This is a genomic window from Streptomyces sp. Act143 (assembly GCF_003143935.1).
In the GTDB taxonomy this organism is placed as follows: domain Bacteria; phylum Actinomycetota; class Actinomycetes; order Streptomycetales; family Streptomycetaceae; genus Streptomyces.
On the sequence record NZ_QFRX01000001.1, the window covers coordinates 4072228 to 4293036 of the forward strand.

251 protein-coding genes and 3 tRNA genes (1 of these 254 only partly in view) are annotated in these 220809 nt (G+C 71.2%); 53 read left to right on the plus strand and 201 right to left on the minus strand.

The features are described 5' to 3' along the window. Positions 1 to 281 precede the first annotated feature (281 nt). Entirely contained in the window at positions 282 to 1289 is a 1008-nt protein-coding gene (locus DI272_RS18055) for a stage II sporulation protein M (RefSeq protein ID WP_109496354.1), read from the minus strand. Positions 1290 to 1418: 129 nt separating this feature from the next. On the opposite strand from DI272_RS18055, the gene DI272_RS18060 reads away from it, so the two are divergent. Continuing rightward, positions 1419 to 2441: an RDD family protein gene (locus DI272_RS18060; RefSeq protein ID WP_109496355.1), complete on the plus strand. Its 1023-nt coding sequence runs from the start codon at positions 1419 to 1421 to the stop codon at positions 2439 to 2441. A gap of 29 nt (positions 2442 to 2470) precedes the next feature. On the opposite strand, the gene DI272_RS18065 is transcribed toward DI272_RS18060, so the two are convergent. Both DI272_RS18065 and ahcY read right to left on the minus strand, forming a co-directional pair. Further along, a complete protein-coding gene (locus tag DI272_RS18065; protein ID WP_109496356.1) occupies positions 2471 to 3085 on the minus strand; it encodes a hypothetical protein in 615 nt (204 codons plus the stop codon). A 172-nt stretch (positions 3086 to 3257) separates the two neighbouring features. After that, on the minus strand, positions 3258 to 4715 hold the full coding sequence (gene ahcY / locus DI272_RS18070) for an adenosylhomocysteinase (protein ID WP_109496357.1): 1458 nt from the start codon (positions 4713 to 4715) through the stop codon (positions 3258 to 3260). A gap of 469 nt (positions 4716 to 5184) precedes the next feature. Between ahcY and DI272_RS18075 the strand changes: the two genes are divergently transcribed. Further along, positions 5185 to 7251, plus strand: a complete 2067-nt coding sequence (locus DI272_RS18075; protein ID WP_109496358.1) for a fructose-specific PTS transporter subunit EIIC — start codon at positions 5185 to 5187, stop codon at positions 7249 to 7251. A gap of 142 nt (positions 7252 to 7393) precedes the next feature. Further along, entirely contained in the window at positions 7394 to 8077 is a 684-nt protein-coding gene (lepB, locus tag DI272_RS18080; RefSeq protein WP_109496359.1) for a signal peptidase I, read from the plus strand. A 48-nt stretch (positions 8078 to 8125) separates the two neighbouring features. Here the strand turns inward: lepB and DI272_RS18085 are convergent, their stop codons facing one another. The 7 genes from DI272_RS18085 to DI272_RS18115 form a co-directional block, all read right to left on the minus strand. Next, positions 8126 to 9109, minus strand: a complete 984-nt coding sequence (locus DI272_RS18085) for a cation diffusion facilitator family transporter (protein WP_109496360.1) — start codon at positions 9107 to 9109, stop codon at positions 8126 to 8128. A gap of 125 nt (positions 9110 to 9234) precedes the next feature. Beyond that, the gene (gene manA, locus DI272_RS18090) at positions 9235 to 10386 is read right to left on the minus strand and encodes a mannose-6-phosphate isomerase, class I (RefSeq protein ID WP_109496361.1); all 1152 of its coding nucleotides are present in this window, start codon (positions 10384 to 10386) and stop codon (positions 9235 to 9237) included. A 74-nt stretch (positions 10387 to 10460) separates the two neighbouring features. Then, positions 10461 to 11591 carry an SIS domain-containing protein gene (locus DI272_RS18095; protein WP_109496362.1) on the minus strand — a complete coding sequence of 377 codons (1131 nt, stop codon included), beginning with the start codon at positions 11589 to 11591 and terminating at the stop codon, positions 10461 to 10463. An 82-nt stretch (positions 11592 to 11673) separates the two neighbouring features. Beyond that, positions 11674 to 11844, minus strand: a complete 171-nt coding sequence (locus DI272_RS18100; RefSeq protein ID WP_020940431.1) for a Trm112 family protein — start codon at positions 11842 to 11844, stop codon at positions 11674 to 11676. Between the two features lie 235 nt (positions 11845 to 12079). After that, complete coding sequence (locus DI272_RS18105; RefSeq protein WP_109496363.1) at positions 12080 to 13444, minus strand: phosphomannomutase/phosphoglucomutase; 1365 nt, start codon at positions 13442 to 13444, stop codon at positions 12080 to 12082. A gap of 102 nt (positions 13445 to 13546) precedes the next feature. Next, positions 13547 to 15163 carry an L-lactate permease gene (locus DI272_RS18110; RefSeq protein ID WP_109496364.1) on the minus strand — a complete coding sequence of 539 codons (1617 nt, stop codon included), beginning with the start codon at positions 15161 to 15163 and terminating at the stop codon, positions 13547 to 13549. A 189-nt stretch (positions 15164 to 15352) separates the two neighbouring features. After that, the gene (locus tag DI272_RS18115) at positions 15353 to 15727 is read right to left on the minus strand and encodes a DUF3499 domain-containing protein (RefSeq protein ID WP_181387233.1); all 375 of its coding nucleotides are present in this window, start codon (positions 15725 to 15727) and stop codon (positions 15353 to 15355) included. A 343-nt stretch (positions 15728 to 16070) separates the two neighbouring features. Here DI272_RS18115 and DI272_RS18120 point away from each other — a divergent pair, with 343 nt between their 5' ends. Further along, a complete protein-coding gene (locus DI272_RS18120) occupies positions 16071 to 16517 on the plus strand; it encodes a metallopeptidase family protein (protein ID WP_109496365.1) in 447 nt (148 codons plus the stop codon). A gap of 45 nt (positions 16518 to 16562) precedes the next feature. On the opposite strand, the gene DI272_RS18125 is transcribed toward DI272_RS18120, so the two are convergent. The 3 genes from DI272_RS18125 to DI272_RS18135 all read right to left on the minus strand — a co-directional run bounded on the left by DI272_RS18125 (position 16563) and on the right by DI272_RS18135 (position 22169). After that, complete coding sequence (locus DI272_RS18125) at positions 16563 to 18077, minus strand: DUF5719 family protein (RefSeq protein WP_109496366.1); 1515 nt, start codon at positions 18075 to 18077, stop codon at positions 16563 to 16565. Continuing rightward, a complete protein-coding gene (locus DI272_RS18130) occupies positions 18074 to 21712 on the minus strand; it encodes a glycosyltransferase (protein WP_109496367.1) in 3639 nt (1212 codons plus the stop codon). The genes DI272_RS18125 and DI272_RS18130 overlap by 4 nt, the downstream gene beginning before the upstream one ends. A 193-nt stretch (positions 21713 to 21905) precedes the next feature. Further along, positions 21906 to 22169 carry a WhiB family transcriptional regulator gene (locus tag DI272_RS18135; protein WP_010986447.1) on the minus strand — a complete coding sequence of 88 codons (264 nt, stop codon included), beginning with the start codon at positions 22167 to 22169 and terminating at the stop codon, positions 21906 to 21908. A gap of 604 nt (positions 22170 to 22773) precedes the next feature. Here DI272_RS18135 and DI272_RS18145 point away from each other — a divergent pair. The 4 genes from DI272_RS18145 to DI272_RS18160 all read left to right on the plus strand — a co-directional run bounded on the left by DI272_RS18145 (position 22774) and on the right by DI272_RS18160 (position 26703). Continuing rightward, positions 22774 to 23268: a cysteine dioxygenase family protein gene (locus DI272_RS18145; RefSeq protein WP_109496368.1), complete on the plus strand. Its 495-nt coding sequence runs from the start codon at positions 22774 to 22776 to the stop codon at positions 23266 to 23268. 34 nt (positions 23269 to 23302) lie between these two features. Further along, a complete protein-coding gene (gene cofD, locus DI272_RS18150) occupies positions 23303 to 24262 on the plus strand; it encodes a 2-phospho-L-lactate transferase (protein WP_109496369.1) in 960 nt (319 codons plus the stop codon). Further along, complete coding sequence (locus DI272_RS18155) at positions 24259 to 25626, plus strand: coenzyme F420-0:L-glutamate ligase (RefSeq protein WP_258314599.1); 1368 nt, start codon at positions 24259 to 24261, stop codon at positions 25624 to 25626. Before cofD ends, DI272_RS18155 begins: the two co-directional genes overlap by 4 nt. Before the next feature lie 69 nt (positions 25627 to 25695). Next, positions 25696 to 26703 carry a DNA-3-methyladenine glycosylase gene (locus DI272_RS18160; protein ID WP_109496370.1) on the plus strand — a complete coding sequence of 336 codons (1008 nt, stop codon included), beginning with the start codon at positions 25696 to 25698 and terminating at the stop codon, positions 26701 to 26703. Between the two features lie 435 nt (positions 26704 to 27138). On the opposite strand, the gene DI272_RS18165 is transcribed toward DI272_RS18160, so the two are convergent. Beyond that, positions 27139 to 28221 carry an NDP-sugar synthase gene (locus DI272_RS18165; RefSeq protein ID WP_109496371.1) on the minus strand — a complete coding sequence of 361 codons (1083 nt, stop codon included), beginning with the start codon at positions 28219 to 28221 and terminating at the stop codon, positions 27139 to 27141. Between the two features lie 150 nt (positions 28222 to 28371). Next, positions 28372 to 29727: a peptidoglycan recognition protein gene (locus DI272_RS18170; protein WP_109500900.1), complete on the minus strand. Its 1356-nt coding sequence runs from the start codon at positions 29725 to 29727 to the stop codon at positions 28372 to 28374. A 140-nt stretch (positions 29728 to 29867) separates the two neighbouring features. Here DI272_RS18170 and DI272_RS18175 point away from each other — a divergent pair, with 140 nt between their 5' ends. The 5 genes from DI272_RS18175 to DI272_RS18195 all read left to right on the plus strand — a co-directional run bounded on the left by DI272_RS18175 (position 29868) and on the right by DI272_RS18195 (position 37655). Then, positions 29868 to 30623 (plus strand): TIGR03089 family protein, encoded by a 756-nt coding sequence (locus DI272_RS18175; RefSeq protein ID WP_109496372.1) that lies wholly within the window; start codon positions 29868 to 29870, stop codon positions 30621 to 30623. A gap of 220 nt (positions 30624 to 30843) precedes the next feature. Further along, on the plus strand, positions 30844 to 32145 hold the full coding sequence (locus DI272_RS18180; RefSeq protein WP_109496373.1) for an LCP family protein: 1302 nt from the start codon (positions 30844 to 30846) through the stop codon (positions 32143 to 32145). 231 nt (positions 32146 to 32376) lie between these two features. Further along, complete coding sequence (locus DI272_RS18185; protein ID WP_109496374.1) at positions 32377 to 34128, plus strand: LCP family protein; 1752 nt, start codon at positions 32377 to 32379, stop codon at positions 34126 to 34128. 124 nt (positions 34129 to 34252) lie between these two features. Continuing rightward, positions 34253 to 35854 carry an LCP family protein gene (locus DI272_RS18190; protein WP_109496375.1) on the plus strand — a complete coding sequence of 534 codons (1602 nt, stop codon included), beginning with the start codon at positions 34253 to 34255 and terminating at the stop codon, positions 35852 to 35854. A gap of 247 nt (positions 35855 to 36101) precedes the next feature. Next, complete coding sequence (locus DI272_RS18195; RefSeq protein ID WP_109500901.1) at positions 36102 to 37655, plus strand: LCP family protein; 1554 nt, start codon at positions 36102 to 36104, stop codon at positions 37653 to 37655. Positions 37656 to 37687: 32 nt separating this feature from the next. Here the strand turns inward: DI272_RS18195 and DI272_RS18200 are convergent, their stop codons facing one another. Beyond that, on the minus strand, positions 37688 to 38716 hold the full coding sequence (locus DI272_RS18200; protein WP_109496376.1) for a glycosyltransferase family 2 protein: 1029 nt from the start codon (positions 38714 to 38716) through the stop codon (positions 37688 to 37690). 141 nt (positions 38717 to 38857) lie between these two features. Here DI272_RS18200 and DI272_RS18205 point away from each other — a divergent pair, with 141 nt between their 5' ends. The 3 genes from DI272_RS18205 (at position 38858) to DI272_RS18215 (ending at position 41792) form a co-directional block, all read left to right on the plus strand. Then, positions 38858 to 40306 (plus strand): LCP family protein, encoded by a 1449-nt coding sequence (locus DI272_RS18205; protein ID WP_109496377.1) that lies wholly within the window; start codon positions 38858 to 38860, stop codon positions 40304 to 40306. A 123-nt stretch (positions 40307 to 40429) separates the two neighbouring features. Further along, positions 40430 to 41254, plus strand: coding sequence for an SAM-dependent methyltransferase (locus DI272_RS18210; RefSeq protein WP_109496378.1), 825 nt, complete (start codon positions 40430 to 40432; stop codon positions 41252 to 41254). 169 nt (positions 41255 to 41423) lie between these two features. Beyond that, a complete protein-coding gene (locus DI272_RS18215) occupies positions 41424 to 41792 on the plus strand; it encodes a four-helix bundle copper-binding protein (protein ID WP_109496379.1) in 369 nt (122 codons plus the stop codon). Between the two features lie 124 nt (positions 41793 to 41916). Here DI272_RS18215 and DI272_RS18220 read toward each other — a convergent pair whose 3' ends face one another. Continuing rightward, on the minus strand, positions 41917 to 43218 hold the full coding sequence (locus DI272_RS18220; RefSeq protein ID WP_109496380.1) for an LCP family protein: 1302 nt from the start codon (positions 43216 to 43218) through the stop codon (positions 41917 to 41919). A gap of 119 nt (positions 43219 to 43337) precedes the next feature. On the opposite strand from DI272_RS18220, the gene DI272_RS18225 reads away from it, so the two are divergent. Then, positions 43338 to 43886, plus strand: coding sequence for an acyl-CoA thioesterase (locus tag DI272_RS18225; RefSeq protein WP_109496381.1), 549 nt, complete (start codon positions 43338 to 43340; stop codon positions 43884 to 43886). Positions 43887 to 43949: 63 nt separating this feature from the next. On the opposite strand, the gene DI272_RS18230 is transcribed toward DI272_RS18225, so the two are convergent. Beyond that, positions 43950 to 45107, minus strand: a complete 1158-nt coding sequence (locus DI272_RS18230) for an acyl-CoA dehydrogenase family protein (protein WP_109496382.1) — start codon at positions 45105 to 45107, stop codon at positions 43950 to 43952. 180 nt (positions 45108 to 45287) lie between these two features. Between DI272_RS18230 and DI272_RS18235 the strand changes: the two genes are divergently transcribed. Continuing rightward, on the plus strand, positions 45288 to 46631 hold the full coding sequence (locus DI272_RS18235) for a UDP-glucose/GDP-mannose dehydrogenase family protein (protein WP_109496383.1): 1344 nt from the start codon (positions 45288 to 45290) through the stop codon (positions 46629 to 46631). Between the two features lie 124 nt (positions 46632 to 46755). On the opposite strand, the gene DI272_RS18240 is transcribed toward DI272_RS18235, so the two are convergent. Continuing rightward, positions 46756 to 47262 (minus strand): CGNR zinc finger domain-containing protein, encoded by a 507-nt coding sequence (locus tag DI272_RS18240; protein WP_109496384.1) that lies wholly within the window; start codon positions 47260 to 47262, stop codon positions 46756 to 46758. Positions 47263 to 47344: 82 nt separating this feature from the next. Between DI272_RS18240 and DI272_RS18245 the strand changes: the two genes are divergently transcribed. Continuing rightward, positions 47345 to 47704, plus strand: a complete 360-nt coding sequence (locus DI272_RS18245; protein ID WP_109496385.1) for a VOC family protein — start codon at positions 47345 to 47347, stop codon at positions 47702 to 47704. Between the two features lie 16 nt (positions 47705 to 47720). Further along, on the plus strand, positions 47721 to 48107 hold the full coding sequence (locus tag DI272_RS18250) for a VOC family protein (protein WP_109496386.1): 387 nt from the start codon (positions 47721 to 47723) through the stop codon (positions 48105 to 48107). Positions 48108 to 48205: 98 nt separating this feature from the next. On the opposite strand, the gene DI272_RS18255 is transcribed toward DI272_RS18250, so the two are convergent. Then, positions 48206 to 49324: a dipeptidase gene (locus tag DI272_RS18255; protein ID WP_109500903.1), complete on the minus strand. Its 1119-nt coding sequence runs from the start codon at positions 49322 to 49324 to the stop codon at positions 48206 to 48208. Positions 49325 to 49365: 41 nt separating this feature from the next. Continuing rightward, on the minus strand, positions 49366 to 49779 hold the full coding sequence (locus DI272_RS18260; protein WP_109496387.1) for a MerR family transcriptional regulator: 414 nt from the start codon (positions 49777 to 49779) through the stop codon (positions 49366 to 49368). Between the two features lie 60 nt (positions 49780 to 49839). On the opposite strand from DI272_RS18260, the gene DI272_RS18265 reads away from it, so the two are divergent. Continuing rightward, positions 49840 to 50979, plus strand: coding sequence for an alkene reductase (locus tag DI272_RS18265; protein ID WP_109496388.1), 1140 nt, complete (start codon positions 49840 to 49842; stop codon positions 50977 to 50979). Here the strand turns inward: DI272_RS18265 and DI272_RS18270 are convergent. From DI272_RS18270 to DI272_RS18280, 3 genes are read right to left on the minus strand one after another with little or no spacing between them, the layout of a single operon-like run. Further along, positions 50928 to 52115 carry a dipeptidase gene (locus tag DI272_RS18270; RefSeq protein WP_375138047.1) on the minus strand — a complete coding sequence of 396 codons (1188 nt, stop codon included), beginning with the start codon at positions 52113 to 52115 and terminating at the stop codon, positions 50928 to 50930. The two genes, DI272_RS18265 and DI272_RS18270, sit on opposite strands and share 52 nt — an antisense overlap. Continuing rightward, positions 52112 to 52636 (minus strand): 5-(carboxyamino)imidazole ribonucleotide mutase, encoded by a 525-nt coding sequence (purE, locus tag DI272_RS18275; RefSeq protein ID WP_109496389.1) that lies wholly within the window; start codon positions 52634 to 52636, stop codon positions 52112 to 52114. The genes DI272_RS18270 and purE overlap by 4 nt, the downstream gene beginning before the upstream one ends. After that, a complete protein-coding gene (locus DI272_RS18280) occupies positions 52633 to 53772 on the minus strand; it encodes a 5-(carboxyamino)imidazole ribonucleotide synthase (RefSeq protein WP_109496390.1) in 1140 nt (379 codons plus the stop codon). Before DI272_RS18280 ends, purE begins: the two co-directional genes overlap by 4 nt. Positions 53773 to 53969: 197 nt before the next feature. On the opposite strand from DI272_RS18280, the gene DI272_RS18285 reads away from it, so the two are divergent. Next, positions 53970 to 54473, plus strand: a complete 504-nt coding sequence (locus tag DI272_RS18285) for a GtrA family protein (RefSeq protein WP_109496391.1) — start codon at positions 53970 to 53972, stop codon at positions 54471 to 54473. A gap of 9 nt (positions 54474 to 54482) precedes the next feature. Here DI272_RS18285 and DI272_RS18290 read toward each other — a convergent pair whose 3' ends face one another. After that, a complete protein-coding gene (locus DI272_RS18290) occupies positions 54483 to 55757 on the minus strand; it encodes an ATP-binding protein (protein WP_109496392.1) in 1275 nt (424 codons plus the stop codon). Between the two features lie 9 nt (positions 55758 to 55766). Beyond that, positions 55767 to 56444, minus strand: a complete 678-nt coding sequence (locus DI272_RS18295) for a response regulator transcription factor (protein ID WP_016436346.1) — start codon at positions 56442 to 56444, stop codon at positions 55767 to 55769. Positions 56445 to 56836: 392 nt separating this feature from the next. On the opposite strand from DI272_RS18295, the gene DI272_RS18300 reads away from it, so the two are divergent. After that, a complete protein-coding gene (locus DI272_RS18300; protein WP_109496393.1) occupies positions 56837 to 58333 on the plus strand; it encodes an oligopeptide:H+ symporter in 1497 nt (498 codons plus the stop codon). 73 nt (positions 58334 to 58406) lie between these two features. Here DI272_RS18300 and DI272_RS18305 read toward each other — a convergent pair whose 3' ends face one another. From DI272_RS18305 to DI272_RS18335, 7 genes are all read right to left on the minus strand, one after another. Further along, positions 58407 to 59717, minus strand: coding sequence for a hypothetical protein (locus tag DI272_RS18305; protein ID WP_109496394.1), 1311 nt, complete (start codon positions 59715 to 59717; stop codon positions 58407 to 58409). Next, complete coding sequence (locus DI272_RS18310) at positions 59714 to 60772, minus strand: hypothetical protein (protein ID WP_109500904.1); 1059 nt, start codon at positions 60770 to 60772, stop codon at positions 59714 to 59716. Before DI272_RS18310 ends, DI272_RS18305 begins: the two co-directional genes overlap by 4 nt. 8 nt (positions 60773 to 60780) lie before the next feature. Next, positions 60781 to 61623, minus strand: a complete 843-nt coding sequence (locus DI272_RS18315; RefSeq protein ID WP_109500905.1) for a hypothetical protein — start codon at positions 61621 to 61623, stop codon at positions 60781 to 60783. A 42-nt stretch (positions 61624 to 61665) separates the two neighbouring features. Beyond that, a complete protein-coding gene (locus tag DI272_RS18320; RefSeq protein ID WP_109496395.1) occupies positions 61666 to 62352 on the minus strand; it encodes an LPXTG cell wall anchor domain-containing protein in 687 nt (228 codons plus the stop codon). A gap of 152 nt (positions 62353 to 62504) precedes the next feature. Further along, positions 62505 to 63800: a serine--tRNA ligase gene (gene serS, locus DI272_RS18325; protein ID WP_109496396.1), complete on the minus strand. Its 1296-nt coding sequence runs from the start codon at positions 63798 to 63800 to the stop codon at positions 62505 to 62507. A gap of 427 nt (positions 63801 to 64227) precedes the next feature. Next, positions 64228 to 64743 (minus strand): ATP-binding protein, encoded by a 516-nt coding sequence (locus tag DI272_RS18330; protein ID WP_109496397.1) that lies wholly within the window; start codon positions 64741 to 64743, stop codon positions 64228 to 64230. 231 nt (positions 64744 to 64974) lie between these two features. Next, on the minus strand, positions 64975 to 65352 hold the full coding sequence (locus DI272_RS18335) for an STAS domain-containing protein (protein WP_059196186.1): 378 nt from the start codon (positions 65350 to 65352) through the stop codon (positions 64975 to 64977). 237 nt (positions 65353 to 65589) lie between these two features. Here DI272_RS18335 and DI272_RS18340 point away from each other — a divergent pair, with 237 nt between their 5' ends. Together DI272_RS18340 and DI272_RS18345 are read left to right on the plus strand one after the other, a co-directional pair. Continuing rightward, positions 65590 to 66567, plus strand: a complete 978-nt coding sequence (locus tag DI272_RS18340; RefSeq protein WP_181387234.1) for an RNA polymerase sigma factor SigF — start codon at positions 65590 to 65592, stop codon at positions 66565 to 66567. A gap of 121 nt (positions 66568 to 66688) precedes the next feature. Then, positions 66689 to 68179 carry an RICIN domain-containing protein gene (locus DI272_RS18345; RefSeq protein WP_109496398.1) on the plus strand — a complete coding sequence of 497 codons (1491 nt, stop codon included), beginning with the start codon at positions 66689 to 66691 and terminating at the stop codon, positions 68177 to 68179. A 184-nt stretch (positions 68180 to 68363) separates the two neighbouring features. On the opposite strand, the gene hutI is transcribed toward DI272_RS18345, so the two are convergent. Genes hutI through hutU form a run of 4 tightly spaced genes read right to left on the minus strand, consistent with a single transcriptional unit; the run spans position 68364 to position 73769 of the window. Beyond that, complete coding sequence (gene hutI, locus DI272_RS18350) at positions 68364 to 69536, minus strand: imidazolonepropionase (protein WP_109496399.1); 1173 nt, start codon at positions 69534 to 69536, stop codon at positions 68364 to 68366. Between the two features lie 20 nt (positions 69537 to 69556). After that, positions 69557 to 70888 (minus strand): formimidoylglutamate deiminase, encoded by a 1332-nt coding sequence (locus tag DI272_RS18355; protein WP_109496400.1) that lies wholly within the window; start codon positions 70886 to 70888, stop codon positions 69557 to 69559. After that, positions 70885 to 72108: an allantoate amidohydrolase gene (locus tag DI272_RS18360; RefSeq protein ID WP_309221662.1), complete on the minus strand. Its 1224-nt coding sequence runs from the start codon at positions 72106 to 72108 to the stop codon at positions 70885 to 70887. Before DI272_RS18360 ends, DI272_RS18355 begins: the two co-directional genes overlap by 4 nt. Continuing rightward, positions 72105 to 73769 carry a urocanate hydratase gene (hutU, locus tag DI272_RS18365; RefSeq protein ID WP_109496401.1) on the minus strand — a complete coding sequence of 555 codons (1665 nt, stop codon included), beginning with the start codon at positions 73767 to 73769 and terminating at the stop codon, positions 72105 to 72107. The genes DI272_RS18360 and hutU overlap by 4 nt, the downstream gene beginning before the upstream one ends. A 115-nt stretch (positions 73770 to 73884) precedes the next feature. On the opposite strand from hutU, the gene DI272_RS18370 reads away from it, so the two are divergent. The 5 genes from DI272_RS18370 to DI272_RS18390 all read left to right on the plus strand — a co-directional run bounded on the left by DI272_RS18370 (position 73885) and on the right by DI272_RS18390 (position 77557). Further along, a complete protein-coding gene (locus DI272_RS18370; protein WP_109496402.1) occupies positions 73885 to 75264 on the plus strand; it encodes a diaminopimelate decarboxylase in 1380 nt (459 codons plus the stop codon). Between the two features lie 188 nt (positions 75265 to 75452). Further along, positions 75453 to 75839 carry a hypothetical protein gene (locus DI272_RS18375; RefSeq protein WP_109496403.1) on the plus strand — a complete coding sequence of 129 codons (387 nt, stop codon included), beginning with the start codon at positions 75453 to 75455 and terminating at the stop codon, positions 75837 to 75839. Then, a complete protein-coding gene (locus DI272_RS18380; RefSeq protein WP_109496404.1) occupies positions 75836 to 76645 on the plus strand; it encodes a hypothetical protein in 810 nt (269 codons plus the stop codon). Before DI272_RS18375 ends, DI272_RS18380 begins: the two co-directional genes overlap by 4 nt. A 34-nt stretch (positions 76646 to 76679) precedes the next feature. Continuing rightward, positions 76680 to 77159, plus strand: a complete 480-nt coding sequence (locus DI272_RS18385; RefSeq protein WP_109496405.1) for a roadblock/LC7 domain-containing protein — start codon at positions 76680 to 76682, stop codon at positions 77157 to 77159. 23 nt (positions 77160 to 77182) lie between these two features. Further along, positions 77183 to 77557, plus strand: coding sequence for a hypothetical protein (locus DI272_RS18390; RefSeq protein ID WP_109496406.1), 375 nt, complete (start codon positions 77183 to 77185; stop codon positions 77555 to 77557). Between the two features lie 6 nt (positions 77558 to 77563). On the opposite strand, the gene DI272_RS18395 is transcribed toward DI272_RS18390, so the two are convergent. The 3 genes from DI272_RS18395 to DI272_RS18405 all read right to left on the minus strand — a co-directional run bounded on the left by DI272_RS18395 (position 77564) and on the right by DI272_RS18405 (position 80624). Then, positions 77564 to 78157: a hypothetical protein gene (locus DI272_RS18395; protein ID WP_109496407.1), complete on the minus strand. Its 594-nt coding sequence runs from the start codon at positions 78155 to 78157 to the stop codon at positions 77564 to 77566. A 140-nt stretch (positions 78158 to 78297) separates the two neighbouring features. Beyond that, positions 78298 to 79155, minus strand: coding sequence for a MurR/RpiR family transcriptional regulator (locus DI272_RS18400; RefSeq protein WP_109496408.1), 858 nt, complete (start codon positions 79153 to 79155; stop codon positions 78298 to 78300). Continuing rightward, positions 79152 to 80624 carry an aromatic amino acid ammonia-lyase gene (locus DI272_RS18405; protein WP_109496409.1) on the minus strand — a complete coding sequence of 491 codons (1473 nt, stop codon included), beginning with the start codon at positions 80622 to 80624 and terminating at the stop codon, positions 79152 to 79154. The genes DI272_RS18400 and DI272_RS18405 overlap by 4 nt, the downstream gene beginning before the upstream one ends. 516 nt (positions 80625 to 81140) lie before the next feature. Between DI272_RS18405 and DI272_RS18415 the strand changes: the two genes are divergently transcribed. Beyond that, a complete protein-coding gene (locus DI272_RS18415; RefSeq protein WP_181387541.1) occupies positions 81141 to 81572 on the plus strand; it encodes a hypothetical protein in 432 nt (143 codons plus the stop codon). Positions 81573 to 81581: 9 nt separating this feature from the next. Here DI272_RS18415 and DI272_RS18420 read toward each other — a convergent pair whose 3' ends face one another. Continuing rightward, positions 81582 to 82343 carry an SDR family oxidoreductase gene (locus tag DI272_RS18420; protein WP_109496410.1) on the minus strand — a complete coding sequence of 254 codons (762 nt, stop codon included), beginning with the start codon at positions 82341 to 82343 and terminating at the stop codon, positions 81582 to 81584. 151 nt (positions 82344 to 82494) lie between these two features. Between DI272_RS18420 and DI272_RS18425 the strand changes: the two genes are divergently transcribed. Next, a complete protein-coding gene (locus DI272_RS18425; protein ID WP_109496411.1) occupies positions 82495 to 83325 on the plus strand; it encodes a helix-turn-helix transcriptional regulator in 831 nt (276 codons plus the stop codon). 331 nt (positions 83326 to 83656) lie between these two features. On the opposite strand, the gene DI272_RS18430 is transcribed toward DI272_RS18425, so the two are convergent. After that, entirely contained in the window at positions 83657 to 85051 is a 1395-nt protein-coding gene (locus tag DI272_RS18430; RefSeq protein WP_109496412.1) for a cystathionine beta-synthase, read from the minus strand. 149 nt (positions 85052 to 85200) lie between these two features. Here DI272_RS18430 and DI272_RS18435 point away from each other — a divergent pair, with 149 nt between their 5' ends. From DI272_RS18435 to DI272_RS18445, 3 genes are all read left to right on the plus strand, one after another. Beyond that, positions 85201 to 86238, plus strand: a complete 1038-nt coding sequence (locus DI272_RS18435; protein WP_109496413.1) for an SGNH/GDSL hydrolase family protein — start codon at positions 85201 to 85203, stop codon at positions 86236 to 86238. A 150-nt stretch (positions 86239 to 86388) separates the two neighbouring features. Beyond that, positions 86389 to 87609 carry an acetyl-CoA C-acetyltransferase gene (locus DI272_RS18440; protein ID WP_109496414.1) on the plus strand — a complete coding sequence of 407 codons (1221 nt, stop codon included), beginning with the start codon at positions 86389 to 86391 and terminating at the stop codon, positions 87607 to 87609. Between the two features lie 307 nt (positions 87610 to 87916). Then, positions 87917 to 88699 (plus strand): hypothetical protein, encoded by a 783-nt coding sequence (locus DI272_RS18445; RefSeq protein WP_181387235.1) that lies wholly within the window; start codon positions 87917 to 87919, stop codon positions 88697 to 88699. A gap of 1 nt (position 88700) precedes the next feature. Here the strand turns inward: DI272_RS18445 and DI272_RS18450 are convergent, their stop codons facing one another. Then, a complete protein-coding gene (locus DI272_RS18450) occupies positions 88701 to 89012 on the minus strand; it encodes a hypothetical protein (protein WP_181387236.1) in 312 nt (103 codons plus the stop codon). Positions 89013 to 89116: 104 nt separating this feature from the next. Here DI272_RS18450 and DI272_RS18455 point away from each other — a divergent pair, with 104 nt between their 5' ends. Further along, positions 89117 to 89347 (plus strand): DUF4287 domain-containing protein, encoded by a 231-nt coding sequence (locus tag DI272_RS18455; protein ID WP_109496416.1) that lies wholly within the window; start codon positions 89117 to 89119, stop codon positions 89345 to 89347. Between the two features lie 263 nt (positions 89348 to 89610). Here the strand turns inward: DI272_RS18455 and DI272_RS18465 are convergent, their stop codons facing one another. The 7 genes from DI272_RS18465 to DI272_RS18495 all read right to left on the minus strand — a co-directional run bounded on the left by DI272_RS18465 (position 89611) and on the right by DI272_RS18495 (position 96368). Continuing rightward, positions 89611 to 90546 (minus strand): Bax inhibitor-1/YccA family protein, encoded by a 936-nt coding sequence (locus DI272_RS18465; protein ID WP_109496418.1) that lies wholly within the window; start codon positions 90544 to 90546, stop codon positions 89611 to 89613. A 218-nt stretch (positions 90547 to 90764) separates the two neighbouring features. Next, positions 90765 to 91940, minus strand: coding sequence for a 4-hydroxybenzoate 3-monooxygenase (locus tag DI272_RS18470; protein WP_109496419.1), 1176 nt, complete (start codon positions 91938 to 91940; stop codon positions 90765 to 90767). Between the two features lie 917 nt (positions 91941 to 92857). Then, positions 92858 to 93727, minus strand: a complete 870-nt coding sequence (locus tag DI272_RS18475; RefSeq protein ID WP_109496420.1) for a GNAT family N-acetyltransferase — start codon at positions 93725 to 93727, stop codon at positions 92858 to 92860. Between the two features lie 97 nt (positions 93728 to 93824). Then, a complete protein-coding gene (locus DI272_RS18480) occupies positions 93825 to 94022 on the minus strand; it encodes a hypothetical protein (protein ID WP_109496421.1) in 198 nt (65 codons plus the stop codon). Between the two features lie 11 nt (positions 94023 to 94033). Next, the gene (locus tag DI272_RS18485) at positions 94034 to 95149 is read right to left on the minus strand and encodes a radical SAM protein (RefSeq protein WP_109496422.1); all 1116 of its coding nucleotides are present in this window, start codon (positions 95147 to 95149) and stop codon (positions 94034 to 94036) included. A 93-nt stretch (positions 95150 to 95242) separates the two neighbouring features. Then, complete coding sequence (locus DI272_RS18490; protein ID WP_181387237.1) at positions 95243 to 95725, minus strand: ATP-binding protein; 483 nt, start codon at positions 95723 to 95725, stop codon at positions 95243 to 95245. A 67-nt stretch (positions 95726 to 95792) separates the two neighbouring features. Beyond that, positions 95793 to 96368: a hypothetical protein gene (locus DI272_RS18495; RefSeq protein WP_109496424.1), complete on the minus strand. Its 576-nt coding sequence runs from the start codon at positions 96366 to 96368 to the stop codon at positions 95793 to 95795. Between the two features lie 165 nt (positions 96369 to 96533). Here DI272_RS18495 and DI272_RS18500 point away from each other — a divergent pair, with 165 nt between their 5' ends. Genes DI272_RS18500 through DI272_RS44535 form a run of 3 tightly spaced genes read left to right on the plus strand, consistent with a single transcriptional unit; the run spans position 96534 to position 98630 of the window. After that, positions 96534 to 97844 carry a hypothetical protein gene (locus DI272_RS18500; protein WP_258314600.1) on the plus strand — a complete coding sequence of 437 codons (1311 nt, stop codon included), beginning with the start codon at positions 96534 to 96536 and terminating at the stop codon, positions 97842 to 97844. After that, a complete protein-coding gene (locus DI272_RS18505; RefSeq protein WP_109496425.1) occupies positions 97844 to 98407 on the plus strand; it encodes a GNAT family N-acetyltransferase in 564 nt (187 codons plus the stop codon). The genes DI272_RS18500 and DI272_RS18505 overlap by 1 nt, the downstream gene beginning before the upstream one ends. A 49-nt stretch (positions 98408 to 98456) precedes the next feature. Further along, positions 98457 to 98630: a hypothetical protein gene (locus DI272_RS44535; protein WP_181387238.1), complete on the plus strand. Its 174-nt coding sequence runs from the start codon at positions 98457 to 98459 to the stop codon at positions 98628 to 98630. Between the two features lie 67 nt (positions 98631 to 98697). Here DI272_RS44535 and DI272_RS18510 read toward each other — a convergent pair whose 3' ends face one another. The 18 genes from DI272_RS18510 to DI272_RS18595 all read right to left on the minus strand — a co-directional run bounded on the left by DI272_RS18510 (position 98698) and on the right by DI272_RS18595 (position 113630). Next, positions 98698 to 99000: a hypothetical protein gene (locus tag DI272_RS18510; protein ID WP_146238350.1), complete on the minus strand. Its 303-nt coding sequence runs from the start codon at positions 98998 to 99000 to the stop codon at positions 98698 to 98700. Then, positions 98997 to 99410 carry a hypothetical protein gene (locus DI272_RS18515; protein ID WP_109496427.1) on the minus strand — a complete coding sequence of 138 codons (414 nt, stop codon included), beginning with the start codon at positions 99408 to 99410 and terminating at the stop codon, positions 98997 to 98999. Before DI272_RS18515 ends, DI272_RS18510 begins: the two co-directional genes overlap by 4 nt. A gap of 71 nt (positions 99411 to 99481) precedes the next feature. Continuing rightward, positions 99482 to 99555 (minus strand) — tRNA-Leu (locus DI272_RS18520). Positions 99556 to 99848: 293 nt separating this feature from the next. Next, positions 99849 to 100256, minus strand: coding sequence for a hypothetical protein (locus DI272_RS44540; protein WP_181387239.1), 408 nt, complete (start codon positions 100254 to 100256; stop codon positions 99849 to 99851). Further along, positions 100256 to 100489, minus strand: coding sequence for a holin (locus DI272_RS18530; protein ID WP_109496428.1), 234 nt, complete (start codon positions 100487 to 100489; stop codon positions 100256 to 100258). The genes DI272_RS44540 and DI272_RS18530 overlap by 1 nt, the downstream gene beginning before the upstream one ends. Positions 100490 to 100492: 3 nt before the next feature. Further along, the gene (locus tag DI272_RS18535) at positions 100493 to 101587 is read right to left on the minus strand and encodes an N-acetylmuramoyl-L-alanine amidase (RefSeq protein ID WP_109496429.1); all 1095 of its coding nucleotides are present in this window, start codon (positions 101585 to 101587) and stop codon (positions 100493 to 100495) included. A 1-nt stretch (position 101588) separates the two neighbouring features. Beyond that, the gene (locus DI272_RS18540; protein WP_146238351.1) at positions 101589 to 101882 is read right to left on the minus strand and encodes a hypothetical protein; all 294 of its coding nucleotides are present in this window, start codon (positions 101880 to 101882) and stop codon (positions 101589 to 101591) included. A gap of 10 nt (positions 101883 to 101892) precedes the next feature. Then, entirely contained in the window at positions 101893 to 103017 is a 1125-nt protein-coding gene (locus tag DI272_RS18545; RefSeq protein WP_109496431.1) for a hypothetical protein, read from the minus strand. A gap of 99 nt (positions 103018 to 103116) precedes the next feature. Further along, positions 103117 to 103458 (minus strand): hypothetical protein, encoded by a 342-nt coding sequence (locus DI272_RS18550; RefSeq protein ID WP_109496432.1) that lies wholly within the window; start codon positions 103456 to 103458, stop codon positions 103117 to 103119. Between the two features lie 9 nt (positions 103459 to 103467). After that, the gene (locus DI272_RS18555) at positions 103468 to 104262 is read right to left on the minus strand and encodes a hypothetical protein (RefSeq protein WP_109496433.1); all 795 of its coding nucleotides are present in this window, start codon (positions 104260 to 104262) and stop codon (positions 103468 to 103470) included. Positions 104263 to 104505: 243 nt separating this feature from the next. Beyond that, positions 104506 to 105237 (minus strand): hypothetical protein, encoded by a 732-nt coding sequence (locus tag DI272_RS18560; RefSeq protein ID WP_258314601.1) that lies wholly within the window; start codon positions 105235 to 105237, stop codon positions 104506 to 104508. 52 nt (positions 105238 to 105289) lie between these two features. Next, entirely contained in the window at positions 105290 to 105511 is a 222-nt protein-coding gene (locus tag DI272_RS18565) for a hypothetical protein (protein WP_109496434.1), read from the minus strand. Next, positions 105504 to 105965, minus strand: a complete 462-nt coding sequence (locus DI272_RS18570) for a hypothetical protein (RefSeq protein WP_146238352.1) — start codon at positions 105963 to 105965, stop codon at positions 105504 to 105506. Before DI272_RS18570 ends, DI272_RS18565 begins: the two co-directional genes overlap by 8 nt. Next, the gene (locus tag DI272_RS18575; protein WP_109496436.1) at positions 105966 to 107006 is read right to left on the minus strand and encodes a hypothetical protein; all 1041 of its coding nucleotides are present in this window, start codon (positions 107004 to 107006) and stop codon (positions 105966 to 105968) included. Continuing rightward, a complete protein-coding gene (locus tag DI272_RS18580; RefSeq protein ID WP_109496437.1) occupies positions 107006 to 108316 on the minus strand; it encodes a hypothetical protein in 1311 nt (436 codons plus the stop codon). The genes DI272_RS18575 and DI272_RS18580 overlap by 1 nt, the downstream gene beginning before the upstream one ends. Next, positions 108316 to 112767 (minus strand): hypothetical protein, encoded by a 4452-nt coding sequence (locus DI272_RS18585; RefSeq protein ID WP_181387240.1) that lies wholly within the window; start codon positions 112765 to 112767, stop codon positions 108316 to 108318. The genes DI272_RS18580 and DI272_RS18585 overlap by 1 nt, the downstream gene beginning before the upstream one ends. Positions 112768 to 112833: 66 nt before the next feature. Then, positions 112834 to 113052 (minus strand): hypothetical protein, encoded by a 219-nt coding sequence (locus DI272_RS18590; protein ID WP_109496438.1) that lies wholly within the window; start codon positions 113050 to 113052, stop codon positions 112834 to 112836. 20 nt (positions 113053 to 113072) lie between these two features. Beyond that, on the minus strand, positions 113073 to 113630 hold the full coding sequence (locus DI272_RS18595) for a hypothetical protein (RefSeq protein ID WP_109496439.1): 558 nt from the start codon (positions 113628 to 113630) through the stop codon (positions 113073 to 113075). A gap of 179 nt (positions 113631 to 113809) precedes the next feature. Between DI272_RS18595 and DI272_RS44185 the strand changes: the two genes are divergently transcribed. Beyond that, positions 113810 to 114325, plus strand: coding sequence for a hypothetical protein (locus tag DI272_RS44185; protein WP_146238353.1), 516 nt, complete (start codon positions 113810 to 113812; stop codon positions 114323 to 114325). 294 nt (positions 114326 to 114619) lie between these two features. On the opposite strand, the gene DI272_RS18600 is transcribed toward DI272_RS44185, so the two are convergent. The 21 genes from DI272_RS18600 to DI272_RS44190 all read right to left on the minus strand — a co-directional run bounded on the left by DI272_RS18600 (position 114620) and on the right by DI272_RS44190 (position 136500). After that, positions 114620 to 114997 (minus strand): hypothetical protein, encoded by a 378-nt coding sequence (locus DI272_RS18600; RefSeq protein ID WP_109496440.1) that lies wholly within the window; start codon positions 114995 to 114997, stop codon positions 114620 to 114622. After that, complete coding sequence (locus DI272_RS18605) at positions 114994 to 115578, minus strand: hypothetical protein (RefSeq protein WP_109496441.1); 585 nt, start codon at positions 115576 to 115578, stop codon at positions 114994 to 114996. The genes DI272_RS18600 and DI272_RS18605 overlap by 4 nt, the downstream gene beginning before the upstream one ends. Further along, a complete protein-coding gene (locus tag DI272_RS18610) occupies positions 115569 to 116375 on the minus strand; it encodes a hypothetical protein (RefSeq protein WP_109496442.1) in 807 nt (268 codons plus the stop codon). The genes DI272_RS18605 and DI272_RS18610 overlap by 10 nt, the downstream gene beginning before the upstream one ends. Continuing rightward, positions 116375 to 117079 carry a hypothetical protein gene (locus DI272_RS18615; protein ID WP_109496443.1) on the minus strand — a complete coding sequence of 235 codons (705 nt, stop codon included), beginning with the start codon at positions 117077 to 117079 and terminating at the stop codon, positions 116375 to 116377. Before DI272_RS18615 ends, DI272_RS18610 begins: the two co-directional genes overlap by 1 nt. A 2-nt stretch (positions 117080 to 117081) precedes the next feature. Next, positions 117082 to 117786: a hypothetical protein gene (locus DI272_RS18620; RefSeq protein ID WP_181387241.1), complete on the minus strand. Its 705-nt coding sequence runs from the start codon at positions 117784 to 117786 to the stop codon at positions 117082 to 117084. 127 nt (positions 117787 to 117913) lie between these two features. Continuing rightward, positions 117914 to 119893 carry a glycosyltransferase family 4 protein gene (locus DI272_RS18625; protein ID WP_109496444.1) on the minus strand — a complete coding sequence of 660 codons (1980 nt, stop codon included), beginning with the start codon at positions 119891 to 119893 and terminating at the stop codon, positions 117914 to 117916. A 3-nt stretch (positions 119894 to 119896) separates the two neighbouring features. Beyond that, positions 119897 to 120172, minus strand: a complete 276-nt coding sequence (locus DI272_RS18630; RefSeq protein WP_109496445.1) for a hypothetical protein — start codon at positions 120170 to 120172, stop codon at positions 119897 to 119899. A 10-nt stretch (positions 120173 to 120182) separates the two neighbouring features. Next, complete coding sequence (locus DI272_RS18635; RefSeq protein WP_109496446.1) at positions 120183 to 121472, minus strand: hypothetical protein; 1290 nt, start codon at positions 121470 to 121472, stop codon at positions 120183 to 120185. A gap of 69 nt (positions 121473 to 121541) precedes the next feature. Continuing rightward, on the minus strand, positions 121542 to 121847 hold the full coding sequence (locus tag DI272_RS18640) for a hypothetical protein (protein ID WP_109496447.1): 306 nt from the start codon (positions 121845 to 121847) through the stop codon (positions 121542 to 121544). Beyond that, on the minus strand, positions 121848 to 122321 hold the full coding sequence (locus tag DI272_RS18645) for a hypothetical protein (RefSeq protein WP_109496448.1): 474 nt from the start codon (positions 122319 to 122321) through the stop codon (positions 121848 to 121850). A 22-nt stretch (positions 122322 to 122343) separates the two neighbouring features. Then, positions 122344 to 122820: a hypothetical protein gene (locus DI272_RS18650; protein ID WP_109496449.1), complete on the minus strand. Its 477-nt coding sequence runs from the start codon at positions 122818 to 122820 to the stop codon at positions 122344 to 122346. Between the two features lie 55 nt (positions 122821 to 122875). Then, positions 122876 to 123349 (minus strand): hypothetical protein, encoded by a 474-nt coding sequence (locus DI272_RS18655; protein ID WP_109496450.1) that lies wholly within the window; start codon positions 123347 to 123349, stop codon positions 122876 to 122878. After that, positions 123349 to 124011, minus strand: a complete 663-nt coding sequence (locus DI272_RS18660; RefSeq protein ID WP_109496451.1) for a hypothetical protein — start codon at positions 124009 to 124011, stop codon at positions 123349 to 123351. The genes DI272_RS18655 and DI272_RS18660 overlap by 1 nt, the downstream gene beginning before the upstream one ends. Next, the gene (locus DI272_RS18665; RefSeq protein ID WP_109496452.1) at positions 124011 to 124667 is read right to left on the minus strand and encodes a hypothetical protein; all 657 of its coding nucleotides are present in this window, start codon (positions 124665 to 124667) and stop codon (positions 124011 to 124013) included. The genes DI272_RS18660 and DI272_RS18665 overlap by 1 nt, the downstream gene beginning before the upstream one ends. Before the next feature lie 29 nt (positions 124668 to 124696). Then, positions 124697 to 124879 carry a hypothetical protein gene (locus DI272_RS18670; protein WP_109496453.1) on the minus strand — a complete coding sequence of 61 codons (183 nt, stop codon included), beginning with the start codon at positions 124877 to 124879 and terminating at the stop codon, positions 124697 to 124699. 65 nt (positions 124880 to 124944) lie between these two features. Further along, a complete protein-coding gene (locus DI272_RS18675; protein ID WP_146238354.1) occupies positions 124945 to 127941 on the minus strand; it encodes a hypothetical protein in 2997 nt (998 codons plus the stop codon). Continuing rightward, positions 127938 to 132560 carry a hypothetical protein gene (locus DI272_RS18680; RefSeq protein WP_109496455.1) on the minus strand — a complete coding sequence of 1541 codons (4623 nt, stop codon included), beginning with the start codon at positions 132558 to 132560 and terminating at the stop codon, positions 127938 to 127940. Before DI272_RS18680 ends, DI272_RS18675 begins: the two co-directional genes overlap by 4 nt. Before the next feature lie 3 nt (positions 132561 to 132563). Then, positions 132564 to 133037, minus strand: coding sequence for a hypothetical protein (locus tag DI272_RS18685; protein ID WP_109496456.1), 474 nt, complete (start codon positions 133035 to 133037; stop codon positions 132564 to 132566). A gap of 33 nt (positions 133038 to 133070) precedes the next feature. After that, a complete protein-coding gene (locus DI272_RS18690; RefSeq protein ID WP_258314602.1) occupies positions 133071 to 133910 on the minus strand; it encodes a cupin in 840 nt (279 codons plus the stop codon). A gap of 66 nt (positions 133911 to 133976) precedes the next feature. Further along, a complete protein-coding gene (locus tag DI272_RS18695) occupies positions 133977 to 135611 on the minus strand; it encodes a major capsid protein (protein ID WP_109496457.1) in 1635 nt (544 codons plus the stop codon). Between the two features lie 112 nt (positions 135612 to 135723). Continuing rightward, entirely contained in the window at positions 135724 to 136500 is a 777-nt protein-coding gene (locus tag DI272_RS44190) for a helix-turn-helix domain-containing protein (protein ID WP_146238355.1), read from the minus strand. A 136-nt stretch (positions 136501 to 136636) separates the two neighbouring features. Between DI272_RS44190 and DI272_RS18705 the strand changes: the two genes are divergently transcribed. Beyond that, positions 136637 to 136906, plus strand: a complete 270-nt coding sequence (locus DI272_RS18705; RefSeq protein WP_146238356.1) for a hypothetical protein — start codon at positions 136637 to 136639, stop codon at positions 136904 to 136906. Between the two features lie 62 nt (positions 136907 to 136968). On the opposite strand, the gene DI272_RS18710 is transcribed toward DI272_RS18705, so the two are convergent. The 9 genes from DI272_RS18710 to DI272_RS18750 are packed head-to-tail and all read right to left on the minus strand — an operon-like array spanning position 136969 to position 144647. Continuing rightward, the gene (locus DI272_RS18710; RefSeq protein WP_109496460.1) at positions 136969 to 137154 is read right to left on the minus strand and encodes a hypothetical protein; all 186 of its coding nucleotides are present in this window, start codon (positions 137152 to 137154) and stop codon (positions 136969 to 136971) included. A gap of 1 nt (position 137155) precedes the next feature. After that, on the minus strand, positions 137156 to 141325 hold the full coding sequence (locus DI272_RS18715; protein WP_109496461.1) for a phage minor head protein: 4170 nt from the start codon (positions 141323 to 141325) through the stop codon (positions 137156 to 137158). Next, on the minus strand, positions 141318 to 141575 hold the full coding sequence (locus tag DI272_RS18720; RefSeq protein ID WP_109496462.1) for a hypothetical protein: 258 nt from the start codon (positions 141573 to 141575) through the stop codon (positions 141318 to 141320). The genes DI272_RS18715 and DI272_RS18720 overlap by 8 nt, the downstream gene beginning before the upstream one ends. Further along, complete coding sequence (locus tag DI272_RS18725; RefSeq protein ID WP_109496463.1) at positions 141568 to 141810, minus strand: hypothetical protein; 243 nt, start codon at positions 141808 to 141810, stop codon at positions 141568 to 141570. Before DI272_RS18725 ends, DI272_RS18720 begins: the two co-directional genes overlap by 8 nt. Continuing rightward, the gene (locus DI272_RS18730) at positions 141807 to 142001 is read right to left on the minus strand and encodes a hypothetical protein (protein WP_109496464.1); all 195 of its coding nucleotides are present in this window, start codon (positions 141999 to 142001) and stop codon (positions 141807 to 141809) included. The genes DI272_RS18725 and DI272_RS18730 overlap by 4 nt, the downstream gene beginning before the upstream one ends. Further along, complete coding sequence (locus tag DI272_RS18735) at positions 141994 to 142368, minus strand: hypothetical protein (protein ID WP_109496465.1); 375 nt, start codon at positions 142366 to 142368, stop codon at positions 141994 to 141996. The genes DI272_RS18730 and DI272_RS18735 overlap by 8 nt, the downstream gene beginning before the upstream one ends. Then, positions 142361 to 142549, minus strand: a complete 189-nt coding sequence (locus DI272_RS18740) for a hypothetical protein (RefSeq protein ID WP_109496466.1) — start codon at positions 142547 to 142549, stop codon at positions 142361 to 142363. Before DI272_RS18740 ends, DI272_RS18735 begins: the two co-directional genes overlap by 8 nt. Continuing rightward, positions 142549 to 144309, minus strand: coding sequence for a hypothetical protein (locus DI272_RS18745; RefSeq protein WP_109496467.1), 1761 nt, complete (start codon positions 144307 to 144309; stop codon positions 142549 to 142551). Before DI272_RS18745 ends, DI272_RS18740 begins: the two co-directional genes overlap by 1 nt. After that, complete coding sequence (locus tag DI272_RS18750; protein ID WP_109496468.1) at positions 144306 to 144647, minus strand: DUF1360 domain-containing protein; 342 nt, start codon at positions 144645 to 144647, stop codon at positions 144306 to 144308. The genes DI272_RS18745 and DI272_RS18750 overlap by 4 nt, the downstream gene beginning before the upstream one ends. Positions 144648 to 145034: 387 nt before the next feature. On the opposite strand from DI272_RS18750, the gene DI272_RS18755 reads away from it, so the two are divergent. Next, positions 145035 to 145226 (plus strand): hypothetical protein, encoded by a 192-nt coding sequence (locus DI272_RS18755; RefSeq protein ID WP_109496469.1) that lies wholly within the window; start codon positions 145035 to 145037, stop codon positions 145224 to 145226. 4 nt (positions 145227 to 145230) lie between these two features. On the opposite strand, the gene DI272_RS18760 is transcribed toward DI272_RS18755, so the two are convergent. Both DI272_RS18760 and DI272_RS18765 read right to left on the minus strand, forming a co-directional pair. After that, positions 145231 to 145497 (minus strand): hypothetical protein, encoded by a 267-nt coding sequence (locus tag DI272_RS18760; protein WP_146238358.1) that lies wholly within the window; start codon positions 145495 to 145497, stop codon positions 145231 to 145233. Positions 145498 to 145583: 86 nt separating this feature from the next. Continuing rightward, positions 145584 to 146360 (minus strand): hypothetical protein, encoded by a 777-nt coding sequence (locus DI272_RS18765; protein WP_109496471.1) that lies wholly within the window; start codon positions 146358 to 146360, stop codon positions 145584 to 145586. Positions 146361 to 146498: 138 nt separating this feature from the next. On the opposite strand from DI272_RS18765, the gene DI272_RS18770 reads away from it, so the two are divergent. Then, positions 146499 to 147485, plus strand: a complete 987-nt coding sequence (locus tag DI272_RS18770) for an RNA ligase family protein (RefSeq protein WP_109496472.1) — start codon at positions 146499 to 146501, stop codon at positions 147483 to 147485. A gap of 69 nt (positions 147486 to 147554) precedes the next feature. On the opposite strand, the gene DI272_RS18775 is transcribed toward DI272_RS18770, so the two are convergent. The 40 genes from DI272_RS18775 to DI272_RS18975 form a co-directional block, all read right to left on the minus strand. Beyond that, positions 147555 to 149144, minus strand: a complete 1590-nt coding sequence (locus DI272_RS18775) for a terminase large subunit domain-containing protein (protein ID WP_109496473.1) — start codon at positions 149142 to 149144, stop codon at positions 147555 to 147557. Continuing rightward, entirely contained in the window at positions 149141 to 149674 is a 534-nt protein-coding gene (locus DI272_RS44545; protein ID WP_181387242.1) for a hypothetical protein, read from the minus strand. Before DI272_RS44545 ends, DI272_RS18775 begins: the two co-directional genes overlap by 4 nt. Before the next feature lie 218 nt (positions 149675 to 149892). Then, positions 149893 to 150768, minus strand: coding sequence for a ParB N-terminal domain-containing protein (locus DI272_RS18785; RefSeq protein WP_109496474.1), 876 nt, complete (start codon positions 150766 to 150768; stop codon positions 149893 to 149895). Next, positions 150735 to 152189, minus strand: a complete 1455-nt coding sequence (locus DI272_RS18790) for a hypothetical protein (protein ID WP_109496475.1) — start codon at positions 152187 to 152189, stop codon at positions 150735 to 150737. Before DI272_RS18790 ends, DI272_RS18785 begins: the two co-directional genes overlap by 34 nt. A 900-nt stretch (positions 152190 to 153089) precedes the next feature. Further along, positions 153090 to 153166: transfer RNA gene (locus DI272_RS18795), tRNA-Arg, on the minus strand. A gap of 136 nt (positions 153167 to 153302) precedes the next feature. Continuing rightward, a complete protein-coding gene (locus tag DI272_RS18800; protein WP_109496476.1) occupies positions 153303 to 153821 on the minus strand; it encodes a hypothetical protein in 519 nt (172 codons plus the stop codon). Between the two features lie 128 nt (positions 153822 to 153949). Continuing rightward, entirely contained in the window at positions 153950 to 155125 is a 1176-nt protein-coding gene (locus DI272_RS18805; RefSeq protein WP_109496477.1) for a ParB/RepB/Spo0J family partition protein, read from the minus strand. 169 nt (positions 155126 to 155294) lie between these two features. Continuing rightward, on the minus strand, positions 155295 to 155609 hold the full coding sequence (locus DI272_RS18810) for a hypothetical protein (RefSeq protein WP_109496478.1): 315 nt from the start codon (positions 155607 to 155609) through the stop codon (positions 155295 to 155297). Between the two features lie 113 nt (positions 155610 to 155722). After that, positions 155723 to 156385, minus strand: a complete 663-nt coding sequence (locus DI272_RS18815) for a hypothetical protein (RefSeq protein WP_109496479.1) — start codon at positions 156383 to 156385, stop codon at positions 155723 to 155725. Between the two features lie 80 nt (positions 156386 to 156465). Then, positions 156466 to 157164: a magnesium chelatase domain-containing protein gene (locus DI272_RS18820; protein WP_109496480.1), complete on the minus strand. Its 699-nt coding sequence runs from the start codon at positions 157162 to 157164 to the stop codon at positions 156466 to 156468. A 124-nt stretch (positions 157165 to 157288) separates the two neighbouring features. Further along, on the minus strand, positions 157289 to 157504 hold the full coding sequence (locus tag DI272_RS18825; RefSeq protein ID WP_109496481.1) for a hypothetical protein: 216 nt from the start codon (positions 157502 to 157504) through the stop codon (positions 157289 to 157291). A gap of 117 nt (positions 157505 to 157621) precedes the next feature. Next, positions 157622 to 158413 (minus strand): magnesium chelatase domain-containing protein, encoded by a 792-nt coding sequence (locus DI272_RS18830; protein ID WP_109496482.1) that lies wholly within the window; start codon positions 158411 to 158413, stop codon positions 157622 to 157624. Between the two features lie 63 nt (positions 158414 to 158476). After that, entirely contained in the window at positions 158477 to 158749 is a 273-nt protein-coding gene (locus DI272_RS18835; RefSeq protein ID WP_109496483.1) for a hypothetical protein, read from the minus strand. Positions 158750 to 158869: 120 nt separating this feature from the next. Continuing rightward, complete coding sequence (locus tag DI272_RS18840; RefSeq protein ID WP_109496484.1) at positions 158870 to 160669, minus strand: DNA cytosine methyltransferase; 1800 nt, start codon at positions 160667 to 160669, stop codon at positions 158870 to 158872. Between the two features lie 116 nt (positions 160670 to 160785). Then, positions 160786 to 161673, minus strand: coding sequence for a hypothetical protein (locus DI272_RS18845; protein WP_109496485.1), 888 nt, complete (start codon positions 161671 to 161673; stop codon positions 160786 to 160788). 112 nt (positions 161674 to 161785) lie between these two features. After that, a complete protein-coding gene (locus DI272_RS18850; RefSeq protein ID WP_109496486.1) occupies positions 161786 to 162673 on the minus strand; it encodes a Hint domain-containing protein in 888 nt (295 codons plus the stop codon). Between the two features lie 29 nt (positions 162674 to 162702). After that, entirely contained in the window at positions 162703 to 163761 is a 1059-nt protein-coding gene (locus DI272_RS45375) for a hypothetical protein (protein WP_258314603.1), read from the minus strand. A 68-nt stretch (positions 163762 to 163829) separates the two neighbouring features. Next, the gene (locus DI272_RS44550; RefSeq protein WP_181387243.1) at positions 163830 to 164138 is read right to left on the minus strand and encodes a hypothetical protein; all 309 of its coding nucleotides are present in this window, start codon (positions 164136 to 164138) and stop codon (positions 163830 to 163832) included. A 114-nt stretch (positions 164139 to 164252) separates the two neighbouring features. Continuing rightward, complete coding sequence (locus tag DI272_RS18870) at positions 164253 to 165080, minus strand: methyltransferase (protein WP_109496489.1); 828 nt, start codon at positions 165078 to 165080, stop codon at positions 164253 to 164255. A 114-nt stretch (positions 165081 to 165194) separates the two neighbouring features. Continuing rightward, on the minus strand, positions 165195 to 165431 hold the full coding sequence (locus DI272_RS18875; RefSeq protein WP_109496490.1) for a hypothetical protein: 237 nt from the start codon (positions 165429 to 165431) through the stop codon (positions 165195 to 165197). Between the two features lie 143 nt (positions 165432 to 165574). Continuing rightward, positions 165575 to 166138: a hypothetical protein gene (locus DI272_RS18880; protein WP_109496491.1), complete on the minus strand. Its 564-nt coding sequence runs from the start codon at positions 166136 to 166138 to the stop codon at positions 165575 to 165577. Between the two features lie 117 nt (positions 166139 to 166255). Continuing rightward, positions 166256 to 166771, minus strand: coding sequence for a hypothetical protein (locus DI272_RS18885; protein WP_109496492.1), 516 nt, complete (start codon positions 166769 to 166771; stop codon positions 166256 to 166258). Positions 166772 to 166903: 132 nt separating this feature from the next. Next, complete coding sequence (locus tag DI272_RS18890; RefSeq protein WP_109496493.1) at positions 166904 to 167929, minus strand: DUF3560 domain-containing protein; 1026 nt, start codon at positions 167927 to 167929, stop codon at positions 166904 to 166906. Positions 167930 to 167947: 18 nt separating this feature from the next. Continuing rightward, entirely contained in the window at positions 167948 to 168418 is a 471-nt protein-coding gene (locus tag DI272_RS18895) for a hypothetical protein (RefSeq protein WP_109496494.1), read from the minus strand. Positions 168419 to 168435: 17 nt separating this feature from the next. After that, the gene (locus DI272_RS18900; protein ID WP_109496495.1) at positions 168436 to 168726 is read right to left on the minus strand and encodes a hypothetical protein; all 291 of its coding nucleotides are present in this window, start codon (positions 168724 to 168726) and stop codon (positions 168436 to 168438) included. A gap of 63 nt (positions 168727 to 168789) precedes the next feature. Then, positions 168790 to 169077 (minus strand): hypothetical protein, encoded by a 288-nt coding sequence (locus tag DI272_RS18905; protein WP_109496496.1) that lies wholly within the window; start codon positions 169075 to 169077, stop codon positions 168790 to 168792. A 164-nt stretch (positions 169078 to 169241) separates the two neighbouring features. Beyond that, positions 169242 to 169934 carry a hypothetical protein gene (locus DI272_RS18910; RefSeq protein ID WP_109496497.1) on the minus strand — a complete coding sequence of 231 codons (693 nt, stop codon included), beginning with the start codon at positions 169932 to 169934 and terminating at the stop codon, positions 169242 to 169244. Positions 169935 to 170052: 118 nt separating this feature from the next. Continuing rightward, entirely contained in the window at positions 170053 to 172818 is a 2766-nt protein-coding gene (locus DI272_RS18915) for a DUF3560 domain-containing protein (protein WP_109496498.1), read from the minus strand. 56 nt (positions 172819 to 172874) lie between these two features. Then, positions 172875 to 173141, minus strand: a complete 267-nt coding sequence (locus DI272_RS18920) for a hypothetical protein (protein ID WP_109496499.1) — start codon at positions 173139 to 173141, stop codon at positions 172875 to 172877. A gap of 112 nt (positions 173142 to 173253) precedes the next feature. Next, entirely contained in the window at positions 173254 to 173697 is a 444-nt protein-coding gene (locus tag DI272_RS18925) for a DUF6884 domain-containing protein (protein WP_109496500.1), read from the minus strand. Between the two features lie 16 nt (positions 173698 to 173713). Beyond that, positions 173714 to 174241 (minus strand): hypothetical protein, encoded by a 528-nt coding sequence (locus tag DI272_RS18930; RefSeq protein WP_109496501.1) that lies wholly within the window; start codon positions 174239 to 174241, stop codon positions 173714 to 173716. Between the two features lie 97 nt (positions 174242 to 174338). Beyond that, complete coding sequence (locus tag DI272_RS18935; RefSeq protein WP_109496502.1) at positions 174339 to 174869, minus strand: hypothetical protein; 531 nt, start codon at positions 174867 to 174869, stop codon at positions 174339 to 174341. Between the two features lie 85 nt (positions 174870 to 174954). Then, positions 174955 to 175590 (minus strand): hypothetical protein, encoded by a 636-nt coding sequence (locus tag DI272_RS18940; RefSeq protein WP_109496503.1) that lies wholly within the window; start codon positions 175588 to 175590, stop codon positions 174955 to 174957. Positions 175591 to 175706: 116 nt separating this feature from the next. Further along, complete coding sequence (locus tag DI272_RS18945) at positions 175707 to 176321, minus strand: hypothetical protein (RefSeq protein ID WP_109496504.1); 615 nt, start codon at positions 176319 to 176321, stop codon at positions 175707 to 175709. A gap of 151 nt (positions 176322 to 176472) precedes the next feature. Then, positions 176473 to 177402 (minus strand): hypothetical protein, encoded by a 930-nt coding sequence (locus DI272_RS18950; protein WP_109496505.1) that lies wholly within the window; start codon positions 177400 to 177402, stop codon positions 176473 to 176475. Between the two features lie 21 nt (positions 177403 to 177423). After that, a complete protein-coding gene (locus tag DI272_RS18955; protein WP_109496506.1) occupies positions 177424 to 177894 on the minus strand; it encodes a hypothetical protein in 471 nt (156 codons plus the stop codon). Positions 177895 to 177905: 11 nt separating this feature from the next. Continuing rightward, the gene (locus DI272_RS18960; RefSeq protein WP_109496507.1) at positions 177906 to 178256 is read right to left on the minus strand and encodes a hypothetical protein; all 351 of its coding nucleotides are present in this window, start codon (positions 178254 to 178256) and stop codon (positions 177906 to 177908) included. 144 nt (positions 178257 to 178400) lie between these two features. Beyond that, complete coding sequence (locus DI272_RS18965) at positions 178401 to 179165, minus strand: PP2C family serine/threonine-protein phosphatase (RefSeq protein ID WP_109496508.1); 765 nt, start codon at positions 179163 to 179165, stop codon at positions 178401 to 178403. A gap of 65 nt (positions 179166 to 179230) precedes the next feature. After that, positions 179231 to 179719 carry a hypothetical protein gene (locus tag DI272_RS18970; RefSeq protein WP_109496509.1) on the minus strand — a complete coding sequence of 163 codons (489 nt, stop codon included), beginning with the start codon at positions 179717 to 179719 and terminating at the stop codon, positions 179231 to 179233. Between the two features lie 144 nt (positions 179720 to 179863). After that, positions 179864 to 180064, minus strand: coding sequence for a hypothetical protein (locus tag DI272_RS18975; RefSeq protein WP_109496510.1), 201 nt, complete (start codon positions 180062 to 180064; stop codon positions 179864 to 179866). Between the two features lie 166 nt (positions 180065 to 180230). Between DI272_RS18975 and DI272_RS18980 the strand changes: the two genes are divergently transcribed. Then, the gene (locus DI272_RS18980) at positions 180231 to 180839 is read left to right on the plus strand and encodes a hypothetical protein (RefSeq protein WP_109496511.1); all 609 of its coding nucleotides are present in this window, start codon (positions 180231 to 180233) and stop codon (positions 180837 to 180839) included. A gap of 65 nt (positions 180840 to 180904) precedes the next feature. Here the strand turns inward: DI272_RS18980 and DI272_RS45380 are convergent, their stop codons facing one another. From DI272_RS45380 to DI272_RS19035, 14 genes are all read right to left on the minus strand, one after another. Continuing rightward, a complete protein-coding gene (locus tag DI272_RS45380) occupies positions 180905 to 181027 on the minus strand; it encodes a hypothetical protein (protein ID WP_258314604.1) in 123 nt (40 codons plus the stop codon). A 365-nt stretch (positions 181028 to 181392) separates the two neighbouring features. Then, positions 181393 to 182562, minus strand: coding sequence for a hypothetical protein (locus tag DI272_RS18985; RefSeq protein WP_109496512.1), 1170 nt, complete (start codon positions 182560 to 182562; stop codon positions 181393 to 181395). After that, positions 182562 to 183044, minus strand: coding sequence for a hypothetical protein (locus DI272_RS18990; protein WP_109496513.1), 483 nt, complete (start codon positions 183042 to 183044; stop codon positions 182562 to 182564). Before DI272_RS18990 ends, DI272_RS18985 begins: the two co-directional genes overlap by 1 nt. A gap of 10 nt (positions 183045 to 183054) precedes the next feature. Continuing rightward, entirely contained in the window at positions 183055 to 183954 is a 900-nt protein-coding gene (locus DI272_RS18995) for a hypothetical protein (RefSeq protein WP_109496514.1), read from the minus strand. Further along, the gene (locus DI272_RS19000) at positions 183951 to 184211 is read right to left on the minus strand and encodes a hypothetical protein (RefSeq protein WP_109496515.1); all 261 of its coding nucleotides are present in this window, start codon (positions 184209 to 184211) and stop codon (positions 183951 to 183953) included. The genes DI272_RS18995 and DI272_RS19000 overlap by 4 nt, the downstream gene beginning before the upstream one ends. After that, a complete protein-coding gene (locus DI272_RS19005) occupies positions 184208 to 184429 on the minus strand; it encodes a hypothetical protein (protein WP_109496516.1) in 222 nt (73 codons plus the stop codon). The genes DI272_RS19000 and DI272_RS19005 overlap by 4 nt, the downstream gene beginning before the upstream one ends. Further along, positions 184426 to 184794, minus strand: a complete 369-nt coding sequence (locus DI272_RS19010) for a hypothetical protein (protein ID WP_109496517.1) — start codon at positions 184792 to 184794, stop codon at positions 184426 to 184428. The genes DI272_RS19005 and DI272_RS19010 overlap by 4 nt, the downstream gene beginning before the upstream one ends. A 13-nt stretch (positions 184795 to 184807) precedes the next feature. Further along, positions 184808 to 185020, minus strand: coding sequence for a hypothetical protein (locus DI272_RS19015; protein ID WP_109496518.1), 213 nt, complete (start codon positions 185018 to 185020; stop codon positions 184808 to 184810). After that, a complete protein-coding gene (locus DI272_RS19020; RefSeq protein ID WP_109496519.1) occupies positions 185017 to 185712 on the minus strand; it encodes a nuclease-related domain-containing protein in 696 nt (231 codons plus the stop codon). The genes DI272_RS19015 and DI272_RS19020 overlap by 4 nt, the downstream gene beginning before the upstream one ends. A gap of 103 nt (positions 185713 to 185815) precedes the next feature. Further along, positions 185816 to 185962, minus strand: coding sequence for a hypothetical protein (locus DI272_RS44555; RefSeq protein WP_181387244.1), 147 nt, complete (start codon positions 185960 to 185962; stop codon positions 185816 to 185818). Beyond that, on the minus strand, positions 185962 to 187140 hold the full coding sequence (locus DI272_RS19025) for a hypothetical protein (protein WP_109496520.1): 1179 nt from the start codon (positions 187138 to 187140) through the stop codon (positions 185962 to 185964). The genes DI272_RS44555 and DI272_RS19025 overlap by 1 nt, the downstream gene beginning before the upstream one ends. 75 nt (positions 187141 to 187215) lie before the next feature. Beyond that, on the minus strand, positions 187216 to 187386 hold the full coding sequence (locus DI272_RS44560) for a hypothetical protein (RefSeq protein WP_181387245.1): 171 nt from the start codon (positions 187384 to 187386) through the stop codon (positions 187216 to 187218). Then, positions 187383 to 187619 (minus strand): hypothetical protein, encoded by a 237-nt coding sequence (locus tag DI272_RS19030; protein ID WP_109496521.1) that lies wholly within the window; start codon positions 187617 to 187619, stop codon positions 187383 to 187385. Before DI272_RS19030 ends, DI272_RS44560 begins: the two co-directional genes overlap by 4 nt. A 306-nt stretch (positions 187620 to 187925) precedes the next feature. Then, positions 187926 to 188297: a hypothetical protein gene (locus DI272_RS19035; RefSeq protein ID WP_109496522.1), complete on the minus strand. Its 372-nt coding sequence runs from the start codon at positions 188295 to 188297 to the stop codon at positions 187926 to 187928. A gap of 143 nt (positions 188298 to 188440) precedes the next feature. Between DI272_RS19035 and DI272_RS19040 the strand changes: the two genes are divergently transcribed. From DI272_RS19040 to DI272_RS19050, 3 genes are all read left to right on the plus strand, one after another. Further along, positions 188441 to 188746: a hypothetical protein gene (locus DI272_RS19040; protein ID WP_109496523.1), complete on the plus strand. Its 306-nt coding sequence runs from the start codon at positions 188441 to 188443 to the stop codon at positions 188744 to 188746. Next, positions 188718 to 189350 carry a hypothetical protein gene (locus DI272_RS19045; RefSeq protein ID WP_109496524.1) on the plus strand — a complete coding sequence of 211 codons (633 nt, stop codon included), beginning with the start codon at positions 188718 to 188720 and terminating at the stop codon, positions 189348 to 189350. The genes DI272_RS19040 and DI272_RS19045 overlap by 29 nt, the downstream gene beginning before the upstream one ends. A gap of 191 nt (positions 189351 to 189541) precedes the next feature. Then, positions 189542 to 189778: a hypothetical protein gene (locus tag DI272_RS19050; RefSeq protein ID WP_109496525.1), complete on the plus strand. Its 237-nt coding sequence runs from the start codon at positions 189542 to 189544 to the stop codon at positions 189776 to 189778. A gap of 62 nt (positions 189779 to 189840) precedes the next feature. Here DI272_RS19050 and DI272_RS19055 read toward each other — a convergent pair whose 3' ends face one another. Together DI272_RS19055 and DI272_RS19060 are read right to left on the minus strand one after the other, a co-directional pair. Then, positions 189841 to 190083, minus strand: a complete 243-nt coding sequence (locus DI272_RS19055; protein WP_181387246.1) for a hypothetical protein — start codon at positions 190081 to 190083, stop codon at positions 189841 to 189843. Positions 190084 to 190125: 42 nt separating this feature from the next. Beyond that, positions 190126 to 190455 (minus strand): hypothetical protein, encoded by a 330-nt coding sequence (locus DI272_RS19060; RefSeq protein ID WP_109496526.1) that lies wholly within the window; start codon positions 190453 to 190455, stop codon positions 190126 to 190128. 99 nt (positions 190456 to 190554) lie between these two features. Here DI272_RS19060 and DI272_RS19065 point away from each other — a divergent pair, with 99 nt between their 5' ends. Then, positions 190555 to 190896 carry a DUF6233 domain-containing protein gene (locus tag DI272_RS19065; RefSeq protein ID WP_181387247.1) on the plus strand — a complete coding sequence of 114 codons (342 nt, stop codon included), beginning with the start codon at positions 190555 to 190557 and terminating at the stop codon, positions 190894 to 190896. 37 nt (positions 190897 to 190933) lie between these two features. Here the strand turns inward: DI272_RS19065 and DI272_RS19070 are convergent, their stop codons facing one another. The 22 genes from DI272_RS19070 to DI272_RS19175 all read right to left on the minus strand — a co-directional run bounded on the left by DI272_RS19070 (position 190934) and on the right by DI272_RS19175 (position 203738). Next, on the minus strand, positions 190934 to 191206 hold the full coding sequence (locus tag DI272_RS19070; protein ID WP_109496527.1) for a WhiB family transcriptional regulator: 273 nt from the start codon (positions 191204 to 191206) through the stop codon (positions 190934 to 190936). Next, positions 191203 to 191664 carry a hypothetical protein gene (locus tag DI272_RS19075; protein WP_109496528.1) on the minus strand — a complete coding sequence of 154 codons (462 nt, stop codon included), beginning with the start codon at positions 191662 to 191664 and terminating at the stop codon, positions 191203 to 191205. Before DI272_RS19075 ends, DI272_RS19070 begins: the two co-directional genes overlap by 4 nt. Beyond that, positions 191655 to 193652, minus strand: coding sequence for a hypothetical protein (locus tag DI272_RS19080; protein ID WP_146238359.1), 1998 nt, complete (start codon positions 193650 to 193652; stop codon positions 191655 to 191657). The genes DI272_RS19075 and DI272_RS19080 overlap by 10 nt, the downstream gene beginning before the upstream one ends. Continuing rightward, positions 193640 to 193891: a hypothetical protein gene (locus tag DI272_RS19085; protein WP_109496530.1), complete on the minus strand. Its 252-nt coding sequence runs from the start codon at positions 193889 to 193891 to the stop codon at positions 193640 to 193642. Before DI272_RS19085 ends, DI272_RS19080 begins: the two co-directional genes overlap by 13 nt. After that, positions 193888 to 194421 (minus strand): hypothetical protein, encoded by a 534-nt coding sequence (locus DI272_RS19090; protein WP_109496531.1) that lies wholly within the window; start codon positions 194419 to 194421, stop codon positions 193888 to 193890. The genes DI272_RS19085 and DI272_RS19090 overlap by 4 nt, the downstream gene beginning before the upstream one ends. Further along, on the minus strand, positions 194418 to 195053 hold the full coding sequence (locus DI272_RS19095) for a hypothetical protein (RefSeq protein WP_109496532.1): 636 nt from the start codon (positions 195051 to 195053) through the stop codon (positions 194418 to 194420). The genes DI272_RS19090 and DI272_RS19095 overlap by 4 nt, the downstream gene beginning before the upstream one ends. Before the next feature lie 45 nt (positions 195054 to 195098). After that, positions 195099 to 195347: a hypothetical protein gene (locus DI272_RS19100; protein ID WP_109496533.1), complete on the minus strand. Its 249-nt coding sequence runs from the start codon at positions 195345 to 195347 to the stop codon at positions 195099 to 195101. Positions 195348 to 195396: 49 nt separating this feature from the next. After that, positions 195397 to 195600, minus strand: coding sequence for a hypothetical protein (locus tag DI272_RS19105; RefSeq protein WP_109496534.1), 204 nt, complete (start codon positions 195598 to 195600; stop codon positions 195397 to 195399). After that, positions 195597 to 195959 carry a hypothetical protein gene (locus DI272_RS19110; RefSeq protein ID WP_109496535.1) on the minus strand — a complete coding sequence of 121 codons (363 nt, stop codon included), beginning with the start codon at positions 195957 to 195959 and terminating at the stop codon, positions 195597 to 195599. The genes DI272_RS19105 and DI272_RS19110 overlap by 4 nt, the downstream gene beginning before the upstream one ends. A gap of 97 nt (positions 195960 to 196056) precedes the next feature. After that, positions 196057 to 196353, minus strand: a complete 297-nt coding sequence (locus DI272_RS44195; RefSeq protein WP_146238360.1) for a hypothetical protein — start codon at positions 196351 to 196353, stop codon at positions 196057 to 196059. Further along, positions 196350 to 196748 carry a DUF6283 family protein gene (locus DI272_RS44900; protein WP_258314605.1) on the minus strand — a complete coding sequence of 133 codons (399 nt, stop codon included), beginning with the start codon at positions 196746 to 196748 and terminating at the stop codon, positions 196350 to 196352. Before DI272_RS44900 ends, DI272_RS44195 begins: the two co-directional genes overlap by 4 nt. Continuing rightward, a complete protein-coding gene (locus tag DI272_RS45385) occupies positions 196745 to 197047 on the minus strand; it encodes a hypothetical protein (protein WP_109496537.1) in 303 nt (100 codons plus the stop codon). Before DI272_RS45385 ends, DI272_RS44900 begins: the two co-directional genes overlap by 4 nt. Beyond that, positions 197044 to 197661 (minus strand): hypothetical protein, encoded by a 618-nt coding sequence (locus DI272_RS19130; RefSeq protein ID WP_109496538.1) that lies wholly within the window; start codon positions 197659 to 197661, stop codon positions 197044 to 197046. Before DI272_RS19130 ends, DI272_RS45385 begins: the two co-directional genes overlap by 4 nt. A gap of 46 nt (positions 197662 to 197707) precedes the next feature. Continuing rightward, positions 197708 to 198436 carry a hypothetical protein gene (locus tag DI272_RS19135; protein ID WP_109496539.1) on the minus strand — a complete coding sequence of 243 codons (729 nt, stop codon included), beginning with the start codon at positions 198434 to 198436 and terminating at the stop codon, positions 197708 to 197710. Positions 198437 to 198515: 79 nt separating this feature from the next. Then, positions 198516 to 199232 carry a hypothetical protein gene (locus DI272_RS19140; protein ID WP_109496540.1) on the minus strand — a complete coding sequence of 239 codons (717 nt, stop codon included), beginning with the start codon at positions 199230 to 199232 and terminating at the stop codon, positions 198516 to 198518. Next, entirely contained in the window at positions 199229 to 199714 is a 486-nt protein-coding gene (locus tag DI272_RS19145) for a hypothetical protein (protein WP_109496541.1), read from the minus strand. Before DI272_RS19145 ends, DI272_RS19140 begins: the two co-directional genes overlap by 4 nt. A gap of 2 nt (positions 199715 to 199716) precedes the next feature. Beyond that, entirely contained in the window at positions 199717 to 199989 is a 273-nt protein-coding gene (locus DI272_RS19150) for a hypothetical protein (RefSeq protein WP_109496542.1), read from the minus strand. Positions 199990 to 199994: 5 nt separating this feature from the next. Further along, positions 199995 to 200477 (minus strand): hypothetical protein, encoded by a 483-nt coding sequence (locus DI272_RS19155; protein WP_146238361.1) that lies wholly within the window; start codon positions 200475 to 200477, stop codon positions 199995 to 199997. Beyond that, on the minus strand, positions 200467 to 200931 hold the full coding sequence (locus DI272_RS19160) for a hypothetical protein (RefSeq protein ID WP_109496544.1): 465 nt from the start codon (positions 200929 to 200931) through the stop codon (positions 200467 to 200469). The genes DI272_RS19155 and DI272_RS19160 overlap by 11 nt, the downstream gene beginning before the upstream one ends. Next, complete coding sequence (locus DI272_RS19165; RefSeq protein WP_109496545.1) at positions 200928 to 201350, minus strand: hypothetical protein; 423 nt, start codon at positions 201348 to 201350, stop codon at positions 200928 to 200930. Before DI272_RS19165 ends, DI272_RS19160 begins: the two co-directional genes overlap by 4 nt. After that, positions 201347 to 203023 carry a hypothetical protein gene (locus tag DI272_RS19170; RefSeq protein WP_219933853.1) on the minus strand — a complete coding sequence of 559 codons (1677 nt, stop codon included), beginning with the start codon at positions 203021 to 203023 and terminating at the stop codon, positions 201347 to 201349. Before DI272_RS19170 ends, DI272_RS19165 begins: the two co-directional genes overlap by 4 nt. Before the next feature lie 115 nt (positions 203024 to 203138). Beyond that, the gene (locus DI272_RS19175) at positions 203139 to 203738 is read right to left on the minus strand and encodes a hypothetical protein (protein ID WP_109496547.1); all 600 of its coding nucleotides are present in this window, start codon (positions 203736 to 203738) and stop codon (positions 203139 to 203141) included. A gap of 165 nt (positions 203739 to 203903) precedes the next feature. On the opposite strand from DI272_RS19175, the gene DI272_RS19180 reads away from it, so the two are divergent. Beyond that, complete coding sequence (locus DI272_RS19180) at positions 203904 to 204128, plus strand: hypothetical protein (RefSeq protein WP_109500918.1); 225 nt, start codon at positions 203904 to 203906, stop codon at positions 204126 to 204128. An 8-nt stretch (positions 204129 to 204136) separates the two neighbouring features. On the opposite strand, the gene DI272_RS19185 is transcribed toward DI272_RS19180, so the two are convergent. The 21 genes from DI272_RS19185 to DI272_RS19280 form a co-directional block, all read right to left on the minus strand. After that, the gene (locus DI272_RS19185; protein WP_109496548.1) at positions 204137 to 204577 is read right to left on the minus strand and encodes a hypothetical protein; all 441 of its coding nucleotides are present in this window, start codon (positions 204575 to 204577) and stop codon (positions 204137 to 204139) included. After that, positions 204577 to 205290, minus strand: a complete 714-nt coding sequence (locus tag DI272_RS19190; RefSeq protein WP_109496549.1) for a hypothetical protein — start codon at positions 205288 to 205290, stop codon at positions 204577 to 204579. Before DI272_RS19190 ends, DI272_RS19185 begins: the two co-directional genes overlap by 1 nt. Positions 205291 to 205325: 35 nt before the next feature. Further along, a complete protein-coding gene (locus DI272_RS19195) occupies positions 205326 to 205670 on the minus strand; it encodes a hypothetical protein (RefSeq protein ID WP_109496550.1) in 345 nt (114 codons plus the stop codon). Continuing rightward, positions 205667 to 205882 (minus strand): helix-turn-helix domain-containing protein, encoded by a 216-nt coding sequence (locus DI272_RS19200; protein ID WP_109496551.1) that lies wholly within the window; start codon positions 205880 to 205882, stop codon positions 205667 to 205669. The genes DI272_RS19195 and DI272_RS19200 overlap by 4 nt, the downstream gene beginning before the upstream one ends. Next, entirely contained in the window at positions 205879 to 206124 is a 246-nt protein-coding gene (locus tag DI272_RS19205) for a hypothetical protein (RefSeq protein WP_109496552.1), read from the minus strand. The genes DI272_RS19200 and DI272_RS19205 overlap by 4 nt, the downstream gene beginning before the upstream one ends. Continuing rightward, positions 206090 to 206443, minus strand: coding sequence for a WhiB family transcriptional regulator (locus tag DI272_RS19210; RefSeq protein WP_109496553.1), 354 nt, complete (start codon positions 206441 to 206443; stop codon positions 206090 to 206092). Before DI272_RS19210 ends, DI272_RS19205 begins: the two co-directional genes overlap by 35 nt. A 274-nt stretch (positions 206444 to 206717) precedes the next feature. Continuing rightward, a complete protein-coding gene (locus tag DI272_RS19220) occupies positions 206718 to 207350 on the minus strand; it encodes a hypothetical protein (protein ID WP_109496555.1) in 633 nt (210 codons plus the stop codon). Further along, complete coding sequence (locus DI272_RS19225) at positions 207347 to 207820, minus strand: hypothetical protein (protein WP_109496556.1); 474 nt, start codon at positions 207818 to 207820, stop codon at positions 207347 to 207349. Before DI272_RS19225 ends, DI272_RS19220 begins: the two co-directional genes overlap by 4 nt. Then, positions 207817 to 208179: a hypothetical protein gene (locus DI272_RS19230; RefSeq protein ID WP_146238362.1), complete on the minus strand. Its 363-nt coding sequence runs from the start codon at positions 208177 to 208179 to the stop codon at positions 207817 to 207819. The genes DI272_RS19225 and DI272_RS19230 overlap by 4 nt, the downstream gene beginning before the upstream one ends. 47 nt (positions 208180 to 208226) lie before the next feature. After that, positions 208227 to 208781: a RusA family crossover junction endodeoxyribonuclease gene (locus DI272_RS19235; RefSeq protein ID WP_109496558.1), complete on the minus strand. Its 555-nt coding sequence runs from the start codon at positions 208779 to 208781 to the stop codon at positions 208227 to 208229. Continuing rightward, a complete protein-coding gene (locus DI272_RS19240; protein ID WP_146238363.1) occupies positions 208778 to 209503 on the minus strand; it encodes a hypothetical protein in 726 nt (241 codons plus the stop codon). The genes DI272_RS19235 and DI272_RS19240 overlap by 4 nt, the downstream gene beginning before the upstream one ends. Next, the gene (locus DI272_RS19245; protein ID WP_109496560.1) at positions 209500 to 209829 is read right to left on the minus strand and encodes a hypothetical protein; all 330 of its coding nucleotides are present in this window, start codon (positions 209827 to 209829) and stop codon (positions 209500 to 209502) included. The genes DI272_RS19240 and DI272_RS19245 overlap by 4 nt, the downstream gene beginning before the upstream one ends. After that, positions 209826 to 210551, minus strand: coding sequence for an exonuclease domain-containing protein (locus tag DI272_RS19250; protein WP_109496561.1), 726 nt, complete (start codon positions 210549 to 210551; stop codon positions 209826 to 209828). The genes DI272_RS19245 and DI272_RS19250 overlap by 4 nt, the downstream gene beginning before the upstream one ends. Beyond that, a complete protein-coding gene (locus DI272_RS19255) occupies positions 210548 to 211549 on the minus strand; it encodes a recombinase RecT (protein WP_109496562.1) in 1002 nt (333 codons plus the stop codon). The genes DI272_RS19250 and DI272_RS19255 overlap by 4 nt, the downstream gene beginning before the upstream one ends. Positions 211550 to 211551: 2 nt before the next feature. Further along, a complete protein-coding gene (locus tag DI272_RS19260; protein WP_258314606.1) occupies positions 211552 to 212652 on the minus strand; it encodes a YqaJ viral recombinase family protein in 1101 nt (366 codons plus the stop codon). Then, positions 212649 to 213434, minus strand: a complete 786-nt coding sequence (locus DI272_RS19265; protein ID WP_109496563.1) for a hypothetical protein — start codon at positions 213432 to 213434, stop codon at positions 212649 to 212651. Before DI272_RS19265 ends, DI272_RS19260 begins: the two co-directional genes overlap by 4 nt. Then, on the minus strand, positions 213431 to 213565 hold the full coding sequence (locus tag DI272_RS45390) for a hypothetical protein (protein WP_258314607.1): 135 nt from the start codon (positions 213563 to 213565) through the stop codon (positions 213431 to 213433). Before DI272_RS45390 ends, DI272_RS19265 begins: the two co-directional genes overlap by 4 nt. After that, the gene (locus tag DI272_RS44565) at positions 213562 to 213717 is read right to left on the minus strand and encodes a hypothetical protein (protein WP_181387248.1); all 156 of its coding nucleotides are present in this window, start codon (positions 213715 to 213717) and stop codon (positions 213562 to 213564) included. The genes DI272_RS45390 and DI272_RS44565 overlap by 4 nt, the downstream gene beginning before the upstream one ends. Beyond that, positions 213714 to 214103, minus strand: coding sequence for a hypothetical protein (locus tag DI272_RS19270; protein WP_109496564.1), 390 nt, complete (start codon positions 214101 to 214103; stop codon positions 213714 to 213716). Before DI272_RS19270 ends, DI272_RS44565 begins: the two co-directional genes overlap by 4 nt. A 91-nt stretch (positions 214104 to 214194) precedes the next feature. Further along, positions 214195 to 214530, minus strand: coding sequence for a hypothetical protein (locus DI272_RS19275; protein ID WP_109496565.1), 336 nt, complete (start codon positions 214528 to 214530; stop codon positions 214195 to 214197). Then, positions 214527 to 214754, minus strand: a complete 228-nt coding sequence (locus DI272_RS19280; protein WP_181387249.1) for a helix-turn-helix transcriptional regulator — start codon at positions 214752 to 214754, stop codon at positions 214527 to 214529. The genes DI272_RS19275 and DI272_RS19280 overlap by 4 nt, the downstream gene beginning before the upstream one ends. Before the next feature lie 242 nt (positions 214755 to 214996). Here DI272_RS19280 and DI272_RS19285 point away from each other — a divergent pair, with 242 nt between their 5' ends. Beyond that, positions 214997 to 215488 carry a helix-turn-helix transcriptional regulator gene (locus DI272_RS19285; RefSeq protein WP_109496567.1) on the plus strand — a complete coding sequence of 164 codons (492 nt, stop codon included), beginning with the start codon at positions 214997 to 214999 and terminating at the stop codon, positions 215486 to 215488. A 12-nt stretch (positions 215489 to 215500) separates the two neighbouring features. Beyond that, a complete protein-coding gene (locus DI272_RS19290; RefSeq protein ID WP_109496568.1) occupies positions 215501 to 216103 on the plus strand; it encodes a hypothetical protein in 603 nt (200 codons plus the stop codon). On the opposite strand, the gene DI272_RS19295 is transcribed toward DI272_RS19290, so the two are convergent. Continuing rightward, the gene (locus DI272_RS19295; protein WP_109496569.1) at positions 216088 to 217914 is read right to left on the minus strand and encodes a site-specific integrase; all 1827 of its coding nucleotides are present in this window, start codon (positions 217912 to 217914) and stop codon (positions 216088 to 216090) included. The genes DI272_RS19290 and DI272_RS19295 overlap by 16 nt on opposite strands. A 104-nt stretch (positions 217915 to 218018) precedes the next feature. Then, positions 218019 to 218101 (minus strand) — tRNA-Leu (locus DI272_RS19300). A 393-nt stretch (positions 218102 to 218494) separates the two neighbouring features. Between DI272_RS19300 and DI272_RS19305 the strand changes: the two genes are divergently transcribed. After that, positions 218495 to 219265: an ABC transporter ATP-binding protein gene (locus DI272_RS19305; protein ID WP_109496570.1), complete on the plus strand. Its 771-nt coding sequence runs from the start codon at positions 218495 to 218497 to the stop codon at positions 219263 to 219265. After that, on the plus strand, positions 219265 to 220809 hold the 5' portion of the coding sequence (locus tag DI272_RS19310; RefSeq protein WP_109496571.1) for an ABC transporter permease. Its footprint extends 984 nt past the window's final position; the window shows 1545 of its 2529 coding nt (coding positions 1-1545); its start codon is at positions 219265 to 219267; the stop codon falls past the right edge of the window. Before DI272_RS19305 ends, DI272_RS19310 begins: the two co-directional genes overlap by 1 nt.

A 220809-nucleotide genomic window follows, 5' to 3' on the forward strand; every position in this document is an offset into this window, starting at 1 on the left:
TTTCCTCGGTGCTTTCCAGGTTCCCGCTTCCGCGTTTCCCTTTCCGGCGGTTCCGACTTTATCAGAAGTTTTGAGCCGGTCTGACCGGCTGCTCATTTCCGATTCATCGGGAGGGGCTTCTTCGAAAGCGATGTTTCGAGAAGCAGACAGACACTCACTGTCGCCGACCGGATCATACCCAGTTCCAGGCAACTGTTCGAATCTACCTCCCCGCTCGATCCGTGTCAACGGCTCTTGTGGGGCGAAGAGGATACTAGCAGCTCAGGAGCTCCACACGCACATCAAGCGGCCATGGGCACGGCTGCGCTGCGTTCCGCGGCTTCCACGTCGCCCGTTTCACCGGTGCGGGCCGCGCGGCCGCCCAGTACGTAGACGTAGGCGAGGAAGGCGACTTCGGCGGCGACCCCGATGGTGATGCGGGCCCAGGTGGGCAGGCCGGAAGGGGTGACGAAGCCTTCGATCGCGCCCGACACGAAGAGGATCAGGGCGAGGCCGATGGCCATGCCGATGGCTGCGCGCCCCTCCTCCGCGAGGGCGGTACGCCTGGTGCGAGGGCCGGGGTCGATGACGGTCCATCCGAGGCGCAGGCCCGTGCCCGCGGCCACGAAGACCGCGGTCAGTTCGAGGAGACCGTGGGGCAGGACAAGGCCCAGGAAGGTGTCGAGGCGGCCGGCCGAGGACATCAGGCCGAAGCCGACACCGAGGTTGAGCATGTTCTGAAAGAGGATCCAGAGGACCGGGAGTCCGAGGAACACGCCCAGGATCAGGCACTGCGCGGCGGCCCAGGCGTTGTTCGTCCAGACCTGGGCGGCGAACGAGGCCGCGGGGTGGCTCGAGTAGTACGTCTCGTACTGGCCTCCCGGGCGGGTGAGCTCGCGCAGCTCGCTGGGGGCTGCGATCGAGGACTGCACCTCGGGATGAGTGCCTATCCACCAACCAAGGAGAACTGCCACGCCCGTGGACAGCAGTGCCGTGGGGACCCACCAGTGGCGTGCCCTGTAGACCGCCGCCGGGAAGCCGTACGTCAGGAAGCGGGTGACGTCGCGCCAGGAGGCACGGCGAGTGCCTGTCACCGCGCTACGCGCGCGCGCCACGAGTTGGCTGAGCCGCGCCGTCAGCTGGGGGTCGGGGGCGCTGGACTGGATCAGCGAGAGGTGGGTGGCCGTGCGTTGATAGAGAGAGACGAGTTCGTCTGCCTCGGCGCCGGTGAGCCTGCGCTGGCGGCGGAGCAGGGCGTCCAAGCGGTCCCACTCCGCTCTGTGAGCGGAGACGAAGACGTCGAGGTCCATCGGTTCGGCTGCTCCTCGGCTGGTCGTCGGCGGCTCGTCGTGGTGTCAGCTTGTCGTACTGGGGCGCGATGCGCCCTCAGCTTGGCAGACTGACGGTTCTCGGGGCGGGTCAGGGGAAGGACGACGGGCGTGAGTGAGCTGGTGACGGGCGAGGCGGTGGCGCTGGAACTGCGTCCCGCGAGGCTGCCGAGCAGAGCGCTGGCTGTGCTGCTCGATCTGTTGGTGGCCGCTGTCGCCTACATCATCGTGACCATTGCTCTGGTGGCTTCGACGGCTTCGTTGGACGAGGCCGCACAATTCGCTGTGTCTCTCGCCGCCTTCGTGCTCGTGATGGTGGGCGGGCCGATCGCGGTCGAGACGCTCAGCCACGGTCGTTCGCTCGGAAAGATGGCGTGCGGGCTACGGGTGGTGCGGGACGACGGTGGGCCGATCCGGTTCCGGCATGCCCTGGTACGGGGTGGGATCGGAGTGATCGAGATCCTGCTGACCTTCGGGGTCGTCGCCTGTGTCGCCTCCCTCGTGTCTGCGCGAGGGCGACGGCTGGGGGACGTTTTCGCCGGCACGCTCGTCGTACGGGAACGGGTTCCGGTCTCGCCCACGGGTTTCCTGCCCCCGCCGCCGCCCTGGCTGGCGGGCCGGTTCTCGGGACTCGATCTGTCGGCGGTACCTGATGGACTGTGGCTCGCCATTCGTCAGTACCTGTCGCGGATGCAGCAGCTCGATCCGCAGGTGGGCTGGGCCATGGCCGAGCGGTTGGCCGCCGACCTCGTCGCGCGTACGGGGTCTCCGGCGCCGCAGGGTGTGCCGCCGGCGGCCTACCTCGCGGCGGTGGTACAGGAGCGGCAGGCGCGGGAGGCTCGGCGGGCCTTCGCCAACGGCCCGACAGCTGCGAGCGGAGCGCCCGCCCCTGCGGTCGGCGAGCCGGTTACTTACGGGCCACCTGCCCAGGCTCCCCCTCCCACCCAGGCTCCTGCTCCTGCTCCTGCTCCTGCTCCTGCTCCTGCTCCTGCTCCTGCTCCTGCTCAGGTTTCCTCGCCCGTTGCGGTGACGGCTGTCCAGGCTGTCGGCGGGCATGAGTCCGAGTCCCGTCGGACGCCGTCGGAGGCACCGTCGTCCGAGCCTCCTCGTACCGGGTTCGCGCCCCCCGCCTAGTTTCTTCGCGTCCCTGGCGGGGCTCGGCCTCAAGGAAACACGGACGGCGGCGATTCCAGGTCTTCCAGCTCGATGCCGGGGGCTGCCAGGACCACGTCCCCGGCGATGTGCACGGTGTGCTGTTCGCCGGTGTCCAGGGCTGTGACCTGGTATTCGTCCACGGTCAGGGGGCCGTTGTCAGTGGCGTGTGCTTCGCTTTTCATCAGCGCCCAGGACTGGTCCACGGTGCGCGGGGCGAGGACCGGGTCCGTGAAGGCGACGAGCCGTACGCGGGTGGCCGAGGTGGAAGGAGTGAGGCGTAGGAGTCGGGTGATGGCGATGAGGAATGCGGGGGATGTGCCGGTGAAGGCGTGGGCGGGGACATTGCCTTCCGTGGCGTGAGCCCCGGTGGGGTCGGTACGGACCCAGGTGACGCCGTCGAGGGCGGCGCCGCGGACCTGCCAGGCGGCGGCGTGGAGTTCCAGCCGGATGGGGCGGCCGAGTTCGTCCAGGGCGAGGTCGACGGAGCCCGTGTGATCGCCCGCGGGGGTGGTCAGCTGGGAGACATAGCGCCAGCCGGACGGGCCGGGGGCGCAGTGGAAGTGCTCTTCTGCGAGGGGGGTGTGATCGTGCGGATCGTGGAGCGAATAACGGCCGCGGGGCATGGGGGTCCTGGGTCTTGACGGGCTGGTTCGGCCTCGGTCGGTAGGCCGCGGGACCGACGAGAAGGCGGTACGGGAGGCGGCACAGGAGCCGGCGCGAAGCCAAAGGGGCGGGCCCCCGGCACGGGGGTGCGGGGGCCTGCCTCGAAGGTGGTGCTGCTGCGGAGCCGCGGGCTCAGTAGCGGTAGTGGTCCGGCTTGTACGGGCCCTCGACCTCGACACCGATGTACGCGGCCTGCTCCGGGCGCAGCGTCGTCAGCTTCACGCCGAGCGCGTCGAGGTGGAGGCGGGCGACCTTCTCGTCGAGGTGCTTGGGCAGCGTGTAGACGCCGATCGGGTACTCGGACTGCTTCGTGAACAGCTCGATCTGGGCCAGCGTCTGGTCCGCGAAGGAGTTGGACATCACGAAGGAGGGGTGACCGGTGGCGTTGCCCAGGTTCAGCAGGCGGCCCTCGGAGAGGACGATGATCACCTTGCCGTCGGGGAACTTCCAGGTGTGGACCTGCGGCTTGACCTCGTCCTTGACGATGCCGGGGATCTTGGCGAGGCCGGCCATGTCGATCTCGTTGTCGAAGTGACCGATGTTGCCGACGATGGCCTGGTGCTTCATCTTGGCCATGTCCGAGGCCATGATGATGTCCTTGTTGCCGGTCGTGGTGATGAAGATGTCGGCCTTGTCGATGACCTCGTCGAGCGTCGTGACCTGGTAGCCGTCCATCGCCGCCTGCAGCGCGCAGATCGGGTCGATCTCGGTGACGATCACTCGGGCGCCCTGGCCGCGCAGGGACTCCGCGCAGCCCTTGCCGACGTCGCCGTAGCCGCAGACGACCGCGGTCTTGCCGCCGATGAGGACGTCGGTGGCGCGGTTGATGCCGTCGACCAGGGAGTGGCGGCAGCCGTACTTGTTGTCGAACTTCGACTTCGTCACCGCGTCGTTCACGTTGATCGCGGGGAAGAGCAGAGTGCCGTCGCGCTGCATCTCGTACAGGCGGTGGACACCCGTCGTGGTCTCCTCGGTCACGCCGCGGATCTCCGAGGCGAGCTGGGTCCACTTCTGGGAGCCGTCGGTGATGGTGCGGTTGAGGAGTTCGAGGATGACGCGGTGCTCCTCGTTCTCGGCGGTGTCGACCGAGGGGACCTTGCCGTCCTTCTCGTACTCGACGCCCTTGTGGACGAGGAGGGTGGCGTCACCACCGTCGTCCAGGATCATGTTCGGGCCGCCGGTGGGGCTGTTCGGCCAGGTCAGCGCCTGCTCCGTGCACCACCAGTACTCCTCCAGCGTCTCGCCCTTCCAGGCGAAGACGGGGACGCCCTGCGGGTTGTCCACGGTGCCGTTCGGGCCGACGGCGATGGCGGCGGCCGCGTGGTCCTGGGTGGAGAAGATGTTGCAGGACGCCCAGCGGACCTCGGCGCCCAGGGCGACCAGGGTCTCGATGAGGACGGCCGTCTGCACCGTCATGTGCAGGGAGCCGGTGACGCGGGCGCCGGCCAGCGGCTGCGTCTCGGCGTACTCCTTGCGGATCGCCATCAGGCCGGGCATCTCGTGCTCGGCGAGGGTGATCTCCTTGCGGCCGAACTCGGCCAGGGAGAGGTCGGCGACCTTGAAGTCCTGTCGGTTGTCGACAGTCGTCATTGCGAGCTGCTCCTCGGTGTTGGGGCGAGGTGGGTAGGGCTGGTCTGCGCGGCGGCGGACACAGGGGTGCCCGAAAGAGGACACAGGCATGCCCACGTGCGCGCAGCGCAGTCCGTCGGAGGCCCTCTCTCCCTCGGCCGGTCCGCGGAGGGACCGCCCGACCGCCATCAGCAGCGACGTCTGGCTTCATCCCAAGCTACACCGGTACGCCCGGCCGTCCCCAGTCCACCTCCGAATCCATTGCGTCCATCAAGGCAGGCTCAAGCATGAGAAGCGGTGGAGGGGACAGCGATAACAGGACACCGACGGTCGCCGGAACAGGGGCCGGCAGACAGGGGCAAGCAGGGACTTCTGCTCCTTCGGGCCTGGCGGCAGGTGGTGCAGGATGCGACGAGATCGGGCCCATCCGATCGATTGCGCGGGACGTCCGGGACGGCGTTCCGCGTGACAGAGGCGTTAGGAGATCGACGTGACCAGTCCGGCCGGCCCTCCCCCCACGGGCAGCGGCAGCGGCGAGCAGCAGAGGCTGAAGCTGCTCGCGGTGACCGCGTGTCCGACCGGCATCGCGCATACGTACATGGCGGCGGAGAAGCTCCAGCAGGCTGCCGAGAGCCGCGGCATCGACATGAAGGTGGAGACCCAGGGATCGATCGGGGCCGAGAACGTCCTCGATGACAACGATGTCAGAACTGCGGACGGCATCATCGTCGCCGCGGACAAGGATGTGGACCTGAGCCGTTTCGCAGGCAAGCGGGTGCTCACGGTCGGGGTGGCCGAGGGCATTCGCCATCCCGAGCGGTTGCTCGAGCAGGTGCTCTCGGCGCCGGTGCACCGGTCCGGCGGGACGGCGGCGGTGGCGTCGTCCGGCGGCAAGGAGCGCGGCGTCGGCTACAAGGCGCTGATGAACGGCGTCAGTTACATGATCCCGTTCGTGGTGGTGGGCGGGTTGCTGATCGCGATCTCGCTCTCACTCGGCGGGCACACGGACCCCTCGGGCGGTCTGGTCATCCCGAAGGACTCCTTCTGGATGGACGTGAACAACATCGGCGTCATCGGCTTCACGCTGATGGTGCCGATCCTGTCCGGGTACATCGCGTACGCCATCGGCGACCGCCCCGCCCTCGTCCCCGGCATGATCGGCGGCTGGATAGCCAACACCGGTGAGCTCTACGACTCCAAGGCGGGCGCCGGCTTCATCGGGGCCATCGTGACCGGCTTCCTCGCCGGGTATCTGGTGCTGTGGATCAAGAAGGTCACCGTCCCGAAGTTCGTGCGGCCGATCATGCCGATCATCGTGATCCCGATCGTGGCGACCACGGCGCTCGGGCTGTTCTTCATCTACGTCATCGGGAAACCGATCTCCTGGGTGTTCGAGCACCTGACCGACTGGCTCAGCGGCATGACCGGCACCAGCGCGATCCTGCTCGGCGCGATCCTCGGGCTGATGATCGCGTTCGACATGGGCGGGCCGGTCAACAAGACGGCGTTCCTCTTCGGCGCCGGCCTCATCGCGACCGGCAACCAGACGGTCATGGGCATGTGTGCCGCCGCGATCCCGGTGATGCCGCTGGGGCAGGGGCTCGCGACGCTCATCCGCAAGCGGCTCTACACCGAGCAGGAACGGGAGACCGGGCTCGCCTCGCTCTTCATGGGCTGCTTCGGCATCTCCGAGGGGGCGATCCCGTTCGCTGCGGCCAGGCCCGCGCAGGTCATCCCGGCCAACATGCTCGGCGGCGCGGTGGCCGGCGCGATCGCCGGGGTCGCCGGGGTCGAGGACGCGGTGCCGCACGGCGGGCCGATCGTGGCGGTGCTGGGCGCGGTGAGCGGTGTGCCGATGTTCTTCGTGGCCGTGGTGATCGGCACGGTCGTCACCGCGCTGACGACGGTCGCCCTTGTCGACCTGAGTGAGCGCATGCGGCGTGGGGAGGCGGTGTCCGGCGTACCGGCGGCCCGTCCCGAGCCGGTGCTGGTCGGGGCGGCCGGTGGGGAGGTGGCGCCGGGCGCCGCCGGCGTCGTGGCGCAGAAGACCGTACACGGGCCGGCAGCGGGCCCCGCCGAGGCCGCGGCGGACGCCGTGCCCGAAGTCCTGTCCGGGTATCTGACCGAGCGGACCGTGAAGGTACGGCTCGACGCGCGGGACAAGGAGGCCGCCGTCCGGGAGATGGCCGGGCTGCTGGCGCGCAGCGGCAAGGTCGTGGATGCGGACGAGTTGGTGGCGACCGCGTTGCGGCGTGAGGAGCAGGGGACGACCGGGCTCGGGGAGGAGATCGCGATTCCGCATGCCAAGACGGATGCGGTGACCGCGCCCGTGGTCGGGTTCGCGCGGTCGGACGAGGGCGTCGAGTGGGGCTCCTTGGACGGGACGAAGGCCAGGCTGGTGTTCATGATCGCCGTGCCGGAGGCGGCCGCGGGCGATGAGCATCTGCGGATTCTGGCCCTGCTGTCGCGGAAGTTGATGGACACCGGGTTCCGGGAGCGGCTCGGTGCCGCGGCGGACGAGCGGGCCGTCCTCGGCGTGCTGGCCGAGATCCGGTAGCGAGCCGGCCGCGGCGTCCGGTCGATCCGGCGCCTGGTGTGCGTGCCGTGTCCGCCGAGGACGAGGACATGGCACGCACGGCCCGGACCCGGTGACCGGCTACGCTCTGCGCCCGCGGAGGGTCCGCAGGGAGAGGAACTTGATGTCCGGCAAGGGGCGGGGACTGGGGATCGCGGCCGTCGTGGTGGGGCTGGCGGGGCTGCTGTTGGGGCTGGGCGGCCTCGGTTGGGCGCGGCATGCCTTCGGGGGCTCTGTCGTGTCGAGCCAGAGCATGTCGCCGACGTACGGGCCGGGCGACCGGGTCGTCTACGAGAAGGTCGACGGGAGCGAGGTGCGGCGGGGCGATGTGGTGCTGTTCTCGGCGCCGGACCGGTACGGCGCCGACTGGTTGGTGCTGGAGCGGGTCGTCGGTGTGGGCGGCGACCACGTGGAGTGCTGTACCGGGGAGGGAACGGGCGCGCGGATCACCGTGAACGGGAAGCCGCTGCGGGAGCCGTATGTGAAGGACGGGGACGCACACGGCGGGTACCCGCTCTCCTACGACGTCCGGGTCCCCGAGGGGCGGCTGTTCCTGCTCGGCGACCATCGTGCGAACTCGCGTGACTCGCGGGCGTTTCTCGACGACCAGGACGGGACGCTGCCGGTGTCCGTGATTCGGGGGCGGGTGATCGACGACTACTCCGTGCCGACGCTGCTCGTGGTGGCGATGGTGGCCGGTGTGGTGTTGGTGCTGGTTGCCGTCGGGCTGGGGATCGCCGCCTTCGTCGTACGGCGCAGGGCGCGCGCCCTGGTGCCGCCCCCGCCTCCTTGGGCGGTGCAGGTGTGAGACAGGGGCCCGCCGGATTCCGGTGGGCCCCTGTTGATCGCGCCGGTGTCAGTGTCCGGCGGTGGGCTGCTGTGCCGGTCCCCCGGGCGTGGCCTCGCGGTCGGGGCCCTTGGCCGCCTCGGCCTCGCTGTAGATGTCCGGCTCCAGGTAGATGACGCGGGCGATCGGGACGGCCTCGCGGATGCGGGCCTCGGCGGCGTTGATGGCGCTCGCGACCTCGGCGGCCGTGTCGTCGTGCTGGACGGCGATCTTGGCGGCGACCAGGAGCTCCTCGGGGCCGAGGTGGAGCGTGCGCATGTGGATGACGCCGGTGACGGTGTCGCCGTCGACGACCGCGGTCTCGATCCTCTTGACCTCGTCGGCGCCCGCGGCCTCGCCGAGCAGCAGCGACTTGGTCTCGGCGGCCAGGACGAGGGCGATCAGGATGAGCAGGATGCCGATGCAGAGGGTGCCGATGCCGTCCCAGACGCCGTCGCCGGTGAGCAGCGCCAGGCCGACGCCGCCGAGGGCGAGGACCAGACCGATGAGGGCGCCGAAGTCCTCCAGGAGGACGACGGGCAGCTCGGGCGCCTTGGCGCGGCGGACGAACTGGGACCAGGTCTGGGAGCCGCGCAGTTCGTTGGACTCCTTGATGGCCGTACGGAAGGAGAAGCCCTCGGCGACGATCGCGAAGACGAGGACGCCGACCGGCCAGTACCAGTGCTCGATCTCGTGCGGGTGCTTGATCTTCTCGTAGCCCTCGTAGATGGCGAACATGCCGCCGACCGTGAACAGGACGATGGAGACGAGGAAGGCGTAGATGTAGCGCTCGCGGCCGTAGCCGAACGGGTGCTGCGGGGTGGCCTCGCGCTGGGCCTTCTTGCCGCCGAGCAGGAGCAGGAACTGGTTGCCGGAGTCGGCGAGCGAGTGGACGCCCTCGGCGAGCATCGACGAGGAACCGCTGAACGCGAACGCCACGAACTTCGATGCCGCGATCGCGAGGTTGGCGCCGAGTGCCGCCACGATCGCCTTGGTGCCGCCTGACGCGCTCATTGGTTCGCGTTGTCCCTTCGTACGCCGTGCCGGGCGCGGCCCTGTCCGCCTTTGCCCGTGCTTTGCCGGTGGGCCATTGTTGCAGCCTCCCCCGGGGTCGGCTCGTCAGGCGTCCACAGCGCCGGTCATACGATCACACTTGCCCGGAAGACCGTGCCCGTGCCGGACACCTCGGCCTTCTCGCCCGCCGGGACGAACACCGACTGACCAGGGCTCAGCTCGTGCTCCCCCGCCCGCACCGACCCCGCCGTGCACAGCAGGATCTGCGGGGTGGTGCGGGTCAGGTCGTGGGTGGCGCCGCCCTCGGGGAGGACGTAGCGCGAGAGCCGGAACTCGTCGATCGGGGTCTCGTAGACCTCCTCGCCGTCCGGGGAGGCCTCCGGGCGCAGCACGCCGGGGTCGGCGGCCTCGAAGCGGACGATGCGCAGGAGTTCGGGGACGTCGACGTGCTTGGGGGTCAGGCCGCAGCGCAGCACGTTGTCGGAGTTGGCCATGATCTCGACGCCGAGGCCGCTGAGATAGGCGTGCGGGATGCCGGCGCCGAGGAACAGCGCCTCGCCGGGCTGGAGTCGGACGAAGTTCAGGAGCATGGCCGCGATGACGCCGGGGTCGCCCGGGTAGTGGTGGGCGATGTCCGCGTACGGCGCGTACTCGCCGCCGAGGCGCGCGCAGGAGGCGGCCGCCTCCGTGACCGTACGGGCCATCTCCTCGCGGTCGGCGCTGAGGACGGCCGTGAGGACCTCGCGCAGGGCGGCGTCCTCGGGGTGGGCGTGCAGGAGGTCGACGTACGGCTTGAGGGAGTCGACGCCGAGGCCGGCCAGCAGTTCGGCGGCCCGGTTCGGGTCGCGGAAGCCGCACAGGCCGTCGAACTCGGTGAGCGCGCAGATGAGTTCGGGCTTGTGGTTGGCGTCCTTGTAGTTGCGGTGCCCGGCGTCCACGGGGATGCCGCGGCGCTCCTCGTCCTCGTAACCCTCCTTCGCCTGCGCCAGGTCGGGGTGCACCTGGAGGGAGAGCGGGGCGCCGGCGGCGAGGATCTTCAGCAGGAAGGGCAGGCGCGGGCCGAACTTCGCGACGGCCGCCGCCCCCAACTCCCGCTCCGGATCGGCCTCGATGACCTCGACGAGGGTGCCGCGCGCGGTGCGCGAGGGTGCGCCGGGGTGGGCGCCCATCCACATCTCCGCCTGCGGCTCGCCGCTCGGTGCGACGCCCAGAAGGTCGGGGATGGCGGTGGTGGAACCCCAGGCGTAGGGGCGGATGCTGTTGTCGAGGCGGTCCATCGGGTTCTTTCTGTACGGCGGTCGGGGCGCGGCCCGTCCGCTGCGCTACGGCGGTCAGGTCGTCCTGGGCATGATCAGGCGCCCGAGGCGAGCGCCAGGTAAACCGCGGCGAAATCCGTGATGGCGATCAGTTCCGCGAGGGTCTCCAGTTCGGCGCCCTCCTCCGGTTCCAGCTCGCTGATCGGTGTGTCGTGGCTCAGGGCCAGGTCACGGGCGGCGGGCGCGGCGGTGAGGCCGCCGAGGGGGCGGTCGCGGAGCAGCACCACGCGCGCGTGCAGCGCGGGAGGCTCCTCCACGCGGTCGCGGAAGAAGTCGTCGGGGTCGGCGCTGGCGGCCAGCGGCCCGGCGAGCAGGGCGCTGTGGGCGGCGAGCGCCTCGGGCAGCTCGGCGACCAGGGCGGGGCGGCCGGAGAGTTCGGCGAGCGCGGCGGCGAAGCGGCGGCCCGCGGGGCCTGCCGAGACGCCCTCGGTCCAGATCACCGGAAGCGCGTCGGCGAGCTCGGCGGCCAGGGTCTTCGCCGGGTTGCTGTACGTCGCGATGGCGGGCCCGCAGCGTTCGGCGATGTGGTCGAGACGGTCGGCCACCTTCTCCAGCGCGTCCGGCGGGGCGGCGAGCAGGCCGGTGCGGTCGAGGAGCGCGAGCAGTGGCGTGAGCAGCGCCCACAGCACGCCGGGGGCTGACGCGGTGAGCTGCTGTTCGTCCTGCTCGTACGGGGCTGTCGCGAGCGGTACGAACAGGCCGTGGGCGCCCTCGACGGCCTCGCTGAGCGGGGTGCCGGCGGGGGCCACGGCGACGACCGTGCAGCCGCGGCGGTAGGCCTGGTCGGCGAGGAGGGACAGGCCCGGTTCGGTGCCGTCGGGGGTGGCGATCAGGAGCAGGTCGACCGAGCCGGTCCAGCCCGGGAGCTCCCAGCGCAGGGCGCCCGCGGCGGGGGCGACGCCGGTGGGCGCGAGACGGATGACGGGGCTGCCGGCGCCGGCGAGTGTGCCGAGGAGGTCGGCCGCGCAGATGGCGGCGGCGCCGGGGCCCGCGATGAGGACCGCGCGGGGGCGGCCGTCGGGCTTGAGGTCGTTGACCCCGGCCTCGGCGGCGTGCCGGGCGGCGGTGCGGACGCGGGCGCCGGCCTCGGCGGCGCCGCGCAGCAGGCCGCGGCGGTCGGCCTCCGAGAGCGCCTCGGGGGTGTCGAGCAGCGATTCGTCGAGCATGGGCGGAGGACTCCTCCGATCGCCGGGTTCGTCGGTTACGCGCGCGTGGCCTCGTCGGACCTCGGAGGGCCGGGCGGTGTCGTCACGCGGGGCGGCGGGCCTCGTCGACGAGGAGGACGGGGATGCCGTCGCGCACCGGGTACGCCAGGCCGCAGTCCTGGCCGGTGCAGATCAGCTCGGCGTCCTGCTCCTTGAGGGGGGCGTGGCAGGCCGGGCAGGCGAGGATCTCCAGGAGGCCGGCTTCGAGCGGCATGGGGTGTCCCTTCGGGGCGGTACGGCTGCTTGTGCGGATGTGCCTGGTCAGCGTACCGCCGGTGGGAGGTGGGTGCCGGGGTTGTGGATGACCGGGGTCGGCGGGTGACCGGCGTCGGTGTGCGGGTAGCGGGGTTTCGCTCGCCCGCGCTCGCGGGGTGCCGCTGCGCCCACCCGTGCCGCCCCAGCGGCACGGGTGCCCGCAGTCACGGCGAGCGCGGTTTCGACGGCCGGTCTCAGGCCCTGATGATCGCCAGGACCTCGTCCCGCACCTTCGCCATCAGCGCCTCGTCCCGCGCCTCCGCGTTCAGCCGCAGCAGCGGTTCCGTGTTGGACGGGCGGACGTTGAACCACCAGTCGGCGGACGTGACCGTGAGGCCGTCGAGGTCGTCGAGGGTGATGCCCGCCTGGCCCTCGTACGTGGCGCGGATCGCGGCGAGGCGGTCGGCCTGGTCGGCGACCGTGGAGTTGATCTCGCCGGAGCCGGCGTAGCGGTCGTACTCGGCGACGAGGCCGGACAGCGGGCCCTCCTGGCCGCCGAGGGCGGCGAGGACGTGGAGGGCGGCCAGCATGCCGGTGTCGGCGTTCCAGAAGTCCTTGAAGTAGTAGTGCGCGGAGTGCTCGCCGCCGAAGATCGCGCCGGACTTCGCCATCTCGGCCTTGATGAAGGAGTGGCCCACGCGCACGCGGACCGGGGTGCCGCCGTTCTCCTTGACGACCTCCGGGACCGACCAGGACGTGATCAGGTTGTGGATGATCATGCCCGCGCCGCCGTTCCTGGCCAGCTCGCGCGCGGCCACCAGGGCGGTGACGGCCGACGGGGAGACGGGGGCGCCGTGCTCGTCGACGACGAAGCAGCGGTCGGCGTCGCCGTCGAAGGCGATGCCCAGGTCGGCGGACTCCTCGCGGACGCGCTTCTGCAGGTCCACGAGGTTCGCCGGGTCGAGGGGGTTGGCCTCGTGGTTGGGGAACGTGCCGTCCAGCTCGAAGTACATCGGGACGAGGGTCAGGGGCAGGCCCGCGAAGACGGTGGGGACGGTGTGCCCGCCCATGCCGTTGCCCGCGTCGACGACGACCTTCAGGGGGCGGATGGAGGTCAGGTCGACCAGGCCCCGCAGGTGCGCCGCGTAGTCGTCCAGCGTGTCGCGCCGCGTGATCGTGCCCTGCGTCGCCGCCGGGGCCGGGGCGCCCGTGTCGGCCCAGCGCTCGACCAGGTCGCGGATCTCGGCGAGCCCCGTGTCCTGCCCGACCGGGGCGGCGCCCGCGCGGCACAGCTTGATGCCGTTGTACTGCGCGGGGTTGTGCGAGGCCGTGAACATCGCGCCCGGCAGGTTCAGCGCGCCCGAGGCGTAGTACAGCTGGTCGGTGGAGCACAGACCGATCTCGGTCACGTCGACGCCCTGGGCGGCGGCTCCGCGGGCGAAGGCGCGCGACAGGCCGGGGGACGAGGGCCGCATGTCGTGGCCGATCACGATCGCGCTCGCGTCGACCACCTGCACGAAGGCTGCCCCGAAGAGCTCGGCGAGCGTCTCGTCCCACTGCTCGGGAACGACCCCTCGCACGTCGTACGCCTTGACGAGCTGTGACAGATCAGCAGCCACTGCCTAACCCCTCCAAAAGTCCTGTCGGTCCCCCCAAACTACCCGCCGTCACCGACAGCCCGCTGTGGGTCCGCCGAGTAGACCCAAGAACGTAACCTCAGGTCAGGGCAGCATCCAGTCCAGCACGGGCGAACTCTGCCCGACCACGATCAGGCACATCACCAGCAGCAGCCCGAGGCTCCAGGGCAGCACCTTGCGCAGCAGGTCCCCCTCCCGGCCGGCGAGGCCGACGGCGGCGCAGGCGATGGTGAGGTTCTGCGGGGAGATCATCTTGCCGAGGACGCCGCCGGAGCTGTTGGCGGCGGCCAGCAGCTCCGGGGAGAGCCCCGACTCGCGGGCCGCGGTCACCTGGAGGGCCCCGAAGAGCGCGTTGGCGGAGGTGTCGGAGCCGGAGACGGCGACGCCGAACCAGCCGAGGACCGGCGAGAGGAAGGCGAGCCCGGCGCCCGCCGCGGCCACGAAGTGGCCGATGGTGGCGGCCTGTCCGGAGAGGTTCATGACGTAGGCGAGCGCCAGGACGCTCGTCACGGTCAGGATCGCGAACCTCAACTCGTGCACGGTGGCGAGCCACTCCTTGACGGCCACGCGTGCGTGCACGCCGAGGACGACGGCCGTGCACAGGCCGGCGAGCAGCACGAGCGTGCCGCCCGTCGACACGATCGGCCAGGTGTAGACGTTGCCGCCGACCGGATCGCCGCCGGGGTCGACGACGTTCAGGAACGGCCAGTCGTAGGTCTGGGTCGCGTTCGCCAGCCAGTCCTTGACGGCGGGGATCTGCGCGATCGAGAAGATGGCGACGATCAGGGCGTACGGGGCGTAGGCGCGCACGACTTCACCGCGCGGGTCGTCCTCGTCGAGCTCTTCGCTCCTGGCTCCCGTCAGCACGGAGGCGCGGACCGGTTCCTCCGCGGGCACGCGCGCGTGCGGTACGGCGACCAGGGCGCCCGCGCCCGCCAAGGCGGCGCCGATGTCGGCGAGTTGCGCGGAGACGTAGTTGGAGGCGGCGAACTGGGCGACGGCGAAGGCGACTCCGCAGACCAGGGCGGGCACCCAGGTGTCGCGCAACCCGCGCCGTCCGTCGACGAGATACACCAGCACGAGCGGCACCACCAGGGCCAGCAGCGGCGTCTGACGCCCCACCACGGAGGCCACGGTGTCCAGCGGCAGCCCGGTCACCTGGGCGAGCGTGACCACCGGCGTGCCCATCGCGCCGAAGGCGACGGGCGCGGTGTTGGCGACCAGGGCGACGACGGCCGCCTTCACCGGGTCGAAGCCGAGGGCGACCAGCATGACCGAGCAGATCGCGACGGGTGCGCCGAAGCCGGCGAGGGCCTCCAGGAGGGCGCCGAAGCAGAAGGCGACGACGAGGGCCTGGATGCGCGGGTCGTCGGAGAGCCGCCCGAAGGAGCGGCGCAGGATGTCGAAGTGCCGGGTGCGGACCGTCATCCGGTACACCCACAGCGCGTTGACGACGATCCACAGGATGGGAAAGAGGCCGAAGACGGCTCCCTGGGCGCCGCTGGAGAGCGTCTGGCTCAGTGGCATGCCGTAGGCGAGCCAGGCGACCAGAACGGCCGCCAGAAGCCCTGTGAGGCCCGCGAGGTGGGCTTTGAGGCGGACGCCGCCGAGCAGGACGAGGACGATCACCAGGGGCAGGGCGGCGACGAGGGCGGACAGGCCCAGTGAGTCGGCCACGGGTTCGAGTTCCTGGACGTACACGGGCGCCTCCCCGGTCCGATTCCGATCCGCGTCCGATCCGATTCCCGTCTTCCGTCATGCGGAAAGCGATTTCTCGTTTCGGCTGTCGGAATGGTCGTGTCCGCGCCAAGGTCGCGTCAATGGGTGTGCGTCACTGAGCGGAACGTGCACCAAATGCACACGGAAAAGGGGTGGTTGCCGACCGGGAGGTCAGTTGTCCGGCGAGCGCAGCACCCGCAGATGACCGCGCCGCGCGACCTCCATCGGGTCCGCCGCGCGCCCCCCGCCACCGGCCTGGGCGGCGCGTTCCTGCGGGCGGGCCGCCTCGCGGACCGCGTTCGCGAGCGCTTCCAGGTCGTCGCCGCTGGGGCGGGCGGGAGCCGAACCGTCGAGCAGCCGGACGACCTCCCAGCCGCGCGGCGCGGTGAGGCGCTCGGAGTGCTCGGCGCACAGGTCGTAGCAGTGGGGTTCGGCGTAGGTGGCGAGCGGGCCGAGGACCGCGGTCGAGTCGGCGTAGACGTACGTCAGCGTCGCGACGGCGGGACGGCCGCAAGCGGTGCGCGAACAGCGACGTACAGGGCTCACGACGTTGGACGGTACCGCACTCTTGAGCGGGCCGCGACGACTCTCCCTCAGGTCACTCCACCGTGTCGTGGCGTGAAACGTCCCACATGCCCCTCCGGGCACACCTTTCTGACCTGCGTGGACACCGCCTCCCGGGATCTCGAACAGCATCGGAACCGGTCATCACTCCGTACAAACAAGGTCAATTGCCATGAGTTCACCGGTCTCGGAGAGATACGGAATCGAGCCCAACCTTGGCTGGAATGGTCATCCGGCGACATGCCGCACGAGGCGGCCGAACAGCCCCCGGGCCCCGCGTGGGCCCCCGGCGCCCGGCCTTCCCGGGGACTACGCTTCACCAGTGATGGACAACCCCGTACCGCCCCGCGCCGCCGGCCCCGGGCCCCGCCGACGTGATCGCCACGGCCGGGGCATGCGCGGCCCGATCGCGCCGCCCCAGGTCCCGCTCGCGGCGAGCCGTGCCGAGGTGTTCGCGGATCTGGTGCAGGACTCCGTGGAGCGGCTGGAGCGGCGGTGGCCGCAGCTCGCCGACATCGATTTCCTCGTCCTGGAGGTGCCGCACCTCGACGGCCGGGGCTTCAGCGACGAAGCCGTCCCCCTGGGCGGCACGATTCCCGCGCGCGAGGGACGCCCCGCGCGCGTGGTGATCTACCGCCGCCCGGTGGAGATCCGCACCAAGGGCCGCGACGAACGCGCGGCCCTGGTCCACGAGGTCGTCGTCGAGCAGGTCGCCGAGCTCCTCGGGCTGACACCGGAGACGGTGGACCCGCGCTACGGCGACGAGGACTGACGGGCGCCCACTTCGGGCCGGGGGCCGACGGGCGCCCCCTGCGGGCTACTTCTGCAAGACCGACAGGTCCTCGTCCGCCTCCGGCACCGCGACCATGCCCCGGTCGTCCGGCAGCGTCTGCACCGTGAAGCCGGGGATGCCGTCCTCCGTGGCCGCCAGGGTCCGGGACGCGTAGACCGGGCCGCCCGACACCGGCTCCACCGTCAGCGCGTACGTGCCCTTCAGGCCGCTCGGCACGGGGAGTTCCACGTCCTGGGTGGTGCCACCCTTGATCGTGTACGTCTTCGAGGCCGCCGTACCGCCGTCGCTGCCCGCCGACGCGGTCACCTTGACCTGCGCGGTGGTGCTGGGCGCCACCAGGGAGAGCGTGGTGCCCTTGGCGCTGTTGTCGGCGGCCGTCGCGCGCGTGCCGACCGCGCGGGTGGCCGGGATGAACGCCGTCTCCTGCTTGTCGCCCTTGCCCCGGGTGACCCGCAGCGCGGCCACCACCGGCGCGGACTCGCCGGTCGGCGTCAGGACCAGCGAACCGGCCTCACCGCGCGTGACCTCGCCCAGGTCGATCGCGGTCGTCATGCCGGCCTTCACGTGCAGCGTCTCGCTGCCCGCCGGGGTGATCGACCCGGACGGCGAGGCGAGGCGCACCTTCAGGTCGGCATCCGCGTCGCCCGGCGCGAAGGCGACCAGGCGCACGGCGGTGGCGTCCTTGGGGATGCCCGGCAGGACGAGGCTGCCCGCCGGGTCCGCGGACGCGGCCAGCCAGTCGCCGCCGATCTTGTCGTCCAGGGCCTGCACGGCGGCGCCGACGCGCCCGCTGCGGACGCTGACGTGCACGGTGAGGTCGGTCTGCTTGTCGGCGGTGAGCGTGGACAGCAGGATCGGCTCGCTGGACTTCGGCGGGACCGTGATGTCCTCGCCGGCCGTGGTCGCCACGGCGCCGTCCTTGCCGTACAGCTCGATGTCGACGACGGCCGCCGAGTCGTCGGGGTTAATCAGGTGCACGTAGTCGGTGCGGTCGGCGGCGGTGCTGGCGCCGGGGAACCAGAACTCGGTGTCGGCGGCCGAGCAGTTGACGCCCTGGAGGCCGCGTCCGGTGCCCGCGGCGACCTCGGTGGTCTCCTGCACGGTCCAGCCGGGCGCGAACCGGCCCTCGGCGGTGCCGATGAGCGCGGGCGAGTCGCCGCCGGAGGTGTCCTCGGTGTCGGGCGTGCCGGGCTCCTTGGCGGTGAGGACCGGCTTGGCGGCCTTCTTCCCGTCCGCCTTCTTGTCGCTGTCGTCCGCCTTCTTGTCGCCGGCGTCCGACTCCTGGGCCGCGGAGACGAGTTGGGCCTTGCCGTCGCTGCCCGTGCCCTTGGTGACGGGCGTGAAGGACGTGTAGGACGTGTCGGCGATGTCGGACAGGCTGGGGCTCGGGCAGAGCAGGCTGGTGCGCTCCACGGGCAGCTCGGCGGCCGCCTTGGCGGTGTCCGTGCCGGACCCGTCGGGCGCGCTGAGCGAGGCGAAGCCGGTGATGGCGGCGAGAGCGGTCGCGCAGGCGATCAGGGACAGGGTCGTGCGGTTCACTGCTGGCTCCCGTCGGGGTGCTCGCCGCCGTGCGGATGCGGCTGCGCCGGGTCGTACGTCGCGTCGTAACCCTGCTCGTACGGCCGGCCGTACTGGTCGTACGACGGTTGCTGCGCCTGGCCCCCGTACGCGTACGGGTCGTACTGGCCGCCCTGGTACGGGTCCGCGTAGCCCTGCTGGTCGTAGCCGCCCGCCGGGTACTGCTGGGCGGCCTGGTACTGGTCGGCGGGGTAGGTGTCGTAGCCGGCGCCCGCGTAATTCGCCTGGTCCCAGTCGCCGTAGGACTGCTGCTGCGGGACCGGTACCGGGGTCTCCTCCGCGGGAGGAGGCCCGGGCTCGTCGCCCTGGGCGGCCTCCTCGGCCTCCGCCTGGGCGCGCAGGCGGCGGGCGCGGCGGCCCTCGCCCTCCGTCGCCTGGGCGGGGATGGCCCGCTCCTCCTCGGGGAGGTCGTCGTCGATGTCGCGGCGGCGGCCGGGCAGGGCGAGCACCACGAGGACGAGGGCGAGGGCGCCCTGCGCCCACAGCCAGGCGGTGTGGGTGATCGGGTCGTCGTAGACGACGTCCAGCTTGCCGCCGGAGGCGGGCAGGGCGAAGCCCTGGGCCCAGCCGTCGACCGTGGTCGCGGTGAGCGGCTTGCCGTCCAGGGTGGCCGTCCAGCCCTCGGCGGCGGTGTCGGCGAGCCGCAGGGTGCGGCCGTCGGCACCGGACGGGATCGTGGTGTGGATCTCGACAGGTCCGGCGGCGACGAGGGTCGGGGTGCCGGAGCCGCTGACGATGGTGGCGCGCGCGACGTCCTGGTCGACCCGCCACAGGGCGCTGCCGTTCTGCTCGCTCAGCCGGGACAGGCCCGGGGTGGCGTCCAGGACGCGGGTCACCTCGCGCGAGGCGCCCTTGTGGACGAGGACGTAGCGCACGGCGAACTTGCCGAGCTGGTCGGCCTGGTCGGCACCGGAGCCGGCGACGAGGTTGGCGACGACCTTGTCGAGCGCGGCGTTCTCGCCGTTCGCGGTCGCGAGTTCGGCGTCGCCGAGGCGGGCGCCCGAGCCGCGCACCAGCATGTAGCCGACGTGGGCGGCGGAGTCGCTGTCGAGGACGAGGGTGCGGGCCCGGTCGCGGTTGTTGCCGTCCTCGGCGACGAACGCGGGCACCTGCACCGGGTCGCGGCGCTCCAGGGGGCCGTCGGCGCCGCGGATCATCCAGCCCGCGGCGACGAGCAGCGGGCCCGCGGCGGCGGCGAAGGCGATCAGCGCGGCGACCGGCTGGCGCCAGCCGAAGCTCTGCTCGGCCACCCGCGAGCGTGCCCCGTCGGCGCCGAGGACGGCGGCGGCCAGCAGGGCGAGGCCGTAGACGAGGGTGGCGGGGCCCGCCCAGGCCGAGTTGTTGGACAGGACGGCGAAGACGAGGCCCACGAGGGCGACCGCCCAGGCCGTCCAGATCCCGGCCTGGCGCTCCGAGCGCAGCAGGGCGGCCAGCGCGGCCAGGACGACGCCGATGAGCATCAGCCCGCTGACCGTGCCGGGGCCGCCGGGGCTGGCGCCGAGCAGGTCGGTGGCGGAGGCGGCCGAGGCGCCGTAGGCGAGACCGGCCTCGTCGAAGAAGCCGAACGGCAGGAGGGTCAGCGACCAGGGCGCGAGGATCAGCAGCGGGGTGCCGAGCTGGGCCAGGAAGCGCAGGCCGTAGGCGGTGAGGTCGGCGCGGCGGACGGCCAGGACGCCGAGGCCGAGCAGCAGCGCGATCGGCCAGACGATCGGCGTGAACGCGGTGGTGATCGTCAGGAGCAGGGCGTACGCCCAGGTGGCGCGCCAGCTGCCGCGGGCGTCGGAGGCGTTCGCGAGGCCGCCGGCGGCGATGCCCGCGCGCGCGATGAGCGGCAGCAGGATCGCGAGGACGGCGGTGCCGATGCGGCCGCCGGCGAGGGCGCCGGTGGCGGCGGGCAGGAAGGCGTAGGCGACGGCCGCCCACGCGCGCAGGAGCCGCGACTCGACCAGGGGCCGGGAGGCGAAGTAGGCCGTGAATCCGGCCAGCGGCACCGAGCAGACCAGCAGGACGGTGACCGCGAGCCCGGTCGAGCCGAACAGCACGGAGGCGAGCATCGCCACGATCGCCAGGTACGGCGGCGCGGAGGACGCGCCACCGGCGCCCACGGCGTGCCAGGCGTCCAGGTAGCGGGACCACAGTTCGCCGGAGTCGGCGGGGGCGGGCAGCAGGGCGCCGCCCGTGAGCGCGCCGCCGCCGAGGAGTTCGCGGCAGGCGACGAGCGAGACGAGCAGCAGCACCAGGAAGAGCACCGGCCCGGGCTTGCGGGCGATGCGCTTCACGCGCGCGAACTGCTCGATCTCCAGGAAGTCGGCGTCGTCGCCGCCGGGCCCGGACTCGACCGCGCCGCCATGGCGTCCGGCGCCCGAGGTCTGCTCGGGGTCGGAGCGGCCGACGAGGCTGCCCGCGGCCTGTTCGACGGTGGCCCGTACGGTCGCGCCGGGCGGCGGGAACAGCGGCCGCATCTCGTCCTTGTCGACGGCCGGCGTGCCGCGTCTGCGCCGTCCGGCGATGATCCGCTCGGGCCGCAGCAGGGTGCTCAGCAGACCGCGGATCTCGTCGAGGGCCTGTCCGGGGACCTTGCCGACGAGGTAGGCGACCGTCCTCAGGACGGTGCCGACGACGAGCCGGATCAGCACCCAGGGCAGCACGGCCGTACGGCTGTTGACGAGCAGGGTGTAGGCGGCGCCCGCCTTGTCGACCTTGTGCGGGGAGGCCGCGGTGCGGCCGACGCAGTCGACGGCGCGGCGCTCGCGCGAGGCCGCCTCCGCGTGCCGTACGACCGCCTCGGGGGCGATGAGGACGCGGTGACCGGCGGTGTGGGCGCGCCAGCACAGGTCGACGTCGTCGCGCATCAGGGGCAGGCGCCGGTCGAAGCCGCCGAGCTCCTCGAAGACGTCGCGCCGGACGAGCATGCCGGCGGTGGAGACGGACAGCACGGGCCGGACGTGGTCGTGCTGGCCCTGGTCCTGTTCGCGGCGGTCGAGGCCGGTCCAGCGGCGGCCGGAGTGGGCGATGGTGACGCCGACCTCCAGCAGCTGCCGCTTGTCGTACCAGCCGCGGAGCTTGGGGCCGACGACGGCCACGTCGTCGCGGCCGAGCTCCAGCTCCTGGTCGACGACGCGCAGCAGCTGGGCCAGGGCGTCGGGTTCGGGGGCGCAGTCGTCGTGCAGCAGCCACAGCCACTGCACCGGTTCGCCGTGCGGGAGCTCGGGCAGGTCGTAGGCGTCGTCGCGCCACGTGCGCGTGACCGGGTCCCAGCCGCTGGGGCGCTTCAGGTACGGCAGCTCGTCCGGGGTGAGGACGGGCGCGGTGCGGTTGGCCTCCTCGACGGCCTGGCCGAAGCCGGTGCGGCGGGCGAGGTGCAGCACCCGGTCGGGACCGAGGGCGTCGGTGACCAGCTGCGCGGAGGTGTCGGCGCTGCCGGTGTCGGCGGCCATCGCGAACTGGACGGGGCGCTCCTGGCCGAGCAGCCCGGCGAGCGCGTCGGGCAGCCAGCGGGCGCCGTCATGCGAGACGAGGACCGCGGTCACCACATGACGCGGGAACTCAGGAGTGGCAGCAGCGTCGTGGGCTGCCGTGTGGCTGTGCACGGACATCGAGGTACGGGCCCCGGTTCGGTGGACTGCGGTGGACGCCTGTGCCCCGAGGGGGCAGCGGGGCGTCTCGGACGAGCGACCACACTATCGGCTGGGCAATGAAGCGGCCCGCCGCCTGTGGACAACCCACCTGCGACGGGCCGTAAGTCCCGTATGTACGTGCGGATGCGGACGCTTCACGGACCCGGTCGGGTCAGATCGCGGCCTTCTTCAGGCGCCGCCGTTCCCGTTCGGACAGGCCGCCCCAGATGCCGAAGCGCTCGTCGTTGGCGAGGGCGTACTCAAGGCATTCGGAACGGACTTCGCAAGCCAGGCAGACCTTCTTGGCCTCACGGGTGGAGCCACCCTTCTCGGGGAAGAAGGACTCGGGGTCGGTCTGGGCGCACAGCGCGCGCTCCTGCCAGCCGAGTTCCTCGTCCGCGTCGTCGACCAGCAGTTGCTGCACCAGCTCGGTCATGTGCGCCCCTCGTCTGTCTTTCGCGTCCCCGTGATGTAGCCGTTACCGATGTCGGCTGAACGACACGAGTGAAATTACAAGTGTGCTGCTCCGGGCGAGTCAAGCCGAGATCTGCTATTGGGCCCCTTATTCACTCTGCGGAACCAAGGCCTAGCGGAAAGTGTTCAAATCGCCATAAACCTTGACAAGCAGACGGGGTCCGCGGGGCCTCCGCCCCGTGCAGGACCTGTACGGAGAAGGACGCCCGGGAGCTCGTTCCCGTTCCGTGCGCGCCGGTTGTGCGCCATGTGTCCCGGTAGACGCCTGAACAAACCTTTCACCTACGAGATGAACCGGATGAGGTGAAACCTGTCCCACATGCCGGTGTCGAGTTGACAGTGCGGGTGTGAACCGCTGTCCTTGTGGGCATGCTCGCGAACTTGGCACTCACCACGACCCGCACCGCCGGGTCCCACGGTGCTGCCCGCGCTCGCTGTAGCTGTTGCTGTTCCAGCTGTTGAGCCCGGCGATCCGCACCCGCCGCTCCAGCTGAAGGCCGAATCCCCCAGGGGCTCGGCCTTTTCCGTTCCCTCTGACCTTCTCTCACTGAGGAACCACCGCACCCATGAACAGCGACAGTGACCTCCAGATCGCCGGCGACATCCTCGAAGTCCCGCACCTCCTCCAGCCCCCGCGCGTGTACCCCGTAACCGTCGCGGAATTCGTCGGCCTGGCCCGTTCCCTCGCCGCCGACCGCTCCCAGTGGGAGCACCTCGTCCGGTACGACGCCACGACCCGCTGGTACCACCGGCTGCGCACCGGGCCCGGTTACGAGGTGTGGCTGCTGTCCTGGGTGCCCGGTCAGGGCAGCGGGCTGCACGACCACGGCCGCTCCTCCGGCGTGCTGACCGTTCTGGACGGCGAGCTGACCGAGCGCACCGAGCGCGGCACGCGCGCGTTGCGGGCCGGCGCGCAGCGGGTGTTCGCACCCGGCTATGTGCACGAGGTCGTCAACGACGCGCTGGAGCCGGCGGTCAGCCTGCACGTCTACTACCCGGGCCTCACCGAGATGCCGATGCACACCGCACAGGCCTGCGAAGCGCGTCCGGTGACTGCCTGACGCGTTGTCGTACCCGCCTGCGAGACTTGGGCCCATGCGAATCGTGGTTCTGGCAGGCGGCATCGGCGGTGCCCGTTTCCTGCGCGGTCTGAAGAGGGCCGTGCCGGACGCGGACATCACGGTCATCGGCAACACCGGCGACGACATCCACCTCTTCGGGCTGAAGGTCTGCCCGGACCTCGACACGGTGATGTACACGCTCGGCGGCGGCATCAACGAGGAACAGGGCTGGGGCCGGGCCGACGAGACCTTCCACCTCAAGGAGGAGCTCGGGGCGTACGGCGTCGGACCCGAGTGGTTCGGGCTCGGCGACCGGGACTTCGCCACGCACATCGTGCGCACCCAGATGATCGGCGCCGGATACCCGCTGAGCGCGGTCACCGAGGCGCTGTGCGACCGGTGGAAGCCGGGCGTGAAGCTGATCCCGATGTCCGACGACCGCGTGGAGACCCATGTGGCGGTCGAGGTGGACGGCGAACGCAAGGCGGTCCACTTCCAGGAGTACTGGGTACGGCTGCGGGCCTCGGTCCCGGCGGAGGCGATCGTGCCGGTGGGCGCCGAGCAGGCGAAGCCCGCGCCGGGCGTGCTGGAGGCGATCGCCGAGGCGGACGTGATCCTCTTCCCGCCGTCCAACCCGGTCGTCTCGGTCGGCACGATCCTGACCGTCCCCGGTATCCGCGAGGCGATCGCCGAGGCCGGGGTGCCGGTCGTCGGCCTCTCCCCCATCGTCGGGGACGCGCCCGTGCGCGGCATGGCCGACAAGGTGCTCGCGGCGGTGGGCGTGGAGTCGACGGCCGCGGCGGTGGCCGAGCACTACGGCTCGGGGCTGCTGGACGGCTGGCTCGTCGACACCGTCGACGCGGCCTCCGTGGAGCGCGTCGAGACGGCCGGCATCCGCTGCCGGGCCGTGCCGCTGATGATGACGGACCTCGACGCGAGCGCGCAGATGGCCCGCGAGGCGCTGGCGCTGGCGGAAGAGGTGCGGGGGGCATGAGCGCGGACGTGCACGGGGACGCGGGCTCGGACACGGGCGGGGATGCGGGCGCGGGCCGCGGTGCGGACGGCTTCCGCGCGTGGGCCGTGCCGGGCCTGCCCGAGATCGCGCCCGGCGACGACCTCGCCAAGCTGATCGCCGCCGCCGAACCCGGCCTCGCCGACGGTGACGTGCTGCTCGTCACCTCGAAGATCGTCTCCAAGGCGGAGGGCCGGATCGTCGAGGCGGCCGACCGGGAGGCGGCGATCGACGCCGAGACGGTGCGGGTGGTGGCGAGACGCGGTGCGCTGCGCATCGTCGAGAACCGGCAGGGGCTGGTCATGGCGGCTGCCGGGGTCGACGCCTCCAACACCGCCGCCGGGACCGTCCTGCTGCTGCCCGAGGACCCGGACGCCTCCGCGCGCGTGCTCCGGGAAGGCCTGCGGGAGCTGCTCGGGGTCAACGTCGGTGTCGTCGTCACCGACACCTTCGGGCGACCGTGGCGCTCGGGACTCACGGATGTGGCGATCGGCGCCGCCGGGGTGCGGGTGCTCGACGATCTGCGCGGGGGCACGGACGCGTACGGCAATCCGCTCAGCGCCACCGTCGTCGCCACGGCGGACGAACTGGCCGCGGCCGGCGATCTGGTGAAGGGCAAGGCCGCCGGGCTGCCCGTCGCCGTGGTGCGCGGGCTGGCGCAGGTCGTGTCCGACGCGGGCGAGCACGGGGAGGGGGCGGGCGCCATGGTGCGGGGCGCGCGCGACGACATGTTCCGGCTGGGCACGTCCGAGGCGGTACGGCAGGCGGTGACCCAGCGGCGTACGGTGCGGGCGTTCACGGACGAGCCGGTCGACGCGGGTGCCGTGCGGCGGGCGGTCGCCGCGGCGGTCACCGCGCCGGCGCCGCACCACACGACGCCGTGGCGGTTCGTGCTGCTGGAGTCGGCGGAGTCACGGACCCGGCTGCTGGACGCGATGCGGGACGCCTGGATCGCGGACCTGCGGCGGGACGGCAAGACCGAGGAGTCGATCGCCAAGCGGGTGCGGCGCGGGGACGTGCTGCGCAACGCGCCCTACCTGGTGGTGCCGTGTCTGGTCATGGACGGCTCGCACACCTACGGCGATCCGCGGCGCGACGGGGCCGAGCGGGAGATGTTCGTCGTCGCCACCGGGGCCGGGGTGCAGAACTTCCTCGTCGCGCTGGCCGGGGAGCGGCTGGGGTCGGCGTGGGTGTCGTCGACGATGTTCTGCCGGGACGTGGTGCGGGACGTGCTGGGGCTGCCGGCGGACTGGGACCCGATGGGGGCGGTCGCGGTCGGGCACCCGGCGGAGGAGCCGAAGGCGCGGGCGGAGCGGGACGCGGGGATGTTCATCGAGGTGCGGTGACGGACGCTCGCGTCGCTCTACCCTCGTAGGGCCGGTAGGACCTCACTCATCTCACCCGGGACATCATTCGTGGCTGGACGGTTCGCTCCGCGGCCCACTCGTACGACGGTGCGCGGTGGGCATGTCGCCGTGCCCGGGGGCGTGCCGCGGCCCGCGGCGGCGCCGGGGCGGGTGCGGACGTTCGTGCCGGAGTGGCCGTTGGATCTGGGGCTGGTGCTCGGGCCGCTGCGGCGCGGGCCCGCCGATCCGACGTTCCGGGCGATGCCGGACGGGTCGGTGTGGCGGGCCAGTCTGACGCCGGCCGGGCCGGGGACGCTGCGGGTCGCCGCGGGGCGGGACGGGGAGGTCCGCGGAGAGGCGTGGGGGCCGGGGGCGCAGTGGCTGCTCGACCGGCTGCCCGAGCTGCTCGGGGCCGCCGACGACCCGTCCGCGTTCGTGCCCCGGCACAAGTTGCTGGCGGTGACCCGGCATCGGCGGCCGGGGTTGCGGCTGACGCGGACCGGGCTGGTGCTGGAGTCCTTGATCCCGTCGATCCTGGAGCAGAAGGTCACGACCGACGAGGCGTACCGGGCGTGGCGGCTGCTGGTACGGAAGTTCGGCGAGCCGGCGCCGGGGCCCGCGGCCGGAGGGCGGTTGTGGGTGATGCCGGCACCTCGGACATGGGCGTTGATCCCGTCGTGGGAGTGGCATCGGGCCGGGGTCGACAACAAGCGGGCGTCGACGATCCTGCGTGCCGTGCGGGTTGCCGCGCGGCTGGAGCAGGCGGTGGGGATGCCGGCGCAGGAGGCGCAGGCCCGGTTGGAGGTGGTGCCGGGCGTGGGGCCGTGGACGTCCGCGGAAGTGGTGCAGCGCAGTCATGGGGCGGCGGATGCGGTGACCGTGGGGGATCTGCATCTGCCGGGGATCGTGGGGTGGGCGCTCGCGGGGGACCGGGACGCGGATGACGCGCTGATGTTGTCGCTGCTGGAGCCGTATGCGGGGCAGCGGCATCGGGCGGCGCGGTTGATCCTGCTGAGTGGGCGGACGCCGGCGCGGCGGGCGCCTCGGATGCCGCGGGGGGATATCGGGCGGTTGTGACGGGGGGCGGGTGAGTGCGGGTGAGTAATGCGGGTGGGTGGGGGTTCAAGCCCGGCTGGTCACGCCCGATTGGTTCACGCCCGGCTGGTCACGCCCGATTGGTTCACGCCCGGCTGGTCACGCCCGGTTGGTTCTCGCCCCCGCCGCCCCTACCCGTCCCCGTCCCCAGGGGCTGCCGCCCCTTCGACCCCGCCGCACCCAGGGGGCTCCGCCCCCTGGCCCCCCGTCGGCCCTGAACGGGCCTTGTCCTCAAACGCCGGACAGGCTGAGTGATGCGGGCCAGGGTTGGGAGGGCAAGGCCCCCTGTCGGGTGGGCGGGGGATGCCGAGACGCATCCGCCCGCGCTGCGAGTCCGAGCCCCCTGCCTGCGCGTCCAGGAGCCCCCGCAGACGGTGCGGGGCCGTGAAGACGCCCCCTGAACGTCCGGGCGGTCGGCTACTGGTCCGGTGAGAAGCGCACCGCCCCCGCCGGGATGCGGGCGTCGCACCACACCCTGGCGCCGTCGCGGAGTTCGTTGTCCGCGCCCACCACCGCGCCGTCTCCGATCACCGTGCCGGTCAGGACCGAGCGCTCGCCGATCCTGGCGCGCGTGCCGATCAGGGAGTCCGTGATGACCGCGCCGGGCTCGATCACCGCGCCGGGCAGGATGGTGCTGCCGAAGACCCGGGCGCCCTCGGCCACGAAGGCGCCCTCGCCCACCACCGTGCCGCCGGTGAGTTTCGCGTCGGGGGCCACGGTCGCCGTGGGCAGGATCAGGCGGTCGCCGCAGCGGCCGGGAACCGCGGGGGACGGGGCACGGCCGAGGACGAGGTCGGCCGAGCCGCGTACGAACGCCGCCGGGGTGCCCAGGTCCAGCCAGTACGTCGAGTCGACCATGCCCTGGAGGTGGGCGCCGGCCGCGAGGAGGTCGGGGAAGGTCTCGCGTTCGACCGACACCGGTCTTCCTGCCGGGATCGTGTCGATGAGGGAGCGGCGGAAGACGTACGCGCCCGCGTTGATCTGGTCGGTGACGATCTCTTCGGGGGTCTGGGGTTTCTCCAGGAAGGCCAGGACCTTGCCGGTCTCGTCCGTGGGGACCAGGCCGTAGGCGCGCGGGTCCGTCACCTTCGTCAGGTGGAGGGAGACGTCCGCGTTCGTCGATGCGTGCGTGGCCACCAGTGCCCTGATGTCCAGGCCCGTCAGGATGTCGCCGTTGAAGATCAGGACCGGGTCGTCGGGGCCCGAGTGGAGGCGGGACGCCACGTTGCGGATCGCTCCGCCCGTGCCGAGCGGCTCCTCCTCCGTGACGTACTCGATGTGGAGGCCGAGTGCCGAGCCGTCGCCGAAGTACGGCTCGAAGACCTCGGCCAGATACGACGTCGCCAGGACGATGTGGTCGACGCCCGCCGCTCTCGCGCGCGCCAGCTGATGCGTGAGGAAGGGGACCCCGGCCGCGCGGACCATGGGCTTCGGCGTGTACACCGTCAGCGGGCGCAGCCTCGTGCCCTTGCCCCCGACCAGGAGGATCGCTTCTGTCACCTGTCGTCTCTGCTTCCTGCCGGTGACCGACCGAACTGCCTTTCGGCCGGTCAGTGTATGCAGACCGTTGTGCGGCGCTTTCGACAGCATCGACGGAATCGACGGCGGTGTGGTTCTCCGTCCCCCTTCTCTTCTCTCTCCCTTCCTCTCCTACCTTCCCTGGTAGCGCGCCGCGGTCGAGCGGGCCGAGCCCAGTTTGCGGTAGAGCTGGCGGCCGGGGCAGGCCGTGGAGAAGCCGTCCCGGTGGCCGGAGATCACGTTCAGTCGTACGTTCCTGCCTTTGCGGTAGAGATTCCCCCCGCCCGACTTCAGGTATGTCTTGCCGCTCGGATCGGCGCCGTAGAGACCGAGCTTCCAGGCCGTCAGGCGGGCTACGGCCTTCACCGCGGCGGACGTCGGACGGGCGGAGCCGAAGGTGCCGAGGACGGCGACCCCCATGCTGTTGGTGTTGAAGCCGAGGGTGTGGGCGCCCAGGACCGGCTTCGCCACTCCCCCGGCGCGGCCTTCGTAGATCCGGCCGCACTTGTCGACGAGGAAGTTGTAGCCGATGTCACGCCAGCCCATGCTCTTGACGTGGTAGCGGTAGATACCGCGAATGACGGAGGGGGCCTGGGAGCAGCGGTAGCCGTTGCCGGTGGCCGTGTGGTGCACGAAGGCGGCCTTCACCTTCTTCGTGTAGACGAACTTCTTCTCGCGCAGCTTCTCGTTCGCCCCCCAGCCGCGCCGCGTCACGATGCGCGGGCGCGGGCCGATCTTCGGCTTCGCCCGCTGCCGTTCCGTCAGTTCGCCCGCCCGCAGGGCGAACAGCTCCCGCTCGGTCTGCGCGCGGTCGAGGGCGGGGATCTCGGTGGCGCCGAGCGCGACGAGGTCGGCGTTGGCGGCGGAGGCGGCGACGGTCTCGGGGGCCTCGGCGCCCGCTCCTCCGCCGGCCCGCGGACCGCCCACGCGGGCGCCCTGCGGGACGGCGGCCTCGCCGGGATCGACGAGCTCCAGGCGCAGGCCCGTCGGCAGTGCGCTCGGCGCCGCGCCGACCTCCCGGGTCTCGGCGCCGGCCCGTACCCGCACCTCCACGCCGTCCGAGTCCCCCACCCACAGCGGTGCGGTCGCCCCGCGCACCCGGCCCGGGGCGCGCTCGGGGGTGCCGGGGTCGGCGCCGTCGTCGCCGTAGTGCGTCTCGACGTCCTGCCAGGGGGACCACGTACCCGAGGCGAGGGTACGCGCGCGTACCTGGACGCGGCCGTGCAGGGCCGTGTCCGGGTCGTCCCAGACGACGCCGACCATAGAGAAGCGGTGCACGTCACGCCGGGGCAGGCCCTGTACGGCGGCGGAGCCCAGGGAGCGGTCGGCGCCGAGGGGAGTGAGCGGCAGCGACTGCGTACTGCCGGGGACGGCCGCCTCCGCGCTCGGCGCCGGGCGCGCGACGGTCGCGGCGGCGGGCGGGGTCAGCGGAAGGGCGAGGGCGACCGCGCACGTGACACCGATCGAGGAAGCAAGAAATCCACGCATGCGAACGATGTTGGACATAGTCATACATATCTGTCCATCCGGGAACTGACGGGGCGTCGGCTGGCGTTCCCCCGAACCGGTGAGCCGGCAGCGGGCCGGTCCCTCGCCGCCCCGCGGTGCCCCCGCGTACGCTTGCCCGGGTGAACGCCACCGATCGCACCCCTGCCGACCTGCTGCGTTCCGCGCTCGCCGCGGATGCCGGACGCCCCCTGGTGACCTTCTACGACGACGCCACGGGCGAACGCGTCGAACTGTCCGTCGCCACCTTCGCCAATTGGGTGGCCAAGACCGCCAACCTGCTTCAGGGCGAGCTCTCCGCGGAGCCCGGCGACCGGGTCGCGCTGCTGCTGCCCGCGCACTGGCAGACGGCGGTGTGGCTGCTGGCGTGCTCGTCGGTGGGCGTGGTCGCCGATGTCGCCGGGGACCCCAAGGCGGCCGACATCGTGGTGAGCGGCCCGGACACGCTGGACGCGGCGCGTGCCTGCTCCGGCTCCCGGATCGCGCTCGCCCTGCGCCCGCTGGGCGGACGCTTCCCGCAGACCCCGGAGGGCTTCGCCGACTACGCCGTCGAGGTGCCGGGGCAGGGCGACCGCTTCGCCCCGTTCGCGCCGGTCGACCCGGACGAGCCCGCGCTCGTGGTGGCCGGGCGGGAGTTCAGCGGGGCGGAGGTCGTGGAGCGGGCGGCGGCGCAGGCCTCCGGGCTGGGGCTTGCGGGGCCCGGGTCGCGGTTGCTGTCCGGGTTGCCGTACGACACCTGGGAGGGGCTGTGCGCGGGGTTGTACTCGCCGCTGGCCACCGGGGGGTCCGTGGTGCTGTGCCGGAACCTGGAGCGGCTGGGCGAGGAAGGGCTGGCGAAGCGGGTCGAGAGTGAGCGGGTGACGGCCACGGCGCGCTGAGGGGGGGTTGCCAGGGTTCGCCGTCCGGCGGGTGCGGGCGCGTCGGGGCTGGTCGCGCGGTTCCCCGCGCCCCTTGACGGCGCCATCCACTCCGCCCTCGAGAAGGACCCGTCAGTCCCCCGTCCGGCCCAACCCGACACGCCCCCTCCCCCCATCCGCGCCATGGTCGTAAGAGCGACCCGCACCACACGCTCGTACGCCATGAGGGGTGGACCCAACCGTGACCGACACCGCAGGCACGCCCTCCAAAGGCATCCTCGGTCCGGGAGCGGGGTCGTCCGCGACGGGGCGGGGGCTGATACGGCGGCGTCGGCGGTGGTGGCTGCGGGGCGGGGCGATCGGGGTGGGAGTCGTCCTCGTGGCGGCCGTGGGGGCCGGCTGGGCGATCTACGCGAAGCTCGACGGGAACATCACGCCCGACGACGCCGCCGCCGCGGAGCTCGCCCGGTACGAGAAGGAGCGGCCCACCGCGCTCGTCGAGGACGCGCAGAACATCCTGCTGATCGGCTCGGACTCGCGCTCCGGGGACGGCAACGCGCGCTACGGGCGGGACTCGGGGACCGAGCGGTCGGACACGACGATCCTGCTGCATCTCTCCGCCGGGCGGCGCAGCGCGACGGCCGTCTCGCTCCCCCGTGACCTGATGGTGGACGTGCCGGCCTGTCTCCAGCCGGACGGCAGCCGCACCGAGCCGATGTTCGCGATGTTCAACTACGCCTTCCAGAAGGGCGGTTCGGCCTGCACCATCCGGACCGTCGAGAAGCTGACCGGCATCCGCGTCGACCACCACATGGTCGTCGACTTCCACGGCTTCAAGGACATGGTCGACGCGGTGGACGGCGTACAGATCTGTCTGACCGAACCCATCCGCGACAAGGCCGCCAAGCTGCGGCTCCCGGCGGGCAGGGTGACGCTGAACGGCGAGCAGGCCCTCGGGTACGTCCGGGCCAGAAAGTCACTCGGCAACGGCAGCGACACCGACCGGATGGACCGGCAGCAGCGGTTTCTCGGGGCGCTCGTCAACAAGGTGCAGAGCAATGACATCCTGCTCAATCCGGTGAAGCTCTACCCGGTGCTGGACGCGGCCACCTCGTCGCTCACCACCGATCCGGATCTGGCGAGCTTGCGCGGTTTGTACGAACTCGTGCGCGGGCTCCGCGACATCCCCACCGAACGTGTGCAATTCCTGACCGTGCCACGGGAGTCGTACGTCCACAACGCCAACCGCGACCAGCTCGTGGAAGCCGAGGCGGAGAAGCTGTTCGCCCGGCTGCGCACGGACGCGCCGGTGGCGGTCGCCGAGGAAGTTCCACAGGATTCCCCGACAAAAAACCCCAATTCGAGCGACGGCTCGCAAGAAGAAGCGGGTGACTACGAGGAGTCGTCCGACTACGACTACGACGAGTACGGGGACTACTACGACGGAAAGTCCGGTACCAGGCGGCCCGACGGGCCCGCCGCCGCCGTTTCGCCCGCGCCCACGTTCCGCGGGAACACCGCCGCCGAGGACACTTGCGAGTAAAGCAATTCCCAAGGCGACGCACATCTGTTCAAGGAAATGGGCGGATTGCCCAGTTGTAGGGACGTGGAATTTGTCACCGTCGCCGCTTGCAGATGAACTGGCCGGATAGTGTGAGCGATCCGGTGCACCAGGCCGCGAGGTCCTTCCTGGGGTCGTGCACTGTATGACCGAGACCCGAGCGCCTTTGGGGGGTAAGGCGCCGCGTGGCCCCGACGGAGGATTCAGACAACCGTGGACGCGCAAGGCCGTGGGCGGGCGGACAACATCGACCCCGCAGACCAGTGGGTACTCAATCCGAACACTGGTGAATACGAACTGCGACTGACTCCTTCCGCACCGCAATCAGCGGTCCCGGGGCCCCGCAGCAGATCCGCCTCTCGACCGGCGGGATCTTCCGGAACACCGCGCGGCAGGACAGCCGCGCCGGGCCGTACGTCGCCCGCGGACGCCCCCGGCCGTGACGCTCCCGGCCGTGACGTGCCGGGACCGCGACGGCGCCGTGGTGCGCCCGAGGAGCCGCCGCCCGGGCGGCGCGGCCGCCGGCCGGTCAAGAAGAAGGCCCGCGGCAAGAAAATACTGCTGTGGACCGGCGGCGTGATGGCGTTCGTGCTGGTCGGCACGGCCGGTGCCGCCTATCTGTACCTGAAGCACCTCGAGGGCAACGTCACCACCGAGGACGTCGGCAATGTGGCCGACGACGGCTTCAGCAAGGACGAGGCCTTCAACATCCTGATCATCGGCACCGACAAGCGGACCGGGTCGGGCAACGAGGGCTACGGCGACAAGGGCAGTGTCGGACACGCCGACACCAACATCCTGCTGCACGTCTCCAAGGACCGGACGAACGCGACCGCGATGAGCATTCCGCGGGACCTGATCGTCGACGTGCCGGACTGCGACGGGGAGAACGGGGTCATCCCGGGCACCCAGAACGTCCGCTTCAACACCAGCCTCGGCCAGAGCGGCCGCAACCCCGGCTGCACCATGAAGACCGTCGAGGAGCTCACCGGCATCGACGTGAACCACTTCGCGATGGCCGACTTCAACGCGGTGAAGACGCTGACGACCGCGGTCGGCGGCGTCGAGGTCTGCCTCGCCAAGGACGTCGACGACCCCGACTCGCACCTCAAGCTGTCCGCCGGCAAGCACACCATCGAGGGCGAGACCGCTCTCGCCTTCGTCCGCACCCGGCACAGCTTCGGCAACCAGGGCGACCTGGACCGCATCAAGGTCCAGCAGCAGTTCATGAGTTCGCTGATGCGCAAGATGACCTCCGGCGACACCCTGACCAGCCCCACCAAGCTGATCAAGCTGGCCAACGCGGCCACCAAGGCGCTCACCGTCGACACGGGCATCGGCAAGGCCAGCACGCTCAAGGACGTGGCCCTGGAGCTGAAGAAGGTGCCGATGAAGAACATCACCTTCACCACGGTCCCGGTGGTCGACAACCCGGCCGAGAAGATCAAGGCGACCGTCGTGCCCGACGATTCACGGGCCCCGCAGGTCTTCCAGATGATCAAGAGCGACACCTCCTTCACCGAGGTCAAGGCCCAGGAGAAGAAGGAGAAGGCCGCCGTCGCCGCCCGGCTGAAGGGCACCAAGTCGGACGCCTCCGAGGTCCGGGTGCGCATCCTCAACGGCGGTGCCGCGGCCGGCAGCGCGCAGGAGGAACTCACCTACCTCCAGACCGAGGCGGGCGTGACCAAGTCGGAGAACGCGGGCAACGCCGGTGCGTCGCAGGCGAAGACGACCCTGGAGTACGCCCCGGACCAGGCCGATCAGGCCCGCCGGCTCGCCTCGATCCTGGGGCTGACCGGCTCGATGATGAAGCCGGGCAAGAGCGTCACCAACTCCCAGGGGCTGCCGACGATGACGCTGACGCTGGGCGAGGACTTCAAGGGGCCCGGGGTGAAGATGAACTCCTCGGCGGCGCCGACGAACGTCGACAAGACCACGGCGAACGAGGTGAAGTGCGCCAGCTGAGCGCCGAACCCGCGGGCAACGGTGCCCGTTGAACAGTTGAAGTGTGACCAGACAGGCCTGTCGAACGTCTAACAGGGCGTACGGCGGGCCTGTTCGGTGCGTTGAGGGTGGGGAGGACGGGGAGATGAGCCACAGCAGTGTCCGGGAGGAAGAGAAACAGCCGGGGGTCGCGGAGGGGGCGACCGAAGGGGACGGCGGGGGCGGCAGACACGGCCGACGCCGGGCGAGACCACGCCGCAAACACCGCGTGCTCCGGTGGTCGGCGACCACTCTCGCGGTGCTGATACTCGGCACGGCCGGCGCCGGTTATCTGTACTACCAGCACCTGAGCGACAACATCGGCAAGGGCGAGCGCAGCAGCGGCGACTCCAAGGCGAAGAAGACCGCGCCGAACGCGGCCGGGCAGACACCGCTGAACGTCCTGCTGATCGGCTCCGACAGCCGTGACTCCGACGAGAACGTGAAGCTCGGCGGCAGCAAGGACAACCGGGGCAACCCGCCGCTGGGCGACGTGCAGATGCTGATCCACCTGTCCGCGGACCGCAAGAGCGCCGCCGTGGTGAGCATCCCGCGCGACACCCGCGTCGACATCCCCAAGTGCACGGACCCCAAGACGGGCCACGTGTACCCGGCGACCAACGGCATCATCAACACGACGCTGGCGCGCGGCGGGGCGGGGTGCACGCTGGCGACGTGGCAGAACCTCACCGGCGTCTACATCGACCACTGGATGACGATCGACTTCGCGGGCGTGGTGCGCATGGCGGACGCCGTCGGCGGGGTCGAGGTCTGTGTGAACCAGAACGTGTGGGACCACCCGACGGCGACCCAGAAGGGCGGCTCCGGCCTGCGGCTCACCAAGGGGCGGCACGAGGTCAAGGGCAAGAAGGCGCTCCAGTGGCTGCGCACCCGGCACGCGTGGGGCAGCGACCAGATGCGCGCGCGGGCCCAGCACATGTACCTGAACTCGATGATCCGCACGCTGAAGAGCCAGAACGTCTTCACCGACGGCGGGCGTCTGATGGACCTGGCCGAGGCGGCCACGAAGTCCCTGACGGTCTCCGAGGAGATCGGCACCCCGAAGAAGCTGTACAACCTGGGCCAGCAGCTGAAGTCGGTGCCGACGGACCGGCTCACCATGGCGACGATGCCGAACATCCAGGACACGCAGGACAGGAACCACCTGCTCCCGGAGCCCGCGGGCGCCGCGAAGATGTGGCAGATGCTCCGCGACGACGTGCCCTTCGACGACAAGGGCGCGGACAGCAAGAAGAAGACCAAGGAGAAGGTCTCCGACGACCCGGCCGCCGCCGACGACCAGATCGCGGTCGCCGTGCAGAACGCCACCCGGTCCTCGACCCTCGGCCCGGCCGACGGACGGGCCCGTACGGTCACCGACGTGCTCCTGGGCAAGGGCTTCGCCCGGGCCACCGCGGACACCACGCCGGGGCTCTCCGAGGAGGCGACCGTCGTGCGCTACCCGAGCGCGGACCTGGAGGGTGACGCCCAGCGCATCGCCAAGTCCCTGGGGATTCCGCTGAGTTCGGTGAAGAAGTCGACGGACGTCTCGGGGATCACGCTCGTCGTGGGCGCCGACTGGCGCGAGGGCACGACGTACCCGAAGCAGTCCGACCCGAAGGCCGGGGACGTGCCGGAGAACTCCGACGAGATCAACGCGGCCGACGACAGCAAGTGCATGGACGTGTACCCGCCGTACCAGTGGTAGGAGTCCGCTGCGGGGGACGACCGAGGGAAACCCCTCCCCCACAGCGAACTCCTAACTGGCTGAAGAATGATGAGCCGCGCTCGCGTACGCTTCCGACCAGGCGGACCGGGCGCACAGTCGACCAGCTGCCCGCCGGGCAAGGGGAGGCCCGGCGGGGCGGCACGAGGTCCGCCTTCTGGCGCAGGGTGGGGAGGGCAAGGAGTTGGCGCAAAGCGTGCGCGGAGAGGTGCCCGCGGTGGAGGACACGATGTCCCTCACACCGCAGGCACCGACGCCGCCCGCCGGAGACGGCGGAAGGCGGCGCGGGAAGGGCGACGGCAAGCGTGGGCGGCGTGTCCTGCGCTGGTCGGCGATCGTGCTGTCGGTGGTGGTCCTGGGCACCGCGGGTGCCGGCTACCTCTACTACCAGCACCTCAACGGCAACATCAAGAACGATGCCCTGAACATCGGCGACGAGAAGGACCGGGCCGCCGAGTCCAAGGCGAACGCGGCCGGACAGAAGCCGCTGAACATCCTGCTGATCGGGTCGGACGCCCGGGACAGCGAGGAGAACCAGAAGCTGGGCGGCGCCAAGGAGACCTTCAACGGCACCCCGCTCGCGGACGTGCAGATGCTGGTCCATGTCTCGGCCGACCGCAGCAACATGTCGGTGGTGAGCATGCCGCGCGACACCCTGCTCCAGATACCGAAGTGCACCGACCCCGACGACGACACGGTGTACCCGGCGACCACCGGCCGCACGATGACGAACCAGTCGCTCGGCCGCGGCGGCCCCGGCTGCACGGTGGCGACCTGGGAGAAGCTGACCGACATCCACATCGACCACTTCATGATGATCGACTTCTCGGGTGTGGTGTCGATGGCGGACGCCATCGGCGGCGTCCCGGTCTGCGTGGACGCCAACATCTACTCCCACACCTCCAGCGGCCACGGCTCGGGCCTGAAGCTGGAGGAGGGCACGACGTCGATCAAGGGCAAGCAGGCCCTGCAGTGGCTGCGCACGCGCTACGGCTTCGAGGACGGCAGCGACCTCGCCCGGGCCCGCGCCCAGCACATGTACATGAACTCGATGGTCCGCCAGCTCCGCGAGAACGCGACCCTGAGCAACCCGGGCAAGCTCCGCAGCCTCGCGGAGGCCGCCACCAACGCGCTCACCGTCGACGACGGCCTCGACACCGTCAAGAAGCTCTACGACCTCGCGGGCGAGCTGAAGCAGGTCCCCACCAAGCGCATCACCATGACGACCATGCCGAACCGGTACGTCGGCGCGCGCGTGGAGCCCACCGAGGACGCGGACACCCTGTTCCGGCTGGTGCGCGAGGACATCGCCCTCGACGGCAAGGACAAGAAGAAGACCGTCGAGGAGACGACCACCTCCGACGAGGCCGCCGCGGACGACGAGATCGGCATCACCGTCGAGAACGGCACCCGCACCGACACCCTCGCCCCGGTCACCGGCCGGGCGAATACGGTGGCCGGCCTCCTGGTCGGCAAGGGCTTCACGAAGGCCGCGGCGGACCGGACGACGGCGACGGCCGCGGAGAAGACCCTGATCCGCTACCCGAGCGTCGACCTCAAGGGCGACGCCCTGCGGGTGGCCAAGGTCCTCGGCGTCCCGACGAGTGCGGTGAAGAAGTCCACGGACGTCTCCGGGGTGACGCTCGTCGTCGGCGCGGACTGGCGGTCCGGTACGACGTACAAGGCGCCCGAGGAGTCGGACCGGACGCCGTCCACCGCGGACGCGATCAACGGCGCCGACGACACCAAGTGCATGCACGTCGACCCGGACTTCACCTGGTAGTCCGGGTCGGTGCCGGGCGGGGCCCGCGGTGCTCAGTGCGAGCTGAGCACCGCCGGCCGCCGCGACGCGATGACCTTCCGCGCCAGTGACTTCGGGCTGGTCAGGAAGCCGTACCCCCACGACATGTGCATCGTGGCGAGCGCGACGGGGATCTGGACCCGGGCCTTCAGGGACAGCCCCTTGCCCGCCGGGAGCGAGCCGAGCAGGATCGCCGCGAGATAGCCGCCGGGGATCACGAACCCGAGCGGGGTCAGCGCCGCGCCGACCACGAGCCCGGCCGCGATCGCGCACACGGCGACCGGCGGGGCGAGGTAGCGCAGGTTGATGGAGCCGGAGTGGTAGCGGGCGACCACGTGCCGCCAGCGGCCGTAGTCCTTGTACTGCTTGGCCAGCGCCTTCACCGACGGCCTCGGGCGGTACGACACCTTCAGCTCGGGCGAGAACCAGATCAGGCCGCCGGCCTCCCTGATCCGGAAGTTCAGCTCCCAGTCCTGGGCGCGGATGAACTCCTCGTTGTAGCCGCCCTGCTGCTCCAGCGCCTCGCGCCGGAAGACACCGAGGTAGACGGTCTCGGCGGGGCCCGCCTGGCCTCCCGTGTGGAAGACCGCGTTGCCGACACCGATCTTGGAGGTCATCGCGGCGGCCACCGCGTCCTCCCAGGCGTTCTCGCCCTCGGCGTGCATGATGCCGCCGACGTTCTGCGCGCCGGTCTCCTCCAGGAGCCGTACGGCGGTGGCGATGTAGTTCGGCGAGAGCATGCCGTGGCCGTCGACGCGGACGACGATCGGATGGCGGGAGGCCTTGATCGCGGCATTGAGGGCGGCGGGCGTGCGGCCGGTCGGATTCGGGACGGTGTGCACGCGCGGGTCTTCACGGACGAGCTCGGCGGCGATCTCGTCCGTACGGTCCTGGGACGGACCGAGGGCGATCACGACCTCCATCTCGCCGGCGTACTCCTGCGCGAGGATCGCTTGGACGGCTCCGCGCAGATGCCGCTCCTCGTTGAGGACGGGCATGATCACAGACACGGCGGGGAGCTGCACGTCGGGCTTGGCGTTCATAGGGGGCTCACGTTACCGCGAACGGGGGACACCGGTGCGCGCCGCCGGGTGCGGTGCACCGGGCCGCAGATCGTATGGGCCTACGGTGCTGAAGATCCCATCTAAGGCCCTTTTGGTCCGGTCCCAGCGGAGGTGTCCCCCATGCCCACGCCGCCCCGCCGCTCCCCCGCCGCCCGGCCCCGACCGAGGCCGCAGCCGCCCGCCCGGCGGCGGAAGCCGCGTTGGGCCGCACGGGCGGTGACCACGCTCTCCGTGGTCGTCCTCGCCTCGGCCGGCATCGGGCACGGCGTGCTCGCCGGCCTCGACGCGGACATCGCCCGCGTGGACCCTTTCAAGGACATGAAGAACCGGCCGCGCGCGGGGCACGGCATGAACGTGCTGCTGGTCGGCACCGACGGACGCGACAAGATCACCGAGGCCGAGCGGCAGAAGTACCGGCTGGGCGGCGCGCCCTGCCACTGCACCGACACGATCATGATCGTGCACATCTCGGAGGACCGGGAGCGGGCCAGCGTGGTGAGCCTGCCGCGCGACTCCTACGCGATGACGCCCCCGCACACCGACCAGACCACCGGCGAGAAGCACCACGGCCACCCCATCAAGATCAACGCGGCATACGCGGAAGGCGGCCCCCAGCTCACCGTCCGGACCGTCGAGACGATGACGCACGTGAAGATCGACCACTACCTGGAGGTCGACTTCACCAGCTTCATGAAGACGGTGGACGTGCTCGGCGGGGTGAAGATCTGCACCGCCGAGCCCCTGAAGGACGCGTACACCGGCCTGGACCTGCCCGCCGGCACCCACACCCTGATGGGCGGCGAGGCCCTCCAGTACGTCCGTTCACGGCACATCGACGGCGCGGCGGACCTGGGGCGCATGAAGCGCCAGCAGCGCTTCATGGCGGCGCTCATCGACCGCGCGACGTCCTCCGGCATCCTCCTGAACCCGATGAAGTTCCGGGACGTCACGCGGGCCGTCCTCGGCTCCGTACGGGCCGACAAGGAGTTCGGCACGGACGAGCTGCTGGACCTCGGACGGGCGATGCGGAACTTCTCCCCCTCCTCCTCGGAGTTCACGACGGTCCCGATCGGACAGATGGGGTACGCCGTGAAGGGCGTCGGCTCCACCCTGAAATGGGATGCGAAGAAGGCCGGCCGCCTCTTCCAGGCCCTGCGCGACGACAAGCCGCTCGCCGCGCACAAGCCGAAGAGCAAGGCCGTACGGGTGGCCGTCGCCCCGCAGCAGATCCGCGTCCAGGTCGAGAACGGCACCGCCACCGCAGGACTCGGCCGCCGCGTGGACGCCCAGCTGGCCGCGACCGGCTTCCGCACCACCCACCAGCCGCTCACCTCGGCGAACCGCTCCGTCCAGCGCACGGTCGTCGCCTACGACCCCCGCTGGGACCGCTCCGCGAAGTCCCTCGCGGCAGCCCTGCCGGGCAGCGAGCTGCGGGCCGTGAAGGGGCAGGGGGCGCTGCTGAAGGTGATCGCCGGGGCCGACTTCAAGCAGGTGCGGAAGGTGCGGGCGGAGGATCCCTACCAGGGGGAGTTGGGGGTGGTGACGGGGGACGAGGTGGGGTGCGTCTGACTTCCCTGCCCGTCAGGCCGGAACTTCGGTCAACTTCCGGCCACGGCCGCGAACTTGTGTCTACTTTGGTGCGCATCCCGACCGGTGACGTCCGGTCAGTGCCGCCCGAAGGAGACCAGGCTCATGTCCGACCCCGCAGGCCCCCGTGACGAAGGCGTCGCACGCATGACCCGGCTCCGGACCGACGTGTCCCACTCGGCCCGGATCTGGAACTACTGGCTCGGGGGCAAGGACCACTACCCCGTGGACGAGGAGGTCGGCGACCAGATCCTGTCCTTCGTCCCGGCCCTGCCGCGCTCGGCCGTCGCGGACCGTGCCTTCCTGGCCCGCGCGGTCCGCTTCCTGGCCGAGGAGGCGGGCATACGGCAGTTCCTCGACATCGGCACCGGACTGCCGACCGCCGACAACACCCACGAGGTCGCCCAGCGCGTCGACCCCGCGTGCCGGATCGTCTACGTCGACAACGACCCCCTGGTGCTGACCCACGCGCACGCCCTGCTCACCAGCACGCCCGAGGGCGCCACCGACTACATCGAGGCGGACGTCCACGACCCCGAGGCGATTCTGCGGGGTGCCGCCGAGACCCTCGACCTCACCCGCCCCGTCGCGGTCACGATGCTCGGCATCGTCAACTTCGTGATGGACACCGACGAGGCGGTGGGGATCGTGCGCCGGCTCATGGCCGCCCTCCCCTCGGGGAGCTACCTGGTGATCTCCCACCCGACCACCGAGGTCGACGGCGAGGCGATGAAGACGGCGGTGGAGTACTGGAACAGCCAGGGGTCGGCCCCGATGACCCTGCGCAGCCGCGCCGACCTCGCCCGTCTCTTCGAGGACGTCGAGCTCCTGGAACCCGGCATCGTCTCCTGCTCACGCTGGCGGCCGGAGGCGCCGGAGGGCGAGATCGCGGAGGTCACGCACTTCGGAGGGGTGGCCAGGAAGCCGTGACCCCCGTGGCGGCGGCAGGGTCTCTTCCGGTGGAATCGCCGGGACCGTGCGTGTGCGTCGGCCACGTTCCGGATTATTACCGTCCGCCCGATGGCGCCGAGCCGCGGGCGGGCGTAGGACGGAAACGCACGGGGCCCGCCCCGGGCTCCGCATCCCCCGAGGAGGAGCCATGACCCAGCCCGGAATGGCCGGCATGACCGCCATGAGCAAGGAGATGCAGGACTGCGTCGAGGCGTGCATGTCCTGCCACAGCACGTGCGAGGAAACCATGAGTTCGTGCATGCAGAGGGGCGGCCAGGCCCAGATGCAGATCATGCGCGCGCTCATCGACTGCTCCGAGATGACCCGCATGTGCGCGGACATGATGATGCGCCGCTCCCCGATGTCGGCCGAGATGTGCGCGATGTGCGCCAAGGCGTGCGACATGTGCGCCGAGGCGTGTACGGCCATGCCGGACGACCCGATGATGATGCGCTGCGCGGAGGCGTGTCGCCGCTGCGCGGACATGTGCCGCAGCATGGCGGGCGCCACGATGTGAGGGCCCTGCCCTGACAGCACTCAAGGGCACCCGGTGGGGTGTGCCCTGACAGCACTCAAGGGCACCCGGTGGGGTGCCCTTGGTCCGTCGGTGCGCGGCGCTGCAGGAGGCCGCCGAGAGGGGTTCAGTTGCCGGAGACGGTCACCTTCTCGTCGTTCTTCAGCTCCTCCACCAGCGTCTTCACCTTCGCCTTGTCCCAGACGAGGTTGCCGCCGGTGGAGCCGGAGATCGGCATGTTCATCGACTTGCCGTCGCCGCCGTTGACGCTCTTCATCGCCCAGAACATGTCCGCGAGGTCGAACAGGCCCATGTCCTTGTCGACGATGAGGGAGTCCAGGCCCGCGCCCATGGTCGGGTAGAGCTTGAAGGGGTTGAGGACCGTCGCCGGGGTGGCGACCTTGTTGGCGAGGGCGGAGAGGAACTTCTGCTGGTTCTTCGTGCGGTCCAGGTCGGAGCCCGCGAGGGCGTACCGGGTGCGGACGAAGGCCAGGGCCTGCTCGCCGTTCAGGGTCTGCTTGCCCGCCTCGAAGTCGGCGCCGGACTTGGTGTCCTTCATGCCGCCCTTCGGGATGGTGATGTCGACGCCGCCGACCGCGTCCACGATGTTGGCGAAGCCGGCGAAGCCGATCTCGACGTAGTGGTCGATGTGCAGGCCGGTGTTGTACTCGACGGTGCGGACGAGAAGCTCGGGGCCGTCCTCGGCGTAGGCGGCGTTGAGCTTCACGTGGCGGCCGGTGCCCTGGTAGGTCTTGCCGGACTCGGAGCCCCTGTACGTCGGGATCTCCACGTCGGAGTCGCGCGGCAGGGAGATCAGCGTGTCGCCGTTGTCGCCGGTGTGCAGGATCATCATCGAGTCCGTGCGCTTGCCCTCGGCGGACCCGGTGTGCAGCTTCTTCTTCTCCTCGGCGGACATGCCCGCACGGCTGTCGGAGCCGACGATCAGGTAGTTGGTGCCCTTGCCCGAGTCCGGCCGGTCGATGACCTTGGACAGGTCGACCTCGCGGTTGAGCTTGGAGTCGGCCCAGAAGTACGTGCCGATCGTCGTCACGACCAGCACGGTCACGACCGTGATCGCCGTCCACTTGATCCGGCGCCGCCAGTTCGGCGCGGGGCGCTCGCCGCGGGTACGGCCACCGGGGCCGGCCGGGCCGCCACCGCCGTAGACCTGGCCGGTGTTGTAGCCGCTGTCGTAGCCGTCGACGGCGGTGTCGCCGCCGTAGCCCCCGCCGCTGCCGTAGGAGGGCTGCGGGGGGACTCCGCCGCCGTAGGGCGGCGCGGACTGGCCGGGGCCGCCCCCGTGCCCGCCCGAGGCGGGCCGGCGGACCTGCCGCATGGCGCGCGCGCCTTCAGGCTGCGCGCTCGCGCTGCCGCGTCCGTACCGGTTGCCGCGGTTCTCGTCGGACCATGCCTCGGGCCAATCGTTCATGCGGCCAAGTGTGCAGGGATCGGCTGTGCCCTTTACAAGGGTCGTAGGAAAATCAGGGCACTGCTGTTGCGAACCCAACACAAAAGCCGCTGATGTGACCTCGGCATAAGGTGGAGGGCATGACAGACCAGGCCCCCGCAGCGGAGTCCGACATTCCCGGCAAGCCCACGTCGGCGTCCCGCACCACGCTCAGCCACATCATGACCCACAACGACACCAACCTTCTGGGGACGGTGCACGGCGGCGTGATCATGAAGCTGGTCGACGACGCGGCGGGCGCGGTGGCCGGACGGCACAGCGGCGGGCCCGCCGTGACCGCGTCCATGGACGAGATGGCGTTCCTGGAGCCGGTCCGCGTCGGCGACCTCGTCCATGTGAAGGCCCAGGTCAACTGGACCGGCCGGACCTCCATGGAGGTCGGGGTGCGGGTGCTGGCCGAGCGCTGGAACGAGTCCGCCCCGGCCACCCAGGTCGGCTCCGCGTATCTCGTCTTCGCCGCGGTCGACGCCGACGGCAAGCCCCGCGCGGTGCCGCCGGTCATCCCGGAGACCGAACGCGACAAGCGGCGCTACCAGGAGGCCCAGATCCGCCGCACCCACCGGCTGGCCAGGCGCCGCGCGATCATGGAGCTGCGGGAGAAGCGGGCGGCGGAGGGGTTCGAGGACTGAGGCGGACCGAGACGGGAAGGGGGCGCCCGGGTGTCACCGGGCGCCCCCTTCCCGTCTGAGCCGTTACGGAAGGTTCCGCGCCATGACGATGCGCTGGACCTGGTTCGTACCCTCATAGATTTGTGTGATTTTCGCATCACGCATCATGCGCTCCACCGGGTAGTCCCGCGTGTAGCCGTACCCGCCCAGCAGCTGCACCGCGTCCGTGGTGACCTCCATCGCCACGTCCGAGGCGAAGCACTTGGCCGCCGCGCCCTGGAAGGTCAGGTCGCTGTCGCCGCGCTCGGAGGCGGCCGCGGCCTGATAGGTGAGGGCACGGGCGGCGGCGATCTTCATCGCCATGTCGGCGAGCATGAACTGGATGCCCTGGAAGTCGGCGATCGCCTTGCCGAACTGCTTGCGCTCCTGGACATAGCCCTTGGCGTAGTCAAGGGCCCCCTGGGCGACACCCAGCGCCTGCGCCGCGATGGTGATGCGGGTGTGGTCCAGGGTCTTCATCGCCGTGGCGAAGCCGGTGCCCTCCTCGCCGATCATGCGGTCGGCGGGGATGCGGACGTTGTCGAGGTAGACCTCGCGGGTCGGGGAGCCCTTGATGCCGAGCTTCTTCTCCGGGGCGCCGAAGGAGACGCCCTCGTCGGACTTCTCGACGACGAAGGCCGAGATGCCCTTGCTGCGCTTCTCGGGGTCCGTCACGGCCATCACCGTGTAGTACTCGGACTCGCCCGCGTTGGTGATCCAGCGCTTCACGCCGTTGAGGATCCAGTGGTCGCCGTCACGGACCGCGCGGGTCTTCATGCCGGCCGCGTCGGAACCCGCGTCGGGCTCGGAGAGGCAGTAGGAGAACATGCCCTCGCCCTTGGCGAGCGGGGCCATGTACTTCTTCTTCAGCTCCTCGGAGCCGGAGAGGATCACCGGGAGCGAGCCCAGCTTGTTCACCGCGGGGATCAGGGAGGACGAGACGCAGACGCGCGCCACCTCCTCGATCACGATCACCGTGGCCAGCGCGTCGGCGCCGGCGCCGCCGTACTCCTCGGGCACGTGGACGGCGTGCAGGTCGTTGGCGACCAGGGCCTCGAGGGCCTCGCGCGGGAAGCGGGCCTCCTCGTCCACCGCGGCGGCGTACGGCGCGATCTTCGCCTCGGCCAGCGAGCGGATGGCGTCGCGGAGCATGTCGTGCTCCTCGGACGGGCGGTACAGGTCGAAGTCAGCCGATCCGGCCAAGGTGTCTCACGCTCCCAGTGCGCTGCGGTGGTCCACGCTAATTACCGTTAAGTAACTCAAATTTTAGGGGCCTGCCCACGGGAGTGATACGTGAGCTTGGCGACAGCGGGAAAATTGCCCGCGGAACGGCCCGACTATGCTCGGCTCCGCATCACCGGCATCCCCCCATCTGGAGCATCCATGGCCCTCAAGATCACCGTGATCGGCACCGGCTATCTCGGCGCGACGCACGCCGCGGCGATGGCCGAGCTGGGCTTCGAGGTGCTGGCCCTGGACGTCGTACCGGAGAAGATCGAGAAGCTGGAGCGCGGCGAGGCCCCGATGTTCGAGCCCGGCCTCGACGAGCTGCTGCGCAAGCACGTCGCCGGGATCGAGGGGTCCTCCGGGCGGCTGCGCTTCACCATGGACTGGGCCGAGATCGGCGCCTTCGGCGATGTGCACTTCCTGTGCATCAACACTCCGCAGAAGCACGGCGAGTACGCCTGCGACATGAGTTACGTCGACTCCGCCTTCGCCTCGCTCGCCCCCCACCTGACCGGCCCCGCCCTGGTCGTCGGCAAGTCCACGGTCCCGGTCGGGTCCGCGGAGCGGCTGGCCCGCTATCTCGCCGAGCACTCCCCCGCCGGCGAGGACGCGGAGCTGGCCTGGAACCCGGAGTTCCTGCGCGAGGGCTTCGCCGTCGACGACACCCTGCACCCGGACCGGATCGTGGTCGGGGTGCGCAGCGAGCGGGCGGAGAAGCTGCTGCGTGAGGTGTACGCGACGCCGCTGGCCGAGGGCACGCCGTTCGTCGTGACCGACTTCCCGACCGCCGAGCTGGTGAAGACCTCGGCGAACTCCTTCCTCGCCACGAAGATCTCCTTCATCAACGCGATGGCGGAGGTGTGCGAGGCCGCGGGCGGGGACGTGGCGAAGCTGGCGGAGGCCATCGGGTACGACGACCGGATCGGGAAGAAGTTCCTGCGGGCCGGGATCGGGTTCGGTGGTGGCTGTCTGCCGAAGGACATCCGCGCCTTCATGGCCCGCGCCGGTGAGCTGGGGGCCGACCAGGCGCTGACCTTCCTCCGCGAGATCGACTCGATCAACATGCGGCAGCGCGGGCAGATGGTCGAGCTGGCGCGCGAGGCGCTGGGCGGCGGGCCGTTCCTGGGCAAGCGGGTCGCGGTGCTGGGCGCCACCTTCAAGCCGGACTCCGACGACGTACGGGACTCGCCCGCGCTCAACGTCGCCGGGCAGATCCACCTCCAGGGCGGCCAGGTGACCGTCTACGACCCCAAGGGCATGGACAACGCCCGCCGCGTCTTCCCGACGCTCGGCTACGCCGACAGCGCCCTGGAGGCGGTGCGGGGTGCCGATGTCGTGCTGCATCTGACGGAGTGGCGGGAGTTCCGCGAGCTGGACCCGGCGGCGCTGGGCGAGGCCACGGCGCACCGGGTGATCCTCGACGGGCGCAACGCGCTCGACCCGGTGCTGTGGCGCAAGGCGGGGTGGACGTACCGGGCGATGGGCCGGCCGACGGCCTGATCCCCGCGGGCGCAAGGCGACGCCGGTTCGGCCGAGGCTCAGTCGGCCGAACCGGCGTCTTGTTGCATTCTGCACCACGGGGGTTGCGCGCGGCCGGTGAACCGGCGGTGGAGCATCGGCCGGATCACTGGCCCTTGGCGCGGTAGCGCCGCATCTTCGCGCGCGCCCCGCAGACCTGCATCGAGCACCAGCGGCCGCGTCCGGCGGGGCTGCGGTCGTAGTACGCCCAGTGGCAGGTGTCGGACTCGCAGGCCTTGAGGCGCAGCCAGGTGCCGGCGACCAGTGCTTCGGCGACGGCGGCGGCGATACGGGAGTGCAGGCGCCCGGTGTCGGCGGGGGTGAGGGTGGCGGAGCCGTCCGTCGCGTCGACGGTCAGCCGCAGGGGTGCGGAGGCCAGCAGCTCGTCGAGGGGGGTGACCGGGGTGTGCGCGGGGTGGCCCGCGTGGGCGAGCAGTGTCGCGCGCAGGGATTCCCGCAGTTCGCGTGCTGCGGGGACGTCCGGCTCCGTGAGTCCGAAGCGGGTCCGGCCGTCGGCGGTGTCGAGGGCGTCCGCTCCGGACTCGATGTCCAGTGTGTTCACCAGGGACTCGACCAGAGCCAGGCTGCCGGGAGCGGCCGATCTGTCACTCATGCTTGCGACGTTACCCCTTATGGGGGAGCATGCAGTAACCGTTACTGGTTGACCTCATCTACAGGTAACGCAGGAGGAGATCATGGCTCTCGCCAAGCTGGGTTCCGTCGTCCTGGACTGTCCCGACCCGCGTGCGCTGGCCGGGTTCTACGCCGAGGTGCTGGGCGGCACCGTGGAGGGGGAGGGGGACTGGGTGGACGTGAAGGTGCCCGGCGGGCCGTCGCTGGCCTTCCAGGCGGCGCCCGGCCACACCCCGCCGCGGTGGCCTTCGCCGGACCGTTCCCAGCAGTTCCATCTGGACCTGACCGTGGCGGACCTGGACACCGCGGAGAAGGAGGTCCTGGCGCTCGGCGCGCAGGTGCTCGACGCCGAGGACCGCTCCCGTTCGTTCCGTGTGTACGCGGACCCGGCGGGGCACCCGTTCTGTCTGTGTGCCTGCTGAACGAGGAGGGTTCGCCGTGACCGTGGCACGTTTCCGTTCCGTCGTCCTGGACTGCCCCGACCCGCGGGCGCTCGCCCGCTTCTACGCCGGGGTCGCGGGTGGCGTCCCCGAGGACGACGATCCCGACTGGGTGGTCCTCCAGGTGCCCGGTGGCGGGCCGCGGCTGTCCTTCCAGCGGGCGCCCGGGTACGCCCCGCCGGAGTGGCCGCGGGCGGACCGCAACTCCCAGCAGTTCCATCTCGACTTCGACGCGGGAACGACGTGGGAGGAGGTCGAGGAGGCGGAGAAGAAGGTGCTGGCGCTGGGCGCGCGGGCGCTGCACGCCGACGACAAGCAGGACTTCCGGGTGTACGCCGATCCGGCGGGGCATCCGTTCTGCCTCTGCCGGATCGACCCGATCTGAACCGGAGGGTGGCCGCTCGTCCAGTACCGGGTCGGCGCCCGACCTGACTCACGGCCACCCGCCCAGTACCGGATCGGCGGCCGGTTCGGACCGTCGGGTCAGCCGTCCAGGTCGGAGATCTTTGCCGTTGACGGCTCGCGTCGCTCGCGGGCCGCTCGGGCCGTGAAGTCCGCGCCGCGCAGGACGCGTTGGACGTTGCCCCAGGCCAGCAGGGCGATGTCGGACTCGGTCCAGTCGCGGCGGAGGAGTTCGGCGACGAGGTGCGGGTAGCAGGAGGCGTCGGCGAGGTCCTGCGGGTGCGCGGTGCCGGCGTCGTAGGTGCCGGACAGGCCGACGCACTCCGGTCCCGCGACCTCGCGGACGTGGTCGAGGTGGTCGGCGACGTCCCGCACGCTCGGGCCGGTCTGCTCGGCGGTGAGCGGCACCATGCACAGGCCCTTGGCGGCGCCGAGCTCGGCCAGCAGGTCGTCGGGGAGGTTGGCGGGGTGCGGGCGCAGGGCGCGGGCGGCGGAGCGGGTGCACAGCACCGGCGCCTTGGAGACGGCGATCGCGCGGCGGACGGTGTCGGCGGAGGCGCCGGAGACGTCGGCGAGGACGCCGAGCCGGTTCATCTCGCGCAGCACCTCCTCGCCGAACCGGGTGAGTCCCGCCTCGCTCGCCCAGGAGGCGCCGGACAGGGTCAGGGCGCGCAGGCCGAGGGCGTGCAGCGAGCGCAGGATGCCGAGGGAGTCGCCGAGGGCGGCGGCGCCGGCGGGGCCGAGCAGGACGGCGACGCGGCCGCAGTGCCGTACGTCGGCGGTCTCCCCGGCGGTGTGGGCGAGGCGCAGGCCTTCGGGGTGGGCGCCCACGACCGTTCGGACGAGGTCGAGCTGTTCCAGGGTGGCGCCCACGGCGCGGTCGCCGCCGATGCTCTCGGGCAGGTGCAGCGACCAGAACAGGGCGCCCACGTGGCCTTCGCGCAGCCGGGGCACGTCGGTGTCCACGGAGCTCTCGCCGAGTTCGAGGTCGAACCACGGCAGATGCCGGAGCGCCCAGGGCAGTCCGCTGTAGCCGTCGGCGACGGGGTGCGCGGCGAGGACGGCGTGCGCCCGCTCCAGGAGCTCGGTGTCCGTGTCGCTGACCGGCCTGACGGGCTCCGGGGCCACGAACGGGTCGGGGAGCCGGTCGAGCTCCCCGAGCTCGCCGGCGGTGTGCAGTTCGTCCTGGAGATCTGCCATGGCGGGCTCCGTCGTGATCGGCGACATGATCAGCAGTACGGTCACCGTCGCACGGGGCGCGGAAGGCTTCCTGGTGGGTGGGGCGTTCGGGCGTACTGGTCCGCCCCGGCGGCCTGGATGACTTCGTCCAGCGTGTCCCGGGAGCGGATCAGGTCGGCGATCATGCGGTCGATGCGGTCGCGCTCGGCGGTGAGGTCGGCGACGAGGCGTGGTGTGGCGGCGGTGGAGGGACCGCCGTCCTGGTCCCGCATGCAGGGCAGGAGCTGCCGGATCTTCTGGCTGTGCAGTCCGGCCGCGAACAGCTCCTGGATGCGGATGACGCGGTCGACGGCCGCCTCGGGGTAGTCCCGGTGGCCGCCGGGGGTGCGCTCGGCGGCCAGCAGGCCCTGGGCCTCGTAGTAGCGCAGCGAGCGCTCGCTGACGCCGGTGCGCCGGGCCAGTTCGCCGATCCGCATGCGTGCCCCCTTCCGGAGGGACTTGAATCTGACATCAGTGTCAAGTTCTACCGTCCCGGCATGACGAACTCAACGGACTTCCTCGCCCCGGCCCGTCTCGGCCGCCTCGCCCTCCCCCACCACCTGGTGATGGCCCCGCTCACCCGCAACCGCGCGGAGGCGGACGGCACGCCGACCGGCCTGATGGTCACGCACTACACCCAGCGTGCCTCCGCCGGCCTGATCATCGGCGAGGCGGCGACGCCCAACGCGGTCGGACAGACGTATCCGAACATCACCGCGATCCACACCGACCGGCATGTGGAGGGCTGGCGGCGGGTGACCCGGGCCGTGCGGGCGGCGGGCGGGCGGATGTTCCTGCAGCTCCAGCACGGCGGGCGGGTCAGCCACCCGGACACCACCGGGCTGCGGCCCGTCGCCCCCTCCCCCGTCCCGCTCCCGGAGACGATCTTCACCTCGCGCGGGCACCAACCGGCCGTCGTGCCGCGGGAGATGAGCCTCGGCGACATCCGCGCCACCGCCGCCGACTTCGCCGCGGCCGCGCGCCGGGCCGTCGAGGCGGGGTTCGAGGGGGTGGAGGTGCACTCGGCGAACGGGCATCTGCTGCACCAGTTCCTGGCGGCCAACACCAACCGCAGGGCGGACGCGTACGGCGGTCCGGCGGCACGCAGGGTGCGGTTCACCGTCGAGGTCACCGAGGCGGTCGCCGACGCGATCGGCGCCGACCGGGTGGGCGTACGCGTCTCCCCCGGCGGCACGGTCAACGGCATCGTCGAGGACGACACCGAGACCCTCTACCCGGCACTGGTGGCCGCTCTGAAGGACCTGGACCTCGCCTATCTGCACCTCGTGCACGCCGACCCGGCGGCCGAGTGGTACCGCCGCATCCGCGCCGACTGGCCGGGCACCCTGATCGGCAACCCGGTGCTGACCGACCTCACCACCGAGGCGGTCACCCGGGCCGCGCGGGACATGCTGGCCGCGGGCGCCGACCTGGTGGCCCTCGGGCGGCCGTTCCTCGCCAACCCCGACCTGGTGGCCCGGCTGCGGCTGGGGGCGCCGCTCAATCCGGTACGGGACCGGTACCTGATGTACGTGGGCGGGGCGGCCGGCTACACCGACTACCCCGCCCTCGAGGACCTGCCGTCTCAGCCGTCCAGCGACTCGATCGTCGCGTTGGACGGGCCGCGCGTCGCCTGAAGGTCCCGGGCGACGTCCTCCGCCGCGCCCAGCACCCGCACCGAGTTCTGCCAGGTCAGCTTGGCCAGGTCCGGCCTGGACCAGCCGCGGTCGAGGAGTTCCGCGATCAGGTTCGGGTAGCCCGACACGTCGTCCAGGCCGTCCGGGGTGAAGGCCGTGCCGTCGTAGTCGCCGCCGATGCCGATGTGGTCGACGCCCGCGACCTCGCGCATGTGGTCGAGGTGGTCGGCGACCGTCGCGGCCGTGGCCACCGGGCGCGGCCGGCGCTCCTCGAAGGCGCGGTGGACCTGCATCGCCTCGGGAGTGGTGGCCAGGTGGTGGAAGCCGTGCTCGCGCATGTTCTCGTCGGCCGCGGCCGTCCAGTCCACGGCCGCCTGCAACACGAACTTCGGCACGAACGTCACCATCGCGACACCGCCGTTGGCGGGCAGGCGCTCCAGGACGTCGTCGGGGATGTTGCGCGGGTGGTCGCAGACCGCCCGGGACGAGGAGTGGGAGAAGATCACCGGGGCGGCGGAGGTGTCGAGCGCGTCGCGCATGGTCGTGGCCGCCACATGGGAGAGGTCGACGAGCATGCCCTCGCGGTTCATCTCCCGCACGACCTCACGGCCGAAGGCCGACAGACCACCGACGTTCGGCTCGTCCGTCGCCGAGTCCGCCCAGTCGTTGTTGTAGTTGTGCGTGAGGGTCATGTAGCGGACGCCGAGCGCGTACAACGCGCGTAGCGTGGCGAGGGAGTTGGCGATCGAGTGGCCGCCCTCGGCCCCCATCAGGGAGGCGATACGGCCCTCCGCCCGCGCCGCCTCCATGTCGGCCGCGGTCAGCGCGGCCCGCAGGTCGGCCGGGTGCCGGTCGATCAACTGCCGTACGCAGTCGATCTGTTCCAGCGTCATCGGCACCGCGTCGGGCAGGTCGGCGCGGACGTACACCGACCAGTACTGCGCGCCGACGCCGCCCGCCCGCAGCCGGGCGAGGTCGGTGTGCAGATGGGCGCTCTGGTCGGTGGCGATGTCCCGGGCGTCGAGGTCGTAGCGGACCTGTTCGCGCAGCGCCCAGGGCAGGTCGTTGTGGCCGTCGACGACCGGGAACTCGGCGAGGAGTTCCCGGGCGCTCTCCAGTGCGCTCACGGCCGTCACTTCCCGAAGCCGAAGCCGTTGGCCGACCCCTCGGCCTTGGCGCGCAGCCGCTTGCCCTTCTCGGTGGCCTGGTCGTTGAGTTCCTGCTGGAACTCCTTCATGCGGCCGAGGAGTTCCTCGTCGTGGGCGGCGAGGATGCGGGCCGCGAGGAGGCCCGCGTTGCGGGCGCCGGCGACCGACACCGTCGCCACCGGCACGCCGGCCGGCATCTGCACGATCGACAGCAGGGAGTCCATGCCGTCGAGGTACTTCAGCGGGACGGGCACGCCGATGACCGGCAGCGGGGTGACGGAGGCGAGCATGCCCGGCAGGTGGGCGGCGCCACCGGCGCCGGCGATGATCACCTTGATGCCCCGGCCGGCGGCCTCCTCGCCGTACGCGATCATCTCGCGCGGCATGCGGTGGGCCGAGACGACGTCGACCTCGTACTCGATCTCGAACTCGTCGAGGGCCTGGGCGGCGGCCTCCATGACGGGCCAGTCGCTGTCCGACCCCATGACGATGCCTACGACTGGGCTCATTCGGTGATCGTGCCTCTCAGGTAACCGGCAGCGTGACGTGCGCGCTCCAGCACGTCGTCCAGGTCGTCGCCGTAGGTGTTGACGTGGCCGACCTTGCGGCCGGGCTTCACGTCCTTGCCGTACATGTGGATCTTGAGCTGGGGGTCGCGGGCCATGCAGTGCAGGTACGCGGAGTACATGTCGGGGTAGTCGCCGCCGAGGACGTTGACCATGACCGTCCACTCGGCGCGCGGGCGCGGGTCGCCGAGGGGGAGGTCGAGGACGGCCCGGACGTGGTTGGCGAACTGGGAGGTGACCGCGCCGTCCTGGGTCCAGTGGCCGGAGTTGTGCGGGCGCATCGCCAGTTCATTGACGAGGATGCGGCCGTCGCGGGTCTGGAACAGTTCGACGGCGAGGTGGCCGATGACGCCCAGTTCCTTGGCGATGGTCAGGGCCATCTCCTCGGCCTTGAGCGCGAGGGCCGGGTCCAGGTCGGGAGCCGGGGCGATCACGGTGTCGCAGACGCCGTTGACCTGCTGCGACTCGACCACCGGGTAGGCGACGGCCTGGCCGTGCGGGGACCGTACGACGTTGGCGGCGAGCTCGCGGACGTAGTCGACCTTCTCCTCGGCGAGGACGGGGACGCCCGCGCGGAACGGGTCGGCCGCCTCCTCCTCCGAGTCCACGACCCACACGCCCTTGCCGTCGTAGCCGCCGCGGACGGTCTTGAGGACGACCGGGAAGCCGTCCCCCTCCGCCGCGAAGGCCGCCACGTCGGCCGGATCGGTCACGATCCGGTGCCGTGGGCACGGCACCCCGATCGCGTCGAGCCGCGCCCGCATCACGCCCTTGTCCTGGGCGTGCACGAGAGCGTCGGGGCCGGGGCGCACGGGGATGCCGTCCGCCTCCAGAGCCCTGAGGTGCTCGGTGGGTACGTGTTCGTGATCGAAGGTGATCACGTCGCAGCCCCTCGCGAACTCACGCAGCGTGTCGAGGTCGCGATAGTCGCCGATGACGACATCGTTCACGACCTGCGCCGCGGAATCCTGAGGGGTGTCACTGAGGAGCTTGAACCTGATGCCGAGCGGGATGCCTGCCTCGTGTGTCATACGAGCGAGCTGGCCTCCGCCGACCATGCCGACTACCGGGAACGTCACGCTCCTAGGGTATCGGCCGCGCCACGGCGGCCGGATTCCGCTCCTCCTCCGCCCCCTTTGTGCCTGCTTTCCGCCCGCTTTCCGCCGCTCATACCAGCTTCTTTACGGCGGTGTGCGTCTGCCCACAGGCAACCGGCAGGGGGGATGGTTAGCATGGCTGGGTTGACGAAACCGACCGACTGGGGGCCTGTACTTCCATGGGACGTGGTTCCTCAGGGCTGCGCAGGCTTGTCCACGAGATCGCCAAGTTCGGCGCCGTGGGCGGTGCGGGGCTGCTCGTCAATCTGCTCGTCTTCAACCTGGTGCGGCACACGACCGACCTCCAGGTGGTGCGGGCCAGCGTGATCGCGACGGTGGTGGCGATCATCTCGAACTACATCGGCTTCCGCTACTTCACGTACCGCGACCGCGACAAGACCGGCCGCACCAAGGAACTGACGCTGTTCCTGCTGTTCAGCGCGGTCGGCCTGGTGATCGAGAACGGCGTGCTGTACGTGGCGACGTACGGCTTCGGCTGGGACAGCCCGCTGGAGAGCAACGTCTTCAAGTTCCTCGGCATCGGCATCGCGACGCTGTTCCGCTTCTGGTCCTACCGGACGTGGGTGTTCAAGGCCCTGCCGGCGCCGGAGCTGGTGGCGAGCGCGGAGGAGATCCTGGCGGCGGCGCAGCACAGGCCGCCCTCCAAGCAGCGGGTCAGTTGAAGGAACCGCTCACCGGACCGTGGGTTCCGGCTCGTCCACCGTCGGCTTCTTCAACGGCGTGCGCGACAGGAACAGCCCGAACACCGCCGGCTGCGCCTGAAGCATCTCCAGTCGCCCTCCGTCGGCCTCCGCGAGGTCACGGGCGACCGCCAGGCCGATGCCCGTGGAGTTCCGCCCGCTGATGGTCCGCTCGAAGATCCGCGCCCCTAGGTCGGCGGGGACGCCGGGCCCCTCGTCGGTGACCTCGATGACCGCCTGGTTGCCGGTGACGCGGGTGCGCAGCGCCACCGTGCCGCCGCCGTGCATGAGGGAGTTCTCGATGAGGGCCGCCAGCACCTGTGCGACCGCGCCCGGGGTGCCGACCGCCCGCAGATGCCGCTTGCCGGAGCTGACGATGGCGCGGCCCGCGCTGCGGTAGGCGGGGCGCCACTCGGCGAGCTGCTGCTGGATGACCTCGTCGAGGTCGAAGGAGACGGCGGAGCCGGTGCGGGGGTCGCGGGAGTTGGTGAGCAGCCGCTCGACGACGTCCGTCAGCCGCTCCACCTGCGTCAGCGCGATCGTCGCCTCCTCCTTCACGGTGTCCGGGTCGTCGGTGAGGGTGATCTCCTCCAGGCGCATGGACAGCGCGGTCAGCGGGGTGCGCAGCTGGTGGGAGGCGTCGGCGGCCAGGCGCCGTTCGGCGGTGAGCATGCGGGCGATGCGTTCGGCGGAGGAGTCCAGGACGTCGGCGACCCGGTCCAGCTCGGGGACGCCGTAGCGCTTGTGCCGGGGGCGCGGGTCGCCGGAGCCGAGGCGTTCCGCCGTTTCGGCGAGGTCGGTCAGGGGTGAGGCCAGCTTGTTGGCCTGCCTTACGGCGAGCAGTACGGCCGCGATCACCGCGAGCAGGGCCACCGCCCCGATGATCAGCAGGGTCCGGCCGACCTCCCGGGTGACGGACGAGCGCGGCTCCTGGACGGTGACCGTCTCGCCCTCCTCGCCCTTCTCGGTGGAGCTGATGACGTCACCGGCCGGCTTGCTGCCGACCTCGATGACCGGCTTGCCGGGGATGCGGATCTCGGCGTACCGCTCCCCCGCGACCTGGTCCTTCAGCATCTCCGCGTCCACGGTCTGCTCCCCGAGCAGCCGGCTGTCGATGATGCTGGCCAGCCGGACCGCCTCGGAGTCGACGCGTTCCTGGGCGCTGTTGCTGATGGTCCGGGTCTCGACGATGACGAGCGAGACCCCGAACACGGCGATGACGACGAGGACGACGGCGAGCGTCGACTGGATGAGGCGGCGGCGCACGGGGGTCGGCTAGCTCTTCTCGAACCGGAAGCCGACGCCGCGCACGGTGGCGATGTAGCGGGGGTTCGCCGCGTCGTCGCCGAGCTTCTTGCGCAGCCAGGAGATGTGCATGTCGAGGGTCTTGGTGGAGGACCACCAGGTGGTGTCCCAGACCTCGCGCATCAGCTGGTCGCGGGTGACGACCCGGCCCGCGTCCCGCACCAGCACCCGCAGCAGGTCGAACTCCTTGGCGGTGAGCTGGAGCTCCTCGTCGCCCATCCAGGCGCGGTGCGACTCGACGTCGATCCGCACGCCGTGGGTGGCGGGCGGCTGCGCGGGCTCGGCGGCGCCGCGCCGCAGCAGGGCCCGGACGCGGGCGAGCAGTTCGGCCAGGCGGAAGGGCTTGGTGACGTAGTCGTCGGCGCCCGCGTCGAGACCGACGACGGTGTCCACCTCGTCGGCGCGCGCGGTCAGGATGAGGATCGGCACGGCGTGGCCCTCGGCGCGCAGCCGGCGGGCGACCTCCAGGCCGTCCATGCCGGGCAGACCCAGGTCGAGCACGACCAGGTCGACACCGCCCTGCATTCCGGCGTCGAGGGCGGTGGGTCCGTCCTCACGCACCTCGACCTCGTACCCTTCCCGGCGCAGTGCGCGGGCCAGCGGCTCCGAGATGGACGCATCGTCCTCGGCGAGCAGTACACGGGTCATGAGCTGATGGTAGACCGCTCGCTGCAGATGCTGGGGTGTGATCGCAAGCGCGTGATTCTTACCATCGGCCGTACTGGTACGAACCATTGTCTCCAGGGTGAGAATGGAGTGAGGACCTTAGAAAAGGTGTGTACGGTTCCCTGGCCGCCTGTGATTCGCGTCTCAAGTCCTTCCATTTCCGGCACTGTCCTGTCGTATGGTGATTGAACGCCTGTAGCACCGCGGGGACCTTTGGCGAGGATGTGACGCTGAAGGTCTCTTTTGTGTGCGGGCCGGCCCTCGCCGGCCTGGAAGCAGTGACCCGTGGCCGGGCCCCCAGGAGGGGACGGCGACCACCGGGCGCGTGAGCCGCTCAGAGCAAACGAGCGCGTCCCGACCAGCAAGGAACGATCATGGCGTCCAGCCTGACGAAGGACTCGTCCCGCCGGGGCACCCCCGGCACCGAGCAGACCTTCTTCGGCCACCCCCGCGGACTGGCCACTCTCTTCATGACCGAGATGTGGGAGCGTTTCTCCTACTACGGCATGAGGGCTCTCCTCCCGCTGTACCTCGTCGCCCCGGGCGGCCTCCACCTCAGCGCCGCGACCGCGACCGCGATCTACTCCGTGTACGTGTCGCTGGTCTACCTGCTCGCCCTGCCGGGCGGCTGGTTCGGCGACCGGGTCTGGGGTCCGCGCAAGACCGTCGCCGTCGCCGGCGGTGTGATCATGCTGGGTCACCTGACCCTGGCGCTGCCGTCCTCCGGCACCTTCTACGCCGGTCTGGGCCTCGTCGCGATCGGCTCGGGTCTGCTGAAGGCCAACATCTCCACGATGGTCGGCCACCTCTACGACGGTCCGGACGACCCGCGCCGCGACGGTGGCTTCACCGTCTTCTACATGGGCATCAACCTCGGCGCGTTCGCCGCGCCGCTGGTCATCGGCACCATCGGTGAGAACGTCAACTGGCACCTGGGCTTCGCGCTCGCCGCGCTCGGCATGGCGCTGGGCCTCGGCCAGTTCCTGATCGGCTCCCGCCACCTGGCGGACCGCTCCAGCGTCGTCCCGACGCCGCTGTCGGCGGAGGAGAAGGCCTCGACGCTGCGCAAGGCCGCCATCTGGGCGGGCATCGCCGTCGTCTTCTACGCGATCGTCGGCTTCTCCGGCCACTACACGCTGAACTGGATCCTGGTCCCGCTGACCCTGCTCGGCCTGATCATCCCGGTGATGGTGCTGGCCCGCATCAAGCGCGACAAGGACCTGGACCGCACCGAGCAGAAGTCGATGTCGGCGTACATCTGGTTCTTCGTCGCCGCGGCCGTGTTCTGGATGATCTACGACCAGGGCGGCTCGACCCTGTCGATCTTCGCCGACTCCTCGGCCGACAACACCATCTTCGGCTGGGAGTTCCCGGTCTCCTGGTACCAGTCGGTCAACCCGGTCCTGATCATGGCGCTGGCCCCGGTCTTCGCCTGGTTCTGGCTGGCCCTGAACCGGCGCGGCAAGGAGCCGAGCACGATCGTGAAGTTCGCCTCCGGTCTGGTCCTGGTCGGCGCGTCCTTCTTCCTCTTCCTCGCCCCGCTGGCGATCGCCGACGGCGGTCACAAGGCGGCGGCGGCCTGGCTGGTGGCGATCTACTTCGTCCAGACCGTCGGTGAGCTGCTGCTCTCCCCGGTCGGCCTGTCGGTGACGACGAAGATGGCGCCCGCCAAGTACGCCTCCCAGATGATGGGTGTCTGGTTCCTGGCGGTGACCGCGGGTGACGCGACGACCGGTCTGCTCTCCATCGCCGGCGTCGACCTGAACAAGACGGGCATCGTCGCCCTGGAAGCCACGCTCGCCGTGGTCGCGGGTGCGGCCGTGTGGATGTACCGCAACAAGGTCAAGGAACTCATGGGCAGCGTCCGCTGAGCCGAGAACCTCACCTGCGAAGGGCCGCCGCGCCATCCGGTGCGGCGGCCCTTCGGGGTTTTCCCGGGCCGGCTCAGAGGCGCCGCCTGCCCGGCAGGAACGTGAACACCGCCGCGCCCAGCAGCACGGCCGTGCCGGCCACCAGCCCCAGTGCCTTCAGGGCGCCGTGGTCCTCGGAACCGGTCGCCGCCAGGCCGCCGGACGAGCCCCCGCCGGACGTGCCTCCGCCGGACGCGGAGCCGCCGCCTCCGGAGGCGCCGCCCTCCTGCTGCGTCGTGTCCAGCTTCAGGGACACCGACGTGGAGTCCGGCTTGCACGTCGTCGTCGTACCGAGCGCCTCGATCGTCAGGACGCCCGGCGACAGCGTGGACTCACCCGTCGCCCCCGGCTTGTAGGTGCCGGTCATGTCCGGGATCTCGATCGGGTCGCCCGCCTTGATGTCCTCGGTGTTGGTCGGGCCCGCCACCCGCACCGAGCCCTTGTCGGCGCCGCCCAGGACCACCTCCATCGACGGCTTGATCGAGTCCTTCGGGATGTTGGCGGGGCTGTTCATCGGCGACTTCTTGAACTGCACGGTGAGAGCGAAGTTCCCGCCGTCCTTCTTGGCGTCGATCTGGATGGTGGACGTCGCCTTCTGGGTGCCGATGGGCGACTGGCAGGTGTAGGGGATGTCGACGACCTTGCCGCTGAAGTCGGTCTGCCCGCTGTCGGAGGCCGTGGCGCTCGGGGTCGGGGAGGCACTCTCACCGGGCTCGTCGGAGGTGCCGGAGGTCGGGCTCGGGCTCTCGCCGGGCTCGTCGGAGGAGGTGGGGGTCGACGAACTCCCGTCCCCCGCCCGGACGTCGATGGTCGCCGCCGCCGGGACGGCCGCGCTCGGCGTGCACTTGGTGTCCGTGCCGTAGGCGGTGACCGTGTAGGCGTCCGGCGTCAGCGTGACCTCGCCGGCGGTCGTCAGTTTCAGGGTGCCCTTCATGTCGGAGAGCACCATGGCGCCGCCCTTGGGGATGGGCGGGTTCTCCTGCGGCCCCGCCATGGCGATGTCGGCGCTCTGCGCACCGGCCGCCTTGAGGGTGCCGGCCGGCTTGACCTGGTTCTCCCCGATGTCGATGAGGTCGGGGTTCTTCGAGGCGGCCTGGACGAACTTCCACACCACCTCGACCTCGTCGCCGACCTCGGCGGTGGCGGGTGCGGTGATCTCCACCTTGGTGGTGCCGTCCACGGGGTCGAGGCCGACGCCGGCGGGCGGGACGCAGTGGGTCGCGTACGACACCTCCGCGGCCTGCGCGGGCGCGACGGCGACGACGCCGGTCAGGACGCCCGCCCCGCAGAGCGCCAGCGCGACTCTGGCACGGTCCGGTACGGCGGCTCTCCTTCGCTTGCTCACGTGGGTCCCTTTCTGGTGGGGGTCGTCGGGCTGTCGTCGTGCGGTGCGGAGAGCCGGCCGGCCGTGCCCGGATCGGAGTCCGGGGTGAACCACGGCAGGGTCGAGGACGAGGGCGGCTGTTCGGCCGGGTCGCTGCGCAACCCCGGCAGCCGCAAGGTGAGTTCGGGTCGTCGCAGCCGCAGCGCGGGGCGGGACCGGCCGCCCGGGCGGCGGGGCCGTACCCGGTCGACGACGGCCATCCCGGCGCGGAACAGGGCGGCGGGCACGACCAGGCAGACCAGGACCCAGAACAGGGTCACGCCCCAGGGCCGGCCGACGCCCCAGGGCTGTTCGGCGAGGACCTTGCCGCCGTACTTGAGCGAGACCGTGTAGTCGCCGTGCGCACCGCCCGTCAGCTCGACGGGCAGCTCGATGCGAGCCCGCCTGCCGGGCCCGATCGTGCCGCGCCACTGCTGTTCCTCCCACTGCGGGGCGAACACGCCGTGGGAGGTGCCGACTTGGAAGACGGGGTTCTTGACGGCCGAGGTGCCGACGTTGCCGACGGTGAAGACCAGGGTGCGGGCGGGCGGCGCCCCGAACCAGGTGAGCAGCCCGCTGGAGCCGTCGAGGCGGGTGTCGGTGAGGACCGACAGCCGGCCGCCCGCGGTGTCGGCGGGCAGCGGCTCCACGGCGTGCCCGGCAACCTGGAAGATCGCGTCGGCCTCGGCCTTCGCCCCGGTCACCGTCGCCACGTGCACCACACAGGGGCAGGGCACGGGCGGTTCGGCGACCGGCAGTCTCCGGCTGAAACGGCCCTCGGCGTCGGTGGTGACGGCCCGTCCGTCGGCGTTGGCGCAGGAGTTGGTGCCGCCGGGCACACCCCGGGACGGTACGGCCTGGCCGCAGATGAGGATCATCAGCAGCGCCTTCGCCCGCCAGCCGCTGCCACTGACGGTGACCGAACCGCCGGTGCCGGCCTGGGACTTGGAGAGCTTGACGGTGGGCCGGTCGGCGGCCGACGCGCCGGGCGCCGCCACGGCCGACACCAGCGCCAGCAGCACCGCCGCCACCAGCATGCGCAGCTTCACGAGACCGCTCCCGTCAACTCGGCTTCCGGGGAGGAGGATTCGGGCCGCCCGCCCTCGGGGCGCCGGCGGCGTCGTACAGCCCGCAGGCGTCGTACCAGGAGCAGCGCGCCCCCGGCCGCCGCCGCCCCCGCACCGCCCGCCACCGCGCCCCACGGCCCGACGCCCGCCGAGACCCGGGCCTCGTCCCGCGCCCCGCCCGCCGCCGTGACGGTCAGCCGCACCTCGACGGAGTCCAGGACGGGCCCGTCCCAGGGCTCGCTGAGGGTCAGGCGGCGGCCCGGCTCAAGGGCGGCCGGCAGGGTGCGCGGGGCACGGTCGAGGAGCGGGCCGAGGAGGCCGTCGACGTGGACGGCGAGCCGCGGGGCGAGGGTGGTCGTACCGCGGTTGACCAGCGTGTACGTGATGCGGTCGGCGCGCACGGCCAGGTCCTCGACGGTGAGGGCCGCGACCGTGGGGACGGTGGCGCGCAGATGGACCGGGACCCGCCGGGTGCGGCCGTCGGTGTCGCGCGCGACGAGCTGCGCGGTGCCGTCGTGGGCCGGGACGGTCACCGTGAAGGGCACCTCGGTGCGGGTGCGCGGGGGCAGCCGGAGCCGGGCGTCCGCGAACGTGACCTCGGCGCCCTCGGCGCGCAGCGAGACGTCCACGGGCGCCTTGCCGCGGTTGGTGAGGGTCATCGCGTCCTGGAGGACCGTGCCGGGGCCGCCCTCGGCGTAGAAGGACGGCCGCGCCTCCCCGGCGGGCGCGGCCGACCAGCCGTCGGCGGCGGCGTGCGCGGCCGGGACGGCGCTCAGCAGGGTCAGCAGGGTCAGGCCCAGGACACGGACGGCGGATGGCATCGGCGGCATCGGCGGCTCCGGCGGTCGTACGGCTTGCGGGGGTCAGCGACGGGCCGCCGCCTGATGCCTCCTCGTCAGCCACAGCGCGCCCGCCGCGCCCGCCAGCAGGACCGTGCCGCCGAGGGTGCCGAGGGCGATCGCCGAGTCCTCGGGACCGGTCTGCGGAAGGGCGTCGCCGGAGTCGGTGCCGCTCTGGGTGCCGCTGCCGGCGGCGCCGCCCGCGGCGGTGACGTCCAGGCTGAGCGAGGGGCCGGGGCTGTTGGTCGGGGTGCAGGTGGTGGTGGTGCCGAGGGCCTTGATGGTGAGGACGCCCGCGGTGAAGGTGACCTTGCCGGACTTCTTCGGGGTGTACGTCCCGCTCAAGTCATTGATCTTGATGGGGGTGTTGGCGGGGACGACCGCCTGGTTGGCCGGCCCGGACACGTTCAGGGTGCCGCTGTCGGCGCCGCCCAGCTTGATGACGGCGCTCGGGGACATCGCGCCCTTGCCCAGGTCGACCGGGCTGGAGGAGACGCCCTTCTGCCAGGACATGGTGATCTTGTAACCGCTGCCGCTCTTGACGCCCTTGATGTCGATGGGCGAGACGGCGCTCTTGTCACCGATCGGTGTCTTGCACTGGTACTTGACGTCGACGACCTCGGCATGGGCGGCGGGGGCGGCCATCAGCACCGCCGAGCCGGCCAGGGCCGCGGCGGACGCGAGCGCGGCGGTTCGATTCCGGTACGACACGTTCCGCTCCCTCTTGCTCGGTTCCTGACGGCACATCAGATGGGCCGTCAAGGTACGCCCGGGGTCGCGAGGAGGGAAGACAAGGTGCGCGCCGGAGTTGTGACGATCCGGCGCGCACGCACGGGGGTTCGGGTGGAGGACCGCCCCCGGGGCTAACCCCGGGTAACCCGAGGGTGCAGCACCTCGGGCAGCCCCCAGCGCCGCAGCACCTCCGGCACCTCCACCGTCCCGTCCGCCCGCTGGTGCTGCTCCAGGATCGCGGGCAGGAGACGGCTGGTGGCGAGGCCCGAGGCGTTGAGGGTGTGGACGTACGCGGCCTTGCCGCCGCCGGCCGGGCGGTAGCGGATGCCGCCGCGCCGGGCCTGGTACTCGCGGGCGTTCGACACCGAGCTGACCTCGGTGTACGTCCCGAGGCTGGGCAGCCACACCTCGACGTCGTAGGTCTTGGCCTGGGCGGGGCTGGTGTCGGCGGCGGCGAGCTTGGTGACACGGTGATGCAGCCCGAGACCGGCGACCAGCTCCTCTGCCCGGGCGAGGAGTTCCAGCTGGGCCGCGTCCGAGTCGGCGGGCCGGGCGAACTGGAACAGCTCGACCTTGTTGAACTGGTGGCCGCGCAGGGTGCCGCGCTCGGCGGTGCGGTGGCTGCCGCTCTCCACGCGGTAACAGGGTGTGTAGGCGACGTACTTGAGCGGCAGGTCCGCTTCGTCGAGGGTCTCGCCGCGGTGCAGGTTGACGAGCGCGGTCTCGGCGGTGGGCAGCAGGAAGCGGCCGCCGGTGCCTTCGCCGGTGCCTCCCGTGCGGAACACCTCGTCGGCGAACTTCGGGAACTGGCCCGCGGTGTAGCCCGCCTCCTCGGTCAGCAGGTGCGGCGGCAGCACGAACTCGTAGCCCGCTCTGCGGTGGGCATCGAGGAAGTGATTGAGCAGTGCCCACTCCAGGGCGGCGCCGTCGCCCCGGTAGACCCAGTAGCCGCTGCCCGCGAGGCGGACGCCGCGCCGGTGGTCGACGAGCCCGAGCTCCTCGCTGAGCTGTACGTGGTCCCGTGCGGGGTGGGCGAGTTCGGGCGGGCTGCCGACGCTCCGTACGACCTGGTTGTTCTCCTTGCCGCCCGCGAGGACGTCGTCGTCGGGGAGATTGGGCAGACCGTCGAGGAACTCCCGGTGCCGCCGGGCGAGGCTGCCGAGTTCCGCCTCGGCCTCGGCGAGCCGGTCGGCCGACTCCCCGGCCTCGGCCCGGAGTTCGCCGACCGGGTCACCGGCCCGCCGGCGGGCGCCGACGGCGGCCGAGATCCGGCGCCGCTCGGCCCGCAGCGCCTCCACCGCGGTACGGGCCGCGCGGAACTCGGCGTCGAGGGCGAGGAAGCCGGGGATGTCGGCGTCGACGGCCCGCTTGCGCAGGGCGTCGCGGACCTGGTCGGGGTGGTGTCGGATGAGGGTGACGTCGAGCATGTCGCTGCGCTCCGTCCGGTCTCGTCCGGAACGGCGCGCGCCGCCCCGGGGCTGATCCCTCGGGGCGTGGGCGAGAGGGTGCTCGCGGTGCCACCACGCCTTCATCGCCGTACGACCGCTTGTCCGTGCGTCCGTGCGTCCGTGCGGCGATCTCGTTCTGGCCCGATGACGGGGGCCGGCCGGCGGGGCATTTCCTCCCCGCACTCGGGAGTGGATTCGCACCGGATCGGCGAGGCCGCCTTCACACCTGCCGACAGCTCTCTCGACTCGCGTGACCCGGGCTACTTGGCTCCGTCAGCGCGTTGCCGGTGAGGGTAGGGCACGGGGCGGGAGCGGCGGAAACGAATTTCTCGGGGCCGTTGCGGGGGGGGGCACGCGGGGCGGTTGCGGGGGGTGCGGGGGGCGGTTACGCGGGGCGGGGCTCCGCTTACGCGGGTGCGCCCAGTTCCGCCCAGACCGTCTTGCCCGTGACCCCCGGGTTGCGGACGACCCCCCAGTCCAGGCACAGCCGCTGGACGATGAACATGCCGTGTCCGCCGGGGCGGCCCGCTCGGTGGGGGGTGCGGGGTGCCGGCTGGCCCGCGCCGCGGTCGGAGACCTCGACGCGGATCACCTTGTTGTCGCAGGCGATCCACAGCTCGTCCGGTCCCTCGGCATGCAGACAGGCGTTGGTGACCAGCTCGGAGACGACGAGCAGCACGTCCTCGGCGGCGGCCCGCTGGTCCGCGGTGGCGGCGGGCAGCCAGCCCCACGCGTACAGCGCCTGCCGGGCGAAGTCGCGGGCCAGCGGGACGACCCCGCTCGCACCGTCGAAGCTCAGCCTGCGGACCTGCCGGCCCGCCGAGGACTCAGACGGCACGACCGCACCCCCTTCGGACGCCCCGGAAGCGCCGTCGGCCTCCGGGCCGCGGTCGCCCGGCGAGTAAGGCCGGGTGCTGCTCATCAGCGCTTCACCTCACCGATTCACCAGTTCACGATTCAATGGTCACGTTGCGATACATGCCGTACGGGCCCCCGCGCGACGTTCTGGATGCCGCCGGCGCGACGTCCAGGATGTCTCCTGCCCGACCGAACCGGCAGAACACCCCCTGTTTCGGCACGGAAAGCGTCACACGGGGAAAGTGCCGTGCCCGCCGGGACGGCGGAGGGCTCGGCGCGGCCGGCGCGGACCGGCTCAGCCGGTCTCGTCGGCCAGGGCCGCGGCGAGCGTGTCATGGACGGTGAAGACCGCGTCGGCACCCGTGATCTCGAAGACCCGCGCCACGACGGGCAGCATCCCCGCGAGATGCACCCCGCCCCCGGCGGCCTCCGCCTTCAGTCGCGCACCGAGCAGTACGTTCAGGCCGGTGGAGTCACAGAATTCCAGGCGTGAGCAGTCGACCACCAGACGACTGAAGCCCTTGGCGAGGCACTCCTCGAGTGGCTCACGCAACAAATCCGCCGTGTGGTGATCCAGCTCACCTGCCGGGGTCACGACGGCGCTGGCGCCCTCTTCCCGCACCTCGACCAGAAGCCGGCCAGACTGTGCGCTGCCGACCGTCCCGCGGTCCATGCCGTCTCTCTCTCCCGACGTCGTGGCTGCTGCTGACGCCCTCGAACACTACGCCTTCCTCACACACCCTGACACCTGAACATCCGCACGCAAACGGACATTTCCCCACAGAACGCACTTGCGGCGAGGTCGGGATAGCGGGTAGGGCTAGTAAGGACACGTACTCGACACGGCCGGCTTTGGAGGCGCCGCACACCGCAGTGCACGCATGGCATCGGCAGCCACATGCCGAGAACGATGGAGGACATCATGTCACCCCGGCTCGACGCATCGCATACCCAGAACGCGACGTCGACATCCCCCCCGGAACATCTGGATCCCATCGAGCAGATCGAACAGGTCGGACAGATCACGCAGATCGAGCAGATCGAGCAGGATCAGCAGGATCAGCAGGATCAGCAGGACGACCTGCTCGCCGGGCTTCCGGAGATCCCCCCGTACGACGAGGTGGGGCCGGTGGACGCACGGGCCCTGTCCAAGACCCTCTTCGCGCGGCTGGAGTCGCTGGAGGAGGGCACCCACGAATACTCGTACGTCCGCAACACGCTCGTCGAACTCAACCTGGCCCTGGTCAAGTTCGCCGCCTCCCGCTTCCGCTCCCGCAGCGAGCCGATGGAGGACATCATCCAGGTCGGCACCATCGGCCTGATCAAGGCGATCGACCGCTTCGAGCTCAGCCGGGGCGTGGAGTTCCCCACCTTCGCGATGCCGACGATCATCGGCGAGATCAAGCGCTTCTTCCGTGACACCTCGTGGTCGGTGCGGGTCCCGCGCAGGCTCCAGGAGCTCCGGCTCGACCTGGCCAAGGCCGGCGACGAACTGGCGCAGAAGCTGGACCGGGCGCCGACGGTGGCCGAGCTCGCCGAGCGCCTGGAGCTGACGAAGGACGAGGTCGTGGAGGGCATGGCCGCCTCCAACGCGTACACCGCGTCGTCGCTGGACGCCCAGCCGGAGGAGGACGACGCCGAGGGCGCGCTGGCCGACCGGATCGGCTACGAGGACCACGGGATCGAGGGCATCGAGTACGTGGAGTCCCTCAAGCCCCTGATCGCCGACCTCCCGCCCCGGGACCGGAAGATCCTCTCCCTGCGCTTCGTGGCGGGCATGACCCAGTCCGAGATCGGCGACGAACTCGGGATCTCCCAGATGCATGTGTCACGGCTGCTGTCGCGGACGCTGGTGCGGCTGCGCAAGGGGCTGACCGTGGAGGAATGACAACTTCTCCCCCGGTTACCCACAGAAACGCTTTTCCCACGGGTGCGCTTCCTCCACCATGAGCCGTCATACCCGCCGGTAGGCCAGGACTCCGGCGGGTACGACGGCGAGGAGGCAGGGGATGGCTGTCCACGCGGACGCGTCCGACGCACGGCTCACCGGGCTGCTGCGCACCGACACCGCCACCGCGTACGCGGCGCTCCTGGAACTGCGCGCCCGGCACCGGGAACCCGGCCTCGCGTACGCCCGGCTGTGCACCACGAGCGAGTCCGCGGCCCGGCAGCTGGCCGCGCAGGTCTTCACCACCGCCGCCCGTGAGACGGCACGCGGCACCGACCCCGGCGTCCCCTGGCGCCACCGGCTCCTGCTGCTGACCGTGCGGTCGGCGTCCTCGTGGGCCGCGGACGACCGCGCGGCCGGCCTCGACCCCGGCCTGCTGCTGATCCTGAACACCTCGGCACCCGGCGGCCCGCCGCCCCCGATGCTCGCCGCGTTCCGGTCGCTGCCCGCCCGGGCCCAGGGCCTCGTCTGGTACCGGCTGGTGGAGCGCGAGCCGGAGACCCGTACCGCCGTCCTCCTCGGCCTCACCCGCGAGGACGTGGTGTACGGCACCGAGCCCGCCCTGCAGTCCCTGGCCCAGGCGTGCCCGAGGTTCCGCCTCGCCGCCTCCGACGATCCCGACTGCGCGGACTTCCGCCGCCTCATCGAGGAGTCGGTACGTCCGGGCACCCCGCGCGACAGCGCCGATCTGCGGGCCCACATGGCGCTCTGCGTCCACTGCACGGCGGCGTACGAGGAGTTGTCCGCGCTGCGCGACAACCCGCGCACGGCCCTGGCGGAGGGCCTGCTGCCGTGGGCGGGCACGGCGTACGTGACCCGGGAGACGGCCGGGGAGCGGGTCGGTGCGCCGGGCTCGCCCAGGACCTGGCCCCGGCACCGGCGGGTGGTGCTGACCTCGGTGGCGCTCGGGGTGGCCGTGACGCCCCTGGTGCTGCTGCTCATGGCGCAGAGCTCGTCGCCCCGCGGACCTCAGGACACGGCACGCACCCCGGCCCCGGTGGTCCCGCCGCCGGTGACGGTGACCGCCACCGCGACGGTCTCCGCCGCCCCGACGCCCTCCCCCACGAGCCGACCGCCGTCGCCGTCGCCGTCGCCGTCGCGGACCGCCCGGCCGACGCCTTCACCGTCGCCCTCCCCGGTACGGCCGCCGGGCGCGACGTACGCCCAGGTGGTGAACGTCGCCTCCGGCCGCTGTCTGGACATCCGCGACGGTGACCTGGAGCAGGGCACGGACGTGATCACCGCGCCCTGCGCCTCCTCCCCCACCCAGCGCTGGCGGGTCGACACGGGACGCGGCGTCCTCCAGTCGTCCGCCGACCCCGACTTCTGCCTGGACAGCCGGGGCTCGGTGGACCGGGGCGTCGGCATCTGGGAGTGCGGGTCGGTCGACGGGGACAACGGCGACAACCTGCGCTTCACCGTGGACCCCGACGGCGTGATCCGCCCGGCCATCGCCATCGCGACCGCCCTGACGCCGGACGACGACGGGGGACTCGTGCTGCGTCCGCTGACCGGGGGCCGGGAGCAGCGGTGGCGGGCGGGGGCGGTGTGACGGCCGGGGCGCTGTGACGGCCGGGGCGCTGTGACGGCCGGGGCGGGGGCTGAGGCGGGGGCGGGGTGACGGCCGGGGCGGGGGCTGAGGCGGGGGTGGTGTGACGGCCGGGGCGGGGGCTGAGGCGGGGGCGGGGTGACGGCCGGGGCGGTAGTGGAGCGGTTGATGAGGTGTCGGGGGGCGGTCAGAGGTCGCGTACGCCGTTTCGCCACACCCCGCTGACCAGTGGCACTCCCGGCCGGTACGCCAGATGCACATGGCTCGGGGCGTCCAGGAGGACCAGGTCGGCGCGGGCGCCCGGGGTGAGGCGGCCGATGTCCGTGCGGCGCAGGGCCGCCGCGCCGCCCGCCGTGGCCGACCAGACCGCCTCGTCGGGGGTCATGCCCATGTCCCGCACGGCGAGCGCGACGCAGAACGGGACGGACGAGGTGAAGGACGAGCCCGGGTTGCAGTCGGTCGACAGGGCCACGGTCACGCCGGCGTCGAGGAGGCGGCGGGCGTCCGGCCACTCGGCGCGGGTGGAGAACTCGGCGCCGGGGAGCAGGGTGGCGACGGTGTCGCTGTTCGCGAGGGCGTCGACGTCGGCGTCCGTGAGGTGGGTGCAGTGGTCGGCGCTCGCCGCGTCCAGTTCCACGGCCAGCTGGACGCCGGGGCCGTAGGAGAGCTGGTTGGCGTGGATGCGCGGGTGCAGGCCCTTGGCCTTGCCCGCGGTGAGGATCGCGCGGGCCTGGTCGCCGTCGAAGGCGCCCTTCTCGCAGAAGACGTCGATCCAACGGGCGTACGGGGCGCAGGCGTCGAGCATCTCACCGGTGACGAGGTCGACGTAGGCGGCCGGGTCGTCGGCGAAGTCCGGGGAGACGATGTGCGCGCCGAGGTAGGTGACCTCGTCGGTGTGGGCGGCGGCGATGCGCAGGGCGCGGGACTCGTCCTCGACCGTGAGGCCGTAGCCGGACTTGGTCTCGAAGGTCGTCGTGCCCTGGCGCAGGGCCTCGGTGAGGTAGCGGGTGAGGTTCGCTTCGAGTTCGGCGTCGCTCGCGGCCCGCGTCGCGGCGACCGTCGTCCGGATGCCGCCGGCGGTGTAGGAGCGCCCCGACATGCGGGCGTTGAACTCCTGGGTGCGGTCGCCCGCGAAGACGAGGTGGGAGTGGGAGTCCACGAAGCCGGGCAGGACGGCCCGTCCCCCGGCGTCGACCCGGTTGTCAGTGGCGGGTGCTTTGCTTGATTCACCGGTCCACGCGACGCGGTCGCCGTCGATGACGACGGCCGCGTCCTGGATCAGACCGAGGGGGGAGCTGTCGCCGAGGGAGGGGTCGTTGGTGACGAGCGCGGCGATGTTGGTGATGACGGTGCTGCTCATGGCGTCCTTGTCGGTCGTCTTCAGGAGCGGAGGGCTTCGACGGCCTGCGCGAGAGCCCGCGGCACGTCCGGTACGAGCGTGTGCGCCCCGTCGCGTACGACGTGCCGGCCGCCCACGATCGTGTGCCGTACGTCCGCCGCGGTCGCCGCGAATACGGCCGTCTCGGCGCCCAGCCTGGGCAGCGGGCCCGCTGTCCTGACCGAGTCGAGCGCGATCGTCGTGAGGTCGGCGAGCGCGCCGGTCTCGATGGTGCCCGCCTCGTCCCAGCCGAGCGCGGCGTGGCCGTCGGCGGAGGCGGCGCGCAGCAGGGCGGCGGCCGTCCAGTGGCCGCGGGTGCGGGTGCGCAGCCGCTCGTTCAGCTCCATCGCGCGGGCCTCTTCGAGCAGGTCGATGACGGCGTGGCTGTCGGAGCCGAGGGAGAGCGGCGAGCCGGCCCGCTGGAGGGCGGGCGCGGGCCCGATGCCGTCGGCGAGATCCCGTTCGGTGGTCGGGCACATGCAGGTGCCGGTGCCGGAGCCGCCGATGAGGGCGATGTCCTCGTCGGTGAGGTGGGTGTTGTGGACGCCGGTGGTGCGGCGGCCGAGGACGCCGTGGTCGGCGAGGAGCTGGGTGGGCGTGCGTCCGTGGGCCTCGCGGCAGGCGTCGTTCTCCGCCGTCTGCTCGGACAGGTGGACGTGCAGCGGGGCCCGCCGCTGCTCCGCCCAGGCGGCCACGGTCGCCAACTGGTCCGCGGGCACGGCCCGTACGGAGTGGACGGCGGCCCCGATCCGCGCGTGATCCCGTTCCTTGAGAAGTGCACAGCGTTCGGCCCAGGCCTCGGCGGTGCCGTCGGAGAAGCGGAGCTGGTGGGCGGTGGGGGGCTGCCCGAAACCGGCGGAGAGATAGGCGGTGTCGAGGAGGGTGATGCGGATGCCGGCGTCGGCGGCGGCCGCGATGAGGGCCTCGCCCATGGCGTTGGGGTCGGCGTAGGGGGTGCCGCCGGGGGCGTGGTGGAGGTAGTGGAACTCGCCGACGGAGGTGACTCCGGCGAGCGCCATCTCCGCGTACACGGCCCGGGCGAGGGCGTGGTAGGTCTCCGGGGTCAGCTGGTCGGCGGTGGCGTACATGACCTCGCGCCAGGTCCAGAAGGTGCCGGAGCCGACCTGGACGGTGCCGCGCAGGGCGCGGTGGAAGGCGTGGCTGTGGGCGTTGGCGAGGCCGGGGAGGGTGAGGCCGCGCAGGATCTCGGCGCCGGGGGGCGGGGTGGGCACGTCCGTGCGGACGGCCGTGATCCGGCCGTCCGCGACCTCGACGGCGACGCCCGGCTCGACGTGGGTGTCGAGCCAGGCGTGCTCCAGCCAGTACGTCGTCACGAGGTGGCCAGTCCTTCCAGTACGTCGGCGAGGGCGAGCACCCCGGCCACGCAGTCGTCCTCGGCGGCGAACTCGGCCGGGGAGTGCGAGACGCCCGTGGGATTGCGTACGAACAGCATGGCGGTCGGGATCGTCCCGGACAGGATTCCGGCGTCGTGTCCGGCGCCGGTGCCGAGGACGGGGACGGTGACGGCGGAGTCGGTGTCCTTGCCCAGGATGCGGGCCAGTTCGTCGCGCAGGGCGTGGTCGAACTCGACGACGGGCGTGAAGGACTCCCGGACGATGTCGAGGGCGATGCCGTGGGCGTCGGCGTACTCGCGGGCGGCCTTCTCGATCCCGCCGACCACCTGGTCCAGGCTCGCCTGGTCGGCGGCGCGGGAGTCGAGCCAGCCGCGCACGAGGGAGGGGATCGCGTTGACGCCGTTGGGTTCGACGGCGATCTTGCCGAAGGTGGCGACGGCACCGGCGAGGCGGGCCTCGCGGCGGGCGGCGAGGACGGTCTCGGCGTACGACAGCATGGGGTCGTGCCGGTCGGCGAGGCGGGTGGTGCCGGCGTGGTTGGCCTCGCCCCGGAAGTCGAACCGCCAGCGCCCGTGCGGCCAGATGGCGCTGGCGATGCCGACGCGGTCGCCGGACAGGTCCAGCGCCCGGCCCTGCTCGACGTGCAGTTCGACGAAGGCGCCGATGCGGCCGAGCCGCTCCGGGTCCGCCCCGATGGCGTCGGGGTCGTAGCCGGCGGCCTCCATGGCCCGGGGCAGGCTGATGCCCTCCCCGTCGGTCAGCCGGTGCGCCTGCTCGACGGTGAGCTGCCCGGAGGTGAGGCGCGAGCCGACGCAGGCGAGGCCGAAGCGGGCGCCTTCCTCGTCGCCGAAGTTGACGAGGGCAAGGGGCTTGGTGAACGCCACCTGCCGGGCGCGCAGTTCGTCGAGGGCGGCGAAGGAGGACACGACCCCGAGGGGTCCGTCGAAGGCGCCGCCGTCGGGCACGGAGTCCAGGTGCGACCCGGTGACGACGGCGTCCCCGGCGGCCGGGTCGCCGAGCCAGGCCCACTGGTTGCCGTTCCGGTCGACCTCGTAGGCCAGCCCGCGGCTCACGGCCTGTTCCCTGAACCAGGCCCGGCATTCGGCGTCGGCCCCGGTCCAGGCGAAGCGGCGGTAGCCGCCGGAGGCGGAGCTGCGGCCCAGGGGGAGCAGCTCCGCCCACATGCTCTGGAAGGTCACGCGTCGTCACCCTCGCGCATCGGCACCCGCACGCCCCGCTCGTCGGCGACCGTCTCGGCGATGTCGTACCCGGCGTCCACGTGCCGGATGACGCCCATGCCGGGGTCGTTGGTCAGCACGCGTCGGATCTTCTCGCCGCCCAGCTTGGTGCCGTCCGCCACCGTCACCTGGCCGGCGTGGATGGACCGGCCCATGCCGACGCCGCCGCCGTGGTGCAGGGAGACCCAGGAGGCGCCGGAGGCCACGTTCACCATGGCGTTGAGCAGCGGCCAGTCGGCGATCGCGTCGGAGCCGTCGAGCATGGCCTCGGTCTCGCGGTAGGGGGAGGCGACGGAGCCGCAGTCGAGGTGGTCGCGGCCGATCGCGAGCGGTGCCGCCAGCTCCCCGCTCGCCACCATGTCGTTGAAGCGCTCACCGGCCTTGTCGCGCTCGCCGTAGCCGAGCCAGCAGATGCGCGCGGGCAGGCCCTGGAAGTGGACGCGCTCCCCGGCCATCTTGATCCAGCGGGCCAGGGACTCGTTCTCCGGGAAGAGTTCCAGGATCGCCTTGTCGGTCTTGGCGATGTCGGAGGCCTCGCCGGACAGGGCGGCCCAGCGGAAGGGGCCCTTGCCCTCGCAGAAGAGCGGGCGGATGTAGGCGGGGACGAAGCCGGGGAAGGCGAAGGCGCGGTCGTAGCCGGCGAGTTGGGCCTCGCCGCGGATGGAGTTGCCGTAGTCGAAGACCTCGGCGCCGGCGTCCATGAAGCCGACCATCGCCTCGACGTGCTTCGCCATGGACTCACGGGCGCGGGTGGTGAAGCCCGCCGGGTCCTTCGCCGCCGCGTCGGCCATGTCCTCGAAGGCGATGCCGGTCGGCAGGTAGGCGAGCGGGTCGTGGGCGGAGGTCTGGTCGGTGACGATGTCGATGGGCGCGCCCATGGTGAGGAGCTGCGGGACCAGGTCGGCGGCGTTGCCGAGGACGCCGATGGAGAGGGGCCTCCGCTGGTCGCGGGCCTCGACGGCGAGCTGGAGGGCGTGCTCCAGGGAGTCCGCCTTCACGTCCAGGTACCGGTGCTCGATGCGGCGCTCGATGGCCCGCGGGTCGCAGTCGATGCAGATCGCGACGCCGTCGTTCATGGTGACGGCGAGGGGCTGGGCGCCGCCCATGCCGCCGAGGCCGGCGGTGAGGGTGATCGTCCCGGCGAGGGTGCCGCCGAACTTCTTCGCGGCGACGGCGGAGAAGGTCTCGTAGGTGCCCTGGAGGATGCCCTGGGTGCCGATGTAGATCCAGGAGCCGGCGGTCATCTGGCCGTACATGGTCAGGCCGAGGGCCTCCAGGCGGCGGAACTCCTCCCAGTTGGCCCAGTCGCCGACCAGGTTGGAGTTGGCGATGAGGACGCGCGGGGCCCACTCGTGGGTCTGCATGACACCGACGGGGCGGCCGGACTGGACCAGCATGGTCTCGTCCTGCTTCAGGGTGCGCAGCGTGCGGACCATGGCGTCGAAGGAGCGCCAGTCGCGGGCGGCCTTGCCGGTGCCGCCGTAGACGACGAGCTTGTCGGGGTGCTCGGCGACCTCGGGGTCGAGGTTGTTCTGGAGCATCCGCAGGGCGGCTTCCTGCTGCCATCCCAGGGCACTCAGTTCCGTACCGCGCGGCGCTCGTACGGGGCGGGGTCCTGACATGGTCTGCCTCCTAGCGGACTGTTTGGCTCTCTATTCACATCCTGACCACCTGAATAGAGCTAGTCAATAGCGCGGTCCGTCAGCGCGGGCGCGCCATGGGTGTTTGGCTGGACGCATGGGTGCGGACGACGACCTGACGGGGGCTGTCATGGACAACGAAGGACAGGGTGAGCGCGCCGCGCGGCGCGACGAGGCGGTGCGGGCCGCGGTGGAGCAGGGGCTGCTGGGGCCGGGCTCCCCCATCGTCGGGCTTCTGGACGTCACCGGCATCCGGGAGACGGCAGCCGAGCTGCGGGCCGCGTTCGACTCGGTCACCGCGCCCGGCACACCGGTGCTGCACGCCTTCGCGGTGAAGGCGACCCCGCTGGTGCCGGTGCTGCGGCTGCTGCGGGAGGCCGGGATCGGCGCGGAGGTGGCGAGCCCCGGCGAGCTGGCGCTGGCCCGGGCGGCGGGCGTCACGCCGCAGCAGACCGTGCTGGACTCGCCCGCGAAGACACCGGCCGAGCTGCGCGAGGCCCTCGCCCTGGGGATCGCGGTGAACGCCGACAATCCGCAGGAGCTGGACCGGATCGACGCCCTCATGCGGTCCGCGACGAGCCGCTCACCGCTCGGCATCCGGGTCAATCCGCAGGTCGGCGGGGGCTCCATCGGGGCGACCTCGACGGCGACGGCGACCTCGAAGTTCGGGGTGGCGCTGCGCGACCCCGGGGCCCGGGAGTGGCTGCTGCGCGCCTACGCCGACCGCCCCTGGCTGAACCGGCTGCACGCGCACACCGGCTCCCAGGGCATCCCGCTGTCACTGATGGCGCGCGGTGTCGCGGAGACGTACGCGCTCGCCGAGGAGATCAACCGGCACATCGGGCGCCCGCAGATCGACACCATCGACATCGGCGGCGGACTGCCGGTGAACTTCACCTCGGACACGACGGCGCCGACCTACGCGCAGTACGCGCGGCTGCTGAGCGAGGCGGTGCCGGGGCTGTTCGACGGGCGGTACGGGCTGGTGACCGAGTTCGGGCGGTCACTGCTGGCCAAGCACGGCACGGTCGTGGCTCGGGTGGAGTACGCCAAGAGCGCGGGCGGGCGGCCGGTCGCGGTGACGCACGCGGGCGTGCAGGTGGCGACGCGGACGGTGTACGTGCCGGGGTCATGGCCGCTCAGGATCGCCGCCTACGACGCGAAGGGGCGGCCCAAGGAGGGGCCCGAGGTGGTCCAGGACATCGCCGGGCCCGCCTGCTTCTCGGGCGACCTGCTGGCGGAGGCCAGGGCGCTGCCCCTGCTGGAGCAGGGCGACTACGCCGCGGCGCTGGACACGGGGGCGTACTACTTCGCCCACCACTACGCGTACAACTCCCTCGCGCGGCCCGGCATCCACGGCTTCGCCCCCGCCGAGGGCGGCGGGATCGCCTTCGCGACCGTCCGCACCCCGCAGACGCTCGACGAGATCGTGGCCGAGTCCGGAGGGGCGCACGCCGCCACGCTCACCACCCTCTGAGCAGGCGCGCGCCCTTGACGCACGCCGGAGGGCATGCAGGTCAACTGATCCGGAAACGAGCTCAGTTGACCCACCTTAGCCATCCGGCGCATGTTCCACCGGAAAATGCCGGAATCCTCACCCCTCGCCCACACCCTGCGTAGTTTCGGCGTCACTCAGCCGAACCCCAGGCGGGAGGGGAACTCACGGTGCCCGGTATCGACGAGTGCCTGCTCGAAGTCATGCAACTGCCCGGTGCCCGGGGCGCCGCGCTCGTCGACTGGACGAGCGGACTGGCCCTGGGCACCGCCGGCGAGTCACCGGGCGGCGACTACGAGACGGCCGCCGCGGAGGCGGCCGAGCTGGCCCGAATGGCCGCCGAACACCGGGTGTTCGCCCCGGACGACGACGCCACCGACCCCCCGGTCGAGGACGTCATCATCAGCAACCGGGACAGCTACCACGTCCTGTGCTTCGTCCAGACGTCCTTCGACAGCAGCGTCTTCCTGCATCTGTGGCTGACCCGCGTGGAGGGCAACCTCGCGCTGGCCCGCATCCGGCTCGGCGAGATGACGGGACGGCTGGTTCTCGGATGACCGCGGTGACCACCACACCGCCGCCCCGGCTGCCGGTGCGCGACAAGGCGGAGGCCCGTGAGCGGGCCTGGGGCGGCGTCTCGCCGATGCTGACCCGGCTCGCCGCCGAGCGCGCCACCGGCGTCCTGGCCCGCGAGCGCGGCACCCTGCACCTCTCCGAGGGCCGGGTCGTGCACGCCGCGAGCCCCGCGGCACCCGGCCTCGACGTCCTGCTCACGGCGCACGGCACGCTCGACGCGGCCACCTGGCAGCGGGCCGTCGAGGAGGCGGGCGGGCCCCCCGGCGCCGGTCTGCTGCTGGTCGCCCGCGGCCTGCTCACCCGGGGCGCGCTGGAGCTGTGCCACCTCGAAGCGCTCTACGACGCCGCCTACTTCGCGCTCGCCCCCAGCAGCGCCCCGGGCCGCTTCCGGTACACGGACGCGGACCGGCTCGGCTCGGTGCGCGCGACCCCGGTGGCCGCCCTGGAGCACGAGACGCTGCGCCGCCGCGACCTGCTGCACCGCATCTGGCCCGACGCGGGGACCGACGAGGCGCCGCTGCTGCGCGCCGCCACCGCCGCCGCCCCCGCCCTCACCGCCCGGCAGCGGGCGGTGGTGAACCTGGTCGACGGCGTCCGCACGGCACTGGACATCGCCCGCGCGATGGGGCGCCCGGCATTCCACACCCTGGTGGACGTACGGCGGCTCGCGGCGGCCGGAGTCCTGGTGCGCGGCGCCATGAAACCTCCCGAAGCGGCCCTGTACGAGACCACCGACCCCGACATCACGCTGCTGAAGAGGCTCAGGGATGCGCTGGAGTCCCTTTGAACGACAACGCACCCGTGCCGAGAGGAGTGACCAGATGGCGGCCGACCCCGAAATCCTGGACGAGCTGCGGCGATTGAGAAGCCGGGTGCCGTATCTCACCGGAGCCCTCGCGGCGAGCGTGGACGGCCTCGTCCTCGCCCAGGACACCCCGGGCGTAGAACCCGACGGCATGGCCGCGCTCACCTCGGCCGCACTCGGCATCGCCGTGCGGCTGACGGACGCGACCGGGCAGGGGGGCTTCCGGGAACTGACGGTGCGCGGCGCGTACGGCTACGTGGCGACGTACGCGGCGGGCCGCACCGCCGTCCTCACCCTGCTCGCCCAGGACCGGGTCAACGCCGGCCGGCTCCATCTGGAGGGCCGCCGGGCCGGCACCCGGATCGGGGAGTTCCTCGACTCCCGGGCTCCGGCCGAGGCACCCGGCGCCGCCGCCAAACCGGCCCGAGGGGCCGCCCGCACCAGGGCGGCCCGCACCCCCCGTACCACCAACGCACGTACCTCTACGGACAGTTGAAACAACAAGAAGGGCATACAGTCATGGCCAACACCGAAACATCCCTCAAGGAATGCCTCGCCACCATCGAGGGCGCGACCGCCGTCGCACTGGTCGACTACACCAGCGGCATGGCCCTCGGCACGCTGGGCGGCAGCAAGAGCTTCGACCTCAGTGTGGCCGCGGCCGGGAACACCGACGTCGTCCGCTCCAAGATGCGCACCATGGAGCACCTCGGGCTCAAGGCCCAGATCGAGGACATCCTGATCACCCTGTCCGACCAGTACCACCTGATCCGGCTGCTCAGCGGCCGCGGCGGCAACGGACTGTTCCTGTACCTGGTCCTGGACGGCAAGCGGGCCAACCTCGCGATGGCCCGCCACCAGCTGAAGAAGATCGAGGAGGAGCTGGAGGTCTGACGGGCCTCAGACCAGTGCGGCGGCGCGGCGCCGGGCCCCACCCGGGGCCGCGTCGCCCGCCGCGATGCCCGTGCCGCGGTACGCCTTGACCGCCTTGCCGGCCGGGCGTCCGCCGCGCGCGTCGAGCCAGTCCACCCGCACCCACAGCAGCGCGTCCCCGGCGCGCTCGCGCCGCCCGAGCCAGGCGGCCTTCAGCCACAGGCCCACCCCCGTCCCGGCGAGCAGCAGCCCACCCGCGACGGGCACCGCGAAGTTGGCGCCGAGCGCCACCAGCCAGACCAGCAGCAGCCACCAGCGATGTCCGTGCCGCCAGTTCCGTACGGTCACGCCCCGGTCCTGGAGCACGTCGTGCCTCCCGGCCCGGGCGGCACCGCGGGCCAGGGCGGTGTAGCGCCTGCGGCGGCGGTACGACACGACGGCGGCGCCGATGAGGAACAGCGCCGCCCCGGCCATGACCCCGATCCGGCGTCCGGTCACCCCCGGCACCAGCAGCCCGACACCCGCCGCGAACACCCCGGCCCACCACAGCGGCGCGGCCCCGGCGCGCACGACGACGGCCACCCGAGCCAGCCCCTGAGCCCTGCGATCCCCGCGTGCCACGTTCCGCCTCCTCGTCCTACCGGCACAGTCCTGTCGGCCGGGCAGGTTAGCGGCCGAACGTGAGACGAGTCTGAAAAAACGCGAGCCGCGGGGGCGTGCGCCGGAAAGCCGTGCGCCATCAGCCCGGGAGACGTGCGCGGCTACTCCACGAACAGCCCCCGCGCCGCCGCCTTCGCGTCGAACTCCTCCAGGCGGGCCTGCGCCTCCGGCAGGTCGTCGCACATCGCCTCCAGCAGCACCCGCCCGAGCAGCATCGGCGCGCACGCCGTGTCGAAGGCGAGCCCGGTGCCGACGGCGGCGGGCAGCAGCAGGTCGGACACCTTGGCGACCGGCGCGAAGGCGGAGTCGGCGACGGTGACGACGGTCAGCCCGGCCTCCTTGGCGTAGCCGAGCGCGTCGAGGACCTCGCGGGGATGGCGGGGCAGCGCGAAGCACAGCAGCGCCGAGGCGCCGGCGCGGACGGCGGCGTCGATCCGGTCGTGGATCATCGTGCCGCCCTCGTGCAGCAGCCGTACGTCCGGATGGACCTTGGCGGCGAAGTAGGCGAAGCCGTACGCCTGCGAGGCCGCCGCCCGCAGCCCCAGCACCGGCAGCGGCCGGGAGGCGGCCAGCACCCGGCCCGCCCGCTGCACGGGCCGCGGGTCGGCGAGCACCTCCGCGAGGTGCCGGAGGTTGGCGATCTCGGCCTCCACGGCCTGCTGGTACTCGTTGTACGACGCCGCGTCCGCCGGCGGCTGCTGTTCGGCGGGCGCGACCTCGCGCAGGTGGCGCCGCAGGGCGGGGTAGCCGTCGAAGCCGAGGGCGACCGCGAAGCGGGTCACGGACGGCTGACTGACCCCGGCGAGCTCGGCCAGCTCGACGCTGGACAGGAACGGCACGTCGGCGGCGCGCCGCACCATGCTGTGCGCGATGCGCCGCTGGGTCGGCGTCAGCCGGTGCCCCTCGAAGAGCGCCTGGAGCCGTGCCGCGGGAGTGTCCTTCACACCCATGTCGCTCATGCCTCGCTCCCCCTCCAGATGTCCGTGAACCGGTCGAGCAGTGCGGCCGCCACCGTCACGTCGTGCGTGAGCGGCCGGTCGGCCTGGTCCTCGTCGAGCGCCGAGAACGCCAGCTCCAGCGCCCGCCCCACCGGCAGCTCCGGGTCGGGGCCGAGGTCGCGCTGACGCAACGCCCGTACGGCGGCGACGAGTTCGCAGCCGACGACGAGCCGGAACGCACCGCACGCCCGCAGGGTCTGCCGGGCGGCGAGCGAGGCGAAGCTGGCCTGTTCCTCGACGCCCCGGGAGAGTACAGCGTGACCGAGCGAGGCGGGGGCGGAGAAGGCCCGCAGATCGCCGAGCGCGGCACCGGCGGCGTACTCCAGGATCATCACGCCGGAGGAGGCGGGCTCTTGGTCGGCGAGGAAGGGGCGCAGGCGGGTGTACGCGGGCTCGTTGAGGGTGGACAGGCGGGAGGTCGACAGCCGCGCCACCTGGGTCAGGGCCAGTCTGAAGTGGTCCAGGGCGAGGGCGAGTTGGGCCTGGTAGAAGCCGCCGTGGTGATAGGCGGCCATGTCCTCGGGGGAGATCAGGGGGTTCTCGGCGGCGGCGTTGATCTCGACGTCCAGGACCTGCTCCAGGGCGTCGGCGGCATCGTGCGCCGGGCCGTGGATCTGCGGCAGGCAGCGGAAGCCGTACGGGTCCTGGATACGGCCGAGCGGAGGCGTGGGCCGGTCCGCGGCGCCGATCAACTCCCGCATCGCGCGGGCGACTTCACCACTTCCCCGGTGCGGCCGGGCGGCGTGCACGGGGGCGGCGTACGCCTCGTGCGAACCGTCCACCGCGAGCAGCGACAGCGCGCCGACCACCTGGGTGGCCTCAAGCAGCCCGCGCAGTTCGTGCAGGGCGAGCGCGGACTGGCCGAGGGCGAGGGCGTTGCTGCTGATGAAGGCGAGGGCGTCGTTGTTGTCGAGGGGCTGCGGCTCGGGCCCCGCGCCCTTCCAGGGGTGCTCCCCGGCCAGTGCGAGCCCGGCCTGCGCGAGCGCCGCGATGTCCCCGGTCCCGACCGACCCGAACTCGTGGACGACCGGGTACGCCCCGCCCTCCAGGGCCTCGCACAGCGCGGTGACCACCGTGGGCCGCAGCCCGGCCCCGCCCGCCAGCAGCTGATTGGCCCGTACGGCGAGCATGGCGCGCACCTGCCGGGCGGGCAGTTCCTCCCCGATCGCACCGGCGTGGCTGCGCAGCAGCCTCAGGCCGTGCTCGGCGGCGGCCTCGGTGGGGACGGGCTCGTTGCGGTTGGCGCCGACGCCGGTCGAGCGGCCGTAGACGCGTCCGGTCGCGGCGATCCGGCGGGCGGCGTCCCAGGACTCCGCCACCCGCTTCATCGCCTCGGTGCCGGGCACCGGCCGCGCGGTGCCGTCGGCCAGGCGCACGACGTCCGCGACGCCGAGCGCGACGCCGTCGAGGACCACCAGGCCCGTGTGCATCACGCCGTACTCCCTCACCGACCGCGGCCTATTCAGAGTCTAAGCGCCCTGTATGGCCTTATGCAGGCACAAGGTTCCCGATCAGGCGCCGGTATGGCAAGGGCGATGATCCGACGACGGATCAGCCAGGTGCCACCAAACGGGCACTCGGGGTGACAGACCGCACACATAAGGTGAAAAAGGTGCGCTAAAGGCTCGCCGCGCGATCAGCACAGCACGATGATCCCCTGAGGATGCGTCATGACCTCGAACCGAAGGGCCTTCCTGACGGCCACCACCATCGGCGCGCCGGCCACCGTCCCCGCGGCGGCGGCCTCCGCCGTCCCCGACCCGCCATCCGAGCCGACCCGGCCTTCCGCCGGGCCCAGATGGCGGCCGCCCGCTTCGACCTCGGCACCGGGCTCGTCTCCGTACTGCCCTGAGGCTGCCGCCGCCCCGATGTCCCGAATCCCAACACGGGGGCTATCCCCAGTGCGGCCGCCGCCCCGGCTCCCTAGCGTGGACCGTATGACGGGAATGGACGCGCGGGACGCCGACCTGAAGAAAGAACTCGACGCCACCCTGCAGGCCCGCAGGGAACTGGGCGAGGAGTACGAGTCCGCGCTGGTCGACTCCTTCCTGGAGAAGGTCGACCAGCGCATCGACGGCGCGGTGGAGCGCCGGGTGCGCCGGCAGATGGCCGAGCAGCAGATGGTGGTGGCCCGGGGCTCCCGGTCGCCGAAGTCCACGGACTCCTGGGGGGAGCGCTTCGGGTTCGGCATCGTCTCGCTGGTCCTGGCGATCCCGCTGTCCGCGATCGGCGGCGGCATCGCCCACCTCCCGGGCCTGCTGGCCGCCTGGGCCGGCATCGTCGGCGTCAACGCCTTCCAGGCCGTGCGCACCAACCCCGAGCTGTTCCGGGGCCGACGGCACCGCGCCTCCGGTCAGGACAGCGAGTGGGAGGACTGACCGGCCCGGTCACGCCTGGCGGGTCGGCAGCACCATGATCTGACGCAGGTTGACGTGCCGGGGACGGCCGGCGGCGTAGGCCACGACGTCGGCGACCTCCGCCGCGGACAGCGTGCCCAACGCGTCGACCATGCCGTCGATCTGCTCCCGCAGCCCCTCGCTGTCGATGTGCGAGGCCAGCTCGGTCCGCGTCAGCCCGGGCTCCACGTTGGTGACCCGCACGTCCCGCGGCCCGAACTCGCTCCGCAGAGACTGGGAGAGGTAGGTCAGCGCGGCCTTGGTCGCCCCGTAGACCGCGTAGTTGGGGAACGTGAGGTGCGCGCCGATGGACGAGATGTTGACCAGGTCCGCGGTCCGCCCCTCGGCGGCCGTGCCCACCAGGTCCGCGGTGAAGGCCCGGATCATCCGCAGCACCCCGGTGACATTGGTGTCGATCATCCGCTGCCACTCGTCGCTGCGCCCGTCGTCGACGGGATTCGGCAGCATCACGCCCGCCGCGTTCACCACCAGGTCGACGGCCCCGTAGGCGGCGTGAATCCGCTCCACGGCCGCGGCCACCGAGCCGTCGTCGGTCACATCGGCGACCACGGCGAGCGCCTGCCCGCCGTCGGCCCGGATCTTCTCGACGACGGCGTCCAACCGGTCCCGGCGCCGCGCCAGCACCGCCACCTGTGCGCCCTGAGCGGCCAGGAGGACGGCGACGGCCTCACCGATCCCGCTCGCGGCGCCGGTGACGACGGCAGTACGGCCGGCCAGGTTCTCGTACGACATTGCGGTGCTCCTCGGTCTCGGAAGTCCGCCAGGCTGCTCCCCGGCGGCACCGACCACCCTGCGCGGCCCGGCCGCCCGTACCCAGGGATGCGCTTTTCCTGGGTCTGGCAGTACCAGGTTCCGACCCGCCCCCTCCCCTACGATCGAACCCATGGACGGGGATCTCGGAGACTTCCTGCGCTCGCGCCGTGCCCGCATCCGGCCCGAGGAGGTGGGACTGCCCTCGCACGGGCGGCGCCGCGTACCGGGCCTGCGCCGCGAGGAGGTGGCCCAGCTCGCGGGAGTCAGCGTCGACTACTACATCCGTCTGGAACAGGGCCGTGGCGCAAGCGTGTCGGACGCGGTGCTGGACGCCGTGGCGCGCGTCCTGCGGCTGGACGAGACGGAGCACGCCTATCTGCGCGCGGTGGCCCGGCCCGGCAGGAAGACCGCCCGCCGCCCCGCCGCGCCACGCATCCGCCCCGGCGTCCAGCTGCTGCTGGACAGCATGGAACGCGCCCCGGCGTTCGTGCTCGGCCCCGCCATGGACGTCCTGGCCTGGAACGCCCTCGCCGACGCCGTGAGCGGCTTCAGCCGGATGCCCGCCGCCCGGCGCAACGTCGTCCGGCAGCTGTTCCTGGAGCCCGAGGGCCGCGACCTCTACCCCGACTTCGCCGCGGTCGCCGCCCAGACCGTCGCCCATCTGCGGCTGAACGCGGGCGCCCGCCCCGACGCCCCCGGCCTGCGCGACCTCGTCGGCGAACTCTCCCTCAAGAGCGAGGACTTCCGCCGCCTGTGGGCCGACCACCAGGTCAAGGCCTGCATGTACGGCGTGAAGCGCGTCCGGCACCCGGTGGCGGGCCTGCTGACCTTCCCGTACGAGTCGCTCACCCTCCCGGAGACCCCGGACCGCACCCTCGTCGTCTACACACCGGAGCCCGGTTCGGAGACGGCGGAGCGACTCGCGCTGCTGGGAAGCTGGGAGTCCGCTCCCGCCCGCTGAGATCCCGCAAAGAGATATGTCGCGGGGACCGCCGCACCCCCGTTACCGGGGGGCGGGACGACGGCGGTCCCCGCGAGGGACGTCGACCGGGTCAGGGCCAGGTCTCACGTCCGGCGTCCATGGAGGTCCGGGAGCCGCTCCGGAGGTCCTTGGACGTTCGGCGCCGGCCGGGGCGGGGAGCCGCTCCCGCCCTGCCGACACCCACTAATGTGCCGGACCCGTGTTAAGCGAGTGCTGCGCGGACGTGACACGCTCGTACCACTTCCGCGAAGTCCACCGCCGCGACGACGCAACACAAGTTCGCCGCCCGCCCCGCCGGTTCACCGGACGTTCACCGCTGCTTCCCGCCCTTGGCCAGGAAAGCCAACAGGTCCTGACGGCTGATGACACCGGTCGGCTTGCCCTCGACGAGGACGATCGCGGCGTCCGCCGAGCCCAGCACCGACATCAGGTCGCCGACCGGTTCGCCGGAGCCGACCTGCGGGAGCGGCGCCGACATGTGCTTCTCCAGCGGGTCCTCCAGGGAGGCCCGCTTGGTGAACAGGGCGTCGAGCAGCTCGCGTTCGACGACCGAGCCGACGACCTCCGCGGCCATCACGTCGGGGTGTCCGGCGCCCGGCTTCACGATCGGCATCTGCGAGACGCCGTACTCCCGCAGCACCTCGATGGCCTGACCGACCGTCTCGTCGGGGTGCATGTGGACGAGGGACGGGATGGCGCCGTGCTCCTTGTCGTCGAGGACGTCACCGACGCGGGCGGACGGGCCCTCGTCCTCCAGGAAGCCGTAGTCCGCCATCCACTCGTCGTTGAAGATCTTCGAGAGGTACCCGCGACCGCTGTCCGGCAGCAGGACGACGACCACGTCGTCCGGGCCCAGGCGCTCCGCGACCCGCAGGGCCGCCACGACCGCCATGCCGCAGGAGCCGCCGACCAGGAGGCCCTCCTCCTTGGCGAGGCGGCGGGTCATCTGGAAGGAGTCCTTGTCGGAGACGGCGACGATCTCGTCGGCGACGGTCCGGTCGTAGGCGGTCGGCCAGAAGTCCTCACCGACACCCTCGACGAGGTAGGGGCGCCCCGAGCCGCCGGAGTAGACCGAGCCCTCCGGGTCGGCGCCGATGACCTTGACCTTGCCGTCGCTGACGTCCTTCAGATAGCGGCCGGTGCCGGAGATGGTGCCGCCGGTGCCGACGCCCGCCACGAAGTGGGTGATCTTCCCCTCCGTCTGCTCCCACAGCTCGGGGCCGGTGGAGTGGTAGTGGGAGAGCGGGTTGTTGGGGTTGGAGTACTGGTCGGGCTTCCACGCGCCCGGGGTCTCGCGGACGAGGCGGTCGGAGACGTTGTAGTACGAGTCCGGGTGCTCGGGGTCGACGGCGGTCGGGCAGACGACCACCTCGGCGCCGTACGCGCGCAGCACGTTGATCTTGTCGGTGCTCACCTTGTCGGGGCACACGAAGATGCACTTGTACCCCTTCTGCTGGGCCACGATGGCCAGCCCGACGCCGGTGTTGCCGCTGGTCGGCTCGACGATCGTGCCCCCGGGCTTGAGCGCGCCGCTCTCCTCCGCCGCCTCGATCATGCGCAGCGCGATGCGGTCCTTCACGGACCCGCCGGGGTTGAAGTACTCCACCTTCGCCAGGACGGTCGCCTGGATGCCCTGGGTGACGTTGTTGAGCCTCACGAGCGGGGTGTTGCCGACGAGGCTGATCATCGAGTCGTGGAATTGCACCGTTGTCTCCGGATGCTGCAAAAGATGTGGTCGTAGTGGTTCCGCCAGCCTACGGCCCCGTGGCGGTTGTTCACTCCTCGTTGCGATTGGACGACGGTCCGTACGGGGCAAGGAGTGGATGTACGGCAACGAGGAGGTGGCGGCGGCGCATGACGAGCATGTCGAGGGCGAGGGTGGCCCGGCGGATCGCGGCGGGCGCGGCGTACGGCGGCGGCGGTATCGGGCTCGTCGGCGCGGCGGCCGTGGGCCTGCTGCTGGCCGAGGTGCAGCTGGCCAAGCGGCAGGTGGGCAACGGCAACGGCGCGTCGCCGCACGTCCCCAACGCGCAAGGTCTGTACGGCCTGTCCTATTCCACTCCCGGTGAACCACCCTTGCGGCTGACGATGCTGGGCGACTCCACGGCGGCCGGTCAGGGCGTGCACCGCTCGGGGCAGACCCCGGGGGCGCTGCTGGCGTCGGGACTGGCGGCGGTGGCCGAGCGTCCGGTGGATCTGCGCAACGTGGCACTGCCGGGCGCCCGCTCGGACGACCTGGACCGTCAGGTGGCGCTCGTTCTCGCGGACCCCGGCCGGCTGCCGGACATCTGCGTGATCATGATCGGCGCGAACGACGTCACCCACCGCATGCCGCCGACCCGTTCGGTGCGTCATCTGTCCACGGCGGTACGGCGGCTGCGCACGGCCGGCGCGGAGGTGGTGGTCGGCACCTGCCCCGACCTCGGCACGGTCGAGCAGGTGCAGCAGCCGTTGCGCTGGCTGGCCCGACGGGCCTCCCGTCAGCTGGCGGCCGCCCAGACGATCGGAGTCGTCGAACAGGGCGGCCGCACCGTGTCGCTGGGCGACCTGCTGGGCCCGGAGTTCGCGGCGAATCCGCGGGAGCTGTTCGGGCCGGACAACTACCACCCGTCGGCGGAGGGGTACGCGACGGCGGCGATGGCCGTCCTGCCGACGGTGTGCGCGGCGCTGGGGCTGTGGCCGGCGGAGGAAGAGCGTCCGGACGTCAGCCGCCGCGAGGGCTTCCTGCCGGTGGCGCGGGCCGCGGCGGAGGCCGTGGCGGAGCCGGGCACCGAGGTCACGGCGGCCATGCCGACGGGGCCGAAGGGGCCGTGGGCGCTGCTGAAGAGGAGGCGGCGGCGCCGGGTGCCCGAGCCGGAGCCGACGCCTGTGACGCGGTCGGTCGAGACATGAGCCCGTCGCTTCTCCCGCCCAGCAAAAAAGCAAGCGCTTAGAAAACTGCGGCCAGGGTCACACCGCGACACCCGTGACCTCGCCCATACGTACGGGTAACTTCCCAACCAGCCCTGCCCGGAAGAACCCCGTACCGCCAATGGAGCCGTGATGCCCGAAGCAGTGATCGTCTCGACCGCCCGCTCCCCCATCGGCCGCGCTTTCAAGGGCTCCCTCAAGGACCTGCGCCCGGACGACCTCACCGCCACGATCATCCAGGCCGCCCTGGCGAAGGTCCCCGAGCTGGACCCGCGGGACATCGACGACCTGATGCTCGGCTGCGGTCTGCCCGGCGGCGAGCAGGGCAACAACCTCGGTCGCATCGTCGCCGTGCAGATGGGCATGGACCACCTGCCCGGCTGCACGATCACCCGGTACTGCTCCTCCTCGCTCCAGACCAGCCGCATGGCCCTGCACGCCATCAAGGCCGGCGAGGGCGACGTCTTCATCTCGGCCGGCGTCGAGATGGTCTCCCGCTTCACCAAGGGCAACTCCGACAGCCTCCCGGACACGCACAACCCGCTGTTCGCCGAGGCCGAGGCCCGTACCGCCGCGGTCGCCGCGCAGGAGGGCACCACCTGGCACGACCCGCGTGAGGACGGCCTCGTTCCCGACGCCTACATCGCGATGGGCCAGACCGCGGAGAACCTCGCCCGCTGGAAGGGCGTCACCCGCCAGGACATGGACGAGTTCGGCGTCCGCTCGCAGAACCTCGCCGAGGAAGCCATCAAGAACGGCTTCTGGGAGCGCGAGATCACCCCGGTCACGCTGCCCGACGGCACGGTCGTCAGCAAGGACGACGGTCCGCGCGCCGGCGTCACCATGGAGGCCGTCGGCGGTCTGAAGCCGGTGTTCCGCCCGGACGGGCTGGTCACGGCCGGCAACTGCTGCCCGCTGAACGACGGTGCCGCCGCGGTCGTCATCATGAGCGACACCAAGGCCCGCGAGCTGGGCCTGACCCCGCTCGCCCGCATCGTGTCCACCGGCGTCTCGGGCCTGTCCCCCGAGATCATGGGCCTCGGCCCGGTGGAGGCGTCCCAGCAGGCCCTCAAGCGGGCCGGGCTGACCATCGACGACATCGACCTGGTCGAGATCAACGAGGCGTTCGCCGCCCAGGTGATCCCCTCCTACCGCGACCTGAACATCCCGCTGGAGAAGCTGAACGTGAACGGCGGCGCCATCGCCGTCGGCCACCCCTTCGGCATGACCGGCGCCCGCATCACCGGCACGCTGATCAACTCCCTGCAGTTCCACGACAAGCAGTTCGGCCTGGAGACGATGTGCGTCGGCGGCGGCCAGGGCATGGCGATGGTCATCGAGCGCCTGAGCTAGCCGAGTTGGCGCCTCTTTCGGCGCAACGCCGAAAGTAGTCGCCCGCACACCCGCCGTGAGGCCATGGCCCAGAACCCTTGAACCACCAGGGTTCTGGGCCGTTTTGTGATCCAATCTCCCCCAGGATGTGACCTATCTCCCTTCGCGCAGGGATTTACGCAGGTCAGAACCGTTCTCACACTAAACCCCGGGCCCAAAGTCCTGTCCGTTTCGTGACGTTACGCACTGACAGCGGGATAGTCCGCCCTTCAAGCTGATGTAGGAAGTCGGGGGTCGACTTTGAACCGGGAGTACGTCAGTGAGCGCCATGCCGATCGCATTGCTGGTCACCACGGCCGCCACGGGCGCCGTGGGCGTCGCCGTCCTGCGCACCCTCTTGCAGCTGCGTCGACAGGTGGCTGCCCTGCACACCCAGCTCGCCGAGACGAGTGCGGCAGCCGCCGCGCACGGCTTCGTGCCCGCCGCCCGTCTCGCCGGTGAGGCCGACGAGATACGCGCCGCGGTGGCCGAGGCCCTCGCGGAGGAGCGGGAGCGGGAGCTGGCCGAGGCACGCGCCTTCTGGGCCGCCCAGGAGGCCCGGGACGCCGACGCCCCCACCCTCCTCGGGCTGACCGACAGCGAGCTGTTCCTGCCCCGGCAGAGCGACTTCGCGGGCCTGGAGCACCTGGAGCCGGTCGCCGAGCCTGCCCCGGACGCCGACGAGTTCGCCGCCGACTCCCCCGAGCTGGCCGCGGCCCGCCGCCGGCACCCCTCGCACCCGGACTTCGTGCCGGTCCAGTCACCGGTCGTGAACGACCATGAGCGCACGGTGGCCACGCTGGAGGAACTCGCCGCGTCCCGCACGGAACTGGCCGACGTCCGCCCCGGCCCGCTGGGCACCCTCGACGTCTACGTCTTCGCCGACGGCACCACCCTGTGCATGACGCCGGGCCACAAGGAGACGGCGGAGCGCCTCTCGGCGGCCCTGACGGCGGGCGAGACGCCGATACTGCTGGGCGGCTCGGGCATCTCGGGCGCGTACACGCTGACGTTCGCCTGCGGCGCGGAGAACGTCTACATCCTGGCGGACCGGGTCATAGCGAGCCTGTAGCTCACACGCCCGCGCGGCGCTGCGCCTCCGCCACCAGCCCTACGGCTTCCTCGATCTGGCCCTCGTCCGTGAGGACGAGGGCCAAGTCGTGCACGGCGACGGTGATTTGGTCCGCGGCGGCGAACATCCCCGCGTCCGGCATCTCCCGAGGCTCCCTGGACGGATCTTCGAGCAGCTGCGCCCGACGGGCGAACTCCCTGGCCAGCCCCAGCGCTTCCGCCGCCGCTCCCCTTTGCAGCCGGCTCTGCGGAGCGGCCCGCAAACGGTCGGCGAAGTGATCCACAGCCTGCGTCAGACGCGTCGTATCAGCCACGGCGCAACCGTACGCGCCGCACCGGGACTGTTGCCAACACGCGAACGCTCAGGCACGGTGACCTGAAGGACCGGCTTACATCCCCTTTGCGTCCGGAGGCGCCGATGTCCCACGTCCTCTCCGAGGAGACCCACCGCAACATGCTCGCCCGCATCCCCCACTGCACCGGTCGTGAAGTCTCCGACTGGCTCCGCACCGTCGAAGAAGGCCCGGCTCTCTTCCGCTTCGAGGAAAAGGTCAGCTGGCTCCGCCACGAACACAACCTCGCGTACGGCCACGCGAAGGCGATCGTCCACGAGTACGACCTGAGGAGGGCCGCGCGCAAGTTCCTCTAGGGCCTGTCCGGCGGATCAGGTCGCAGGAAAGCGGCGGCGCCTTGTCAGCGCAGGTGAGCGGGGCCTGGCGCGTCGAACTGCAAGGCGGAGAAGGGCGGCGACGCGGAGCGTCGGCAACCGACGACAACGCCGCAGACCGGCGTGCCAGGCCCCGCGTCTGCGGCATGATCCGCTGCACAGGCCCTGGACGCGCACGCACACACCCAAGACGCCGAAGGGCCCCGGGACGGATGCCCGGGGCCCTTCTGTACGACCGTGGGTGATCAGTCGCTGTTGAGGATCGAGATGAGCCTCAGGAACTCCATGTAGATCCAGACCAGCGTCAGCGTCAGGCCGAACGCCGCCAGCCAGGCCTCCTCCTTCGGCGCGCCGTAGGCGATGCCGTCCTCGACCTGCTTGAAGTCGAGGGCCAGGAAGCAGGCGCCGAGCAGGACGCCGATGATGCCGAACACGATGCCGAGGCCGCCGCTGCGGAAGCCGAGGCCGTCACCGCCGCCGAAGACGGCGAACAGCAGGTTCACGGCCATCAGCAGGACGAAGCCGAGCGCGGCCGCCATCACGAAGCCGTAGAAGCGGCGGTTGACGCGGATCCAGCCCGCCTTGTAGGCCACGAGGACCGCGGCGAACACCGCGAGGGTGCCGATCACCGCCTGCATGGCCGCACCGCTGGCGATGCGGTTGTCGACGACGCTGGAGACCACACCGAGGAAGACACCCTCGAACGCGGCGTACGACACGATCAGCGCGGGCGAGGCCTTGCGCTTGAAGGACTGGACGAGCGCCAGGACCATGCCGATCAGACCGGCGCCGACGGCGATGCCGTACGACCGGCTGATGTTGGCGTCGTCGACCGGCAGCGCCGCCCAGGCAACCGCGGCCGTGACGATGAGAACGCCGAGGGTCGTGCCGGTGCGCATGACGACGTCGTCCATCGTCATCCGGCCGGTGGTGACCGGGGCCTGCGGCGGCGCGCCGTACTGCAGGTCCTGCTGGGCGTAAGGGTTCTGCGCGTAGGGGTTCTGGCCGTACTGGTTGCCGTCGGTCGGCTGCGCGTACGGGTTGCCACCCTGCGGCTGGGCGTACGGGTTGCCCTGCGTACCCACGGCTGCGCCCCCGGCCTGCGGCTGGGCGTTGAAGCCCGCGTAGCCGTTGTCGCGGCTGAACCCCCGTCGCGAGAAGACCGGGTTGCTGCTCCTCATTTCACTCCTCCATGGCCACCGTGCGTGGCCTTGGCGTCAAGAGTAATGGAAAGGCAAAGGAATGACCCTAGTGCTTGAGGAGGATCTTTCCCTCGCTGTGCTGCGCAACACGCTACGCGGCCCCCTGATTCCCAGCCACGGAGGGGCCGAATCATGACCAACCCGGGACATGGCCGGAATCCGCCGGAGATCACTTCCTTACGCCGGCCCGACGCCGCTCAGTCCAGCGGGAACCCCGTGTAGCCCTCGGCGAGGTCGGCCTCGGCGGCCGGGGACCCGGCGATCCGTGCCAGCCGCGCGACCTGGAGCCGGTCCTCGAAGGGAGTCGCGTCGGGCGCCCGGTGCAGGAGGCTCGTCATGTCGTAGGAGAACCGCTCGGCCTGCCACACCCGGCGCAGACAGGTCTCCGAGTAGGCGTCGAGCAGCGCGGCCGACCCGGTCTCCCGCTGGTGCGTCAGTGCCCGCGCGAAGGTGACGACGTCCCCGACGGCGAGGTTCAGCCCCTTCGCCCCGGTCGGCGGGACGATGTGGGCGGCGTCCCCGGCGAGGAAGAGCCGGCCGTGCCGCATGGGCTCGTGGACGTAGGACCGCATGGGCGTGACGGACTTCTGGGTGATGGGGCCGCGGTCGAGCGTCCAGTCGTCGTCGGTCTCGAAGCGGCGCTCCAGCTCGTCCCAGATCTCCTCGTCGGCCCAGGCGTCGGCGTCGGTGCCCTCGGGGACCTGGAGGTAGAGCCGGGAGACGGTCGGGGAGCGCATGGACAGCAGCGCGAAGCCGCGGTCGTGGCGGGCGTAGACGAGTTCGTCGTGGGAGGGCGGGACGTCGGCGAGGATGCCGAGCCAGGCGAAGGGGTACGACCGCTCGAAGACGCGGGTGAGTTCCTCGGGGACCGCCTTGCGGGCCACCCCCCAGAATCCGTCGCACCCCACGACGTAGTCGCACTCCAGCACGTCCTCGCGGCCCTCGTGCCGGAAGCGGACGACCGGGGTGTCGGTGTCGGCCCCCGCCACGGCCAGCGCCTCCGCCTCGAACAGCAGCGGACCGCCCTCCTTCAGCTGGAGGGCGATGAGGTCCTTGCAGACCTCGGTCTGCGCGTACACCATCACGGACCGGCCGCCGGTGAGGGCGGGGAAGTCGACGCGGTGCCGTCTGCGCTCGTACCGGAGCTCGATCCCGTCGTGCCGCAGCCCCTCGCGGTCCATGCGCTCCCCGGCCCCGGCCGCGCGCAGTACGTCGACGGTGCCCTGCTCCAGGATTCCGGCGCGCTGGCGCTGCTCGACGTAGGCGCGGTCACGGGCCTCCAGGACGACCGATCCGATGCCCGCGTTGTGGAGCAGCCGGGCGAGGAGGAGTCCGGCGGGGCCGGCTCCGATGATGCCGACGGTGGTGCGCATCGACGGACCTCTCTGTTCGCGTGGGTGGGACGCTCTGTTTGTTCGTACAGTGAAATTTCCTTCACCACTGTTGGTCGAGTCTGCGACGGCCCGCGGCGGCTGTCAACGGTCGGGGCGCCGCGGGGATCAGGAGCGCGAGGGGCGCCGCTTCGCGGGCCCGGACGCCGGCGTGAAGAGTTGAACGGAGCGTGCCGCCGCAAGCGGCATCCAGCCGCCGGTTCTACGGAAATGGGCGAGAGAGGTCGGAAGTGCCCGGAACCGGACTTGAACCTGACCCGGGACCCCTTCTGACCTGGTGCGATGCCCTGACCTCGCGTGACACCCCCCGATCTGCACGCATCGGCCCGCATTCCCCCGTCACGGCCCGTAGTCGGTGCGCCAGTGGCGCACGCTTTGGCGCACCACCTCCCAGCCTGCGCTGACGCCCATCTGGGCACGTCTTGCCCTCGTCCGAACGTCACCGTCTGCCATGGCCGGATCGCTTCGGTTCCCCGCTCTCGCAGAGCCATGACCTCGCGCGCCTGAGCGACCAACAGACGGCTTTGACGCGCTTCTTACGCTCCGCGCTCTGGCGGTTCGTGGCAGTTTTCTGCTCAGCTGCATCTGATCCGCACGAGTGACTCGTATAAGACGGTGGACCCGGCACGTTCTCTGCCGGGTCCACCTAGCGAGTCCGGCATCCTGCCGCGGAGCAAGGGGTGCCGGACTCGCGTCACGACTCTGGGCGCCTGCTTATGCGGAGCAAGGGCCAGAGCCGCTACGCCACCCCCTTTCGGGAGCAGCGAGTTCCAGACGAACACGAGCGGTTCTCTGCGGCAACCATCTTGCATTGAAATGTGAGGGCTGCGTGGTGGATTGTGCGCCACGCTGTTGAGTACCGCGCACAACCGCGCTTACGTATTCGGACGTTCGTGCTTCTACGCCTCCGTCTGGATCACATATCCGAGAGACGCCAGTCCCTCTCTCGAACAGAGCCTGTCGGACGCGCCGCCGACTTCCGTCTGGAGGAGCTGGTAGGCGGCGCCGTGCTGGTGCCCCCAGTGCATGGCGGCCCGCCACAGCGTCCGGCCGTAGCCTCGCCCGCGGTAGTGCGGCAGGACTCCGAAGTACTGCGGCAGCAGCCGCGCCCGGCCGGCAGCGTCGCCCATCGTCTCCATCGGCCCGATGGCTCCCGCGACGGTGTCCCCGTCCAGGATGGTGAGGACCGGGCCGACCGTGCCAGCCTGCATCTGCTCGTAGAGGAACGCGAAGCCGTCGCCTGCCATCAGCTCGGCGAAGACCGCGAACCGCTCGGGCTCGGGCAGCTCCTTGTAGTCGAGCACCGGAGTGTCCGCGGCCGGTCCGGGGCCGTCGGTGAAGTCCTTGAACTGGACGCGCGTCCCGCCCGTCGCGTGCGCGTCGGGCTGGTCGGCGCTTAGGAAGTGCACGATGCGCGCCTTCCTCGCTCCGTGCGCCGCGACGAGCTTGCGCGCCAGGTCGGCACCGCGCGACGGGCTGTCCATGGCCGTCCCGTACACGTAGACCTTGACCACGCCCCCGGCGCGCTCGGCGAGCGTAGGGATCAGTGTCAGGCCAGGCCTGTGCTCGATGGCGTCGGCCAGGACGCGTTCGGTCTTGGTGTCGAACCATCGCTGGTCTTTGTCCCAGGGCAGGAAGCGGCCGGTGCCGGCGTTCTCGACGACTGCCTCGAAGAGGCCGTGCACCGGGTCGTCCTTGCGGACGGGGCCGAGGGTGGGCACGTACGGCACGGTCATCACGGGCTCAAGCCAGTCCCTGTGAAAGCGCATACCCCGCACGCTACCCATCTCCCGCACGCACCGCAGGCCCCCGGCGAAGCACGTCGGGGGCCTGCTGCATCACCTTGCCGGTCGAGCGCCGATCACCCTAGTGCGGGTTGTCGTCGCCCGCCTCACACGAGCACTTCGCGCCCTCCGCGATCTCGTCGAGGTTGCGGATCGACTGGATCGTGGTGACCGGCTCGACCTCACCGAGGACCGGCCTGGTGAAGTACCGGCGGTCGTCGGGCTGGCGGGGCGGCCCGTCGTCGGCCAGCGGGCGCCGCGGTGAGAATTCGACCGTCACAGCTGTCATGTTCAACCTGCCTTCGTTGATCCGTGCTGGCAGTAGCTCGCCAGCGGGGCCTTCGCCGCCTGGAAGTGCTTAGCCAGGGGCCTGCAGACGGTGCAGGAACCGGACAGCGTGCAGCCTGAGCAGCCGCCGGTGCGAAGCATGAGGCGGTCCGCGATCTCTCCCAGCCGGGCGAGGCCCTGGATGCCCTCGTGGGGCAGGCTGATCTGGTCGTCGCGGCCGATCTTGCAGATGGACACCAGGCCGTGCGGGTCCATGTGGAAGAAGATGTGTCCGGCGTTGCAGCCGGTGAAAGGCTTCCGTGCCCGCAGGTGCTCCTCGGACTGCGCGGTCAGGACCTCGCCGCCGCCGTAGATCGTCGGCGTGATGTTCGTGTAGACGACGTGCTCCACGCCCCACGACTCGCACAGCGCGACCATGGCGTCCCGCTCGTGCGCGTTGTCGTCGGTGACGATCACGCTCATGCGCAGCGGCAGCCTCGCGTGGCGGGCGGCGTTCATCCCCTGCACGAACTGGTCCCACGCGCCCTCGCGCTGCGTCAGCTCGTCGTAGCTGGCCTTCGTCGCACCGTACATCGACACCGTGACCCGGTACGGCGGGCACTCACGGAAGAGGCGGAGCAGGTTCTCCCGCCACAGCAGCGAGCCGTTCGTCGAGATCGTGATCATCATGCCGAGCTCGAACGCGTACCGGTACGCGCGCATGAAGTCCTTGTCGACGGTGGGCTCGCCGCCGGTGATCTGGAGCCACAGCACGCCGGCCTCGGCCATGACGTCCAGACAGCGCTTCTTGTCCTCCCACGGCATGCCCGAGTTCATCTTGAGCCCGAGGTAGCAGTGCTTGCAGGCGTAGTTGCAGCCGAGGTTGATCTCCCAGCTCGCCTTGCCGTACCCCCAGCTCGACGGCTGGCGCACGAGCGTGGACTCGCCGAGCGGGCCGCCGACGTCGAGGTCATCCCACTGCTCACGGACGGCGTCGACGTACCAGGCCGGGGCCGGCTCGGCGGGGTCGAGGGCGCGCAGCTCCTCGTAGCGAGGCGCGGGGAGGAGGGCGCCGCCTCGGCTCCCCGGCCGCATGAGGACGCGCTGTTCCAGGAACGGACTGACGATGAGGCGGTGCATGCGGGCTCCAAACGGGAGGATTGGGCCGCCCCGGCCGGAGGGAGAGCCATTTCGTCTGCGACCGGGGCGGGGTCTGTGGTGACGGGCGGTGCGTCAGTAGTGCGCGGCCATGCCGGTGAGGACTGCGGCGGCAACGGCGAGGAGTATCAGGACGTAGACGACCTGGGCGCGGGGGCTGCTGAATATCGGCACGTCCGGGTCGGGCATCGGCACCGCATCGGGCGCCTGCAGATCCGCCCAGACCCGCTTGCCCCACGGGAGTGGTTCAGCGCCCCACTGCCGGGAGACGGCTTCCACGAGGGCCAGGCCCCGGCCGTGGATCTCGTCGTCCCCTGCGGCAGTCCGCTTCGGCAGGGTGCGGCTGAAGTCGACGACGGCGACGCGCACCTGGCCGTCGTCGAGGAGGCGGACGGTTACGCGGAAAACCTCACGGCGGGCGTGCAGGACGGCGTTGGAGGCGAGTTCGGAGACGGCCAGCTCGGCGCTGTCGACCAGATCCGGCAGTTTCCAGTCCGTCACCGCGGTGCAGGCGAAGCGGCGCGCGGCGGGCACCGATTCCGGCACGCGCCGGAACACTTCGCTCACCTCCGGCGTGCCGTCCGCGGCTAAGTGGCCATGCAGCAGATGGCGCCGTGTCATCACCTCAGCCACCGGCCTGCCCGTGTGTGGCGTTCATGAATGCCGCACTCCGATCACTCGGGCTGGATTGCGTGAGTCGTCTCCAGCCCGTCGCGACCAGCTCGGCGACCTTGTCGGCGTCGCACAGCTTGCCGGGCTCGTCCATCGGAGATGCCCAGTACGACACGTCCCGTTCGTACTGGGTGAGCCTCACGGCGGGGACCCCGAGGCCGATACCGCGAGGCAGGCTCTCGGCGACAGGCACGCGCCAGTCGTAGGCGACTCCACCCGGGACGAGGGCGTAATAGCGCTCGAGTCCGGCGGTCGCAAACACCGGTCCCCTGTCGAGCGCTTGCAACAGGAAGGGGTCGACGGCGAATGCGTCATCCTCGCCGGCGGCGGCCCTGACGATCGCTCCGGGAATGCGGATAGCGTCGAAAAACGGGCCGCACCGCAAGATCGCCGTTCCCTGCGTCTCCCACTCCTGGCGCGCTTTGGCAGTGTCCGGCGCCGCGAGGAGGAGCCACGCCTCGACGGCGCGGGCGCGTTCAGCGCCCATGATCACCCCAGCCTCGGGCTGGCTCGTCTGCGTGCACTTCACGGTTCCGGCCTCCTTCGCGCTCGCTCACATACGAGCCAACTCCCGTGCAGCCGAGAGCGCCGGAACTGCGACCGGACTTTCGACCGGACTTTTCAGCGGACCGGACTTTCAGGGTTGGAGAAAGGGGCTACGGTCAGTACACGAGTGAATCTGCGGAGGTACGAAGTGGCTGAGCTGACGCCCTTCGAACACGCCTGCATCGCGGCCGGGTTGAAGGAACCAGCGGACTTTTTACGGACATTCGAGGACACAGCTCAGCTCCTCGGCGAGCCCGTTAATGTGACGGACCGGCAGGCCCGGCGATGGCGCCGGGACTACCCTCCCCCGACACCGCGGGCGCGGGCATGGCGAGTACTGCATGCGATGTTCGGCTTCGATCCGATCGAGCTGGGATTCCGCAACCGCCCGCCGGGTGTCACCGTGGGGAGTGCACCGCTCCTCGCACAGGAAGGCCCCGAGAGCGTGAATCGTCGGGCGTTCATGAAGGACACCGTCGGCGTCGCTGCCGCAGCAGGAATTCCCGCCCCAGCGGATAGAACGACAGCGACCGGACCGAAGGGTGCAGTCGGCACCGCCCACGTCATCGAGCTCCGGGAAGGCCTCCGCTCCCTCTACCAACTCGATGACGCCTACGGCGGCGGTGACGTCCGCTCGCTCGCCCGCAAGCACCTCAAGCGGATCGAGCGCATCATCAACACCGCCAGCTACCCTGAAACGATCGGCCGGCAGCTCCAGCTCCTCGCCGGCGAGACCGCCGAGCACTGTGGCTGGCTCTACTACGACGCCGACGAGCAAGGCCGCGCCCGCCGCTACTGGGGAGAGGCCCTCACGACGGCGACCGTCCTCGGCGACGACAACCTCGCCATCATGGTCCTCGCCTCATTGAGCATGCAGGCTAGCTACGAAGGGCGGCCCCGCCAAGGCCTCGACCTCGCCCGAGCAGCCCAGGAACGCGCCCTGCGGTACGGCTCCCCAATGCTGCAATCCCTCCTCGCCTCCCGGGAAGCACGCGCCCTCTCGCTCATGGGCGACACGCATGCAGCAAAGCGGCGGCTCGTCCAGTCCATGAAGCTCGTCGACCAGGGCGAGCGCGGACGGCCCTCGCCTGAGTGGGCCGCGTTCCACGGCCATGCCGAACTCGACTACGCGCAGGGCCTGTACTTCACCGAGGCCGGTCACCACGGCAGGGCCGTGCAGTTCTTGCGGGCCGCCCTCGACCACCAGGACCGCACCTACGGCCGCAACCGGGCCCTGTACCGGCTCACTCTTTCCCGCAGCCTCGTCCAGTCGGGAGAGGCTGACGAAGCCGCGCATCAGGCCGTCGAGAGCCTTGACCACCTGGAGGAAGTGGAATCCGGCCGCGTCACCCGGCGGCTCAGAGAGGTCACTCACCTGCTGCGGGGCGTCGACTCCGCCAGCGCGCAGGAGGCGGCCGACCATCTGACCGAGTACGTCGAGATGAGCGGAGCAGCGTGATGAGCGAGGTGACCTACGAACGCCACGACGCGGAACATGCCGCCCACCAGCTCGACACGTTCCTCCACGCGTACGAGGAGGTCTACGAGGAGCCGCCGTACTGCGAAGGACCGTCCGACGTAGCCGAGTTCATCCAGCACTACCGGGTCCAGGCCCGGCGGCCGGGGATGCGCCTGGTTCTGGCCCGCGAGGGCGGCGACGTCGTCGGCTTCACGTACGGCTACTACCTCTCGCCTGACACCCGCTGGTGGCACAACCTCCAAGACGTCAGACTGCCTGAGGAGTTCACGCGCGAGGACGGCAGGCGTACGTTCGTCATCATCGAACTGGCCGTGCGCAAGCCGTGGCGGCGGCGCGGCATCGCTGCCGAACTGCACGCGCGACTCCTGGAAGGGCTGGAAGCCGAGCGGGTCACCCTGACTGTGCGGCCCGAGCCCGAGGCCGCGCCCGCGCGGTCCGCCTACATCGAGTGGGGTTACCGGAAGGTCGGCGTGTCCCATCCGTGGGACGAGGCACCTCTGTACGACTGCATGCTCCGAGATCTCACAGGCCAGACGGTGTAGACGAAGAACCTCCGCCCCGGATGTCAGTGCTGGGTCGTACGGTGTGGGTATGCCCCTGTTTCGACGGCCTCACGGCCAGAAAGCGCCTGCCCGCGACCAGGTCAACACCCGTATCCGTATCCTGATGGATCAGCCGGAGAGCGCTGAACGCAGCGAGGAGTACCAGAGCCTGCTGCGCACTTGGGCAGAGGCGACGCGCAGCGACGTCGAGCCAGCTGCATGACGAAGCCCCACCCGTGCCGGGCCGGTTCGGGTGGGGCCTCGTGTCCAGGATTCCGCGAGTAGCACGCTCAGCTTGTGGACGTTCCGAACATACCGCCCGAAGCGGACCAGCCGTCGACGACAGGCCGGGCCAGCGCGAAGCTGCGCGGCACCCGCAGCGTCTGTCCGCGCCGCAGCCCTTCGGTGATCCCCTCGGCGACGTCTTTCCCGAACCGCTCCACGGCGAGGAGCGCCTGGCCGTGCGCGCACTCCCGGCACGACACCCGCCCATAGCCGCGCGTGCACACCCGGTGCCCCGCCTCGACGGCGTGCGTGTCGACCGGATGCCAGCACAGCGGGCACAGTCCGGCCGGCTCGTGAGACTCCGTCACCACACCTCACGCTCCGGCGGCTCCTGACCTTCGTGCGCGTCGTCGAAGTGCGCCAGGATCGCCGCCTCCACCCGCTGACGGAACTGGTGGGCGCGCTGCTCTGCCCGCTCGGAGAAGACCCGGCTGATCTCCTCCGGGCCGGCGCTCAGCGGCACGCTGATCGGGTCTACGTCATCCGCGTACATGTCCTCTTCGTGCGCCCAGCCGCAGCCGAGGATGCACGCGAAACGGACGATGCCACTACCCGGGTGAGGCCACAGCGGCGGCACGTCTGGTTCCGGGATGATCGTGCGCTGAGGGATGCGGGCCGCGTCCGCGCGGCGAGCGGCCTCCATCTCGGCGAACAGTTCACGGGTGGACTTCTGCGGCAGGCGGGCCAGCAGGTCGTCAAGGTCGGTGTCGGCGGTCACGGTGTCCTCCGTCTCATGCGGCGGACAGGATGCCACAAACAGGACAGCCCGCCTCATGGAGGCGGGCTGGGTGCCCGGGGTGGGGTTCGAACCCACACTTGACCGCGTTTAAGGCGGCTGCGTCTCCCAATTGCGCCACCCGGGCCGAGGTCAGACGGCGTTCTCCCGAACGCCTCTTCTCGTGCCAACGGGTCTTGCACTGCGCCGAGTTGTAGAGCCGTCTGCGCGGGGCAACCTTACTGCGCCCGCGTGACGGCCCATCACATGCGCCTCCACGAAGCGGCTTTGGCCATGACTCCCCCTGACTATGCGTCTGGCATGTGGAACCAGCCTCTCTTAGACCAGCGTGCCGACGCAGGGGGGATTTCGGTCAACGATCGTGCATAAACGCCCGAAAGGTGGACGCCCGCCCCCGGCGCACGAGGGGCGGGCGTCCGCTCAGCGGCCGGACGATTCGTCCGGCGGGTCCGGCTGGGCCGCAAGGATCGGCGGCTCGGAAGGCGGCTCTTGCGTGCACGGGTCCGGGCACAGGATGGCCAGCCGGTCGTTCGCCTGGTTCACGGCGTCCCGCAGGCTGTCGCCGCCGTTCGGATACACCTCGTGGTAGACCCGGGCCAGACGCTCCTCCATGCCCGCCATCCGCTCAAGGACCCCCGGCCGAGCCGGTACGCCGGGGCGGGGGCCTTCGCCGTACCAGTCGTCGAGGAACTGCGTGGTCCGCTGGAACAGCTGGAGTGCCGCCCGGCCGACTCGCCAGACCGCGGTGCCGACGCCGAGCAGTAGCGATATCGCCCCGCCCCACACCAGCACCCCGTCGACGGCGGGCACCCCCGTGCTCATGTCCATCACCTCCGCTCCTTTCCCAGATCGGGACGCGGGGTGTGCCTTGCCTTCCAGCCGGCCGCGAACGTGAGCAGACCGGGGACCAGGGCGAGGACGAGCGGGCTGAGGCTGTCCGGCAACGGCTCCAGAATCCGCGCGTTGTCCTGGACAGCGCCCAGGACACCGAGAAGCCCGGACGACGCCAGGTAGGCCGCGGCGGTCGCCCAGCCCACCTTGTGCTCGATGGGACCGGCCATCGGTCAGTCCTCCTTCCAGACCAGGGCCTTCAGCACAGCGCTGACGACCTCGATCCCGGTGTCGGCCTGGTTCAGCAGCCGCACCCGCATCGTCCGGCCCTCTCCGAGTCGGTTCACCAGCGGGATGGTGCGGAACGTGCCGCCCGCCGTGCCGATCACCTCGTCGATGGGGTGCTCCTGCTTGAGCGTCGTCCCCTCGTACTCGGACTGGCGGACCTGGACGACGTCGCCCTCCGCCAGGCCCTCGAAGCGCAGGCCGAGGGTGCCGGTGAAGCGGGCCGCGCCCGCGACGAACACCGCGCCGTTCGCGGGGTGGTCGCCGGGCTCGTCGTTCCACTCCTGCGTGAACGGGATCTCGGTCCACTCGCCGGGCGCCAGCTGGTAGCCGTGGACCAGGCCGAGATTGACGTATGCGGGCTGCATGGGGGTCGTCTCCTGTGCTGTTGGCGGGCTCCAGCTCGCCGGATGCGCCAGGCGCTCGGCGACGTCGGCGCGGAACTGCGCCATGGTGAAGGTGAACCGGCCGCGCTTGGCGTAGCCCTCGACCGGGCCGGCCGGATCGGGCTTGCCCTCGACCGAGGTCTCCAGGTGCCCGGCGGCACTGGCCGCACTCCAGGCGTGGAGGCGGCACAGCGCGGCGTCGAAGCGGACCCAGGTGTCGTACTGGGCGCGCGTGTAGACGTCTGCACCGTTGCCCAAGTTCTCGACTTCGAGCCCGTAAAGGGCGTCGTTGCCGTCGACGGTGCTGGACTTGTCCTGCTTGGGCAGCGGCTTCTCGGCGACGATCGCGTTGAAGACGTTGGTCGCCACCAAGCCCGCGTGGTTGGCGCGGCCGTCGGCGACCAGGACCAGTTCGCCGCTCTTGGGCAGGTAGGCGTGCGCGAGCGGCGGAGGCAGGCCGGGCCGGCCCCCCGTTGCGATCGTCGTCAGCGAGTTGGTGCCTGCGGTGTGGTGGTTGAGGATGCCGTGGACGGGGCCGAAAACCTTGCCCGTCGCGGCGTCCCGGCCGCGCTCGGTCCACCCGGGGTACTCGGTGAACCGGACGCCTTCCGCCTTGAGCGCGGCGCGCCACTGCGCAGGGGTCGCAGGCTGCGCCACCTCACACCTCCTCGGCCGGGCCGGTGTAGCCGCTCAGCCGCCGGGCGGTCGCCTCGGGAACGCTCAGCGCCAGGAGCGCCTGGTAGTCCTCCAAGCTCTGCTGCTGCTCCTGGTCGTGCAGCTCGGCCTCGGCGTCCGCGTTCGTCTGCTCGATGGCGGCGAGTTGCTGCGCGTACTCCTCGGCGGTGATCTCGGTCCCGCCCGGCGGCGGCGGAACCGGCTCACCGGTGTCCGTCACGGTCCGCTTGCTCACCGAGCCGTCCGCGTACTGGTAGTACAGGGTCCTGTCTGCCACGGAGGCCACCTCACAGGTTGAAGACGAAGGCGCGGATGATGGTCTGAATCCGCTGATAGGTAGCCCCGTTGGACCCGAGCCCCATGGTCACGGGGAGCGGCTCGACGAGCGTTCCACCAGGCGCGATGGTGCGGTGGTACGCCTTCGTCGTCTGCCAGTGGATGTTGTTCTGGACGCTGTTGCCGCGGTTCTCGAAGTAGACCGTGTCGTCGCCGCCCATTCCGTACATGGCCGTGGCGTTGACCGGCAGCCGCAGGTCGACGTCCACCTCGATCTCGACGATGACGAAGGCGTCCCGGCAGGGATCGGGGTTGGTGATGGACAGCGAGCGCGTGACGACCGTCGCCTCGGTGACCGTGGGCACGATGAGCGACGGGTACGCCTGGTCGACGAGGTCCGAGAGGTACGTCGCCCGGGGGCGCGGCTCGCTGCGGAGCTGGCCGGTGCTGTCGCAGTAGACCTGACCGGCCTCCGTGTCGAGGTCGCAGGGGTAGCCCCAGGCGCCAACGGACGCGGCGAGCGGGGCTCCTGCCGAGCCGTCACCGGTCAGGCCGCACTCGGTGGCGATCTCTGCGAACAGGCCGTCGGGACCGGCCTGGAGCAGGTTCGGCCCGCCTCCGGGCGGTGCCGGGTCCACGATGACGGCGGCGCTCACGTCGTACGGATCACCCGCAGTTCCGGTGCCCGTCACCGTCATGTCGACGGTCGGGGTGTCAGTCGCTTCCAGCGCCGTGGCGCCCGCGACCGGGGTATAGAGCCCGCCGTCAGTGCCGATCGTCGTCTGGTTTCCTGCGTCGCCGCTGATCTGCGCCTCGATCACGCCCGTCGCGGGGTCGTAGCCGATGCCGTCCCCGGCCGACAGGCAGCCGCGCACGTCCGCGCACTCAACGAACAGACCGTCAGGACCGCTGTGGACCAGGTTGCTTCCGCCGCCCGGCGGGGCCGGGTCGAGGATCACCGCGGCGCTCACCACGTACGGATCGCCTGCCGTACCGGTGCCGCTGACCGTGGTGTCCACAGTCGGCGTGTCCCCGGCCTGCACGGGTGTGGGGGTGGCGGCCGCGTCGGAGCTGATGACGTAGGGGCTGCTCGGGCTGCCGCTGCCGTCCACCGTGACGCCAGGGCCGGCGGTCACAGTGCAGGTGCACCGGCGGCTGCATCCGCAGTTGGACAAGGAGATCACTCCTGAGGTGGAGAGTCCTTGCCCGGCCCAGAACCAGCGGCTACCAGGAGTCTAGCTACCGGCGCCCGTCAGCAGCGGATCGTCGTCGAGCGGCCCTCCGTGCCCGGACAGGGCCCGCGCGGTCGCCTCGGGGATGCTGGCCGCCACCAGGTCCTCGTACTGCTGCCTACGGGCGTCTTTCTCCGCGGCGAGCATCTCCGCCACGCGGGCGTCGTGCTGTTCCCGCAGCGTCGCCCGCAGCTCCTCGTAGACCTCTTCGGTCACGAACTTCGCGCCCTCAGGCAGCTCCGGGTCCAGCCCGACGCCGACCTCCATCCGGCCGAGGACGCCGTCCGCGAACTGCACGAACCGCGTCTCCAGCTCGCCCACGGGCAGGCCAGGGATGTCCAGCATGGCGCCTCCTCACAGACTGATGATCATGGCCCGCATGATGAAGACGATCGAGTAGTAGTAGGCCCCGCCGCTGCCTCGGCCACCCGTCGCGGTCAGCGTGATCGGCGCGGACGCCCCCGGGGCGAGGGTGAAGCTCTCGGCCAGGAACTTGGTGCCCTGGGAGTGGACGCCGACGATCGAGCCCGTGCCGGTGTTGCGCATGTAGAACATCTCGTCGGACGCCACCCCGGTTCCGCCAGCGGCACCGGCCGGGAGAACCATCCAGACGTCGATCTCGCGCTCCGTGAACACCTTCGCCGGACGGCAGGTGTCCGGGTTGGTGATATTCACCGAGAACGTGTCCAGGGCCGTGTTCTGCGCGGCCGGGATCGGCACGTCGTTGTAGTCGCGGCTCTCGGAGTAGCTCGTGAACGACACCATGCCGCGTGGCTCGGAGCGCAACCGGCCCTGGCTGTCGCAGGCGACGACGCCGCCGAAGGTGTCGACGCTGCATGGGTACGGCCATGCCTGAGTGTTCGCCTTGACCGGGCTGCCCGCGGTCCCGTTGCCGGACAGGCCGCAGCCGGTGAGGACCTGCCCGCCGGCCGTGGGTACCAGGAGCCCGCCGTCGGGGCCGATGCTGACGTTGTTCCCGGCCTGCCCCGACAGGTGGGCGGCGATCACACCCGAGCCCTGGTCGTAGGTGATGCCGGGGCCACCGGACAGACACGGCCGGACGGCTTCGCACGGCACCTCGGCCGAGACCACGTAGGGGTTGGCAGCGGAACCGGACCCGCTGATCGTGACGTTGTCACCGGCCTGCACCGTGCAGTCGCACTGGCCTCCGCCACAGCCGCATCGCGCCACAGTCCCACCGTCCTTGCGGGGTTGTCTCGGCCCGGCCCAGAACCAGCGGCGCGCAGGGTCGAGTCTATCGACGGCCCTGCGGATGCCGTCCGGACGCGTCCGCGGATGGCATCCGGACACTATCCGGATGCCGCAGCGTCCACGCCTGTGACCTGGGCGGATGTCGTCCGGATGCCGTCCGGACGCGGCGTCCGGACGCGGTCAGGCGAACAGCCAGACGATCACGATGCCGTCATTGCCGGGGGTCCCGTTGACGCTGTCGCCGTCCCGGGCGAGGGCGCCGCCCGCGCCGCCGCCGAAGCCTCGTGCACCGCCGCCCGCGCCACTGGACGCGCGCTGCCAGCCGCCATGCCCGAGCCGCGCCTCACCTCCCGGACCGGACTGCCCCTGCCCGCCGTCGAGGCGGATAGAGCCGCCACTGGCGCCGCCGCCCTGGGACACGTCGCCAATCCCAGCAAGCGGACCAGCCACCCCCGAGAAGCAGGTGGGCGCGGAGCCCGACGTCATGACGACTTGCCCGCCGAAGCCGCCGTTCGCCGTGCACAGCCCGCCGAAGCTGGAGTTGCCGCCATTGCCGCCGTCGACCGTCGGCGTGCCCGCGGTGCCGCCCGCGCCCACGATGACCGTCTCGCTCGCGCCGAGCGCCGACGCCTCGATCAGCCGCTCCGAGTACCCGCCGCCCGTGCCACCTGGGTGCGCGACAAGCTGATTGGCGCTCGCCTTCGCCCCGGCCGCACCTCCCCCGGCCGCCTGCACCTGAACGAAAACCCGCGCGAGCCAGGGATAGTCGGCCTTCTCGAACGTGTCGTTGCCGGGGTCCTTGAAGTACACGATCTGCCGGAGATCGGCACTGCCCGGGACGATCGTCAGCCGGCCATCGTCGCCGACGTCGAAGTACTCCGGGTCCACGCACACTGCGGCCAGCGGACTCACCTCCTGCGGTGCGAAGTGAGTCCGGCCCAAAACCAGCGACTACGGGAGCAGGTTAACCGCGTCCGCTCGCGCGGTGCTTCGCCAGGTCCTCCGGCCACAGCACGACGCCGCCCGGGAACGACTCCAGCGCCGCCCCCAGACTGATGGCGTACAGCGGATGCACCTGCTCGTCCTCGTCTCCGTCGATCAGGACGCGTCCGCTGGGGAACTGCGCACCGTGCAGGATGCGCTCGCCGGGCAGATGCAGCTGGAACGGCCGCGCGAGGTCAGTCATAAGACGACGATACGGGCGCAGCCAGCAGGTGGACGGTCACGCCGGGCCCGGCCGACTCGGCGACACCAGTCCCGCGCCGTGGCCGGCTCCGCCACACCCGCACCAACGCGTACCAGGTGGTGACCTCCTCCAGTGCTGCCCAGACTGTCCGTTCGTCGCTGCCGGGCTCCGGGTCCACCACCGTCGCCGTCACGGCCGGAGCAGCCTCGTAGGGGGCAGGAAAGGACCATCGGGCCCGCCCGTCCTCGCCGGTGGTCACTACGGCCGCCACGAGCCCGCCGGGGGCCGCCACGGGTCCGACAGGGGTGACAGCCTGCGGGGCCGGATCGCTCTCCAGCGGGGCGCCACGGCTGCGACTCCGCCCGGCGATGCGGGCCCGCTGGTCAAGGCTGCGCAGCACACCGCCGAGCGGGCTGCCGATCATGCGGCGGGCGGGAGTTCCGCGCCTGGCCAACTACGCCACCTCCGTTGCGGCCGCAGCGACCTGGACCTGCACGCTCTCCGTGCCGGGCGTGGTCTCGTCGCCGCCGGTCTCCGTGACCTTCACACCGGTGATCTTCAGCCGCTGGGTGACCTTGCGGCACGTGCTGGAGCTGGTGATGTCCAGCGCCCACCCGGGCACCAGGTTCGGCACGTCGATCGCAGCGAGCGGGCTGATCGTGACCTGCTGGGTGTCGATGAACACCGGCACCTGCGCCGAGGTGCGCCGCCGCGCCTTCGCGGCCTCCACCGCCGAAGCCGTGTCGGTGATCTCCGTCATCTGCACGTACCGCTCGTGCAGCCCATACACCGGGTCGACACCACCGTCGGAGCCGATGACGCCGCTGTCGTCGCTGCCCTCGACGATCCACCGGGTGACGAGGGCCTTGCCGTCGTCGCTGACCTCCAGGCCGTCGGGCAGGTCCGCGTCCGACAGCCGGCCGACCGACACCAGGTGCGTCTCGGGCAGCAGCAGGACCGTCGACCCGATGACGGTGTAGTCGATGCCCGCCTCCGCGAGCTGGTCGAGGTGGTCGCCGCTCTGCCCCACCCCGGCCGTGTACGAGCGGGAGCCGCTGATCCCGGCCTTGCCGATGACCTTCACCTTGTGGCCCGGGTCGTCCGGCGCGAACGCGTCGTCGATGAGCCACTGGGCGATCTCCGACAGGTCGACGTTCGTGAACGACTTGCTCTCATGGGGGACTCGGTCACCCAGCCACACGCTGATGTCCTCGGCGAGGATCTCGACCTCGCCGAGCGACCAGGTGACGGACGTGACTGGCCCGTCCCACACGTACTGGCCGTCTCGGAACAGCACGAGCCGGTTCCTCCACGACCCGACGTTGCCGAGCCGGCCACAGCAGTCGCCGTCCGGCTGGATCAGGGCGCGGGCCGCGCTCGTCCCGTCCAGCACCCTGTTCCACTCCACCTCCGTGAGCACGTTGGCCGCTGCGACTGTCGCGCCGTTGCGGTCGAGCAGCTGGGCGGTATGCGTTCCGCAGCCGGCTACGGACATCAGCGCCCCCGCCCCGACACGCTCAGCGTGACCTGCGAGTCCAGCGCTGGCGGCGACTCGATGTCGCTGGAGATGCAGACGCAGTACTGGGCGCAGTCGAGCGCCTGGTAGGTCGGCGGCTGCCCGTCGCGGCCGTAGACGTCCGGGCTGGACTCGCACACCCCGCCGCACTCGACGGTGGCCCTGCCCGTCTGGCCGTCCAAGGTCACCGCGCCCCCGGCTGGCACGAATGTGACGTGCCAGAAGTTCGCGGGAGAGCACCGGTTGATGTCGGCGACCTCATCGCAGGTGAGCGTCTGGTCGCCGTGCTCGTACAGCTCGATCGTGATGTTCCGCAGGTCGCTCGATCCGGCCCGCAGGGTGACGATCGGGACGTCCCGGCTCCAGTTCGGGCGGCCCGTCAGGTCCAGCTCGTAGCAGGCCCGTTCGGAGGCCAGCGGCAGGCAGAAGCAGGTGGTCAGCGGCGCTCCGGGCAGCGGTGGCGCGGACGGCTTGCAGCGCGGGTCGGCGCACGCGGCCGTCGGGTCCGGGCAGGCTGCGAACCGGCAGCCTCCGCACTCGTCTGGTGGGAGGAGGCACCACTCGACGCAGGAGCCGTCGAGGTCCATCGGCGGCGTGACCTCCAGAACCGGCAGCGGGTCGGTCCACAGCCACGGCACCGCGGCGGTCATCACCCACTCCACGGTCAGGATGTCCGCGCCGTTCTGGCACGAGCCCGTCTCGCAGCCCTTGCCCGCGCGGGCGGTGACCTTCGGCCCCTCGACGAGCGCCACCCGGCGCAGGGTGCGCCGGTGCCTTGAGTTGAAGGTGGCCGCGTCCAGCTCCTCGCCGGGGCAGCAGTTGTAGACCGTCAGGCAGTCGCCGTCGCAGCCGCTGTCGCCGCAGCCCTGGAGGACCTCGCCGAGCCAGTGCAGCCCGTAGTCGACGCCGCAGCAGGACGAGCCGAGCACGAGCGCGGTCACCGTGATCGTGCGGGGCAGAGCACGGGCCGGGCCGATGGCGCCGCCGCCGGCGATGCCGCCGGTCACGGTGCGCTGGACCGGATAGTCGTCGAGGCCGTCGACCTGGAGCACCATGACGCCGGCGAACTCGGCCGACTCGGGCACGTCCGCGTCGTACCAGGGTGCGGGACTGTCCGCGTCGTCGGGCGTGGTGTACGGCAGCTCCTCCAGCGTGGCCGCCGTGAACGTCGGGCAGCCGCATCCGCTGTAGCCGTCCAGCGGCGAGCCGACGGTGTCCAGGTAGACGTTCAAGCGGGCGTGGTTCACCACCTCGACGCCGCCGTAGGTCAGGTACCAGTCAGCCGCCATCAGCCCGTCACTCCTGCCTCAAGCACGAACCGGTTCATCACTCGCGTCGCGGTGGTGCGTGCGTTGCCGACTTCCCGGATCTCCCAGTGGTGGTTGTGGATCACGTCGCCGCCGCTCTTACCACGTCCGAGCGCGGCGACGTCCCTCGGATCAAGCCCGGACTGGCGCAGCCGCTGGCTTCTGGTGAGCGGCACCACGTTGCCGCCGCCCAGGCTGGGGGCGGCGTCGCCCAGGCCGGACAGCCCCGAAGACACCCCGCGCACGAGGTTCTGCGCCGCCTGCCGGGATGCCGCGAGCAGTGCGGCCATCCGGTTGAGGAAGCCAATGTGGAGACCGGCGCCGGTCATGTCGCCGAGGCGCATCATCACGCGCGACGGCGACTTGATCCGCAGCGCGGTCCGGATCGCCGCCTGCATGCCCTTGGCGATCTGGAGCATCAGCTGCTCGATGTTCTTGCGCTGCGCCTTCAGGCCTGCCAGGAAGCCCGCGCCGGCCTGCTTGCCCGCATCGAACAGCAGGTCGGCGCTGGTGTTGCCGAGGACGCCGCTCGCCTTCGTCAGCTGCGCCTGGAGGCTGCTGAGCCTCTTCAGCTGGTCCGACGTCGTCGCCTTGAGGGCGTCGGCGAGCTGGGCGCCCTGCACTGGGCCGAGGCTGATGATCTGGGCCAGCAGATCCTTCGACAGGCCCCGCTTGGCCAGGTTGTTGATCTCGGCGGTGAAGTGCTTCACCTGGTCGATGCCCGCCTGCAACCCAGCCTGGAGGCCCTTGACCGTCACCTTGTCCAGGCCCTGGGCGATGTTCTGCAGCGAGAACGCGTCGACGGCCGACTTCGCGGTGTCGGCCGCGAACTTCTGCGCGTCGGCCAGCTTCTGCACGAGGGCGTCGCGCTGCGCCGCCAGGGAGGTCAGCCGCTTGTTCCCGGACTGGAGCAGCGACACGAGGCGGTCGTCGACCCGGGTCTTCTTGCCCTTGAAGGCGTCGGTGATGGCCTTGACCAGGGACTCGGTCGTCGACTTGATCTGCGCGGCCGTGCCGGTCAGGCCCTTCACGAAGCCCGCACCGACGAGCTTTCCGATCTTGGCGAAGACCTTCGACGGCGAGGCGATCTGGAGGATGTCCTCGGCCGCGGTGATGGCCGTGCCTGCCATGTCCTGAGCGGCGACCGCGACCAGCCGCGCGTTCGAGCGGATGCCGTCGACCATGCCCTGCACGACCCGCGCGCCCACGTTCGACAGCAGGTCGGCGATGCCGGAGAGGGCCTTGCCGAGGCTGGCGATCGCACTGTTGGCGGCTGCGCCGCTGTTCGCGGCGGTGCTGGAGGCGGCCAGGGTGTTGGCCTGGACGACGCCGAGCATGGACAGCAGCCCGGAGCGGGCGGCGAGCGCGGCGGCGCGCTTGGGCTTGGTCAGCGGGATGACGACCTCGGGCCCGGCCTCGCCGATCAGCGCGTGCGTCGGCCCGTAGACGATGCCGCCCTGGGCGAACGGCAGGTACTTTCTGACGCTGCTCGGCAGCCCGCTCTTGATCTTGGCCATGATCTGGGAGCCGACGTTGCCGATCGCGCCCACGATCTTGGAGCCGAGGCCGGAGAACAGGCTGACGACCCCGGAGATCAGGCTCGACACGGCACCCTTGGCCGCGCTGGTCGCCGAGTGGAACGCTCCCGCGATCTTGGAGCCGACGCTCGACAGGGTGCTCCCGATCCGGCCCGGCAGCCCGGAGAAGTACGAGACCACCGACGAGCCGGCCGAGCGGGCGGCGCTGAGCGCCGAGGAGCCCGCCGAACGGAACAGGCCAGCGATCCGGCCTGGCAGGGAGGCCAGCAGCGAGTAGATCCGGCCTGGCAGGGCGGCAAAGAACGAGGCCGCCTGCGACACGAACGACGAGATCGCCGCCGTGGTCGCGTTGAACCCCGACACGAAGGCGTTGAGCAGGAGCGAGCCGAGCGAGGAGAGTCCGTCGACGATCCGGCCCGGCAGCTCGGTGAAGGTGAAGACGACGCCCGCGAGCAGGGTCAGCAGGGCGATCGCCAGTCCGGCGACCGCGGAGGTGAACAGGTCGAGGAGGAGGCCCGGCAGCGCCTGTAGTCCGGCGAGGATCATGCCCGGGAGCTGGGTGAAAAAGCCGACCACGGTCTGGAAGCCGGACACCACGAACTGGCCGATTGTCGTGAACAGATCGGAGAAGAACGTGGCCAGGGTCGAGCCGAGTGACGACAGCCCGGAGACGATCAGTCCCGGCAGTGAGGCGATGAACGAGACGACCGACGAGACCCCGTCGATCAGCCCGGTCAGGACGCCGATCACGCTCTGAATGACCGGGACGACGCCGTTGATGATCAGCCACGTCTCGAAGGAGGCGGCGATCTGCGCGATCGGGCCGATGATCCGCAGCAGCAGGACGGCCAGCGGCGCCACGGCGGCGACCAGCCCGGCCAGGGAGGGCAGCAGCGGGATGAGTGCCTGGACCATGGCCGAGAAGGCGTCGACCAGGGACGGCAGGGTCGGCAGCAGGGCGTCGACCAGCTGCGTGATCACGGGGGCGACGGCAGCCGCGACCTGGACGAGGGCGCCCGCGAGGGAGGACAGGACGGGTGCCAGTCCGGCCAGCAGTTGCCCCAGGGCCTGGCCTAGTCCGGTCGCGAGCGGCGTCAGCGCCTGAACCAGCAAAACGAACGCTTGTGCGATTTGCGGGAGGACGGGCATCAGCGCGCCGACCAGCTCCTCAATGATCGGCGCGAAGAGTCCGGCCAGGGCTGAAAGCGTCGGCGCCAGGGCCTGCGCCAGTACGGAGACGAGCTGGCCGGCCAGCGGCAGGATCGGCACCAGCGCGGACAGAACCTGCCCCAGGGCTGCACCGACTGGCCCCAGGGACGGGCCGATGGCGGCAAAGGCGGAGGCGACCCCGGTCGCGACCTCCTGCAGAACGGGCGCGATCTGCGCCAGCGCAGGGCCCAGGGCGGTGATCAGTCCGGTGATCGCCGGTCCCAGGGCGACAAAGACGGGGCCGAGGGCGGGCGCGATGGCGCCGATCTGTGTGACCAGCGCGGACAGGATCGGCCCGAGCTGCGCCGCGATCTGGGCGACCGTCCGGAAGATGTTGCCGATCGCCTCCTGCCCGGCCGCCGACTGAGCAAATGAGGCGAACGCGCCGGTGATCTGCTGGATGTTGTTGAGCAGCCCGCCGCCGCTGACATTGGCGGCCTTCCAGACGTTGGCGAGGATGCTGCCGACGTTCTGTGCGATCTGCCCGAGCTGCTGGAACACGGTGAGTGCGCCCTGGACCAGCGACACCGCCCGACCGCTGTCGGCGAGCTTCTGCAGGAACTCGCCGATCCGCACGCCGACGTTGCCGATCGCCGTGCCGAGCTGCGCGCCGAACGCCTGACTGACAGTGCTCGCGACCGCCAGCAGTCCCGACGCCAGCGGCTGCACGGCCCGCGCGAGGCCGTCGACCGCGCTCGCCGTCCCGGAGACGACGCCCTGGACGCCGGTGAACGCCGTCTTCGATGCCGCGAACTTCAGCCCCTGCTGAGCGGCCCGCCCGAACGCGGCCGCGATCTGATCCAGGCCGGACTGCAGCGGCAGCAGGTTCTTGATCGCCCCGGTGACGTCGCCGGAGAACTGCTTGAAGAACTGCTGCTGTACGGACTGCTGGACCTTCTTCAGCTCCGGCGCCAGGTCATGTACAGCGGTGACGGCCTCCCGCGCGGCTGGCGCCAGGCCCTTGATCGCCTTCTCGAAGTCGCCGGCCTTCGAGGAGAAGGCGGCCGTCAGCGCGTCACCGACACCGAGGACGGCCAGCTTGAGGGTGCCGAGGGCGACCTGCGCGCCGGCGATCGCCGCAGGGAAGGCGGCGACGATGCCCGCGGCCGGGGCGAGCGCTGCGAGGAGTTTCGCGACGCCCGCGGCGGCGCCCGCCGCGGCGATCCCGTACGCGCCGAACTTCAGGCCCGTCGCGAGCACCTTGCCGACCCGGCCCGCAACACCGGCGAGCCCGGCCAGGGACCGCGTCAGCCGGTTGTTGTCGACGTTGACGTTGGCGTTGACTGTGACGTCGGGGGTGTTGTGCGCCCGGATACGGCGGTCGAGTTCGTCCAGGTCGGGCACGACCCGGATCGGGATCTCAACGTCCGCGAGGAGGGCACGCAGCCGCTCCACGAAGCCCGTCACGTCCGGCGCGACGGGGATGTCGATCGAGTCCAGCGACCGCAGGCCGTTCAGGAGCTGCGCGTCGAAGCGGCGCAGGTCCGGCTCGACGCGGACGGTGACGGCCTGGGCGTTCAGGCCCCGCTGGATCTGCCGGCGGATCTGCTCGCCGATCCGGCGGGTCGCCCGCAGTAGTGCCCGCTGGATCTGGGTGCCGGCGACCCGGGCTTCACCGTCCGCGCTGCGACTGTCGATGTCGATAGTGATCCGGGCGGATCCGAAGTCGACGTCATCGCCTGCCATCGGGCAACCTCACGGATGAGTGCGGTTGCCCGGCCTAGCACCAGCGGCGATCTCAGGATATGCGGTTCAGCCCGCCCCGAGCTGGGCGTCCTGGGCTGCGAGCTGGGCCATCAGCGCGTGTGCGTCCTGCATCGTCATCACGCCGCGCTGCGGCTGCTGCGGCTGCTGCTGCTGCGCCCTCGGCAATGCCGCGGCGCGGCGCGGGCGGCGCAGCTCCTTCGGCATCGCGTACAGCTTCGCCTGGACTCGGCGGCGCTCGTTGTCGTCCTCGCAGCTGTTGTACATGGCCTGCTCGGCGGCGTTGACTAGCGTGCGGAGCGTCCAGCGGTGCGGGTCGATCCCTTGGAGGGCGAGCTGCCCTTCCCAGGCGTCCCAGCCCTCCGCGACGCTCGCGAGGATCCGCTGGACGGTGTAGTAGGGCGGTCGTTGCCGCCTCCGTACAGCTCCGTCGTCCACTCCAGCAGCTCGACCAGGACGCGGTCGGGCAGGCGCAGGCTCTTGTCCTCCACGCGGGCCGTTCCGCCGAGTTCGGCCGCCTTCGCATCGGCGTCCTCGCGGCTGCGGAAGTGATCCACGGTCTTGCCGCCCTTGATGACCTCGAACCGCAGGAACCGCTCGGCGGACTCGGGTGTCATCAGCCGGCCAAGGAAGCTCCGCATGCTGCTGTAGACGTCGCGCAGCGCCGTCGGGTCCATCTTGGTGAGGTCCTGCTCGCCGCCGATCAGCGCCTGCGCTTCCTGAATCCGGGAGTACCCGTCGAGGAACTCGTCGCCGAAGACCTCGGGAACGAAGTGCAGTTCTCCCAGGGCGCCCAGGTTGGCGACGTGGGGTTCGGTACGGACAGCGAAGTCTTTGGTTGCCACGGGCGTGCCCTTGTCTCCCGCGCTACGCCCGGCCTAACACCAGCAGCGTGCCGGGCGATAGTAGCGGTTACGCGCTGGGGATGCGTGGCGCGTCGGCAAGGAGCAGACTGGAATACAGACAATGCTACGGACAGGCCAGGCGGCGAACCCTTGGACGCGCACACAAGGGAGGCACGGCCATGAAGCAAATGTCACCGAGTACCCAGACGGCTTCCATTCCGCCCAGCCAAACGAGCGACGAGGCACGGAAGAAACTCGCCTATGACGCCGCGGTACAACGTCTCATCGACCAGAAAGCGACCTTGAACTTCTTTCGAGAGCGCTCTGCTGGTCTTTTTGCTGTCGCCAGTCTGATAGCGTCGATTTCCTCCACAGCTGGCCTCACCGGCGAGAAGAACCCACTGCCCCTGCCAGTCAGCATCGCGCTCATGGCGCTCATGGCCCTCATCGGCCTCTGCGCAACGTTTGTCCTGTGGCCGCTGAAACATTGGGGCTACAGCCCCAGGGCGGACGCCATCCTCGCGGCCAACAAACCTCTCGCCGATATCTACGAAGAAGCAACAAATGGAATGTCGGCGGCCATCACCGAAAACGACAGAAAGCTGAACTTCCGCGTACGGATGTACCGGCTAGCAGGATTGCTGACCCTCTGCGAAACACTGACAGTAGTTGCTGGCGCAGCCGCTTCAACGTGAAGGAGGACGCCGTGCCAAAGCGCCGAAAAGCTGGAAGAAATCCCCGAGGTCCTGGAGACGACGACAAGAAGAATAAGTGGGTTTACAACGGCGTGGGAGTCTCCCCAGGTGCACCCGCACCCGCTGAAACGGAGGACGACTACCGGGACTGGGTGGAGGAAGGCCCGCAGACAGTCTCCTTGCCGGAATCAGAGCACGACACCCACGCACAGCGCGACACCGCTGATCGACCGGGCGATGCGTCTTCCTCAGGAAGCAACTCGTGAGGCGCGACAACATCTAGCGCGGCCGCACCTATCGACCAAGCCGCAACGCCCTGCCCATGAAGTTGTTCGGCCTGGTCCCGGGATGCCGTACGACCTTCGCGAACACGATCTGACCGTCGACCTCGAACCGTAGGGCTCGCGCGCGCCTTGCCCGGATCAGGTGGGGGCGGGTGCCCTCGAGGACGTACAGCGTGGCGGGGTGGTCGCAGGTGATGACGCCCTGCAAGCCGTCCCGGCCCTCCTCGATGTGCCAGTCGATGTACTGCGGCATGCTGCCCGGCGCGAGACCGCGGGCGATGTCCGCGACCCGGCTCGTGCGCCGGGCGAGGTTCCGCTCGACGATCCCGCCGCGCAGCCGGAGGAACCGCGACAGCCGGCCCTGATCCAGGCGTACTTCCACGCTCACGGCGACTCTCCCTCCGGACACGCGCACGACGGCAGCGCCACGGTGACCCGCTGCTCAAAGCCCACACACTGCCCCTGCGGGCCCACGGTGCGCATCTGGCCGATGGTGTAGGTCTGCCCACGCCGGGCCGTGCTCGTTCCCGGGAAGCAGCACTCAAGGGCGTTCCACACCGCAGCCGCGTCCACGGCCAGGACCCGGGCGGCTTCCTCATGTTCCTCGCACGTCGGAGGACAGCCGCCCTCGCTGTAGGTCGGCGCGCACCGCAGGAGCGTGATGACGTACTCGGCGGCCGGACGGACCGGCGCGCAGTTGCGGCTGCCGAGGACGTCACGGGTCTCCGTCGGGAAGTGCGAGGTGGCCACCATGCCCGCGAAGTGCACGGTCAGCTGACCTGGAGTCACCGTCTTCCCGCACTCTCCCGAGCCGCAGTCGTCCCACGCCGGCGTACCCGCCACCACACACGACCGGCACGGGCAGCCCGGCTGATCCTCCACCTTGGCGGCCATCAGCGTCAGCTCCGCGCACACGCAGGCGAGGAGCTTCTCGGCGGTCTCGTGGATCACGAGCGGGCTCAGGGGCACTGCTGCACCCTCGGATACCGGAAGTCGGGGCTGTAGACCCGGCTGGGGCTGGCCTGCCGGTATGGGTTGACGACCGTCAGCCACATATCGACCAGCGGCAGCCCGGTCCGGCCCTCGCTGTAGATGACCGTCGGGTCCGCGAGCTCCATCTCCACGCCCTGGCGCACCAGCCGCGTGAGGTTCCGGTTGGCCTTGCAGCCGCACGAGCCGCTGCCGCCGCACCCCTTGAGGAGGTGGCAGGTCAGCTCGGACACCGCGGCGACGGCGGCCTCGTCGACCGGCAGGCCGATCCGGTACGTCACGGTGAACGTGTCCGGCTCGCCGGGCGCGGCCGCCATGTCCTGGCAGTCCGGCCAGCAGCCGCCGCCGACCCGCACCAGCCGGCCAGGGGCGTCGACGCGGTACTGCTCGGGCGCGAGGACCTGGCCGCCGATGTTGACCTCGGTGACGTCGTAGACCGGGCCCGGCAGGTACACCTCGCACAGCTCGCCGCACGAGCAGTCCGAACGGCAGCCGCACACGCTCGCGTTGCGCCACTGGCCGTCTGAGCCGATGTACGGGATCCACGGGCCCGTGCCCGCCCCGGCCTGGAAGGAGATGAAGCTGGACGACTCCAGGCAGGCCCTGCGGCACGGTCGTACCGTGACCGGGCATGGGCCGATCCGGCGCCCGGACAGCGCCCACAGGATCTGCGAGGCGACGAGCGTCCAGCGCTCGAGGACGTCCGCCTCGACGCCGTCGACGTCACAGCACAGGTTCGTTGGCCAGGCGTCGCATGGACCTGTCTCGATCGGCATCAGCGCCCCCGGTACTCGTAGTCGGACGGCGAGGGGAAACGGGAGCGGATGACGCGGCCGACCTCGCCGTGGGCGAAGCTGTCCGGCATCGTCGACAGGAACGGCGTGGCCCGGCTGAAGCGGGGCCCGCGGTGCATGACCTTCACGTCCTCGATCTCCGTGCCGCCGATCTCGTTCAGCACGCCATACGCTGTCCGCTTGTGCAGCACCGCGATGTCGCGGCCCGCGTCCAAGGCGCGGAGCATCCCCGCCTTGGATACCGGCAGAGGCACGTGCAGCTCGTAGCACCACGGGTTCATGTACCCGTGGTCGACCAGGAGGTCAGCGGTCTCCCGCATACCGGCCAGGTAGGGGCCAGAGGCTCGGGCCGCGTAGTACTTCTCGACCTCGCGGACGGGCCCGCGGTGCAGCACGGGCATCGTGTCCAGCGGCTCCATGACGAACATGTCGTCGTTGGCGTACAGGAACGTGTCCGTGATCTCCGGGTGCTCGCAGGCCGCCCGCATCGCCGCCGTGGTGTTGGCGTACTTCGTGCCCGTCTGCCGCGTCGGAATGTGGCCGACCCCGCCCAGCCAGACCGGCTTGTACCCGACGATCCACACGCGCCGGTGCGGGAGGCACGCCTGCCAGCTTCTCAGCGCGTAGCGGAGCTGCTGGTTGGCGGGCTGCTCCCGCACCGGCACGACCAGGTCGAGGTCGGCCACGGTCAGGACGCCAGGCAGAGGCCGCCGGTGACCGGGGTGTACTCGCAGACCGGCTCGGGCGGCGCCACCGTCGTGACGAACGTACGGCGGTGGCAGGTCGCGCCGAGCGGCGTGAGCAGCGGGCCCGGGGTGCCGGCCGCGTCCGTTGCCATGACGTCGTACGGGCCGACGCCCCAGCCGCCACCGGCCCGGGTCGCGCCGGTCAGCTGGAGCGTGACCGCCTCGCTGCCCACCTCCAGGTCGCCGAGGATGCCGTTGGTGACCCACGGCAGCAGGAAGTAGATCCACGCGCCGTCACCGGTGCCGTCGGCGGCGCAGGCGTCGGAGCCGAGGACCTCCGCCCAGAGTTCGAGGGCGAAACCAGAGTTGCACTGGAGCGAGCAGTCGTCGTAGCCGATCGGCCGGCCCGCGTAGTCGTAGACGACGGGGTTACCGGTCGTGATCTCCAGGAACTCCGGGGAGACGCTGAAGAAGTTGACCTCCACGTCGTAGCCGTTGAATGTAGGACAACCGCGCTTGAAGCCGCACTGGCGGCCGTTGGCGGCCTTGTAGGTCACGTCGTCGCCGTCGTCGGTGTTCGGGTTCATCGCGACGCTCGCCAGGCAGTCGAAGACGAATCCGTTGTCCTCGCCGCAGACGGGCCGTCCACAGGCGTCGACTCGGGTCACGCGGACCGTGTCGAGGTTGGCGATCAGGGGACAGGTCACTGGGGCCCTCCAGCACGAAGCGTGCAGTGGCTCGGCCCACAACCAGCAGCGAACGTGTGAAGCGCCCGGCCTAGCGCCAGCGGCTGCGACCAGCATAGCCAGGAGACCCGCCTCGAACACCGCTGGCTTACGCCTGGTCAGGAAGCCGCCGTGAACGCCCGACGAGATCCGTGATCGCGTCGACCCACAACTTCAGCTCCTCGCGGGCCTGGTCGGCGAGGAACGCGCTGCGCGCCCGAGCTGCCATCGACGCCTTCCGGTAGCTGTCGCCACCGGCGTGCAGCTCGGAGACGGCTTCCACCCAGGCGGGCGGGTCCCAGCGGTCCAGGAACAGCGCGCCGTCACCGAGGGCCTCTTGCAGTCCGGGCGTGGGGTGGGCGATGACCGGGATGCCCGAGGCGAGCGCCTCGACGGCGGCCATGCCGTACGACTCGTAGATGCTCGGGGCGAGCAGGATGCGTGTGCGTGCCCACACGTCGCCGCGCATGTCCGACGTCTGCCCGATGATCTGGGCGTTCGGCGGGTGCGGGGCGAGGATCTGCGGGCCGTGGGAGCCGGTGACGCCGAGGAACGGCACCGTCGGAAGGGCTTCGGCGACCGCGTGCCATGTGTCGACGCCCTTGTCCCGGTTGAGGTTGACCAGGGTGACGTGCTCGCCGGTCACCGGCGCACGGTGCTCGTCCGCGATGACTGGCGGATGCACGACCAGGCGCGGCACCCGGCCCACTTCCGGGTAGCGGGGCGCAAGGGACGCGACGACCCAGGCCGTGTTGTAGACGCACAGGTCCGGCAGCAACCGCAGCGCGCGGGCGTTGGTGTCGAAGTCGGAGTGCAGCAGCAGTACGGAGCGGGCTCGCAGCCGGCGTCCGAGGATCAGCGCCCGCTCGGCGAACCCGTGGTGAGAGACCATCACCTTCGGCCGCAGGGACCGCAGCAGGGCGGGCGCGGCCGTCGGGTCGGCCTTGCGGTGAGGGACACCGTCCACCTCCCACTGCGGGGGCGCCTCGGGCATCTGGGAGGCGACGACGAGGACGTTCATACCGGCCTCGTGCAGGGCCCGCATCATCGTCTGGAGCATCGTTTCTGACCCGGCCCGCCGGTACGGGACGCTGTAGTGCACCCACGCCACCACGTCGGCACGGGCCGGTTTCCGGGGTGCGCGTGCTGGGGCGGGGCGGTCCTTCTTGATGTCCTCGCAGACGGCTGTGAAGGCCCGCAGCCTGTCCGCGTGGTCGAGGCCTGCGGTGTGTGCTCGGGCCGCGGCCGCCGCCGCGGCGTAGGCGTCCGGGTCGGCCAGGCGCCGGATCTGCGCCGCCCACCGGTGCGGCTCATCGCGGGGCACGTAGGTGGCGGCGTCGCCGAGGGCCTCGCGGATGCCGGGAAGTGGGGCGGCGATGACGGGGATGCCGGACAGCATGGCTTCCACACCGGCCCGCCCGTACGACTCTCGCGCCGAGGGCATCAGCAGCAGCCGTGTCCGCGCGTACAGCTCGCGCGGGTCCATCCGGTCGACCAGCTCGACGTTCGGCAGGTCCAGCGGCACCGGCCGGCCGGTCCCCCGCACGACGAGGAACCGGGTGTCGGGCAGTTCGGCGGCGACGGCGGCCAGGACGTCGGCGCCCTTCGTGACGCTGCTGCCGTTCAGGGTGACGAGCCGGCCGGGCGTCGTCCGGTACCGGCCTGGGTCGATCGGCGGGGGCAGGACGACGGCGGGCCCCCGGTAGCCGCTGTAGTGGTCGCGGCACGCCTGGGACGGAAACCAGGCCAGCCGCGGCCTGCCGAGCTGCCGGTTGACGGACATGCCGTGCACGAGGAGCAGATGGGGCACGCCGCGTACCTGGGTGACGATGCCGGGGGCTCGGCGATCGCCGTGGTGGGAGACGACCAGTTCGGGCCGGACCGCCTCTGCGGCCCGCCACCAGTAGCCGAACGGCCACACCCGCACACCGTCTTCGGTGCGGACGGCGGCGGGTGCGGTCGCCGTGGTGGTGACGACGTCGACCTGGTGCCCGGCCTCGACCAGGCCCCGCAGATACTCGCGGGTGGTTACGTGGGCGCCCGTCGACGGCAGGCCGCCGTAGGCGGGCAGGAAGGCTAGGACGCGCACGACCTACTGACCGCCGCCGGTCGAGCCGTCGCCTACCGGCAGCTCGTCGATCGGGACGACAGGCGGCGGCGTGCCCTCGGGCGGAGGTGGTACGTCGCCGTCTGCAGCGATGAACTCGGCCGCGTTGGCGTCGGCCTCCTCACGGGCTGCGGCGATCCGCGCCTGGTACTCCTCGGCGGTGATCTCCGTCCAGTCGTCCGGCAGCGACGGGCCGGCGATCGGCCCGTCTCCGGTGGTGGCGAACGACAGCCCGTCAGGGGATGCGTAGTAGCGGGTCATCCGTCCTCCGTTACGCCTGCGTGGTGGTATGGATCGTGGCGTCCGACGTCCACGAGTTGATGGTGATCGTTCCGGCGATCACCCGGACCGCGCAGAAGAAGTGCAGCGCCAGGGTGCTGTTCGCGGCCCGGTCAAAGCCGGACTCCGATACGGAGCCGGCGTACCGCTCGCGCCTGGCCGTACCGAACGCCGTCAGGACGCCTTCGAGGGGCCGGATCTGGAGGGCGCCGCCGTCCTCCTGGTAGACGTAGCCGAGTTCGAACGTGGCCGTCGAGCTGGCGCTGATGTCGATCGAGGCGTGGACGTGCGAGGTGTACGACCACAGCCGGCACTCGTTACCGAGGAAGTTGGCGGGCACGTCGAACGCGACCACGGCGGCCACGCCGCCGGGCTGGAGGAATGCCCAGCCGCCGGTGGGGCCGATGTTCGACACCACCGGGTTCATGTGCTCCTGGTAGATGTGGTCCGCCGCGGTGTAGTGCTCGGGCGGCGTCCACAGCGCGCCAGTGTTGGGGTCGCACTTCAGCGTCGAGTGGTCGACGTCTGTGCAGTCCCAGTGATCAGCCCAGGCGTCCGAACCGGCGATCGGGAACGCGCGCAGCGGATCACCGGCTGTCCCATCGCCCTGGAGGCCGCAGCCGATGACGTCCGGCGGGACGTAGAGCCGGTTGTCGGCGCCGAAGGCCAGCCGGTTGCCTGCATCGGCCGACGGCGCGACGAGAAGGCCGGACGGGGACGCTTCGACGCCGTTCTGTTCGGGCGCCACGATGACGTCACCGGAGACGACGTACGGGTCTCCGGCTGTGCCGGTACCGGTCACCGTGACGTCCAGCGTGGTGGTGTCGGCGGCCTCCAGCGCGGTTCCGGCCGCGGCCGGGGTGTAGATCCCGCCGTCGGAGCCGATCGTCGTCTGGTTTCCCGCGTCGCCGCTGATGTCGGCCGCGATCACTCCGGTCGCCGGGTCGTAGTCGATGCCATCCCCGGCCGACAGGCAGCCGCGCACATCGGCGCACTCGACGAACAGACCGTCAGGGCCGGACTGGAGCAGGTTCGTTCCGCCTGCGGGCGGGGAGGGGTCGACGATGACGTCCGCCGTGACCGTGTACGGGTCCCCGGCCGCGCCGGTGCCGGTGAGGCCGAGGTCGACGGTCGTGGAGTCGGCGACGGCGAGCGCTGTCGGCTCGGCGGCGTCGGCGCTGATCGTGTACGGGTTGGCCGCGCTCCCGTTACCGGTGACGGTGACGCCGGGGCCGGCGGTGACGCGGCAGTTGCACGGCGAGACGCCGCAGCACTTGGCCATGAGAAGGCTCCAGGTGGAGAGCAGTCCCGCCCGGCCCACAACCAGCGGCGTCGATGCGTTCGAGGGTGATCAGATGCCCACTGCGTGGGCGTGCACGGTGACACCGGCGGCGGGCGAACCCACGGCCAGGACGCCGATGCCGAGAATCGTCACGCCTGCTGAGGCGAGGACATTGACGGTCGTCGCCGTCGCACTGTTGGCGGTGATGGAGTGCGAGCGGAACGCGCTGGCTCCTTGGAGGCCGACGGTGACGGCGGGAGGCGACGAGAACGCACCGGCGGGCCAGGCGAACGTGACGTTGCCTGACCCATCGGTCACGCCGGTCGCCCGCTCCACGCGGACCGTCGTCGGGCTGTAGCGTCCCGCGGTGCTCACTTAGATCTCTCGGGTGCTCGTCACGAGGAAATCGGACCCGGCGACGCCGGTGAACACGAACGCGTCCTGCAGCGACTCGCCCGCGTCGCCGCCCCGGTCCACGCCCCACGTCAGGGAGGTTCCGGCCGCCACGGTGACGGCCGTGCCGCCTCCGATAGCAACGGTCGGGGATCCTGCGTAGACGACCAGGGTCACGGAGCGGGCGCCGGCCGGGATGGTGATGTTGCCCGCGCCGGTCTGCCGCTGGATCGTGGAGTCGATCTGCGGGTTCGGCGCGGGGGCCTGCTCGGCGTCACAGCGCACCACCGTGCCCGTGGGCACGTAGGGCGTCGCGCCGTCCAGGGTGGTGTCGGTGACGACCGTCGCGCCGTCCTCGGTGCTGTAGCGCCGCAGGAAGCTGCCGGCGTCGTCGCACAGGATCTCGTACTCGTCATCGGGCGTGGCCGCTGCCACGCTTCCGCTGGTACCGGACATGGGCGGAGTCTCCTCGGTGCGGTCAGGCGATGCGGTTGAAACGGACCATGGTGCGGCCGATGTTGTCGGTGCCGATGCCCGCCACCTTCGGTGTCCCGCTGGCGGCGAACCAGGCCGCTTGCAGGCGCAGGCTGGTGGGCGTGGCGACCTGGTACTCCAGGGCCGTGCTGGCGGTGCGGTTGTCGCCGCTCTCGATGGACGGCTGCCCGGCCTGGGTGATGACGCTCTGCTGGTTCACCAGGAGTTCGGAGCGCGGCACGACCACGCCGGCGGTGGCGTCGAAGAGGCGGGCGACGATCCACACGTTGGCCGGGGAGTCGATACTCAGGGCCGCTCGAACGGTGACGTCCAGGTCGTACGTGCCAGCGCTCGGGAGCTGCGCCACCAGCCCGGTGTCCGCCCAGGTGTTCGCGGCCAGCGAGGTCATGGCAAAGCCCGGCGCGGGCTGTTCGGCCAAGCCGTGCTCAAGCAGCCGGAGGGCGGCACTGGTTCCGGACATGGAGGCCTCCGGGATCGGGAGGGGCAGGGACGTTAAGCCGTGCTGGCGGGGCCGGTCATGCTGCCGTGTCGTCTGGCGGGCCGAGCCAGTGGCAGGAGATGCGGGTTCGGCCGTCCGCGTTGGAGACGACGGAGGCGTTGCCGCTCGTGCCGATGCGGTAGGCCCACAACGTCACGACGTCGCCGGCCGCGAAGGGGTGCAGGAAGCTGAGGCCGCCGGTCGCCTGCACGACGGAGCCCGCGCCGTTGGTGCCCGCGAGCATGGCCTCACTGCCGCCGATGATCACGCCGTTCTTGTAGAGCGCCGCAGAGGAGTACACGGCACCGGCGACACCTACGGGCATCTGCACGACACCTCGGGCGTTGTAGTCCACCTCCCACACCCCAGCCCGGGGGATCGTCAGCGGCGGAACCTCGGTGATCTGCTCGTAGACGCGGTCAGCGCCGGTCAGGTTGTGGGCGAAGGTGAGCGTCGAGCCCTGCGCCCAGGAGGCGTCTACGCGGTCAAGGCTCGCTGCGGTGCCGGTCATCAGTCGCTCACCTTCGTGAAGCCGAGGCGCGCGCCCCAGAGGGAGGATGCGGTGGAGTCGTTGAAGCCGACGTGCGTGCGCGCGCCCTCCAGGCGGACCGAGGTCGGCCCGCTCACGGTGAGCCGGTGGTTCAGGCTGCCCGCGTTCTGCAACAGCATGTTGGCCGTGGTGCCCGCGATGTTGATGTTGGCGTACTGCACGCGCCGCTGGGAGTTGGCCAGAGCGGCGTTGAGGGTGACGTTGAACAGGCGGGCGTCGATCGCCACGGCGAACGGCGTCGTGGCGGTGATGCTGGAGAAGAAGTCGGCGGTCAGGTTGTACGTCCCGGCCTCGGGCAGCAGGACCTGCGCGCCGGTCGACACCCACGTGCCGGACGCCACCGGCTGGAGGTCCGCGCCCTGGCCCGGCCCGGTGCCGAATGCCTCCCCGCTGACCGGGGTCAGCCGCGCCCCGACCGTCCACGTCTCCGGGCACGCCCCGGCCGCGGGCGCCTGGACGTCGATGTCGACGGAGCGGTCCGTGCCGATGGCCCCGCCCGTGGCCACGCCCTGGAGGACCGCGCGCGGCACGAGGAGCCCGCTCGTCGTCTCCTGGAGCGCGTTGCACGCGGCCGGGTCGAGGCGCGGGTCGACCCGGTACGTACGTCCGCAGGGCCCGGCCATCAGTCGCTGACCTTCTTGAAGCCGAGGCGGGAGTTCGCGGTCTGGAGGCCCGTGGTGGAGACCGGGCTCCCGCTGCTGTCGAGGCGCATGACCTCCGCGCGGATGGTGGTGGACCCGGCGGTCGTGATGAACCGGTGGAAGGTGCCCATGTCGCTGTCGCTCATGAAGCTGCCGGGGTTGTTGTCGGCGTTCTGCTGGATGGTGTACTGACTGCCGCCCACGGCGTTGCCGTTGGTGACGTTGAACAGGCGGCCCGCGATGGCGATGTTGTACGAGCCGCTTGACGGGTTGGTGGCGATCACCGTGTGCAGGGTCGCGGTGACCTCGTAGACGCCGGCCTCCGGCAGGACGACGGACATGGTGCTGTCCACCCATGCGCCGCTCGGTGTGGCCACCAGGTCCACGAACGCCGCGAGCAGCGTCTCACCGAACACGGGCGTCAGCCTGGCCCCAACCTGCCAGTTGGCCGGGCACGCGCCGGCGGCCGGTGCGGTCACGTCCACGTCTACCGAGCGGTCCGTGCCGACCGCGCCGCCCGGGGCGATGCCCTGGAGGGCGACGGACGGGACGAGGAGACCGGCAGCGGACTCGCTCAGGGCGTTGCACGCGGCCGGGTCGACAGTGGCCGCCGAGCCAGAGCCAGAGCGGACCACCATGGTCCCGCCACCGCAGCACTTACCAGCCATCAGGCACCTTCCTGGGTCAGGGTGTCGGCGGTGGGCAGGGCGGCCAGGTAGGCGGCCTCGTCCACCTCCTCGTATCCGAGTTCTGCGTAGGGCGCGGCGTCTCGGAGGTTGTAGATGACCTGGACGCCCTCGCCCTCCTTCGTGAAGTAGCGGGGGTTCGGGGTGGGCTGCTCGTCGCTCATGACGGCTCGTCTCCTCGGGCTGGAGGGGCCGCCGCCCAGGCGCGGGCGGCGGCCCCTGGGGCGGGTCAGCGGTAGGTGTAGTTCAGGAGGAACTGTGCGGCGGCCGAGGCGCCGGCGAAGGAGGCCGCGGCCAGGGCGCTGTCCTCGTCCTTGGCGACGGACCACGTCATCGTCACGCCGGCCGGGATCGGCACGGCGCTGCCGTCCGTCATGGTGACGTTCACGGTGTCCGCGAGGACGGTCAGGCTGACGCTCTGCAGGCCGGGGAAGCTCCCGGCCAGGTCCTGGGCCGCGGTGCCCGTCACGGCCCGTACGCCGGTGCTCAGGGGCCCCGGCGTGGAGTCCTCGGCGGTGCACTCCACCGGAGCGGTCGGCGTGTACGGCTGGGAGGGGTCGCCGTCCAGGTAGGCGCCGAGGAGCGCCGGGGCGTCCGTGCCGCTGGGGTCGATGGCCCATAGCTCGGTGTACAGGACGTCACCGATGCCGTCGCCGTCCGTGTCGTCGCAGCCGCACCGCTCCAGGAGCTGCTTGACGTTCGTGTCCGTGGTGCTGTCGTCGACGGTGCACTCCACCGGGGCGACCGGCGTGTACGGCTTGGCCGGGTCGCCGTCCTCGTAGGTGGCGAGGAGGACCGGGTCGGTGCCGTTGCACGGGTCGATGGCCCACAGCTCGGTGTAGATGACGTCACCGATGCCGTCGCCGTCGGTGTCGTCACACCCGCACCGCTCGATGACCTGCTTCGCGCACGAGTCCGTCGTGCCCGTTCCAGCCGTTGCGGAGCAGACGCTCACCTCGCCCTGGGGCGTGTATGGGGTGCTGCCGTCCAGTTCCGTGTCCCTGGTGCCCAGGAGCAGGCCGGTGCAGTCGTAGGTGAACGCCCGCAGGAACGGGGTCGCGGTGGCCTCGGTGCCCTCCGTCTCCACCGTGAGGGGGCGGATGACGAGGTCCCGGTTCAGAGCGCCGCCGGTGCTGAGGTCGGTGAACCGCACCGTGACGGTGCCGCTCGGCGGGGCCGTGAACGCGAGGGGCGGCTGAGCGACGACGGCCCCGGCCGAGCCGCTGCCGTTGGACAGGTTGACGGTGCTCGTCGCGAGGACGGTCGTCCCGTCCAGGACGTCTACCTGGTAGATCGCATCGTTGGTGGCCGGCGGGTTGCCGCCGCCGCCCCATCCGGCGTCGAACAGCAGCTCACTGGCGGCGCCGCTGGTGAGGCCGGTCACGGCGCGCTCCGCCACGCCAGTCACAGGGACGTTGGACCGGGAGAACTGGAGCGTGTCGCCGATGACGACGACGTTGCCCGTGAGGGTGAAGGAGTCGGCCGGTACCGGGATGGGCGCGGCTGGCGAGTACACCAGGTCACAGAGCTGGGCGATCTCGGTGTCCCCGCACGGCGTGGTGCTCGGTGCGGTTGCCTCGCACTGGGCGACCTCGCCGGTGACGGTGTACGGCTGCCCGTCCAGGGTGGTGTCTGTCGTGGCGAGGACGTCGCCCGTCTCGCAGTCCGTGACCAGAGTCCGCAGGAACTGCGTGGCGGTGGTGGCCTCGCAGCCCTCCAGCTCCAGGGACATGGTGAACTGGTCGGCCGTCCACTGCTTCGAGGACAGGTGGAAGGTCTCCAGGACGAGCGCCACGTAGAGGTTCCCGGCGGCGACCTCGGCGGCCGTGATGGGGACGCTCAGGGTGAGCGTCTGCACGGTGCCGGCGGGCGCGTCGTGGAGCACGTCCTTGGAGGCGAGGAGCGTCGTCCCCTTGGTGAGCTGGAGCGCGCCGTCCCACGCCTGTCCCTTGCCGGGCCCGTTGTTCGTGACCCGTACGGAGACGTTGAGGGTGCCGGACGCGCCGTCACACCCGGCCAGGTCGGCGGCAATCTTGCCGGTGGCGACCGGGTGGACCTGTGCGGGGGCCGGGCCCGGGTCGGCGGGCCACACCAGGGAGCCGCCCGCCCACAGGGACGTGTACGGGCCGGGCAGGGTCGGGAACCGCTGGAGCCCGGCCTCGGCGCTGGTGGCGTCCGTGATGGTGGGCGTGATGGTCGTGGTGGAGTCCGCCGGGACGTCGCACACCAGGACCGTCTGAGAGTCGCGGCACGGCTCCACAGAGCAGGAGCCCACGGTGCCGGTCGGCGTATACGGGGCGCCGTCCAGGGTGTAATCGCTGTGGCCGACGATGGCGCCGTTCTCGTCGCGGGCGTAGTCCCGGACGAACGCCGTCACGGTGCCGTCCGTGGCGGTGTCGCACAGCTCCAGGATGTCCCGCTCCGGCTGCTCGACGCCGGCCGGGCACACGGTGACGGTACCGGTGGGGGTGTACGTGCCGCCGGTGACGGCGTCGACCAGGCGGACGGAGGCGATGGCACCGATGTCGTCGTAGGTGTACTCGACGAGGACCAGGCCCACCACGTCGCCGCCTGCGTCCACGTCGCAGAACGTGCCGGACACCTGGATGCTGCGGGACTCTCCGCAGGCGACAGTCCCGGCCGGGACCGCGCCCGCCGACCACGCCCCGGTGGTGAGGTTGATCCACCCCTCGCTGGTGACCGCTCCGGTGCAGTCCCGGACGACCGTGACGGCGATGGGGGTGCCGTCCGCCAGGCACAGGCCGACCGAGGTGACCGGGGTGGTCGGGGACTCGCAGTCCGGGGAGGTCGGGCAGACACCGACGGTGCCGGTGGCGGTGTACGGCGTGCCGTCGAGGCCGCGGTCGAGGGTGGCGAGGAGCGCGCCCTCACAGTCGTACGTGGTGGCTCTCACGAACTGGGTGGCGGTGCCGTCCGCCGCCACGTCGCACAGGATCTGCGCCGTGGTGGTGGCGTTGCAGCCGCCCGACGACGAGCACGGGCCCAGGGTGCCGGTCGGGGTGTAGGCGGCGCCGGTGACCGGGTCCACGGTGCGGGTGCCGACTCGGGCGCCGCTGGTCGTGTCGTAGATCGGCTCGACGAGGGCGACGCCGGCGACCGTGCCGTCCGCCAGCACGTCACACAGCAGGACGGTCTTCACGTCCACACGGGGCGTGGCTGCCGCTCCGCTGACGATCACGGGTCCCTGCCCGCAGCATCCACTCACAGCGTTACTCCTTGGGTCCACGTGATGGTGACGGTGCCGGTGTCGGCGGTGATGGTGAGCGGGCCGGTGAGGGCCGCGTCGTCGTCGCGGGCGACGCTCCAGGTGGCCGCCTCGCCCGTGTGCAGGGTGCTGGCCCCGTCCGCGGTGGTGATGGTTCCGGTGCCGCCGTGCGCGACGGCGGTCACGGACTGCAGAGTGGGGATCCCCGAGGCGTCCCACGGTGGGGCGCCTGCCGCGAGCTCCACGCGGTGGGCCTGCACGCCGAGCGCCGGGGGCGCGCCCTCGGCCTCGTCGGCGGCATCACAGGAGACGGGCGCCACGGGCGTGTACGGGGCGGTGAGGCCGTCCGTGTAGGTGCCCAGGCTGCTCAGGTTGCCGTCGCAGTCGACGGCGAGCAGCTCCACATAGCCCACGTCGGGGAGGCCGTCCCCGTCCGTGTCGTCGCACCGGCACGCCTGGATCACGTTGTTCGCGTCGCACGGCGGGACCGTGACCGATGACCCGTCACCGTCCGCCGCGCACTGCCCGACCTCACCGGCCACGGTGTACGGCGTCGCGCCGTCCAGACCGACGTCCACGGTGGAGACGAGGTCGCCGTCGCAGTCGTGGGTGAAGCGCCGCAGGAACGGTGTGCGGGTGACGGTCAGTGCCTGGGTCCGCACCTCCAGCGGCATGAGGAACAGGTCGCGGTCGTTGACCGGGCCGCCGGTCGTCTGGTCGGTGAAACGGATGGTCACCGCGCCGGTGGCGGGGGCGATGAACGCCACCGGTGGCAGGTCCTCGGTCAGCACACCGCCCGGGAAGACGTTCGACCCGTTGGAGACGTTGCGCGTCCTGTCGGCGAGCACCGTGGTGCCGTCCAGGATCTCCAGCAGATAGATCGCGTTGTTGGTGGCCGGGGAGGGGTTTCCGGCGCCGATCCACGCGGACGCGAACCGGAACTCGTACATGGTGGCCGGGAGCAGCCCGCCCACGGTCAACTCGGCTACGCCGTCGGCCGGCTGGTTGGCCTGGGCGAACCACAGGGTCGTGCCGTCGTTGGCGGCCACCACGTTCCCGGTGAGGGCGAAGTCGCCCGCCGGGGTCGGGATCGGGGCCTGCGGGTCGTAGGTCAGGTCACAGAGCTGAACGACCTCGGTGTCTCCGCACGGCTGCTGCGGGCAGCACGATCCGCCGGTGGCCGCGCACTCGCCAGGCTCGCCGGTGAGTGTGTAGGGCTGGCCGTCCATGGTGGTGTCCACCACGGCGGTGACCGCGCCCGTCTCGCAGTCCACGGTGACGTTGCGCAGGAACTGGACGTCGCACCCGGTCTGGTCGTAGACCACCGTGGCGGCGAAGTCGGACAGCTGCCACGCGGTGTGGCGCGGGGGCGGGCAGGTGGCGCCGCTGTCGTCGTAGGCGTCGAAGGCGAGCAGGACGGCGATGTTCCCGGCGGCGAGGTCGGCGGCGGGGACGTCGGCCTCGACGGTGAGCGTGCCGGCCCACCCGACGGGGGTGTCGACCGGGGCGAGCGAGATGTCTACCCGGTTCGCTTCGCCGGTGCCGTTGTAGAGCCCCAGGAAGCCGGTGATGCGGCAGCCGACGTCGGGGCCGAGGGCGGTGACGTCGACCTGCGCCGTCACGTGCGCGGTGCCCGTGTCACAGGCCGGCCGCGGGGCCTGGATGATCGCCGCGGCGGTGCGTACGGTTCCGCCCGTGCCCGGCTGCGGGCCCGCAGCAGCCGGGAGGTTCAGCGTGCCGCCGTCCCACAGGGCTTGGGCCCCGGCCGTGGCCACGCCCGTGGTGTACGGGTAGTACGGCGCGCCGGGGGTGTCCGTGACGGTCGGTGCCGGGGCGCCGTCGGTGGGCAGGTCGCACAGCAGGAGAGTGCTCGTGTTACGGCACGGCTCGGGCTCCGGTGAGCACACGCCGAGCGTTCCCACGGGGGTGTAGGGCGCTCCGTCCAGGGTGAGGTCCACCACGGCGGTGACGGCGCCTGCCTCGTCCTGGACGAGCTTGCGGACGAACGGCCCGGCGTCGTCGCACAGGACCAGCTCCCCGTGGAAGGTGTCCGGGGTGACCGTAACGGGGCCGGGCACCTCGGAGGGGCAACGGCCCACGGTGCCGGTTGCTGTGTAGGGGGTGACGCCGTCCAGGGCGGTGTCCGTGACGGTGGGGGTGCCGCCGCCGGCTGGGAAGACTAGGCGGCGCAGGAACGGCGTGCTCGTGCCGCCGGCGGCGACGTCACACAGGACGAGGATCTCGGTATCCGGCTCTACCGGCTGCGGGTCTTCCTCCGCCGGCTGGCAGACGCCGACCAGGCCGGTGGGCGTGTACGGGGTGGACCCGTCCAGGAGCGTGTCCGTGGTGGAGATGACGGTGCCCGTGCAGTCCCGGCACACGGTGCGGGCGAACTGGCCGCCCAGGGAGACGTCCAAGGCGCCGAACTCCCAGGTACCGAACCGGCGGCACTCGGTGCTGGCGTTGCGGCCGCCCAGGTACTGGAGCGTGAACGTGGTGACGCCGGTGACGCGGAACCTGGCCGACTGCGCCCGGGTGGGGGTGTTGAGGGTGCACCCGGCGTTGGTGACGGTGGAGTCCACGCGCAGGATGTGGGTGACCTGGTTGTAGCTGTAGCCGGACGGCAGGCTCAACGGCACTGCGCCCGGGGGGAGCTGGACCTGGTTCTCTCCGGGCGCGGTGCCGGTCGAGTAGGTCATGGCGATGCTGAAGTCGACGTTCACCGGCTGGTTGAACGTCCACCGGGTGACGGGCACGGCCGGGTTGGGGAAGACGGCCACGTCCCACCAGGCCGCGCCGTCGCTCTGCCTGTTCGGCGCGAACGGGTTGGGGGCGGTGGCCGCCCAGGTGACGCCGTTGGACAGCGTGCCGGTGGAGGCAGTGCCGGCGATGGTGGCCGGGGGCGCGCCGTTGGTGTCGCACAGGACGACGGTCTCGCAGTCACGGCACTGGTCGACGCAGCGGCCCACGGTGCCGGTCGGTGTGTACGCGGTGCCGTCCAGCAGGTAGTCCGCGTGGCCGGTGATGGCGCCGGTCTCGTCGCGGGAGTAGTCCCGCACGAACTGGGTGACCGCGCCGCCTGCAGCGGTGTCGCAGAGCTGCACCAGGTCGCGTTCGGGCTGCTCGACCCCGACCGGGCAGGTCGTCACCTCGCCCTGCGGGGTGTAGGTGGTGCCGGTGGTGGCGTCGACCAGGCGCACGGCGTCGACCGCGCCGTCCGCACCGTAGGTGTACTCGATCAGCACCAGGCCGAGGACGTCGCCGCTGACCGGGTCGACGTCGCAGAACGTGCCGGTCGTGCTGATGCTGCGCGGGTTGCCGCACGCCATGGTGCCGACGGGGGGATCCCCGGCGGTGTAGGTGCCGGTGGTGAGGTTGAGCCAGCCGTCCTGGGTGACGGTGCCGTCGCAGTCGCGGGTGACCACCACGGCGATCGGTGTGCCGTCCGCCAGGCACAGGCCGAGCGTCGCCGCCGGCGTCGTCTGCGCCTCGCAGTCCGGGGCGGCCGGGCACAGGCCGACGGTGCCGGTGACGACGTGCGGTGTGGAGCCGTCCAGCTCCACGTCCTCGTAGGAGGCCGTGTCGCCGAGCCACGAGTAGCGGCGCAGGAACGGTCCGGCATCGTCGCACAGGGTCAGCGTCTCGGTCGTCTCGGTCGCGTACTCGCAGTCGACCGGCGCGGTCGGCGTGTACGGGACGGACGGGTCGTCCTGGTAGGTGAGGACGAGTTCGGCCGTGCCGTCGGCCTTGATGCACCACAGCTCGCTGTAGGAGACGTCAGCGACGCCGTCGCCGTCGGTGTCGTCGCAGCGCTGGCGGCACACGGTGTCGACGCAGCCCGAGGTGCAGGGGCCCGCGTCGACCGGGGGCGGGCCGGCCGTGAAGACACCCGCCGTGTCCAGCCAGCCCGCAATGACCGGGTCGTCGGGAGTCGAGCCACACGTGTCGCAGCCCGATCGGACGACCAAGAGCACGGTGGTGCCGTCGGCGCGGCACAGCGGCGTCGACGTGATCGACGGGGAGCAGCAGGCGTCGCTAGCGCAGGCGCCGACGGTGCCGGTGACGACGTGCGGGGTCTGCCCGTCGAGCGCGACGTCCTCGAACGTGGCGATCCCGTTGAGGAACGTGTACCGGCGCAGGAAGGGCCCGCCGTCGTCGCACAGCATCACCGTCTCGGACTCGGGGCAGCCGTAGGTGCAGTCGACCGGCGCGGTCGGCGTGTACGGCACGCTCGGGTCGTCCTGGTAGGTGAGGACGAGTTCGGCCGTGCCGTCGGCATGGAAGCACCACAGCTCCCTGTAGGTGGCGTCCGCCTGGCCGTCGCCGTCCGTGTCGTCGCACAGCTGGCGGCAGATCGTGTCGATGCAGTTCGTCGTGCACGGTCCGGCGTCGGCCGGTGCCGGGCCCTCGGTGAAGACTCCGGTGACCGGGTCGATCCAGCCGACAACAGCCGGGGCGGCAGCCGGGTCGCCGCAGTCGACGCACTCGGAGCGGATGACGACGAGGACGGTCGTGCCGTCCGCGCGGCACAGCGGCGTGGAGGCGATCGAGGGCGCGCAGGCGCAGGCGCCTGGCGTGCCGCCGCCGCCTGGAGCGCACGGGACGGGCGAGACCGGCATGGGTCAGTCCTCCGGGTGGGCCTTACGGCGGTGGGCGGCGAGAGCGCGGTCGTTCTTGAAGGGGCGGTCGCAGTCGGCGCACTTCGGCCCTTCGTCTTCCGGGCTTGCGTCGCTTGCGTCGCTTTCCTCGACCGGGGCGGGGTCGAGCGGCACGGCGTCGGCGGGGTATGCCTCGGCCGGAACCTCGGGCAGCGGCTCGCCGGGGATCCCCTCCCTCTCCGGCAGGTCGACGCCCAAGAGTTCAGGCCCGCTGGCGGTCTCGGTCGGCTCCGCCTGCTCGTCGGGGCTGACGTACGGGTGACCGTCGACGACCGCGCCGATGAGCAGCTGCTCGGGCATGGTGGTGAACAGCTCGTTCGGGACGGCGAAGTCCGACGGCGAGACCGTGCGCAGCTTCGGGTCCTGCGTGACCGCCCAGCGCGCGAAGTCGACCCGCCGCTGCGGGGCGGGCCGGACGGTGATGAACGCTCTACTCACGGGCAAAGGCCCCCATCTGGTCGTGTACGGCGGTCATGCGGGGCACGTCGACACGTTGATCGCGCAGACGGTGCAGGTCGTCGCGACGACGTAGGTCCGCTCGACGAGCACGCGCTGCGTGTTGGTCCGGTAGTTGATCGACGGGCCGGGCTGATCCGGGACGGTCATGGCCGGGCCGCGCCGTACGACGACCGGGCCGGTGATGTACAGCCAGGCCGTGCCGGGGTCGGCGGGGATGTTCCCGGGGCCGGTGTTGGCGGTGCTGTATCCGGCGCCGATGACGACGCAGTTCCCGGCGAGCGTGGTCGGAGGACCGCCGCCCGGGTCGCGCTGGACGACGTTGCAGCAGCCCAGCAGCGCGGCGGCGCCGGCCGGGACGTGGAGAACGCCGACGCCGCCGTACTGCTCGGCCAGGCAGCCCTCCAAGGCGGCGACGCCCTGCGCCATGTCGACAGGCCCGGCGGCCGGGGTGAGGTCCGTGGCTGTCGCGGCGAGGGTGTTCGTCCAGAAGCCGAGTTCGACGGCTTCCTGCTCGCCGAGTTCGAGGGACGCCTCGGCGTGCTGGCGGGCCTCGGCGTAGCTCCAGCCCATCGTGGCGCACTCGGCGCCCGCATAGACCGTGATGGGGTCGGCGTGCTCGGTGGTCGGGCGGCAGAACTGCTTCTGCGTGGGGGCGCCGGGACTCTCGTCCGTGCCCACGCAGGGGTCGTTCCACACCTCGACCGGGCAGCAGCCGAGCGCCATCCACTCGACGCCCAGCAGCTCGTGTTCGTCCTGGACGTCGATGACTTCGGTACAGCCGCCGAGGATCCCGTACGGGAGCGGACGCCCGGGGATGGCCTCGACGCGGCGTCGCATGCCGGCGGATGCCACCTGCGCACCTCCTCATAGGGTGCCGCGCCGAGACCCGTAGGTCTCGGCGCTGGACGTGGGCAGGGGTCAGGCGATCGGGCAGGTGACGCCGAGCTGCTCGCCGGTGCGGCCGTCGGGGCAGACCGGGACGGTGACGACGCGGGCCTCGTTGTTCCGGGCGATGAGCGCGGTGCACTCCTCGGTGAACAAGGCCGTGTAGTCGTTCGTCGAGAACTTCGTCGAGTCGTGGATCACGCCCAGCGAGATCTCGCCGCCGCGCCCTGCCTCGAAGGTGCCGGCCGGGTAGATCAGGAACGGGATGGACGTCGGCCAGTCGGTGGCCGGGGTCGGGCCGCCGATGTCGGTCGGGACGGCCGGGGTCAGGCCGCGCGCCCACTGCACGCTGATGCCGAGCTGCGCGAACGCGTTGACGACGCACGCGATGTCGATGTCGTCGCAGCTGACGCCGTTCTGGCGGGCGATGTCTGCCAGGAACAGGTTCTTCGCCCACCAGGGGAAGACGACCTCGATGTTGATGTTCTGGCAGAGGCTCAGCTTCTCCGTCATGTCGCTGGCCTGGAGGGCGACCGCGGCGAAGATGGCGGAGAACGCGCCGAACGTGGCGGCGATCGTGACGGCGGTGGAGGCGGCCACGGCCTGCGTGAACAATTCCTGGCGGATGCGGATCTCGTGCGCGACCATCGCCAGCGACTGGTAGTACGCCACCAGCTCCGGGAAGTGCCGCTGCGTCAGGATGCCGGACTCCAGGCACGCGCCGACCGCGTCACAGCGGACCTCGACCGGCTCCGGGCAGGGGATGCGGAAGCAGGGCTTGACCGCGCCGGAGATGTCGTCGGCCTCGGTGTGAATCCACGTCATGGCGGCGACGTCGAGCGACGGCATCGGGAAGTAGCGCAGGCCGCCGCGGGCGAGCTGGATCTCGGGCAGGTCCCACAGCATCTCCGGGCAGGACATGTTGGTGAGGGTGTAGACCGTCTCGGACGGCGCACACCATCCGCCGCTCGCGACGAGGTCGCCGCCGTTGAGACGGGACTGGTCGCCGGCGAGGACGACCGCACGCGTGCCCTCCGTGCCCGAGGAGCTGTCGTTGACGATGAGCTGCTGCGGGAACGGCAGCCGGTAGGAGGCGGTCAGGCCCACGCCGCCACCGGCGGTCTTGAGGGCGTTGGCGCGCCGGATGATGCCCTCGGTGACGCCCTCCATGTCGAGGGGCTGGCCCGGCTGGTAGCCGGGGACGTCGACGGAGGCGGTGATCTCCGGGCGCGGGTTGGGGTCGGCGGGCAGTACGCGCGGCTGGTGAGCCCGGACCCGCGACAGGTCCAGGGCGCGGGACTTGACGGCGGCGGAGGCGGTGACGGGCTCCTTGGCCGGCTCGGCGGCGGGCTCGGCAGCCGGCTCGGCCGGGTTCTCGGCGGCGGGCTCGGTGGTGGCGGCTTCCTGCCCGCCCTCGTCGCCGCGGACGGTCGCGGCGAGCGCCTCGATCTCGGCGGCGGCCTTCTGGGCGGCCTCGATGCGCTCCGCCTTCTCGGTACGGATGTTCTCGACCGCGGTGGCCAGCTCGCGAAGCTGGGTCAGGTCGTCGCTGGTGACGGTGCTGCTGCCAGCCTTGGCGTCGAACGCCTTGACCGCGCCGTCGAGAAGGTTGTCCAGCTCTTCGTCGCTGAGGGTGGTGATGTCCTCGGGAAGCGAGAACTCTTCCATGGGGCCGGTCTCCAAATGATCGATCTTGGAGACCCGGCCCAAAACCAGCGGTCGTCTGTAGCAGATAGTAGCCCGCTGGTCCGGAAGTTTCGGGTGAACTATGCGTCAGGGGCTACTGAGTGAATCGACGCCTCGGGTGCATGGGCTCGGCCGGCCGCTCTCCCGTGAGTAGGAACTTGGCTATAACTTCCGCGTAATCACGCCTGAGCAGGTTGCCGTGCACCACCTTACTTACCGTGACAATCCCCAAACCGAGATTGTCAGCGATGGTGCGCACAGTGACCACGCCCGCCCGCCTGCGCAGTTCGTCCCATACGAATCCCATATGGGGGAGGACCGACAGCACCGTCACAAGTTCGGTCGTGGACAGGGCATCAAGGAGGTCGGCCGCCGTAACAGCCTCCCAGAACCCGACCGCCGCAGTTCCTCCCTCGGCTACCGGCCCTAGGAACGGATTCGACATCAGCAGCGCGCGAGCGGCCTGCTGCTCACCCACGAGTTCTGACGGATCCGCTTGCAAGAGATCATCAATGAACCACTGCGACGGCCCCCTCCCGAAGTACGCCTGACGCATGCCTGGTGGATGCTCCTTGCCATCCGAGGCAGCGGCACTCAGCAGTTCGATTTGTTCTTCGGTCTCGCTGCGAAGCAACAGCCATTCTCGATGGTTACCGTTCCAGGCGGTCACGAGAGCCGCGAGGACAGGCCTCGTTGGGATCCGCTGTCCCCTCAACGCTGCGTAGAGCGTCGACTTCGGGATCTGCGTCTCTTTGGAGATCGCTTCGACCGTCTTGGCGTCGAAGCCAGCCTCATCCCGCAGGCGGCGGAGAGCGCGGGCGAATCGGGCCTGCGGACTGTCGTCATTGAGCGGTGTTGCTCGACGCGGCATCTGGTCTACACCTGTTGTCTCGTATTGAGCGCAGATTGTCGGCGCATTCTCTCGACCCCCTTATCAGGGGGGCAAGGCCGCCCGAAACTACAGGCAGACAAGCCAGTGACCGCCAGGCGCCTCTAGCTCCCAAAGCATGTTGAGGACACCCGACGGCCAGACCGCCGCTCGCGCGGCAGATAGGACGACACCAGTGCTGACGCCCTGCAACCATGATGAACCGCTCCACCCCCTCCACCGCAAGCGCCGTCTCAAGCTCATCCTCGTCGGCGTAGTCGTCGTCGGCGCCGCTTCGGTCCTGCCGCCCGACCAAGTGAGTGCCGTCTCGCAGGCGGTCGGTGCCGCCGCGGCTTCGACGGTGGTGCTCCGTGGCACCAGGGAAGGGGGCGGGGTGATGGTCGGCTGACCCTGAGCACCGCACGAGGCCCCTCGGCACCGGTCGAGGGGCCTCCTGCGTTCCCTTTTCGGCTACTTGGCGGTCGACTCGGCCGCGTTCTTCGGCGGCACTTCGCGGATGACGCTCCCGGCGTACCGCTTACCGACGCTCTCGGCGGTGGGCTTGCTCGCCGAGGCGAACACCACCTTCTCTCGGCCGTCGGTGGTCACGACGACTTCGTAGCGGGTCTTGTTGCCACCCTTGCAGGCGCATCCCATCTCAGATCACTCCGTTCGTTACGGCGACGGTCTCAGCGGCCGGGTGCTGCGCGACGAGCGCGGCCATCTCCTCGATCTCTGTGCGCCGTTCCTCCTGGCGGCGGGTCACGGCGTCGGTGAGGAGGTCGACGAGGGGCCCGGACGCGAGGGCTGCGGCGAGCGCCTCGACGTCGACCTGGACGACCGGCGCCCCGGCGTCCGGATGCCGTCCGGACGCTCCGTCCGGACGCTGTCCGGGCAGGTCAACGCTGATGTCCGTCGAACTCGCGAACGCCGTCCGGATGTCGTCCGGATGCTCGTCCGGACGGGTGTCCGGAGAAGGTTCGGATGCCTCGTCCGTGAGCGGGAGGAGGCCCGCGGCGGAGGCGGCGAGCGCCAGGTTCGACCGCTCGGCGACCGCATGGAGGGCGGCCAGCAGCGGCGTCGAGTGGCCGGGCACGGGCACGGTCAGCACGGCCCGCAGCTGCCACGACCCGTCTCGGGCCTGCCGCAGGTGGTACGACGGCTGGCACGCCGCGAACACCGCCCGGTCCCATTCCGACAGCCACGGCGCCGCCGCACCGCTGAACCACAGGCCGCGCTCGTTGAGGCCGACGGTAACGATCGCCCCGACGGTCCTGCTGTCGTCGAACTGGCAGGCCGCCGTCTCACACTCGGCGCCGTCCCTGTGGTGGCCCACGTTCATGGTCATCGCGCCGACCCGGGCGAACGAGCCGTCGTCGAGCTGGAACTTCGCCCGCAGGAAGTGCGAGAAGTCGAAGCCCTCCGCGGCGAGCTTGCGCACTGTCAGGTTCTTGCCCGGGTAGCCGGCGTGCGGCTCGTCGATGGTGGCGACCCACCCGTAGGCGCGGCCGTCCTTCAGGTGGACGCCGCCCGCGCCGTCGGGGAGTTCCTCCTCGGTCGGCTCGGCGAACCAGGCGGCGGGCATCGGCGGCATCTGCTGCATGGCCGTCCACGCGGACGCCTCAAGCTCGTCCTCGACACCGGCTGCGGACGCGCGACGGTCGATGACCAGGGTGTCGGGCTCCCAGTCCGAGATCCGGTCCTCGAAGCCGCTGCCGGAGGAGGCCGCCGTGAGGGCGAGTGCCAGCCCTGCGAGCGCACCCGAGGCCATCCGGCCGTTGATGATCTCGACGTCGTAGACCGCCGTCTCCAGCGGGTCTTCCGGCTCGTTGGCGGCCGTGACCCGGAACTGCGTGCCCGGCGCGGTGATCCACTCCGCTTCGGACTTCTCACCGCCGAGGGCGGTCACGTCGAGGGCCTGCGTGCCCTTGGGGGCCTTGATCCTGAACAGGGAGCCGCCGACGCCGGTCATGCCGCGCGCTACGTCCTCGTCGTCGGACATGCTGGTGAAGCCCTTGTCGTGGAACTCGTCGCCGGGCTTCAAGCCGAGGCGGAGCTGCCGGGTCCCCCGGAACATGCTCCTGTCCTCGCTCAGCGGGTCCTGAATGCTGATCAGGTCGCTGAGGGCAGAGATCCGGTGACGGGTCTCGTCCAGCGATGCCCGCTGAGGCTCGGCGTCTCGGCGGAGCAGGGCGTTCATGTCCCGGTAGGCGCGGCCCTGGTAGTCGAGCATGGCGTCCAGGTGCTGCTCCTCGCTGAACAGGTTGCTCCCCGCCCAGCCGCCGCCCGCGTGCTGCGTCCTGCGCGACTCGCGGGCATTGCGGCCACTGGGGTGGTACTTGCGGTAGCTGGGCCGCCCAGGCGTGCCGTGGAACTCGTCCTCGGCGATCCGCTCTTCACCGCTCGCGGTCTTCTCGCCCTCCGGCAGGGTCGACGGCCCGCAGAACAGGCCGGGCGCCAGGCGGACGATCCGGCCGTCCTTCGCCGCCCCGTTGAGGTGCCCGCGCGCGGTACTCATGGCCATACCGAGCGCGTTGGAGACTTCCCGGGCGCCGACGGCGGCCGGTGAGGTGCACACGTAGCGGACGACCCGGTCTCGGGTCTCCCCCGCCGCGGTGATGTCCGGCACCGGCGCGGCCGCGGTCTCGTCGAGCGGGTCGAGGACGATCTTGGCGTCCTTGAAGGCGGGCATCGACACGAGCGTGGCGCCGCGCAACCGGGCATCGGTGATGCGCAGCAGGAACTCGCCGGCCTTCTGCTCGTGGATGACCAGCCCGGACTCCGGGTCGTCCGCGTCACCGGCCGCCGCGGTGAGAGCGCCGGTGCCGTTGAAGGCCTGCGCGATCGCCGCGGCGGTGAGTACGCCGCCGGGGCCGGTGATGAGCTGGACGTCGTAGCGGCTGCGGGAGAACGCCTCACCGGCCGCCGTCCACTCGGCCCGGGTGGAGGCGGACAGCATCACCGAGCCGTCCTCCATGCTCATCACGCTTGCCTGTGCGAGCGTCGCCGACGCGAACAGCCACTCCGCGTCCTCGGGGCTGAGGGTCTTGTCGACGAGCTGGATGCTGACGTTGTCCAGGTCCACGCTGATACCGAGCGGCGCCTCCTCCTCAAGGAGCTGCACCGCGTCGAGCCCGGCCGGCTGGTTGAGGTACAGCGCACCGGAGGCGGTGATGCGCTTGCCGTCCCGCTTCACCTTCTTGATGGCGCCGGCCAGGCGGGCGCCCTGGTGGCCCATCAGCATCTCGTCGGCATGCTGGAGCGGCTGCGGCTGCCGGTCCCACTTCAGGGCGCCCTTGGTGAAGATCCGGCCGTCGCCGGTCTCCTCGTCCTCGTAGGCGATCGCCCACGGGTCGGGCGTCGACCAGGTACGAACCGTCAGCGGAACGAAGTCGGGGGCCGCGGTGGCGGCGGCCTTGGCGTCAGGCATGGGTTCTTCCTCCTGCTGGGGGCCGAGGGGGATGTCGGTGTGCTCGTCCCCGAAGGCGACGCGCAGCCTGTCGAAGGTCACGGGGCCGACTCTCGCGAGCAGCTCGCTGTACGGCCCGCTCTCCGCCGTGTAGACGGCGCAGGTGTGGGCCGTCCACGGGGAGTGCTGGCGGGGCACGTCGGGATGCTCGGTGTCGGCGAGCGCCACGGTGACGGCCTGGCGGGCGTCGCCGAGGGTCGGGGCGTCGTCGGGCCGGTCTCGGCTGTCGCTGATGGTCCACACCCACGACGGCTTGTCGGTGTCGGTGTTCCAGTGGGCTGCGCCGGTGGCGTGCCCGGCGATGGGGCCGCCGAGGTCCCCGGCCGCCGTCGTGAGGGCCTGGATGAAGTCGGCGCGCTGGGCCTCGGTCCACTGGCCGGCGTCGTCACCGAGGAAGAACATCGTGCAGTGCAGCTCGTCGACGGGCTCACCGCCCTCGATGGCCAGGCGCTCGGCGTCGGCGGGGGTGGGCATGAGGGCCACCATCGCGCCGGACAGGTGACTTCCATCAGCTGCGGCCGTGGAGTCCCTGGCATTCTCAAGTGCCGCCGTCGGGGCCACTTGAGAATCGAAGGCCGACGACCGCACCTCGGGGTGGACTCGCAGCACGCACCGGCAGTTGACGACCTGTGAGGCCGGGGCGCTGGGGTCGTGGGGGGCGTTCATCTTCGAGGAGCCCACGCTGAACTCCTCGTCCAGCAGCAGGACCGTGCCGTTGACCTCGCGGTGGTCGTGCCGGACACGCGTGTCGGCCTTGGTGACCCACTGCTTGACCAGGGGCCGGTCCTGGCCGGTGGCCGCCCTCGCTGCGCCCAGCGTGGCCGTGTTCCAGGCCCGGCCGGCTTCGGTACGCGCGATGCCTTCCTCACGGTCCGGGCCGAGCTGCGAGCCCTCCCGGGCGAACCGCTCACGCAGGCGTGCCCGCAGCTGGTCGATGGACTCGCCCGCGTCGACGCCCGCGGCGAGTTCCTCCCGGGCGGCCTCCGCGAGCCGGTCACCGACCGCGCGCATCAGGTGCTCGGTGACGGTGACGTACTCGCTCATCGCCGGCGGCAGGTCGCGGCCGTCCTGGTACCGGCCTTCCAGGTCGTGCCACTCCTCGGGGAGTTCACTGTCGGTTGCCTCCGCGGTGTGGGCGGCGGCCTGCTCCGACACGCGCAGCAGGCGGCGCACGAGGCGCGGCACCCGCTCCGTGAACATCGCGGCGATCCGGGACACGGAGAACCGTGCGGCGACGAGCTCGGTGGCGTCGGCCAGCTCCTGGGCGAACTCGTCGGCAACCTCGCCCAGGACGGCCGACACCTCGTCGGCTACCTGCTGTTCGGCGTCTTCCAGGAGCTGGAACAGGTCGTCAGCCATCGGTGCCCTCCTGTGTCGCACCGGCGAGGGTCACGGAGTTGTCGGCGGCACGGAGGAAGCCCCACATCCCGAGCGGGATCGTCCCGTACCCCGTGTCGGCGGTGAGGGTGACGTAGACGCTGGCCTCCTCGCCGTCGGGGAGCTGGTCGAAGTGGGTGACCGCCACCGCGGCGGCGTCCTGGATGAGGCCGACGATGGCGGCCGCGTGCTCGGGTGAGGCGTCGTCCGTCAGGAAGGCCGGCTCAGCCATCGGCGCTCACCTTCTCGGCCTCCCGGCTGGGGACGGTCACACGGTCGGGCGTCGGCGTCTCGTCGATGGCCTGGTTGTCGCGCTGCCGCCAGGCGAGGAGTTCCTCCCAGACCTCCCGGCCTGGGCAGCGGGAGCACCAGCCGAACGCCCGGTGCCCTGCGCGGGAGTGGCCGGGCGGGGCGACGTGCAGCTTTGGCTGCTCCACCACCGTCAGCTCGTCAGTTCCGTCGCTCACTGCTGGTCTCCCTGGGGGGTGTTGGGGCAGGGTTCGAGGCGGGTGAGGTAGAGCGTCGTGGGCCCGCTCGTCGCGATCGGCCCGTCGGGGCCGTTCAGGGTGAAGCCGAGGACGTCGAGGGGGCGGGCTTCGAGGACCTGGAGGCCCCCGCAGGCCGCGCACAGGGAGAGGTCGCGACGGCACTCAGCCACTGGTGACCTCCTGGGCCGTCTCGCAGCCGAAGCAGAACGCGAACCGGCCGACCTCATGCACGCCCTGAGGGGTGGTCACGGTGAAACCGGCGTCGAGGACGGTGTCGCTGCGCCCGCAGCTGGGGCAGTCGACGGTTCGTGAGTTGACGTCGGCGATGAGAGGGCCGCCACCCTCGTCGTCCTCGTCGTCGCCGTCCGGCGTGGCCGTCGAGGCGTGCTGGGCGGCTTCGTAGCGGGCCTCCTCGTGGACCTGCCAGGCGGCCAGCTCCTCGGCGACGGTCCGGCCGTGGCAGAGGGAGCAGAAGCCGTGCACGCGGTGCGAGGGGTTCGAATGGCCGAGGGGGGCCGCCCGCATGAGGTCACCCACGGTCGTCCTCCTCGTCGTTGCAGATCTCGCACGCCGTCCAGGTGCCGACGACGGACACGCCGCCCGGGGTGAGCATGAGGATGTCGCCGGTGGTGCGCGTCCACGCCTTGCACGTCTTGCACCAGTCCTCGCGGGCCGGGCCCGGGGTGACGATCACGGTCAGGGGCGCCGGGGAGGCCATCACGCGGCCACTTCCAGCGAGGCGCAGGAGCCGATGACGGCGGGGACGACCGCGTACGAGTGGCAGATCCCGGCTGCGATCAGCTCGCGGGCGTAGGAGTCGAGCGAGGCGGTCAGGCAGTCCGAGCTGAGCCCGTACCGCTTGGCGATCTCCGGGACCCGGTTCCAGGCCCCTTCCAGCAGCCGGTACTGCTCGACCTGGCCGGGCTCGACCTTCAGCTCGGTGTGCAGGGCCGCCGCTTCGATCTCCCGTGCTCGGGCGCGTTCGCTGCGCGGGCAGATCGGGGTGCGGAGCAGCTTGTCGCCAGCCGAGGACAGGGCGGCCCAGATCAGGCCGTCGGCGGCTGCGACGAGGCCCTCGCCGAGGGGGCGGCCGGCGGAGGCGGGCAGGGTGTCGGGCTCTTCCTGGGTCTCGTCGACCGGCAGGTCCGGCTTCGCCGGCCCCTGGTCCTGGCCGTCGCCCGGCTGCTGGTCCTGGCCGTTGTCCTGCTGCTGCTTCTTGCGGGCGGCCTCTTCCTCGGCGGTGGGGGCGTCGGACTCCTCGAAGCCGGTCTCGCGGCGCAGCGCTGCGGAGCTGATGACGCCACGGTCGAACGCCTGCAGCGCGGTCTCCGACCGGTTGGTGCGCACCCGCAGGTTGGCGGTGTCGTACCAGACGAGCCACCTGTGCCAGTCCTCGACCTTCTCGGCCTGGAGCAGCGGGCGCATCCACTGCTGGGTGAGGGCGTGGCAGACGGTCTGGAGCTTGGGCTCGATGCCCATGCGGATCGCCTCGGAGGTGAGCATCCAGGCGCCCCAGTGGTTCGTGTCGCCCATGCCCAGCAGCAGTTCGGCGGGGATCTCCAATCCGGTGGCGAACCGCTTGATGGCCTCCTCGCGGAGCTTCAGCGCCAGGTCGTCGAAGTTGCTCTCGAACGTGAGCAGCTTGAAGTCGGAGATGGACTCGGGGGGGACCTCCAGCACGATCGGCACCGTGGCCGCTGCGCTCTCGGGCTCGCGGATCGCCGTCTCGGCGATCATCATCAGCAGCTCGATCAGGTCGTCCTCGGCGTCGCCCTGGCCGGGCCGGGTGGGGAAGCGGACGCCCTTGGGGACGAGGAGGATGCCGCGGCCGGTCAGCCGGGACCGGGCGATGGCCTTCACCGCGGCGTTCAGCAGGAGGAGTTCCTCCAGCAGGTCGATGCTGGCGCGCACGGGGCTGTCGGCTTCGACGAAGTGCTCGGGGTCCGGCTCCCACACGCGCAGGGCGACCGGCGAGTCCGGGTCGAGGGTCTCCTCGTCGCCGGCGGGGACCTCGATGTCCTCGCCGTCGATCTCGGCGATGAGCTTGCCGGACTTCTGGGAGACCTCGCGGGTGGACAGCACCCGCCAGTCGTGGCCGTCTTCGGGGACGTCGGGGCTGAGGACTTCGCTGTTGGGGCGTACGAGGACCCAGCCCTCGCCGGCCACGGTGAGGTGCTTGCCGAAGGCGGACAGCAGCTTGGACTGCCCGTCGGGTCCACCGGCGATCTGGGCGACGATATCGGCGGCACGGTGGTTGTTCGGGGCGGGCTCGATCGTGCCGTCGTCGGCGCGACGTCCGGCGTACAGGGTGGCGGCCGCCATGCCGTTGGCTTCGTAGGTGGCGGCGAAGCGGACCTCGGGGACCTGGTGGTACAGCTGCCAGGCTCGGGTCTGCCATCCCTGGTCGGTGGTCGCCTTGAGCGTGCGGACCTTGCGGTCGACGTAGCGGGAGGCGGCGGCCGTGAGCTGTCGGGTCACTTGCCCACCTCGCCGAGGGTGTCGTCGACGCGGTTGAGGAGGACGGCCGCGCCGGCGACCGCGAACCATTCGATGCCGTGGATCAGGAGCGGGGCGTCGTCGAAGCGGCCGGTGACGAGGAGGTAGGTGGCGAGGAGGGCGCCGGAGATCCACCAGCCCATGCAGTACGGGCAGGAGATCAGCGTGACTGCGGCGCTGCGTACGGGGCTGTGGGTCTTTCGGCTGTGCCAGTCGAAGACGACCGCTCGGGCGGGATCGAGGATCGTGTCATGAACAGCCAGCTGGGTTGCTCGATAGCCAGCGGCGGCGAGGACGAGGAGTGCCGGGATGCTGATCATGTCCGCCCCTTGCTGAGGATCTTCCGGTTGCGGCGGGCACTATAGGTCATTCCAGACACAAGGTGCTTTCGTAACTGATCGCGCTACGACCGGAATTGATCTCCTTGGGGCGTCAACGCACCATATGCCAGGTCTGCTACAGTCCGCGGCGCACGCCCTGAGCAAGCGTGCGCCGGGAGAACGGCACCGGCGGTCACGCCGCTACAGCGTCCGGACGGCGGGGGTGCGATCCCCTGGCCGCCGGTGCCACCACTCCCGGGCTGCTTTCCCGGGCCCCCGTAACCCCGAGCACGGGGGCCCGGATGCAGGCCCGCAGATCCCCGCCGGTGGACGGCCGCCCTGACGCCCCGTCTACTGGCGGGCCCGCGACACAGGACGGTCGATGCCATGGCCTGCAAGTCCCCTGACTGCGAGCGGTGCCGGCCGCACGGCATGGCCGAATGGGGCCTGGTGCTGGCCTGGCAGATGCGCGACGCAGACGACGAGGGAATCGGCGGCATGAAACGGGACTGCCCGCACGGCGGCCGCTCCCCGTTCAACTGGTGGTACGAGGCCCGCCGCCGCCTGACGGGCCGGTAGCCGGTCAGAACATGGCCAGCGTCCCCAGCGACCCCACCGGCTCCTCACCGGCCGGCTCGTCCTCAGCCTCTACGAACTCCAGCTGCGCGCCGGGCCCCGGCAGGTCCACGATCGCCAGCGAGCCCGCACACGACACGAGGGCGTCACCGAACAGCTCGGGCCGCTCCGTCGGGTCATGCCGCCACAGCCGGCCCTTGCTGGGCCGTCCAGCCACTATCCCGGCCGCGATGGACCGCTGGCAGAACTCGCACTCAACTCGGGGCATCTTCACGCAAACCAGTGTGCCGATGCCCGGTCTGCCACGTACAGCAGACCGGGCATCAGGTCACCAGGCGGGCGATGCTTCTGGATGCCCTGTCACCTCGTGTGGGCTTCCAGCGCCTTTGCCGCCTGGCACAGCGCATTGAGGTCACGGAGGAAGTACCGCATAGCGGTAGCACTCTCCTGGTCGCGATTCGCTTTCCAGGGGCTGCGGCCGTCTCTCAGCAGCTGCCCGACGGCCTGGTGGGCGGCGACGTCCGTGGCTTTGTCGATCCAGTCGTCGGCTACCGCGGCCCTCACGTTGTCCAGCCTCGTCCAACTCCTTTCCACCTCCGTCCGCCACCGCCCCATGTGGTCAGTTTCGTTACTTTGCCTACGAAACGATGACCACCTGGTGCGAGGTTGTCCCCCAGGAGCCGGGAGCAGTTCGTCGAAGGCGGCGAGCAGGGAGAGCTCGCGGTCTTCTCGGCTCTGGTCGTCGCCGCGGACCGCGCGGATAGCGATGGACTCGTTGAGCAGAGCGCGCACCTTGCCTGACACCTCGTCCAGGGTGAGGCCGTTGAAGACTTCCAGCAGGCTCGCCACGAAGAGGGAGGCCCGCGCACGCGCCTGCTCGGTCTCTCGGTGCTCTTCCTGCTTCCTCGTCAGGTAGTCCAGTCCTACGAGCGCGAAAGGGATACCGAAGCAGACACCGGTGAAGCCGGAGAAGATATTCAGGAAGTAGTTGTGGCGCGACCACCAAGCGATTGAGTCGAGCCACAGGCCAAGGGCAAAGAGGGCGACTCCCGTTGGAATGCCAGCGCCGATGACGATGCGCGTCGTCAGAGGTCGACGTCTCGACCTGGCGGGTGCCTGCGTGTTGGTTTGCGGCACGATCTCCCCTAACTCGTCTGCAGTAGCGGGACGTTAGCGCACAGTCCCGCAGCTGGGCGCGCCTACGCCGTTCAGACCGCGTCTCGGGCCGCTGGAACCGACGCGCGCAGTGACGTCGCACCGGTTAAAGATGATCAAGTGACGCTGTCTCCTCCCATCGAGCCGATGCTGGCCGAAGCGCGGCGCGAGCTGCCGTCGGGCAGGGCGCTGCCCGGGCGCCTGGTCGCCGAGCAGAAGCCGGACGGCTACCGCGCCGTGCTCTTCGCCCACACCGGCAAGGTCATGCTCCACTCACGCAACGGCGCGGACCTGACGCCCGCGTTCCCGGAGATCGCCGCCGCGGCCTCCGCGCTCGAGGAGGACCTCGTCCTCGACGGCGAGCTCGTCGTGCCGCACGAGGGACGGCTGCACTTCGGCCAGCTCCAGAACCGGGCCCGCCGCCGTGGCCGGGGCGCGGTGGCGGCCGCCGCCGAGCACCCCGCCTACCTCATCGTCTTCGACGTCCTGGAGGCCGACGGGGTCGAGCTGCTGGACCGCCCGTACCGGGAGCGCCGCGCCCGGCTTGAGGACCTCTTCGCCCGCGAGGTGCTGGGCGGGCCGTTCACCCTGTGCCCGGCGACCACGGACCGAGCAACCATGCTCGACTGGCTCGATCCGGCGTGGGGCGCGGCCGGGATCGAGGGCGTCGTCTGCAAGGGCAGCGAGCAAAAGTACCTGCCCGGCAAGCGGGCGTGGATCAAGGTCCGGTCGCGCGTGACGGCCGAGGGAGTGATCGGCGGCGTCACCGGCACCCTCGCGTCACCGGCTTCACTGCTGCTCGCCCGGTACGACCACGCGGGCCGGCTGCGGCTGGTCGCCCGTTCCACTCCCCTGCCGACCGCTGTACGGCGAGACCTCGCCGGACGCCTCCACCCTGCCGGACCCGATCATCCTTGGCACGGGCGGCGCTTCTCGGCCGGCTGGGGCACTCGCGGCGAGCTTCAGTACCACCCCGTCGCCCCGGACCTCGTCGCCGAGTTCCTGGCCGACACGTCAGTGGACGAGGGGATCTACCGCCATCCAGTCCGGTTCCTGCGACTGCGCGACGATCTGAGCCCCGAAGACGTGACCACCACCAGCGGATAGGTCGACCACCCTTCTTGTACGCGTAGAGCAGGCCGACGCGCGCACCTGCATCTGCGGATGACAGGCGTCTCACTTGCCGATCCTCCGCCCGTACGAGGACGCCGGCCCTGTCGGCGACACACCCCGCCCGAGCCCGCCGCGCGGCGCCGTCGGCAGCGGGGCGTGGACGATCGCACCCTTGTTGGCCTCCGGGATCAGGCCGTACACCAGGACACAGGAGGCGTCGATCCGGCCCGGCGAGTCGGCATCGGTGGGCTGCCACGTCGCCCACTCGTTCTCCAGGTCGGGGAACGCTCCGCGCAGCCGCACCCGGTCCTCGACCATCTGCTGCGCGATCGGCTCCGCCCTCAAGAGCTTGCCCTGCTTGGCGCTGACCGCGTCGATCATCGGCTTGAGCCGGTCCTTCGGGATGGCGCCCTCCTCCTGGAGCGCCTTCCACGCCGTGTCGATGGCGAGCGTGCACATGTCGCGGCCGTAGTTCCACTCGACGTAGATCACGGCCGCGTTCGTCTCGTACGCCAGCAGGCACGCGGTACGGGACCACTCCGCCGACGACATGGCTTTCGTCCGGTCGTGCGTGATCCAGACCCGGTTGTCCGCGCCGAGGAAACCGCCGATGACGCCCGCGGTGTCCCGGCCGCCACCCGACGGGTCGATCGAGACGGCGATCTTCTGCGGCTCCACCACGGTGACGCCGTCGCGGATCGTGCGCAGCAAGTCCCGGGAGACGAGCGCGCCCTCGGACGGCTGCGGATCGCCCTGCGACAGGGCGTGCCAGTCCCGCACGGTCGACGTCCGCTTGACGTCGTCCCACCAGGCGATCAGCTTGCGCCGGTTCTTCGTCGGGATCTTCGGGTGCGGCAGCGGGTCACCGTCACGCCGGCCGAGCGGGTCAGGGCCGAACTTGGTGGGGTTGGCGATGGCCGGGAGGTGGACGACCTTCCACCGGCCGCCCTCCTCCAAGCGCCCGTCCTCCTCCAGCCGACGCCCGGCGAAGTCGTCCGGATGCCACCGGGTCTGGATGGCGACCACGGCGTTGCGGTCCGGCTGGAGCCGCTTGAGCGCAGCCGACGACCACCAGTCGTGAACCTTCTCGCGCATCTTCCGCGACTCGGCCTCCGCACGGTCCTTGTGCGGGTCATCGACCACGAGCAGGTTGACCGAGAAGCCGGTGAGGCCTGCCCCCAGGCTGACGGAGCGGACGCCGCCGCCCTGGTTCGTGTCGTAGTCCTGCGCGGCCTCCGACCCGGGCAGCAGCGACAGCCCGTACTCGCCGCCGTACTCGCCGATGTACTGCCGGATCGTCTTGCCTCGCCGCAGCGCCAGGTCATCGGAGTACGAGGTGACCGCAACACGGTCCTCGCCGTGCAGGCACAGCCACCAGAACGGAAACCACTCAGCCGTCGTGGTCGACTTCCCCACCTGGGCCGGGGTGATGACCAGGAGCCGGTCGTAGTCACCGCGCTCCAGGCCCACCAGCGCATCGCTGATCACCTTCAGGTGCGGCCGCATCCGGTAGCCCGGGTCCAGCCCGCGCGCGAGCGTCGCCGGGTCCCGCAGCAGATCCTTCGCAGCCGCGAGCTTGGCAGCCTGGAGCCGCCGGAACACCTCCGCGTCGTCGAGGTGGCCCAGCTCTCCGAAGGCAGGCGTGACGGTCACTCGTCACCGTCGTGCTCGTCGCCGGCCGGGTCGGGCTCGTCCTCCTGGTCCTCGCCGTCGAGCGGGTAGCTCTCCTCGCCATCGTCCTCGTCGTCGCTGCCGTCGGTGGCCTGCGCGCGGCGGGCGACGGTCGCCGCCAGCTCGGCGAGGCGTACGCGCCGCTGCTCCGGGGGCAGGCCGGCGAACTCCTCGATCTGCACGCTGAGCGGGTCGCCTCCGGGGCCGGTGACCGCGATCGTGGCGGTCGGATCGCCGAGGAGGGTGCGGCGCCACTTCATCGTCGTGTCCACGAAGCGGGTGAACTCGGCAAGCGTCATGTCGGGGGCCAGCTGCTGCACGCGGGGCAGCGCCTGGCCGATCATGCCGGTCATGATCCGGAGCACGCGGACGTCTTCGCGGGCTGCTCGTCGGCGCTCCTCTTCCATCTCGGCGGCGTATTGGCGGGAGAGGTGGGCGTCCCAGGCGGCGACGCGTTCCTGCCAGCGGAAGCGGGTCGCGGTGACCTGGGCGCTGCGGTGGGTCCAGTTCAAGACCTCTGCAACGGCGCTCAGTGAGCGTGCAATGCCTTGGTCGCGGAATGTGAGGAACTGGCCATGCCTCTTAGCGGTTTCTCCGGACTGTCGCTCCCAGGGGTCCAGGGAGGGGTCGAGGGTGATGCGGTCGCTCATGTTGGTCACGATCCCTGGGGGTGTGGAGGCCCGTAGAGGGGACGCGTGTGCCCCTCTACGGGTCTGGTGACGTGCGGGGCTTAGGTGGCGGCTGGCTCGTCCTGCTCGGCGGCCTGCTTGGCGTGTTCTTCGACTTCGCGGCGGGCGATGTCGGTGAGGAGCGCGATCATCGTGGTGAAGTTCCGGACGTCCTTGCACCGGCCGAAGGCGTACACCGCGGCGGCGAACCCCTCGAACACCTCGACGGGGGCGACGCCGACCAGGTCGGTGCCGTTGGCGATGGCGGTGACGGCGCCCTTGAAGTCCTCCATCTGGTGCGGGAGGAACATGAGCGTGGCGGCGCGCCAGTCGAACTCGCCGTGCGGGATCGCGAGCTTCGTGTCGTCCGGCTCCACGGTGGGGAGCTGGTCCTCGTCGAGGCCGGTGGCGATCAGGTCGTCCACGTTGTCGATCATCGCGACGAGCTGGGCGAGGACGTCCTTGTCGGGGTCGCCGTGCAGCTCGTTGTGCGCGATCTGCTTCGCGATGACCTCGGAGCGCCGCATCGTGCGGGTGTCGACGATGACGGGGATCCGGGCGAGGCCCGCGGCCCGTGCCGCCCGGGAGCGGTGGTGGCCCGAGATCACCTCGACGGGGCCGGCGCCGCCGGGCTGGTGGCAGTAGGGCAGCGATTCGAGCATGCCGCGCTTGCGGATGTTGCCGGTGAGCCGCTCGAAGTGCCGCGGCTGCATCACCTGCGCGTTGATGTCCTGCTCGCGGAGCGTGGTGACGTCGACCCACTTGATGAACAGGTCCTCGCCGATCTGCATGACGTCCTGCGGCGGGTTCTCCGTCGACCACTCCACCTTGGCGCCGGCCTGCACCACCTCCCCCAGCTCGCCCGGCGTGAGCAGCTCCGGCTCGCCCTCCGGGGCCGGGGTGGTCACTTCTTCGCCTTCTTGCGGCTTGCGCGCCATGCCTTCTCCTTCGCGAGGAACGTGGTGAGGGTGGTGGGGATGTCGTCCTGGACCCAGTCGGCGCGGTACGACAGCTTGTAGCCGTCCGGGTGCTTGGCCCGGGACTCGAGTTGCATCAGCCCGCGCAGGCCCTTGGCCTCGGGGTGCCGGGTGTACTCGACGGTGACGAGGCCGTTCGACGCGGCGAGGAGGATCTCCGAGGCGCCGGTGAACACGAGCTTCGCGGTGTCGCGGCGCAGCGCGAGCATCGTCGCGAGGCGGGTCAGGCGCAGGTCGTAGTGCGGGGCGCCGAACGCGAACCGCATCAGCAGGTGCGTCGTGTACTTCGTGGCGCCGGGGTACGGGCGGGTCATCGTCTCCGCGCCGTAGCCGATGACGCCGGCCACGAAGCCGTCGATGACGACGAGCATGTTGTACGAGCCGGGCGCGGCGGCGAGCCGGTGCATCCACAGGTCGCGGTAGTAATCAACCTCCGTCCCCTTTGCCGCAAGTACGCCAACGCGGGACTGGTCGGTGACCTGGTAGTCCGGGGGGATGATCGGTAGGGAGGTAGGGCCGGTCGACCGGGACATGCCCAGGGCGACCTTGGGGCCTCCCGTGAGCTTGAAAATCTCCTCGGGCCGGTTGCTGATGACGAAGGCGCGGGCGACGTCGCCGAGGGGGTGGGCGAACACCGGGGTCTCGTGCGCGGCGATCCCGGAGCGCTCCTCCTGGAGGAACATCAGCAGCGCCGGCTTGTCCCGCATATGGTCGGCGAGCCGCTGCATGTCGACGTCCGGGTCGAACACCGCGTACTTCGGTTCGGCCCACTCGATGCGGCCGCCGGTGTCGAAGAACTTCTCGAAGCCGGCCTTGTAGGTGGGCGGCGCCGCGATGATGATCGCGTGCGGGTCGTCCTCGGCGAGGGCGATGTGGTCCCACATGCACATCGGGGTGAACTTGACGCCGGGGAGCCGGTCGCCGATCTGCTTCAAGGAGCCGGCGAGCCGGGCCTTGTGCTCGGCCTCGCGCTCGACCATGTCGGTGACGAGGTTCGTCCAGTAGTCCACCTCGGGCTTGGCCTGCATGCGGGCCAGCCAGTGGACGTACAGGAGGTGCGCGGCCTGCTCGTGGGGCGGCGCGTCGGGGATCTCGACGGGCTCGCCGTCGAGCGTCATGCCCAGGCCGGCCAGATCGCCGCCGGACACGTACGTGCCGACGATGCCGGTGTACAGGGTGACGTCCGAGGTCTCCATGCACGTCGGCGGGATACCGGCGTTGGCGGCGACGAGGGCCGCGGCGAACGAGCCCACGCCGACCTCGACGTACCGGGTGTACTGGTCGCGGGGCAGCTTGTTGAAGACCTGCCGGTAGAAGGCGCGGTCCGGGGCGGACGAGTTCCCGGCGAAGAGGACGCCGGGTGCTGCGAAACCTGCTGGCATGGGAGTCCCAGGGGGTCAGCGGTCCGCTCGGCCCACAACCAGCAGCGTTCGGGGGCACAGGGTAGCCGCTGACCTGCTAGGGAGGTGCGGCGGCGTCTGCCAGCAATGCGCTACGCCGCCAACAATGCCGGAACTTTGCTCGGCAACGCCTGACCGGCGAAGTTGTGGACGAAAGTTGCGCGAGCAGCATTTGTAAAGTTGCTGGCAGCGCACAATGCAGCGTTCGCGAACGACTTACCCTGAACGCTCCCCGTAGTTTTGCTCCAAGAATCATTGGTAAGCTCGTACCGCGTTACGGCGCAATAATGGAAAACAGGCAGGGCCCCGCCCTCCCGCAGGTTGCCGCCCGCGGACCACGAGGACGAGGCCCTGAGGTGGTGTGGGCCCTGGCTGAGCTTCGCTCAGTTGGGGCTCACGCGCGTCACGGACAGTGCTCGACGAGCCAGGCGATCACAAGGAACACCTCACAGCTCGCGCTCACACGCCCCGAAGAGACGTGCGGCCGTACGTGTCGCTGCCACCGATCTCTCAACCAGCGAAACGGCTTCAAGATCGGCTCCCTCCGTCACCCGGGGAAAACCCCGGACTGCGGGGAACGCGGCTGCGCCCCCGCGCGGTGGGTGCGTCCTGCGTCCCCTCGAAGGGAGCAATCCGAAAGATACCGTGAGCGCCGCAGTATTCCCCAATCGAAGTCGGTACGCGCATGTGCCTTTTTGCGATTCGGACGACTAGCCGCAGGTCAGGTCACGTTGAGGCTCCGTCAGCGCGTCTTAAAAAGCCGACATTTCGCGGTAGCCGCATTGCGCACGGGCATTCGTGCGCCGCATCGACCCGATTGCCCGCGCCTTCACGCCCAACACGCGTCCGCTCCCCGACCGAGGGGCCGGGGAGCGGATGAGGTGGACCGCGAGGGAGGACTCGAACCTCCAACCTCCGCCTTCGAGAGACGGTGCTCCATCCAATCGAGCTGCTCGCGGACGGCCGTGACGCCGAGTCAGAATGTTAGCAGTTGCCCTTCCTTGACCCACCTTGCCCAAGTCCGTGCGGGTGATGGGGGTTGGCGAATGGCCGAGGGCCGGGGAGATGCCTCCCCGGCCCTCGGACCAGCTGCGGTCAGAACAGCGTCGGCGGCTCCTCCGCCTTCGGCTTGTCCGGCCGGGCCGCGACAGCTCCTCCGCGCGGCTCCAGTTCCGGGATGTCCCAGCCGTACCGCTTCTGGGCCCACTCCGCGTACCAACGACGGTGGCACTCCTCGCCCTTCTCGGCGACCGCCTCGAAGCACATCAGGCAGGCCGGCGTCTCCGGGTACCGCTTGGCCAGCTCCTGGAGCGCGGCGAGGATCTCGTGCTCGTACACCCGCAGCCGCTCGAAGTAGACGATCCGCTCGACCGCGATGTTGTCGATGCCCTTGAGCGGGCCGCGCATCAGCTCGTGCGGGGCGAGCACCGGGACACTCTCGAAGCTGTAGCGGACGAAGCGGGGCCGTCCAACGGTGATGCCGACGGGCAGGATGCCGAGCTCCGGCCGCCAATTCTGATACCTGGTCGTGCTCAGCTCCATCGGCTGGCGGACCTCGATCCGTTCTACCGGCTGTTCCGGCCCTTCCAGGTTGAGCTTGCGTACGTCGAGCACCGGTCTGCGCCTTTCTGTGGTGGTGTGTCCTGCTCTCATCATTGACCAATTCGCCGGGTTTACCCTCATAATCCCGTTGAATTTGGCCCAGGGGCCCCGCCGTGTGCGGGGCCCCTGCGCCTCCTGGGCTAGGAGGCGCTGGTCTCGGTGGTGTTGGTGGCCTCGGCGTCCGGGGCGACCCGGAGGGCACCCGCGCGGACCGTGGCCGCGGTCGCCGCCTTGGCCAGGTTCTGGGACGCCTTCGTGGCCACCTGGCGCAGGTGGTCGATGCGCATCCGGTTGCCGGGGATCCCGCCGTGCGCACCCGCGAGGAGGAGCGCCAGCTCGTCGGGGTCCATGCTGGCGATCTCCTGGAGGATCTCGCCGGCCGCGCCCAGCTTGCCGATCTTGCCAACCAGCTTGTTGCGGTCGCTCATGATCCGCTCACGCCGGTCGACGTCGGCCTCGGCCAGCTCCGGGAACATCGTGTCGTCGACCTTGCTCGGGTCGGCGTCCTCGGCCAGGACGAACATGACGCTCTGGCTGGCCGCGTCCTGCTCCTCGGCCCGGACCCGCTGGCAGAAGCCCTCAGCATCCCTGATCGTCGCGAACTGGCCCCGGCTCCAGCGGGCGAGGAACGCGTTCTGGTTGGCCGGGCTGATCTGCGCCGCGTACCAGGCCAGGCCGACCGGGACGTGGCCCTTGAGGAGCGCCTCCTGCACGGCGGGCACGAGCTTGAGGAGCTGGAGCCGGTTGTCGACGTGGTTCCAGCTCTTGCCGATCCGCTTTGCCACCTCTTCGGGGGTGAGGCCGAAGTCCACCAGCTTCTGGAACGCGTTGGCCTCCTCCAGCGGGGTCATGTCGGCCCGGCCGAGGTTCTCGGCGACCGACCGGGTGAAGCCCTCCAGCGTCTCCGAGCCGCCTTCCAGGCCGTGCATCACCATCGCCGGGATCGTGGCCACGCCCGCCATCTGGGAGGCCCTCCAGCGGCGCTCACCGGAGATGAGCCGGTACTTGCCGCGGCTGATGTAGCGGACGGTGATGGCCTGCTGGACGCCGATTTCCTTGATGCTGTCGGCCAGCTCCTGGAGCTTCTCCTCGTCGAAGACCTCGCGGGGCTGGTTCTCGTCCCGCTCGATGTTCTCGATTGGGAGGACCTTCAGCGTAGTCTTCAGCTCGGCCGGTGCCGCCGGGGCGGGGGCCGCGGCCTTCTTGGCCGGGGCCTTGCGGGCGGTGGGCGCCTTCTTGGCCGCGTCCTTCTTGGCGGGGGCCTTGCCGGTGGCCTTCTTGGCGGCCTTGGGGGTGGCGGTGGTGGTGGCGGTCATGGTGCCCTCCGTGGTGAGTGGGTGGGTGGTGTGTCGTGCATTCATCATTGACCAAGAGCTTCGGGATAACCTCGGTTTACCGATTGATTTGGTCAAGGGATCGGCAAGTATGCCCAGGTCAGGGCCTTGCCGGGGGCCGCCCGCCCGAGGGCAGGCGGCCCGCCGTCCGCTAGATGAAGCGGGCCAGCTCGCGGGCCCCGCGGGTGATGATGTTGTCCTCGCCGCCCCGGAGCAGGGCGCGGGTGGCGGCCATCAGGTCGCGGCGGGCCTGCTCGCGGTGCGCGATGGCCTCCCGACGGATCTTCTCGCCGGCCGCGATCAGCCGCTCGGCGTCCAGCTGGCCCTTGGTGACGCTGCGGCGGATCTCGCACGCCCAGGCGACCTGCTCGCTGCGGATCAGGCGCTTGACGAGGTCGAGCGCATCGTCCGCGTCGCCCGCGCCCGCGATCAGCTCGGTCTCTTCGAGGAGGGTAGCGAGGTCCATCGTGCACTCCCTGGTGGGTGGTGGTGTGTCCTGCATTCATCCTTCCGCCAACCCTCCGGGCCAACCTCGTTATCCCGGGAAGTTTGGTCAAGGAATCGTCAGGAAACCGCAGGTCAGAGGCCGAACAACCCGTCCTGTACCGGCTCGGCGACCGGCGCCGTGGCGGGCTTGCCGTGGACCAGGTGCTCGGCGACCGTCCATCCGGTCCACGCGGGCGGCGTCTCGCCTCGCCGGCTGCTGTTGCCGGTGAGGACGAGCAGGTCGGCGCGGGCGAGGTGGACCGTGCCGTCGAGGATCAGCCACACCTCGCAGCGGGGCAGGCCGAGCGCGGTGATCATGGCCAGGTGGTGGATGTCGCCCCATCCGGCGTGCAGTGCACCAGGAGCGACCCAGACCCACGTGCCGAGGTTCACGTCGCCCGGTCCGGCCGGGGTGTGCCGGTAGGGCGGGCGCTGCCGTACAGGCCGCGGTGGCTTCGGCGGGTAGAAGTGGCTCGGCGGGTAGTGCGGCTGGCGGGCCTCTTTGAGTTCGGCGGCCTGCCACCGGGTGACGTCGGCCGGGGTGTAGCAGAGGGGGCCGACGTGCCACTTGCGGGGCGTCGTCTTGTCCCGCCAGACGGCCGCGCCGCAGGTGCAGCGGCTTTCCGACAGGTGCTCTCGTGCGGGTCCGCAGGGCCAGGCGGTGTTGCACGGGCGGCAGGCCGGCTGGCCGCTGTCCAGGCCGTGCGGGAGGTGGTGGTCGGGCAGGCGGATCGGCCGGATCGTCCAGGGCCTCACTGGGGCGTCCTTTCCGGGTGCGGTGGGTGGAGGATGGGCGCGGGCCGGGGAGCGCTCCCTGCTCCCCGGCCCGCCGGCTGCTACTGGCTCAGGACGTGGACGGCCTTGCCCGGACGGCGGGGCGAGTAGCACAGGTACTCGCCCCATTCGTCGTTCACGCCCTTGCCGGTGCGGTCCCAGACGAGCGTCCGGTCGCACTGGGCGCACGTTCCGGCGTCCTCCCCCGGCCTGCCCTGCTGCGGGAGGGTGTTGAGGAGGCGGACGGCTTCGGGCAGGCAGGTCGCGGTGTGGACGGTGGCGGTGGGGTCGACGGGCGCCTGGTGCAGCTGCTCGGACGCGGTCGTGGCATCCGGGACGATCACGGTGGTGAGGCCGTCGGCGGCGGCGGCGTTGACGCTGGCGAGGATGCCCTCGGGGGCGCGCAGCCAGCCGGCCAGGTCGAGTTCGCCGGTTACCGCGATGCGGTCGAGGGCCCCCTCGTGGATGTGGCCGGCCGCGGCGAGGATGGCGCAGGCGATGGCGAGGTCGGACAGGGTGCCGTACGGGCGGTGGTCGTCCCGGGTGACCTGCACGTTGACGGTGCCGTCGGGCCACTCGTAGCCGCTGTTGATGAGGGCCGCGCGGATGCGGTCGCGGGTCTCGCGCTCGTGGTCGACGCCGAGGATGACGCTGGCGTCGGGGGCGTCGGGCCAGATCCGGGCGAGGACCGTTGCGATGCCGTCGGCGGTGCCGACCCGGGCGGTCGCGCGGCGTTCGGTGGGGGTGCGGCTGTCGTTCATGGCGGTGGCCTTTCTGGTGAGCGGAGGCGCCGGGGTGGCGGTTCCGGGGCGGGCGGCGCGCACCAGGCCCGTGGGCCTGTCGCGCCGCCCGCCCCGGGGGCGGCCGGCCGGCCGCCCGGCCGGGTCAGAAGCCGAACTCGCAGTACTCGCAGAACGTCGTCCGCACCTCCCCCTTGTTGTTGGTGAGCGGGACCAGGTCCTCGCCGCAGTCGCCGCAGACGCCGAAGTCGGTGACCGGCAGGGGGGTGCTGACGGGCGCCGCCGGGAGGACGGGCGCGGGGCTGACGTTGACCGTCGCGGTGACCGTGCCGGTGCTGTTGCTGATGAGGAGGATCGCCATCGGGTGCTCCCTGGTGGTTGGTGGTGTGTTGTCCTGCATTCATCCTTCCACCACCCTCCCGGGATAACCTCGTTATCCCGGGAAGTTTGGTCAAGGAATCGTCAGTGAAACCGCAGGTCAGCCCTCCTCGGCGAGCAGCTGGAGGGCGGTGACCGCGGCGGTCAGTCGGCGGGCGCCGATGACGTCGAGCTTGAGCCCCAGGGCGAGGACGTCGCGGACCTGGTCGGTGGGGACGATGACGGTGCGGTAGCCGTTGGCGTGGGCGGTTCGGGCCGCGTCGTCGATTCCGGGCAGTGCCTCGACCGCGCCGCTGTGGCTGTTCAGCTCGCCGAGGAGCACGGCCTGGTCGAGGGCGCGCGGGTCGAGCTGGCCGCTGGCCGCGAGGAGGGCGCAGGCGGCCGCGAGGTCGAGGGTGCTGGTGACGTTGCGGTGATGGTCGATGCGGACAGACACCGCACCGCCGGGGAAGGTGAAGCCGCTGCGGGTGATCGCGTCGCGGATCCGGACGTCTGCCGTGCTGTCGTACTGGTTCCAGCCGGCGATCCGGAAGCTGTCCGCGCCGGGCCAGACCGTGGCCTCGACGAGCACCATGCCGGCCTTGGCGGCGCCGCTGGCGTGGGCGGCGGTGACGGCGAGGTTGCTGGTGTTGCTGTTCGGGGCGAGCGCGTACTCGGGGTTGCCGGATGCCTGCCGCAGGCCCTCGAGGAAGCTGTCGAGCGCCTCGGCCGCGGTGGCGCCCTTGATGATGTTGACCTCGCCGAGGGCGTCGGCCGCCTCGACGTCCAGCTCCTCGACGACGACCTGCCTGCGGGTGAGGTCGACGGGGGCGGGCGCGATGTCCCACAGGGTGTAGCTGGCTGCGTCGACGCGGCCGACGATGATGAACTCGGGGGTCCGGGTGGCGGTCATGGCTGTCTCCTTGGTGGTGAGGTGGGGGCGGGCTGGGGGCGGCCGGCCGGCCGCCCCGGCGGTTCAGGACTTGCGGCGGTTGATCTGGTGGAGGGTGACGCCCTCGGCGGCCAGGGCCCGGCAGATGTTGCCGCGCACCCACCCGCCCCAGCCGTCCGACTCGTACTCGGCGAGGAACTGTCGCCGCTTGGGGTTGGCCGTGTTCGGGCTGAACGTGGCCGCCAGCTCGTAGGCCAGGACTCGGGTGCTCCACGGGCCTTCGAACAGCTCGTCGGAGATCGCGTTGTCCTCCAGGTCCCAGTACCGGTGGAGGAGGGGGGTCTGGGTCTGGTCCATGGCTGGCGCTCCGTCCCTGGTGGGTGGTGGTGTGTCGTGCATTCATCATTGGCCAAACCCACCCGGTTAACCTCCCTAGCCGGGCGGATTTGGTCAAGAGATCGACAAGAAAACCGCTGGTCAGGCGGCCAGGTCGTAGCGGCTGATCTCCTCGCCGGTGATGCACTCGGCGAGCATGCAGATCAGCACCTCCGACGCGTTCGGGGTGACCGCGTTGCCCAGCTGGCGGACGCGGTCGCGCTTCGAGCCGAGCACCACGTAGTCGTCGGCGAAGGCCATCGCGCGCTGGATCTCGTGGGGCTGGAGCATCCGGAACAGGACGTCTTCGATCTTGATGTCGCCCTGGACGAGGGCGAAGCGGTCGCGGGTGGAGAGGGCGCCGACGGGCTCGCTGACCGGGCGCGGGGTCCCGTTGCCGTAGTACGGGGCCAGGAAGGGTTCCCAGGTGACGAGGGACTGGTGGCCGGTGGTGGTGAGGGTCCGCATCGGCTCGGCCAGGTCGGTGCAGTGTTCGCCGCCGTCGCCGGTGGAGCCGTTGTTCCGCATCATCATGCCCGGCATCGGGACGGCGGCCAGGCCGTGGTGGTTGCCGCTGGCGCAGACCGTGGCGAGCGGGTCGGTGATGGCGCGGACGTCGCTGGAGCCGCCCCGGATCTCGGTGATGAACGGCAGCCACGCGAGCCCGGCCTCGGCCCTGGCGGTCTGGGTCTGCATCGGCCCGTAGATCGTGCGGGCGTTCTTGCCTTCGCGGCCGTCGCAGGGGACGAGCAGCGGCGGTACTGCGAGCGCGTCGTTCTCGCGGGTGGTGCGGGTCGGCATCGGCTCCAGCAGGTCGGTGGCCGCGTCGCGCCAGGTGCCGCCGGTGGGCACCATCAGCGGGCGGGCGAACTTGTCCAGCCCGGCCTGGATGCGCCGCATCGTCTTCTCCGCCAGCGGCGTCTTGCGGTCGCCGATCCGACCGCCGGGGATCGACCAGTCGATGGCGGCCGCCGCGGGGATCGTCTCGGGCTCCACGATCTGGTGGCCGCACTTGGTGTTCGGGCACCGGTAGTCGTACTGGCTCTTGTACCGGCCCATGTCGACGCCGGGCTTGCGGAACACCTGTCGGGCCTTGACCATCTGGTCGCAGCCGGTGCAGAACGCCGAGGGGGCGAGCCACTTCTCGAAGTTCGGGTTCCGGCCGAGGCTGGCGTGCCAGTACACGAAGTACAGCCGGTCACGGGACTGCGGGGCGCGGTGGACGCTGCGCGGGTCGGCGTGCATCGAGTTCAGCGCGACCAGCTTGGTCCGGTAGCCCAGCTTGTGGAACTCCGCCACCCAGCGGTCCCACTCGGCCCACTGCCGGACGTCGACCACGTTCTCGACGACGCCCGCCTTGACGAGCCCGCCGCGCTCCTGGACGCCGCGCAGGTAGAGCGGGATCTCCTCCATCAGCGCCCGGCTGGCCTGCTCCTCCTCGGTGGGGCCGCCGCTGTCGCGCTCTTCCTCGGTCTGGAACTTCTCCTCCTCCAGCTCCGCGTACAGGTCGAGGAGGTCGCCCTGGACGGCCTTCGCGAAGTCCCGCTTCTTGCCCTGGGCGATCGACCACTTGGTGCACTCGGGCGAGCCCCAGTGGATGTCGGTGATCGGCCAGGCCCAGACCGGGGCCTTGCGGATGTCGCCGATGTAGTGCGCGACGCCGGGGAAGTTCCGCTCGTGGCTCTCGATCGCGCGCTTCCAGTGGTTCGCGGCCCGGGTCACCTTGACGTTCGGGACGGCGTCCGCGCCCTGGGTGGAGCCGCCTGCGCCGCAGAACCAGTCCATGACGCTCAGTTCGGTGCCGTCGTGCCTGTACGCCTTGACTCGCCGGCGGCGGGCGTACGTCTGGGCGCCGCTGGAGGCCGAGGCCATCGCGCGGGTGGTGGAGGAGATGTAAGGCATGCGGTCCGTCCCTTCGGGTGGGGTGGTGTGTCGTGCATTCATCATTGACCCCACCCCCCGGGATAATCGCGTTATCCCGGGGAGTTTGGTCAAAGAATCGTCAGGAAAGCCGCAGGTCAGACGCCGTCCGGCTGGAACGGGATCTGCGGGTGCCCGTCCTTATCCAGCGCGTACCAGCACCACTCGAAGTGGCCGCCGATGCAGTAGCGGCCGTCCTCGTTCGGCCAGATCGCCCGGACCGACTTCTCTCGCCTTGTGCCGCCGAGGTACATCCAGCCGATTTCGAGCACGACGACTTCGGCACGGCTGTCGACCGTGCCGTCCAGGACGTGGATGGTGTTCACGAAGCCGTGCCCGTAGCGGGCGGCCTCGGCCTGGGTCTCGGCCGCGATGATCCGGACGGTGGGGAGGTCGAACCACGGCCGTACGAAGCCGTCGCGCTGGTCGGCCGGGTCGACGAGGGCCGGGTAGCGGTCGCGCTCGTTCGCGCACACCATGACCTCGACCATGGAGCTCGGGACTGCGTCCGGGGCGTCCGCGCCGGACGGGTCGAGGGTGAGGGAGGCCGCGCGCGGGAGGTCGAGCGACCAGACCGGCCGGCCGTCCCGGCCGGGCAGCTCCTCGCACAGCGGGCTCCAGACGTCGCGCGTACTGTCGCCCAGGTACGCCGTCCAGCCGCCGAGGTCATGCAGGGCGTTCCCGGCCTCGGTCTCGCCGACGTCCTCGGTGAAGGTCCGCTCGTCACCGGCGGCCGTCCAGTAGCGGCCGGTGGGAAACAGCGAGTCCTTGCCTTCGGTCAGTTCGAGCCGTGCGGCGTCGAACGGGGCGTCGGGCTGGTGGCCGGTGAGGATGTCGCGGACGGCCGCCGCGGTGACGACGAGCATGACGCGGCCGAGCTGCTCGTGCGTGGTGCGGTTGTCGTTGAGGGCCTGGTCGACGGCCTCGGCGAGTGCCTGGCTGGCGGGCAGTTCGTAGGCGGGGCGGGTAGGGGTCTGGCGTTCCATGCCGTGTCCGTTCTGTGTGGTGGGTGCTACGTCCTCGATCCTTGACCCCACCGGCCGGGTTAACCTCGTTATCCCGGCCGAGTTGGTCAAGGATTCGTCAGTGAGCTGCTGGTCAGCAGGTGATGCCGTCGGCCAGGTACGAGCCGTCTTCGGCGACGCTCAGGGCGAACACCTCGGTCGCGGGGCCGCGCTCGACGCGGGTGGCGGGCAGCCACCGGTAGCCGTCGAAGTCGGGGCGCCGGCCGCCTTCGCTCCTCCAGCAGAGCTGCCATCCGATCTTGCCGGGCTTGCTGCTGTTGCTCAGTCCGCCGGGGAACCCGAGCGAGCAGACGAGGAGCCGCAGGCCGACCATGAACGCCTTGGAGTGCATGCGCACCTGGTTCTGCTGGCGGCGGGGGGCGTCGTTGACCAGGCCGACGAGGAATGCGATCCGCAGCGTCTCGGGCATCGTCAGCACCCAGGCCGGGAAGCGGCGACCGGCCCCGTACTGGCCGAAGTGCTCGGCGAGCCAGTCGACCAGCTCGGGCCGGACGGCGGCCGCGGCCGCGCCCTTGAGGCGGATCATCGCCCCGGCGGCGTGGAGGACGTCCACCAGGTCCGCGTCGGCGAGCGGGGCGGGCAGGTCGGGGATGGGCAGCGGCTCCCCGAAGTGGAGTGGCGTGGCCAGCCGGTGGCGGTCGGTCAGGTCGCGGGCCCTGGTCCAGCCAGCTGCCGACAGGTCCCCGGCCGGGCCGCCGTCCAGCAGGACGGGCGCGGTCCGCGTGTGGAAGGGATGGTCGGCGGTCGTGGCGAAGCCGCTGATGTACGAGGCGCAGTGGACGCGGACGGTCTCGGTGGTCGCGGTCATCGTCTCGGTGACCGGGCGCCACCGGCGCTCGTGGGTGAACACCTCGTCCCCGGGGGTGACGGTCTCGATGGGGACGATGCCGCGCAGGGTCAGGATCATGGTCCCGGCCGGGAAGCCTTCGGGGGCGGGTGCCGGGGGGCTCTGGTTGTCCATGTGAGGTCCCTTCTCGTGGGGCGGTGGGGTCAGTGGGCGTCGTGGCCGGTGAACCGGAGCCAGTGGGGGCCGCTGTCGGTCAGGCTGTCGCCGAGGATGGCGCGCAGGGCGGCGTCGGCCTCGCCGAGCGTCTCGGTGTCGAACGGGCCGCCGTCGCCGAGGTTCAGCTCGGTCTCGCCGGCCACCGCGCCGACGATGCGGGGAGCGCCGTCGGCCTCGAAGAGGACCGCGGTCGCCTCGGGGGCGAGGCGGTGCAGGATCTCGCCGACGCGGGGCGCGGCCTCCTTGAGCGCGGCGGCCTGCTCGCGGGTCATACCGCAGCCCTCGCACTGGGGGACGTGCCAGTCGTGGCCCTCGCTGCACAGGCACCACCAGCTGGCGTAGCTCCAGCACCATTCCCAGCCGCCGATGCTGTACCGGCCGTCGTCGTCGGGCTCGATGATGTGGGTGACCTGCCGTGCGCCCTCGTCTTCCAGGTACATCCACGAGATCTTGAGGACGACGGCCAGCGGCTTGTCGCCGCGGCCCTTGGCGCCGATGTCGATGACGTGCACGGTGTCCATGCCGTCGGCGCCGTACTCTTCGGCGCACCGCTGGGTCTGGTCGGCCAGCTCGCGGGCGGCGTCCAGGGTGAAGCGGGGCGAGACGAAGCCGTTCCACAGGTTGTGCGGGTCGACCTTGGCGTCCAGCGGGCCGAGCATGTCGTCGATGCAGACCTTCGTGTCCACGGTGCGGAGGTCGGAGGCGACCCGGTAGAACTCGGCCTGGCTGTGCTCGCCCTCCCAGCTGTCGCCGTCGAAGTCGAGTTCGTCGGCCAGCGTCTGGCAGAGCCGCCGGTACAGCGCCTTGCGGTACGGGAGGCTGCCGTCCTCGCGGGCGTCCTGCCATGCCTTCACCCAGGCTTGCCGGTCGAAGCGGGCGTTGGGCTGCATGCCCGCGGCCGCCTGGAGGCAGACCCTGCGGTCGACGTGGACGGTGCCGTTGACGTCGCCGGTGTCGCGCCTGGCGCGGGCCTGGACGATCTGCTGGATGAGGGCGAGGGCGCCGGCGAGTTCGAGCTGGCCGACTTCCGGGGTCGTGCTGGTCATGGCGGGGTTACCTCTCTGGGTGGGTGGTGGGGCGCCCCGCCCGGCGGGCGGGGCACCGTGGGTGGCGATCAGCTGGTGAAGAGGGCGAGCCACTCGTCCGCGCGCTCCGGGAGGCGCGTCTCCTTGCCCGCCCAGGCCATCTCGTCGTCGATCTGGCGGGCGAGCAGCTCGAACCGCTCGGAGGTGAAGTGCTCGCCGCGCTCCAGCGCCTGGGCCAGGGAGTGGGCCTTGATGGCCGCCGACCGCATCGCCTCCTTCTCGCAGCCGAAGCGCAGGAGGTCGGCGCGGGCGCCGGCGACCGTGCCGTAGCCGGTGAGGGCTGCGGCCGTGGCCTGGGCTGCGGTGGTGACGGTGATGGTGCGGGTGATGGTGGCCATGTCGGGCTCCCTGGGTGGTGGTGGGTGGTGACACCTTCTTCATTGACCCCACCGCCCGGGATAACCTCCGTATCCCGGTAGATTTGGCCAAGGAATCGGCAAGGAAACGGCTGGTCAGGCCATGGCGAACAGGTCGAGCTGGAGCGGCTGGCGCTGGTGCCATCCGTGGGTGGGGAGGCTGCCGTCGGGGTCGGCCTCCAGCACCAGGAGGACGGTGCGGACGTTCGTGCCGGACGGGGCGAAGGCGTCTTCGGGGAGCTTGACGATCTCGCCCTCGTTGTCGGCGATCAGCTTGCGGAACTCGACCGCGGCCCGGTCCGAGTGCCAGGCGATCGACTCGGGCATGACGGCCACGAGGGTGCCGCCGTCCTTCATGAACGCGAGCGCGTGCATGACGTGGGCGATGGCGTTGCTGAACGGCGGGTTCATCAGGACGCGGTCGTACGGCTCGTCGAGGGCGAGCGGGTCGAGGTCGAGGAAGTCACCCTGAACGACCTGGCGGGCGATGCCGAGGTCTCGGAGGACGTGGGCTCGGCGGGGGTCGATCTCGACGCAGTCCACGATGCCCATCTCCTCGGCGGCCCGCTTGGCGAGCGAGCCGGTTCCGGCCGACGGTTCCAGCACGGTGTGGCCGACCCGGATCGAGGCGTGCTCCAGCATGTCGAACACGACCTTCGGCGGGGTCGGATACCAGCCCTGTTCGAACCGGCTGGGCCACTCGCCGGCCGCGAGGCAGTCGCGCATGAACTGCTCCACCGGGAAGGGGAAGACGTGGGCACGGACGGCCTTCCTGCCGTCCCACCGGCCGCCAATGTCCTTCAGCATCTGGTTCATCCGCTGGTACAGCGCGGGCTCCAGCTCGAAGGGGACGGCTACGCGGTCGCCGCTGATGATCGTGCGGTCGTCGGTGAGGACGGCGAGGACGTCGGCCGGGATCTGCATGGGGTGCTCCTTCGTGCGTGCGGGCAGAACTGGGGGCGCCCCGCCACTGAGGGCGGGGCGCTGCGGTCGGGTGGCCGGGTGGAGGTGGGGGCGCGGGGCGCCCCCACCGGGTGATCACCCGTGGCAGATGCACGTGGCCCGAGAGGGGGCCGGGGTGCCGTAGGTGTCGGCGGACACCCGCAGGATCGAGGTGAGGAGTTGGCACAGGTCCGAGTTCTCGTCGGCCCGGTCCTGGGCGGTGAGGGTGTCGCGGAGCCAGGGGGTGAGGAGGTCCAGCGCTCCGGCGGTGAGGACGATGCCGGTTCCCTCGTCGGCGGTCGCGCCGGTGTCGGTGATGATGATGTTGTCCATGACCCCTCCTGGAGGGTGGTGGTGGGTGGTGACACCTTCTTCATTGACCCCACCCACCCGGATAACCTCGTTGCACCGGCTGATTTGGTCAAGGGATCGGCAAGGAAACCGCAGCTCAGAGGCCGGTTTCCTTGCCGGTCAGGTCACCTGCCCTGGCGGGCGAACTCCTCCGGCCGCAGCGCGCGGCGCCGGTGCGGGATGGCGTTCTCGGTGCGCCCGAGGTCCTCGGCGAGCTGGGCGTTGCTGTGGCCCCAGTGGTCGAGGAGCCACTGGTCCTCGTCGGGCGTCCAGTGGGTGCCGCCGTTGTCGGTGCCGCGGGCCCGCTCCGGGCTGGCGGTGCCGGTCTCGTCGGCGGCGATGGCGCGGGCGTAGCGCTCGGCGTGGCGGGAGCTGGTGAACTCGCCGCGCGCCCAGCGGGTCAGCATCAGGTTCTGGTTGGGCTCGCTGAGCTGGGCGATCTCCCAGGCGAGGTTCCACGAGATCTCGCCGGCATCGAGGGCCGTCTGTCCGCGCTGGCAGAGCTTGAGGAGGTCGAGGCGCCAGCCGATGAATGCCGGGCGCCTGTCTGCCATCAGGGCCAGGTCGTCGACGGTGAATCCGGCTTCCCGCAGGTAGCTGTACGCCCTGGCCTCGCGGAGCGGGGCGTTGCGGCCGATGTGGGCGATGATTTCGCGGGCCATGCTGGGCGGGATGTGGGTGGCGGTCATTGCGTGCCTTTCGGGGTGGGTGGTGAGGTGGTGACACCTTCATCATTGACCCCACCCACCGGGATAACCTCCGTATCCCGGTGAGTTTGGTCAAGGGTTCGTCAGTGAAGCCGCAGGTCAGGCGCTGCGGTTGGCCCGCTCCCACTCCTCGGTCTCGGCGCTGGCCAGGCGCTCCAGCTCGGGCATCCGGCGGTCGCGCTCTAGGCGCTCAGCCTCCTGCATGGCCTGCTCGCGCTCGGCGCACATGCTCTCCTCCCGGATGAGGCCCTGGGCGTGCTTCTCGGCGTCCATGCAGGTGGCGAACTGGCCCAGCTCCCAGCGGGTGAGCATGACTCCCTGGTTGACCGGGCCGAGCTTGGCGATGTACCCGGCGAGGTTGACCGGGAGCTTTCCGGCTTCGAGGGTCAGCTGGCCGAGTTCGCACAGGGTGAGCAGGTCCAGCCGCCAGCCGACGAAGCAGGCGCGGTGGCCGGTCATCTCGCCGATCTCGTCGTTGGAGTAGCCGGCTGTGCGGAGGGCGTTGAAGATGCCGGCCTCCTGCATGGGGGTGACGCCTTCGACCGTGGCCTGGTCCGCGACCTTCTGGGCGAGGTCGGCGGGGAGGACCTTGACGGTGGTGGTGGCGGCGGTCATTGCCGTCCCTTTCGGTGGGGTGTGGTGTGTTACATCCTCTTCATTGAGCCAAAGCCCCTGGGGTAATCACCGGAGCCCGAGAAGTTTGGTCGAGAAATCGTCAGGGGGCCGCGTGCGGGCCCCCGGGACCCGCTAGGCGGTGGCGGTCTCCGCCGTGAGCTTGGCGGCCATCTCGTCGCCGCTCATGCGGCCGGTGACCTTGTCGTAGGGCAGGGTGCTCGTCGCCTTGCCGAGCTGGTTGGCGCGGTTGTAGACCTGGGCTTTCCAGTCCACCGACTTCGGGACGGTCAGCGTCTTCTGGTTGACCCGGAGGACCAGGTACCACCGCTCCCCCAGCCCGACGTAGTCACCGGGCGTGAAGTCGTCCGGCCGCCAGACCTTCGCGCCATCGGCCTCGGCCTGCTCGATGTGGCCTTCCCACGCGCGGATCTGCTCGGTCAGGTCGTGGTGTTCGGCGTCGAGCCGTACGAGGTCCGCGGCGAGCTGGTCGGGGTCGACGGCCGCGCTGGTTCCGGCCACCTGCATGGCGGCCCGCAGGGTGCCCGCGGTCTTCCGCTCGATGCAGCCGAGGTCGGCCCGTAGCCGCTCCAGCCGGCGCAGCGTGGTGCCGACGTGCTTGCGGCCCTGCTCGTAGGTGGCGGCCGCGTCCGCGAGGCTCCGGCATCGGTCGGCTTCCTCCTGCTCGGCTACGGCCTGGCCGCACAGCTTCCGCGACCGTTCCAGGTCCCGCAGGTGCCTGCCCGCCGAGTAGTGGTCGACCTTGACCGGCTCCCCCATGTAGCTGGCGGCGATCCGGCGTCCCTCGGCCCACTTGGCGTCCGAGGACGCCTGCAGCCGGTCGGCCCGCGCCTCGCGCCGTACGGCCCGCCCCCCTGCCCGCTGGTACCGCTCGGTCTCGGCTTCCTGGAAGGAGCGCCGTACGGTCTCGTCGATGGAAAGGGTGACCGTGTGCCCGTCGGCCTCCAGGGCGGCTTGTGCGCCTCGGATGCGGCGCATGTCGGCCGCCCGGTCCCGCGAGCCCCGCAGGTACACGAAGCCGACGGTGCGGGCGTAGCGGAAGCCCCACGGGTTCAGCAGCTCCAGGATGCCGTCGCCGGGCTCGGAGCCGACGATCAGCGTGCCCTCGGCCCTCGTGTGCTTGATCGTGATGTCTGCCATGCCGTTTTCCCTCCTGGTTCAGCGGGCGTCGGTGATATCGGCGGGGTCGAGGCCGAGGAAGCTGGCGAGCTCGTCGACGGTCGCGAAGCTGCCGCCCAGGCGGTAGAGCAACTCGTCGTCGCCGACGACGAAATCGATCGAGGTGGCGTGCATGTCGATGGCGACATCGCCACTGCGGATGGCCTTGCGCATCACCTTGGCCAGGACCAGGTCGCCGAGGGAGCCGCGGGGACTCGTGGGTGCCTCGATGTCCGGGGTGCGGTCGGGCAGGAACGACTGGCCGACTGCCGTGAGGTCAAGCGGCTGGCTCACCGGGCCACTGGCCTGGACCCAGCGCTCACGAACGAGGACGTCGAGGGTGGAGGAGGCTACGGGCCCGTCAGGGCTGTCGATCCGGTCGGAGCCGAGTCCAGCCTGAATGAGGCGGACTCGGCCGCCCGCGATGAGGGCCAGGGCCCTCATCTGGGCGGGGGTGGGTCGGGTGGCCATGCTGTTCCTTCCGGGGGTCAGGCGGTGACGGTCTGGCGGGCGGCGTTGCGGGCGTCGGCCCACCTGCGGATGAGTTCGGACCCGGCCGCGCCGGCGGCCTGGCCGGGGGACTTGCCTTCGTCGAGCCCGGCGAGGAACCGGCGGCTGAGGAAGTCGGTGGCGCACTCGCGGGTGAACGTCTCGACCAGCTCGTCCAGGTCCAGGTGCGGGAACGACTCGTGGAGGGAGAGGGCGGCGAAGGCGGCGATCTTGCCGACGGCCTCGCCGAGGTCGTCGGCGGTGATGGCGGGCTGGGTCTGGGCGGTCATGGTGGCCTTTCTGGGGGTGGAGGGGCCCGGCCCGGCGGGTGCCGGGCCGGAAAGCTAACGGGTTCAGGCCGTGCGGTGGGCGGTGACGCCGCTGATCCAGTAGCGGGCGGCCGTCCGGTTGATGCCGATCAGCCGGACCTGCGCGACCACCGGGGCGATCTCACCGGCGCGCAGGGCCCGGACCAGGGCAAACACTCCGTCGTGCACCAGCTGGGAGCCCGTGGCGGTGTCGGGGTTGCCGCTGTGGAAGAGGGCGCGGAGGGGCATGGCCTGCTCGGTGAGGAAGTCGGCCAGCTCGCCCGCGTCGAGGGCGGTGGGGGTGATGGGCTTGCGGGCGGTGGTGGTGGCCATGTCGGGCTCCCTGGGGTTTGTAGTGGTTGGTGACACCTTCATCATTGACCAAATACCTCGGGGGTACCCTCCCTAGCCTGATTAATTTGGTCAAGAAGTAGTCAGGGAAGCCGCTGGTCAGAGGCGGTGGCCCGGCCGGAGCCGGGCCCGTGGCCGTCGGTCGGTCAGGCGGGCAGGTGCGCCCGGCCGGCCTCGGTCAGCTCGATCGGCTGGCCCTGGAACAGGGACTTCGAGCTGTCCAGCGTGACCCAGCGCTCCCGGAGCAGCACCTCGAAGGTGTCGGCATAGATGGTGCCGTTTTCACTGCCGATGCGCTCCCGGTTGCGCAGGCCGAACTGCGTGCGCTTCACGCCACCCTGGGCGATCAGCTCCAGGCCCTTGCGCTGGGCCGGGGTGGGGCGGCGGGCCGGAACCGGCTTGGCGGGCTCGGACTTGGACTCGGGCTCGGGCGTCGGCTCGGGCGCCGGCTCGTTGGCGGCCCGCTCGGCGGCCTCCAGGGCGCTGACGATGCAGTCGGTGTCCTGGAGGAACCGGCGGATACCGTCCCACTTGAGCCGGTCCTGCTCGTTGGAGATCGTGCAGCTGGAGCTGCTGGAGGTGGTGCCGACGAGCTGCTTCGTCAGCCTCTTGCGGAGCTTGAGGAACACCTCGATCGGGTCGTCGTCGCCCTGCTCTTCCAGCAGGAGCCGCCAGGGCATGGCGTCCGCCGTCTTCTCCATCGCCTTGCGCATGCTGTAGGGGGTGAGGCTCCGGGTCATGTCGCGCGACTCGGTGGCCAGCGCCTCGCGGGCCTTGCCCTCGTCCTCGATCCGGGTGCCGCCGAGGTTGGTGAGGATTTCGATGATCCGGTCCTTCATGGTGCCCTCCGTGGTGGTTGGTGGTGATTGGTGACACCTTCATCATTGACCAAGGGCTTCGGGAGTACCCTCTCTAGACCGATTAATTTGGTCAAGGAATCGTCAGGGAAACCGCAGGTCAGGCGACTGCGAACAGGTCGAGCTGCTCGGGCGTCTGGCCGTCGGCCTCCAGCGGGGACAGCTCGGGCATCGGCTTCTGCTTGAGGTCCGGCAGGACCGGCTTCGGCTGGGGATTGACCGCGTCCTCGCGCAGCTCGGCGACCACCGCGGCGTCCAGGCCGTGCGTCTCGATCTCCTCCTCGGTCGGCACCCAGCCGGCCGGCCGCCGCTGGAGCCGGAACACGATGCCCTGCACCTTCGCCCAGGCCGCCCAGAGCCGGTCTTCCCGGTCCTCCCATTCCATCAGCCGCTTGTGGGCCTCCCGGAACTCCGCGCTGGCCGCCTTCCGTGCGGCCTCGTCCTGCGCGGCCTGCTCGGCGAGCCTGCGGGCCTGGACGCCGTGGAGGAGGGGGCGCAGCCGCTCGCATTCCTGCTCGCGGTTCTTCTCCACCGGGGTCGGCTTCCAGCGCTTCCACACCGCCACCGCCCGGCGTCCGTCGACGGTGACCAGGACGGGCCGCTCACGGTTGGCGTCGGCCGCGCCGACGGTGACGAATCCGGCCTTCTGCAGGGCGCTCAGCCGGTGGACCGACATCAGGCGCCCGGCGGTGCCGGGGGTGTCCCGGCAGTACAGCGAGCCGAACTGGTGGAGGTAGAGGCGTCCGGCCGCCGCGGCGATGACGAACTCGGCCTGCCCGGTCGACCATCCGAGTGCGGCGGCCTGCTCGCGCTGGAGGCGCAGCTCCTTCGGGTCCTCGGCGGGCGGGGCGGTCTCGTCGACCGGCTGCTCGGGCTCGGCCGTCGCGGGCTCGTCGGCGGGTTCCTCGTGGGCCGGCTCAGGCTCGTCGACCGGCTGCTCGGGCTCCGCCTCCGGCGTCTCCTCTGCGGGCGGCTCGGCGGCCGCCGGGGGCTCCTCGGCCGGGGGCTCGATCAGCGTGGCCTGGTCGGGCCCGGCCGCCTCGGGCTCTGCCGCGGGGGGTTCGGTGGGCTCGATGCCGTGGACGATGCCGCGGCCCGGGGAGCCGCTCCACCGGCCCTCGCGGTACTGGAAGCCGTCGGCCGCCAGGCGCCGGGTGACTGCCTCCAGCAGCGACCGGGACCACACCGACTCGGTGAACTTCGTGCCCTCGGGCGCCGTGATGGTGACCGGCTCGTGCAGCTTGTGCGGCTGGCCCTTGCCGTCGAGGTACGTCAGCGTCGCCTCGGTGGCGTCCCACCCGCAGTCGACCTTGACCTTCTTCGGGACCTTCGGATCGCTGCGCTTCTTCGTCTTCGGCTTTGCGGCGAGCGCGGCGCGGACCTCGCTCGCCGGCTGCGCCAGGTGGGCCTTCCATGCCGACTTCGTGCCGGGCACCGTGCCGTCGGCGAGGAAGGCGAGCATCGCCGCCTCGGGGCAGCGGGCCCGGATCTTCGTGTAGTCCATGCCGAAGGTCCAGGTGCTGCCGCCCTCGGTGGCGTCCTCCAGCGTCATGACCCGCTTGGTGAGCCGCAGGTTCCAGGCGATCGACAGCGTCTTGGGGTTGGCCCGCTTGATCTGGTACCAGGTGCCGCTGTAGAGCGCGAAGTCGCCGGGGGCGAAGTCGTCGGGCTCCCACAGCTTCACGCCATCCTGGCGGGCCTCCTCGACCACTTCCTCCCACCCCGCGATTTCCTCGCGGAGGTCCTCGATCCGGCGCTCGGCCCGGTCTGCGGTCCGGCCCGCGGCCAGCTGCTCGTCGCGGTAGCGCTCCAGCTTGCGCAGCTCCGTGTTCAGCTTCTCCAGCCGCCGACGGGTGCGGTTGGGGTCGTAGCGGCGGGCCTTGTACTGCGCGGCGGTCTCCGCGCGGTCGCTGTGGTGCTGGGCCCTTTCCTGCTCCGCGATCGAGGCCCGCATGTTGTTGTCGCTGCGCTCGATGGCGCGGCGGTGGCGGCGCTCGCTGTGGTGGCCGACGAGGATCGGCTGGCCGGGCTCGATGCCGTCCAGCGCTCCGAGGGCCGCCTTGTGGCGGGCGTTGGAGCGGGCGGCCGCGCTGCTGGCGTAGTCGCTGTGCCGCTCGGCCCGGTTCTCGGCCCGTTCCAGCCGCTCGGCCTCGGCCTCTTTGAAGCTGCGCCGCTTGCTCTCGTCGATCTCGACGGTCACCTCCCACCCGGCCTCGCGCAGAGCCGCGACCGCACGCCGGATGCGCCAGTGGTCGGCCTCTCGGTCGCGGGAGTTGCGGATGTAGAGCGCGCCGAGGTTGCGGGAGGAGCGGAAGCCGATCGGGCGGACGATCTCGTACACGCCGTCGTGCTTCCTGGAGCCCTCCAGGAGCGTGCCGTCCGCGCGGGTGTGGGTGATGGTGAGCGAGCCCTTGGAGGGCCGGGGCTCCTCGGCCGGGGGCTCCTCGGCCTCTTCCGGCTGAGCCGGTTCCTCGAGGGCCGCCGTCTCGCTGGCCGGCTCCGGCTCGGGCTCCGGCTCGGGCGCGGGCTCGGCGGCGGGCGGGGCAGGCGGTTCCTCGCGGATCTTCTCGACGGCCCCGTTGCTGATCGTGCAGTGCGGGCGGCCCTTGTCGCTGTAGCGGACGCACACGGTGAAGGACCAGCCGCCGTCTTCCTCGGTCCAGCGCTCGATGTCGTCGGCGTGGGCTGCGGCCGTCTCGTCCGCGTGCGCGGTGAGGAGGAGCGCGTACGTGCGGACGCGCTCACCGGCCTTGTTGTAGTCGCCGTCCACGCGGAAGTCCTTGCCCTGGCCCTGGGTGAGGCCGAGGCGCCGCAGGGCGCGGGCGAGGGCGATGCTGGGGCTCTTGGCGGGTGGGGTGGTGGCCATGCTTCCTCCTGGGGAGATGCGGGCGGCCCGGCCCCCGAGGGGGCCGGGCCGGGTGGTCAGTGGACGCGGGTGGCGGCCATCGCGGCCTCGACGATCGGGAGGGTCTCGGTGAGGGTGGCCGCGATGTAGAGGCACTCGTGGTTGCCCCAGGCCGCGCGGCCGGCGATGTAGGCCGCGCCGCTGCCCTGCGGGAGCTGGACGGTGTAGGTGTAGCCCGCGTGCTCGATCTCGGTCCGCAGGCCCAGGGTGGTGCGCTGCCAGCGGGTGGCCTCCGCCGCCGAGGCGAAGAGGGCGGTGAGGGTGGTGGCGGGGATGGTGGCCATGTCGGGCTCCCTGGGGTTGGTGGTTGGTGACACCTTCATCATTGCTCCCACCCTCCGGGATAACCTCGTTATCCCGGATTGTTTGGTCAAGAGATCGGCAAGTATGCCCAGGTCAGACGTAGTGCCGGGGGTCGCGGCCGTCACGGATGGCCGCCAGCCGTTGGAGCTGGCGGCCAATCCCCATGCCTACACCGATCAGCGGGGTCAGCGCGTGCGGCCAGACCTCCCGGCAGTGGCCGACGTAGAACCGCCCGGCGAGCACGATGACGTCCTCCGCCTGGTCGACGCCCAGCTCTCCGGCCTGCTCGCGCAGCCTGTCGACGGTCACGCCGTCCGGGTCGCCGGGGCGCGTGTCGTACGGCTGGAGGACTTGCGTGGTGCGGACGAAGCCGTGCAGGTCGCTGAGGATGAGGAGCGTGCCGCCGTCGACGATGAGCCGATCGGCCGCCGCCCGGCACGCGCGGTGATAGCTGCCGACGTACAGCTCGCCGGCCGGTGCCGGGTGGTCCAGCTTGCGGGCCGCGCAGGGGATGACGACGAGGCGGGTTGCGGTCATGCCGGGGTCGTTCCTTTCAGTCGCGGCCGTCGAGGGCGGCCAGCTTGCGGACCAGGCCCCAGCCGTCGCGCCAGAACGAGCGCCGGGTGTTGTCGTACGCCTCGCGCCACTCGGGCGGCACCTGGCCGTCGTCCCTGACGTACGTGCCGGTGAGCAGGTCGTACCGGCCCAGCAGCTCGGTCGCCTCGTCGGCGACGTCGTCGAGGCCGCGCCGCCGTGCGTGCTCGGGGCGCAGGTCGATGTGACCGAGCTTGTGGTCGCCCTGGGGCATGCCCTCGTACGACTCGTCGGCGACCACCATGCAGTCGGGCGTCTCCTCGGCCGCCATGTGCCAGGCGAGCGCTGCCGCCCAGGCTTTCTCCGTCGAGCAGGCGTCGAGGACGTAGCGGGTGGGGCCGCCGCTGGGGCCGGTGCGGCCGTGCCGCTCGGGGCCGATGACGGCCACGGTGAACGGCCGCTCGTTCTGCCGGTAGTCGTCGGGCAGGTTGCCGTAGAGGGGCTCGCCGCCGTAGCGCTCAGGCGTCTCCAGGTACTTGCCGGGCATGCTGTGCCTTCCGTCGTGGGGTGGAGGAGGGGTGTCCGGACGGCGTCCGGATGCCGTCCGGATGCCGCGTCCGGACGGTGTCCGGACGCGGTGGGTGCTACCAGACGAGGACCGCCCCACCTGCGCGGACGACGTCCGGACGCTCGATCGGGACGTCGTCCGGATTGGTGGCCGCGTGGACGACGATCGGGTTGCGGTGCCAGCTGTCGTCCACCCACAGGTGCACCCAGGGCCGCCCGGAGTACGACCGCCCGTTCAGCTGCGGGCGAGGCCTGCCGAGGTAGACCCTGCGGGCGCTCCACGCTCCGTGGACCCAGATCCGGCCGGCCGCGTTGGCGTGGCGGATGCCGACCAGCTCGGCGAGGTCGAGCCCTTCGAGGGAGAGGTCTCGCAGCTCGGCCGCGAGCGTGCGGAGCGTCCAGGTCGACGTCCAGCCGAGCCGCTCGGCGCTGGCCTCGCGCAGGGTGCGCAGCTCCAGCGGGCTGAGCGGCTCGTCCTGGTGGCGCCGGTGGATCGCCTCGTCCAGCGCGCGCAGGAGGTGCCACGGGGCGGCCTGGTCGTCGCTGGCGGGGAGGTAGGTGGCGGCGGTGGCGTAGACGCCCCGGATGGTGGCCTCGGTGACCTTCATGGCTGCCTTTCTGGATGAGGTGGGGCGTCCGGACGGTGGCCGCTGAGCTGGGCGGATACCGTCCGGACGCCGTCCGGACGGTGGGTCAGGAGAAGTTGGTCTGGTCGGCGTGCTCGCCGCCGCGCTTCCAGATGAGGGCGCGGACGTGGTTCGCGGGGACCTCGTAGAAGAGGCGGCCGGTGAGCGGGTCGCCGTTGAGGCGGGTCAGCTGGAGGCTCGTCTCCTCCAGCTCCCAGGCGTCGCTCGCGGGCGGCTCGATGCCCTCGGGCAGGTAGACGTCCACCTCGCCGTCGCCGGCTTCGGCCTTGATGGCGATGACCTCGCCGTCGGCCAGGCGGATGCGGAGCATCGGGCGGGGGCCGGTGCCGGTGCCTTCGAGTACGGCCTGGTCGAAGCGGTCGGTGGTGGGGTCGCTCTGGTCGGCGTGCTCGCCGCCGTGCTCCTCGATGAGCTTGCGGACGTCGGCCACCTGGACCTCGTAGAAGTAGCGGCCGTTGACCGGGTCGTCACCGGCGGTCAGCCATGCCTCCCACGCGTCTTCCAGCTCCCAGCTGTCGCCGTCGGGGGTCTGGATCTCGTCGGGCAGGTAGACGTCCACGGTGGCCGCGCAGGAGGCCGCCTTGATGCTGATGAGCTGGCCGTCGGCCAGGCGCAGGTTGTAGTGGACGCCGCCGGTGCCGTCGGCGAGGAACTGCTCGAAGTGGGAGGTGGTGGTGGCCATGGCTGGCTCCGTTCGGTGAGTGGTGGGTGGTGACACCTTCATCATTGACCCCACCACCCGGGATAACCGCGTTATCCCGGGAAGTTTGGTCAAGGATTCGGCAAGGAAACCGCTGGTCAGACGGTGGCGACCGCGGCGGTGAAAGCGGCGTCGAGGGACTGGACGAAGTCGGCGCCGACGGCCGCGAGGTGGGCGGCCTGGCGGGCTTCGGCCGCCTCGGCGTCCCTGGCGTGGACGGCCAGCCCGCACGAGCACCAGGTGGTGGTGCGGTCGCTGGAGTCCATCCGCTCGTGGGCGGCGGCCACCAGACTGAGGCGGGCGGCCAGGGTGAGGCGCAGGTGCTCGTTGTCGGTGTTGAGGAGGAACCCCTGGGCGAGGAGCCGCTCCGCCCGGCTCGGCGGGATCTGGCAGACGCCGGCCTCGATGACGGGCAGGGTGTACCGCTCGGAGTCGACGAGGCGGACGACGGGGACGGAGGCGATGACCCGCAGGTCGGACAGCTCGTAGTCGGTGGGGTCGGCGGGGACTTGCGGGGTGAGGGTGATGGAGCGCAGGGCCGGGGTCAGCGTGCCGGGGTCGATCCGGCGCCAGCGGATGATGGCGCCGCCGGTGCGCTGGGGCTCGATGGCGTAGCCGCGGTTGCAGGCCCGGCGCAGGAGGACCAGGGCGTGGGGCTCGCTGGCGGTGCCGGTGGTGGTGCTGCTGCCACTGTCGACGGTCTCGGTGAACACGATGGCCTCCTGGGTGGGGGGTGGGGCCCGGCCGGGGCTGTGGCCGGGCCCTGGGTGGTGGTGTGTCGTGCATTCATCCTTGACCAAGCCTGGCCGGTTAACCTCGATGTACCGGCCGGTTTGGTCAAGGGATCGACAAGGAAACCGCTGGTCAGGCGCGGGGGTGGCGGTGGGCGTTGGCGTCCAGCCAGACCGTCAGCCGCAGTGCGGCCTCGGCGCACTCGCCGGCCAGGTCCAGCCCTGACGGGGCCTCGAACAGGACGTCCACGTGCTCGCCGTTGGCGCTGTACAGGGCGGCCACCCATGGCTCCTCGTGGTCGGCCGGGTCGAGGTAGGCGCTCTCGCCGGAGTACAGGTAGACCTTCGAGCCGGTGTGGGCCTCGTCCTCGTCGGCGCTGCGGTCGACCGCGACCAGGACGTAGCTGATTCCGCCGTCGTCGAGGTAGAGGAAGGCCGGGACGCCGAACTCCGCCAGCGCTGCGACCAGCTTGTCCCCGTCGTGCGGCCCTGCGGCGGCCGCGGCCTTCTTGGCGTAGCCGCGCTGGGCGGCCAGGTGGAACGGCGGCTTGCCCTGGTTGTACGGGCGGGCGTTGTCGTCGGCCACGACCTTGGCGAGCTGGTCGCGCTTGTAGTGGATCGCCGCCAGGGAGCGCAGTGCCCAGGCCACGGTCTCGTCGTCGTCGGATTCGAGCTGGCGGCCGTGGAGGACGGTGTTGCGGCGCTTCTGGAGCTCGAAGTCGTCGCGGGCGAGCTTCTCGCTCACCGCGCCGAGGGCCCTCATCGGGCCGACCTCGCCGAGGGCGGGGGCGACCGCGTAGTCCAGGACGGCCGGGGAGAGGTGGAAGTCGTGCGCCGTCATCAGGTCGCGGGCTTCCTGCAGACTGTCGAGCGTCTCGGCGGGCAGCCGGCGGCCGTCCTCGATCGGGTAGGCCGGGGCGGTCAGGGCCGCGAAGCGGATGCTGGCGGCCAGGCGGCCGATGTACCAGCGGTCGGAGTGGTGGGCGCGGTCCTCGACGATCCCGGCGAGGATGCGCAGCCTGCGGGCGACGGCCTCGGTGGCGGTGGTGGCGATGGTACTCATGGCGTTCCCTTCGGAGTGTGGTCAGGCCCAGCGGCGCAGGGCGTGCTGGCGGCGGCCGAGGTAGGGCACCGCGGCGTCGGGGTGCTGGCTGGCGATGTGGGCGGCGGCCGACTCGCGGGCGCCGTCGCGGGTGGTGCCGGTGCGGCCGATGGTCGGGCAGTCGAAGTTGAAGCCGTCGGCGGCGACGGTCTCGCCGGTGATGACGTGGACCTCGCAGCGCCAGACCCACCGCCCGCGCCGGGCGCCGGGCTCCTGCCGGTAGGAGACGAGCGCGACGGGGGCGGGGGCGCCCACGGCCTCCAGCAGGCAGCCGGTGACGGCGCCGTTGGGCTCGTCGAAGGGGAGGACGACGGGGCGGGTCTCCCACCAGCGCAGGTTCAGGGTCGGCCACTGGTCGGCGGGTACGGGCTGGTCGTCGGGCAGGAACTCGCCGGGTGCGGCCAGGAGGGGCCAGTCGGGGCGGACGTGGTGGAGGTGGGGCAGGCGTTCCATCGGGGTTCCTTTCAGCTGGCGAGCGCGAGGATGTGGACGGCGATTCGGTGGGCGCACATGTGGATGCCGCGCAGTCCGGCCGGGCACGTGCAGGCCGCTCGTGCCGTCCGGTAGGCCTCCAGGCCGTCGCTGCTGACGGCGAGGTAGACGCGGTTCTTGCGGGTGTCGCGGAGGGGGATGACGCCGCCCTGTTCGAGCAGCTCCTCGGCCTTGTCGACCAGGTGCGGCTTGTACTGGGTCAGCTCCTCGGACCGGCGCGCCCGCCTCACCTTCCGGCGGCATTTCGGGCCGAGGCCGTCGGGTGAGGAGTTCCGCAGACGCCGGCCGCACTTGAGGCACTTGGTGACCGGCGTTGCGTCCATCGCTGCTCCCTCGGTGGTGGGTGGTGTGTCGTGCATTCATCATTGACCGAATGGCTCGGGATTATCCGCGTTATCCCGGATGATTTGGTCAGGGATTGGTCAAGAGAGGGCGCTCCGCTGCTGGTCAGCGGCGGGGCGCCCCGTTCAGGCGGTGAGCTCGGCGAGGAGGACGGTGGCGTTGTCCACGAACCGCTGCTCGTCCTCGGTCCGGCTCTTGCGGGAGGTCTCCACGGCCAGGTCGACGAAGCGGCGGGCGATGGCGGGCAGCTGCTCGTCGTCCAGCTCCACGAACAGGTCGTGCCGGGCCTCCTCGTGCGGCTCGTACGCGCCGTCGGTGGCCAGGACGAGGCGGTCGCCGTCGGCGATGTCGTGGGTCGCCGTCTCGATCGCCGGGTGACCGTAGCCGGCCTGGGCGTCCTCGTCGGTGAGGACGGCGCCGAGGTAGGAGGTGATCATGTTGCGGTTGCCGCCCTCGGGGTGGGTGGCGGTCGGCGGGTAGACCCGGCGAAGGTTGTGGTCGTCGGTCAGCCGGTGGGCGATGCCGTGGTGCAGGAGGTAGGCGCGGGAGTCTCCGGCCCAGGCGACGACGAGGGGCTTGCCGGGAGCGGTGACGGCGACGACGGCGGCTGCGCTGGGGAGGTAGCGGCGCTCGTAGGGGTCCTGGCGGTCGGGGTCGGCCGCGATCTCCTCGTACAGGGAGCGCAGGGCGCTCTCGGCGTCGCCGCGGCGGGCGGCCCGGGTGGCGAGGCGGGCGGCCATGGTGCGGGTCCAGTCGCGGATCGTCTCGGAGGTGCCGATGCCGTCGAGGACGGCGTACGCGCGGATGCCGTCGGCGCCGGTGCGGACGGCGGCCGCGTCGCACTGGATGCCCCTGCCGCCGATGTTCTGGGCGGTCGCGTAGCTGCGCATGGGTCGTGCTCCGTTCGGTGAGGGGTGGGGCGCCCCGCGGTCGCGGGGCGCCGTCGTCGGTGGGATCAGCTCTGCTCGCTGGCGGGGCGTACACACGTCTCGTGGGTGTGGCAGTTGCACTTGCCGCAGCCCGCGCACATCTGGCCGGCCTCCAGCCCGCAGGGTCCGCAGCCGCCGGAGGCGTCCAGCTCGGCATCGTCGATCGCGTTCATCAGCTCGAACGCCTTCTGCTTGTCGAAGCGGGACCGCGGCCTGCACGAGCCGTCGCAGAACTCGGGGCCGCCGAGGAGGACGCTGTCCTCGCCCTGGTGGCCCTCGCAGCCCTCGGCCTCCCTGAGCGTGACCGTGATGTCGTGCACCTTGAGCACGCCCTCACCCGTCTTGTCGCAGGCGTGGCGCAGGAGCTCGACGTCCATGTGCAGGGCGAGGCCCTCGGTGGGCGGCTTGCCCTGCACCAGGGCGAGGCTCCTGATGATGCCTCGCAGCTGGCTGGAGTCGGCGGCGCTGTAGTTGCGGTCCTCGATGGCGGGGTGCTCGATGACGACGTCGTACACGGCGTTTCCTTCCTGAGCGGGTGGTGTGTCCTCATTCATCCTGGACCATACAGCCCTGGATTACACACCGTATCCCGATGGATTTGGTCGAATGCTTGCCAGGGGAAGCCGCCCCGCCCGGCAAGTGGAGGGGCGGCCTGGCGGTCAGCGACGGGCGGGCCGCGAACCGGCGAGCGGGAGCCCCAGGTCGCAGTGCTCGCAGAACACGACGTCACTGTTGTCGGTGAGGCACACCAGCTCCAGCCCACAGTCGCAGGTGCCGAGGTCCGGCAGCTCGGGCAGCGGCCGGGTGACCCGCACGGCCGGCTCGTTGACGACAGTGGCGGCGATGGTGGATGCGCTCATGACTCTCTCCCTGGGGTGGTGCGGTGGTTTGTCGTACTTCATTCCTCCCCTGTCCACCCATGTCCACCCTCGTTTGGTCGAGAAAAGCCCAGTTCACAGCAGGTTTGACTTTGCCTTGGCTCGGCCATCCGTGTTTATCCCGGTCTGCTTGTGCAAGACTCGCCATATGGCCACCACCGACAGCCCGCCCCAGAGCGGCTACCAGCCGAGCGCCCAGCTCCGGCAGCACCTCGACGACTGGAACAAGGCCGTGGCCGCAGAGCCGACGGCCCGCAAGGCGCTCGAGGACGGCATCGCCGTCGAGCTGACCGAGAACCGGCAGCTGAACCTGCCGACGCTCGCCGAGCACATGCCGTGGACGGCGGAGAACATCCGCCTCCTCATGGCCGGGCGCGGCGTGCCGCCGCGCGAGCGTCACCGCAAGGAGGAGGGTGACCCGCCGGTGTACACGCCGAGTGACCGGCTGCGTGACCAGCTGGCCGGCTGGCACCTGGCCGTCGACGACGAGAAGAAGGCGCGCGCCGCTCTGGAAAAGGCGATCGCCGACGAGCTGCGGGCGAATCCGGACCTGACCAATGCCGAGATCGCCGCGCATCTCCCCTGGGCGCAGGAACAGATCCGGCTGATTGCCCGCGCGCACAATGTGCCGCGCCGCCGTAAGCGGGGCTCGGAGCACAAGCTGATCGAGGCCAATGGAAAGCCGAAGTCGGTCGTCGTGCCTTACGACTGGTACGTGCAGCAGCCGGGAGCAGATCCGTCCATCGTCAAGCGGTGATGGCGGGCAGACGAAAGGGCCACGACGGGGGAGCGTGGCCCTTTCGCGTTTTCGGGATCAGGCGGTCACAGGACCTTCGAGACCAGCCCGACCAGGAGCAGGACGGCGACGATCGCGAAGATCTTCCAATCGCCGGCCTGCGGCATTCGACCACCGCCGCCGCTGAGGATCGCCTCGTCCGGGTGCATTCCGTCATGCCGCCTCTGGCGGTGTTCGAAGCCGAAATCCTCAGCGCCACGGCGGAGAGTGAACGGGTGAGACACGAGATTGCAGTTCCCGCATTCGTACCGGTGCATCTGCGGCCCCCTGGACTGTGCTGCGTCTCGCCGCGCCCTCTGCTCGCGGCGTGTCACGAGCGTAGCGCGCTCCGTCACCACTCGGGAAGCCGTGTCCGTTTTGCCCGCTCCGCCCCCGCCGGTAGGGCCGGTAGGAAGGCGGTAGACCGGCCTACCAGTAGGGACCCGCGGCCCCTCTCGGGTCGGGGAGGGGCCGCGGATCGTGGCGCTCCCCCGCGCGCCCGCCGCGCCGGCCGGGACGGCTGGCCCAGGCGTGCCTATTCTGCGGGGGTCCGGGCGGCCGGGATGTCGGCCGATTCCTGGGCGGGAATGTGGGCCGGAACTGGGCCGGAATCCTGGGTGGGATCCGGGGGCGAAATGGGGGTGCCGCTGGGGTCGAGAGACGGCACCAGGTGGGCGGGGATATTCGGCCTCCGGCCGAGGTCTTTCGTGAGGTCTTCCACGTGTACGCCGGGGACGTTTTTCTTGACCCACGTCTCGCCGGTTTCGGTGGTCTCCAGGACGCGGAAACTCATCTGGTCGCGGACGGTGATTCCGGCCATTCCGAGCAGCTCGATCATGCCCTTTCGGTCCATGCCGGGAAGGCCGCCGTTTTCCTGCTGTTCCGCGAGCAGGTCGTCGACTCGGGATCCCTTTCCCCGAATGCCTTTGACGTGCCCTTGGGCTGTTGCCGCGACGCGGTGTTCCACGAAAATGCGGAGGCGCTCCCGGGCGGCCTGCCAGCGGGCTTCCCTGGCTTCTTCGTCGCCTTCGGGTTCCGCCTCTTCGGCGGCTTCTTCCTCGTCTTCCTGGTCCTGCTCCCCCGCCGATTCGTCATGATCGTTTTCGGGACGGTTGAGTGCGTCGGCGGTCAGCGCGCCGAAGAACCAGACGAGCACGGCGACCGCGGCGACGATGCCGCTGTAGGGCCGGAGCACCGCCACGAGGGCCTTGCCCACCCCCATCAGGGCGCCGACGCCGACCGCACACACGAGGACGGCGAGCCCGGCCTGGTCGAGCCAGTTCGACTTCGCTGCCGCTGTCGGCACCTTGGTCGCCTTCTTCGTCTTCTTCTTGCCCTTGCCCTTGCTGCTGCCGCTCCTCGCGGCCTCGCTCTTGCCGTCCTTCCCGGCGTCGTCCTTGCCGGTGCCACTGCTGGCGGGCGGCTTCGCCGCGGGTGCGGACGTGACGGTCGCGCGCTTGAGCAGGGCGAGCAGGGCGCCGGGGATCCACAGCAGGATGATCCCCGTGCCGCGCAGCAGGCTCCAGCCGAGGGCGCGGGGCTCTACCAGGTCGAGGACCTGGCGGACGGCGCCGGCCAGCTGCTCGCGCGGGCTGAGCGGCGCCTCCTCCCACTCGTCCTCGGTCTCGCCCCCGGGCTCGTCCTCCAGCTCGACGTCCACGGGGTCCGGTTCGGGGAGCGGCGGCTTGTCCAGGCTGATGGTCATCAGTGGCCCAGCCCTGTGACGATGCCGATGAGCATGTGGATGACGTTGACGAGGATTCCCCAGATGCCGCCCGCGCTGGCGTAGACGACGGAGGCCGCCAGGCCGATCACGGCGGGCGGGGTCGTCTTGCTCCCCCACTTCCCGCCGAAGGCGATCATGGTGAGGACGACGGCGATGGCTCCGAGGCCGGGGTTGCCGAAGCCGTTGTCTCCGGACAGCAGGGCGGTCGGGACGGAGCCGATGCCCTTGGCGATGTCGGCCCAGGTGCCGCCGGCCGCCATCCACGCGGTGCCGGTGAAGATGCCCCACCAGGCGGCTTTCTTCTTGTTGTTGATGACCAGCGGGCCCCAGTCGCTCCCCCGCAGGCCGAGGATCAGGCCGACGCCCGCGCACAGGGCGACCCCGGACGTGAGGACCGTTCCGAAGATCTGTCCGCCGGTGATGCCGGGAGCTTGGGCCGGGGCGGCGAGGTAGTCGAACACGACGTGCCTTTCAGGAAGTGGTGCCGGGGGCATAAAGCCCGGTAGCGAGGACGGCCGAGGCCAGGGGGATGCGCACGATCCAGCGGGCCGCCCAGTGCCAGTTGCGGGTGCGGCGGTCGATGAACCACCACAGGCCGCCGCACATGGAGCCCGCGGTGAGCAGGAGGCTCACGGCACTCGGGCCGAGCCCCCAGCGCTCACCGTTCGCGTTCAGCCAGTCGACGGGGACCGGGGCGAAGCGGCGGCCGATCTCGGCGGCGCCGACCGTGATGATGAGGCGGGAGACAGGCGGATGCGGAAGGACGTTCTTGACGGCTGGGAAGCCGGAGACCAGCCAGGCCCCATAGCCGCCGACGGCCGCGGTGAACAGGCTGAGCATGCCGACGGCGCCTTGCTCGGCGGCGGGCATGAACGCCTCCAGGAACGGGACCAGGCCGATGCCGTAGCCGACGGCGGCGGCCGTGCCGTTGAAGACGACCCACCTGGTGGTGCGGTCGTCGGCGGCACTGTCCGCGAGCTTGCGGACCCCGGTCCGCTTAGGGCCGCCGGTGGCGACCTTGGCGACGGGCGGGCCCGGCGGCGTCGGTGGCGTCGCTGGGCGCGCAGGGTCGGGCTTGTGCTCCTGGGGCTGGTCGTCCTGCTCCTGGTGCTCGTCGTCGTCCTGGTCGTCGCTGTCGTGGCCGCTGTCGTCGTCCGGCTCGTTCGGGTCCGGGACGGCGGCAAGCGGGGGCCGGGCGACACGCCACCAGTCCGGCACGCGGGGCTGTGACGGCGGCGTCGCCGGCGGCGGCACGGGCGACTGCTCGGGGATCTGCGGGCCGTCAGCCTCGCTGGGGTCGGCGTGGCCGACGGGGCGGACGCCGAGGCCGCCCATGATGCGCCGTGTCCAGCGCTCGTCTGCCGTGGTCACCGGGCACCTCCCACGAGCACGTGAAGGACGGGGAGCGCGAAGGGAAGGCCCACAACGACGACCGCGGCGCCCAGCGCGCCCCGGGCCAGGGCGTAGTCCAGCGCGTTCTTCGTCGACCGCAGCTGCAGGACGACCATGCAGACCAGACCGACGGTGGCGACGTTCAGCAGGAAGGTGTGCAGCAGCCCCGGAGGCGCCGCCGAGAGGCCCAGGCACAGGAAGACCAGGTAGACGGCGATCAGAACGATGCGGGTCACTTCGTGGTCTCCTCGTCTCCGTAGCCTCCGCTGATCACGCGGGCCATCGCCTCGAAGGCGTCCAGCGCCCGCGGGTCGAAGCGCCCGCATCGGGCCTGGATGTCCTGGCCCAGCTGGTCGTAGAGGTGGACAGCGGTGCGGCTCCTGCCCTGCTCTGCCGCCTGTGCGGCGGCTGCCATCCGGCGCTCGATCTCCTGGTCCGTCAGGGACTCGCTCATGACGTCGTCGCCTCCTCGCGGTCGGCAGGGTCGGGGCAGACGGGGCAGGCGGCGATCAGGTGCCGCAGGTGCACGCCGCGGTGGTCGACGGTGAACTCGTTCTCCCGGACCGCGACGCGCACGAGGGCGATGCCGGCGGCGACGTGGGGGCAGCGGTCGGCGAGCCGGTACCAGATGGCGACCAGCGACCTCACGTCCCACCACTGGCGGCGCACCCACTTGCGGGTGGGCTCGCCAGTGGCGGCCGGGGTGCTGCCGTAGGAGTACCAGCCGTCGGCCTTGGGGCAGATCCAGCGTTCGATCAGGACGGCGGGCTTCAAGTCGGGGACGCCCGGCAGAGGGCGCGGGAACGAAGTGGCGGTCACGGTTGCATTCACCTCAGTGCGCGTAGGTCGTGATGAGCCAGGTCGCGGCCGACGTCGCGCCGAGGGTGGCGGCGGGCCGCAGGTGGCTGTGGGCGAGGGCGATGACGGCGAAGACCAGGCCGACGCCGTCCGTCACGAGGGCGGCGGCGGGGCTCGTCAGGCCGAGCAGGGCGGCCGCGTGGTACGCCTCGGCCAGGTCACGCAGGCCGATGTCGGGCGCGCTCACGAGGACCTCCGGGCTGTGTAGGGCGGCAGCAGTCGGGCCGCGATGTCGAGGAAGTTGTGGGGCCGCTGGCGCGGCAGCCGTTCGGCGTCGATGCGGCGCAAGGCAACGCACGCCTGGTCGGCGGGGATGATGCGGACGCCGTTCAGCCGGTGCTCGCGGCCGTCTGCGAGGCGGCCGACGATGATGGCGACGGCCACCGGCTGGACGCTCAGGAGGCTGCGGACGGCGCGGGCGCCCTTCCGTAGACCCTCCAGGCGGTCGGTGACGTCCTTGGTGCCGTGCCAGAGCCGGCCGCCGTTGACGGCCACCGGCCAGCGGGCGGACATCTTCTTGGGGTCGAGGACGTAGACGTGGCCGCGCGGGCTGAGGGCGAGGCCGTCGATGTTGGTCGTTCCGGTCGGGAGCTGCCGGTCCCACAGGAACCGCCACCCGTCCTCGACGAGCTCGGCGAGGAGCCCGGCGACCTCCTGCTCTCCCCTGCCGCCCGCCTCGTAGCGGTCGGCGAGCCGGGCCGCCCGGGTGGCGATGCCCAGGGCGGTCGCGACACGGACCAGCGGGGTGCGCAGCTCCTGGGCATGGGCCAGCGCCGAGGCGCCGGGCGTGCCGGGCTTCGGGCGCCGTCCGGGCTGACCCAGACGGTTCCAGACCCAGATCGCACCGCCGATGGCGGCCGCGGTCAGCAGGAGGGACATCAGGCGGCTTCCTTGCGTAGGAGCTGGACGAAGGCGGAGCGGGAGCGGGTGAAGGTGAGGCCGGTCACGACGTGACCGGCCTCGACTTCTCAGGGGCGTCTGGTCACCAGGCGTCCCAGAACACGAGGGAGACGATCAGGGCGAGCACGGCCGCCCAGCGGCCCAGGAACGCCAGGTCGTCGGGCTTGCCGCGCACGCCCCAATACAGGCCGACGGCGCCGGTGAGCTGGAGTGCGTAGATCAGCGGCATTACGCGGTCTTCCTCCGCTTCTTCATCTCCTTGCGGCGGTAGGTCGCGACGGTCTCGGCGAGCTTCGCCCGGTCGCCGTGGACCTGGCGGACGTGCTCGACGAGGTCCTCGTCGGCCATGTCCTCGTCCTTGTCGAGGGCGGCGCGGACCGTGGCCGCGATCGACGTGCCGAGCTGCGCGACCGGCGGGACCGGCGGGACCGACGGAGCGGCCTGCCCGGCGGGCTGGGCCTGCGGTGCGGGCGTCGGGGCCGGCGCAGGGCTGGGAGCCAGGGCCGGGCTCGGCGCCGGTACCGGGGCCGGGGCCGGGGCCGGCGCAGCCGCCTGGGCCGGTGCCGAGGTGCCCGTGCCGGGAGGAACCGGAGGAACCGGCGGAGCAGACTGCGCGACCGGCGCCGGGGCGGGCTGCTGCACCGGCGCGGACGGATGTCCGGACGCATCCGGACGCTGTCCGGACGGCAACGGCTGAGCCTGGCCCGCCGCCTGCACCGCGGCCTGAGCGGCAGCGAACTCGTCCTCACCGAACACGAGCGCCGCATACGCCTGACGGCCACCGATCCGCTGCTTGAAGCCGAGCAGCGCCTCCGCCGCCGCGGTGTCCTCCATCTTCCGCTGGAGCCACATCGCGATCGGGCGGCGCAGCTTGACCTGCCGAACCCGGAACACCACCCACCACGAGCCCTTCGCCATCAGCGACACCGCGCCGCCGACGATGCCCGCGGCCTGCTCGTGCTCGTGGAAACCCTCCACGACCACCGCGGCGACCACGCACAGCACCGCGAACCATCCGGCCTTCTTCATCGGCTCGGCACGGTCCGGCTGACCCCGCAGCAGGTGCTCGGCCACCAGGCAGACGATCCACAGCAGCTCGAACAGCGAGGCCGCCGCAATGGCGATCGCGGTGGAAGCGACGACCAGGCCGAGGAGGCGGCTGATGCTGGCGGTCGACCAGACGGCAGCGACCGCCGTCATCCCGAGCGCCACGGCCATCAGGAACCGCATCAGAACGACGTCCCAGTCCCTCGGCGGAACCGGCACGTCGACGTCGTACTCCTCCTCGTCCATCACCTCCTCCCCGAACACCTGGGAAGGCACCTGGCGCGTACGCGTCTCCGTGCGGTAGCGGACGCCGGGCACGCGCGGCTGCGGCTGCTGCTGCGGGTCGAAGCTGTCGGTCATGTCTGGCGTCCTCCGAGCTGTGTCATCACCGGGTGCGGCCCGGCCTCCACCGCACAGGCGAAGGCCGGGCCGGGATCAATCGCCGCCCTTGCGCTTCGGGAAGCGGATGAGCGCCCTCTCCCCGAACCGAGCGACCTCGTACCTGTGCCGCCGAGCCCGCTCCTTGCTGGCAGCGGCCTCCTTCACGGCCTTCTTCTTGGCCTTCTCGATGTCCTTCGTGGACGGCGGCCAGTGCTTCGGACTCACTGCGCCACCCCCTCACGCAAACGGGCCGCATACGCGCGCCACGTCTCGCGGGGCTCCGGGGTGAGGATCAGCGGGATCATCCCCGCGAGCACCGTCTGGTCAGCGCCCTGCGTCACGGACTCCGCGACGTCCAGGACGACCGACATGGTGGCGACACCACTGGGGTCATCCCGCTCGATTCGGTCGGCCAGCGCCAACACCGCGACCGCGACCGGGTCACGCGGCTCGCTCATCGGCCACTCACCAACCCGCGCTGCACAGCCGCCTCAGCCGCCCGCAGCGCATCGACCTGCGACGGCGTGCGATCCTCACTGCCCGGACGAGAGTTCCGGTCCTCCTGGCACGCCTCAACCGTCGCCGGCGGCGTAGCCACACGGTTCGGCGTCTTCGTGTCGATCCGCCTGGTCACCGGCGACCACCCGCCTGAGCGGCAGCGGCACCGCCCGCACGAGCCAGCCCATTGCCGAGCTTCCCGTCCGCGCGCTTCTGCTCGCCGTTCCGGTACGCCTCCCGAGCCTTCTCCTGCTCCGACGGCGCGCTCACCGGCCCACCGCCTCGGTCAGCCCGGGGATGAGGTGCCGGTTGTCGCCCGACCAGTCGTAGCCGAGAGCCCTCGCCACCAGCGCGACATGCAGCGCGAAGTCGACACGGGTCACGCCGTCGGGGATGTCGCCCACAGCGACCGTGGCCGCGCGCTGGATCATCTCGCCGCCGCCGGTACCGCTCTCGAACCCGACCTCGTACACCATCGCGCCCAGCAGCGCGGCGAAGTCGAAGCTGTAGACCAACCCGCTCGGGCCGTCGACCGCGAGACGGCCAGCCACGCGGGCGAGCGCCACGCCGGCCTTGGACTTCTGTTCGTCGGTGAGGCTCTGTGCCCCGCTCGCGCGGAGATCAGTACCCTTGCTCATTGCGTCAGCTCCTGTGTGCTCAGGTCTGGCGTAGGGGCCCCGACCGGCTGATTGACGTCCTCCGGCCGGGGCCTCTCCTATGTGGAGATCACGAGAGTAGCCACTTATTTGCGTTGACGCAAATAAGTTGGAAGGATGGCGCAATGTCCGACTCCTCCGAGGAGAGAGCGAGCGAGGCGAAGGAGGCGAAGTTGGTGAGCATCCCCGAGATGCCAGACCTGTTGGAGGCGGCCGGATTGAAGCGCGTCGGCCCCGCCCGCATCCGCCAGCTCGCCGCCGAACCGGGCTTCCCGGCTCCGGCGTACGAGCGCGGCCGGCTGCGCCTGTGGGACTGGGCCCAGGCCCTCGAGTTCTTCAGCTCGCGGGTCGTGCGGCAGGGAGAGCGGACGGACCTGAAGCGCGACCAGGAGGACGAGACCGATGACCCAGCTGGAGGCGGTAGCGAGTGAGGAGCGCCCGGCGGCCGTTTATCGACTGTGGGCAGCTGATGAGGTGTTGCTCTACATCGGGTCGTCGTACGACCCAGACCGGCGCTGCGTGCGGCATCAGTCCACACCGTGGTGGTCCCGCGTCGTGCGACGGACGGACGAGTGGCACAGCACACGCAGCGATGCGTTCGCGGCGGAATACCTCGCCATCTGGCGTGAGGACCCGGCATGCAACGTGTGGGGCACACGGGCCTATGCGGGTCAGGCGCCACGCAAGGGTCGACGGTCGTACTTGATGTGGACCGGGAAGCGGGACGTCTGGCCAACCGACTTGGACCAGCTCAAGGCGGCGATGCAGGCATACGACGAGGCCGCAGCTTCACCAGATGACGTGATGCCTGAACTGAGAGAGCAGGGCGAGGCGATCGCCGCGCACCTCGGCGCTGCGGCCCGTGGCCTGGCCTGGGAAGGACGTCGGCGCCTGATCACGAAGCGGCGCCGGCGCATCGCCAGGGACCTGCGAGCGACCGGCATCACCAACGACGACCTGGCGCGGGTGATGGCCGTGGCGAACGCTCGCATCCTCAGCCTGCCGCACCTGTTCGACGACGAGGTGCTGACCTAGCCGGACATACACGAGCCCCCTCCCTGCGCTGCGGACGACTGGGAGGGGGCTCGTGGTGTGGTGCCGGGTGGAGTCGGCGCACATTCCGAAGGTAGCGCTGATGGTAGCAGTACGTGTGCGATTGGTGGCGGTGTGTGTTTGTCGGCTACGTTCCGGGGCCGTGGTGCTGGATTCTCCGAAGGGATCGACCTATGGCAACTCCTGAGCAGCCGCCTGCCCAGCCGTATGGGCAGATGCCGAACATCGTGATCAATAACGTGTCGTCGGCGTCGGCGTCGGCTTCGGCTGCCGCGTCGGCGGGGTACGGGGTGCGGCGTCGGCGGCAGAGCTTCTGGGTGCATTTCTGGTTGTTGTGGCTGACGTGCGGGATCGGCAACTACTTCTACGCGCGGCACGTCTCGAACTGGAATCGGGACCGCGGTCTGTGACGTGGTGATGCGGCGAGGCCCCCGCCGTGGTTGGGCGGGGGCCTCGTGCGTGCCTGCTGGTGTTAGGCGGGTGCCGGCTCGGGGTGGCGGGCGGCGTTCTTCGCGGCCTGCTCCACCTCGTAGCGGGTCATGGTGACGTCGTCGCGTTCGGCGTGCTTGGTGACGGCGGTCTGGAACTCGAACGCTGCCTCTCGCCACTTGGCGCGCTGGGCGTCGTAGGCGTTGCCGTCGAGGCCGGTGAGCTTTGCGCGCTCGGCTTCGGCGGAACGTTCCAGCTTGATCAGTTCGTCGGGGATGTCTGCCACGACGGCGATCCTAAGCGGAGGTGACGGCGGGCAGGTCAGGGACTAGGAGCGGTCGGGTTCCGGGTCGGTGTCGGGGTCCGGGTCGGCGTCGGGGTCCGGGAGGTTGATCGACAGCTCGGTGAGGAACTCGCGGGCGATCCGGTCTACTTCCTGCGGATTGCTTGCGCCGCGGGCGTTCGCCACCTCCGCGACGAGGAAGTGGCTCAGGTTGAGCAGGCCGGCGATGGCGAAGTTGCGGTCAGGGCCGCCTGGTCCGTCGAGGACTTGGGTGATGTGCGCTGCTGCGGCCGGCCGGTCGTGGTCCATCCAGAGGCCGAGGAACTCGATGGCGAGCCGGGTGGAATCCTGCGGCCCTTCGTACGAGTAGGTCATGTCGCCAAGGTAGGCGTGTCGTGGCGACGTGGCATCCGCTGGTCCTCCGACTGCGGGTGCGGGGTGCCGTGGGTCTATAGCCAATATATATTCGAACGCGTGAGCGAGCCTTCGCGTCTGGAGTTGCTGTACTTCACCCGGCGGGTGGTGGTGCAGCAGGCGACGGCTGCTCTGCGGCAGATCGACGGGTGGATCGCGGCGGAGGAGCGGCGGGAGGCGGAGCGGCGGCGTGCGGAGGAGCGGCGGCCGCCTCCTCCGGAGTGGTGGATCGAGCGGGGGCTGAACAAGAACAACCTGGTCGCGGTGCATTGCGGGGACTGCTGGGATCCGGGCAAGCGGCGGGTGGCGGCGACGCGGGAGCAGGCATTGGAGGCGTTGCGGCAGCTGGTTCCGGCGTGTTCGAGGTGTCGGCCGGATTCGGCGCTGGGGTTTCTGGAGTAGCGGCCGGGGCCCCGCTGGTGGGCGGGGCCGGGCCGGGTCAGGTGTGGGCGGTGGTGCGGTCGCGGGCGAGCTGGTCGCGTTCGTCGACGGTGAGGCCGCCCCAGATGCCGTCGCGGAAGTCGTTGGCGATGGCGTAGTCGGTGCAGGCTGCGCGGACGGGGCAGCGGGCGCACAGGGCTTTGGCGGCGGTCGTCTTGTCCTTTTGCGGGGTGGTGCGGCTGGAGTCGACGAACAGGTCGGGCCGGTCCTTGCAGGGGGTGGCGGGCTGGGTGCTGGGGACGGCGTCGAGGAAGTGGGGCAGCGCCGTCATGGTGTGCGCCCCACGGCGGCGACGAGGGCGGCGACGGCGATCCAGCCCTTGTGCCACGCCTGGTCCATGAGGGGTCCGGCTGCGGGGTCGCGGGTGAGCCAGCCGGTGTGTCCGGTGGCGTGGGCGAGGCGGACGACGGGTGGTGCGGCGGGGCTGGGGTCGGTCCAGCGGCCCATGCCGCGGTCGGCTGCGTAGTGGGTGAGTGCGCTGATGGTGAGGCCTGCGGCGATGCGGCCGGGGGTGAGGCGCAGGCCGAGGCAGTGGTTGGCGGTGATGAGGGCGAGGGCCTGGACGGTGGTGTATCCGGCGACGTGCCGCAGGCAGGCTTGGGCGCCTTCTGGCCCGGGGTGTCCTTTGGTGATGGCGTCTTTGTCCTGCTGGGCCCAGTAGTCGCCGATTTCGTGGGCTGCGGTGAGTGCGGCGTAGGTGCTGGCGAAGCGGGCGGCCCTCAGCGGCATGCGTGCTCCTTGAGTGAGGTCAGCTTGAGCTGGCCTGGGTCGCCTGCGTACAGGTTGAGGGTGGCGAGGATGCGGTGGCGGTTGTCGCCGCCGCGTAGGGGGAAGCCGGCTGCCTGCTGTTGGGCGATGTACTTGGCGGCGGTGATGGCGTTGGTGCGGAGGGTCTCGTAGGCGGTGGCGGCGGTGATGAGGTCGCGGCGGGTGGCGTCGCACTGGTCGCGGCGGCATTCGTAGCCGGGGTTGGGTGGGTCGCCGAGGAGGTCGCCGGCGGCGTGGCGGTCGGGGCATTCGAGGCGGGCGCAGGTGATGTGTCCGCCGTCGCCGAGGTGGAGGGTCTCGCTGCCGCAGGTGGGGCAGCGGCCTTGGACGCGGGGCTTGGCGTCGGGGGTGGGGAGGCTGCGGACGTGGGCGAGGGTGTTGCGCCAGCGTTCGACGGTGCGGGCCTCGACGTAGCCGGTGCGCAGGCTGGGGGTGCCGTTCATCTGGGCGGGGACGGTGAATTCGGCGAGGGCTTCGGTGAGGGCTGCGGCGAGTTCGCGGATGCGGTCGCGGTGGACGCTGGCCCATTCGACGAGGCGGGGGGCGAGGTCGTCGCCGATCTCCTCGTCGGTGAAGTAGCCGTCGTCGACGAGGACCTGGCGGGCGAGGGCGAGGCGGGTCCGGAGGTTTTCGGCGCGGTCCCAGCACTGGCCCCAGGCCGCCGCGGCGGCGCTGACGTCGTCGCGGCCTTGCATGAGCTTTTCGTGGTCGGCGGGGTCCATGTGGAAGTGGCCGCCGTCGGGGTCGACGTAGACGAGGGGGCTGTCCTGGCCGCAGGTGCAGCGGCTGTCGCCGAGGAGGTCCGGGGGGAGGTCCATCAGCTCGGCGACGGCGGCGCGCAGTCCGGCCCGCGGCATGAACCCGTCCGCGTCGGCGTCCGGACGTCCGGACGTGGCGTCCGGATGCGTCGTCCGGACGGTGTCCGTGCTGGTGGACGTGCTGCCGAGGACGGGCGGGCGGGAGCGTCCGGACGGCTGGGGGCCGGTGTCCGGGCGGGCGTCCGGACGTCCGGACGTGCCGTCCGGATGCGGTGTCCGGGCGGTGTCGTGGGCGGCGCGGGCGTCGGCTACGGCCTTCAGGCCCTCGGCGAGGGCGAGGGGGGCGAGGTGGCGGGGTACGCGGGCCTGGTATTCGACGCGGACGCCCTGCGCAGGGGGCTCGTCGGGGTCGGGGTGGGGGCGGGCGGTGTCCGGCCCGTGCGGGGTGGAGCCGCGGTCGCCGTCGCGCCAGCGCAGCAGCGACCCGTCCTCGGTCTGGCCCTCGTGCGTGTCGTAGTCGGAGGTGTAGTGGCCGGCTGCGAGCGCGCAGTGGGCGCGGCCGTGGAAGGCGTCGTGCCCGGTGGCGGTGCAGCGGGCTTGGCGGGAGCGGGCGCAGATGTCCTGGCCGCAGTCGCAGTTCGCGCATCCGGCGCAGAACGGCTGGTCCTTGAAGTTCTCGTAGACGACTGGCCCGCCGCCGCACACGATGCAGCGGGTGGCGTCGGGTTCGCGGTCGAGGGCCTTCGTGATGGTGGCCTCGGCCCGCTGGTAGCCGTCGTTGTCGGTGGCCGGGTCGAACTGCCAGGGCTCACCCTCGGCGTTGGACACCAAGCTCCAGCCGTACGCCTGGCCGTGCTCGTCGAGGTGGAGGGCGAGGGCCAGGCCGCGGGGGTGGAGCGCGGTCCGGTTGATCAGCCACAGCAGGCCGGAGTCCCGTAGTTCCGCGAAGGAGCGGGCCCGGCTGTCGACGTCGGGGTGCGGGCCGTCCCCCGCGGGGGCGGCACCGGCGACGTCGAAGGCTTGGGGCAGGACTTCGGTGCCGCCTTCGGGCATCTGCAGGACGATCGACGGGCAGTCCATGAGGCTGGCGAGCTGCCCGTGCCAGACACGTTCCGGCGCGCTGGGGTGGGTGACGGTGACCCACTGGCCGAGGAGGCCGAGGAGCGTGGAGTGGTCGGTCACTTCAGCCACCAGGCGGGCGCGTCCTTGGTGATGAGGGTGAGAAGCCAGCCGGGCCGGTGCGGGGTCGGCATGGCCCATCCGTCCTCGCCGGCCGGGACGGTGACGAGGACGCTCGCGGCGCGGCTGGTGAGCTTCTGCCAGGTGACGGTGACGGTCTCCGCCTCGACGTTCAGCTCGGCGGCCTGCTCGGGCGTGACCCGGTACCGCTTGATCGAGGTCTCCAGGGCTTCCAGCAGTTCACAGGTCATCGGCTCGACTCCTTGCTGTCCGTCAGGCGGGCTTGTTCGCACGCCTCTTCGTCTTCGCGGGTGGCGTGGGTTTCTTCGCAGGTCGGGGTCTGCGGGGTGGCGGTGGTCTGGGGGCGGCCGTCGTTGTACTGCCACAGCGGGTGGTCGGGGCGGGCGGTGATGCGCAGGCAGGCGTGCAGGCGCAGGGCCATGGAGTGGAGGACGGCGGCGTCGAGCTCCACCGGGTACGGGGTGGAGTTGTCGAGCGCGTACACGAGGGCGTCGATGGTCATGCCGGGCCGGGCGACGGCGAGGGCCTCGTCCCACTTGTAGGTGCAGCGGGCGCACTCGCGTTCCAGCCGCTGGGGGCGGGCGCCTCGGCGGGTGGTGCCGTTGAAGTCGGTCTGGACGGTGTTCGGGGGCAGGGCGGCCCGGAACCAGGTGAACGCCTCGTTGTTCTGGCACATGGGGCAGACGGCTTCTTCGGCCGAGTAGGGCGGCAGCATGCCGTCGTCCGTGTCGTCGGGTTGGGTGCAGATGTCGGTGCTCATGCGCTCGCGCTCTCCAGGACCTGGGCGACGGCCGCGCGCAGCCTGGGCAACGGGACGCCCCGCTCGCCTCCTACGAACAGCCGGTGCAGGAAGTCGAATTCGTCGAGGTTGTTCGGTTCGGTGATGAGCGGTTCGCCGGGGGCCGGTTCGCGGTGGGTGGCGCGGCCGGCGGCCACGGTCCACTCGGCGGCGAGTTCGCCGCTGCCTTCGTCGGTGACGAGCTGGGCGCGCAGGTCGAGGTACGGGAAGGCTGCGGCGATCTGCTGCCATTCCTCGGTGACGGACTCGACGTCCGGCCACTTGCCGATGTTGTAGTTCGTGGAGCCGATCGTGCCGTCCCAGTTGCACCAGCCGTGGGGGCCGCCGATCCACGACGAGGCGATGCGGGAGGTGTAGAGCCACTCCAGGTCGAGGCAGCGGAGTCGTTCGACGGCGGCCTTGGTCGAGTCGGGCGTCCAGAAGCCGTGAGGGCCGTTCTCCATGCCGAGGACTTCGCCGACGATCGCTGTCCACTCGCGGTCGTTGGTGTGCATGAGCCACAGGTTCGCGGTGCGGATCAGGATGTCGTTGGCTTGCTCTTCGGTGACGGGCTGGCCGGTGACGAGGAGGCGGGGCCACTTGGTGAGTTCCACGATGCGGGTCTTTCGGTCGTGCGCCGGGATGGCGGGTGGGAGGGGTCAGGCGTGGCGGCGGGCGGGCGGCCCGTAGGGGCTCATCCAGGCGGGCCGCTGCCGGGCGTTGGCTGCGCCGGCCGGGGCGGCGGTGTTCATGCGGCGGAAGGCGTCGGCGACGGCGAGGGCTGTGCGGGCGAGCCGGCGGGCCATCGCGCGGAAGGTGTCGAGGAGCCGGGAGAACCAGGCGCGGGCGCGTTCCAGGTGCTCGGTGACGGCGACGGCCTGCTCGGGGCTGAGGCGGAACAGCTTCACGGGGGGGGCCTTCCAAGGGGGTGGGGGCGGCTGGGTGGGGCCGCCGGGGTCAGCGGGGGTCGGTCCAGCCGAAGGGGGATTCGCCGCGGTCGGTGTCGACGGGCAGCTCGGCGGTCTGGCGGAGGGTGCAGGTGACCCGGGCCGGGTCACGGGTGAACAGGTCGGTGTCCGGCAGGTCGGCGGGCAGCGTCAGGCAGCAGCTGGTGTACGAGCCGCCGGTGGGCGGCATCTGGTGCATGACGCCGGGGGTCACGTGAAGCTCCAGCGGCGCTGCGGGCACCAGTCGTCGTGCTCGGCGCCGGCGGTCGTCCAGTAGAGGTTGCAGCCGCAGCCGGTGGCGCGGACTTCTCGGCGTGCCGCCCGTGCGGCGCGCAGCTTCCCGACCGGCTTGGCCTGCCTCCCGCGGCCGGGGGTGTCGAGGTCGTCGGTGTAGTCGCCGGGCTGGGTGCGGCTGAGTTCGCGGAGCATCCCGGCCAGGAGCAGGGCGGCGAGGGCGTACTCGGCGGCGGCGTCCAGCCAGCGGGCTTCGTTGACGCACTGGCCGCCTCTGGCGATGGCGAAGACCATCCCGAGGCCGGAGAGGACGGCGAGGGCCTTGCTGGTGCGGGTCATCGGGTCCGCCTCCGCCAGGTGCGGGCCGCGCGGCGGCAGCCGTAGCCGGTGAGGGGGCAGGCGATGGGGGCGGCGAGGGCGAGGGCGGTGAGGGTGGTCATGCGGTGCCTCCTGCCGGGGTCTTGCGGTACACCAGCTCGCTGCGGGTGGGCGGCTGCTCGTGGGCGGGCCGGCCGCCCTGCTGCGGGCAGGTGCAGCCGTCGACCGGGGACCAGGACGGGCAGGCAGAGACGGTGCTCGCGCGGCAGCAGCACGGCGCGTTGCAGGTGACCGCGTCGCAGCCGCACGGGCCGGGGTCGTGCCAGCCGGTCACCCAGTGGCCGCACTGCTCGCACTTCAAGTACGGGTTGGCGAGGGGGATGTAGACGTGGGTTCGGGTGAGGGTGTGGCTCATGGCGCGGTCTTTCGTGCGGGGCGACGTAGTGTGCACGTTTCGCCTTCGGGCGCGGCCTGTCGTGCGGCCATTTCGGTGTACGAGGCGAACAGCGGCGGCCAGTCCTCCCCCGGCGCCAGGGCCTCGCGGGGCAGCCGGTGCTGGGCGACGGCGACGCGGACGCCGATGTGGGCGTGGCCGACGGAGGCGAGCCAGCCGGCGCACGCCTTCTCCCGGCCCTCGGGGCTCTTGTGGCAGGCGAACAGCGGCGCGTCGAAGGACGGCTGATCGTCCTCGCCCTGGGGGCTGGTGCGGCGCAGCGCGTCGAAGCGTTCCTGCGGGAACTCGCCGGGCTCGACGTCCATGCGCCACGGGCAGCGGCCGCAGGGCCGTTTCTTCCGGGGCAGCTCGTTCACGCGGCACCTGCCATGGGGGCGGTGCGGCGTACGCCGTGGAACTTGCGTGCCCAGCGGCGCAGCCTGCGGCGCGGGCCGTCGCCGCCGCCGCGGTTCCACCACACCCACGCGAAGAGCGCGGCGAACCCGGCGTCCCATGCCGCCCCGGCCGGGCTGCCGTTCGCGGCGTGCCCGGCAGCACCAACCAGGTATGCCAGAGACAGCACGCCGAAGCCGGTGGTGACGCGGCCGGTGACGATGCAGGTGACGGCGGAGGCGACGAGTGCCCAGGAGGCGACGCCGAGGGCGAGGGCGATCACCGGTTCACCGCCGATCCGCCCGGCCGGAGGATGGCGTCGGCGAGGTCGACGGCGGCCTGAGCGAGCGAGTCCTCGACGAGGCCGTGCTCCTGGTGCACCGTCTCGAACGCCTCGTGCAGGACACCGGCGAGGGCGCGGCCGACCTCGGGGCCGACCGCGGCGATGTAGGCGGCATCGGCCATGGACTGCTGATGGTCGGCGGGGCCGGTTGCGGCGACACACACCGGGCGGTCGACCGTGCCAGCCGCCACGAACTCCTCGCCGAAGTGCGGGCCGGGGCCGTTCCACATCTTGTCGGGGTCGTACCACCAGTCGCCGGAGGTGGCGCCGTTGACGAGTGGCATCAGCAGGCTGTGAGCGGTCTGCAGGCGCAGGTCCGCACGGACCCGGGCGTCGTCGGCGGGCTCGTGCCCGTTGACGGCGACGACGAGCCGCGGCTTGATCTTGCTGCCACTGCACGCGGCGCAGTAGTCACGGCCGTTGACGTGCCGCCAGCCGTTGACGGCGCCGATCTGGCGGGCCTCCTCGACGGTGAGGCCGTCGGTGAGGAGGGAGGCCGCGCAGGTCGAGAACCCGCGGGTCGTATTGCAGTGGAGGGTGACGCTGGTGCTCAACGGTGGTCGCCTTCCTCGGGCTGGCACAACTCGTGCGTGCGGGCGGTCACTTGCGGCCGTTGCCTTCCGGGTCGAGGCCGTAGGCGTAGGCGTTGAGCCAGGAGACGCCGCCGGCGAAGCCCTGGCCGAAGTCGTGTCCGGCGTCGGCGGTGACGTAGCTCTGGACCATGCGCATCGCCACGGCGAGGGCGCGGGCGTGGTGGGCGAGGAACTCGCCCGCCCACTGTTGGGCGTCGGAGTCGCGGCAGCCGGATTCGACGTACGTCTCGGCGAGGGACTTGCGCAGGTCGGGCAGGTCGTCGGTGAGCAGCTGCTGGCCGGTGACGGCGGCGATCAGGTCGCGGTACTCCTTGGCTGAGCCGATGTGGTGGCAGGGGCACTGCGAGCCCTGGGGTGCGGCGTGGCAGCCCGCGTCGCAGACGACGGGGTGCGGGTCGGTGCAGTCGCACGCCTGGACCGCGCGCACGAGCAGCCAGGCGCTTTCCTGCCGGTCGACCTTGGACAGGTCGTCGTCGACGTCGCCGGTGAACAGGGCCTGCCGGGTGGGCTGGGCTCGTCGGACGAGGAACACCCGCTCTGCGGTGATCCACTTCTCTTCGCCCTTGAGCGGGCCGCGCCCGAGCGGGATCGAGTCGGCTTGCAGGAGCACCTTGACCTTGCTCGCGCCGATCTGGACGAGTTCGCCGAGGATCGTTGACAGCGTGGACGTGGTGCCGCCGACGGTGTCGCCTTCGCGGATCCAGTTGCCGGCCGCGTCCTTCGTTGCTTTCTTCACGTGCTCTCTCCTGCTTTGCTGGGGGGGGTGGCTGCCGCCCCTGAATTCGGCTCAGGGGCGGCGGCCGCGGTCTGTTCGGTCACGGGCGGGCGGCGGGGGCGGGTTCGGCGACGTCGTAGCGGGCCAGCAGCGTCCGGCGGCAGCCGTTGCACAGCGCGAACTGCTCGGCCTCCTCCTGCGGCAGGGGCCGGCTGGCCTGGAACTCGCCGGGGCAGATGGTGCGGCCGTGGCCGTCGGGGATGTGCTTCACAGCGGTGCCGGGAGACCGGTTCACCGAGCGGGCGTTGAGCACGTACAGCCGGGCCTGGGTGTCGTCGACCGCCTCGATGGCGCCCTGCTCGGCGTACATGGTTTCCAGCGCGAGCGCGGTGTACCGCTGCGGAACGTACGGGGCCTCGTACAGGGCGACGCCGTGCTCGTTGACCTCGCGGGCCTGCGTCCACACGCGGCCGTCCGGGGTCCGCCAGGCCCGCGGGGACTCGCCGCCCCAGTGCGCGGGCTGGCTGCAGAACAGGCAGCGCAGGATGCCGTTGTCGTCCGGCTTGTAGAAGTGCGGCTCGGGCGTCCGCTGGTCGCCGCGCCGGTTCTGCGGGCACAGGACGGGCGAGTCGGGCCCCGGGATCTCGCCGGCCCGGCAGACGATCTCGATCTCCGCGCCGTCGGGGACGATGTTGTGCCAGCGGTCGCCGTCGCCGTTGCCGGTGACGACCATGCGGGCGTCGCCGTCTTCGGGCGCCCAGACGGCCGCGTAGGTGACGCGGACGATGTCGCCGGGCTGCGGGGTGAGGGTGCTCAACGGGGTGCCTTTCGGTTGAGGAGGGCCGGACCGAAGCCGATCCAGCGGGGAAGGACGGCCGGGGGCGTCTGGCCGGTGCGTTCGGCGGCGCAGTCGAGGAGGCGGTACAAGCCCGCGCGGCGTTCCTCCGTGCAGCGCTGGCCGGCCTGGACGTCGGCGAGGATCGGCCGCAGCGGGTGCACCTGGATGCGGATGCGGCCGCGGTCCCGGACGGTGCTGTGCCGGTCGCCGATGTGGAGCCAGTCCCCGGCGTCCAGGCCTGCGGCGAGGGCCAGGCCGTCGATCTGGTCGCCCAGGACGTCGCCGCCGTCGGTCCAGGCGTGCCACAGGCGGCAGCCGCCGTCAGGCCGGTAGAAGACGAGACCGAGGTAGGTCTCCGGTTCGCAGTCGTCCATGATCTCGCTGACGGCGGCGAGTTCCACGGGCTTCGGGTCACGGCTCGGGGGGCTGATGAACCCCGGCATGTGCAGGGCGGTCGACAAGGTCAGTCCTCCTGGTGGGGGTTGGTGTGCGGCTCGTTCTCGATCCACGCGGCCAGCGCTCGGGCGTACGCCCTGTTGGCCGCGCGGGCTTCGGCTTCGAGCCGGTCGGCCTCGTCGTGCAGTTCGCCCAGGTGAGGGGCGAGCCGGACGAGGGCCTCGTAGAGGGGGCCGGGCATGATCTCGGCGAGGCGGGCCGGGGTGCGCGTCATGCCCGGCCGGGGTTCAAGGCACAGGCGCAAGAAGTCGCGCACCTCGGCCTCGGTGTCGAACTGCAACAGAGTCAGCCTTTCTGCTGGTTGGGGTTGTTGCGCTGCTCGGCGATGACCACGCGGGTGGTGATCACCGCGAGTTCGAACAGCGCGAGCAAGCCGTCGATGAGCGCGTCGGATCCGGCCTCAGAACCGGTGGCGCCGTCAGCGAGCACGTTGAACAGGGCCATCGCCGTGTCCTGGTCGCGGTTCGCCCACGCCGTCGTGAACTGCGCGGCGAACGCGACGTCAGGCGGCAGGTCCTCGGGGCGCCCCGGCTCGCCGGTCACCACGTGGTCGATCTGGATGCCGAACATCGCGCCCGGCCGCTGATCACGGCGGGCGATATGCGAGGCGGCTTCCGCGAGCATCCCGGCGAGCGCGTACGTCGAGGCGCGCCCCTCCTCGATGAGCGGGGCCAGGAGCATGCCGCCGTCGACGTGGTCGCCCGCCGCCGCCCGGAGCAGGGCCTCGGCGACCACAAGCGGCGGCCGCTCGGACATGTCAGTAGCCACAGGTCTCTCCACAGTCGTCCCGGGTGCAGTCGTCGCTCGGCCACCTGTGGCCACCGATGTCCTCGTGGTCCTGGCCGTGGTGACGGGGCGCCAGGGCGCATTCCGTCTCGCCGCCGCCCCACGGCACGAAGTCCATGTGCGGGCAGCAGACCTTGGGCACGCGGGCGTCCCGCTCGGCCTCGGCCTGCATCGCGGCCTGCTCGGCGGCCCTCTTCGCCGCCCGGGTCGCCGCGGCCTTCTTCGCACCGGCCGACCGGCGGGCCTTCGCCTCCGGCCGGTTCCGCCACGCCACCCGGGCCGCCCGCACTTCCTGCGCGTGCCGGGCAGAGGCTGCGCCGAGCGCCTGGAACAGCACACCCACCGGGTCCACGCTGCGGCTCGGGTCGTGCAGCGCCCGGTCGAAGTCGGCGATCGCGCGCACGGCTTCCTCGCGCGGGGTCAGCTCCTCGCTCACGCCGACTCCTCGCTCAGCATCGGGTCGAACCGGCAGCGCAGCAGCGCCCGGGTCACCTGCCGCGCCCCGTACTGGCGCACGGCCTGCTCCTGGCCGTGCTCGGCCACGAACCGGCAGATCTCGTCCAGCGGCACCGCGTCAGCGACCGGCTCGGGCGCGGACACCTGCCCGCGCCGGCGGTTCGTCGCGCAGAACAGGCACGCCGCCCCGGTCGCCGGGTCGGGCGGGGCCGCCGGGTGGATCCGGCAGCCGGTCGGCGCCAGCTCGGCGCGGGCGTCGGCCAGCAGCCGGCGGGCCCGGTCGAGGCCCTCACCGATCTCGTCGAGCTGCTCGGGCGAGGCCTCGAACGCCAGCAGGTGCTCGCCGTGCTCGCCCAGGTCGCGCAGCGCGCCACCTAGCTCGGTCGTCGTGTGGGTCATCGCTCGTTCACTCCTGTGTCGTGGGGGGTGTCCCGGCGAGCTGCCTTGTCGGCACGGGCGCGGGCGATAGCGGCGGGGAGCGTCGCGGTCTGGCTGTCGCGCCATGCGCGGTACTCGTCGCTCGGCGAGCCATAGCCCGAGGCCGGGAGGACGGGCTCAGCGGCGCTCTGCTTCTGGGCGGGCTGCTGGGCGGCCTGGGAGCTGCGTTCCCGCCAGCGAGCCATGTGCTTGGCCACCTGGTGTTCGAGCTTCGCGCCGTACACGCCCCCGCGGCTGAGGTCGGCGCGGATACGGGACTCTTCCTCGGCGCGCTCCGCCTCCCGCCGGTCGGCGGCAGCAGCAGCGGCCCGCGAAGCGTCCGTCTCGGCCTCCCACCGCGCAGCGGCCTCGGCGGCTGTCTGGCGGACCCGTCGCTCTTCTTCGCGGCGCTCACGGCACGCGCGGCACGGCATCTCGGCGCCGATGATTTCGCCGTCCTCGCAGGAGGGGTCCGGACAGTCTTGACGCCGGATCGCCTCGGCAAGCCACGAGGAGCGGCTACGGATGCGGTCGTCGCCGGTGTATCCGGCCGCCGAGCGCTCCTCGGCGTTCTGGCCGTACCAGCGGCGGTTGATGCGGGCGATGACCTGGTCCGGGGAGCGGCGCGGGACACCGGCCGCCTCGTCGCCCGTCAGAAGCTCGTTGATCGCCCGGTGAAGCCCCGAGTACAGGCGGGTTCCCGGAGCGGCGACAGAGGACGGGATAGCGGCCCTGACGGCCTCGAAGCCGGGCACCTCACCGCGGGGGCGAGTCTTGACCAGCTTGGGCCGGGGAGAGGCAGTGCGCTGAGTGGGGATGTCGGTTCCTGACGCGGCGGAGCCGCCGCCCTCGAGTTCCCTTTCCTCCGGCGCGCTTTCCGGCGCGCCCGCACGTGCGAAACCACCTGCACCTTGGCCTTCGGCGTCAGCCACCGACGTCTTTCCCGAAACAGGCTCTAGAGCAACGACTGTGGAAAGGGCGTCATCCGTGACGTCACCGGGGACGTCGTGTGTGACGTGACAGGTACCGTCACCGGTGACGTCACCCCCCTCGGATTGATCGGCCATCGGGGTGACGTCACCAGTGACGCCACCCTTCTTCTTGGTCTCCGACCTGCGCTTGCGTGCACGGTCCTTACGACGTCGCTCCTGGTGTTCTTCCTGCTGGGCGTTCATCCGGGCCTCGTGAGCAGCCGTCCAGCCGGTCAGGTCGAAGTCGGGGGCGTTCTCCGCCATCCACGCCTCGACATCGAAGCCGGGGACCGTGTGCCCATAGCGGGCGACGAGCTGCGGCGGAGTGTCCGCCGGAGCGGGCATGCCGTGGATCAGCCACGCGTCGTGGACCAGGTACAGGTTCGCGTCGTTCTCATCCGACTTGCCGGCCACCTTGCGGCGGACGACGGTGATGAGCCCGATCTCCTGCTCCAGGTACTTCGCCGCGCGGTCGATCGTCTGCGGCGAGCAGTCGAGGTACCCAGCCAGGGCCTCCCGGTATGGGTAGCCCTGGCCGGTGTCCCGACCCTGGCAGTCCGCGTACGTGACGAGGAGGTCGTACAGAGACTTGGCCTTGCCCTTGTTCAGCTCAGGCTCGGAGTCCCGGATGACGCAGACGGCGAACATGCCGAACCGCAGGCCGCCCGCTCCGGGGCGGTTCACGGCGGGCCGGTGAGTGTTCGACGGGCGACGTGCGGGGCCGCGCTGGGTGCGGCTGAGTGAGCTGCTCACGCGGTCCTCTCTGGAAGTAGTGCCAGGTGTGGAATGGACGGACGGGTCAGGCCGTCGTGACGTGGCCGTTCAGCAGCCACCGGCCTCCGGGCGACGTGGGCGGGACGGCGAGGTTGACCACGTGGTTGTCGTCGAGGACCAGGTAGCCGCGGGCGTGCAGCTCGTGGATCTTGGCCGCGCACGTCTCCGGTGAAAGCTCGGTGGCTTCTTCGGACAGGCCCACCTCCGGGTGCTCCGCGCGGAGCTGGTCCAGGAACTCCTGGTCGGAGAGGTTTTCGACGAGCTGGGCCACCGGCATCGGGCGCACCCTGTCCGGCTCGCCCGTGACCGCCATGAGCAGCTCGCCCGCGGTGATCTGCATGTCGAGGTGCAGCGCGGCCATCGGCATGTCGCCGCCGTAGATGGGGCTGAGCCTCATCACGCGGTTCAGGAAGTCCTGTGCCTCCTGGCCGATCACGGCGGCCTGCTCCGGGGTGAAGGGGTACTCCGAGAACCCCTGGCCCTTGCGGGGGAGGGTGATCCATTCCTGGTACGGGGCGAACGGCGGCGCGGACCGCAGCAGGTTCTCCAGCTCCCGCTGCGCTCTCGCCTTCTGTCGGGCCAGCTGCTTGTTACGGACCGGCTTGGTCTTCCGGCTCTTGCTCATCGCGTCGTCCTTTTGGCTTCGAAGTTGGCCGCCTCGACCAACTTTGTGGCCACAACACTAGATCGTCTTGTGGCCACAAAACAAGTTCTTCGGCGTGTCGTTTGTGGCCACAACAGCCACTGGTGATGTTTGCGTTTTGTGGCCACGATCCCTAACCTCTGGGGCATGAGCGCCCAGCAAGAGACCGAGTACGACGAGCAGCGCAAGTTCCGCGCGCCCACGGAGGAGTGGAACGGCTTCGGGGATGCCACCCGCGCCGTACACCCCACGGGCCGCAGCCCCCGCGGTGCCGTCCTGCGCGAGTTCATGCGCTGGTACATGCGCAGGCCGGGCGCCAAGTTGCCAGCCCGCCCCGCAGCGGGCCCCTGGTCCGAGCCGTCCGACGACTGACCCCGGGGTCACTCCTGCTGCTCCAGCTCGGATGCCGCGTTGGCCAGGCCGGCGACGTCGATGAGCAGCTGGCAGACGCCGTGAACGAACACCTCGGGGCCGGCCTGTAGGGCGGCCTCGTAGTGGGCCTGGGCGTCGATGCGGTCGCCGTTGCAGTACGCGATGAGGAACCGGGTCGCGAAGGCTTGTACGGGGTCGTCGAGCGCGCCGTCCTCCAGCTGCTCGATGACCCAGGCGTCGCCGTTGGCCGGGTCGGGGGCGGCGTCGCCGAAGCAGACCCGCAGTGCTTTGTGTCCGGCTTCGGCGATGGCGTAGCAGACGCCGAGCATGCGGGCCGCGTCGCTGTCCATGCCGAGCTGGGCGATCAGGTCGGCTGCGCGGTTGCCGTCGCCGGTCATGGCTGCGCCGAGCGCGTCACGGATGACCTCCGCGGCCGCCTCCGAGGTCATCACCGGGAGCCTCCGACCATGCCGCCGGGCAGGTAGTTCTTCCGGCCGTCGGGCGCAGTGAAGTTGCCGGGGAGGTAGTTGGTGGCCTTCCAGTACTGCTCGTCGAGGCTCGCGGCGGCCCGCAGCGGGTGCGTGTCCTTGGCGGCCTCGTCCTGGAGCACGTCACAGCCGGCCACGAGGGCGTCGAGGGCCTCGCTGTAGGTGGCGCGGCGTCCTTCGCGCCACCATTCGACCCACGCGGGCTCGCCGAGGTCGAACAGCTGCATGCCGGGCTTCTTCGAGTAGGTGCGCACCGTCCACGTCACGCTGGCGCCCGGGTTGCGAGGGTCCATCGTGCCGTCGGGAGCGACGGTGTCCTCGGGCAGGTTGGGGCGGCGCCGCATGTGCGGGTGGGTGAGGAAGGGGCATGCCTGGACTGCGTACTCGGCGCAGTCTCTGTGTGACGGCGGCTCGGCGGAGACCCGGTTGATGGTGCACATCGGCCCGAGGACGAACGTCTTGTAGGCGCCGAGGGTCTGGCCGCACAGGAAGCAGTGGTTGAAGCGGACGGCGTCGGTGATGCCGCCGGGGCGCACCAGGCGGTGGTCGGGCTGGCCGTTGACGTAGCCGACGAACCAGGGCACCAGCCTCCCGTGCTTGTCGCGGGGGCGGCGGGCGAGGCGGGGTGGTACGGGTACGGCTGCCGCGATGTGGGCCTGCGTGAGGTGGTTCATGGCGGGGGGGGTCCTCGGGGTGGGCGGGTGGCGGGTCAGCAGCCGTCGAGGTCGACGTCGATGTCGATTTCGTGGCCGCGGCCGTGGTGGGGGTGCTTGGTGACGGTGGCCGTGACCGTCGGCTGGGTGGCGGGCCGGTGCGCGGGCGCCTTACCGGCCGGGGTGGATGGCTTGCGCGCGGGGGCCGGGTCCTTGCGGACCGGGGCGGGGGCCTTGGGGAGGCTGGGCCGCTTGGTCGAGGCCGGGAGGGCGTAGGCGACGCCCGCGCAGCTCTGCGGGTCGTCGTCGTTCTGGTGCTGGCAGGCGGCCACGCCGACGCCGACGAGGATGGCGAGCGCGGCGGCGCCGGCGAGGAGCCGGTTGCTGGGGCCGCCCTTCACTGGTCCTCGCCCGGGACCGGGCGGACACGTCCGCCGCCGCGCTTACGGAGCTTGGTGCCTGCCTCCAGGAGCAGCTTGCGGACGGTGCCGTACGCGTAGCCGGTGCGGTCGGCCAGGTTCCGGATGGAGGAACCGGCGTAGTAGTCGGCGCGGAGCCGTTCTCCGAACGCTTTGCGCTCGGGGCCCGCCTTGCGGGGCTGTCGGGTCTTCACGTCAGTTGCAACCTCTCGTTCTCGTACGCCTCCGCGTACTCCTGGATCTGCTGGGCGATGGCCCGCTCGGCGCAGACCTTGTGAGCCGGGCTGCCGCTGCTGTCCCGCAGGTGGGTGGGCCAGCCGTCGCACCGGTACCGGCACGGCAGTGCCTTGCGTTTCCAGTGCTTGCGGCTGGACCAGTCGAGGACGCCGGCCGGGGGGAGGTCACGCCGACTTGGCGGCCTCGTGCCTGGGGCCACTGCTCGCCTCCTCGGTCGGGACGGGCTCACGCGCCGTGGGAAGCAGGAGGAGTTCGGACCGCTCGGCGGTGTCCAGGCCGCCCCAGATACCGGTCTTCTCGCCGCGCGCGAGCGCGTCGTGCAGGCACGGCGTGCGGACCGGGCACCGGCCGCACGCCCGCTTGGCTTCCTGCCGGTCCGCGACCGCCTCGGGGTCCTGTTCTTCGGCGAACCAGATGTCGGGCGTCAGCGACGTCTTGCACACCCCGGCGTCGGACCAGTGATCCGGGCGGGGCAGGGTGTCGTGAGGAGCGCCGTGACTGGCGCGGGGAAGCAGCATCAGGAACCTCCTCCTGATCCGTGTCCGGACGCGTCCGGACGAGCATCCGCGGACGCGTCCGGACGCATGTCCGGGCAGGTCAACGGGGGTGAGCAGGGCCAGGCCGCGAGGCGTCCGGATACCGTCCGGAGGCGCGTCCGGACGGCATCCGAGCGGGCTCCGGCCGCGGTGGCGGCGGCCACGGCGGGGGCCGCGAGCAGCGGCCCCCACGTGTGCAGCTCGCCGAGGGCCTGGTCGACGGCCAGGCCGGCGTCGATGAACCACAGGAAGGCGGTCAGCACTTCGGGACCCCCTTGGTGCGGTACCGCTGGATGGTCTCCGCGCACAGGCCGAGGCGGCGGCCGAGGTCGGCCGCCGACATGTCCGGGTCGGAGAAGCGGAACGCGAACCGGGCCTCACGCAGGTCCAGCTCGGGCCACGGCTCGGGGCCGCGCAGGCACCGGCGGATCGCCACCAGGTCCATGCCCTGGAACGTGGCACCGGCGGGCAGCTCGGTCAGCAGCGAGCCGTCCGCGATCGCCTGCCGCATCGGCCTGTCGGCCAGGTGCTCACCGGCGACGCACCGCTTGTACGTGCACGTGCTCTGGACGCGGCCGACCGGCTCGCGTCCGTGGTGCACACGGAACGCCAGCCGGTACGCCGTCATCGACCGGTTCGCGTACGGAATCCCGTACGCGTCGAACCGGCCCCGCCAGCGGCGGTGACCGCCCCTCAGCGGCACGGACAGCCGCTCGTAGTCCTCGCGTCCCCACGTGCGGGCCGGGGGCCGGTACCTGGGCAGGCCGAGGTCACGGCGGACCTGGGCCACGGTCTTCTTGCCGCAGTGCAGTTGCTCGATGACCGCGTTGTCCGAGATCGGCCCGGACTTCAGCAGCCGGGCGATCTCCTCCCACCTCTCCGGGGTCATGACGTCGTCACCTCCGCCCGCAGGGCCTTGACGGTGCGGGAGCAGGCGCCGATCCGACGGGCGAGGATGTAGACGGGCATCGTCGGCGGGGCCAGGCGTACGGCCTCGCGCTTCTCGGCCGGGGTGAGGCCGGGGTCGTCGAGTTCGCCGGCGACGGCCAGCTCCACGGCCACCATGTCCACGACCGGCTCAGGCGGGCGCCGCTGCTCCTGGCGGATCAGCCGGTCCGTCTGGTGCCGGGGCTCCACGCATCCGGCCAGCTCACAGCCGCACTTGACGTAGCCGACGGGCTGACGGCCGTAGGCGATGCGGAACGCGACCCGGGCCGCGCTGATCTTCTCGCCGTCGAAGAACATCACCGGCGTGCCACCGCTGGCGAGCGGGCCCTGCCACAGCCGGTGCCCGCCCTTCGGCGTGCGCCGGGTGCGGGCCAGGAACGCGGCCCGCCACTGCTCCAAGGTCGCCGTCATGCCACACCGTCCCGGGCAGCGCGCAGGACCTGGTCCGTCAGGTGCGGGGCGGAGACACACCAGCCGCGCCGGCAGTCCCGGAACACCGGTCCCTCGGGCTCGCGGCCGTGCTCGATGCGGAACGCGATCCGCAGCGCCGACACGTTGTCGATGACCGGCACGCCGTGGTTGGTGACCCGGCCGAGCCACCTGCGGTGACCGCCCGGCAGCGGCTCGGACCACAGGAGCAGCCGCTCCTCGCGGGTGAAGCGTGCGTTGTGCGGCGGCAGCGGCCTCGGCTCCATGCCCAGCGACGCCCGCGCCCGGGCCACGAGGTCCGGGGCGCAGCCGAGCCGGTAGCCCAGCTCGGCATCCGACACCCAAGGCCGCTCCTGCAGAATCCGCGTGAGGTTCTCGAACGACGGCTTCACCCGGCCACCGCCTTCCGGCGGGCAGCGGGCACGCAGGTGCGGGAACAGCACTTCTGCGGCTCGCGGGACGGCGTGAACAGCTCGCCGCAGCCCTCGCATGGCCTCACGTAGTCCGTGCCGCGCTGCATCGTCGACACGTGCGGGGCGATGACGAGGATCGTGCGCGGCCGTTCCCGGTCCAGCTCGATCCCGCCGTACTTCGACGTGATCTGCGAGTCGTCCACCCACAGCAGCCCGTTGCCGGCGTCGCAGACGTGCTTGAGCATGTTGTCGGAGTCGATCTCCTGCCGCGACGAGCGGAAGAAGACGCAGCCCAGGGCGACGTTCCCGGTGAGCGGGCCGCGCCGCCAGAACTGGCGCATCTTCCACTGCGTCGCCTGCTCGGCTGCCGCGTCGGCCGGGTCCTTGTAGGCGTGGCCGTCCTTGTCGAACCGGGGCCGGGCCTTGCTGTGCGGCTCCCCCAGCAGGATCGTGCCCCACGACTCGCCCGCCTCGGGGGCGAGCAGCTGCATGAGCCGCTCGCCCCGCTCGCGGTCGGACAGGCCCGTCACCGGGCACCGTCCGGACTGTCCGGCCGGGCGGTCACCGCCATGGCCGGGTTGGACACCTTCGTCAGCACCACCAGGTCCGCGGCGGGCGCGTCCGCGTTCAGCTCCGCGTACAGCGTCGCCCCGACGGCCGTCTCCACGGTCAGGCCGGTGCGGGAGTTCACGACCTGGTGCAGCGGCACCGTCACCAGCTCGTCGACGCTGAACGACGAGGCGAGGACCTGGACGGTGGCGGCCTCCACGTCCACGGCCTTGATCGTGACCAGCGACGTCGTCCGGCGGGCACCCCAGCGGGCGCTGATGTACGCCCACCCGAAGTCGGTGACCACCGGCTCCATGCCGGGCTTCCACCGCACGTACCGGCGCGCCGTCAGCTTCGGCAGTAGCTGCGCCACGTCCGCGTACGGCTGGTCCTCGCTGAGCCGCGTCAGCAGCGACTCCACGGGGGACCGCAGCGGCTTCTCCGTGGCGAACGTGACCGCGCGGATCATCCCGGCCCGCCAGGCGATCGTGCCGCGCGTGAACTCCGCCGAGCACGGGCAGCCCGTGACCCGGGCGATCGTCTCCGCGTCGTCAACGTGCCCGACGCACTCGGACACGCTGGCCCGGCCGACAGCGCACAGCGCCGCCGTGCAACAGGAGCAGTCCGGGCAGCCAGCGTTCTGCGGCCGGACGTACTCCGGGCCGAACGGCTCGTGCTCAGGACCGTCGTCGTACATGCTCATGCGTCCCCCGAGATGAGTTGGCAGTCCATGCAGCGGCGGGAGCCGTCCGCCTGGACCGTCTGCTTGGTCACCCGGAAGTCCTCCGGGCAGTAACGGAACTCGGCGTCGTCGAGCAGATCGGCCCGGCAACCGCCCCAGAAGTCGAGGACCTCGAGTCCGGCGGTCCCCGCCATGGCGGGGGCCGGCTCGACGTCGCTGAAGTGCAAGGGCGTCGGCGGGGCGTCGGACGCCGCCGCGCGGCGGCCGCACCGCTGTGCGGCCAGGAGGAGGGCACCGCAGCCCGCGAAGCAGGCTGCGGTGCCGACGTGGAGGAGCGCGCTCGTCACGCCTCGACCTCCGAGGGGACGGGGATGAGCGGCCAGTCCCACGGCGACTCGTCGCACGTGCCGGTCTGCTGCAGCTGCCAGGCCCGACGGTCCTCGTACAGCTCGCGCGCCCAACGGGCCTGCATCTCGTGCAACTCGCCGACGTCCTCGCGGCCCACCCACGGGTACCGCTGGCCGATCTTCCAGACCACGCCGCACGCGGCCTTGGCGTCGACCTCCGAGTTGTGGGCGCCGCCCTCCAGCTTCACGCGGTAGTGGTGGCAGAGGTCGACCAGCGTCCGCTTGCCCTTGCGGTAACGGTCGAGGTGCTTGTCCAGCACCCACGGGTCCAGGACGACCGGCGTCGAGTTCCACAGCGACCGCACCCCGTAGCGGGCGCACTCCCGTTCCAGGATCGTCAGGTCGAACGGCGCGTTCATCACCACGATCGGCCACGACTGCGAGGCGTACTCGGAGAGGACCTCGACGATCTGGGTGACCACGACGGCGGCCGGGTCTCCCTCCGCACGGGCCTGCTCTGTGGTGATGCCGTGAATGCGGGTGGCCCCGGCTGAGATCTCCGCACCGCCCATGTTTGAGCGCCAGTTGCGGACCAGCGTGGGCAGAGGGCCGCCCCAGCGGACGACGGTGGCGGTGACGATCCGGTCGTTCTCGACGTCCGTGCCCGTCGTCTCGACGTCGAATCCGACTAGCGGCCTACGGGTCCAGGGGAGAACGGTCATGCCGCGCGGTTCCTTCCTCGGCGGCCCCGCCGCGACGTCCGGCGGGGCTGGCTGCGCTTGACGGGCAGCCGTCGGGTGATGGGAGTGGAGGTGGCGTCCTGGGACGCCTCGGCCGCCGCGTGCGCCTCGTCGGCGTCCGCGAGGAGGGCCGCGGTCTCCGGGTCGGGGGCGTGCAGCACCTGCACCTCGCCGGCCTCCCCGGCGTCGTCGGCCTTCACCAGCGCGACGAGCTCGGCCGACATCGGGACGACCTTCGCCAGACGGCGCACGCAGCTCTTTCGCCACATGTGCTCGAAGTGCGTGTGCCAGAAGGTGTCCGTGCGGCCCTCGGCCTTGGCCTGCTGGTAGGCGGCGCTGTACTCGTCGCGGATCTCCTCCGCGTCCTCGCGGGACAGGAGGATGACCTGCGAGCGGGCGCCGCCCTTGAGCCAGGCGAACGCGTAGGCCAGGACGACCGGCCCGCGCGCCTCCTTGGACTTGGTGAGGTCCGGCCGGTGGACGAAGTCCTGCGGGGCCGGGGCGGTGGGCTCGTAGCTGTACTCGTCGTGCTCGCGGATCACGCCGACGTGCACCGAGTCGACCGCACCGGAGCGGTACATCAGGTCGATGAAGCCCTGCGCCATCGGAACGAAGACGGCGGTGGTGCCCTCCCGCTTGATGACGGCGTGCTTGCCGTCCGGGACCAGCCCGAACCTGGCGCACGTCAGCAGCGCCTGGAGGGTGCTCGCCGGCGTGCACTTCGCCAGCGTCGGCAGCACCGCCCGCACGGCCGCGAAGAACGCGTCCGCGTCGATGTGCGCGGGCAGCGCTTCGTCGAACGTGTCCTTGTACCGCGACAGCCAGGCCATCACGGTCTTGCTCATCGGGGCCTCGACCTGCTCGTGCCCCTTGACGTCCGCCAGCTCGGCGGGAGCATCGGCCGCCTCGTGCTGGTCGACGGCGGCCGGGCCGCCGCCCTGACGGGCGGCGCGGATACGGTCCTTGAGAGTCGTCGTCATGGTCAGGCGGCCTTCTTCTTCGCGGTCTTGGCGGGGCGGAGCTGGCGGGCGCGGAACTGGCGGTAGATCTCGGGCTCTTCGGCCGCGAGCGCCTTCGTGTCGATGGCGGGCTTCATCACCGTGAAGCGCTCCGCCACATCGGGCCGCGCCTCCGTCAGCCGCTTCGGTGCGAACGTCGAGTTCTGCTTGTTCGTCCACACGACCCGGCCCGTGGGGTCCTTCACGACTTCGTTCGGACCGGCGATCAGCCGCATCTCGTTCTCGACCGCGCGGACCTCGTCCGCGACGGCCTTCGCCTTCGCCGTCAGCCGCTCGTGCTCGCCGAGCAGCCGGTCAGCCGTGGCCGCGTCGACCTCGGCGACCGCCTCGGGCTGGACCTCCCACAGACGGGCCAGGAGGTTCTCGGTGTCCTCCAGGCCGTCAGCCGGGGGCGGGAAGCCCTCGACGATGTGCCGCTGGTACCACTGCTCGCAGTGCTCGACCAGCTCGCCGATGATCTCCTCGTCCCGCTCCAGCCGGTGCCAGCGGAGCTTGTTGCCGCCGACGAGCGCGGCCACGTAGCCGTGGCTCCAGCCGCCGACGGCCATGTACCAGTAGCACTGGATCGCGGGGGCGTCCGGGACGCCGTCCTCCCAGTCGTCGATCTGGTACTCGCTGCGGTTCTTGCACTCCAGCGGCACCACGGGGCAGCCGTCGGAGCCGATGACGTACCGGTCGACGTTGGCCCGCATCCACGGCCGCTCAAGGTTCTGCAGCGTGCCCGGAGGCATCGCGATGTCCAGGCCGGACCGCTTCGCGAACATCATCGCGATGAAGTCCTCGATCTCCCGGCCGATCTCGGCGGGCTCGGTCTCCTGGAACGTCGACCGGCCGTGCTTCTCCTCGAAGACGCGGCGCGGGCTGTTGTACTTCCCGGCCAGCCCGAGGATGCCGGCGACGTCGGAGCCGCCGATCCCGTCGAGCCGGATGGCCTCCCACATACGGCGATAGGCCGGGTCGTTGAGGTCACCGGAGGGCAGCAGCAGCCGCGCAGCCGGGGCCTCGGGCAGACCCACCGGCGGCAGGTCGGCGACGTCGAACAACAGGTCAGGTGCAGTCGTCACTTCTGGCCCCCCGTGCTGGTGTCGGCGGCGGCGTTGCTGTCCAGGTGGACGAGGTAGCGGGCCACGGCCCTGGCCGACGTGTTGTTGCGGGTCGCGCTGGCCCCGATGAACTGCCGCACGGCGTCTGCGGCTTCCCGCTCGCCGTTCTCCTCCAGGAGGCGGGCGGCGACCCGGACCCGTGCCCACGGCGCTGCCTTGAGGGCCTCCACGATGAGGCGGACCGCCTTCTCGTACCGGCCGCCCTGGACGGGCTCGATCTCGCCGCCTCGCGGCTGCGGCTCGGCGGTCTTGGTCACCTGCTTGGCGCGGCGGGCGGCCTCGGCCAACACCGCCTGGTAGTCGTCCTGGTGGCCGCAGCCGTTGTGCCACGCGTCCCGGACCATGCGGGCGCCGTCACGGACGAAGTGGTCCTTGCGGACGGCACCGCGGGGGCCGCCGCAGCGCGGGCAGCGCGCCGAGATGGTTACCTCGACGAGGCGTACGCCCTCGTAACCGGGCTGCGTGCCGTAGTCGGGTACGCGGACGGTCATCTCCCGCGCGATCGGCGGCAGGTCGAGGCCGTCGACGTAGCGCGCCCATACGGCGGTGCCGTCGTCGTGCTGGGACGCGATGGCCTGGAAGGCACCGGCCGGCTGGTACGACGGGTACTTGCCGGTGCAGATGCCGCGAGCGACGGCCTGCCCGCTCTGTGAGCTGGGGTAGACGTGGACGAGGAACTCGGTGCCGCGCTGCGACTCCAGCTTGAAGGCGATGGCGCGGTGGTCGGCCGCAGTGCTGCTCACTTGGCCTCCCCCGCGTTCTCGCCGTTGCTGCGGGTCTGGGCGACGAGCGTCTTGCGGACCCGCATGCCGACGAAGCCGTTGCGGAAGGTGCCGCACAGGTGGCAGCGGCGCGGGTTGTGGTCGTGCGTCATGCGGCCTCACCGCCCCACGCGTCGATGTCCTCGGGCTGGGCCGGGCGCTCGGGGTGCGTCTCCACCTGGTGGCGGGCGACGACGGCGGCCGGGAGCACGAGGAAGGAGCCGACGGCGGCGATGCCGACGATGGTCTGGAGGATCTCGGTCACTTCTCGTCACCGCCTTCGAGGTCAGCGACAGTGCCGAGGTGACGGCCGGTGAAGACGCGGCGCAGCTCGGCGGCGTTGAGGGTGTTGTTCGGCAGCGGGTAGCTGACCCAGACCTTCACGGGGACGTCGTCGTAGAAGGCGACGAGCTGGGCGATGCCCTGGCCGCCGACGTTGCGGTGGTTCGAGGTGCGGGCGACGTGGCCGCCCATCACCTCGGCGCACGTGTCGACGATCTCGCCGTGGCCGGTCTCCGTGATCTGGTGGCCGGTCAGAACGCCAGGCGTTTCGCCCACCGTCCAGATCAGCGACCCCAGTTCGGGGTGGTCGGTGAGCAGGTGCGCGAGTGCGGCAGCGGCTGCCGCTTCTCCGCTAAGGTTCCTGTCCAACGGGGTTTCCTCAATTCGGCGTTGATGAGGATTTCTCCTGGTGGCGGGGTCGTCCCGGACCGTGCGAGGGTCGTGGGCGGCCCCGTTGCCGTCATCTGACGGCGGCGGCGCTGGGGCGTCGCGCCCCGGCGGGCTTGATGGAGTGCAGCGAGGGCGGCGCGGATACCGGCGCCTGGTCCGGCTGCGGGTTCAGCAGCCGCTCCCAGATCTCGTCCGGGACGACCGTGAACATCGACTGGACGACCCGCAGGTCGCAGTCGCAGAACGCGACGGACTCGCCGAGCTTCTGGTGCGGCAGCAAGCTGATGCGGTCCTGAAGGAACCGCTTTTTGCAGCGGAGCTTCTCGGCGGCCTGGTCGTAGTCGTAGTTGCAGACCACGGTGCAGATGCAGTGGGGCCGTGTCTGGCGGCGGACGGCGGTGTTCATGCCGGTACCCCGACCGCGTCTTCGGCCTTGGGCACGAGTTCGTCCAGGGCGATGCCGTAGGCCCAGGCGATGGCGGTCACGTTGGGCAGCGTCGGGACGCTTCCGTTGAAGACCCGGGTGACCACGCTTCTGTCGATCCCGGCTCGGCGGGCGATCTCCTCGTGGGTCAGGTCGCCCTTCTCGGCGGCCCTCGCCTTGAGGAGTTCTGTGTCCAGGCGGAGCAACGCGCCCCTCCTTTCGTGTGCGTGCATGCACGCCCTATGTGCGTGCATGCACAAGCTAGATCATGTGCATCCGTGCACACAAGCCCGACACGAGGGGGATCAATAATGTGATTTTTTGGGCGCACGCCCTGGTCACTGGTGAACACAACCTGCGCTGATGTGGCACAAGGGCGATCACCTGCACCTTGTGCACCCATGCACGCCCCTGCCGCCCCGGTTGCGGGCTTAGTAGCCTTCGGGGTATGCGGAGCAAGGGATCACCCGAACGGACCGAGGAGCTGACCGGTCCCGTCGCCCTGGGGAGGCTGGTAGCCGAACTTGCGGCACGGGCCCAGCCGGAGCCCTACGACCTCACACCCGGCGGAACCGGACGACGACGACTGAGCGAGGACGCCGGCATGAGCGTGTGGGCCGTCGCCCGCATGCTGCGCGGCGAGACCCTCCCCAAGGCCGAGAACATCGGCGGCCTGGCAGCAGCCCTCGGGGTCGACGAGGACCTGCTCCTCGACACGGCCGGGTACAGAAACAGACCCGATCGCGCCAAACGCACAAATCAGCCGGTAGTGTCAATCGCCCAGCCGCCTTCCCCGGAGGCGATCGCGGACATGCTCGGAATCACCCATTCCTTCGTCCGTAAGATGCTCATCTCCAGCATCGCCGAGGCCGTACGACTACAGCGCGAGGCAGACCAGAACGAGGACGGCGACGCCGGGGGAAGAGCCGTCGCCAGGTAGGACGGGGGACCCATGCAGCGCCCTTCCAGCCCCACGGCAACCATCGCCCTCGTCGGCGTCAGCACTGTGGGAGTAGGCACTCTCGCCACGACCGACGTCGACCTTCCGATCGAGCCAGGGTGCGTCCTGCCCATCGTGTGCGCCACCGCCGCCGCGGCGGCGTTCATCCGCCGGTACACCATCCGCCAGGAACAGCGCATGCGGGCGCTGTTCAAGGCCATGGCGCGCCAGCACGACGAGCGCGAGCGGGTCCTCGAAGCCCGGGAAAAGTCGCTGGCCGAGCGTGAGGAAACCTTCCAACGCACCCAGTGGACCACCCGACTGCGGATCGCCAGCGCCTACGCTCGCGTCGACATCACCAGGGAAGAGGCCGCAGCCGAGCGAGAGCGGCGCATGCAGATCGAGGGCGAATACCGGGAACTGTGCCGCGAGTGGAACGAGGCCGTGCTGGACGACGCGCAGGCACGCCTGCCTGAGGAAGCCCCCCGCCCGGCCATCGCTGTCGGACAGGCCGGCACTGTGCACGGGCCGCGACGCTCCTACCCGGATCGTCGCGGCCCGCGCCCCTATCTCTCCGTCGTCGACGGCTCCGGCGAGCGTCAGGACTCCGCCTGACCCACCGGGTCCCCGGCCGCCTCCGGGTGCTGCGTGCAGATCCGCAGCGCCTTCGCCCGAGCCTTCACGTAGCCCGCCTTGACCTGCTTGGCGTCCGTCCCCCAGGCCGCCGCCTCCGTATGTGCGGCGGGACCGGGCCGGTGCACGGCATACCAGCTCACCGGCTCCGCCGTGAAGGCCTCTTCCCACTGCCACGCCCATGCTTCGGCCAGCTCGTGCGCGCCCGGCGCGGCCACCAGCTCCTCTCCGTCCGGGCCGTAGACGATCGGCCCCAGGGACCAGATGCGAGCGCGGGCGGGCATCAGCTCGTGGACGTCGTCCAGGCCGCCGTGGCGGGCCGCCCACAGTGACGCGAGCCGCTCCTCGACGCTCACCTCCTGGCGGTGCTCCAGCTTCCACACCTCCGCCACCAGACGGGCGATCTCGGGCCGCCAGAACGCCTCCTGGTGCCGGTCGGGGAAGACGGCGACGTACAGCGTGCTGCCCGCCTGCCGGGGCACCGCGGGCCGGCCCCGGCCGCCCGCCACCGAAGGTCCGCCGCCTCCGTCGGTGCGGCCGCGGTTCAGCGACCGGTCGATTGCTTCCATCGCGTCGTCGTCGGCCTCCGGCAGCAGGTGCCCGTACGTGTCCGACGTCGTCTTGATCGACTCATGCCCGAGGCGGCGCTGCACGTAGGTCAGGCCGCGGCCCTCCGACAGCAGCACCGCGGCGTGCGAGTGCCGCAGGTCGTGCGGCGTCGGGTTCTTGTGGCTCGGCAGCAGACCGGCCTCCTTCGCCCGCTGCACGGCCCGCTGCCACCGGTCGTAGAACGTCGAGTAGTGCAGCCGCGCGCCGTGGTCGCCGGTGAAGTACAGCCGGCTCGGGTCGGCGTGGTCGTAGCCGCCCAGCTCCTCGACGGCGTCCACCACCGCCGAGGACACTCGCAGGCTGCGCCGGCCGCGCTTCGACTTCGGCACACCGATGTAGTAGCCGCCGTTGCCGTCCTTCTTCCAGGCCCGCTTGACTCGGATGATCGGCTTCGCCGTCCGCCAGTCGACCAGGCACTCCGGGGCCAGCGCCGACACCTCGCCCCAGCGCATGCCGGTGCCGTACTTCACGAGCGCCAGCAGCTGGTCGGAGCGGCGCTCCATGCACTGGATGACGCCGTCCACCTCGTCGGGGGTGAGGAACTCGATGTCCTCGCCCTCGGCGCCGTCGTCGTCCGTGCGCGGCAGCGAGGTGAGGTCGCACGGGTTGCGGTCCCGCAGCGGCGGCTCGGCCTGCACCGCCTTCTGCAGCACCGCCGACAGCAGCCCGTGCAGGTTGCGGATCGTCTTCGGCGACATCGGGTGCAGCTTCGCCGCGCCGTTCTTCGGCGCCCGCCCCTTGTGGACCCGGGTCTTCTCCAGCGACCTCACCCACGCCTGCACCGTGTCGTGGTTGAAGTGCTCCACCGAACGCACGTCGCAGTTGGCGAACGTCGGGAACACCCAGCGCTCGAGGTCGCGGACGCAGTCCTTGCGGTACTGCTCCTGGATGCCGGTCTTGGTCTCGAACATCGCCAGGGCGAACGTGCGGAAGCGGTAGCGGTCCTCGGCCGGTACCTCCGCCTCGGGGTCGATGTACCCCTTGCCCTTCACCCAGCCGAGCGGCCACTGCTGGCCGTTGTCGTTGACGGCCTGGCAGAAGACTCTCGCGGCTTCCGCCCCAGCCTCGTCGCCGTCGAACAGCTCGCTCTGCCACATCCCGTTGCGGGCGCCCCCGAGGCGCCACTTCACGCGGTGGCTCGTGACCACCCCGTCCTTGTTCTCCATCGCCTTCACGTACGCCATGACGGCAACGTAGAGAAGGCGTGCGCCAGCGGTGCGCCAGCGACACGAAAAGGGGAGCGCGTGTCCCGGCCTTTTCACCAGGTCAGGTATCAAAGGCATGGAAGTGCCCGGAGCCGGACTTGAACCGGTACGCCCGCGAGGGGCAGCGAGGTTTAAGCTCGCCGTGTCTGCATTCCACCATCCGGGCAGGCCATGGGCTCCGCATCGAGGTCCCGAGCCTATCGGGGCGCGTCCCTCGAACAGCGGACGGGCGGACCGATGTTGTCTTATTTTATTGACGTCTGAGGGTGCATCAGCCCGTGGAACAAGCCATCCGCACTTGCCAATAGCCTTACGCGCGAGGCCCGCCCGCGCATGCGGAATGACGGAATTTCACCGCCTCAACCAGGGGGCTCCACCCGTTCTCGACGCGAGCTCCGGTCAGGGGCCGCCGTCATCCCCAGGTATGACACGGCCGGGCGCGGTCAGACCCGAGTCGGTACGCGGAACCGGATCAGCGGGTGACTACACGGCGCGAAGCCACGGAGACGATGGTTCACGTCCCCCGAACACGTCGTCGTCCCGTCAGGAGCACCCACCCGTGACCACCACACCCATCGCCGGCCGGACCACCGCCGTGGCCGCACGCGCCACGGATCTGTCGAAGATCTACGGACAGGGCGAGACCCAGGTGGTCGCCCTCGACCGGGTCTCCGTCGAGTTCCGGCAGGCCGAGTTCACCGCGATCATGGGCCCGTCCGGCTCCGGGAAGTCGACCCTGATGCACTGCGTCGCCGGGCTCGACACCTTCTCCTCCGGCTCCGTGCGCATCGGCGACACCGAACTCGGCACGCTGAAGGACAGGCAGCTCACCAAGTTGCGCCGGGACAAGATCGGCTTCATCTTCCAGGCGTTCAACCTGCTGCCGACCCTGACCGCGCTGGAGAACATCACGCTGCCCATGGACATCGCGGGCCGCAAGCCCGACAAGCAGTGGCTGGAACGCGTCATTGAGATGGTGGGGCTCAAGGACCGGCTCGCGCACCGGCCCTCCCAGCTCTCCGGCGGCCAGCAGCAGCGTGTCGCCGTCGCCCGCGCGCTCGCCTCCCGGCCCGACATCATCTTCGGCGACGAGCCGACCGGAAACCTCGACTCGCGCTCCGGCGCGGAGGTGCTGGGCTTTCTCCGCAACTCCGTACGGGAGTTGGGGCAGACGGTGGTCATGGTGACCCACGACCCGGTGGCCGCCGCCTACGCCGACCGCGTCGTCTTCCTCGCGGACGGGCGGATCGTCGACGAGATGTACCGGCCGACCGCCGACAACGTCCTGGACTTCATGAAGCAGTTCGACGCGAAGGGCCGTACCTCCTGATGTTCCGCACCGCCCTGCGCAACGTCTTCGCGCACAAGGCCCGGCTGCTCATGACCGTGCTCGCCGTCATGCTCGGCGTGGCCTTCGTGTCGGGGACGCTGGTCTTCACCAACACCATCTCCCGCGCCTACCAGAACAGTTCCGCCAAGGGCTTCGACCACGTCGACGTGGCGGTCCGGGCCGACTACCAGGAGAGCAGGGGCAACACGGTCGGCAAGACGCCCGAGCTGACCCAGGCGATCCTTGACCGGAGCGCCGAGGTCCCCGGCGCCGCCTCCGCGATCGGTGTCGTCAAGGGCTTCACCGCCATCGCCGACAAGGACGGCGACCTCCTCGGCGACGGCTGGCAGTCCGAGGGCGGCAACTACTCCGGCACCGAGGACCCCCGCTACCCGCTGGTCAGCGGCCACGCCCCGCACGGCGCGAACGAGGTGCTGCTCGACTCCAAGAGCGCCGAGCGCGCCGGGTACAAGGTCGGCGACACGGTCCGGATCTCGGTCGACGGCCCGGTCCTCACCCCCACCGTCACCGGCATCTTCACCACCGACGACGGCAATGTCGCGGCCGGCGGCAGCCTGGCCCTGTTCGACACGGCCACCGCCCAGCGGCTGTTCGACAAGCCCGGCGTCTACGACGAGATCGACGTGGCGGCGAAGTCCGGCATCACCCAGGCCGCGCTGAAGGCCGAGCTGGACAAGGCGCTGCCCGGCAAGCTCGTCGAGACCACGACCGGCAAGGAACTCGCCGACGACCAGGCCGAGCTGATCTCCTCCCAGATGGGCAGCTTCCGTCAGATGCTGCTGGTCTTCGCGGGCATCGCGCTCTTCGTCGGCACCTTCATCATCGCCAACACCTTCACCATGCTGGTCGCCCAGCGCACCAAGGAACTGGCGCTGCTGCGGGCGGTCGGCGCCTCCCGGCGCCAGGTCACCCGGTCGGTGCTCGTCGAGGCGTTCGTCGTCGGCACGGTCGCCGGTGTGACCGGCCTGGTGGCGGGCATCGGCATCGGCGTCGGGCTGAAGTCCCTCATGGGCTCGCTCGGCGCGACCGTCCCGGACGGCCCGCTGATCATTTCCGGCGGCACCGTCGCCACGGCCCTCGCGGTCGGCATCCTCATCACCATGCTGGCGGCGTGGCTGCCCGGCCGCCGGGCCGCGAAGATCCCCCCGGTCGCCGCGATGAGCAGCGTGCACGCCCGGGCCACCACCAAGTCGCTGGTGCTGCGCAACACCCTGGGCGCGCTGTTCGCGGGCGCCGGTGTCGCGGTCGTCCTCGCGGCCACCACGATGAACGGCTCGGACGGCCAGGCCCCCATGGGCATCGGCGCGGTCCTGCTGATCATCGGCGTCTTCATCCTCACCCCGCTGCTGTCCCGCCCGCTGATCGCCGCCGCGGCGCCGGTACTCCGCGTCTTCGGCACGGCGGGCAAGCTGGCCCGGCAGAACTCGGTCCGCAACCCCCGTCGTACGGCCGCCACCGCGTCCGCGCTGATGATCGGGCTCACCCTGATCACGGGCATGACGGTGATGGCGGGCAGCCTTCAG

Coding starts and splice junctions, on each gene's coding strand:
- DI272_RS18710 (WP_109496460.1), bottom strand. CDS start 137,154: ATGGGATGCGCCTGCAAGGGTGGCAACAAGACCCGCTACGAAGTCGTC.
- DI272_RS18840 (WP_109496484.1), bottom strand. CDS start 160,669: ATGCCTTACATCTCCTCCACCACCCGCGCGATGGCCTCGGCCTCCAGC.
- DI272_RS18155 (WP_258314599.1), top strand. CDS start 24,259: ATGAGCGCGGACGTGCACGGGGACGCGGGCTCGGACACGGGCGGGGAT.
- DI272_RS19070 (WP_109496527.1), bottom strand. CDS start 191,206: ATGACGGCGCTGCCCCACTTCCTCGACGCCGTCCCCAGCACCCAGCCC.
- DI272_RS18835 (WP_109496483.1), bottom strand. CDS start 158,749: ATGGACCAGACCCAGACCCCCCTCCTCCACCGGTACTGGGACCTGGAG.
- DI272_RS18340 (WP_181387234.1), top strand. CDS start 65,590: ATGGAGGACATCATGTCACCCCGGCTCGACGCATCGCATACCCAGAAC.
- DI272_RS18425 (WP_109496411.1), top strand. CDS start 82,495: ATGGACGGGGATCTCGGAGACTTCCTGCGCTCGCGCCGTGCCCGCATC.
- DI272_RS18380 (WP_109496404.1), top strand. CDS start 75,836: ATGACCGCGGTGACCACCACACCGCCGCCCCGGCTGCCGGTGCGCGAC.
- DI272_RS18825 (WP_109496481.1), bottom strand. CDS start 157,504: ATGGCGATCCTCCTCATCAGCAACAGCACCGGCACGGTCACCGCGACG.
- DI272_RS18805 (WP_109496477.1), bottom strand. CDS start 155,125: ATGACCGCCACCACCACCGCCACCCCCAAGGCCGCCAAGAAGGCCACC.
- DI272_RS18900 (WP_109496495.1), bottom strand. CDS start 168,726: ATGACCGCCCAGACCCAGCCCGCCATCACCGCCGACGACCTCGGCGAG.
- DI272_RS18810 (WP_109496478.1), bottom strand. CDS start 155,609: ATGGACCTCGCTACCCTCCTCGAAGAGACCGAGCTGATCGCGGGCGCG.
- DI272_RS18485 (WP_109496422.1), bottom strand. CDS start 95,149: ATGCACCGCCTCATCGTCAGTCCGTTCCTGGAACAGCGCGTCCTCATG.
- DI272_RS18455 (WP_109496416.1), top strand. CDS start 89,117: ATGTCCCACGTCCTCTCCGAGGAGACCCACCGCAACATGCTCGCCCGC.
- DI272_RS44555 (WP_181387244.1), bottom strand. CDS start 185,962: ATGCCGCTGATCTACGCACTCCAGCTCACCGGCGCCGTCGGCCTGTAT.
- DI272_RS18785 (WP_109496474.1), bottom strand. CDS start 150,768: ATGGCGCGCAAGCCGCAAGAAGGCGAAGAAGTGACCACCCCGGCCCCG.
- DI272_RS18505 (WP_109496425.1), top strand. CDS start 97,844: ATGAGCGAGGTGACCTACGAACGCCACGACGCGGAACATGCCGCCCAC.
- DI272_RS18390 (WP_109496406.1), top strand. CDS start 77,183: ATGGCCAACACCGAAACATCCCTCAAGGAATGCCTCGCCACCATCGAG.
- DI272_RS18610 (WP_109496442.1), bottom strand. CDS start 116,375: ATGCCGATCGAGACAGGTCCATGCGACGCCTGGCCAACGAACCTGTGC.
- DI272_RS18885 (WP_109496492.1), bottom strand. CDS start 166,771: ATGACCGCCGCCACCACCACCGTCAAGGTCCTCCCCGCCGACCTCGCC.
- DI272_RS18440 (WP_109496414.1), top strand. CDS start 86,389: ATGCCCGAAGCAGTGATCGTCTCGACCGCCCGCTCCCCCATCGGCCGC.
- DI272_RS19225 (WP_109496556.1), bottom strand. CDS start 207,820: ATGACGGCGACCTTGGAGCAGTGGCGGGCCGCGTTCCTGGCCCGCACC.
- DI272_RS19285 (WP_109496567.1), top strand. CDS start 214,997: ATGCGGAGCAAGGGATCACCCGAACGGACCGAGGAGCTGACCGGTCCC.
- DI272_RS18200 (WP_109496376.1), bottom strand. CDS start 38,716: ATGAACGCCAAGCCCGACGTGCAGCTCCCCGCCGTGTCTGTGATCATG.
- DI272_RS18085 (WP_109496360.1), bottom strand. CDS start 9,109: ATGAGCGCGTCAGGCGGCACCAAGGCGATCGTGGCGGCACTCGGCGCC.
- DI272_RS18890 (WP_109496493.1), bottom strand. CDS start 167,929: ATGGCAGACATCACGATCAAGCACACGAGGGCCGAGGGCACGCTGATC.
- DI272_RS18905 (WP_109496496.1), bottom strand. CDS start 169,077: ATGGCCACCACCACCGCCCGCAAGCCCATCACCCCCACCGCCCTCGAC.
- DI272_RS19035 (WP_109496522.1), bottom strand. CDS start 188,297: ATGAGCAAGGGTACTGATCTCCGCGCGAGCGGGGCACAGAGCCTCACC.
- DI272_RS18930 (WP_109496501.1), bottom strand. CDS start 174,241: ATGCCCGGCAAGTACCTGGAGACGCCTGAGCGCTACGGCGGCGAGCCC.
- DI272_RS19220 (WP_109496555.1), bottom strand. CDS start 207,350: ATGACCCCGGAGAGGTGGGAGGAGATCGCCCGGCTGCTGAAGTCCGGG.
- DI272_RS18315 (WP_109500905.1), bottom strand. CDS start 61,623: ATGCCATCCGCCGTCCGTGTCCTGGGCCTGACCCTGCTGACCCTGCTG.
- DI272_RS18895 (WP_109496494.1), bottom strand. CDS start 168,418: ATGGCCACCCGACCCACCCCCGCCCAGATGAGGGCCCTGGCCCTCATC.
- DI272_RS18205 (WP_109496377.1), top strand. CDS start 38,858: ATGCCCACGCCGCCCCGCCGCTCCCCCGCCGCCCGGCCCCGACCGAGG.
- DI272_RS18345 (WP_109496398.1), top strand. CDS start 66,689: ATGGCTGTCCACGCGGACGCGTCCGACGCACGGCTCACCGGGCTGCTG.
- manA (WP_109496361.1), bottom strand. CDS start 10,386: ATGGACCGCCTCGACAACAGCATCCGCCCCTACGCCTGGGGTTCCACC.
- DI272_RS18910 (WP_109496497.1), bottom strand. CDS start 169,934: ATGAAGGACCGGATCATCGAAATCCTCACCAACCTCGGCGGCACCCGG.
- DI272_RS18705 (WP_146238356.1), top strand. CDS start 136,637: ATGTTGAGGACACCCGACGGCCAGACCGCCGCTCGCGCGGCAGATAGG.
- DI272_RS18310 (WP_109500904.1), bottom strand. CDS start 60,772: ATGCTGGTGGCGGCGGTGCTGCTGGCGCTGGTGTCGGCCGTGGCGGCG.
- DI272_RS19085 (WP_109496530.1), bottom strand. CDS start 193,891: ATGACCTGTGAACTGCTGGAAGCCCTGGAGACCTCGATCAAGCGGTAC.
- DI272_RS19040 (WP_109496523.1), top strand. CDS start 188,441: ATGTCCGACTCCTCCGAGGAGAGAGCGAGCGAGGCGAAGGAGGCGAAG.
- lepB (WP_109496359.1), top strand. CDS start 7,394: ATGTCCGGCAAGGGGCGGGGACTGGGGATCGCGGCCGTCGTGGTGGGG.
- DI272_RS18235 (WP_109496383.1), top strand. CDS start 45,288: ATGGCCCTCAAGATCACCGTGATCGGCACCGGCTATCTCGGCGCGACG.
- DI272_RS18740 (WP_109496466.1), bottom strand. CDS start 142,549: ATGGCCTCCCCGGCGCCCCTGACCGTGATCGTCACCCCGGGCCCGGCC.
- DI272_RS18650 (WP_109496449.1), bottom strand. CDS start 122,820: ATGTCCGGAACCAGTGCCGCCCTCCGGCTGCTTGAGCACGGCTTGGCC.
- DI272_RS18465 (WP_109496418.1), bottom strand. CDS start 90,546: ATGAGGAGCAGCAACCCGGTCTTCTCGCGACGGGGGTTCAGCCGCGAC.
- DI272_RS18960 (WP_109496507.1), bottom strand. CDS start 178,256: ATGGACGCAACGCCGGTCACCAAGTGCCTCAAGTGCGGCCGGCGTCTG.
- DI272_RS18130 (WP_109496367.1), bottom strand. CDS start 21,712: ATGTCCGTGCACAGCCACACGGCAGCCCACGACGCTGCTGCCACTCCT.
- DI272_RS19005 (WP_109496516.1), bottom strand. CDS start 184,429: ATGAGCGAGTCCCTGACGGACCAGGAGATCGAGCGCCGGATGGCAGCC.
- DI272_RS18335 (WP_059196186.1), bottom strand. CDS start 65,352: ATGGACCGCGGGACGGTCGGCAGCGCACAGTCTGGCCGGCTTCTGGTC.
- DI272_RS18225 (WP_109496381.1), top strand. CDS start 43,338: ATGACAGACCAGGCCCCCGCAGCGGAGTCCGACATTCCCGGCAAGCCC.
- DI272_RS18870 (WP_109496489.1), bottom strand. CDS start 165,080: ATGCAGATCCCGGCCGACGTCCTCGCCGTCCTCACCGACGACCGCACG.
- DI272_RS18635 (WP_109496446.1), bottom strand. CDS start 121,472: ATGGCCAAGTGCTGCGGCGTCTCGCCGTGCAACTGCCGCGTCACCGCC.
- serS (WP_109496396.1), bottom strand. CDS start 63,800: ATGCTCGACGTCACCCTCATCCGACACCACCCCGACCAGGTCCGCGAC.
- DI272_RS18695 (WP_109496457.1), bottom strand. CDS start 135,611: ATGGAAGAGTTCTCGCTTCCCGAGGACATCACCACCCTCAGCGACGAA.
- DI272_RS18210 (WP_109496378.1), top strand. CDS start 40,430: ATGTCCGACCCCGCAGGCCCCCGTGACGAAGGCGTCGCACGCATGACC.
- DI272_RS45375 (WP_258314603.1), bottom strand. CDS start 163,761: ATGACCAGCACGACCCCGGAAGTCGGCCAGCTCGAACTCGCCGGCGCC.
- DI272_RS18245 (WP_109496385.1), top strand. CDS start 47,345: ATGGCTCTCGCCAAGCTGGGTTCCGTCGTCCTGGACTGTCCCGACCCG.
- DI272_RS18845 (WP_109496485.1), bottom strand. CDS start 161,673: ATGGAACGCCAGACCCCTACCCGCCCCGCCTACGAACTGCCCGCCAGC.
- DI272_RS19250 (WP_109496561.1), bottom strand. CDS start 210,551: ATGACCGTTCTCCCCTGGACCCGTAGGCCGCTAGTCGGATTCGACGTC.
- DI272_RS18950 (WP_109496505.1), bottom strand. CDS start 177,402: ATGAGTACCATCGCCACCACCGCCACCGAGGCCGTCGCCCGCAGGCTG.
- DI272_RS18330 (WP_109496397.1), bottom strand. CDS start 64,743: ATGAGCAGCACCCGGCCTTACTCGCCGGGCGACCGCGGCCCGGAGGCC.
- DI272_RS18400 (WP_109496408.1), bottom strand. CDS start 79,155: ATGAGCGACATGGGTGTGAAGGACACTCCCGCGGCACGGCTCCAGGCG.
- DI272_RS18135 (WP_010986447.1), bottom strand. CDS start 22,169: ATGACCGAGCTGGTGCAGCAACTGCTGGTCGACGACGCGGACGAGGAA.
- DI272_RS18575 (WP_109496436.1), bottom strand. CDS start 107,006: ATGTCCGTAGCCGGCTGCGGAACGCATACCGCCCAGCTGCTCGACCGC.
- DI272_RS18530 (WP_109496428.1), bottom strand. CDS start 100,489: ATGGCCGGTCCCATCGAGCACAAGGTGGGCTGGGCGACCGCCGCGGCC.
- DI272_RS19020 (WP_109496519.1), bottom strand. CDS start 185,712: ATGTCCCTCCTGCTGACCGCGGCCGCCATCGGCGGTGCGATCTGGGTC.
- DI272_RS18445 (WP_181387235.1), top strand. CDS start 87,917: ATGCCGATCGCATTGCTGGTCACCACGGCCGCCACGGGCGCCGTGGGC.
- DI272_RS44185 (WP_146238353.1), top strand. CDS start 113,810: ATGAAGCAAATGTCACCGAGTACCCAGACGGCTTCCATTCCGCCCAGC.
- purE (WP_109496389.1), bottom strand. CDS start 52,636: ATGAGCCCAGTCGTAGGCATCGTCATGGGGTCGGACAGCGACTGGCCC.
- DI272_RS18975 (WP_109496510.1), bottom strand. CDS start 180,064: ATGAGCGCATCCACCATCGCCGCCACTGTCGTCAACGAGCCGGCCGTG.
- DI272_RS19075 (WP_109496528.1), bottom strand. CDS start 191,664: ATGCCGCTGAGGGCCGCCCGCTTCGCCAGCACCTACGCCGCACTCACC.
- DI272_RS18630 (WP_109496445.1), bottom strand. CDS start 120,172: ATGACCCGCTACTACGCATCCCCTGACGGGCTGTCGTTCGCCACCACC.
- hutU (WP_109496401.1), bottom strand. CDS start 73,769: ATGTCAGGACCCCGCCCCGTACGAGCGCCGCGCGGTACGGAACTGAGT.
- DI272_RS18660 (WP_109496451.1), bottom strand. CDS start 124,011: ATGGCCGGGCCCTGCGGACGTACGTACCGGGTCGACCCGCGCCTCGAC.
- DI272_RS18370 (WP_109496402.1), top strand. CDS start 73,885: ATGGGTGCGGACGACGACCTGACGGGGGCTGTCATGGACAACGAAGGA.
- DI272_RS18055 (WP_109496354.1), bottom strand. CDS start 1,289: ATGGACCTCGACGTCTTCGTCTCCGCTCACAGAGCGGAGTGGGACCGC.
- DI272_RS18955 (WP_109496506.1), bottom strand. CDS start 177,894: ATGGAACGCCTGCCCCACCTCCACCACGTCCGCCCCGACTGGCCCCTC.
- DI272_RS18720 (WP_109496462.1), bottom strand. CDS start 141,575: ATGGCTGAGCCGGCCTTCCTGACGGACGACGCCTCACCCGAGCACGCG.
- DI272_RS19165 (WP_109496545.1), bottom strand. CDS start 201,350: ATGACCCACACGACGACCGAGCTAGGTGGCGCGCTGCGCGACCTGGGC.
- DI272_RS18880 (WP_109496491.1), bottom strand. CDS start 166,138: ATGACCGCCACCCACATCCCGCCCAGCATGGCCCGCGAAATCATCGCC.
- DI272_RS18295 (WP_016436346.1), bottom strand. CDS start 56,444: ATGACCCGTGTACTGCTCGCCGAGGACGATGCGTCCATCTCGGAGCCG.
- DI272_RS18935 (WP_109496502.1), bottom strand. CDS start 174,869: ATGAAGGTCACCGAGGCCACCATCCGGGGCGTCTACGCCACCGCCGCC.
- DI272_RS18195 (WP_109500901.1), top strand. CDS start 36,102: ATGTCCCTCACACCGCAGGCACCGACGCCGCCCGCCGGAGACGGCGGA.
- DI272_RS18065 (WP_109496356.1), bottom strand. CDS start 3,085: ATGCCCCGCGGCCGTTATTCGCTCCACGATCCGCACGATCACACCCCC.
- DI272_RS18145 (WP_109496368.1), top strand. CDS start 22,774: ATGAACAGCGACAGTGACCTCCAGATCGCCGGCGACATCCTCGAAGTC.
- DI272_RS18260 (WP_109496387.1), bottom strand. CDS start 49,779: ATGCGGATCGGCGAACTGGCCCGGCGCACCGGCGTCAGCGAGCGCTCG.
- DI272_RS18585 (WP_181387240.1), bottom strand. CDS start 112,767: ATGGCAGGCGATGACGTCGACTTCGGATCCGCCCGGATCACTATCGAC.
- DI272_RS18470 (WP_109496419.1), bottom strand. CDS start 91,940: ATGCGCACCACCGTCGGCATCATCGGAGCCGGCCCCGCCGGACTCCTC.
- DI272_RS19275 (WP_109496565.1), bottom strand. CDS start 214,530: ATGAACACCGCCGTCCGCCGCCAGACACGGCCCCACTGCATCTGCACC.
- DI272_RS18985 (WP_109496512.1), bottom strand. CDS start 182,562: ATGACCATCAGCCTGGACAAGCCGCCGCTCCCCGAACCGGACCCCGTG.
- DI272_RS18220 (WP_109496380.1), bottom strand. CDS start 43,218: ATGAACGATTGGCCCGAGGCATGGTCCGACGAGAACCGCGGCAACCGG.
- DI272_RS44550 (WP_181387243.1), bottom strand. CDS start 164,138: ATGGCCACCATCACCCGCACCATCACCGTCACCACCGCAGCCCAGGCC.
- DI272_RS18980 (WP_109496511.1), top strand. CDS start 180,231: ATGGCCACCACCGACAGCCCGCCCCAGAGCGGCTACCAGCCGAGCGCC.
- DI272_RS18830 (WP_109496482.1), bottom strand. CDS start 158,413: ATGACCGCCACCCGGACCCCCGAGTTCATCATCGTCGGCCGCGTCGAC.
- DI272_RS18300 (WP_109496393.1), top strand. CDS start 56,837: ATGGCGTCCAGCCTGACGAAGGACTCGTCCCGCCGGGGCACCCCCGGC.
- DI272_RS18265 (WP_109496388.1), top strand. CDS start 49,840: ATGACGAACTCAACGGACTTCCTCGCCCCGGCCCGTCTCGGCCGCCTC.
- DI272_RS19045 (WP_109496524.1), top strand. CDS start 188,718: ATGACCCAGCTGGAGGCGGTAGCGAGTGAGGAGCGCCCGGCGGCCGTT.
- DI272_RS18940 (WP_109496503.1), bottom strand. CDS start 175,590: ATGGCCACCACCACCTCCCACTTCGAGCAGTTCCTCGCCGACGGCACC.
- DI272_RS18645 (WP_109496448.1), bottom strand. CDS start 122,321: ATGTCCGGTACCAGCGGAAGCGTGGCAGCGGCCACGCCCGATGACGAG.
- DI272_RS18590 (WP_109496438.1), bottom strand. CDS start 113,052: ATGTACAACAGCTGCGAGGACGACAACGAGCGCCGCCGAGTCCAGGCG.
- DI272_RS18215 (WP_109496379.1), top strand. CDS start 41,424: ATGACCCAGCCCGGAATGGCCGGCATGACCGCCATGAGCAAGGAGATG.
- DI272_RS19180 (WP_109500918.1), top strand. CDS start 203,904: ATGAGCGCCCAGCAAGAGACCGAGTACGACGAGCAGCGCAAGTTCCGC.
- DI272_RS18100 (WP_020940431.1), bottom strand. CDS start 11,844: ATGCCGCTCGAAGCCGGCCTCCTGGAGATCCTCGCCTGCCCGGCCTGC.
- DI272_RS18850 (WP_109496486.1), bottom strand. CDS start 162,673: ATGGACAACCAGAGCCCCCCGGCACCCGCCCCCGAAGGCTTCCCGGCC.
- DI272_RS44190 (WP_146238355.1), bottom strand. CDS start 136,500: ATGCCGCGTCGAGCAACACCGCTCAATGACGACAGTCCGCAGGCCCGA.
- DI272_RS18920 (WP_109496499.1), bottom strand. CDS start 173,141: ATGGCCACCATCCCCGCCACCACCCTCACCGCCCTCTTCGCCTCGGCG.
- DI272_RS18405 (WP_109496409.1), bottom strand. CDS start 80,624: ATGCACACGGGCCTGGTGGTCCTCGACGGCGTCGCGCTCGGCGTCGCG.
- DI272_RS44535 (WP_181387238.1), top strand. CDS start 98,457: ATGCCCCTGTTTCGACGGCCTCACGGCCAGAAAGCGCCTGCCCGCGAC.
- DI272_RS18750 (WP_109496468.1), bottom strand. CDS start 144,647: ATGATCAGCATCCCGGCACTCCTCGTCCTCGCCGCCGCTGGCTATCGA.
- DI272_RS18670 (WP_109496453.1), bottom strand. CDS start 124,879: ATGAGCGACGAGCAGCCCACCCCGAACCCCCGCTACTTCACGAAGGAG.
- DI272_RS18415 (WP_181387541.1), top strand. CDS start 81,141: ATGGACGCGCGGGACGCCGACCTGAAGAAAGAACTCGACGCCACCCTG.
- DI272_RS19110 (WP_109496535.1), bottom strand. CDS start 195,959: ATGACCCGCACCAGCAAGGCCCTCGCCGTCCTCTCCGGCCTCGGGATG.
- DI272_RS18580 (WP_109496437.1), bottom strand. CDS start 108,316: ATGGCGGCTGACTGGTACCTGACCTACGGCGGCGTCGAGGTGGTGAAC.
- DI272_RS19290 (WP_109496568.1), top strand. CDS start 215,501: ATGCAGCGCCCTTCCAGCCCCACGGCAACCATCGCCCTCGTCGGCGTC.
- DI272_RS18655 (WP_109496450.1), bottom strand. CDS start 123,349: ATGACCGGCACCGCAGCGAGCCTTGACCGCGTAGACGCCTCCTGGGCG.
- DI272_RS18120 (WP_109496365.1), top strand. CDS start 16,071: ATGGACAACCCCGTACCGCCCCGCGCCGCCGGCCCCGGGCCCCGCCGA.
- DI272_RS18925 (WP_109496500.1), bottom strand. CDS start 173,697: ATGACCGCAACCCGCCTCGTCGTCATCCCCTGCGCGGCCCGCAAGCTG.
- DI272_RS18965 (WP_109496508.1), bottom strand. CDS start 179,165: ATGCGCAGCTACGCGACCGCCCAGAACATCGGCGGCAGGGGCATCCAG.
- DI272_RS18095 (WP_109496362.1), bottom strand. CDS start 11,591: ATGCTCGACGAATCGCTGCTCGACACCCCCGAGGCGCTCTCGGAGGCC.
- DI272_RS18240 (WP_109496384.1), bottom strand. CDS start 47,262: ATGAGTGACAGATCGGCCGCTCCCGGCAGCCTGGCTCTGGTCGAGTCC.
- DI272_RS45380 (WP_258314604.1), bottom strand. CDS start 181,027: ATGCACCCGGACGAGGCGATCCTCAGCGGCGGCGGTGGTCGAATGCCG.
- DI272_RS44540 (WP_181387239.1), bottom strand. CDS start 100,256: ATGGACATGAGCACGGGGGTGCCCGCCGTCGACGGGGTGCTGGTGTGG.
- DI272_RS18475 (WP_109496420.1), bottom strand. CDS start 93,727: ATGCGCTTTCACAGGGACTGGCTTGAGCCCGTGATGACCGTGCCGTAC.
- DI272_RS19175 (WP_109496547.1), bottom strand. CDS start 203,738: ATGAGCAAGAGCCGGAAGACCAAGCCGGTCCGTAACAAGCAGCTGGCC.
- DI272_RS18435 (WP_109496413.1), top strand. CDS start 85,201: ATGACGAGCATGTCGAGGGCGAGGGTGGCCCGGCGGATCGCGGCGGGC.
- hutI (WP_109496399.1), bottom strand. CDS start 69,536: ATGAGCAGCACCGTCATCACCAACATCGCCGCGCTCGTCACCAACGAC.
- DI272_RS18680 (WP_109496455.1), bottom strand. CDS start 132,560: ATGCCGGTCTCGCCCGTCCCGTGCGCTCCAGGCGGCGGCGGCACGCCA.
- ahcY (WP_109496357.1), bottom strand. CDS start 4,715: ATGACGACTGTCGACAACCGACAGGACTTCAAGGTCGCCGACCTCTCC.
- DI272_RS19210 (WP_109496553.1), bottom strand. CDS start 206,443: ATGCTGCTTCCCCGCGCCAGTCACGGCGCTCCTCACGACACCCTGCCC.
- DI272_RS18385 (WP_109496405.1), top strand. CDS start 76,680: ATGGCGGCCGACCCCGAAATCCTGGACGAGCTGCGGCGATTGAGAAGC.
- DI272_RS18715 (WP_109496461.1), bottom strand. CDS start 141,325: ATGGCTGACGACCTGTTCCAGCTCCTGGAAGACGCCGAACAGCAGGTA.
- DI272_RS18255 (WP_109500903.1), bottom strand. CDS start 49,324: ATGGCAGATCTCCAGGACGAACTGCACACCGCCGGCGAGCTCGGGGAG.
- DI272_RS19030 (WP_109496521.1), bottom strand. CDS start 187,619: ATGAGCGAGCCGCGTGACCCGGTCGCGGTCGCGGTGTTGGCGCTGGCC.
- DI272_RS45390 (WP_258314607.1), bottom strand. CDS start 213,565: ATGACGCACGACCACAACCCGCGCCGCTGCCACCTGTGCGGCACCTTC.
- DI272_RS18915 (WP_109496498.1), bottom strand. CDS start 172,818: ATGGCCACCACCCCACCCGCCAAGAGCCCCAGCATCGCCCTCGCCCGC.
- DI272_RS18755 (WP_109496469.1), top strand. CDS start 145,035: ATGGCCTGCAAGTCCCCTGACTGCGAGCGGTGCCGGCCGCACGGCATG.
- DI272_RS19185 (WP_109496548.1), bottom strand. CDS start 204,577: ATGACCTCGGAGGCGGCCGCGGAGGTCATCCGTGACGCGCTCGGCGCA.
- DI272_RS44195 (WP_146238360.1), bottom strand. CDS start 196,353: ATGAGCCACACCCTCACCCGAACCCACGTCTACATCCCCCTCGCCAAC.
- DI272_RS18665 (WP_109496452.1), bottom strand. CDS start 124,667: ATGGTGGTCCGCTCTGGCTCTGGCTCGGCGGCCACTGTCGACCCGGCC.
- DI272_RS18170 (WP_109500900.1), bottom strand. CDS start 29,727: ATGCGTGGATTTCTTGCTTCCTCGATCGGTGTCACGTGCGCGGTCGCC.
- DI272_RS19240 (WP_146238363.1), bottom strand. CDS start 209,503: ATGAGCATGTACGACGACGGTCCTGAGCACGAGCCGTTCGGCCCGGAG.
- DI272_RS18820 (WP_109496480.1), bottom strand. CDS start 157,164: ATGAACGACAGCCGCACCCCCACCGAACGCCGCGCGACCGCCCGGGTC.
- DI272_RS19025 (WP_109496520.1), bottom strand. CDS start 187,140: ATGACCGACAGCTTCGACCCGCAGCAGCAGCCGCAGCCGCGCGTGCCC.
- DI272_RS18565 (WP_109496434.1), bottom strand. CDS start 105,511: ATGACTGACCTCGCGCGGCCGTTCCAGCTGCATCTGCCCGGCGAGCGC.
- DI272_RS19190 (WP_109496549.1), bottom strand. CDS start 205,290: ATGAACCACCTCACGCAGGCCCACATCGCGGCAGCCGTACCCGTACCA.
- DI272_RS18285 (WP_109496391.1), top strand. CDS start 53,970: ATGGGACGTGGTTCCTCAGGGCTGCGCAGGCTTGTCCACGAGATCGCC.
- DI272_RS18875 (WP_109496490.1), bottom strand. CDS start 165,431: ATGGACAACATCATCATCACCGACACCGGCGCGACCGCCGACGAGGGA.
- cofD (WP_109496369.1), top strand. CDS start 23,303: ATGCGAATCGTGGTTCTGGCAGGCGGCATCGGCGGTGCCCGTTTCCTG.
- DI272_RS18190 (WP_109496375.1), top strand. CDS start 34,253: ATGAGCCACAGCAGTGTCCGGGAGGAAGAGAAACAGCCGGGGGTCGCG.
- DI272_RS19295 (WP_109496569.1), bottom strand. CDS start 217,914: ATGGCGTACGTGAAGGCGATGGAGAACAAGGACGGGGTGGTCACGAGC.
- DI272_RS18790 (WP_109496475.1), bottom strand. CDS start 152,189: ATGCCAGCAGGTTTCGCAGCACCCGGCGTCCTCTTCGCCGGGAACTCG.
- DI272_RS19060 (WP_109496526.1), bottom strand. CDS start 190,455: ATGACCTACTCGTACGAAGGGCCGCAGGATTCCACCCGGCTCGCCATC.
- DI272_RS19090 (WP_109496531.1), bottom strand. CDS start 194,421: ATGAGCACCGACATCTGCACCCAACCCGACGACACGGACGACGGCATG.
- DI272_RS19050 (WP_109496525.1), top strand. CDS start 189,542: ATGGCAACTCCTGAGCAGCCGCCTGCCCAGCCGTATGGGCAGATGCCG.
- DI272_RS18550 (WP_109496432.1), bottom strand. CDS start 103,458: ATGCTGGACATCCCTGGCCTGCCCGTGGGCGAGCTGGAGACGCGGTTC.
- DI272_RS19255 (WP_109496562.1), bottom strand. CDS start 211,549: ATGACGACGACTCTCAAGGACCGTATCCGCGCCGCCCGTCAGGGCGGC.
- DI272_RS18420 (WP_109496410.1), bottom strand. CDS start 82,343: ATGTCGTACGAGAACCTGGCCGGCCGTACTGCCGTCGTCACCGGCGCC.